Origin of the sequence: Rhodococcus sp. 1168 (assembly GCF_002091955.1) — a bacterium.
Lineage (GTDB): Bacteria > Actinomycetota > Actinomycetes > Mycobacteriales > Mycobacteriaceae > Rhodococcoides.
Genome location: NZ_MKKY01000091.1, coordinates 62,672 through 293,357 on the forward strand (window position 1 = coordinate 62,672; position 230,686 = coordinate 293,357).

Here is a 230,686-nt window from a genome sequence, read left to right on the forward strand (position 1 = left end):
CCTATGGTGGGGTCATGTACATACCTAGCAATCTTCGCTGCCATGACAGAGGCGCAGGCACACTATGTGCGGAGCGTGTCACTCACCGGTTCGGCGATCCCGCCGGTACCTCAGACGCCAAGTGGGTCTACTACCAGTGCAGTGCGGACACGCAACACACCACCGGATATGTCGACCGCCCGATGACCGACTGACAACGGTGGCTCAGACGTCCATCTAGTCCTGCTGGCTGGAATCCTGGTGTCGTGCCTTTATCTCCGCTTCGAACCTCTCGATCAGCCGACCCGTCTCGGCCAACGTATCGTCTCCGGCTCCTTCGTCCATCGAGGCGTCACGTCCCCGCCGGAGTGCAGCCAATTCTGCGTCGAGCTCATGGTTGTCTAAAACTCGTGGGTCCAACATGATGACCATTGTCCGTCAGCCATCGCCGAACATGCAGCACTTTCGCAACGTGAAACGCTTTCGATCATGACCACGATCCATAGTTTTCCGCCGATTATCTCCGAGAACGCACACACGCTGATACTCGGATCGATGCCGGGAATCGCGTCACTGACTGCCCAGGCCTACTACGCACATCCACGAAATGCATTCTGGCCGATCATGGGAGAACTGTTCGAGGCCGGACCGAACCTGAACTACGAAGATCGAGTTGGCGCGCTACGACGCCACGGTATCGCCGTCTGGGACGTGATGAAGCTGTGCACGCGAACAGGAAGTCTCGACTCCGCGATCGTCGAATCCTCCATCGAGATCAACGATTTCGCCACGCTCCTCGAACATCACCCTTCGATCAACCGCATCTTCTTCAATGGTGCCAAAGCTGCAAACAGCTATCGGCGGTACGCACCGACGACTGTGCGTACCGCCGAAGTTACGACGGCCCTGCTCCCGTCGACGAGCCCGGCGCACGCGTCCATGAGTTTCGAGGCCAAGCTCGCTGCGTGGGCTGTCGTCGGACGCTGAACTCGGTTGCGCTGGGCCGCCGTTGGTATTTCAGGTCGTCTGTGCGGTTGTATCTTCGGTGAGAGAACCACGATCCCACCCACCCACGGAGCACGCATGAATGAGAACCGCCAGGAGATCGAAGAGCAGCTCACCGAAATCGCCTGGATCCTCGACCACAAAGAGTGGGACCGCCTCGGCGAGATCTTCACCGAGGACGCCGAAGGCTACGGCCAGAAGGGTCTGCCGGCGATCACCGCCAACACCATCCGCTACCTCGGCCGCTGCGGGCCCACCCAGCACTTGACCGGCAACTACCGCGTCCGGGTCGATGGAGACCGGGCCACCTCGACGAGCTACATTCGGGCCATACACTTTTCCGCGCCTGGGCGCCCGGTACAGCACTGGGACTTCGTAGGGATATACGACGACAGGTGGTTGCGCACGGATGCGGGCTGGCGGATCACCCACCGTTCGTGTCAGCCGTTGGGCACCCTCGGCGACCTTGTCCTCCCGGTAGAGGACGGTGCCTGACGCGCTCCACCGTCAGCGACGTTCGGTTGTCTCGAGGCACTGCCCGACAACTTACGTAGCTAGTCGTTCTTTCTTGGGAAAGTGTCGAATCAGGCCCTCTTGGACGACGGTAGCCAACAACAGCCCGTCCATCGAGAAGAAGCGACCGGTGGCCAAGCCCCGCGAACCAGCAGCTACCGGTGATTCGGTGGCATAGAGCGCCCATTCGTCGAATCGGAACGGCCGGTGGAACCAAATCGAGTGATTGACGGTCGCCGCAACGATCCGATCGAAACCCCATGAAAGCCCGTGAGTGGTGATGATGGAGTCGAGCACTGTCGTGTCCGACGCGTACGCCATCGTGGCCGCATGGTAAATCGACGCATCGGGAAGTTCACCGTCGGCTTTCATCCACACACGATTGTGCGTGAGCCTCTCACCGGTTCCCTGCATGATCCAGGTGGGGTCGTTGGCGTAACGCATGTCGATCGGTTTGAGCGCGTTTACGAACATCTGCAGGCGATCTTCGTATCCGATGAAGTGATCGCCGAGCGGAGGCAACGCATCCGGGTACGGCACGTCGGGTAGTTCGACGCTGTGCTCGAGCCCCTTACCGAAGTCCTGGAACGCGGCCAACATCACGAACAACTCGTTGCCATCCTGAACCGCGGTGACCTGCCGGTTGGCGAAGGCGCGTCCGTCGCGCTGGATGGACACGTGATAATCGATGGGCTTCTTGACGTCTCCGCCACGGATGAAGTGTGCGTTGACAGCGTGCACATCGCGGCTGGTGCCCTCGACCGTCTTACCGGCCGCGATCAGAGCTTGCGAGACGAGTTGGCCGCCGAAAGTGCGGCTGCCCACCTGGCGTGGATGCACCCCCCGGTACACACCATCACCGATCTGCTCGAGGTCGAGCAACTCGAGAAGCGTCTGCAGATCCGTCTTCACATCGGTCCCGGGCAACGGTGCGGCACCAGGTCCCCCCACATCTGCCACTTACCGGTCCTCTTCCCCAATTCGGTGCACATGGATCAAGTTGGTCGAGCCTACTGTGCCGGGGGGCGCACCGGCGACGATAACGACCTGATCGCCCTTGTTGTAACGGCCGAGTTCGAGCAAGGCTTTGTCGACTTCGAGCACCATCGCATCGGTTGTTTCGACCTCTGGAACCAGGAACGTCTCGGTCCCCCAGCTCAAGGAAAGCTGACTACGGACCTCCGGAATCGAGGTGAACGCGAGCAGCGGGAGCGAGGTGTGCAGACGGGCCAGGCGTCGTACGGTGTCGCCGGACTGAGTGAACGCCACAAGCGCCTTGGCATCGAGGCGCTCACCGATATCTCGGGCGGCGTAGGAGATGACGCCACGCTTGGTACGCGGCGTGTGTGTCAACGGTGGAACGCCTTCGCCCTCGGTCTCGACCGTTTCCACGATCCGAGCCATCGTGCGCACGGTCTCCATGACGTATTTGCCGACAGAGGTCTCACCGGAGAGCATGACTGCATCGGTTCCGTCGAGAACCGCGTTCGCCACGTCGGACGCTTCGGCTCTCGTAGGCCGCGAATTCTCGATCATCGACTCGAGCATCTGAGTGGCGACGATGACGGGCTTGGCGTTGGCGCGAGCAATTTGAATGGCACGCTTCTGCACCAGAGGTACCTGTTCGAGCGGCAACTCGACGCCGAGGTCACCGCGGGCGACCATCACAGCGTCGAATGCAAGAACGATGGCTTCGAGATTGTCGACCGCTTCGGGCTTTTCGATCTTGGCGATGACCGGCACTCGGCGGCCGACTCGGTCCATGATGGCGTGGACGAGTTCTACGTCGGCAGGCGAACGGACGAACGACAATGCGATGAAGTCGACGCCGAGGTCCAGGGCGAATTCGAGGTCCGCGATGTCCTTTTCCGACAGTGCCGGAACCGATACGTCCATACCCGGCAGGGATACGCCCTTGTTGTTGCTGACCGGTCCGCCCTCGGTGACCCGACAGAGAACGTCGTTGCCTTCGACACCGGTGACGACGAGTCCGACCTTGCCGTCGTCGACCAGCAGGCGGTCGCCTTCCTTGGCGTCCTGTGCCAACTCCTTGTAAGTCGTCGACACCCGATCATGAGTGCCTTCGACCTCGTCGACGGTGATGCGCACCAATTCGCCGGCGGCCCAGGTGGTTTTGCCCTCGGCGAATCGACCGAGGCGAATCTTCGGGCCCTGGAGATCGGCGAGAATTCCCACGGCCTTGCCGGTGAGATTCGATGCCTCTCGAACCCTCTCGTAGTTCGCCTGATGATCAGGGTGATCACCGTGGCTGAAATTCAGTCTGGCGACATCCATTCCACTCTCTACGAGTTCACGGATTCGCTCACTGGTAGCGGTTGCAGGTCCAAGGGTGCAAACGATCTTCGTACGTCGGCTCACGAAGACGAGCCTAGTCGGTGCGTTGGTTCCACTCGTCGGCAGAGGCGACCAACGAAAACATACTCGAAAGTAATAAGACTCAGGCCGTGCTCAGAGCACCTGCATCGGTTCAGAACACGGGGAGCGGCAGCGCCGCGACGCGCCCCTCCCTCAACGCAACCGACGGTCGTCGGTGGTGTGCGAACCCTGCGCCGCGCGGTGCCTGGGTCGATCCCGCGATGACCTGATCGCCTGCAGACGTGAAGCTACCCAGTCAGCGCCCCTTCGATCGGACCAGGGACGTAGGTGACCGTCTTCGTTTACACGCACGGCTACGCGCATCACCTCCGAGTCGCTCGATTGCTGGACCTGAGCACGAACTACATGCAGGTACAATCCCTCGCGATAGTTGCTTTTCACAGCGTCGGTGCGCTTTGTTCCGTGAGCGTCTTCGGAACTGCGTATTGCCCAAGCGGAGCTGAGGAATCATGACCGGTCAACCAACTCTCCCCCGCACACTCGGCCTCACCGACGCCGTTGCGATCGGTCTCGGGTCGATGATCGGCGCAGGAATCTTTGCCTCGTTCGCACCAGCCGCAGCTGCGGCTGGTGCCGGTCTGCTCATCGGGTTGGCGATCGCGGCAGTCGTCGCCGTCTGCAATGCCACATCATCTGCGCAACTCGCCGCCCAATACCCAACCTCGGGTGGCAGCTACATCTACGGCCGCCAACAGCTCAGCCATTGGGCGGGTTTCCTGGCCGGGTGGAGCTTCGTGATCGGCAAGACCGCTAGTTGTGCTGCGATGGCGCTGACATTCGCCACGTATGCCGCGCCACCCGTCTACGCCAAACCTGTTGCGGTTGCTGCGATCCTGACACTGGCGGCGGTCAACTACTTCGGGGTCACCCGCACTGCCGGATTGACGAAGATCATCGTGATAGTCGTACTGGTCGTGCTTGCGGTGACCGTCTTCATCGGACTCACTGGGCCAAAGTTTGCGCCAACATCGTTCGGCAGCAATCTGTTTGGGCAGGGTCTGTACGGGATTCTGCAGTCGGCCGGGCTGCTGTTCTTCGCGTTTGCCGGTTACGCTCGCATCGCGACCATGGGCGAGGAAGTGACCGAACCGAAACGCACCATTCCTCGAGCCATCGTGACCGCGCTATCGATCATACTGGCCATCTACGCGATAGTAGCGGTCACTGTCCTTCTGGTCATCGGACCGGAGAAGCTGGCTACATCGACAGCACCTCTGGTCGAGTTGGTTACCGCCAGCGGCCAATCGTGGGCAATTCCGCTGGTGCGAGTCGGTGCCGCCACAGCCGCGCTGGGCGCACTCTTGGCTCTGATCGCCGGTGTGGGGCGCACGTCGCTGGCAATGGCCCGCCACCGAGACTTGCCCAGGTTCTTTGCCGCGGTGCACCCTAGGTACGGGGTTCCCCATCACGCCGAGATCGCCCTCGCGGTAGTGGTCAGCATCCTGGTCGTAACAGTCGACCTGCGCAGTGCCATCGGTTTTTCATCGTTCGGTGTGCTGCTGTACTACTTGATTGCAAACCTCAGCGCCTTGACACAAAAACCAGAGAATCGACGCTATCCAAGGATCGTGCAGCTTCTCGGGATCGCCGGATGTAGTGTCCTGGTCGTCACTCTTCCTCTCGCCGCGATAGCTACCGGAGTGTTGGTCCTGATCGTCGGGATCATCTACCGCACCGTGCGGACACACAGGTTCGACATCAGCGCCCCACCTTCGAGTGACTGACTGCATCGACGTCGCGGTCAGCGCACCAGTCTTCACAACGTCGAGAGGGCCGTCGTCTTCTGAGGCCGACAACGGACCGGGTCGTTGAGGAGTCAGTCCCGCAGAGGCCGGCCGTGCTGATCTCGCACGCTTCCGGTGAGCATCATGATCCCGTCGATCAGCGGCCAGATCCCGCCGATTCCGCAGGTCAACCACGTGACTGCGATCTGCGCGACCGCCATGCCCGGCTGATTGAGGTAGAAGCGTCCGGCGCCGAAAGCACCAAGAAGGATTCCGAGCAAACCCGCCGTCAGTTTGGACCTGTCCGAGAACGGCTCCCCGGTGACAGGATGCCTACCGTACGGCGCCATGGGATCGACTCCGTACGGTGCTCCCGGATAGCCCCCGTATGCAGGTTGCGACTGGTATCCGGGCGGTGGATATCCCGGTTGCGGTTGGTATCCGGCAGGTGGTGGAAATCCCCCAGGTGGCGGGCCCGAAGGTGGTGGACCGTAACCGCCACCCTGGTACTGGCCGTAAGACTGATCGTTGGGGTTCGGCTGCGGGTAGCCAGGATCGGGCGCCCCGTACACCGGGCCGGCTTGGCCGTAAGAAGATGCACTGAAGTTTTGATCGGGCGAGGTGTCGCCGTACGACGGTGCCGTAGTCGGCTTGTCGAAGCTGACGCCGGAATCCGGCCCATTGTCGGAGGGGGAGGCGGAGTCGGGGGCGGTGGGAGGTGGGTAGCTCGGAGACTCGCCCCACCCGGGACCATTGCCGATACCCGAGTGCACGGCCCATCCAGGGCCCGATCCCGATCCCGATCCGACTGCGCCGGTGACCGGTCCGGTCTCCGACGTTCCCGGCTGCTCGGACAACGACGCTTCGGCCGTCGCGTCGTAGTCGAACGGCGTGCCGAAATCGGGGGGCGTCTCGATTCGTTCCGTGTCGATTCGTTCCGACTCGATTCGTTCCGTCTCATTGTTGGATCCTTTGTCGGAGGATCCACCCTCGGGCTTGTTGTCGGGCTCGCTCACCGGCTACTCCTTGCTCGAAAAAGATGGCAGCCCGCACAGCCTGCCACGTCCATACCGTAAGGTCCTTCGGCTGTCGGCGCCCGCCGAACAGCTTTGGTTCGCCGGCCTCACTTGCCGGGGGAATCCTTCTCATGACCGGACCTCGGGGCAGGGTCCTTTTCGGACTCTTCAAGCTCCATCGCCTCGGACTCGTTCGACTCTGTCTTTTCCGACTCGGTCTTTTCCGTTTGAGCAGAGGCGCTCGTGTGGTCCTTGGACTCGAGGCTTGCCGGATCTTCGCGGCCCTTCTTCGCCAGTACGAAGTAGAGGACCGCCAGAACGAACACGATGGCCGAGGTGAAGGTATTGACTCGAATTCCCGCGATGTGGGTGGCGTAGTCGTCGCGAAGTAGTTCGACCCAGAACCTGCCAGCGCAGTATCCGGCGACGTACAGAGCAAACAAGCGCCCGTGGCCGATAGCGTATCGACGGTCGACGATCACCAACAGCACAACGATGGCGAGGCTCCACAGGAGTTCGTACAGGAACGTCGGGTGAACGACTTTTTCGATCACACCGTTCGATACCCCTGTCAGAGGATCGAGGCGGCCGGCTGAGTCGACGCGTTCGAAGATCTCGAGGCCCCAGGCTCGCGTGGTCTCTCGTCCGTACAGTTCCTGGTTGAAGTAGTTACCGATACGGCCGATCGCCTGGGCGAGCAGGATCGGTGGTCCGACTGCATCGCCGAACGCAGGCAACGGGATTCCGCGACGACGACAGGCGATCCAGGCGCCGACCCCTCCGAGAAGAACTGCACCCCAGATTCCGAGTCCGCCTTCCCACACCTTGAGCGCGCGAACCGGATCACCGCCCGGCCCGAAGTAGGTACTCCAATCAGTGATGACGTGGTAAATCCGGCCACCGAGCAGGCCGAACGGCACCGCCCAGACTGCAACGTCGAGCACGGTGCCCTTGGTGCCGCCCCTGGCCACCCACCGGCGATCACCCCAGACGACGGCGACCACGATCCCGACGATGATGAAGAGCGCGTATGCACGCAGCGCTATCGGCCCGATGTACCAAACACCTTGCGGCGGACTGGGAATGTACGCCAGAACTGCAACCGAGGATCCTACGACAGAAGTCACAGGGCTACGTTAGCCGAACGGACGCCCTCGGCGAGTTCACTGGTCAGAGCCGCGACGGCATCCAGGCCCTTGTCCACTGCGGACACCAGCGCCGAACCGACGATGACTGCATCGGCGTACCGTGCGATCTCGGCGGCCTGCGCACCCGATCGCACACCGAGACCGACTCCCACCGGGATGTCGGAATGCTTGCGGATCCGGGCGGTCAGTTCAGGTGCGGACGAGCTGACAACATCACGAGCCCCGGTGACACCCATGGTCGACGCGGCGTAGACGAATCCACGGCTGGCCTTCACCGTGCTGGCCAATCGCTCTTCGGTCGAGGACGGTGCAACGAGAAAGATGCGATCGAGATCGTGTGCATCCGAAGCGGCGATCCACTCGTCGGCTTCGTCAGGGATCAGATCGGGAGTGATGATGCCGAGTCCACCTGCACTTGCGAGATCCCGGGCGAACGCGTCGATGCCGTAGCGCATCACAAGATTCCAGTAGGTCATCACGATGGCTTTACCGCCACTCGCGGAGACTCTTTCGACGACCGTGAACACATCACGCACCCGGGCACCAGCACGGAGTGCGGTATCTGCCGCCGCCTGGATAGTGGGCCCGTCCATGACGGGGTCGGAGTACGGAATGCCGACCTCGACGATGTCACAGCCTGAAGACACCATGGTCTCGAAGACTTCGATCGACTTCTCCACCGTCGGGAATCCCGCCGGGAGGTAGCCGATCAGTGCGGCCCGATTCTCGTCTTTGCACGCTCTGAACGTGGCGCCGAGCTTGGAAGGTCGTTCGGTCATGCGGGGTCACCCTTTTCGCCGTCTACGTGCGCTTCACCGTCTGCGTCCACCAGACCGAACCATTCGGCCGCGGTATCTACGTCTTTGTCGCCGCGCCCGGAGAGATTGACCAGCACGATCTTGTCCTTGCCGAGTTCTCGTCCCAGCTTCAGCGCGCCCGCGATCGCATGCGCGGACTCGATCGCTGGAATGATGCCCTCGGTCCTGCACAGCAGCCGGAAAGCATCCATCGCCTCGGTATCGGTGATACCCCGATACTCGGCACGTCCGATGTCGTGCAGGTAGGAGTGTTCCGGACCGACGCCCGGGTAGTCCAATCCCGCTGAAATCGAATGCGATTCGGTCGTCTGGCCGTCTTCGTCCTGCAGAAGGTAGGAATACGTCCCGTGCAGGGTGCCTGGGGAGCCGCCACTGATGGTGGCCGCGTGCCTACCGGTGTCGACGCCGTCTCCGGCAGCTTCGAATCCGACGAGCCGAACAGACGGGTCGTCGATGAACGCATGAAAGATGCCGATAGCGTTCGAACCGCCGCCGACACAGGCTGCAATGGCGTCGGGAAGGCGTCCGGTCGACGCTTGAACCTGCTGGCGCGCTTCGAGTCCGATGATCCGCTGGAAATCGCGGACCATGGTTGGAAACGGGTGCGGGCCGGCCACGGTTCCGAAGCAGTAATACGTATCGTCCGCATGCGCGACCCAGTCGCGCAGGGCCTCGTTGATCGCATCCTTCAATGTCCGCGACCCTGAGGTGACAGCCACCACGGAAGATCCGAGCAACCGCATTCGTGCAACGTTGAGAGCTTGACGTTCGGTGTCGACCTCACCCATGTACACGACGCAGTCCAGGCCCAGCAGTGCACATGCCGTGGCCGTCGCGACACCGTGTTGCCCTGCTCCGGTTTCCGCGATGACCCTCGTTTTGCCCATTCGCTTGGCGAGCAGCACCTGGCCGAGGACATTGTTGATCTTGTGAGAACCAGTGTGGTTCAGGTCTTCTCGCTTGAGCAGAATCCTTGCGCCGCCGGCATGCTCGGACAACCGAGTAGCCTCGAACACCGGGGAGGGTCGCCCAGTGTAATCGCGCTGGAGTCGATCCAGCTCTGCTAGGAATTCCTCGTCACTGCGCACCTTGTCGTATTCGACAGTGACTTCTTCGATTACGCCCATGAGGGCCTCTGGAACGTACCGCCCACCGTATACACCGAAGTGCCCGCCGATATCGGGGTCGTGTTTGCTGCGGTCGGTCAACCCGAGGCTGCTCTCGGGTAGATCGCCGCCCTTGAAACGGGGGCTCTGAAGGTGGCTGGTCACCCGTCCAGTCTGCCCCAGCGACCGCTACGACCGAAATTCGGGGTTTTATTACCTGCCATACACGACGAACCGGCGCAAACAAGCGCCGGTAGGTCGTGAATCAGCGCGCAGGCTTAGGGCAGGACGGATGCGTTCCTGCGGTCACCAGATCGGATACGGCAGTACGCGGATCACCACTGGTGACGAGTCCCTCGCCCACGAGCACAGCGTCGGCACCCGCCCCTGCGTAGGCGAGAAGATCTGCCGTTCCACGAACGCCGGACTCGGCGACTCGAATGATTTCGCTGGGCAGACCGGGAGCGATTCGGCCGAAGCTGTCTCGGTCGATCTCGAGGGTCTTGAGGTTGCGGGCGTTGATTCCGATGATTGTGGCGCCCGCCTCGAGAGCCCGATCGGCTTCGGCTTCGGTGTGTACCTCGACCAGTGCTGTCATACCGAGCGACTCGGTCCGATCGAGCAGCGATGCGAGAGCCTGCTGCTCCAGCGCTGCGACGATCAACAAAATGACGTCTGCTCCATGTGCACGCGCCTCGTGAATTTGATACGGCCCCACGATGAAGTCCTTGCGCAGCACCGGAATGCTCACTGCTCTGCGCACGGCGTCGAGGTCGGCAAGCGAACCGTTGAACCTGCGTTCCTCGGTGAGGACGCTGATGATTCTTGCCCCGCCCAGCTCGTATGCCTGGGCCAACACGGCCGGGTCCCCTATGTCGGCCAATGCACCCTTCGACGGGCTCGCACGCTTGACCTCGGCGATAACGCCGATTCCGTCCTCGTGCAGTGCCGCGGTCGCATCGAGCGGTGCAGGCGCTTTCAGAGCGGCAGCCTTCACAGCAGCGAAATCGACGACCGATTCACGTGCTGCGACATCGGCGCGAACACCGTCCAGAATCGAATCGAGAACAGTCATGGTGACCCGAGTCCTTTCCATCGGTGACCTGATGTGAGGAAACTCATCGAGGTCGTCACCAGCGTAGTGGGCGGTTTCTGTGTCACTGATTCCGGGTGCCGGACTCGTCGGTAGGGTCCTCGCCCGCGTCGAGTGCGTCCCACAGCATTCGTTCGGTCAAGTCTTCTCCCTCCCCTTTTGCCCCGGTGCCGTCCGCCGCCGACTTGGCCCGACGAGCGACTTCCTCGCGGCGACTGGCTGGGGCGTCGTACTTCGAGGACAATACCTTCCGCGTGGTCGGTTTCCGAAACAGCGCAACGGCCGCGAACAAGGCGCTCACTGCGCCGATCAACGCAAGGACAGCGGGCAAGGCGAACGCAACCGTCGAGGTCACCTCCGCACGTGCCGGGAGTTCGGCAATGCTGGCCGCCTTGGTATTCGAAACTTCGCCGAACAGAGATTCCAGTGCAGGCAGGCCCGCGCCGACGGCAACGAGCAGAACGAAAATTGCGAGGACTCTCGATGCAATCCCCTTGACCGCGAAGGAAGCTGCGACGGCCGCCAGAAGCGCGAGTGCAAGCGGTGTGGATGCCGCAGCCCACGCGCTACCGAGAAGATCCGTCGATCGTTCCTCCCCCAGTCCATCGAACGAAGTGACGTGCACCCAAGTCATCCTCGAGCTTCCCCAGAGGCAGGCTGCACCGATTAGTAGGAGAACAACGGCCACCGCGCCCGAGCGGGACCGACCTCCCTTCGCCGACGGCGCGTCCGAATCAATGGGATTCACACTCGACGGGTCCGATTTCGCCTTGCCTGGTGTCGACTCCGCGCTCACCGGTCTGTACCTCCGACCGGGCGGAGCGACTGCGCGGCCGCAACGGCACCGAGTACCGCCATCGCCTTGTTCTTGGCCTCGGTGTCCTCGTACTCGGCGACCGAATCTGCCACGACACCAGCACCCGCCTGCACGTACGCCGTCCCATCCTTGATGAGCGCGGTGCGAATTGCGATAGCAGTGTCGGCATCACCAGAGAAGTCGAGATACCCCACGATGCCCCCGTAGACGCCCCGTCTGGTCGGCTCCAATTCGTCGATCAATTCCATGGCCCGAACTTTGGGAGCACCCGACAGCGTGCCCGCCGGGAAGCATGCCTTGACCGCGTCCAGTGCTTGCTTACCATCCGCGAGGCGACCTGCAACGGTCGATACGAGGTGCATGACGTGGCTGTAGCGCTCGATATGTCGATACTCGCTGACCCGCACAGTGCCCGGCGTGCAGACTCGGCCGAGGTCGTTTCGTCCCAGATCGACGAGCATCAGGTGCTCGGCGTTCTCCTTCTCGTCCGCCAGCAGATCCTTCTCGAGCAGAACGTCCTCCTCCTCGGAGTCGCCGCGCCACCTGGTACCCGCGATCGGATGTGTCGTCGCCAAACCGTCTACGACGGTCACCAGTGCCTCCGGGCTCGAACCCACGATCGAGAACGCAGTTTCACCGTCGGCACCGGGTACGTGCATCAAATACATGTAAGGACTCGGGTTCGAGGCGCGCAACATGCGATAGACGTCGATGGGAGCCGCGTCGGTATCCATTTCGAAACGTTGTGACAACACCACCTGAAAGGCTTCGCCGGCCTCGATCTCCTCGACGAGCCTATGCACATCTTTGCCGAAGCCCTCGGACGTGCGCTGCCGCCGATACTCGGGTTTCGGGCGTGCCATGGTCGACACCGTGGACGAGGCGGGCGCTGCCAGATCCGCACACATCCGGTCCAGCCGGGCGATCGCGTCGTCGTACGCTTCGTCGACGCGGTCGACGGTGCCGTCCCAGTTGACCGCGTTGGCGATGAGCGTGATCGCACCTTCGTGGTGATCGACCGCGGCGATATCGGTCGCCAGCAACATGACCATCTCGGGTACGTGCAGATCGTCCTGGGCATACTCGGGGAGTCGTTCGATCCGGCGGACCGCGTCGTACCCGAGGTACCCCACCATGCCACCGGTAAGCGGCGGCAGGTCCGGCAAGCGTTCGGAACGGAGCAGTTCGAGCGTCCTGCCCAGGACCTCCAAAGGGTCACCACCCGACGGGATGCCGGCGGGGACGTTGCCACGCCACACTGCTTCCCCGTCTTCGACGGTCAACGCCGCAGGCGTGCCTGCACCGATGAACGACCAGCGCGACCACGAACGACCGTTCTCCGCCGACTCCAACAGAAACGTGCCCGGACGATCACCGCCGAGCTTGCGGTAGGCCGACAGAGGTGTTTCGGAATCGGCGAGAACCTTACGCACTACCGGAACGACGCGATGTTCGGCGGCAAGTGCTCGGAATTCCGCTCGACTGGTCGTCGCCCCCCTGTCGACGCCGTCGTGAGCACCGGGCAGTGTCGTGGTCTCGCCATGCATGCCCCCATCTTCTCAGGTGCTGCACACGACTCTCGCCGCACGGTAGCCTCCGCGCATGAAACCAGGTGACAAAGTCCTCGGCTTCACCCTTCCGGACCAGAGCGGCACGCCCCGTTCGCTCGATACCCTGCTGCAGGACGGTCCACTGGTGCTGTTCTTCTACCCAGGCGCAATGACTCCCGGATGCACGGCGGAGGCATGCCATTTCCGCGATCTCGCAGCCGAATTTGCCGAGGTCGGTGCTTCACGAGCCGGAATCAGCGACGACACCGTCGCCAAGCAGGCAGAATTCGCCGATGTGAAATCTTTCGACTACCCACTTCTTTCCGACGAAGACGGTTCCATCACAACACAATTCGGTGTCAAGCGCGGACTTCTCGGCAAGCTGTCCCCAGTCAAGCGGTCCACTTTCATCATCGACACCGACCGCAACCTGCTCGAGGTCTTTTCGAGCGAATTTCGGTTCGGAGCGCATGCCGACCATGCCCTCGAGTTCCTACGGGCCAGATCGAAGAAGTAGGCCTGAGGCATCGAAGAAGTAGGCCTGAGGCATCGAAGAACCGTGGCGGAGACGTTCTATTCCTACGAAGAGTGACAGACTGACTCGACGAGTGCTCGTGTTCGAAGGAAGGGCTCCCCGCGATGGACAGGTCGATGAACGTGACGGCAGAAGGCGCCGAACCTCGTTGGCTCACCGACGATCAGCAAACTGCATGGCGATCGCTGGTAGCGCTCCTGACTCGGCTCCCTGCCGCCCTCGATACTCAGCTGCAGCGAGATTCGGGGCTCACTCACTTCGACTACTTCGTATTGTCCGTACTCTCCGAACATCCGGATCGGCGCATTCAGCTACGCGATCTGGCCAAGTTCGCCAACGCTTCCCTGTCCCGCCTCTCGCACGTGGTCACCAAACTCGAGAAGGTGGGCTGGGTGCGTCGCGAGACCATCGCCGGCAGCAGAGGTTCGTACGCAGTGCTCACCGACAGCGGCATGGACAAGGTCGTCGAATCCGCGCCCGCTCACGTGGCCACAGTTCAAGCATTGCTGTTCGAAGGACTCGGCGACTCCGAAGTCGCCCGACTAGCCGCACTCAGCGACCTCATGCTCCGGCAACTCGACAAAGGCATTTCCGAAGGAACAGGCAAAGCCTGAGTAGCCGGCCCAGTAACACGTCAGCCCGGCAGCAGTCAGCTCAGTAACACGTCCGAGTCGAAGCACGTGTGATCGCCGGTATGGCAGGCGGCACCCTCCTGATCGACCACCAACAGGACGGTATCGCCGTCGCAATCGAGACGCACCTCGTGCACGTACTGCGTATGTCCCGACGTCTCCCCCTTGACCCAGTACTGCTCACGTGAGCGGGAGTAGTACGTACCTTTGCGGGTCTCGAGGGTGCGTGCGAGCGCCTCGTCGTCCATCCACGCCACCATGAGCACACTGCCCGTGCTGCGTTCCTGGGCGACCGCGCTGAACAGGCCCGCCTCGTTTCGCTTGAGACGGGCTGCGATTGCCGGGTCGAGAGTCATCTTTCGTTATACCTTTCAGCGAACAACGATGCCGTCGCCGCGCATTGCGGCTTTGACCTGACCGATCGTCAGATCACCGAAGTGAAAAACGCTGGCTGCGAGAACCGCGTCTGCACCTGCCGTGACCGCCGGTGAAAAGTGCTCCACCGCGCCTGCTCCCCCACTCGCAATGACCGGGACGTGTACGGCTGCGCGAACAGCAGCAATCATCGGCAGGTCGAAGCCGGCCTTCGTGCCGTCGGCATCCATCGAATTGAGCAGAATCTCACCGACTCCGAGTTCCGCACCGCGCGTTGCCCATTCGATCGCATCGATCCCGGTCCCACGCTTTCCACCATGCGTGGTGACCTCCCAGCCCGACGCTGTCGCCGGTTGTCCGTCGGGAACGGTTCGGGCATCCACCGAGAGCACGATGCACTGCGATCCGAATCGCTCGCTCAACTCGCGTAGCAATTCCGGACGCGCAATAGCTGCGGTGTTGACACTGACCTTGTCTGCTCCCGCGCGCAGCAAACGATCCACGTCGTCCACGGTCCGCACACCGCCACCGACGGTGAGCGGGATGAACACCTGCTCGGCTGTTCGACTGACGACGTCGAGCATCGTTCCTCGATCCGACGTGGATGCCGTCACGTCCAAGAATGTGAGTTCGTCGGCTCCCTGGGCGTCGTATGCGGCGGCGAGCGCCACCGGATCACCGGCATCACGGAGATTCTCGAAGTTCACACCTTTGACGACGCGTCCGGCGTCGACGTCCAGACACGGAATCACACGCACGGCCACGGTCATCGAACACGCCCTTCGAGAAAGTCAGCTGGATCTCCCAATGCACTGATCACGTTCAACAGTTCTTCGTGCGCACCCGGCGACGCCGCTACGACCGACTTCGACTCGATGGTCCACGGTTCGCCGGCCAGGTCGGTAACCACGCCCCCGGCTGCCTCGACGAGCAGCGCGCCTGCAGCGTTGTCCCAAGCCTGATGGCCGAACACGACGCACCCGCCGAGCACCCCACTGGCGGTGTACGCCAAGTCGATTCCGGTGGCTCCGTGCATTCGGATGCGAGAGGACACCCGGGAGAGCTCTTCGAGAATCCGGACCCGGTACAGCCCGGGCGTCCGTCCCCGGCTCGCGATGTTGAACGCGCCGAAGCCGATCATCGAGTCCCTGAGCGATCGCTCCTCGAGACGCGGTACAGCAACGCCGTTGAGATGGATCGGCCCACCTACGGTAGCGGTGAAACGCTGCTGAATCAGCGGCAACCACGTCAGGCCGAGCACCGGCACACCGTCGTCGAGAAGTGCCAACAACGTTCCGGCAGAGGGCAGTCCGGCCGAGTAGTTGAACGTGCCGTCGATCGGATCGAGGACCCAGACCGGGCCTTCGTTCAGGTCTGGACCACCGAACTCTTCGCCGTGAACCGGAATCCCGGTCTGCTCGAACAGCTCTGCACTCAGCCGTCGTTCCAACTCGAGATCGACGGCCGTGGCAAAATCATCGGGCCCCTTCTGGATGGCGCTGGGGGCACCGACACCGGCGACGAACCGATCGTGTGTGCCGTCGAGCAATCCGCTTGCGATGCTCAGCAGTCGCTGCGGGTCCAGAGGGAGGCTCATCCTGCTATCCGGATACTGCCGCGAGGGCGTCCGGCAGTGTGAAACGTCCTGCGTACAAAGCTTTTCCGACAATCGAGCCCTCGACACCGACGCCGAACAAGCCCGCGATAGCGCGAAGATCATCGATGGTCGACACGCCACCAGAGGCAATGACGGGTGCGTCGGTCTTCGCGCACACCTGGCTCAAGAGTTCGAGGTTCGGGCCGGTCAACGTTCCGTCTTTGGTCACATCGGTAACGACGTACCGCGAACATCCGTCGCGCTCGAGCCGCTCGAGAACCTCCCACAGGTCACCGCCGTCACTGACCCAACCACGGCCGCGCAACCGGTTCGCGCCGTCGACGATGAGCACATCGAGACCGACCGCAACACGATCGCCGAACTCGCCGATGGCACGCGAGCACCACTCAGGATCCTCGAGTGCCGCAGTGCCGAGGTTCACCCGTGCGCAACCAGTGGCGAGGGCAGCTCGCAATGACTCGTCGTCGCGGATACCTCCGGACAATTCCACCTTGACGTCCAGCTCACCGACGACGTCCGCGAGCAATTCGCGGTTGGAACCACGACCGAAGGCTGCATCGAGATCGACGAGATGCACCCATTCGGCACCGTCCCTCTGCCACGCAAGGGCGGCATCCCGCGGGGATCCATACTTCGTTTCACTCCCCGCCTCTCCCTGAACGAGACGGACAGCTTCGCCGCCTGCGACATCTACAGCAGGCAATAGGACCAGGCTCACGTGCGGTTATACTACCGGTCCGTCTGCCTCACCCGAACGTCGGGGCGGACCAGCCCCCGTCGTGCTGGGGACCCTCATTCGTCGGGGCCGAGCCCGCGCCGCGTCATCCGTGTCGAGACGACGCCCATCGCCGTGATGGCTGCCGTGATGCCGATCGCCACGATGAGCAGACCCCATCCCGGGCCCGGGCGAAGCAGCGCAATGACCACTGTAGTGATCACCAACATCAGTGTGGCACTGCCGAGAGACGCGATCGCGAGACGCCCGAACGAGAATTCGCGATCGCGCTTTCTCATAGCGAATCGACCCAGTTCTTCAACAGGGCAGCCCCTGCGTCCCCGGACTTCTCAGGATGGAACTGAGTGGCCGACAACGGCCCGTTCTCGACCGCGGCGAGAAAGTCGCCACCATGGTCGGCCCAGGTCAGCATCGGTGCTGCCAAGACCTCCGACGGCTCGAGCTCCCACCGCTGCGCCGCGTACGAGTGAACGAAGTAGAAGCGAGTCTCGGCATCGATACCGTCGAACAAAACACTCTTCTCGGGAGCGCGGACGGTATTCCAGCCCATGTGAGGTAAAACCGGCGCCGCAAGCCGGTCGACGGTGCCAGGCCACTCACCACAGCCTGCCGCCTCGATCCCGAATTCGACACCCCGTTCGAACATGATCTGCATTCCGACGCAGATACCGAGTACCGGGCGCCCACCGGCCAACCGTTGACCGATGATTCGATCACCCTTGACCGCCAGCAGACCTTCCATGCACGCAGCGAACGCACCCACCCCGGGAACGACGAGGCCATCGCACGCAAGCGCAGCCTTCGGGTCTGCAGTAACGGTGACGTCCGCACCGACTCGATCCAGCGCGCGTTTCGCGGAGTGCAGATTGCCCGAGCCGTAGTCGAGCAACACCACAGATTTCATGCCGCGAGTCTATCGGTCGCTCGTCGAGCCGATATCGCCACCGCTACCGCCATGATCGCAGCCACGGTTGCGGCCATCCCGAACCCGGCGGTGTACCCGGCCGTTCCGACGATGAGCCCCAGAGCCATTGCACCGGCGCCGGTGCCGGCATCGAAACCGATGTTCCAGGCGGCGCTGGCTTGGCTGTACCGCTCCGGCCCGGCCGCGCTGAACACCATCACCAAACTGTCGTTCTGGGTGGCTCCGTATCCGACACCGAATACGACGGCGGCGATGAGAAACACCGCACCGGGAGTACTGCCCGACACCGCGAAGGCGAAGACCGCCACGCCCACCGCAACTCCCACCAAAGCGGGTGCAAGCGACCGGCCGATTCCGATCCGATCGGCGATCCAACCTGCCCCGTAACGACCGACGAGCATCGCCCCGCTGACAACCGAAAGCGCGATACCGATCAACGAAGCGCGCTCGGATTCTGCGATCGGCAACAGAGTCGTCAGTCCCCCGAACGACGCCGACGCCGCTGCGATGGCGAGGCACGGGATAACGAACTGCACTCTGCTGGTTCGAATTTCGGCATGAGGCTTTCTCGACCGAGGCACCGGACGAATTCGAGGTAGAAATGCGATCCCGATCAACCCCAGCATCGGGACCAGCGCCCCGAGGACGTACACGAGCGTCGGGGCAACGGAGAAGACAGCAAGACCTACGGGGAGGGTCACCATCTGCGAGAACGCGATAGCGATTCCTTGGGCTCCTGTTGCTCGACCCAACTGCGCCGCCGGAGCAAGCTCGGCGACCAAGGCCGCACCCGCCACCGTGAGCATGCCGAAGCCGACACCGCGCACGGCAGAAATAGCCAACGCGGGTCCCGCAGCGACGGACACGGCGAACACGATCGCAGGCAAACCCAACAATGCGCAACCGGCAGCGAGGACGAGTCGATGGCCGAAGCGTCGCAGAAGGCGAGGAACCAACAGTTGCGTAGCGACGGTGGTGGCCATGAAAATTGCAGTGCTTGCGCCTGCCAACGCGTCCGACCCGCCGTTTTCGGAAATCGCCAGTGGAACCACGGGCAGAAGAAGACCGAATCCGCCGAACGCCGCAGCGCCCATGACCATCGCTGCGGGAAGCCCGCGGATGGCGAACAACGAACTCAAACCGACATCACAAAGTGCCCTTGGTGGATGGAATTCCAGTCATCCTCGGGTCATACTCGACTGCTTCACGCAACGCGCGGGCCACCGCCTTGAACTCGGCCTCGGTGATGTGATGCTGATCGCGCCCGTACAACACACGCACGTGCAGCGCGATGCGGGCGTTCATCGCCAACGACTCGAAGACGTGACGATTGATCACCGTCGCGTAGGGAACTCCGGGATAGCCGCCGATGATCGAATGGACCATGTAGTCGGGCTCTCCGGTGTGCACGCAATACGGCCGGCCGGAAACATCCACGGACGCATGTGCGAGGGTCTCATCCATCGGAATGAACGCATCACCGAATCTGGTGATCCCCGCTTTGTCACCCAACGCCTGACCGAGTGCCTGGCCGAGCACGATCGCGGTGTCCTCGACGGTGTGATGGGCTTCGATCTCGATGTCACCTTTGGCGTGCACCGTGAGGTCGAACCGGGCGTGTGTGCCGAGGGCAGTGAGCATGTGGTCGAAGAACGGCACCCCAGTGGAGATGTCGACGACACCGGTGCCGTCGAGATTCAGCTCGACCGAAATATCGGACTCTTTCGTCGCGCGTTCGATACGCGCGATCCTGGGCGCCGTGGTCATCTGATGGACTCCACTTCTTGTTCGGTCTGCAGTTCGGTGCGTGCGAGTCTCGCACTCACCTCGAGGAATCGATCGTTTTCGGCGTCGAGGCCGATCGTGGTGCGCAGATACCCGGCGATGCCGACGTCCCTGATCAGCACCCCGTCGTCGAGATAGCGCTGCCACGTCGCCGCTGAGTCGGCAAACCGGCCGAAGAGAACGAAATTGGCGTCACTGGGAATGACGTCGTATCCCATGTCGGTCAGCGAGGCCATGACCCGATCGCGTTCGGCCGACAGGCGCGCAACACTTCCGAGAGTTTCCGCTGCATGCCGAAGAGCAGCCAACGCCGCGGCCTGGGTGATGACAGAAAGGTGATAAGGCAAGCGCACCAACAACATTGCCTCCACCACGGCCGGCGCTGCAGCAAGATAGCCGAGTCTGCCACCAGCAAAAGCGAAGGCCTTGCTCATGGTCCGACTGACCACGAGCTTGCTCGGATAGTCCCCGATCAGACCCAGCGCACTTGGCAATGCCGAGAACTCCGCATACGCCTCGTCGACGATGACGATGCCGTTCGCAGCGTCCAGTATCCGTCGTAGATCCGCTTCGCCGATGCTGTGCCCGGTCGGATTGTTGGGGCTCGTCACGAAGACGACATCGGGCTTACGGTCGCCGATCACACTGACCGCGTAGTCGATATCGAGCGAGAAGTCCTCTCGCCGATTCGCCTCGACCCAATCGGTCTGAGTTCCGGACGCGAGGATCGGGTGCATCGAATACGACGGCACGAAGCCGAGCGATGTTCGCCCCGGCCCGCCGAATGCCTGCAGAAGCTGTTGAAGGATCTCGTTGGACCCGTTCGCAGCCCAGACATTGGTAGTGTCCACCGCAATCCCGGTTTGCGAGGTCAGGTACTCGGCCAGTGCCGTACGCAGGGCGACGGCGTCGCGATCCGGGTACCGGTGCAGCTGAGCAGCCGCAGCACGGACCGACTCGGCTACATCGTCCACCAGGGCCTGGGTAGGCGGATACGGATTCTCGTTGGTATTGAGCTGCACCGGTACGTTCAGCTGCGGCGCGCCGTACGCCGACTGTCCGCGCAAGCTGGCCCGCAACGGCAGATCGTCGACGGTGATCGACTGCCCAGCGACAGCGCTCACGAGGACAACCCTTCGAAACGAAGCCGGACTGCCTCACCGTGCGCTGGGAGGTCCTCGGCATTGGCAAGCGCGATCACATGACCCGCCACATCCTTCAACGCCGCTTCCGAGTAGTCGACGACGTGGACTCCACGCAGGAACGTCTGAACACTGAGTCCGGACGAGTGACGGGCACAACCCGCCGTCGGGAGCACGTGATTCGAGCCCGCGCAGTAGTCACCCAGACTGACCGGAGACCAGGCACCGACGAATACAGCGCCCGCACTGCGCACCTTCGCAGCGACAGCAGCGGCATCGTTCGTCTGAATCTCCAGGTGCTCGGCCGCATACGCATTCACGACGGCAAGGCCTTGTTCGATGTCGTCGACGAGGATCGTTCCGGACTGCTGGCCGGACAGTGCTGTCGCCACGCGCTCGGCGTGCTTGGTGAACGCGAGCTGTGCCTCCAGAGCTGCATCGACGGCGTCGGCGAGCTCCGGACTCGTGGTGACGAGCACACTCGCCGCCATGACGTCGTGCTCGGCTTGGCTGATCATGTCGGCGGCGACGTGTTTCGGGTCAGCGGAATCGTCGGCCAGAATTGCGATTTCGGTGGGGCCGGCCTCGGCATCGATTCCGACGAGTCCCCGACACAGCCGCTTGGCTGCAGTGACGTAGATGTTGCCGGGTCCGGTGATCAAGTCCACCGGTGCCAGTTCCGTACCGTCGGTGTCTGTGCCGCCATAGGTGAGCAACGCGATACCTTGCCCGCCGCCGACTGCCCATACTTCCTCGACGCCGAGCAGTTGCGCGGCGGCCAGAATGGTCGGGTGCGGCAATCCGCCGAACGCGGCCTGCGGTGGGGATGCCACGACCAAGGAACCGACGCCCGCGGTCTGAGCGGGAACGACGTTCATGACGACCGAGGAGGGATATACGGCGTTGCCGCCGGGAACATAGAGTCCGACGCGGTCGACCGGGATCCACCTCTCGGTGACCGTTCCACCGGGGACCACCGTGGTGGTGGTGTCAATGCGCCGTTGTTCGGCATGCACCAATCGTGTCCGTGCGATGGCGACTTCGAGTGCATCGCGCACTGCGGGGTCCAACTCGGCAAGAGCGTCGACGAGTGCCTGAGCAGGGACGCGAACCAGGTCCGGGCGGACTCCGTCGAACTGCTCGGAGTAGTCGAGTGCGGCGTCGGCGCCACGATCGCGAACTGCCTCCACGACAGGGCGCACCTGATGCAGAACAGCATCGACATCCACTCCACCTCGTGGGAGTGCGCCGCGTAGTTCGGCAGTGGATGGAGTTCGACCGCGCAGATCCACGCGAGCGAGCTCGATGCGGGCAGACATAATGTTTCCCTTCGAGGGTCGAAAGATTTCGGTTGCGAACCTCCAGGATAGTTCCCCCGGATTCGGCTACTACTTCACGTCCGGCGCTCGACTACTGCTTCGTGTCGAGCACGCTCGGGTAAGTCCGACCCTAGAGCGTGGAGAACCTGTGCCGCGAGTTGATTTCTGTCGAGCACCTCGATGACGGACGGCAGCATCGAGTAATAGAAGTCGTTCCTGCAGGTGCCGAGCTCAGATGCCGAGCGAATGCGCCAGCATCGGCCACGACGCGTGGAGGTCGTCCTGCCAGTAACCCCACGAGTGAGTTCCGACGGGACGGAAATTCACCTCGGCAGGGATTCCGAGTCGATACAGCTCCTTGGCCATGTTCGAGGTGCAGAAATTCACGACGGCCTCGATGCCGCCGCCGACCAGTAGCTGGTCCGGGAAAAGTTTGGCCTTGCCTTCCGCGAATCGAGGATTCAGCGGTGTGTCGTTGGGGATGCCGGGTAGCCCGGTGCCGGTGCTCATGTAGATCTCGGTGCCACGAAGCTTTTCAGCGTTGAGAAGTGGGTCGTTTTCAAGCCATACCGGCCCGTCGAGCGGTCCCCACATGTTCTCGACGTTTCCGCCGCCGTACAACTCGACAACCAACTTCACGAACTGTTGCCCGAGCGGATCCGAGGTCTGCGCGCATCCACTGTAGGCGGCCACGCCCTTGTAGAGACCCGGATAGGCAATGGCCAAGTTCAGAACCGAGGTGCCGGACATGGAGAGGGCCGCTATCGACTGGATTCTGTTGGTATCGAACTGTGCATCGATCAACGGTGGGAGTTCCTCACCGATGAAGGTCTGCCATTTGTTTCGACCGAGGACTGGATCATCGCTTACCCAGTCGGTGTAGTAAGACCATTTTCCGGACTGCGGCGTGACCACGAAAGCGTTCTTGTCGGCAAAGAATTCGGTCGAGTCCGTCTGGGACTGCCACGTTGCGGCGTCCTCGCCGCCTCCCGCGCCGTTCAACAGGTAGAGAACTGGCCGTGGAACAGAGCCATCTGCGGGGGTCATCACCTGGACTGGAATGTTTCTGTCCATGGCCGCCGAGTAGACCTGCAGCGTCGACCGGCGGTCATCGATGCGGGTGGACGATACGATGCGCGAACCATCGCCTGATGTCGCCGACGTCACGGGTAGATCCTCGGCGGACACGACGCTCACACCTACCGCGGACGGCGTCAGCACACACAACATCACCGCTGTGCATGTCACGATTGCGTTTTTGATCTTCACGCGTCCGCCCTCCGGCGATGCTTCGACGTTAGTTCGGCGAACAGTATCACTGCCCCCTACGAACGGGGCAGACAATCCCGACCTGCAACCAAACCCGCTGATGTGTCGAGTCCTGTCGCACATACTCCAGACAGGTGCTCATACCCGTATTCGGTTCACCCACGCGAGCCGCGAGGGATCGAGGAGGTTCAATGGACCGATGAACGCAGCGAAAAGCATCGATCAAAGCGAGAACGGCGAAGTGACGACCCACATCGAGGCTTTCGGAAAATGAGTCGCAGTTGCCCATGTCTGCGCGGTGAGCCCTTCGACCGCTGTTGCGAACCGTTTCTGACCGGAACGGCGACCGCACCGACGGCCGAGCACTTGATGCGATCACGCTACAGCGCATTCAGCGTCGGCGCCGCCGAGTACCTACTGGAAAGCTGGCACAGTTCGACGGCTCCGACCGAGTTGACGCTCGACCCCCAGCAACGCTGGTATCGATTGGACGTCCACCGCACCTCCGAAGGAGGGCTGATGGACCAGACAGGCGAGGTCGAATTCAGTGCGTTCTATCGCCATTCCGAGGGTAACGGGGTGCTCAGAGAATCTTCTCGATTCGTTCGCGAGGACGACCGATGGGTCTACCTCGACGGCGTCCTGGCGCAATAAACGCCTGTACTACCGCTGTTTCTGTGGCCGGTTGGTAGCGGCCCGTCGAGCCTCGTCCTTTGCCTTGACCCGCACGGCCTCCGCGCGGACACCATCCTGCGTACGACGCTCTCGAACCAGCCACTCGGGCTGCTCTTGAAGAAGCTGGCCGATCTCGGCTTCGGTCAGGGCGTCGGTGATCTCGGCTCGTGCAAGACCTGCAATCGACACCCCGAGCTTGCGCGCCATGACGTCCTTCGGGAAGGGGCCGTTCTCTTGGAGGTCGACAAGCCACTGCGGCGGTTCTTTGCGCAATGCGTCCAGTTCGGCGCGGGAAATGGACGCGGCCTGAAACTCTTCCGGCGCTGCGGGAAGATAGATGCCGAGCTTGTTTGCCGCGGTAAGGGGCTTCATCTGCTGTTGTTTATTCTCCGGGCTCACCCCGACAGCCTATCTGCCCGCAGCTGGACCGGACGCCACTGTCCAGGACAACGGTTTGAGTCGCCTACTGTTGAGATGTGAATTTCGACGTGCAGTCCCTCCGCTGGTACATCGCCGTCGCGGAAGAATTGCATTTCGCTCGCGCTGCCAAAACCTTGAACATCGCCCGGACACGATTGAGTGCCGCGGTCATCGAACTCGAAACCGTACTCGGCTACTCGTTGTTCGTCCCCGGCGCGTCGCCGACAGAGCTCACCGATCGTGGCGCCGACTTCCTCCAGACCGCACGCGTGATGGTCGCCGAGGAAGATGAATTGCTACGTGTCGATGCGTCGAACGAGCAGACCGCCACGCTTACCGTCGGTTTCACCGAGGGCGTGACGCCGGCAAAGTGGACCCGAATCTGGTCCGAGCGATTCCCCGACATCGCATTGGAACTGGTCCCCACCACAGCCGACACGCAGGAGTCTTCGCTTCGATCGGGCGCGGTCGATGTCGGCTTCGTTCGACTCCCGGTCGACCGGAACGATCTCAGCGTCATCGGCCTCTACGAGGAAGTGGCAGTGGTGGTCGTTCCCAAGGATCACCCAGTCGCCGCATTCGATCGCATCGCGGTGACAGACCTCGCCGACGAGCACCTGCTGCAGGAACCGTCTGCGGTTCCCGAATGGGCGTCGATCGCCACCGAAATCGCCGATGGCACGCGACTGGCACCGCCGCAGGTGAATTCACATGCCGAACTGGTCGAGTACGTTGCCGCGGGGCTGGGTATCGCCGTTCTCCCACAGTCGATCGCCCGCTTGCACAGCCGCAAGGACCTCGTGTATCGCCCGATCGACGGCGTAGCGGGCTCCCCCATCGCCATTGCATGGCTCGTCGACAAGACGACCGAAGAGGTCGAGGACTTCGTCGGAATCGTCCGCGGACGCTCCGTCCGGAGCTCGCGGGGAACTCCGACGCCACCCACCAGTGCAGCGAACCGCAACAACAGTGCGGCGAAGAAGAAGCAGCAACTGGCAGCGAAGGCGAGCCAGCCGGCCAAGGGCGCACGAGGAAGCAGGAAGAATTCTTCTTCTGGCAAGCGCCCGCGGCGACCCTGAAAATGGGCATTTCCATAACTTGCTGACCAGGGCACACCACGCGTTGACACGCTGCAGAGTGCTCGATCAGCACTCCCTCCCCCGGCCGGGTAGATATTTGCACCACCGCGGATGGCCAGCACCACTCGACGCTGCCCATCCGCGACTGGCTAAGAGCTACTGCGACTTCCACGCCGTCCCGAAGAGCACCATCGAGTTGGACGAGCCCACCACTCCATGCACGGTGGGATTCCAGACGACGAACTCAGCGAAGGAGCTGTAGACCAAGTAGGGCACGTCCTTGTTGACCTGCTGCTGGATCTGGTCGACCAGTTCAGCCTTCTCGTCCTTGTCGGAGGCCAACTGCAGTTCATCGATCAGCGAGTCCATTTCTGGGCTGGTGTACATGCCGTAGGCCTGCTTGCCCTCGCTGTGCATCGTCGCCTGCATCTTTGGAAAGGGGTCGGATTCGCGGTAGGACAGACCCCATGCCGCGAGGTCGTAGTTTCGCTCCTTGGCGATGGTGCGGACCTGGTCACCGATAGTCGGCATCAAGTCGACAGTGACGTCGAAGCCAACCGCTTCCAACTGCGCTTCGACGGCGAGCGCCGTCTGCTGTGAGGCTGGATCCGATGCGTCGATCACGTCGAGCTTGCCGTCGTAGCCGTCTGCCATCGCGGCCGCAAGCAACTGCTTGGCTTCTTCCGGGTCGACGGGCGTGGCCTGGGTCTGCGTGTGCCAGCGCGAATACTCCGGGAAAATCGCACCGTCGCCCAGGTCAGCGTTGCCGAATGCGCGCTGAGTGATGAGCTGCGGATCTATGGCCAGCTGCATTGCCTTACGCACGCGTAGGTCAGCGCCGGGACGGCCCTCCGTGGCATTGATGAGCGCGGCGTTCGCGGCGGCGGTCATGTTCACATATCCGCTCATCTCGCGGTCCACTACCTCATCGACCTCGTCGGGCTCGCGGACGAATGTCGAGTCGATGCCGCCGTTGTACATGGTTTCCAGTCCGACCTGTGTCCCAGGCAGGTACACGATGCGCAGCGCGTCCAAGTTCGGCTCGCCCGCCCAGTAGTCCTCTCGTGCCGACAGGGTCATGCTGTCAGCCTGAGCCCAGGCAGCAAGGGTGAAGGGCCCTGCCCCGATCGGCGTGAACTTTCCGTCGGGACCGTCGGACTCGGTAGAGACGATCATGCCCGGACCGGTTGTGAGCAGCCCGGGAAAGTCGGACCAAGACTTGTTGAGTGTGTAGGTGACGGTCCGATCGCCCGACGTTTCGATGCTCTCCACGCTGTCGTTCCATAGCGCCGCCTCCGGAGCCTGCTTGCCCGCATAACGTTCTTGGCTTGCTTTCACCGCTGCCGCATCCAACGGCATGTTGTTGGAGAAACTCACGCCGTCCCGCAACGTCAGGGTCCAGGTCCGGAAGTCGTCATCATGGTCGATGCTCTGCGCCATCTGCGGAACGAATTCGTTGGACTCGGTGTCGAATCGCAGCAGCGAATCGTAGATGTTCAGCATCTCTATGCCACCGGTGGTCACTGCGGCAATCGCCACTGCTGGGTCCAGCGCCGCCGGCTCAGAATAGGCCCCGAACGAAAGGGTGCCGCCAGAGACAGGATCACCACTGTCGGTGGCCCCCCTCATGCCCTCGCTCAGCACGTCGGTGGCGGCCCCGCTACCGGTGTCGGCCCCGCCTGCACAGCCGACTAGCAGCAGCGTGGCCGCGACGGGCACCGCGATCGACTTCCACAGCAATTCCTTGTTGCGATACATAGAGGACTTTCTTACTTTCTCGATGGTGATTTCCTCTCTGTGGGATCGCTCTGCTCGGCCCGGGTGGTGACCATTTCACCGGCACCGAAAGCCAAGTCCGATTCTCCCGATCAGCCCGTAAGACTCGGAACCGCACGGCTGTTGAGCAAGCGCTTGATCCGACGCTAACAGCAGTCGACGGAAAAGGACACGAACCAGGTGAAACCCGTCATAAAAGATCTACGCGTCGATGCACGCCACAGAGATTGTGCAACGTCGATTCGCCGGGAGGATTTGGACCACACCCCCATACGCGCAGCGCTGCAAGTTACGCCGCGCGGTCAGCGAATCGTCATCTGGCCGCCGTCGATGTTCCACGACTGCCCGGTAATCCACCGTCCCTTGTCGCTGGCGAGAAATGCCACGGCAAACGCAATTTCTTGCGGGGTGCCGGCTCGGCCCAGCGGCACTCGCTCTGCGATCAGCACGCCCCACTGGTCCGCCGTCAGATCGTCCAGACGTGAAGTGGACACGATTCCCGGGCACAGCGCGTTGACCCGGATCTGCTCGCTACCCAATTCCTTGGCCATCGACGAGGTCAGTGACTGCACCGCAGCCTTCGAGGCGGAGTACGCCGCCGCGTTGGCACCGCTGATCTTTCCTGCAATGGAGGAGATGTTGACGATGGTGCCGCCGCGACCCTGCGCAACGAACTGGCGAGCGAATGCCCTGCTCATCAAGAAGGTCCCGCGTACGTTCACGCGCATCACGAAGTCCCAGACGTCCGCCGCCAGGTCCGTGACCGGGACGCGGTCCCCAGCGCGAGCGGCCGCGGCGTTGTTCACGAGTATGTCGGCTCCACCGAACTCCGCGACCACCTTGTCCAACAACTGGTCCACTGCGGCCTCGTCGGAGACGTCCAGTACCGCGGTGAGCGCGCGGACCCCGAGGCCCCGCGCCTCCTCGGCCACCGACTCGATGTCCCGCCATCCACTGGCCCGTTCCTCGTCGGTGTACCGGTCGGGAGTGCGCCCCGTGCCCGTGAGCACCAGATCGCAGCCCTCGCGCGCGAGCTCCATCGCGATGGAGCGGCCGATGGATCGTCTGCGGCCTGCGCCCGAAATCACCGCCACCTTGCCAACGAGCCCGCTCGCCTGCGCGCCGCCCGTCACAGCCGCTCGATAATCGCGGCGCTGGCCATGGCTCCACCCGCGCAGACGGCGATCAACCCGAATTGCTGATCGCGAAGCTCGAGCTCGTCGATGATCGCCGCCATCAGCCTGATGCCGGTCGAGCCCACCGGATGGCCCAGCGCGATCGCGCCGCCGTTGACATTCAGTTTGTCCGGATCCACCGCGTGCATCTGCGCCATCGACATGGGCACCGAGGCGAAGGCCTCGTTGACCTCGACCAGATCCATGTCGGACATACTCATCCGGGCCCGATCGAGCACCCGCTGGGCAGCTTGCACAGGCCCGTCCAGTAGGAACTCGGGCTCGGCACCGATCAGGCATTGGCTCACCATGCGGGCGCGCGGACGCAGTCCGAGGTCCCGGGCGCGGGACTCGTCCATCAGTATCGCCGCGGTTGCACCATCCGAGATCTGCGAGGCCGTGCCTGCAGTGTGCAGCCCACCGTCGATCACCGGACGCAACGCGGACAGTGCGTCCATGGAGGTTTCCCGCAGGCCCTGGTCGCGATCGATGACAGCGGAACCGTCGGGCCCGGGCACTGTGATCGGAACGATCTGACGATGAAAGCGCTTCTCGCTCCACGCCGCAGCAGCACGCTGCTGCGAACGCAGCCCGAACGAGTCCAGATCCTCACGGGTGAAGGACCGACGGCGCGCGATCCTGTCGGCACCGACGAACTGATTCGGTAGGTCCAGCGTCCAATCGGCCGGCTTCGGCCCGCCGAGACCCTCGGGAATGTTCGACAGCAGCGGCACCCGCGACATCATCTCGACCCCGCACGCCATCCCCACGTCTATCGCTCCCAGCGCGATTTGACCGGCGATCAGGTGCGCGGCCTGTTGGCCTGAGCCGCACTGGGAATCGATGGTGGTAGCGCCCGTCTGCTCGGAAAGCCCGGCATTGAGCCAGGCCGTGCGGGTCACATTGGAGGCCTGCTCGCCAGCTTGGGTGACGCAGCCACCGATAGCCTGCTCTACCATCTCGGATTCGACACCGACGCGCTCGAGCGCCGCGCGTTGAACCTGGCCGAGCAATTGTGCCGCGTGCAATCCGGCCAGCCAGCCGCCGCGTTTTCCGCTGGGCGATCGGGCGGCATCGACAATAACGGGGGTGCCCATCAGGCCTCCTAACAGTGATGAAAGCAGGGGCGCTTGCATCACTGGCGACTGTAAGCACAGCGCTGGGCGCGTCACCGTCTCGATCTCGATGGGCGGGACACCGAACTCCCGCGGCGCTAGGTGCTTCGTCCGAGTTACTCGTCTTGCACGAGGCAGAAGCCGCTGAAAAACAGCGTCGTCATCAGCTCAGAGAACTCTGCCAGCGTGTATTGCTTTCGGTCCGGCCAATGCGTCGTCGACCACAGGGTGTCTCGCACGGTCCGGTAAACGATTTCCGGCGCGATATCGACCCGAAACACGCCCTCCTCCGTGCCCCGCTTGATCGCCTCGAGCCAGTGCTCGCGGATCCCGCGTGACGCGCGGTCGACCGGTTCGAGTAGCTCGTGTTCACGAAGATAATTGCGATCGTTCTGGTAGATCGCGGTCGCATACGGATGCCGCTCGATCACCGTGAGCGTCTCACGGATCAGCCCCCGAATGATCTCGACGGGACTCGATGCCGTTGCCTCGATCAGCTTGAACCTTGCCGCAATATCGCCCATCAAATCGGCAAGTATCTCGGCCACGATCGCGTTCTTGGACTTGAAGTAGTGGTACAGGCTCCCAGAGAAGACTCCGGCCGCCTCGCCGATGTCGCGCACCGTGGTCCCCGCGACGCCCTTCCTGGCAAACAACTCCGCCGAGCTATCAAGGATCTGCGCCCTGCGGTCCGGGGTCGTCGTCGTCAAGTCATCACTTCTTGTCTGTTGTCGGAAACGATCACGCCGATGCCTAGGCGTCATAGATTCTTGGTGCCTAGAGCCAGCGAGATGCGCCCTGGAAGTAAGCGCGCTGAAGAATCTTCACGACTACGGCCGCAAGAACTCCATGGCTAGGTTATGCCCCCTCGTTAGCCGGCGACGTGGGCTCAGCGTAACCGACTGGGCGCGCTGGTCTGCCCCCACGGGCCCCTCGCTCGGACAATTGTTTTGGTTTTCGCGAGGCGCTGATACTCTCAAAATCAAGCGCTTGCTCAAGTATGGAATTGCGGAGGGCAATCAGTGGAACACTTGGAAAAACAATTCGCCGAGTTCATCGGTGTGGACGCCGAGCCGCCCCGTGTGGCTCGCTACGACGTCAATGCCGCCATGATTCGCAACTGGGCCGAGGCCCACGCCGACTTCAACCCGATCTACGTCGACCCTGAGTCCGCGCGCGCAACCGGCCGCAAGGATGTCATCTGCCCGCCCGCGATGATCTCTACCTGGGTCATGTCCGGCTACCGCCGCTACCGCGAGGTGCAGCGTCTCCGCGCCGAAGGCGCGATCGAGGATTTCGCCTACTCGCGATTGCTCGCCTTGCTCGACGACGCGGGGTTCACCTCGGTGGTGGCCACCAACGTCGAGCAGGAGTACTTCGCAGAGCTGTACCCAGGCGATCACGTGACGGCCCACTTCACTATCGAATCGATCTCGCCGTTCAAAAAGACGGGCCTCGGTCATGGATGCTTCATCACTCTGCTCAAGAACTACGTCAATGACGTCGGCGACACGCTGGTAGAGGAGCGGTTCCGACTGCTCCGGTTCAACCCCAACAATCAGGAGACCCACTCATGAGCGAGAGCACCGAACAGGGTCGGCACACCTCGGTCCCCCGGTTGACCGTGACGCAGGACAACGACTTCTTCTTCACCGCGGCCAAGGAAGGTCGACTGGAGATCCAGCGTTGCGTCGACTGCCGGACGCTGCGCCACCCACCGGCGCCGGCATGCCCCACGTGTCGCTCCTTCCAGTGGGACACCGTGGAGTCGACGCGTAAATGCACGCTGCACAGCTTCACTGTGCTGCACCACCCGAAGGACCCCGCGTTCGAGTACCCACTGGCCGTCGGGTTGGTGGATCTCGAGGAGGGCACACGGCTGGTAGCCGATATCGCCGGCATCGGCCACGACGAACTCGAGTTCGGCATGGAACTCGAGGTCGCGTTCTCCGAGCACGCGCACGGGGAGATCCTTCCGCAACTGCGCCGTCGCAGCGTTGCTGGTCTCGACGATGGGGAGGCCCAATCATGAGCATGCCAAAGTGCCAGGTCGGCTACCAGCTGCCCGAGCTCGATCTTCCCCTGGACCGGACGCTGATCGTCGCGGGCGCGATGGCCTCGCAGGACTACGAGGATGTCCACCACGACCCGGCCGCGGCCCAGGGGCGCGGTACCCCCGACATCTTCATGAGCATTAACTCCACGAACGGGTTCATCGACCGGTACATCACCGACTGGTCCGGGCCCGCCTCCCGCATCAAGAAGACTTCCCTGCGCCTGGGCGTGCCGAACTTCCCCGGCGACACCATGACGTTCACCGGCGAGGTCACCGCGGTCGACGGCGGCGCAGTGACCGTCAAGGTGATCGGTAGCAACGCGCGGGGCCCACATGTGACTGCCACGGTGACCGTGGAGCCGACCCCACAAGAAGGAGAGAGCACATGACCCGCGGATTCTCAGGCGCCGCCGCGATCGCAGGTATCGGCGCGACCGAGTTCTCCAAGAACTCCGGACGCAGTGAGTGGCAGCTGGCCTGCGAGTCCGTCGTCGCCGCACTCGCGGACGCACAGATCGGAATCGAGGAGGTCGACGGATTCTCCCTTTTCACCATGGAGAACAACCCCGAGATCGCCGTCGCCCGCGCGCTCGGCATTCCTCAACTCAAGTTTTTCAGCCGCATCCCGCACGGCGGCGGTGGCGCGTGTGCGCCCGTGCAGCAGGCCGCGCTCGCGGTAGCGACCGGGGTGGCCGACGTTGTCGTCGTTTACCGTGCGATGAACGAACGGTCGGGACACCGATTCGGCCAAGGCCCGCCCGCCTTCGCGTACAACCAGAACACGGACCAGGAGTACCGCAACTGGATCAACCCCTACGGATTGCTCACCCCCGCCCAGCAGGAGGCGTTCCTGGCCAAGCTGTACATGCACAAGTACGGTGCCACCAGCGCGGACTTCGGGGCGATCTCGGTGCTCTCGCGCAAGCACGCGGCCAACAATCCAAAGGCCTGGTTCCACGAGCGGCCCATCACGATCGAGGACCATCAGAACTCGCGCCTGATCGCCGATCCGATCCGGCTGCTCGATTGCTGCCAGGAGTCCGACGGTGGCGTCGCGCTGGTCATCGTCAGCGCTGAGCGTGCGCGCAACCTGCCGCACAAGCCCGCCATCATCACCGGCGCAGCGCAGGGCGTAGGCCCGCAGCAGATCTCGATGAGCAGCTACTACCGTGACGACATCGACTCCATGCCGGAAGTCGAACTCGTCGCCCAGCAGCTCTGGAGCCAGTCCGGCATCGGCCCCGCCGAAATCGACGCCGCGATCCTCTACGACGCCTTCACTCCGATGGTGCTGCTCCAGCTCGAAGAGTATGGCTTCTGCGGCAAGGGCGAGGCGAAGGACTTCATTGCCGACGGCAACCTCGAACTTGGTGGCCGCCTGCCGATCAATACCAACGGCGGCCAGCTCGGCGAGGGCTATATCCACGGCGTCAACGGCATCGCGGAGGGCGTGCGCCTGATCCGCGGCACATCTGTGAACCAGCCCACCAAGACCTTGGACAACGTCCTGGTCACCGGCGGCTCCCCCGTGCCCCACAGCGCTCTCGTGCTCTCGGCCGACCGCTAGCACTCCCCACCTTCTTGTTTCACGATCAGCCATTGAGGAGTTTCCCATGACCGACCGCATCACTTACGCCCGCGCGACCCACGGCGAGGAAGAGATCCAGGCAGTCGTCGACGTGCTGCGCAGTGGCCACCAGGGCCTGCGTATCGGCAAGAACGTCGCCGAGATGGAGCGCCGCATCGCGGAACTCAGCGGCAAGAAGTTCGGCGTTATGGTGAACTCGGGCTCCTCAGGCCTGTATGTCGCCGTCGAACTGCTGGACCTGCCCAAGGGCAGCGAGATCATCACCTCGCCCCTGACGTTCTCCACTGATATCGCGCCCATCGTTCGCGCCGGTATGGTCCCGGTCTTCGTGGACGTGGAGCCCAACACGGTCAACATCGACGTCAGCAAGATCGAGGCGATGATCACCGAGAAGACCGGTGCCATCCTGTTGCCGAACCTCGCCGGCAACTGCCCCGACTGGGACGCGATCCGCGAGATCGCCGATCGCCACGGCCTCAAAATCGTCGAGGATTGCTGCGACGCCATCGGCCCGACGCTCCGCGGCACCCCCACCGGTGCCCGCGCCGACATCAGTGTCACCAGCTTCTCGATGGCGCACATCATCACGTGCGCAGGCACCGGCGGCATGGTTCTGGTCGACGACGAGGCAAGCCGCGACAAGGCGCTGCTCCTGCGTCGTTGGGGCCGGCGCAGCGAGCCGAACCTGTTCGGCAGCAGCAAGGATGTCGGCCGCGTCTTCCGTGAGCAACTCGACGGTGTCGACTACGACAACGACTTCATCTTCGACGCCGTCATGCCTTGGAATTTCGAGCCTTCCGAGCTAGGGGCCGCGTACGGTGTCGTGCAGCTGGACAAGCTTGCCGACAACTACAAGACCCGCAAGGCAACCTGGGCCGCCTACACCGAGGCCTACAGCGCGTTCCCGAAGTTCTTCACCACGCCCGTCGAGCTCGAAGGCCTGGACACCGCGTGGCTCTGCTATCCGGTGATGATCAACGCCGACGCACCCTTCACCCGCAGCCAGATGCAGGAAGCCATCGAGGCTGACGGCATCGACACCCGCACCGTCTGGAGCGGCAACATCACTCGACACCCGATGATGAACGACGTCGAGTTCCGTCAGCCCCCCGAGGGGTTGCCGGTGGCCGACGAGGTCTTCGCCCGCGGAATGACTTTCGGCATGAGCCACGGTCTCACCGATGAAGAGGTAGTCCGCATCGGTCAGAGCATCCACCGTTTCGCCTCGAAGTTCGAGTAAATGATGGGCACCCGATTCGAGGGACGACGCGCGGTGGTCACCGGTTCCAGCCGCGGGATCGGTGCAGGCGTTGCGGAGCGGCTTGCTGCCGAGGGTGCCGACGTGGTTCTCGTCGCGCGCACTCTCTCGCCCGGCGGGCAGCTTCCCGGCAGCCTGGAGGAAACCACCGAGCGGTTGCGCCGATACGGCGGCAGAGTCGAGATGGTCGTCGCCGACCTGACCGACCCCGAGGACCGCTCACAGGTGATCGAGAAGGCTACCGAGTTGCTCGGCGGCCCGATCGATATCCTGGTCAACAATGCGGCAGCTGCGATCTACCAGCCGCTCGTGGACTACCCGCTGCGGCGCCGCCAACTCACGTTCGAAGCGAACGTACACGCTCCGCTCGACCTGATGCAGGCTGCGATCCCCTCGATGGTCGAGGCCGGCGCGGGCTGGATCGTCAACGTCTCGAGCGCAACGGCCCGCCACCACGAGGGTCCGCCGTTCGACCTGGTTCCCCCTGGCACTTCGATGGCGGTCTACGGCGCATCCAAAGCCGCCCTGAACCGGATCACGCACGGCATGGGCGCGGAGCTCTACGGCACGGGCGTGCGGGTCAATACCGTCGAGCCGCGTGCCGCCGTTCTCAGCGAGGGCGCCACCGCGTTGGTCGGTGCCACTGTCCGTCCGGACCAGATCGAGGCCATCGAGGAGATGGTCGAGGGCATTCTCGCGCTCTGTGACTGCGCCGCCGACGTGACGGGGCAAGTGTGCGTGAGCCTGGACCTGATCGACCAGTGGAACCTGACCACCCGCGGCCTGGACGGTAAGTCGTGGAACAACCCCGGTCGGAACGTCTTGGATAACCCTCGATGGAACGTCTCCGACAAAATTGAGGAGCTGTCATGACACCGGTGATCGTCGACCTTGCCAGGACCCCGTTCGGCAAGCGCAACGGTTGGATGTCCACGATCCACTCTGCCGAGCTACTCGGATTGGCACAGCGCGGGGTGCTCGAGCGCACCGGGATCGATCCGGAGATCGTCGAGGAGGTCATCGGCGGCTGCGTTACACCCCTGGGTGAGCAGTACGGCAACATCGCCCGCACCTCATGGCTGCACGCCGGTCTACCCCCGCACACCGGCGCGACCACAATCGACGCTCAGTGCAGCACCGCGCAGCGTGCTGTGCAGCTACTGGCCGGCCAAATCGCTGCCGGGGCAACGGATGTGGGAGTCGCCTGCGGCGTAGAGCTGATGACCCGTGCGCCGCTGACCGCCAAGGTCGGCACGGGCCTGGGCACGCCGCGGCCCGAATCCTGGTCGGTCGAGTATCCCGACCAGTACACGGGCGCGGACCGCATAGCCCGCAATCGCGGGTTCACACGAGAGGATCTCGACGCGTTCGGTCTGCGCTCGCAGCAGCTCGCGAAGGCGGCATGGGACGCGGGCCGGATCGATGCGCAGATCATCCCCGTCACGGTCCCGAGTCTCGAGCCGGGGCAGAAGCCGGTCCGCGTCACCCGCGACCAGGGTCTGCGCGATTCCACCCTGGAGGGGCTGGCACGCCTGCAACCCGTCCTCGATGGTGGCTTGCATACGGCGGGCAGTTCCTCCCAGATCTCCGACGGTGCCAGCGCTGCCCTGCTGATGTCCGCCGCCCGAGCTCGCGACCTCGGTGTGAAACCCAGAGCACGGATAGTTGCCCAGTGCATCATCGGAGGGGATCTGGAGTACTTACTCGACGGCCCGATCGACGCAGGCCGCAAAGTGCTCGAGCGCAGTGGCATGACCATCGCCGACATCGACCTGTTCGAAATCAACGAGGCCTTCGCGTCGGTTCCGATGTCCTTCGCCCAGGTGCACCGCGTGAGCGAGGACCGGCTGAACGTCAACGGGGGCGCGATCGCGGTCGGTCACCCGGCCGGTGCGACTGGCATCCGGCTGCTCGCGACGGCACTCGACGAGCTCGAGCGCCGCGACGCATCCACGGCGATGGTGGCCATCTGCGCCTCCGCGTCGACAACCGCGCTCATTCTCGAGCGGATCTGAGGGGCACATCGTGGCATTAGCACTCGAAGAGGAACATCGGCACCTCGCCGACTCGGTGGCTGCGTTCTGCGTGCGCGCCGACGCCATCGCGCACGGCCGCGCGAACGCCGCCGGGTTTGCGGCCGGCGAGCGACCGGACACCTGGGATCAGTTGGTGCAGCAGCGCCTTCATGCCATCCACTTGTCCGAACAGAGCGGCGGGGACGGGGCCGGTATCACCGAGTTGGCCGTCATCGTCGAGCAGCTGGGCAAAGCCCTGTATCCGGGGCCGTTCCTGCCGACCGTGATCACGAGCGCGATTCTTGCGCGCGCCTGCGGTCCCGCGGAGGACTCGGGAATTTCGGTTGGGTTGCTCGAAGAGTTTGCGGACGGCGCGACCGGTGCGACCGCCTTCGGCTCTGGATTGACTGCTGAGCGCACCGCTGCCGGCTGGCTCGTGCACGGTGCGTCCGAGCCCATCCTGGGCCTGCCCGGTGCGACAATCGTGCTGGTCCGCGCGCTCGACTCCGACGGTTCGCCGGTGTGGTTCCGGCTGGTGTCGGGCGAGACTGCCAAAGTCACCGCCGAGGAAGGCGTCGACCTGACCCGTGCCATCGGGGTGCTCACACTCGTCGGGCACGAGGTTGCGCAAGCCGACGTGCTGGGTGACATCACTGACGCGGATGCGGAATGGTTGCGTAACACCCTGTTCGCTGCAGAGGCGAGTGGTATCGCGTCCTGGACGCTCTCTACAGCCGTCGACTACGTGAAAACCCGTGAGCAGTTCGGCCGGGCCATCGGGACTTTCCAGGCCGTCCAGCACAAGTCCGCGATGATGCTGGTGCGGGCTGAGGTGGCGTGTGCTGCGGCTTGGGATGCCGCTCGTGCACAGGAGCATGGTGCCGACCAGCGGGCGCTCGTGTCCGCGCAGGCGGTGGTCGCCACGCTTGCGGCCGGCATCGACAACTCCCTCGAATGTGTGACGCTTTTGGGTGGGGTCGGCTTCACCTGGGAGCACGATGTGCACCTGTATTGGCGTCGCGCGATCAGCCTGGCCACGCTTGCCGGTTCCGATCAGATGTGGGCCAAGCGACTCGGCGAACTCGCGATCACCACGGCCCGGGACTTCTCCTTCATCGGTGCGCACACCTTGCCCGCCCTCCGGGCAGAGGTAGCGGCGGTGCTCGACCAGCTCGACGCGCTGCCCGACGACGCTGTGCGTAGCGAGGGCTGGGCTCCGGAGCGTGGTGGCAGTCGTCGCGCTCTACTCGCGGACGCGGGTCTGGTGGCGCCTCACTACCCGAAGCCGTTCGGTCTCGGCGCGGGCCCGGAACAGCAGGCCGTCATCGCGCAGGAATTCGCGGTGCGTGGGCTGAAGCAGCCGACAACCGTGATCGGTGAGTGGGTCCTGCCCACGATCCTCGAGTACGGCAGCGCTGAGCAGCAGCAGAGGTTCGTTCACTCGACGCTGCGTGGCGAGATCGTTTGGTGCCAGTTGTTTTCCGAGCCCGGCGCGGGCTCGGACCTTGCGGGGCTGTCCACCGCGGCCCGCAAAGTCGACGGCGGCTGGATTCTCTCGGGCCAGAAGGTATGGAATTCGATGGCTCACGAGGCCGACTGGGGCGTGTGCCTGGCGCGGACGGATCCGGATGCGCCCAAGCACAAGGGTATTTCGTACTTCCTGGTCGACATGCAAAGCACCGGTGTCGATGTGCGTCCGCTTCGGCAGGCTACCGGGTTCTCCGAGTTCAACGAGGTATTCCTCGACGAGGTTTTCGTGCCCGACGAGTGCCTGGTCTCCGAACCGGGCAAGGGTTGGCGCCTCGCGGTGACAACACTCTCGAACGAGCGACTGAGCATGGGCGGAGCCCTGGACCATGGCTCGAGCAACCGCTTCCGCGATGTCTTGGCGAAGGGCGCGCACAGTTGCTCCCGTGAGGACGCCGTACGTGCCCTGGGTTACAGCACGAGCCGCGAGCTCGCGCTGTCTGCGCTCAATCTGCGCGGTGTGTTGGCTCGGCTTTCCGGTCAGAGTCCGGGGGCAGAGATCAGCGTCGCCAAGGTCTACAACGCGCTCGCCCAGCGCGAGGGTTCGCGGGACCTGCTGCGACTGCTGGGACCACAGGCTGCGGTCTTGGATCCGGACGCCGACCACGTGATCGACCACATCGGGCTTCCGGCAGTCCTATTCGGTGGCGGCACCGTGGAGATCCAGCTCAACGTGATCTCGCAGCGTGTTCTGGGGCTACCCCGCTGACTACTTCCTACTCCACAAAATTCTGAACGAACTCCGTAGAAGTTCCTGAACAGGAGATACCTACACATGTATCTGGACTTGTCCGACAACTCGAAGGCGCTGCGCGCAGAGTTGCGCGCGTACTTCGCGAACATCATCAACGAAGAGGACCGCCGCGCCCTGGTCACCCAGACCGAAGGCGGACCCACCTTCGACCGCATCCTGCGCAGAATGGGTGCCGATGGCTGGCTCGGCCTCGGCTGGCCGGAAGAGTTCGGTGGACGCGGTGAGGACCCCGAGGCCCTCTACGTCTTCTACGACGAGGTCATTCGGGCAAATGCCCCGCTCTCGCTGGTCACCCTCAACACCGTCGGCCCCGCACTGATCAAGCACGGCACCCAGGCGCAGAAGGATTTCTTTCTGCGTCCGATCCTCGCCGGCGAGCTGATCTTCGCGATCGGCTACACCGAGCCGAACGCGGGCACCGATCTCGCTGCGCTCGAGACTCGCGCTCGGGTCGAGGGCGACGAGCTGGTCATCAACGGCAACAAAATCTTCACCAGCGCCGGCGTGTTCGCCGACTGGGTGTGGTTGGCCGTGCGCACCGACCCCGACGCACCCCGACACCAAGGCATCTCCGTGGTCCTCGTGCCCACCAACTCGCCCGGATTCTCGGTCACCGAGATTCACACTGTCGGCGGCATCAGTACGTCAGCGACGTACTACGAGGACGTGCGGGTCCCGCTGGCCAATGTCGTCGGCGAGCTCAACCAGGGCTGGAAGCTGATCACCAACCAGCTCAACCACGAAAGGGTGGCCCTGGCTGCTCGCGGCGGCATCGCCAACGAGCTCTTCGCCGAGGTCCTCGATTGGGCCAAAGCCGAGCTGTGCGACGACGGCACCGTCTATGACCTGCCATGGGTCCGCGAGAAAATGGCCGAGATCTATGCCCTGCTCAGCGCTGCCGACCTGATGAACCTGCGCCTCGTCGCCGACGTCGCAGCCAACACCCTCGGCGGCGGTGACTCCGCGGCCGCGAAGGTCTTCGGTACCGAGGCCGTCGTCGCGGCCTACGGGATGCTGCAGGAGGTGCTCGGCGCCAAAGGACTGTTGCGCCCCGGCACTCCCGGCGCGGCCATCGATGGCCGCGTGGAGGCTCTGGGTCGTCGTGCGCAGAACAACACCTTCGGCGGTGGCACCAACGAGGTCATGCGCGAGATCGTCGCGGGCAAGACCCTCGGTATGACCATGTCTGCGCGTCGCCGCCCCGAAGCGGCCAAAACCACAATGGGAGCGAAGTAAAGATGGAGTTCGAGTTCAACGAAGACCTTTCCGCCGTCCGCGGCCTGGCCGAGCAGATCTTCGCTGCCCGCTCGGATGTCGAACAGCTGCGCAAGATCGAGCAGTCCGGCGGCTTCGACGCCGACCTGTGGAAAACCCTCGCCGACGCGGACCTGATCGGCATCGCGGTCCCGGAATCGGCCGGCGGCGCGGGCTTGGGCATGCTGGGGCTCGTCGCTGTTCTCGAGCAACAGGGCCGCCGCGTCGCGCAGGTGCCGCTGTGGTCGGTGGTGGCTACCGGTGCCCTGCCGATCGCCGAGTTCGGCAGCACGCAACAGGCCCAGGCCTGGCTGCCCGGGTTGCTGGACGGTTCACGCATCGTGACCGCCACCCTCGAGAACGGAAACGGCCGCCGCCTCCCCGTGCGCGCCGAGACCGACGGAGACGGTTGGCGCTTGCACGGCGAGGTTTCCTCGGTGCCTGCCGCCGAGGTGGCGGACGCGTTGCTGGTCCCTGCACGTCTGCCCGACGACAGTGTCATCGTCGTACTCGTGCGGACCGACGCTGACGGGCTGACTCGCACTGCGCTGTCGGTGACCAATTACGAGTGCACCTCGGCCGTGAGGTTCGACGGGGTGTCGGTCACGGCCGCCGATGTGCTGCCTGGCGACGGCGCCCAGATCCTGGCCTGGACGCTGCGTCGCGCGCGGGTCGCGCTGGCCGCGCTCGCCACCGGGGTGTGCTCGGAGGCGCTGGCGATGACCGCTGCGTACACCTCCGAGCGCGTGCAGTTCGGCCGCCCGCTGTCGACCAACCAGGCTGTCGCGGTGCGGGCCGCTGATACTCACCTGGACACCGAGTCCATCCGCCTCACTTCGCAGCGCGCCGCGTGGCTGATGGATATCGGCAAGGAAGACCAGGCGGAGGCTGCCGCACTCGTCGCGAAGTTCTGGGCGTCCCGCGGCGGGTTGCGTGCGGTCCACGCCACCCAGCACTTGCACGGCGGCATGGGCGCGGATGTCGACTATCCGATCCACCGCTACTTCCTGTGGGGTCGGCAGATCGCGTTCACGCTGGGCAGCGCCGGTTCGATCGGTGCCGAGCTGGGCGATGTGCTCGAGAGGGGCGCATCGATCGGATCGCCCGAGTGAGCAGGGATGAGAACCTCGCGGCCTGCGTGCTGCGCGCACCACGATGTCTCCCCCGGCCGGGGACTTCCTGTTGGTCGCGCCGGCGGGACGACAAGGTGTTGTTCCGGCCCGCACCGTGGCCGACTGCGGTCTTCGATTCGTCGCGCACGACCACTATGACGAGTATCCGGCCTATCGCGATGTGGCGCAGCGCCCCCGTCACAGCTTCCAGAAGGATAGATTCCCCCGAGAGACAGGTGTGCACTCGTGCCAACTCAGGATCACAAACCCGGCCTTGCACTGATCAGCGGTGCCAGCCGGGGTATCGGGCGAGCGATCGCGCGGCGCTTCGCCGCCGAGGGCGTCGCCGTGGCCGCCGTCTCCCGCACCATGCGCGCCGATGACGGTGCGCTGCAGGGCTCACTCGAAGAGACGGTGGAGCTGATCACCGCCGACGGCGGCAACGCGGCGGCATTCGCCGTCGACCTCGGAAACCCCGAGCTGGACCGCGCCGCCCTGATCGCGGAGATCGAGGAAAGATTCGGCCGTCGGGTGGACGCCCTGGTCAACAATGTCGCCGCTGCCCGCCGCTACGACACGCTGTTCGCCGACATGTCCCGCGAGTGGTTCCAGGACTCCGTCGAGACCAACCTGTGGAACACCTGGGACCTCATGAAGGCCGTGATCCCCGGCATGCGCGAGAGCGGCGCCGGCTGGATTGTCAACATCTCCTCGCGCCAGGCCGGCCCCCGCGTCGGGCCGCCGTTCGCCTTCCATCCGCTGGCCGGCTCCGTGCTCTACGGCGGCACCAAGGCCATGCTGGATCGCATCAGTACCGGCTCTGCCATGGAGCTCTACGACGACAGCATTGCGGTGAGCTCGCTCGCACCCAACCGCGGCGTCGCTACCGAACATGCGGCCGGTGCGGTGCCCGGCTGGCCGTCGGAGCCCGAGGACACAATGGCCGAGGCTGCGCTGTTGCTCGCCAGCTCGAACCTGGACCAGGTCACCGGCCGCGTCGCCTACAGCCTCCCGCTGCTAAAGGAATTCGGCCGACCGGTCCGGGCGCTCGACGGGACCGGCCTGCTCGAGGGATGGCAGCCGTCGGACCTCGATGAGGAGACATTTTTGCTGCCGTACCTGAACTTCGATCCCCCGGGCTCGGTTCCGGAGACTCTGCAGAATCAAGCCTAGGCCAGGACCACGGTTACACCACCTACCCGCTCCGGCCCCCGATAACCGTGACGGGCACCACAACCGTAAAGGAGAGTGCACGTTGGACACATTCGCTGAGATCGTCAGATCTCGCGCAGAGGATGACAAGATCGGACTCCGATTCGAGGACCGGTCCTGGACCTGGCGCGAGGTCGTCCAGGAAGGCGCCGACCGCGCAGCAGCCCTCGTGGGTCTCGTCTCGCCCGCCCCGGCTGACCGCCAAATCCACATCGGCGTGCTCCTGGAGAACGTGCCGGACTTCGTCTTCTGGCTCACCGCGGGGCCGCTCGCCGGCGCGGCCGTCGTCGGCATCAACGCCAGCCGCAGCGGGCCCGAACTTGCCCATGACATCAAGCATGCGGATGTCGACGTCATCATCACCGAGGACAAGCTCGCGCACCTGGTCCAGGGCTCGGACCACGGCATCGCGCCGGAGCGCATCCTCAACGTGGACCAGCCGTCCTACCTGCAGACACTGGCCCCGTACCGAGGCGCAGGCCTGCCCGAATCCATCACGACGGCGGATCAGCTGGCACTGCTCCTGTTCAGTTCAGGCTCGACCGGCGCACCCAAAGCTGTCATCGTCGGACAGGGCAGACTGGGCCGGCTGGCCGAAGTACTCGTCGACCGGGTGTCGATGCGCAGGGATTCGGTCACCTACTTGTGCATGCCGCTTTTCCACGGCAACGCCGTGATGATGAACCTCGCCGTCGCCATGCGAGTCGGCGCGACGGTGGGCATGACCAGAAAGTTCTCCGCCAGCAGGTTCGCCGACGATATCCACCGCTTCGGGGCGACCTACGTCAACTACGTCGGTCGGGCACTGTCCTATGTCCTCAGCCAACCGGAGAATCCCCGCGACCGGACGGGCACCCTCGAGCTTGCCTTCGGCACCGAGGCCTCGGAAGCTGATGTCGCACGCTTCACCGAGCGGTTCGGTTGCGAGGTCATGGAGGGCTACGGTCTCAGCGAAGGAGTGTTCCGCCTTGGTCGCACCCCCGATTCCCCGGCCTACTCTTTGGGTACCCCTCAAGGCGACCTCGACATCCGGGTGCTCGATGAGCAGACCGGGGAGGAGTGCCCGCGAGCGGAGTTCGACACGAGCGGCCGGCTCACCAATCCCGGGGCGGTAGGCCAGATGGTCGCCGTTGGCCTTGCTCATACGTTCGAGGGCTATTACAAAAACCCCGAGGCAATGAGCGACCGCGTCCGAGGCGAGGATTTCTGGTCCGGCGACCTGGGCTACCGAGACGCGGCGGGGTACTTCTACTTCGCCGGACGGTCCTCGGATTGGCTACGGGTCGATAGCGAGAACTTCTCCGCAGCACCAGTGGAGCGAGTTCTCCAGCGCGTCCCCGGCGTTGCTGCGGCACCCGTATTCGCGGTGCCCGACCCCAGCACGGGCGATCAAGTGATGTGCGCAGTGGAGATGGCCGCGGGCGAGCATTTCGATGCCGCGGACTTCGGAGCGTTTCTCGCTGAGCAGCCGGAGATGGGTGCCAAGTGGTGGCCCACCTATGTGCGGGTGATCGACCAGATCCCGTTGACCGGCAGCGGCAAGGTCAACAAGGCACCGCTTCGTAGTGCCGCGTGGAACACCCCCGACCCCGTCTATATCCGGGTCGGCAAGACCAGCTCCTACGGCAAACTCGATGACGTTCAGCGGGCAGCGATCGAGGCCGATTTCCTCAGCCACGGCCGCGCCGGACTCTTGCCTGCCCACCTACCCGAAGCCGCACCAGCAACGAACTGACACAGTCCTGGTTCAGAGGGTTCATTGTCGGACCACTCCGGCCTCGACAAGCGAACCCGACAAACAGCACTGGGCGCCCAGTGGCCTCGAATCGTTGAAAATCCAAGGAGACTGATGAAGGTTCTAATTATCGGTGGTACCGGCATGATCGGCACCGCCACCGCCACACACCTGCGCGAGCAGGGCGACGACGTGACAGTGGCCGCCCGCACTGAGCCGGCGCCGGGCACGGTCGCCAACGAGTTCCCCGTCCTGCTCGGCGACTACAGCGAGGGAGGCTTCAACACCTCGGACCTGGCCCCGTTCGAGGGAATCGTCTTCGCCGCGGGCAACGACATCCGGCACATCCCCGCCGACGCCGACCGGGCCGAGTTCTGGGAGAAGATGCAGATCGGTGGCGTGCCGCGGTTCGCCGCGCTGGCCAAGGAGGCGGGCGTCCCGAACTTCGTCCAAATCGGAAGCTACTACCACCAGGTCCTGCCGAAGCTAGTCGAGACCGACGACTACGTCCGCGCCCGCGCGCTGGCCGATGAGCGCGCTCGAGCCCTCGGCGACGACCAGTTCACCGTCTCCACCCTCAACGCGCCCAACATCCTCGGCGTCACCCCAGGCCCCTCGATGGCCCGCATCGGCCGATTCCTCGACTGGGCTGACGGCAACAAGCCCGAGATCCCGAACTTCACCCCCTCGGGCGGCACCAACTACATGTCGGTGCGCTCGCTCGCCGAGGCGGTCGGGGGTGCGCTGCGCAACGCCGAGACCGGCACCGCGTACTTGTTGGGCGACGCGAACCTCGCCTTCCGCGAGTACTTTCAGATGATTTTCGACGCAGCGGGCAGCACCATCACGCTCGTCGCGCGCGACGAGAAGCACCCAATGCTGCCCGACGCGTTCATCGTGCAGGGCCGCGGCAACGTCATCTCCTACCAGACCGACCCCGCGCAGACGGCCGCGCTCGGCTACACCCAGGGCGACGCGCCCCGCGCGATCGCAGAAATGGTCGCCCAGACCCGCGCCGGCCTGGCATGACCGATACCGACGCGCTGCTCGGGCCGCTACTCATCGGCAAGTCGGCCATCGTCACCGGCGGGGCACAAGGAATCGGGGCTGCAATCAGCCGGCTGTTCGCCGCGCACGGGGCTGCGGTGGTGGTCGTCGACAACGATGTGGCGGCCGCCGCATTGGCCCGCGAGGTGCCGGCCATCACGGCCGTCATCGCAGACGCCACCGACCCGGCCGTGGCGCTCGATCTCGCTGCGCATCAGCCGGACATCCTGGTCAACAACGTCGGCCACTTCCTGCGGCCCCCGACCACCTTCGTCGAGGCCGACCCCAGCGAGTGGGTCCAGCTCGGCGAGATCAATCTCGGCCACGCCATGCGCGCTACGCACGCGGTGCTGCCGGGCATGATCGAGCGTGAACGAGGTGGGTCCATCATCAACCTGACCACAGTCGAAGCCCACCGCGGCATCCCCGGCCACACCGTGTACGCCACCTACAAGGCAGCGCTGCGGCACTTCACCCGCAGCCTCGCGTTGGAGGTAGGCCCTCATGGCATCCGGGTCAACAACATTGCACCCGACCTGATCGAAACCCCGCAGGTGCCCTACACGAGTTTGGTCGCCGAAGAGGATCGGCACCGCTGGCCCCGGTGGGCCCCTCTGGGCGGCCCGGGTACCCCGCACGATGTAGCGGGGCCGGCGCTGTTTCTGGCCTCGGAGATGTCCCGGTACGTCACCGGCACCACCCTGCACGTCGACGGAGGCAGCGATGCCGCTGGTGGCTGGTTCGCGCGGCCGAACGGGACATGGACCAATCGACCCCTAAATCCCTGAATCCCTGAACCGCTGAACCGCTGAACCCCGGAGGCCAATTCAGCCACCGAGAAACTCGCGTTGGCGGCGATGAACTTCTGCTGCACGACAGGTGGTGCCATGAGCGCGACCATGTCGCCGTAGACGATGAAGACTTGGCCGTTGACCTTGTCCGCGGCCGGGGCGGCGAGGAACGAGACACACGTCGCGACTCGCTCGGGGGCCATGATGTCCAGACCACCTCGCTCGGCGCCCTCGCCGAAGACTGCTGCCGTCATCTCGGTGCGAGCGCGCGGGCATATCGCGTTCGCCGTCACCCCGTAGCGCGATAACCCACGGGCGGTCGACAGCGTCAGCGCAACGATGCAGGCCTTGGCCGCAGCGTAGTTGGCTTGGCCGGCCCCGCCCAAGAGGAACGCCTCCGACGCCGTGTTGATCACACGGCCGTACACCGGTCCGCCGATCGCCTTCGAGGCTGATCGCCAGTGCACAGCCGCGGCACGGGAAACCGACGCATGTCCCTTCAAATGAACGGCGATCACGTCGTCCCACTGCTCCTCGGTCATGTTGAACAGCATCGAGTCGCGTGTGATGCCAGCATTGTTGACAACAATGTCCAGGCTGCCGAAGTTTGTTACCGCGGCCTCGACGAGTCGCTCTCCGAGTGACCAATCACTGACGTCGCCGAGCACAGCGACGGCCCGACCGCCCGATGCCTCGATCTCGCGCGCTACTGCTTCACCCGCTGGGCCGACGTCATTGACCACCACGCCTGCGCCCAGTGCTGCCAGGCCCAACGCCTCGGCCCGGCCCAGACCCGCCCCCGCCCCGGTAACGATGGCAGAGCGGCCCGAAAGATCGATGTTCTGCATGCTTTGTCCTATTGCTGGTTGTGGACCATTGGTCGCGTAGCCACTGACTGCGGTGGCCGTCGGAAGTGTCGAAGATGAGCTGTGTTCGATCGTCGCCACTCTTACTGGAGTGGCCGGTCATCGATCCGTGTGAGTGCCTGAATGCAGATGCTCTTCGTAGATTGCGTTTAGCCCTCGGCAACGCATTCTCCTTGGTAATGTAAATCGGTAAGCGGGTCAATCAAGCGCTTGCTCAACTTAACTCAGTGATGTACTGCCCCAAACAAGCTGGAGGAGCACGATGCTATTTCCTGGCAAACGACGATTTGGCACCATTGCCATCGCCACGATGGCCAGCGGCCTGTTACTCGTAGGCTGCACGAGTAACGGCGACAACGATGGCTCTGGTTCGACCGACACCCAGTCCAAGCCCGGGTCCATCGGCGTCGTTGGCGACCAAGGCAAGGGCGGCGATCCGGTTGAGGGCGGCACGCTGAGCTTCGCCGGCTACTCACCGGTCTCCACGCTCGATCCCGCCAAGACCCAGCCTGCGGGTTCCACGGGCGGCACCGAGATGGCAGCGGTCTACGACCTACTCGTCCGCTACGACGCAACCACCGAAGGCTTCGAGCCGCAGTTGGCGAAATCACTCGACGCGAACGACGATGCGACGGTCTGGACCCTGAAGCTCCGTGACGACGTCAAGTTCAGCGACGGCACCCCGCTCGACGCAGAAGCCGTAGTCGCGAGCACCAATCGCTTCAACACCAATCGCGGCGGCAACAGCCAGGCGTTCACCGCCGGCGTGAAGTCCGTCGAGGCCACCGACGCCTCCACCGTGACCTACACGATGAACCAGCCGTGGACCGAGTTCCCCTCCATGCTCGCCTTCGGCCACGGCATGGTCGTCGCCCCCAGCTCGGATCAGCCAGACGGCACGTTCAAGCCGATCGGTGCCGGCGCCTACACGATGGAGAGCCTCACCCCCGGTGCCGACCTGGTGCTTCAAGCCCGCGAGGACTACTGGAACGGCAAACCGCACTTGGACACCCTCAAGTTCGTAGCCATCAAGGATGATCAACCCAAGATCGACGCCCTCAACAGCGGGGGGATCCAGATGGCGTTCCTCATCAACGACGCCGCCGTGAACACTGCCAAGGCCACCCTGCCCGGGTACCTCGAGACCGTCAGCCTCGGCAACTCCGTTGTGCAGATCAACCAGCGCGAGGGCCGTCCCGGTGCCGACGTACGGGTGCGCAAAGCGATGCAAATGACCATCGACCCCACCGTCGTCGACACGCGCGCCAAGAACGGTGAGGGCATGCCCGGCACCGAGATGTTCCAGTCCTGGTCCAAGTGGCACTACGACATTGCCCCTGTGCCGCTCGATACCGACAAGGCGAAAGCACTCGTCGACGAGGCCAAGGCAGACGGCTTCGACGGGAAGATCACGTACTTCACGACCCAGACGCAGTCCGGACAGGCCACCGCTCTTGCCATCCAGGCGATGTTGCAGCCTGTCGGTATCGAGGTGAGCATCGAATACGGAGCATCGGTCACCGATGTCGTCAAGCGCCTTTACGTCGACAAAGACTTCGATATTGCCACCGGCTCGTACAGCATCGCTGACCCAGCCCCATTCACGCGTCTGTACAGCGCTTTGAACAGCACGTCGAGCAACAACATCATCGGAGTCAACGACCCGACGATGGACAAAATCCTCAGTGATGTCCAGACAGCGAAGGACGACGATGCGAAGCGCGCAGCGTTGGCCGAACTGCAGACGGAGGTCAATTCCACGGCCCCGTTCCTGCCACTTGCGGCGGGTGTCAGTTTCGTGCCATGGACCGACAACGTCTACGGTGTGGTCCCGTCACTCGACGCCATCATGTTGCTCGATCAGGCCTGGATCGAGTAGGGGCACCAGGGACTGCCCTTCGGTCGATTGAGTCGGGTGGACCCGGGGCAGTCCCGTTGGCACCTGTGGACTAGTCGGCTAGGTGTATAGGCCGCTGCCGCGCTGTCCGCGCACCATATTTGCCAAGTGAACCCCCTTGCTCTCGAAAGAGCTTGGGGGTTCACTCGATAAATAAGGTGTTCGCTTACCCCGGCGATAAACTCCGACCGCAGATTGGTCAGCGCCATCCGAACTGCCCCGGCGGTCATATCCAGGGCGCGGCCCGTGTACGGGCCGTCATTCCCACACGTCGTGCAAGTCCGACGTGGGATCGACATGCCACGCAGATTGGCTTCGAACGTTGGGGACGTCCTGTGCCCGGGCCTCCACGTTCTGGTGCCGTTTCGTCGACAACCACATGGTGTCGAAATGTCCCAGAACTCACATACCTCGGAGCTTGTCGAGGTCGCGTCTCTCGCGTTTGGTGGGCCGGCCTGCACCGCGGTCTCGCCGCGGCTGCGAGGCGAGAACTTCCTTTGGCGGTGGCGGTGGGCTGCGATCGATCATGCATTCGGCCACGACACCGGCACCGACACGTTTGGCGATTGCTCGCGTGACCACGACAATCTTCTCCGCACCGTCGACGCGCAGGCGGATCTCGTCGTCAGGACCGATACGTTGCCCGGCCTTGGCCGGGGTGCCGTTGACGCGGACATGACCGGATCGGCAGGCTGCCGCAGCAGCCGACCGCGTCTTGAACAGCCGGACAGCCCAGACCCAGCTGTCGACCCGCACACTCTGTGTTTCGACCATCGACAACACAACCTACATGTCGAGCCCGAGGTCGAGAACCGTCACCGAATGCGTGAGACCCCCGACCGCAAGGAAATCGACACCGGTCTTCGCGTAGTCGTGCGCCACATCCAAGGTGAGTCCACCCGAGGACTCGAGCTTGGTGTGTGGTGAGAGTTTCACACGTCGCTGGACCGCCATCTGGGTCTGCCACAGCGCGAAGTTGTCGAGCAGAACCAATTCGACGCCCTCGGCGAGTACTGCGTCCAACTGCTCGAGGCTGTCGACCTCGACTTCGCAGTCGATATCGGGCGCGGCAGCGCGAACCGCCCGCAAAGCGGCGACGATCGAGCCCGCAGCGGCCACATGGTTGTCCTTGATCAGCGCAGCGTCACCGAGGCCCATCCGGTGGTTCACTCCTCCCCCGGCGCGGACGGCGTATTTCTGCAGGGCACGAAGACCGGGCAAGGTCTTGCGGCTGTCGCGGATCTTCGCGTCACTGTCGGCGACCTCGGCAACCCATGCCGCGGTGGTGGTTGCGATGCCGGACAGATGGCACATCAAATTGAGCATCGTCCGTTCCGCTGTCAACAGGGAACGCGTCGGCGCTGTCAGGCTCAGAACCGACTGTCCGGCTTCGACTTCGGTTCCGTCTGCAACTCGATCGACGAGCTGGTATGCCCCTTCACCGATGACCTCGTCCAGGACGAGCAGCCCTACGTCGATCCCGGCCACAGTCCCGGCCTGTCGGGCAACTACGGATGCCGACGCGATGGCGTTGGCGGGGACCGTTGCGATGGTGGTCACGTCCGGCCCGTAGCGCAGGTCCTCGTCGAGGGCGGTTCGGATGAGTGCACGCACCTCGTGTGGGTCGAGTCCCTGTTCGGTCAGTGCACTCACTGTCAACTCACTCCTGTCATGGCCGGTGGCCGTATCTTGTTGGAAGACAACACGAATTCGAGTGAACCGTCCTCGGCCTGTCGAATTCGCGTGCTGTGCCGCAGTGCGTCCGAAGGTGCTGGATGGTCTCTACGGGTATGGCACCCACGACTTTCGGGTCGCGCAGCTGCCGCCTTCACCACTGCCGATGCGGTCATCGTCAGTGCTGCATCCTCGATCGAGGCGACTGCATCGGGCGAGCGTGTGGTGTCCGGCCACGCCAGGTCCACAGCCGAGCCCAGCATCGACGCCGTGTGGTCCAGGCCGCTTTCGTCGCGGACCACTCCCACGTGCTCGGTCATCAGAACTTGTAGTTCTCGCCGCGGCACTGTGCGCATCGACGGCAGGGTGGGTTCGGCATCGACGCGGGGGCTGCCTTGTCGTTCCAGGGCTGCAATTCCAGCACGTCTCCCGACGACCAGTCCTTCGAGAAGACTGTTCGACGCCAATCGGTTTGCGCCGTGCAGGCCTGTTCGTGCCACCTCGCCGGCAGCGAGAAGACCTGGGACAGTGGTGCGACCCCATACATCGGTGACGATGCCACCGCAGGAGTAGTGCGCCGCGGGGGCGACAGGAATCAGGTGCTCGGCGGGATCGATTCCGGCTGCAAGGCACGAGGCGGTGACGGTAGGAAACCGTCTGGAAAACCCGGGGATCGCGCGTGCGTCGAGCAAGACATGGTCGGTCCCGGTGATACGCAGTCGTTCGGCGATAGCTCGCGACACCACATCGCGTGGAGCCAGGTCCCCGAGCGGATGGACACCGTCCATGAACCGGATCCCGTCGAGATCGACAAGGTGCCCGCCCTCGCCGCGTACAGCTTCACTGACCAATGGTCGTCGCCCCTCCGAACCTGGAGCGAACAGCACCGTCGGGTGGAACTGTACGAATTCCAGATCCGACACTTCCGCACCAGCATTGAGCGCGAGCGCAATACCGTCGGCAGTCGAGCCCGGCGGGTTGGTACTGCACGAGTACAACTGGCCCACACCACCAGTGGCCACCAGTACGGCAGGGCAATGGATCACGCCCATTCCCTCGGCAGAGGATGCGAGCAGTCCGCTGACCTCGCCTCGCGCAGTGAGCACGGACACGGCAGCGGTGCCGAACAAAACAGCTTGCCCCGAGACATCAAGTGCCCGTTGCACTTCAGCGCCGGTCGCATCGCCTCCCGCATGAATGATCCGACTTCTCGAGTGTCCGCCTTCGAGTGTCCGCGCCACCGCGCCGTCGGCGCCTCGGTCGAAGACCGCACCCAATGCTTCCAACGCCGCGACTGCTTCGGGACCCCCGGAGACGATGGAACGAACCGAAGGCTCGTCGCACAAGCCTGCTCCGGCCACGCAAGTGTCGGCAACGTGATCGTCGATGGAATCACCGGAGGCGCCCGAGCCAGGGACTGCGATCCCGCCCTGGGCGTACTGCGTTGCCGTGTCCGCCGAACCGCCCTTGCTCACGGTGATGACCCGCAGTCCCCGCTGGCCGGCCGCTATTGCTGCACTGAGGCCCGCGACGCCACCGCCGATCACCACGAGATCTGCCGAAGCCTCCCACGTGATCGATACCGGTGTCGTCCTCCCCCCGAAGGACAGTGTCACTCGCCGCCGCCGGGGTTACCGATCTCGATCATCCGTTGCACCGACTTACTCGCGATGCGTGCGGTCTCGGGATCCACATGCACTTCGTCTTTGCCTTCGACGAGGCAGCGCAGCAATGCAGCCGGGGTGATCATCTTCATGTAACCGCACGATGCTCGATCGTTGACTGCCTGAAAGTCGACGTCCGGCGCTGCGCGCCGCAGTTGATGCAGCATACCGATCTCGGTTGCAACGAGTACCTGCTTGGCGCTGGTGGTGCGTGCGGCGTCGAGCATCCCACCGGTGGAAAGAATCTTGACCTTGTCCGGCGTGACGAAACCTTCGCCTGCCAAGTAGAGAGCCGATGTGGCACAACCGCATTCGGGGTGGACGTACAATTCGGCATCGGGATGCATTCGAGACTTCTCGGCGAGTTCGTCACCGTTGATGCCGGCATGGACATGGCATTCACCTGCCCAGATGTGGAGATTCTCTCGACCGGTGATCCGCTTGACATGCGCACCGAGGAACTGGTCCGGCAAGAACAGAACTTCGCGGCTCGGGTCGATCGACTCGACGACCTCGACGGCATTGGAGGAGGTGCAGCAGATATCGGTCAGTGCTTTGATCTCTGCGGTCGTGTTGACGTAGGACACGACTACGGCGTTCGGGTAGTCGGACTTCCACTCGCGCAGTTGCTCGGCGGTGATGGAATCCGCAAGCGAGCAGCCGGCACGCTGATCCGGAATGAGGACGGTCTTGTTCGGGCTCAGAATTTTGGCAGTCTCTGCCATGAAGTGCACACCGCAGAAGACGATCTCATCTTCCGGAACTTCCGCGGCCAGACGCGAAAGTGCCAGCGAATCTCCGACGTGATCGGCGATGTCCTGGATGGCAGGAACCTGGTAGTTGTGAGCCAGAATGGTGGCTCCCCGCAGGCGCGCAAGCCGTTTGATCTCAGCCGCCCACTCCTGCGTCGGCTCCACGCCGCCGTATCCTCCCGGTCCGTCGACGATGTCGGACACTCCAGCCCAGCTCGACTCCAGCTGCATGGAGCCGCTCATTGTCGACGCACTGACCGTCGCAGCAGTGGCCGTGGAACCACTGGTCTCGTAGCCGGTTGCACTGCTCGCCATGGCGGAACTCCTTCGCCGATCATCCGGCCCGAAAGGTCCGGATTTCCTATGATGGGGTTTTCGACTTATGATCGAAAACATGATTCATCGTAGCACCGTCCATGAAGTACTCATCGCGGTGTTCCAGGTTCGGACCTTCACCGCAGGCCAGAGCCCCGAACTCGGAGTCCTGCTCTGGCAGCGTGCACTCGAGCCGGAGTTGGGCTCGTGGTCGCTGCCCGGCGGTGTCCTCGAATCCGACGAGGACCTCCCCTCCTCCGCACGTCGCCAGCTCGCCGAGAAGGTCGACGTCCGAAAAGTCGCCCACCTCGAACAACTGTCCATCTTCAGCGACCCCGATCGGGTGCCCGGAGACCGACGGATCGCCTCGACGTTCCTGGGCCTGGTCCCGATCTCCACGGACCCGAAACTGCCGGAAGACACCGAGTGGCATCCGGTCGCGCGGCTTCCCGAGATGTCCTTCGACCACCGGACCGTCGTTCGCCACGCACGAACCCGATTGGTAGCGAAACTCTCCTATACCAACATCGCATTCGCGCTTGCGCCAGTCGAATTCGCCATGTCCACGTTGCGTGAGATATACGCCGCTGCTCTCGACTACCAGGTGGATGCGACGAATCTGCAGCGCGTGCTCGGGCGTCGAAAAGTCCTGGAGGCGACGGGCAAGACCTCGCCGTCGGGCAAGGCAGGTGGTCGTCCACCCGCCCTCTACCGGTTCGCCGACGCTTCCTTGCGCGTCACCGACGAGTTCGCCGCTTTACGCCCGCCCAGTTAGGTCAGAAGGTTCGTCGTTCCATAGTGGACCCGGGACCCTGTCCTCGGCGACAGAATTCGCTCTGGGCTCCGGCTCCTCGTCGTCCAGCGTGAATCGAAGATTGTCGTGCGGGTTCATGGCGGCAAGGAGTAGTACGACGAACGAGGTCGCCAGAGCCTGCACGATCAGCACGAGCGGGGATTCCACGCCCACAGCCCGCGCTACGACGGATCCGACGGCGGGATCGTCCGGTCGGGTATGCAGGATTCCGGAGATCCACACCCCGAGGCCGAGCGTCGTTGCCGACCCCAGGAAGGAACCGAGCACCAACCCCAGGGCCATTACCGGGCCGCGGCGCTCGGTCCACGTCCAGAATCCGACCGGGAGAAGTACACCTGCGACGAGGGTGATGCACAAGAAGATGGCGACCGAATCGAATCGGTGCAGGCTCTCGCCGGTCAACGGCGCACCCCGTCCGGGTGCGAGAACGACGAGATGTTCCGCCGGGGCCAGAAGTGCCCAGCACGCGCCTGCGAGAACGCCGACCCCGACAGCAACGGCGACGGTTATTGCCAAGATCCGGAACCGAGGTATCGGTGCCGCGTCCCCGTCGAAGGTGGCGCGGTCCGATTCCATCGTCGATTCCACTGGCCCCTATCGCCTTCCCGAGGCCGCGGAGTCGTTCGATCCGTGACGCGAGCACTTCGAGGTCCATCCGTCTGGACGTATCTGCACGACCATGCGCCGACCACACTCGGCGCAGAACCGTGGGGGTTCCAGACCGAGCCGAGCCGCCTCGGTGACGGTCTCGTCCACACCGGGGACCAGAGGCTTTCCCGTGTGCAGGCTGTAGCGCTGATCGGTAGTCACACCTCCACCTTAGATGGTCGAGTTCAAGGCTTTGATCGGCATCCGAAGCTCACCGAGGAGGTCCAGATCTTCCTCCGCGGGCCGTCCCAGAGTGGTCAGGTAGTTGCCGACGATCACGGCATTGATGCCGCCGAGAATGCCCTTTTGTGCGCCGAGGTCACCCAAGGTGATCTCGCGCCCACCGGCGAATCGCAGAATCGTCCGCGGCAGTGCCAGTCTGAATGCCGCAACAGCCAGGAGCGCCTCGGACGGTGGGAGTACGTCGAGATTTCCGAACGGAGTTCCCGGTCGCGGATTGAGGAAGTTCAGTGGCACCTCGTCCGGTTGCAGGGCAGCCAGATCCGCGGTGAACTCCGCTCGCTGCTCCAGCGACTCCCCCATCCCGAGAATCCCTCCGCAGCACACCTCCATTCCTGCCGCTCGCACCATTTCCAATGTGCCCCAACGCTCTTCCCACGTGTGGGTGGTGACGACCTTTGGAAAGTACGAGCGGGCAGTTTCGAGATTGTGGTTGTAGCGATGAACTCCCATGGAGGCAAGCTGATCGACCTGCTCTTGGGTCAACATCCCGAGCGAGCACGCGATGTCGATGTCGACTTCGTTGCGAATCGCCTCGATGCCTGCCGCCACCTGGGCGAGCAGTCGCTCATCCGGACCACGAACGGCAGCGACGATGCAGAATTCGGTGGCTCCGGACTTGGCCGTCTGTTTGGCAGCCTCCACCAGGGAGGGAATGTCGAGGCGTGCAGCGCGAACCGGCGACTCGAACAGGCCTGATTGCGAGCAGAAATGGCAATCCTCGGGGCAGCCACCGGTCTTGAGACTGATGATTCCTTCGACCTCCACCTCGGGACCACACCAGGCCATTCTCACCTCGTGCGCCAGCGCCAGCGCTTCCTCCAACCGTTCCTCCGGCAGCCGAAGGATCTCGAGCACCTGGCTCTGCGTCAGCCCTTCACCGTTTTCGAGCACTTGCGTACGCGCTCTGTCGACAATGTCGGACTGCACAGATATCTGGGTCACGAACTGCTCCTTCGGTCGCACGGGCATAATTGAACACCGTTCAAGTTGAACGGTGTTCAGGTTAAGCTGGCGGTCGGATACTGTCAAAGCCGAACCGAAGAACAGGAGTGCCGAGTGCAACTGCGGAGAGCGGACGTCCTCGACGGCGCGATATCGATCCTCGACGAATACGGCCTCGGCGATCTGACGATGCGGCGGTTGGCAACGTCTCTGCACGTTCAACCTGGTGCGCTGTATTGGCACTTCCCCAACAAGCAGACTCTTCTCGGCGCGATCGCCGACCACCTTCTCACTGATGTCGACGCACCCCCGACTCGATCCGGATGGGATGAGCAGGTCCGCGAACTGGCCCATCGCTTACGCGATGCACTGCTCTCACGCCGCGACGGCGCCGAACTGGTTGCCGCAACCTACGCATCGCGACTGACCACCAACCGGGTACGCGAGCGCATCGCCGCGGTCTGTATCCGAGCAGGTTCGAGCCGCAGCGACGCCGAGCTCACTGCGGACACGCTGCTGTATTACGTGCTGGGCCAGACTGTCGACGAGCAGTCACGCATGCAAATGGACTCCGTCGGCGCCCTCACCGAAGAAGCGTCTCCGCTGTTCGAAAGTCCTGATTCGACAAGCAGATTCGATTTCGGCCTGGGGCTGTTCATCGACGGAGTCCGGCACAATCTGGGTGCCTCGGTGCGGCTCTAGACGCCAAAGACGGCACCCAGCCCGGAACTGTTGCCCGCACTCGAGGCGAACGGGTTGTCGTGCACCATGTACGTCCAGGTCGACGTCGGACGCTGCAGACCCGCATTGTCGAGATCGATTCCCTCGGATGTGATCTCGGCCGTCTCGAACGTCACCTGAGCTTGTTCCATCGCCTTGTCCGAGACGGTCTTGAACGCCTCGACAGCGATGCGGTGATATTCGTCCAATGGATTCTCGCGACCGAGTGCGCGCAGGTGGATGCTCTCGCGCACATCGGCGAGGTGTGCCAGATAGTCCGACCACGCCCGATCGAGATGAAACAGCACAATTCGACGGGCCGCGACGACCAGTGTGTCCTCCGATACCTCGGCGCGGAGCTCCGAAGCACGTTTCGGTGCAGCGGAAGTGAGAAGCTCCAACGCTTCCGCGCCGGCGAGCAGTGTCATACGTCTGCGGTCGAGGATGTCACGGTGCGCAGCGGTGAGCTGGTTGTACCGCCATGTGCGCGAATGCACTTCGAGCATCGTGCCCTCGGCTATCCGCTGCGCATGGTCGATCTTTCCGGCAACACCTGCCGAAGTGATCAACCCGGTGTCGTCGTGTTTCCTGGGCTGTTCCTTGGGTCCGATATTGGCCGTCACGACGTCGTCCTCCCAGCTGGAGAAGAACACCGACCTCCCTGGATCACCCTGGCGGCCGGCGCGGCCACGCAGTTGATTGTCGAGTCTTTCGGTCGTGTGCCGACCGGTTCCGACCACGAGCAGCCCGCCGAGCTCGGCTACTCGGCCCTTGGCGGCTTTCGTGTCGGAACCGGGCCCACCGAGCTTGATATCGGTTCCTCGTCCGGCAATCTGAGTCGACACTGTGACGGCTCCGATCACGCCGGCAGCCGCGATGACGCCGGCTTCCTCGGCGTCGTTCTTCGCGTTCAACACGACGACCGGAACTCCCTGCTGCTGCAGTTGCTCGGCCAGGTCCTCGGATTCGGCAACGTCGTGAGTGCCGATCAGAATCGGTTGTTCTCGCTCGTGGGCCTCCTTCACGAAGGCCACCACCGCCGCGTTCTTGTTCGAGGCAGTGTCGTAGACACGGTCGGGCTCGTCGACTCGAATGTTCGGCTGGTTGGGCGAGATCACCGAGACACCGAGCCCGTAGAACTTCTTGAGTTGTTCACCGGCGGCGAGCGCAGTACCGGTCATTCCGCACACCGTCGGATATCTACCGATCAGAGCCTGCACAGTGATCGTGTCGAGAATCTCGCCCGTCTCCGTCGGCTTCAGTCCTTCCTTGGTCTCCACCGCTGCTTGTAGACCGTCCGGCCACCGTTGCAGCTCCGCGACGCGCCCACGAGATGCATTGATCAATTGGACCCTCTCGTCCCGGACGATGTAATGCACATCGCGCTGGAGAAGGACCTGAGCGTGCAGCGCGACATTGACCGCAACCAAGGTGGTCCCGACATGCTCCTCGGAGTACAGATCGATATCGCCGAGTTCCTTCTCCAACCGGGCAGCGCCCTCGTCGGTGAGAAAGACGTTTCGGCCGTCGGCGTCGGTGTCGAAGTCGGTGCTCTTCGCCAAGCCGCGAATTGCCTCGAACACCTTCGACGCCGGCACATCCTTCGGTACCGACCCCGCAAGGACCAAGGGAACGAGTGCTTCGTCGACGAGTACCGAGTCGGCCTCGTCTATCAGCGCGACATCAGGAGTGGGCGCTACCAGATCGGCGAGGTCGTCGACCAAATGGTCACGAAGAACGTCAAATCCGATTTCGTTGACCGAGGCGTACGTGACGTCACAGGCATACGCCTTCCGTCGTTCCTCGGGCGTCGAGGATTCGGTGACCGACCCGACCGTCAAACCCAACATCGCGTACAGCGGCCCCATCCATGCGGCGTCGCGTCGGGCGAGAAAGTCGTTGATGGAAATGACATGCACTTGACGGCCGGAGAGCACATATCCGCCTGCCGCGACCGCGCCCGCGAGCGTCTTTCCCTCACCTGTTGCCATCTCGACCACGTCGCCCGCCATCATCCGGACGGCCGCGAGCAACTGCACGTCGAAAGGCCGCAGCTCGACGGCCCGAGCACTCGCTTCACGAACGAGCGCCAGGTAGCGCGGAACATCGAGGTCTTCGCTTCTGTCGACGCGAAGCGATGTCGCAGCCGCGGTGAGCTCGGAGTCGGTGAGACCACGCGCCCAGTCCTCGTGTTCGGATGCCAGGTCCACCCGACTTCTGGAGCGAGCTTGACCCTTCTGCGCCGAACGGCCGAGCACTCGCCAGAGTCGATCAGAACCCAATGCCATCTACCAATCCCTACCTACGAAGAAGAATCAACGGTGCCTCGGCACTTCTTTCTCCCAGCCTACTGAAGCGGCAGGCCCGACCGGGTGAACCGAAGGACACGGGAATTATGCAAAGACCCAGTTGTTGACTCATTTGGGTTCTTCAGCGAAGAGAACCGCGGGAAGGACGACATATGTCGCATTCGTACAGCAAGGACGAGCAGTCGATCGATCGGTTGACTCCCGAGCAGTTCCGAGTCACTCAGAAGAACGGTACCGAGCGAGCTTTCGACAACGAATACTGGGATAACCACGAGGACGGTCTGTACGTGGATGTCGTAACGGGCGAGCCGTTGTTCTCATCGGCGGACAAATTCGAATCTCACTCCGGTTGGCCCAGCTTCACCAAGCCCGTCGAGCCGCAGAATGTGGTTGCGAAGCGGGATTTCAGCCACCTGATGGTTCGCACCGAAATACGGTCCGCGATGGGCGACTCTCACCTGGGACACCTTTTCAAGGATGGTCCGAAGGTCGACGGCGGCTTGCGGTACTGCATGAACTCGGCAGCGCTACTGTTCATCCCCCTCGATCGCCTCGAAGCCGAGGGTTACGGTGACTATCGCGCACAGTTCGACAGCATCGAAGACAGTTCAGACGAAGGAGCGCAGAAGTGACTACATCTACCGAGACCGCCATCCTCGCCGGAGGCTGCTTCTGGGGAGCACAAGAACTGATCAGGCATCGGCCGGGCGTTTCCTCGACTCGCGTCGGATACTCCGGAGGTGACGTCGCCAACGCGACCTACCGCAATCACGGAACCCACGCCGAATCCGTGGAAATCGTCTTCGATCCGGAGCAGATCTCCTACCGCGACATCCTGGAGTTCTTCTTTCAGATCCACGACCCTTCCACGAAGAACCGTCAGGGCAACGACGTCGGTGTCAGCTACCGCTCGGCTATTTACTACACGAGCGAGGAGCAGAAACGCGTCGCCCTCGACACGATCGCCGATGTAGATGCGTCGGGTCTGTGGCCGGGCAAGGTCGTCACCGAAGTGGAGCCGGCCGGACCGTTCTGGGAGGCAGAGCCCGAGCACCAGGACTACCTGCAGAACTATCCGAGTGGCTACACGTGTCACTTCGTTCGGCCCGGCTGGAAGCTTCCTCACCGCGAAGCCGCCACCAGCTGACGAGCAGATCTTCACGTGTTGTGCCCCGAGCTCGAGCTCGGGGCACAACACGTTTGGACGCACCGTCGACTTCCGGTGATGGTCCGCCGATTGCTCCTCTGAAGGGGTCGACCAGTATCGTGGGCGCCAACAGACGGACACTACGTCTCGATGAGCGCCTCACAGACGAACGAGGACAACGAACAATGACCTGGTAGAGCCGAAAAGTCGGAGCATTCAACTTCCTATGCATGTCCAGCCCCAATTTCTCGCCGGCGACGAGAACGAGGCGACGGCCCCACCGCGCCCGACCTCGACCGTACGAGTCGATCTCAACGGGCTCCGTGGGATCGCCATCGCCCTCGTCGTCGTCTTCCACATCTGGATGGGACGGGTTTCCGGCGGCGTCGACGTCTTCCTCACGTTGAGCGGCTTCTTCTTCACTGCCTCACTCATTCGCACCGCGCAGTCCGGCGGAAGTATCGATCCGATCACGCGGGTTCGGCGAATTTTGCGCAGGCTCGGACCCCCACTGATGGTCGTTCTTGCTGCAGTCGCATTTGCCACCCTGACGCTTCTGCCACGCACGCGATGGGCCGACGTAGGCGATCAGCTGGTGTCTGCAGTGTTCTTCTACACGAACTGGGAACTTGCGTGGACGGCACAGGACTATCTGGCAGCCGACCAGAGTGTCAGCCCGGTTCAACATCTTTGGTCGGTAGCCGTGCAGTTCCAGTTCTATTTGCTCGCGATCGCCGTCGTCTTCGGACTCGCTTGGATCGTCCGGCGATCCACGGGCGGGCAGCCGATGAGCCCGCCTGCCGGTCTCTATCTCGTGTTGTTCGCAGGTGCCGCGCTCCTGTCCTTCGTCTACGCCGCCGATGGCACCAGCGAAATGCAGTCGTGGAACTACTACGACACCGGAGCACGCTTGTGGGAGATCCTGGTCGGAGCGGCAATTGCAGCATTGTTCGCGGCCTGCCAAGCCCGCGACCGCCCTGCACACCGATGGCGGGACGGGCAGTCGTGGGTCGGTCGGTCGGCGCGCACGCTGCTCGCCGTCGCCGGACTGACGGCCATCGCCTTGTGCGGGTTCGTTCTCGACGGCGTCCGGGAGTTCCCCGGCCCGTGGGCGCTGCTGCCCGTCTCGGCGACCGTCGCGCTGATTCTCGCCGGCCCGGATACCGTCGTCGCGCAGCTGATGAGCACACGGTTCGGAGTGTGGTTGGGCTCGATTGCCTTCCCTCTGTACCTGTGGCACTGGCCGATCCTGATCTTCGCACTGTTCTTGACCGGCGAGCCGTCCGCCGGTCCGACTCTGGGATTTGTCGTCGTCGGCTTGTCGGTACTTCTCGCAATGGCAACAGTTCGGTTGGTCGAGAAGCCGTTGCAAGCGCCGAACACGTCGATTCCCAAGGTTTTGATCACCGTCGTGGCAACAGCGACGGCAGCGGTTGTGGTCTGTGGTTCGGTCGGTTGGAACTACTACATCGATCGCTCCGTCGCTGACCTGCAAGCCGGCGAGGTGGTCGACGCATCGACGCATCCGGGCGCACTCGTTCTCACCGACGGCGCACTCGCAGAGGACGCCGAAGTAGTACCCGCTTTGTTCTCCGCTCCCGCGGACCTTCCCATCACGACGGTCGAGGGATGCATCGCGGACTTCGATACCCGTGATGTCATCAGTTGCGAGTACGGGAACAAAGATTCCGAACGGACGATAGCCCTTGCCGGGGGTTCGCACGCCGAACACTGGATTACCGCCCTCGACCAACTGGGACGCGAGAAGGGGTTTCGCGTAGTCACCTATCTGAAGATGGGCTGTCCACTCACCGTCGGAAGTATGCCGATGCTCGGCGACAGCGAATACCCCGGTTGTCTCGACTGGACCGACGCCGTTCTCGGCGAGATCGAGCGAAACAAACCCGACTACGTCTTCACCAACTCGACGCGTCCACGCCCCGACGGCCCCGGCGACATCACCCCGGATTCGTACGCCCAGGTGTGGGCCCAGTTGGCCGAGCACGGAGTCCCGGTTCTCGGCGTCCGCGACAATCCATGGCTCGATCGCGACGGCGTTGCGTACCGAGCGGCCGACTGTTTGGCCGAAGGTGGCACTGCTACCTCCTGCGGAGTGCACCGCCAGACCGCTTTGTCGCCACTCGACCCGGCGCTGGCCGCGTCGTTCGGGTACCCAGCCGTACATCTACTCGACCTTTCCGACGCATTGTGCGACGGTCCGGTCTGCCGAGTGATCCAGGGGAACGTCCTCGTCTATCGCGACGAGCATCACCTCACCGCAACATACGTTCGCACTCTGACCCCCGAGTTGAGTCGGCAGATTGCGTCGGCGACCGGTTGGTGGTGAGCCGGTTGCACCGGGCCACAGTAAGGTTGGCCCATGCCTGAGGACGCTCCCACCGAAACACTCGAGATCGCAGTCTGGCCGGGCTCCGCCTATCCACTGGGAGCAACCTACGACGGTGCGGGTACCAACTTCGCACTCTTCTCCGAGGTCGCCGACGCTGTCGATCTATGCCTGATCGCCGACGACGGCACCGAAACTCGAGTCCGTTTCGAGGAGTCCGACGGCTACGTCTGGCACGGGTATCTGCCCTCGGTGGTACCCGGGCAGAAGTATGGATTCCGCGTTCATGGACCGTGGGAGCCGAGCAACGGGCACCGGTGCGATCCGAGCAAACTACTTCTCGACCCGTATGGGAAAGCCTTCGAAGGCGACTTCGACGGTGACCGCTCCTTGTTCTCCTACAGCCTCGACGTCCCCGAACCCGCTGCGGAAATTCCCGCGGAACCGGTGGCACAGAGCGCCGGCACAGCCTTCGAAGACGAGACCGATCTCGACGATCCGGACGGCGAAGTAATCGAGGAGGAGCCGATCGCGCACGACGATTCTCCGCGCGAGGACTTCCCTCAATACGACTCCCTCGGTCACACCATGACGAGCGTGGTGATCAACCCGTTCTTCGACTGGCAGTCCGACAGGGCGCCCAAGCGGCCGTACCACGAGACGGTCATCTACGAAGCCCACGTCAAAGGTATGACGGTGGCACACCCCGACATCCCGGAGTCACTTCGCGGCACGTATGCGGGGCTGGCGCACCCGGCGATCATCGACCACCTGCTGAACCTCGGTATCACCGCGATCGAATTGATGCCGGTCCACCAATTCATGCAGGACCAAACCTTGCTCGATCAGGGCCTACGAAACTACTGGGGCTACAACACCTTCGGATTCCTTGCACCACATGCCGACTACTCGTCCAATCCCACCGCCGGCGGCGCGGTGACGGAGTTCAAGGCGATGGTTCGGGCGTTCCATGCTGCCGGCATCGAAGTTATTCTCGACGTGGTCTACAACCACACCGCCGAGGGCAACCACATGGGCCCGACCATCAGCTTTCGCGGCATCGACAACGCCGCGTACTACCGTTTGGTCGACGGCGACGAAGAGCACTACATGGACTACACCGGCACCGGCAACAGCCTCAACGCCCGGCATCCACACACCCTGCAGCTCATCATGGATTCGCTGCGCTACTGGGTCACCGAGATGCACGTCGACGGTTTCCGATTCGACCTCGCGTCGACGCTGGCTCGTGAACTCCACGACGTGGACCGTCTGAGCGCGTTCTTCGATCTGGTGCAACAGGATCCGGTTGTCAGTCAGGTCAAACTGATCGCCGAGCCATGGGATATCGGCGAAGGCGGCTATCAGGTCGGAAACTTCCCGGGCTTGTGGACCGAGTGGAACGGCAAGTACCGCGACACCGTGCGCGACTACTGGCGCGGCGAACCCGCCACCCTCGGTGAGTTCGCATCGCGACTGACCGGATCCTCGGACCTCTACGAGGCGACAGGACGCCGCCCAGGCGCAAGCATCAACTTCGTCATCGCGCACGACGGCTTCACGCTCAACGACCTCGTGTCCTACAACGACAAACACAACGAGGCCAACGGCGAGGGCAACAACGACGGTGAGAGCCACAACCGTTCGTGGAATTGCGGCGTCGAAGGCCCGACCGACGACCCCGAGGTTCTCGAACTTCGCAGTCGCCAGGTCCGCAACATCATGGCTACGCTGTTGCTCAGTCAGGGCACGCCGATGATTGCGCACGGCGACGAACTCGGCCGAACGCAGCAGGGCAACAACAATGTCTACTGCCAGGACTCGGAGCTGGCATGGATGGACTGGTCGCTCGCCGAGACCAATGCCGATCTCATCGAGTTCACCCGCAACGCCATCGCGCTGCGCAACGACCATCCGGTGTTTCGCCGCCGCCGATTCTTCGAGGGTCGCCCGATTCGTAGCGGCGAACAGGCCCGCGACATCGCGTGGCTGACGCCTTCGGGCGAGGAGATGACGCCGGAGGACTGGGACAGCGGCTTCGGCAAGAGCCTGACGGTGTTCCTCAACGGCGACGGCATCCCCGAACCGAATCAGCGCGGCGAACGAGTCGTCGACGACTCGTTCCTGATGTGCTTCAACGCCCATCACGAGAGCATCGAGTTCGTCACACCCGATGGGAACTACGCGAAGGAATGGACCGTCGCACTCGACACTGCCACGCCGACCGGGGTGAGTGAGAATGTCATAGAAGCGGGTACACCGGTCAAGGTGGCCGCCCGGTCGCTCCTCGTTCTACGAAAGACGGACTGACCTATGCCGATCCCGTCCAGCACGTATCGACTTCAACTGCGCGGGGATGGATTCACTCTCGACGACGCCCGAGATCTCGTCGACTACCTCGACGATCTCGGCGTCACCCACGCGTACCTGTCTCCGATCCTCACAGCTACCGAAGGCTCGACGCACGGATACGACGTCGTGGATCCGCAGACAATCTCGTCCGCCCTCGGTGGTCGGGCAGCATTCGAGGCCCTCGTGGCCGAGCTTCACTCACGGGGAATGGGCGTGATCGTCGACATCGTGCCCAACCACGTCGGCGTCGAGGACCCACAACAGAACGCCTGGTGGTGGGATGTTCTCGCTCGCGGCAGAAATTCCGATCACGCCGACTGGTTCGACATCGACTGGCGAACCGACAACGGCACCGATGGGAAAATCGCCCTCCCGGTCCTCGGGTCCGAATCGGACACGAAAGAACTGGCGATCGACCTCTCCGGTGAGAAGCCTCTGCTCGCGTACTACGACCACAGGTTTCCCATCGCCGAGGGAACCGAGAACGGTGACGCGGAGGAAGTACACGCCCGTCAGGCCTACCGTTTGGTCAGCTGGAAGGCGGGTCTGGTCGGCTACCGACGATTCTTCTCGGTCAATGGCCTTGCCGGACTTCGCCAGGAGGACTACGACGTCTTCACCGCCTCTCACCAGCAGGTGAGCAGCTGGATGTCGGACGGGATCGTCGACGGCCTGCGAGTAGATCACCCGGATGGCCTCGCCGATCCAGCCGGTTACCTTACCGAACTCCGCGAGGTGATCGGGCCGGACCGTTGGCTGGTAGTGGAAAAGATCCTCGCGCGCGGTGAACCCCTGGACGAATCTCTGCCGGTCGACGGCACCACCGGATACGACGCTCTGGCCGATCTCGGCGGGGTGTTCATCGACCCGGACGGCGCGGAGGCCCTCGGCGAGCTGTCGCGGGTCTTCACGGGTGCAGTCAATGATGCGAGATGGCTGCACGAGACCGAACGGGCCTTGAAAGTCGCTGTCGCACAAGGCGATCTCGCACCCGAGGTTTCTCGCCTGAGCCGTGCGATCGCGCGAGAGTCTTCAGCTGCCATCTCTCATGAAGACATCAGCGCCGCGGTGGTCGCGCTGGTGGCTCGGATGCCCTACTACAGATCCGATTACGCTCCTCTCGCCGGCACCGTCGCACGAGTCGTCGGCGAGGTCCGTACTGACAACCCGGCTCTCGAAGCCGGCCTCGATGCGGTGACAACCGCGCTGATTCGTGGCACCGAGTCAGCAGCGCGGTTCGAGCAGGTATGCGGTGCAGTGACGGCCAAGGGTGTCGAGGATTGCCTGTTCTATCGCGCGACCCGCCTCATCTCGCTGCAGGAGGTCGGCGGTGATCCCGCCGAATTCGGCATCAGCCCAGCGCAGTTTCATCTCGCATCCGCGGATCGAGCAGTACGGTGGCCCGCAGCGATGACGACACTGTCCACCCACGACACCAAGCGTGGAGAAGATGTTCGCGCCCGCATCGGCGTGCTTTCGCAGACGCCCGAACTCTGGGCGCGATGCCTGACCGACTGGGAACTGCTTGCGCCGAGCCCGGACGGGGCAACCGGATTGTTCATGTGGCAGAACGTATTCGGCGTGTGGCCTGCTGACGGTACGATCACCGAAGAATTTCGAGCGAGGCTTCACGCCTATGCCGAAAAAGCAGTCCGGGAAGCCGGTCTCCGCACCGGATGGAACGACGTCGAGACGTCGTTCGAATCCTCGGTCCACGATTGGCTCGACTCCATCACTGCGGGGTCGATCGCTGAATCGGTCAGTATGTTGGTCTCGCGGCTCGATCCCCACGGCCGCAACGACGCACTCGGACAGAAGCTTCTGCACCTGGTCGGGCCCGGTGTGCCCGACGTCTACCAAGGCACCGAACTGTGGGACGATTCGCTCGTCGACCCGGACAACAGGCGCCCCGTCGACTACTCGGTGCGACGTGAGCATCTCGCGGACACCGGCACACCCGTCGTCGACGGCAGCGGTAGAGCGAAATTCCATGTCGTCCGCACCGCCCTCCGGCTCCGGCGTGAGCGGCCCGACAGTTTCGTCGGTGGCACTTACGCGCCTGTCTACGCCGTCGGATCTGCTGCAGCGCACGTTCTCGGATTCGCCCGAGGATCGGTACTCGCCGAACCCGATGTGATCGCGCTTGCCACCCGCCATTCGCTGACACTCGCATCACAGGGTTGGGGATCGACAGCGGTGGTACTCCCCGACGGACAGTGGCGCGATCGACTGACCGATTCCGTGTTCACGGGCGAGATTTCAGCGGAGGTGCTCTTCGCTTCGCTGCCCGTGGCATTGCTGGTACGCGAGAACTGAGGAGCTGCACCCATGATCCACCGTTTCCAAGTGTGGGCACCGACCCCTGAGAAGGTTCGACTGCATCTGGACGGCGACGTCCACGACATGGAGCGCCGGTCCGACGGTTGGTGGTTCACCGAGAAGGAAGCTCAGCCGGACAGCCGATACGGGTTCCTTCTCGACGAAGACGACACCGTGATTCCCGATCCCCGTTCGCCGCGTCAACCGGACGGGGTGCACGCTCCTTCGCAGCTGCACAAAGTGGACGAGTCGAAGTGGACCGATTCGACATGGACCGGCCGTCAACTGCCCGGTAGCGCACTCTACGAGTTGCACATCGGAACCTTCACTCCCGAAGGCACATTCGATGCGGCCATCGCCAAACTCGACCACCTCGTCGACCTCGGTGTCACGTTCGTCGAGGTGATGCCTGTCAACGGATTCAACGGCACCCACAACTGGGGTTACGACGGTGTGCTCTGGTACACCGTTCACGAGCCGTACGGTGGGCCGGAAGGATTGCAGCGCTTCGTCGATGCCTGCCACCGACGGGGACTCGGAGTCGTCCTCGACGTGGTCTACAACCATTTCGGCCCATCCGGCAACTACCTCGACCGATTCGGACCGTATCTCGCTCAGGGTTCCAATTCCTGGGGCCAGGCGATCAACTACGCCGAGGCCGATTCGGGGCCGGTGCGGCGCTACGCAATCGAGAACGCACTTCGATGGTTCTCCGAATTCCACATCGACGGGCTCCGCCTCGATGCAGTCCATGCCATCGTCGACCACACTGCCGTCCACCTGCTCGAAGAACTGGCAGTGGACACGCGTCGACTGTCTGCACATCTCGGACGCCCGCTGACTCTGATCGCCGAGAGCGACCTCAACGACCCCAGCCTCATCACTGCGCGGTCCGGTGGCGGTTGCGGGCTGGATGCGCAGTGGGACGACGACGTTCACCATGCGATCCATGCAGCGGTCTCCGGTGAAAGACAGGGTTACTACGGAGATTTCGGCTCACTGCAGGCTTTGGCGAATACCCTGCGTCACGGGTTCTTTCATGCGGGTACGTACTCGACCTTCCGAGGACGGACGCATGGCAGTCCCATCGACACCCGCCGTATTCCGGCGAGTTCGTTCGTGACCTACACCACGACCCACGATCAGATCGGCAACCGTGCGACCGGTGATCGACCGGGCTTCTATCTCGAGCCCGGTCAGTTGGCAGTCAAGGCCGCTTTGGTGTTGGCCTCCCCCTACACGCCGATGCTGTTCATGGGTGAAGAGTGGGGCGCGTCGACACCGTTTCAATTTTTCACTTCACACCCCGAACCCGAGTTGGGTAAGGCGACTGTCGAGGGCCGCAAAGCGGAGTTCGCCGAGCACGGTTGGGACAGCGCGGACATTCCCGACCCTCAGGACCCGGAGACGTTCCGGCGATCGATATTGGATTGGTCCGAACTCGGCACCGGCGAACACGCGCAGCTACTCCAGATCTACCGCGATCTGCTGTCGTTGCGGCGTGAACACCCAGAGCTGACCGATCCCTGGCTCGAGAACGTTTCCGTCGACTACGACGAGGACGAGCGCTGGATCGTACTGCACCGCGGATCGCTTCGGCTGGCCTGCAACCTCGCACCGCACGAGGTGACGGTCCCGGTCGGCGGCAGCCCTCTCCTGTCCTGGAGTCCGCCGACCTCGGACGAAACAGGTTCGGCCACAACCATTCCCGGTCATTCGTTCACTATCCTCGCCACCAACGTGCATGCAGCGACGATGTAGTGAGCTACAGCTGAGCCGACCCGTCACGCATGCGTTGTGGCGCCTCGCAGCCGCACGAATACCGCAATCGAAGTCGCAGCCATCACAACAGCGGTAGCCACCGACGCAGCGTGCATGCCGCTGATGAATGCTGCGTCAGCGGATTCGGACAGAAGTTCAGCGGCTCGGGCAGGAAGCGTGCGGGCGACGGCGACCGATCCGCCGAGCGTTTCCTGGGCGGATAACGCCTGAACCGGATCGAGCCCGGACACGTCGAGGCCTCCACGGAAGTACGACATGACGACCGTGCCGAGAATCGCGACGCCGAGTGCGATTCCGAGTTCGTACGCTGTTTCCGATACTGCGGACGCGGCACCTGCACGCTCGGGTTCGACCGCGCTCACGACCAGGTCCGAGGTCAGCGTCAGTGCTGTACCTGCGCCGGCACCGACCAGTAGGAATCCGGCGATGAACAATGCAGGGCCACCATCGGCACGAAGTCCTACCAGCAGAACTGCGCCTAGTGCAGCGACGGCCAATCCGGTTCCGAGCACAGTCCCCGGTGACCAGATCCGAACCAGGTAGGCCGCTGCCAATGAGGCCACGATGCTCGAGACGGTACCCGGGAGTAACAGCAGACCGGCCTCGAGCGGGCTGTTGCCCAAGACGAGCTGTAGATATTGAGCACCGAAGAAGAGAACTCCGGCAAGTGCGAACACCGACAGGAAGTTGGTGAACACCGCTGTCGAGAAGGCCGGCTTCGCGAAGAGACGAAGGTCGATCATCGGAGATTCCAGGGTACGTTGACGCCTCACGAACGCGACACCTGCAGCGATACCGATGGCTGCAGCAGCGGCATTGACCGTACCGAAACCATGGGTCGCGGTCTCCTTGATTGCGAAAACCAGGGGAACGAGAGCAGCCAAGGACAACGCCGAGCTCACGAGGTCGAATTTGCCCGGGTTCGGATCCTTCGACTCCGGGATCACCAGCGGGCCCAGCGCAATCAGCAACAGCATGACCGGAATGTTGACGAGGAACACCGATCCCCACCAGAAGTGCTCCAGAAGCCACCCACCTACGAGCGGACCAGCGGCAGCACCACCGCCCGCCATTGCGCCCCACACCGCGATCGCCATGATCCGTTGACGCGAATCGGTGAAGATCGTCCGGATGAGGCCGAGAGTCGCGGGCATCAATGTCGCACCGGATACGCCTTGAAGAACTCGGGCGGCGATGAGCATCTCGGGACTGACGGAAAAGGCAGCGATGATCGATGCGATGCCGAATCCGGCAGCGCCGATGAGCAACAGCCGACGACGTCCGATCCGGTCACCGAGGGTGCCCATCGTAATGAGCAGTCCGGCCAACACGAACGAGTAGACGTCGATGATCCAGAGCAATTGATTGCTGGTCGGCGCGAGGTCGGAGCTGATGAACGGCAGCGCAAGGTCGAGCACTGTGCCGTCGACCGATATCAGAAGCACCGCGAATGCGAGCACCACCAGCCCCAGCCAATCCTTGGTGGTCGCCCGCCGGCCGGCGGCGGACTGCATGCTGAGCATGCTCGACTCGTTCACGAGATTCTCCTCGGTTCGGCATTTATTCGACTAGACCGTCCAGACGGTATAGCGCCCAGGTTAGCAGTTCACCGTCCAGTCGGTACAGTGCTGGATATGTCGTCTGACACACGTGATCGAATACTCGACGCCCTCGAGATGCTGCTACTCGACGAAGGGTCCACGAAAGTGACACTCGAGAGTGTCGCCGCATCGGCCGGGGTCTCGAAGGGCGGATTGCTCTATCACTTCAATACCAAAGACGCGATGATCGCCGCCATGGTCCGCAGACTCGGCGAGCGTTCGGACACACAAAGGGCCGAAGCCGAACGCGGAGGATCCACCGTCGCCCACTGGTATCTGCAACCACCGGGAACGATTTCCGACAAAGAGACGGCTCTCTACCGTTCGACACTCGCCGTACTGCGCAGCGTCGACGGTAAGCCTGGAGAGATACAACAAGCCGTCATCGACATGATGCGACTCTGGGACGAGAGCCTGCAGGCCGAGATCGACGACCCGGTGCACGCCGAGATCGTGAGACTCGTCGGCGACGGCATCTACCTGGGCGCGCTGTTGAATCTGCCGCCGGTGGATCCGACACTGCACCAACAGGTCGTAGAACGGCTACTCGAATCCGATCACGTCAAATAGCGATATGCGGGTGTTCCGGGCTCCAACTGCTCGACCTGCAGATGAGACGAACGCATACGTTCGAGAAGCGAACTGAGTCCGGATGCGACCCCGAGTTGAATACCGACCAACGCCGCGCCGGTCTCACGATTGTTTCGCTTCACGTACTCGAACAGGGTGATGTCGTCGTCCGGGCCGAGAACGTCGTCGAGAAAACGACGAAGTGCGCCTGGCTCCTGCGGAAAATCGACGAGGAAGTAGTGCTTGAGTCCGAGGTGCACGAGGGAACGTTCGAGTATTTCGCCGTATCGCGACACATCATTGTTGCCACCCGAGATCAAGCACACCACGGTACTGCCGGGCGCAACCGAAATCTGATGCAGCGCAGCGACACTCAATGCGCCGGCAGGCTCGGCAATCACACCCTCGTTCTGGTAGAGATCGAGCATGGCCGTGCAGATGGCCCCCTCATCGATCTGCGTTACGAGAAACGGGCCGGCTTCGAGGGTTCCCGGCCGAAAAGCAGGCACAGCCATGAGCGGCAACGACGCATGTGAGACAACCTCGGCTCCCAGGTTCCGCAGAGCCGCGTAGGGCACGTCACCGATCCGACGGACTGCGGCACCGTCGACGAAGGGATCGATTTCCGCCAGCGTCACCGGCCCACCTGCGACGAGTGCAGCCGTCATCGATGCGGCTCCGGAGGGCTCCACCCCGACCAATGCGGACGCCGGGGAGCGCTCGCGCAGGTACGTCGAGATGCCTGCGATACAGCCACCACCGCCCACGGGCATGACCACGGTGTCCGGAGCAGCACCGAGCTGCTCGATGATTTCGGCTGCGATCGTTCCCTGCCCTGCTACCGTCCGCGCGTCGTTGAACGGTGGAACCATCGTCGCGCCTGTTCGCGCGACATCGGCCGAAGCAGAGGCACTGGCGGCATCGAACGTATCCCCCGTGACGATCAGTTCGACGAACTCACCACCATGGACGCGGATGCGGTCACGCTTCTGTTTGGGAGTGTTGGCAGGAACATAGATCCGGCCGTGCACCTGCATCGAACGGCAAGCGAATGCCACACCCTGCGCGTGGTTCCCGGCGCTGGCAGTCACTACCCCGACCGCCAACTCCTCAGGGCTCAGCTGCGCCATCAGATTGTAGGCACCACGAATCTTGTACGAGCGAACGATCTGCAGGTCCTCGCGCTTGAGATAGACCTGCGCACCGGTAACAGCAGAGAGTCGTTCACAGTATTGCAACGGCGTCGCGGACACCACGTCCGAAATTCGTCGCGCAGCCGTGTCGATATCGTCCGCAGTGACTGCGAACGTGTGGCTGTTGGATACGACTACATCAGGCGAGTTGGACACTCGTCCATGCTGCCACCAGCACGGTTCCCGATTCGAACCGGGCATACATTGCGCTACAGACGACCTGCTGCGGCCGACCCCGATCGCCTCGGGGTAGGCCGCAGCCTGTGGCTTACAGAGCCGTGGCGACCTTCCAGGCCGTATGGATCGCACCCTCGATGTAATCGACCGAGACAGCGTCACCCACAACCTGCACATCGGCAACCACACCCGCCAGTGCTTCGGCGAGCGGTGCCTGCGCCGAGACGCCCGAAGCGACGACGACCATGGCGGCCGGCGCGGTCAACGTCTCGTCGCCGACTCGGAACTCGACGTGCTCCTTGGTGATTCGCTGAACCGTCGCGTTGCGGTGGATCACCACACCGTGCTCCTTGGCATGGCGAACTGCAGTCCAGCGACGCGGCATCGCCATCGGCACACCGAGCTGCTGGCCTTCTTCGAGCAAAGTCACATTCCGTCCACGCTCGGCCAAGAACTCCGCGAGCTCGAGCCCCACGAGCGAGCCACCGACCACTACGACGTTCTTGCCCATCGGCAGGAACTTGCGTGTCACGGCGCGGATGAGAGCAGGTCGCTTGGTGATGCCGGACAACTTACCCAGCTTGGCCATCGTCCGCAGGAACGGCGGCACCTGGGAAGTGTCACCGGCACCGGTCATCAAGGCACGCAACGTATCACCGGTATGCACGTGTGGGAGATCGCCACCGGGAACGGAGGGCCGCTCACGCACAGCACCGGTGGCAACGACGACCACGTCGGCGTCGAGCGCCTTGATGGAAGAGACCGTCGCCTCGGTGTTCAACCGGATATCGACGCCCAGCCGCGAGGTCTCCAATTCGAGCCACTTCAACAGGCGCCCGTTGTCCGGGGTCGTGAGGCTGGAGAACCACAGCGTGCCGCCGAGCCGATCGGCCTTGTCCACGACCGTAACTCGATGTCCACGCTCGGTGGCGACACGGGCAACCTCGAGCCCACCGGGGCCTGCCCCGACCACGACCACATGCTTCGGGGTGGCGGTACGCACCAACGGAAGCAGTGTTTCGTCACCGAGAGCCGGGTTGACCGCACACAGCGGCGTGTCATCCCAGAAGTTTTCCTGAACGCACACATAGCAATTGATGCACGGGCGAATCTGCTCGGGCGTTCCGGCAGCGAGTTTGTTCACCAAATCCGGATCAGCGAGCAACTGGCGACCCATCGCCGCGAAATCGGCCTTACCTTCGGCGATTGCCTTCTCCCCCACCTCGGGCAGCACCCGGCCGACCGTGATCACCGGGATGGATACAGCGTTCTTGACCTCGCCTGCCAGTTCGACATAGGCACCGACCTTGTCGGGCAGCGGGCCGTCAGTGAAGTTCGAGAAGGCGTTGCGGCCCCAACCGGTGACATGTATGGCGTCGGCGCCGGCCGCCTCGAACAGCTTCGACGCAGCTACAGCTTCCTCGGTGGTCAAACCGTCGTCTTCACCGAACTCCCGTCCTGCGACGCGAATCAGGATCGCCAACGAATCGCCGACCTCCGCCCTCACCGCGCGGATGACCTCGACCGCCAACCGTGCCCGATTCTCGAGCGAACCGCCGTATCCATCGGTGCGCTTGTTGTCTGCCCGGCTCAGGAATCCACCGAGGACATAGCCGTGCGCGCAGTGAATCTCGACGGCGTCGCCGCCCGCCGCCTTCACACGACCCGCGGCCTCTGCGAAGCAGCGCACCAGCCAGTCGATGTCGTCCTGGGTGGCCTCGTGATAAGTGGGCGCCTTGCCACCGGAGACCGCCGCCATCCTCTGCAGCTCTGCGGGGGTGTTGTCTGCCAGAGCGGACATGTCGCGCGGCGCCTCAGGCGTCGACGGGACCAACATCGGGCGGTCCATGATGGTGTCGATCCGAGCGATCCGGCCGTGGTGTGTCATCTGGACACAGAGCTTGCTACCGGTGTCGTGCACGGCGTCAGCGAGGGCTTTGAGGCCTGGAATGAACCGATCTTCGGATAGACCCGGTTCCTTGGTGCTGGCGCATCCCACCGGGTAGGCGACAGCGCAGCACCCGGTGATGATCAGCCCTGTGCCACCGGCCGAGCGAGCGACGAAGTGGTCGATGTCGCCCTTTTCGATTTCACCGTCTTCGCAGAGGTTCATGTCCATTGCAGGCAGAACGACGCGGTTCGGAACGGTCATAGGACCGATGGTCCCGGAGGCGAGAAGGTGCGGGAAGGTTTGGTTGCGGTTCACAAATAGACGATACGTCGTCTCGCACCGTGAGAACGACGCGTTCTCGATGACCGGGACCTGCTAGGGTGTGACCCTCGAGACACCGGCTGTCGCGTTCAGAGCGAGTTCACCCCAGACGCCTCTCAGGCCTTACTCAGACAGCTTTCAGGCCTTACTCAAAACGAAGACCGGTATCTCTCGATCTGTCTTCTTCTGGTAATCCGCGTAGTCGGGGTACGCCGCAACGGCGCGCTCCCACCACACCGCTTTGTCCTCGCCGATGACCTCCCGCGCTACGTAGTCGGCCTTGTCCGTACCGTCCTGCAATTCGACATCAGGATCGGCCACCACGTTGTAGTACCAGACCGGGTGCTTCGGGGCTCCACCCAATGACGCGACGACGGCATACTCACCGTCGTGCTCGACCCTCATCAAAGGTGTCTTACGGAGCTTGCCCGTCTTGTTCCCCTTGGTGGTCAGCAGAACCACCGGCATCCCGTTCATGGATGCCCCTCGAGTGCCCCCGACGCCTCGATGAGTTCGGCCTGCTTACGGGCCCAGTCGGAGGTGCTCGGTTCGTATTCCCCTGTCAACGGCATGGCGTCAAGTCAACACCTACTCGGGCCGCCATGCCACCCGTGCCGACTTACTTCCCGGTTGCACGATGACAGGGAATACCCGACACCGAAGTTCGGTAGTCCGAAACCTTGGGTACGTATAACCTGAACGAGAATAGGATTTCCTCCGATTGGAGCAACGAGATGACCCACGCCGAGACGACAGCCGGTACGCGTACGCGCTTGCGCACTGTGGATATCGCCGGCACACCGTGGCCGGTGTACAAGCTCGAAGCTCTAGCCGTAGGCGTTCTGGTGTTCCTCGGCGCACTGGCACTGACTGCTCCCCTGCAGGTAGCCGTGCTCGGTAGCGCAGGCGCGACGGTCCTCGCGTGGTGGTCCTTAAGACTTGCGGAAGCGGTCAGCCTGTCAAGCAGCCAGGACCGAACAGCGCCTTCAAATCACCCATCAACGCCGACGTCGGGGTAACCCGCAGACTGTCGTCGAGCTTCATTGCGGTCACCTTGTCTCCGCTCACCAGACGCAGATGCACATCCGAAGTACCCGGGTGAGACATCAATATCTTCTTCAGTGCACCGACTTTGTCCGCCGTGCACTGACGGGTCGGAAGGCTGACGGCCAATGGCTTCGCAACTCCGACAGCCGAGAGATCCGGTACCGCGAGATCGTTGGCGATCAGTGAAATCCGATCGTCACGCACCGATACTCGCCCCTTGACCAGTACCACGGAGTCTTCGGTCACATCTGCGCCGAAGACCGAATACGCCTGCGGGAAGAACAGCACCTCGATGCCGCCGACAAGGTCTTCCAGTTGCGCCGATGCCCAGGTAAGGCCGTTCTTGTTGACGCGCCGGTTGACCGAGGCGAGAATTCCGCCGATGGTGACCTGGGTGCCGTCCTTGACATCGCCTTCGAGAATCGCCGGAATGTTGGTGTCCGACTGCGCATTCAACATGTGCTCGACACCCAACAGCGGGTGACCGGACACATAGAGACCGAGCATTTCTCGTTCGAGTGCCAGACGATGCTTCGAATCCCACTCCTCGTCCGGAACACGCACGTTGAACACCGCCGAGATCGACTCGTCGGCGTCCTCGCCGCCGAAGAGATCGAACTGCCCGATAGCCTCGGCCTTCTTGGTGCCCATCACCGCATCGATAGCGTCGGCGTGAATGAGCATCAACCCTTTTCGAGGGTGGTCCAGTGAATCGAAGGCGCCCGCCTTGATGAGCGACTCGGTGACCTTCTTGCTGCATGCAACCGCATCGATCTTCTGGAGATAGTCGGAGAAATCGGTGTACTTCGACTTCTCCGACCTCGCACGAAGAATGGAAGCCACCACATTGGTGCCGACGTTACGCACTGCGCCGAGACCGAAACGAATGTCCGTGCCGACGGAGGCGAAGTTGAGTTCGGATTCGTTGACGTCCGGCGGCAACACGGTGATACCGAGCTTGCGGCAGTCGGCCAGATACAGCGCTGCCTTGTCCTTGTCGTCGCCGACGCTGGTAAGAAGCCCTGCCATGTATTCGGCGGGGTAGTTCGCCTTCAGATACGCCGTCCAGTAGGACACCAGACCGTAACCGGCGGAGTGCGACTTGTTGAACGCGTAACCGGCGAACGGCAGGACCGTATCCCACAGCGCCTTGATAGCTGCCTCGGAAAAACTGTTGTCCAGCATGCCCTGTCGGAAACCGGCATATGCCTTCTCCAGCTCCGAAAGCTTTTTCTTACCCATCGCCCGACGCAGCAGGTCGGCCTGGCCGAGCGAGTACCCGGCCACCTTCTGCGCCAACTGCATGATCTGCTCCTGGTACACGACCAGGCCGTAGGTTTCGCCGAGAATCACCTTGAGTGGTTCTTCGAGTTCGGCGTGGATGGGCTTGACCTCTTGTCGAGCATTCTTACGATCTGCGTAATCGTTGTGCGAGTTCATCCCCATCGGGCCCGGGCGGTACAACGCGAGAACTGCGACGATGTCCTCGAATCCGGTGGGCTGCATGCGTCGGAGCAGGTCTCGCATTGCACTGCCGTCGAGCTGAAACACGCCGAGAGTGTCACCGCGCGAGAGCAATTCGAACGTCGCCGGATCATCGAGCGGCAACGCATCGAGATCGATGTCGATACCTCGGTTGGCCTTGATGTTCTCGATTGCATCACCGATGACAGTCAGGTTTCGCAGACCGAGGAAGTCCATCTTGAGTAGGCCGATCGCCTCACACGACGGGTAGTCCCAGCCGGTGATGATCGCGCCGTCCTGCGCACGCTTCCAGACCGGGATCGCGTCGGTGAGCGGCTCGGAGGACATGATCACCGCGCAGGCGTGCACGCCCGCGTTGCGGATCAGCCCTTCGAGACCCTTGGCCGTTTTGTAGATCGTCGCGACGTCGGGATTGGAATCGATGAGCGCACGAACTTCGGTAGCTTCCTTGTACCGCTCGTGCGCCGGATCGGTGATCCCGGCAACCGAGATGTCCTTGGCCATGATGGGAGGTGGAAGCGCCTTGGTGATCTGATCGGCGATACCGAACCCTGGCTGCCCGAACTGAACACGTGCGGCATCCTTGATAGCGGCCTTCGTCTTGATGGTTCCGAAGGTGATGACCTGAGCGACGCGGTCGCTGCCCCACTTTTCGGTCGCATAACGCACCATCTCACCGCGTCGGCGATCATCGAAGTCGATATCGATATCGGGCATCGACACGCGCTCGGGGTTCAGGAACCGCTCGAACAACAGTCCGTGCGGAAGCGGATCGATGTTGGTGATCCCCATCGAGTACGCCACGAGGGAGCCTGCAGCCGAGCCACGGCCGGGCCCTACTCGGATGCCGACGGCCTTTGCGTGATTGATGAGGTCTCCGACGACGAGGAAGTACGCCGGGAACCCCATTTCGAGGATGACGCCGATCTCGTATTCGGCCCGGGCGAGGTATTCCTCGGTCGGGCCGTCAGGGAAACGGCGGTCCAGCCCGGTCATGACCTCGTGCCGAAGCCAGGTTCCCTGGGTGTGTCCTTCGGGGACAGGGAAGATCGGCATCCGGTCACGGTGCGCCCACACGTCGTCGTAAGGCTGGACGCGCTCGGCGATGGCAAGCGTGCTGTCGCAGGCCCCAGGGACCTGGTCGTCCCATAGTTCGCGCATTTCTGCTGCCGACTTGAGGTAGTAGCCGTCGCCGTCGAACTTGAAGCGGGTGGGATCGCTGAGAGTCTTGCCCGTCTGAATGCACAGCAGCGCCTCGTGATTGACCGCTGCGTCTTTGGTGACGTAATGGCAGTCGTTCGTGGCGAGGGGCGGGATCGAGAGCTTCTTGCTGATCTCGAGCAGGCCTTCGCGGACTCGGCGCTCGATCGACAACCCGTGGTCCATCAACTCGACGAAGAAGTTCTCCGGGCCCCAGATTTCCTGCCACTTGGCGGCAGCCTCCATCGCCTCGCGATCCTGACCGAGCCGAAGTCGCGTCTGCACCTCACCCGACGGACACCCGGTGGTGGCGATGATGCCTTCCGCATGGGTGGCGATGAGCTCTTCGTCCATCCGTGCCCACTTGCCCAATTGGCCCTCGATGGATGCCAGCGAGGACAACTTGAACAGGTTGCGCAGACCGGTGGCATTCTCGGCGACCATCGTCATGTGGGTGTACGCACCGCTGCCGGACACGTCGTCGGACTTCTGACTCCGGTCGCCCCAGAGCACACGCTTCTTGTTGAATCTCGACTCGGGCGCAACATACGCCTCGATGCCGATGATCGGCTTGATGCCCGCCTTCTTGGCCTCGTTGTAGAACTCGCTCGCGCCGTACATATTGCCGTGGTCGGTCATCCCAACCGCGGTCATCCCCAAGCGTCCGGCCTCGGCGAACATCGGCGCGATCTTCGCGGCCCCGTCGAGCATCGAGTACTCGGTGTGGTTATGCAGATGAACGAACGAGTCAGCCACGAACATGTCTCCTGAAGGTCGAACTGAGTGTGAATCTCGGTGGAAAGTCTCGGGCAGTGCCAATCGCGTCAGCGGGAAGGATCTATACCGAAGCACACCCACTCTAAGCGTTCGAACCAAGAAGATTTTCTACGCTGTCGGTGTGTCCTGAGGAACGATGACCGTGTCCTGCCGCTCTCGAGACAGGTGTGACGAAAGCGACGGGAATCGCCATCATCTTGGCGGGGGTACGGGCCCGTCGTCAGGAAGGGGCCCCACGGCGGAAATGAATTCGGGAAGCAGCACACGCACCGCGAAGCGCCCGGCAATCGCGTCGGCAGGCAGCGCTTCGACCGCGCGTACTCCCTCGGTGTTCTCGATGGAAAGCAACGCCGGCGGAGTGGCACGGAGTACCGCGCCGACGACACAATCGCAGCCGGAGCCGAGCCGCGCGGCCGATGCGGCGTCGATCTGAGATTGACGGTCCCACTGCCCGGCGCTCATCCCGAGCCGCGACGCCGCGACGCTTTCGGCCCCCAGCACCGATTGCTCGCTCCCCGCAACACCGATGTCGATCACCTGGCTTTGCACGCGGTCCATCGGTACTCGCAGAAGCACCCGCGCAATCCGCTCACCGTCGGCAACTGCGACCAGCCGCTGCGGGGAAAGCGGCGTATCGAAAGAAACGAGAGCCCAACGCGGATTGTCGTCATCGACACCTCGCAGGGTCCCCCGCGCCATGTCGAGGTAATCCGACACCATCTCGCCGTTGTCCGGCCCGAGTCGATCGGTGTTCACCCCGGGGCGAGGAAGCGGATTCATCGCCCCGACCAACCAGAGCAGTCCCACCGCGACTGCCAGCAATACTCCAGACTCGAGTGCCCCGCCGAACCGTCTCATGCCTTGCGCAATACCTCCAGCGCGTGCTGAAGATCAGCGGGATACTCGCTTTCGATCTCGACCCACCGGCCGTCGGATGGGTGTGTGAACCCCAATGACTTGGCGTGCAGCCACTGACGCTCGAGCCCGAGCCGTGCTGCGAGTTTCGGGTCCGCACCGTACGTCAGGTCGCCACAGCAAGGATGCCGGAGCGCCGAGAAATGCACCCGAATCTGATGAGTGCGACCGGTCTCGAGGTGCACGTCCAACAAGCTCGCAGCCTGAAAAGCCTCGATCGTGTCGTAGTGCGTCACACTGGCTTTGCCGTCGGCACGTACCGCGAACTTCCAATCGTTGCTACCGTGACGCCCGATCGGAGCATCGATCGTCCCGCTGCTCGGGTCCGGATGTCCTTGCACCAGAGCGTGATACCGCTTGGAGATGGTGCGCTCCTTGAACGCGCGCTTGAGAACTGTGTACGCGCGCTCGGACGTGGCAACCATCATCACACCCGAGGTACCGACGTCGAGACGATGCACGATGCCCTGTCGCTCGTGCGACCCGGACGTCGAGATTCGGTACCCTGCGGCGGCCAGCCCACCGATCACGGTAGGTCCGGTCCAGCCGACGCTTGCATGCGCAGCCACTCCGACCGGCTTGTCCACCGCGACGATATCGTCGTCGGCGTAGAGAATGGCCATTCCCGGGACCGGCTGCGCCACGACCGTCAACTCGCGGGCCGGCTCAGGCAGTTCGACCTCGAGCCACGTGCCTGCCGACAAGCGGTCGGATTTACCGACCTTGGCGCCGTCGACAACCACCGAGCCCTCTTCCGCGAGCGTGGCCACCACGGTCCTGGAGAAGCCGAGCAACCGAGAGACGCCGGCATCGACACGCATGCCGTCGAGTCCGTCGGGAACCGGCATCGAACGCGATTCTCTCATTTCTCCACTGCCGTCGTCGCTGTGACGTTTTTCTTCGACTCGGTACGCCGACCGTTCGGTTCGAGCCCGAACAGGCTCAACACGACCAGAAGAATTGCGCCGCACACGATCGAGGAGTCGGCGACGTTGAACACCGGCCACCACCCCACCGACACGAAATCGACCACATGCCCTTGCAACGGCCCTGGGGAACGAAAGAAGCGATCGATGAGGTTTCCGAGCGCACCACCGAGAACGAGGCCGAGGCCGAGGGCCCACCACGGCGAACGCAACGTCCGTCCGATCCGAATCACGCCGATCACGACGCACACCGCCACGATGGTGAGCAACCAGGTCATGCCGGTTGCCATGGAGAACGCGGCGCCAGGGTTACGCACCAGGCGCAAGGTGACGACGTCACCGAAAATCTCGACCGGTCTGCCCGGCGAAACCCAATGGACAACGGCGATCTTGGTTGCGAGGTCGAAAGCGAGCACGACGAACGCGATCACAACCAGCATCCGGGTCCGCAGCGGCTTGTCGGGCACGCCTTCCGACTTCGTCGATTCCGCAGGGATATGCGCGCCTGTCTGCGCAGAGTCGGGCTTGTCGGCAGTACTGTCGGGGCTGGTCGGATCGGTAGGGCGGTCTTCACTCACACCCCCATCATGTCGCATCGAGACCTCGCACCACGCATCCGGACCGGCGGCGACCACTCTCGCGGGCGCCATGTCCGTAATCTGGGTGCCGTGATCTCGACTTCCGAAACCTCCGTACGACGTCTACGCGGACTTGCCGCCGTCGCCGCAATCGCCACTCTCATGACGGCGTGCACCTCCTCCGGGGAGGACATGTCGTCGGCAACGAGCCCGTCCCCTACCTCCGGCGTTTCGCTGCCCGTCACTCCGGTGACGACAACTCTGTTGGACCCGGGTGCGGAACCACGATCGACCGTCAGGTCCGTGCGCAGCGGTGATCAGACGGTTCAACTCTCCACCCGTTCGGCGGTGACTCAGCAGATCGACGATCAGGCAGTGCAGGACTTCTCTACTCCAGAGCTCACCCTGCCGTTGACCGCGACAGACATGAACTCCTCCGACACGGTGAACCTTCGCGTCGGCACGGCGACGTCGGCAGATCAACGACTCACCGACGCGTTGGCGCCTGCGGAAGGTTCGGCTGCCGGCTTGACCATGACCGATACCGGGGCGATCACCGCGCTGAGGATCACTCCGTCGGACGAGACACAGGATTCAGCGCGTGCGGCTATCGAACAGGCGCTGAACCAGGCCGTGTACAGGTCGGTCTCGTATCCGGAGGCCGAGATCGGCGTCGGCGCAGTGTGGACCGTAGAACAGCAGGTCATCAGCGGAGTGACGCTGAACCAGGTGACGACCGCAACGCTGAGATCACGGGACGGCGACCGCCTGACCATCGACCTGCGGATCGAACAGACACCCGAGTCGACCACGCTGGAGCTGCCCGAAGACGCTGGCTCGCTGGCCATCGATTCCTACACCATGACGGGAACGGGAACCCTCGAGGTCGACGCAGGCAAACCACTTCCGTTGTCGGGTGAGGTCACGGTCGGTGGCAAACAGCAGTACAGCGACCCCGAAGGATCGACCGTGCTGCGTCAGGACATCAGCGACACCGTTCGATGGACCACGCCATGATCTCGCGTCCACTGCTGCTCACTGCTCTGGCCGCCGCGACGGCGTTGTCGGCCGCTGCCTGCGGTGGGTCCGATACCGCGCCCGATGACGCACCGAAGGTCACACTCGGCCCGGTTGTCGCCGCACCCGATCCCTTGTTGGGATCACCGATCACCGATTCGGCGGCGCTACAGTCGGCGATGCTCACCATGGATCTACTTCCCGACGGGTTTGCCCCGATTCCCGACCCGGTCCGAGATCTCGGTATGGATCCGGCGCCCGAGTACGACGCACCGGACCGCTCGGGCACCGATCCGCAAGCCTGCGGCAACGTAGTCGCACCGATCGAGCAACAGCTGCCCGGCGCATCCGCTGGGGCCGACGTGCGCTACTCGGGTCCGAACTTCTCCTCATTGGACGAGGACGCGGCGAGCTTCCCCGGCCGCGGGGCAGCAGAGGCCTTCACTGCACTTCAAAACACTTTCGCGGAGTGCACCGAGTACTCCGGAACCGATGCGGATGGGGTGCGCGTCGACTATCGACTCGAAGGTCGCGAGCAGAACACCATCGGCGACGCGTCGATCTCGGTGCGCCTGACCATCGACAGTGGCGGTTACACACTGGTATCGGACGTCGTGGTTGCCGTGGTCGATTCAACGGTCGTGCAACTTGTCGGGACCGGACAGGAAGCCTTCGATCCAGCGCTGATGACAGAGCTGGCCACGACGGCGGTGGATCGGATCAGAGGCGCCGACCGAGGCGTATGAGACGACGCGTGCGCGATACCTCTTCGGGCACCTCATCCCGGACACGCAAATGCCGGTGCCGTCCCGCGTGGGACGACACCGGCATTTATCCGATCGGGTGCTACGAGATCAAGCGCACGCGGGAGATGACAGCTGCGCGAGCTGCACCAGGCCACACGCGTTGTCCTTGGACAGCTTCCACTTTCCGTCTTCGGCGACGAAGGTGAAGTTGCCGGGGTTGGCCTGACCGTTGATGGTCAGCGTTGCGCCTGCGTTGAGCGTGCCGTCACCCAAGTCGTCGACACTGGTGAGCTGAATGTCAGCACCGTTCGCCACAGCGGCGGCCGCGACCTGGTTGATGAGGTCGGGATCGGCCTCTGCACCCTGGATGAGTTCGGCCTTCTCCTCCACCGGGACGGCAGGGTCGAGCCCGCGACGCAGTTCCGCGTTGAGTTCCTCCGGCGTCGGAACCGGCGGGTAGTCGCTGCTCGCGTCGGGTGCTGCTGAAGCGGAAGATGTCTTGGCAGTGGTGGTGGTTGCGTTGTCGCTGCCATCGTCCGATCCGCACGCTGTCATCGTGAACGCTGCGGCGATCGCGATGCCTGCGACCATGGCCTTGCGGGTGTTACGAAGCTTCAAGTGCTTGTTCCTTTTCACTCTGATCGCCAGCGATCACTGTCGATCACTGCGGGTTCAACTTGTCATAGTTCGTCTCGGGTGCCCCACTATGCCATCCGAAATCTCGCACGGCCAGATTCGGGTACCGACCGGTAGGAAATCGCGTCATCGGAGACTGTCGAGCGCATCCGCTAGGCGGAGCATCTCATCCCCCTCGGTAAAGGTGCGGGCCCTGCCCGGTCCGGAAGATCGGGTCTCGAAACGAACAGTCACCACGGAATGGCCTGCCCCCTGTACCCATCCGTGTCCGTAGTCAGGATGCCTTACATCCATCCCGGGATACCACCTCGGGCTCGGTTCCGTCGCGACAGACACCGGGTCCGGTGTGGTCCTCGCATCGTCGAGCACATCGTCCGCGTGGTAGTCGAGTTCAGGAAACAGCGAGCCCTGCTGCACGGTCGACAACCCGGCCAAACCCACTCCTACCAAGCGAATAGGGCCCAGTTCCACCGGGTCGAGCACCAGTCGCTGGGCCGCGGCAACGATCGTCTGCTTGTCGACGGTTGCGTATGGAAGGGTCACCGAGCGCGTAAGGATACTCATGTCTGCTTTACGTAATTTCAGGACGACAGTTCGAGCGCCTCGGCCGTCCTTGCACAACCTGCGGTGGGCGGCGTCGCCACTCGATTCCACCGCGGCGCGCAGCTGGGCCAACGTCACCAGATCATGTGCGAACGTAGTTTCGGCGCTGACCTGCTTCGCTTCGGCTCGCTCGGCCACAGCGCGATCGTCGACTCCACGCGCAAGTCGGTGCAAGCTCGGTCCGACCGTCGCCCCGAGAATCGAGGCAACCTCCGATTCCGAAGTGGAGACGAAGGTGCCGATCGTGTCGATCCCGAGCCTGCGAAGCTTCTCCTCCGCCACCGGACCTATCCCCCACAGCTTGCGTACGGGTAAGGCCGCCATCAACTCCGTCTGCTCGTGCGGAGTGACGACCTTGACACCATCCGGCTTGGCGAGACCGGATGCAATTTTCGCAATCTGTTTTCCGGTACCCGCGCCGATCGACGCCACCAAGCCGGTTTCCGCCCGCACCAGAGTCCTCAGTGACTCGCAGAAGTCGAGTACCTCTGCCGACGTCGCGCCCGCAAGCTCGGACGGCTCCCCGAACGCCTCGTCCATCGACAACTGTTCCAAGATCGGCATCGGAGTACGTAGAGCGTCGAACACTCGGCGACTGAGCGCCTGATACAAGGAACCTCGGGGCGGCAACACGACGGCACCTCCCCCGACGAGCCGTCGTGCCTGATGCATGGGCATGGCCGAGCGAGCACCGAAAACTCGCGCTTCATAACTGCATCCGGCAACGACCCCGCGCCCACCGGCACCACCGACCAGGACCGGCCTACCCCGCAACGTGGGACGGGTCAGCTGCTCGACAGATGCAAAGAACGCATCCATGTCGAGATGCAGGACCCATCGCGCGCTGCGAGAATCCGTCATGAGCGATGAACCCCGCGCGGATCACGACACTCCAACGCTCTCTCCCCCGGCCGGTCTCTCACTCTTGGCTGAGCTCGAAGCCCAACGACGCTGCCGCCCGCTCTGGTGACGGATCGCGCCACAGTTCGCCGTAGGCCTCGTTCGCGGCCAGTGACCTGGTGACGGCTTTGTCGATATATACCGTGCCGTCGAGGTGATCGGTCTCATGCGCCACGATCCGTGCCGGCCACCCGCGAAATACCTCGTCGATCTCCCTGCCGTTCGAATCGAGACATTCGAGCCGAACGGCAGCAGGACGCGAAACGACTGCTTGATACCCGGGGACCGACAGACACCCCTCGAAGAACGAGCGTCGAGCATCCCCGATAGCGGTGTACGTGGGATTGACGACAACACGAAACGGCAGCGGGGTGCGCTCGCGCGCCTCCGCCATCTCCGGGTCCACCTCGTACATGTCCTCGATCACCGCTATCCGCAGCGGAATACCGATCTGCGGAGCAGCCAATCCCACCCCCGGCGCATCGTGCATCGTCGCCCGCATGACCTCGACGAGCCGCTCGAGTGTTCGGACCTCGAGTTGATCGATCAACGGCGCGGCCGAAGCCCGAAGCACCGGTTCACCGACGACCATGATCGGGACGACGCCACCGCGAGCCGAGGAGAGAATCTCGCGGACAGCGTCTTCCATCGATGCGGCTGCCGTCATCGCGCCCGGCTCACCAACGCGCGCACGCCCTCGCCCAACTCGATCGCGTCCGGGCCCGGATCCCCATTTACCAAGGTAAGCGCAAGGACCTCACCCTTGATGAGTTCCCGGTGGGTGTCGAGCCAGTCGCGTCGATCAGCCGGCACCTCGACGACGATATCGATTCGATCCGACACCTCCAGCCCGAGGTTACGGCGCGCATCCTGGAATTCACGGATGCGATCCTTCGCCCAACCCTCGGCTTCGAGTTCGGCTGTGACATTCGAGTCGAGCACGACCAGTCCTGCGTTTCCGGGCAACGCAGCCGTCGAATCAGGTTCGGCAGCAACCAATTTGCGGGTGTACTCGGAGGACAACAACTCGATGCCCGCGGCGCTGACGACACCGTTCGCGTCCTCGGACCATTCACCGGCCTTGACGGCCTTGATGACCTTCTGAACGTCCTTACCGATGCGAGGGCCTGCCGCACGAGCGTTGACGACGAGTTCGAACTTGCCGTGCACAGCGACGTCGTCGGTCAGATCCACCTTCTTGACATTGACCTCGTCCGCGATGATGTCGGCGTATGGACGCAACCGCTCCGCGTTCTCGGCAGCGACGGTGACCTCGGGCAGCGGCAAGCGCACGCGAAGATTCTGCGCCTTGCGTAGACCGAGCACGGTGGAGCAGATGGTTCGAACCTCGTCCATGGAATCGACGAGTTCAGGATCCGACGGCAGCTCACCCGCGTCGGGCCAATCCATCAGATGCACCGAACGCCCGCCGGTAAGGCCACGCCAGACGACTTCACTGATCAACGGCAGAAGCGGAGCCGCGATCCGCGTCAGAACTTCCAGCACTGTGTGGAGCGTGTCGATTGCATCGACGTTCTCACTCCAGAACCTCGAACGCGAACGTCGCACATACCAATTGGTCAAAGCATCGCAGAATACGCGGAGTTCGTCGCACGCACCTGCGATGTCGTTGCCCTCCAACGCATCGGTGATCGCATCGCGAGTCGCAGCCAGCTTCGCAAGCACGTACCGATCGAGAACGTGCGGCGAATCAGTACGCCACGTGCCCGGCTTGTCCGCGTACAACTGCAAGAAGCTCCACGCGTTCCAGATCGGCAGCAAGGCCTGACGAACGCCCTCGCGGATACCCTGCTCGGTCACAACGAGATTTCCGCCTCGAAGGATCGGAGAAGACATCAGGAACCACCGCATGGCATCGGAGCCGTCCCTGTCGAACACTTCCTTCACATCCGGATAGTTCCCCTTGGACTTGCTCATCTTCAAGCCGTCGTCACCGAGGACGATCCCGTGTGCTGCAACAGTTTTGAAGGCAGGCCTATCGAACAGCGCCGTCGCCAACACATGCAGCGTGTAAAACCATCCACGCGTCTGACCGTTGTACTCGACGATGAAATCGCCGGGGTTGTGAGTGGCGAACCACTCCTCGTTCTCGAACGGAAAGTGCACCTGCGCGTACGGCATCGAACCGGACTCGAACCAGCAGTCCAATACCTCCGGAACGCGCCGCATGGTCGAGTTGCCGGTCGGGTCATCGGGATTCGGCCGCGTCAGATCGTCGATGTAAGGACGATGAAGATCGGTCGGGCGCACCCCGAAATCGCGCTCGAGATCATCGAGGCTGCCATAGACGTCGAGCCTCGGATACGCCGGATCGTCCGAGGTCCACACCGGAATAGGACTGCCCCAGTAACGGTTTCGGCTGATGTTCCAGTCACGTGCACCCGCGAGCCACTTACCGAACTGCCCGTCCTTGATATGTTCGGGGACCCACGTGATCTCCTGGTTCAACTCGACCATGCGATCGCGGAACTTGGTCACCGCCACGAACCACGACGGAACCGCCATGTAGATGAGCGGCTGACCACTCCGCCAACTATGCGGGTAGGAGTGCTCGATCGTCTCGTGACGCAGCAACCGTCCCGATGCCTTCAGATCCTTGATGATGACGGGGTTCGCATCGAACACCATCAGGCCCTCGTACGGCGGCACCATCGAGGTGAACTTTCCACCCGGATCGAGCGGTTGCACCACCTCGATACCATTGGCCGTCGCAACGTCCATGTCCTCTTCACCGAACGCGGGCGCCAAGTGCACGATTCCGGTACCGGAATCGGTAGTCACGTAGTCGGCGGACAGTACGCGATGCGAGTTGGGATGTCCGATGAAAAAGTCGAACGGAGGCGTGTACTTCAGCCCGACGAGATCGGCACCGGTGTGCTCGGACAACACCGTCGGGTTCTCCCCCAGCTCCCGGGCGTAATGAGCCACACGATCACGAGCGAGTACGACGCGTCCGCATTCTCCGTCCTCGACCTGTACGTACTCGATGTCCGGACGCACCGCCATCGCGAGATTCGACGGGATCGTCCACGGTGTCGTCGTCCAGATCAATGCGTCGGCCCCGTCGAGTGGCGAACCCGGCGCGGAGAGTGCCATTCGGACGGTGACGGCCGGATCCTGACGCATCTTGTATGCGTCGTCGAGGCGCGTCTCCTGGTTCGACAAGGGCGTCTGCTCGTACCAGGAGTACGGAAGAACTCGGAAGCCCTGGTAGATGAGCCCTTTGTCGTGAAGCGTCTTGAACGCCCACATCACCGACTCCATGAAGTCGAGGTCGAGGGTCTTGTAGTCGTTGTCGAAGTCGACCCAGCGCGCCTGACGGGTCACGTAGTCGCGCCATTCGTCGGTGTACTGCAGGACCGACTGCTTGCAATACGCGTTGAACTTCGCCAAACCCATCTCGTCGATCTCGGACTTGTCCTTGATCCCGAGCTGCTTCTCGGCTTCGAGTTCAGCCGGCAACCCATGACAGTCCCAGCCGAATCGCCGCTCGACCTTCATACCTCGCATCGTCTGGAAGCGAGGTACGAGATCCTTGACATATCCGGTCAGAAGGTGGCCGTAGTGCGGCAATCCGTTGGCGAACGGAGGTCCGTCGTAGAAGACGAACTCTTCGGCGCCCTCTCGGTTGTCCACGCTGGCGCGGAAGGTTCCATCGGCAGCCCAGGCGTCGAGAACCTTCTTCTCGAGATCGGGGAACGATACGCTGCCGGCTTTCGTGCCGTAGATGTCGACAAGCGGGTAGGAATCGCGTGTCGATGTGTGATCGTCGGTCATGGTGACTCCTCGTGCCCTCCGCTCGTGTGAGCGGAACGTAGTCGGCACGGGGACGATGTCCGACGTGTCTTTACGTCGGTACCGCGGTACCACCCCGTTTGCACCGGATTCGCCCGCACAGGAACGATCCGATGCCACTCACACGGGCTGTAACGGGCCCACCCGTTCGGTTCTACTGAGCAAGCCCGTGAGGGCTTGTCGTTCTTCCGAAGACTCCCCGGTGATTGCCGGATCAACGCCTGACTTCTTTCGATCGAACTTCCAGACCAGCTGCAGCTCACGAACTAACGCTTGGGCGGGGCCGAATGATCGGGAGGAACCTTCCTACCGGTCAATGCGCCCACCAGCAACAGAACCGCACCCAGTACGCACACTGCGATACAACCCCAAGCCCAGATCACCGAGCCGGTCATCAAAGCAGTCACCAGCAAGGCAAACCCCGCTGCCGCCGCACACAGCGTCAGTACAAGCACAACACACCTCGTTCCGGATGCGCCGGCAAGCGATCGTCAGGTCCGGAGCGAGCCGTCGCGCGCCATGCGTGAAGTCAACAATTTTTAGTTGTTGCCCTTGGCGTATGACTGGCTGTATCCGGAGGACTTGCCCTCTTGGTTGAAGCTGTCCTTGCCATTGTCCACAGGCAGGGCCGAGGAGCGATTCTCCAGCTCTTCGAGCTGCGATTCCAGGTACGACTTGAGACGGACCCGGTACTCGCGCTCGAACGTCTTGAGCTGCTCGATACGTCCTTCCAGGACAGATCGCTGCTCATTGATCGTCGCCATGATCTCGGTGTGCTTGCGTTCGGCATCGGCCTGCAGTGCGTCGGCCTTCTCCTTTGCCTGCCTGAGCTGTGTCTCCGACCGTGTCTGCGCATCCGACAACAGCGACTCGGACTTCTGACGAGCGTCCGTGACCATTGCCTCCGAACGCGTACGCGCATCGGTGACGAGGCGCTCGGCGTTGGTCCGCGCGTTGCCGAGCAACTGCTCCGACTCGGTTTTCGCATCACTCGTCAGGCGATCTGCCATTTCCTGAGCGAGGCCCAGGATCTTGGCCGCCTGCATGTTGGAATCGGCGCTTTGCGACACGACAGGAGCCGGAGCTGGGGCCACCACAGGTGCAGGCTTGGGTGGCTCGACCGGGCGTTGCGGCTCCGGAGGTCGCTGCGGCTCTGGCACCTTCTGCTGAACGGGTGCAGATTGGCCGGAGCCGGACTGGCGCGCGGAACTCTTGGAGTCGGAGAGCTCCTGATCGAGCTCGCCCACTCGCTGGCGCAGATCAGCATTCTCTTCGATCAATCGCGACAGCTCTTGCTCGACGAGATCGAGGAATGCATCTACCTCGTCTTCGTTGTAGCCGCGCTTTCCGATCGGCGGCTTACTGAACGCGACATTGTGCACATCAGCTGGAGTCAGCGGCATGGAAGGATCCCTTCACGCGTCTTGAGGCGGTAGAGCAAGCATTCAGTTATATCCCATTCCATACGGTCCGGAACAATCAAACTGTAACTGGCGTCCATTCTGTCACATCGGTCGCGCTGGTCGCCCGCGTCCCCGAAGTCTTGTACCAATGTATCGAACCCTACGATCCCAGCCCTCTCACGACAGTCATCAGGATGAATACCCCGAAGAGCAGCACCATGATCGACAAGTCGAGTCGAACTCCGCCGAGATTCACCGGCGGTATCAGTCTGCGAAGCAGCTTGACCGGCGGGTCGGTCACCGTAAAAATCGCTTCCAGCAATATCACCACAATTCCAGTGGGACGCCAGTCGCGGGCGAACGTTCTGATGAATTCGACGATGATGCGGCCGATGAGAAGCAGCCAGAACATGAAAAGAACGAAATAGAGAACCGCAAACAAGGCCACGTCTCATACTGTGCCCGAAAAAAGCGGCTCGATCAAAGCGACCAGGTCAGAGACCCCCGACGCTCGATCGAGCCGCGGACTTATCGCACAACTCGTCCGACTCATTGCTGACTGTAGAAGCCGGTTTCGGCGATCCGGCGACGCTCCTGAGGAGATACGTCGACATCAGCAGGCGAGAGAAGAAACACCTTTGTCGCGACCTTGTCGAAGGAACCGCGCAGTGCGAACGCCAGTCCCGCTGCGAAGTCCACCAACCGCTTCGCATCGGCATTGCTCATCTCGACGAGATCCATGATGACGGGAGTGCCGTCGCGAAAGCGCTCACCGATGGTGCGCGCCTCGCTGTAGTCGCGTGGCTGCAACGTGGTGATCTTGGACAAGGGGCCTCCGTCGTCGACGATCGGGCTCCGACGAGTCTCGGCACGAACATCCATCCTGGTATCGACGGCGAGGTTTCCCCGAGTCGCCGACGTCCGCGCACCACCACCTGATGCGCCCCGTGAACTTCTGCCCCCGATCGGTGCCAAAGTCGGAGCCTGGCGCGGCGCCTCGAAGTCGTCGTAGTCTTCGGCGTCGTCCAGAGTGGAATGCGTCGACCGACGAGACGTGAAGCTGGGGCCGCCGAATTCACGGTCACCACGCTCATCGGCTTCGGCGTATGGGTCGCGCCCTCGCGAAGCCCGATGCATATCAGGTTCGTCGAGGTAGTCGTCTTCGTAGTCCGCGAGTGGAACCATGCCGAAGTACGCCTTGAACTTGTGCAGGGTGCTCATCGATCCTTGCCTTCCTTCAAAACTGGCCATTCGGGCTTCACTCCCGGGCGGGTGTTCAGCGTGTCGTCTCCAGGTTCACATTGGGTCAGTTGTGACTGATGTGATTCGTGGACTCTACTGGCGAGGTTATCGGCCGCGAACCGAGTATTGCGGTACCGACACGCACGCACGTCGATCCGTGTCGCACAGCCGCTTCCAGGTCGCCGGTCATGCCCGCAGACAGTTCGACAGCGTCTGGATGATCGACGAGGACACGCCGGTGCAGATCGGCGAGATCGGCGAAGGATCTATCGGGGTCGGCTTCGATCGGCGGGACCGCCATCAAACCCGCAAGCGAGAGATCCTCGGACGATGCAACGAGGTCGACGAGGTCGTCCAGTTGATCACGTTCGATACCAGCCCGATGAACGTCTCCGTCGAGACTCACCTGAATGAGCACCCTGAGTCGGGTGGACCGCTCGCCCTCCCCCAGCGCTCGATGCACAGCGTTCTGAAGCGCCTGAATTAACCGCGCACTGTCCACCGAATGGATCGAATAGGCCCACTTCGCGACCGACTTCGCCTTGTTTCTCTGCAGATGCCCGATCATGTGCCATTTCGCGGGAGAGTCGGCGAAGTGCTCCGCCGTTTCCTGCGCCTTGACCGTTGCTTCCTGCTCCCGCGACTCACCGAACTCACGGCAGCCCAGTCGATAGAGAATTGCGACGTCGCTCGAGGGGAAGAACTTGGTCACCGGAAGCAGGGTCACGTCCTTTTCGGCGCGGCCGGCGGAGACACACGCCGCCCGCAGCCGATCACGCACCGACGACAGTGCGTTCTCTATCTCTACGGCTCTGTCACTTGCGATATTCATAGCACCAGTCAAGCAGGCTCGGTATCCATCCAGATCACGCTGGCAAACCTGCCGGTCGGCGCTTCTCGCCGATGACTGAACAGGGTTCTGTCCTCGATGGTGCACCGAGGGTCGACCATCACCGCCGTTACACCGGAATCCTCGAGTTGCCTACGAATTCCGGCCCGGATATCGAGGCCTGGCGTATTACGAACCGTTGTGGTTGCACTGCCAGGTAGATGTCGCTCGACATCGGCCCGCATATGCGCAGGTACTTCGTACTGGCGGCCACCTGCTGCCGGACCCAGAAAAGCACCCACACGTGCCAGGTCCGCCCCTAGCGACACCATCGCCTCGAGCACCTTGGGCACGATGCCGATGCGGGCACCTACGCGCCCTGCATGGACCGCGGCGATCACCCCCGCCTCGTCGTCGGACAACAGAAGCGGAACGCAATCTGCAGTCAGGACCACCAGGCCGAGTCTGCGAACGGTCGTCACGAGCGCGTCGGTGACCGGCACGGGCTCGGAGACCGGACCGTCCACCACCGTGACGGTCCTACCATGAACCTGCTCCATCCACACCAAGCGGTCGACACCCAGGCCCAGTTCCCGGCCGAGTCGTTCACGGTTTGCCGAAACGGCAGCCGTAGCATCGCCCACATGGTCGCCGAGGTTGAAAGTGTCGAACGGCGGGGCCGACACCCCACCTGCTCTGGTGGTGGTAACCCTGCGGACTCTGCCGTTCAGCGCGACATTCCTCTCGGTCGGTGCGATCCCTCTCGGGATGCTCGGATCAACGACGCATGAACGACGGTACGTCTACCTCGTCTTCGCCCTCTTCTTCGGACACGGGGACACGTCGCCCAGTCCCCGGCACGCTGTTCGGCGAGGCATTGCGTGATTCCGTATTCGGCAGCGGCGGAAGGCTACTTCCACTCGGAGCGCCCGCGGAATCACGAAAGACTCCGGCCGAACTGGTCGAATCCGAAGGCCTCGAGGAGGACACTTCGCCGGATCGAGCCGAGCCGACGGTTCCGCGCGTATTTGCGGGCGCAGCTTCCACGGGTCGACGAGTCGGCGTGCCACCGTCGAAACCAGCGGCGATCACGGTGACTCGCACCTCGTCACCAAGCGAGTCGTCGATGACTGTGCCGAAGATGATGTTGGCGTCGATGTGAGCGGCTTCCTGTACCAGCGACGCAGCCTCGTTGATCTCGAACAGGCCCAGGTCGGACCCGCCGGCGATCGAAAGCAGTACGCCTCGGGCGCCTTCCATCGACGCTTCGAGCAACGGCGAGTTGATGGCAGATTCCGCCGCCTTGATAGCCCGGCCCTCACCACGCGAGGATCCGATTCCCATCAGCGCACTACCGGCGCCGGACATCACACCCTTCACATCTGCAAAGTCGACGTTGATCAACCCTGGAGTCGTGATGAGGTCGGTGATTCCCTGGACGCCGTTGAGCAGTACTTCGTCCGCACTTCGGAATGCGTCCATCAAACTGACGGCCGCATCCCCCAACTGCAGTAGACGATCATTGGGGATCACTATCAGCGTGTCGCAGGATTCACGAAGCTGCTGAATTCCGGTATCGGCCTGGCCGCCGCGACGCTTGCCCTCGAACGAGAACGGTCGCGTGACGACTCCGACAGTCAGAGCGCCGAGTTTGCGAGCGATATTGGCGACGACGGGCGCGCCACCGGTACCGGTGCCACCGCCTTCACCTGCGGTGACGAAAACCATGTCGGCCCCCTTGAGGACCTCTTCGATCTCGTCTTTGTGATCGTCTGCCGCGCGGCGACCCACTTCGGGGTCCGCTCCGGCACCGAGTCCGCGAGTCAGCTCGCGACCTACATCGAGTTTGACGTCGGCGTCGCTCATGAGAAGTGCTTGAGCATCGGTGTTGACCGCGATGAACTCGACTCCCTTGAGTCCTTGTTCGATCATTCGGTTGACCGCGTTAACGCCGCCGCCGCCGATGCCGACGACCTTGATTACGGCGAGGTAGTTGTGCGGGGGCGTCATGGGCTCTCGCCTTCCGTGGTTGTTGTCTGGACTGCCGGGTACAGGAAAGTCTCAACCTGAACCATAGGCTTAGAGTTATGTCAAGTACTCGACTTGATGAACGCTATTGATCGGTGCAACCTTCTGCCATTAGGCGCGCCGGGCACCGCGAAAAGAATTTGCATCAGACCGTACCTGTCGGTCACTCGAACAGCTACTTGATGGTGGGCAGATCAGGGCTCGATACATCCAAAACCTGTCCAGGCTGAGACAACAATGTAAGCGCCACAGCAGATTTGCGCTCCGAATTGTCACTACTGCCCCACACGAGCGTCCTCCCGTCCAACAACGAGAGGGACACCTCCGATATCGAGGACGCGCGAACCTCACCGACTTGACTACGCAGAGCGTCGGGCATCGAATCCAGCACGGCCAGTCCGCTTGTCGTAGCCGCGTCCCCTGGACCGGGTTCATCGGTCACCAACCGCACGACTCCCGGCGGGGGCGGACCGACCGCAAAGTCGACGCCATCCTTGTCCAACAGGTGAGTTCCATCGGATTCATCCACGAACACCATAGGAACGCGTTCGGTCACCGTCACCCGCACGGTCGACGGATACTTCCGTTGAACGCGCACCGACGCCACTGCCGGGATCGCCGCGACACGCTGCGCAGCTGATCCAACATCGACTTGAACGAGCTTCTCCCCCAGCAGGATGTCGAGGTCGTCGACGATCTCTGGCTCGGACACCGTCACATTTCCGGTGATCTCGATCTTGCGGACCGACAACACCGGGGTGAGGTAAACCATGGCAAATCCCGCCACGATCACAGCCACCACCACCGCCGAGATCAGTCCGAACTTGCGACGCGACCGCGAGAGTCGGAGACGTTCCGCTTCTCGAGCCTCACGCCTGCGCTCGCGATCCTTCGCCTCGTGCGATGCCGCCGCCGAAGTCACACCAGCTGTAGACCTTCCGGTGGATTCGGCATTTTTCGGTGTCACCACGGACTTCGGTCTTGCCTTGGACGTGCGATCAGGCTTGGTACTCCGGCGCCGACTCCCCCGCTCGGGCCGCCCGGTCACTCCGATGCCCGACCTTGCCCGATCCTGAAGTCGGTTTTCGACCGCAACGCATCGAGAATGGGTCCGGCCAACATTGTGACATCGCCTGCGCCCATGGTGATGACCACGTCTCCGGGGGCGGTCAGCGCGGCAACCTGCTTGGCCACCAAAGATAGATCCGGCTGATAGTTGACCGGAACGGTCACCGCCGCTGCCACCAGAGCACCCGTAACCCCGGGGAGCGGTTCTTCGCGTGCGCCGTACACATCGAGTACGACCACCTCGTCGGCATGGCTCAACGCCGTACCGAACTCGGAAGCGAAAGTTTCGGTCCGCGAATACAGGTGCGGTTGGAAGACCACGATCACCCGTCCACGCTCGTCTGGGCCTGCGACTCCAGCGACGAGTTGCTGTGCCGCAGTCAGCACCGCACGAACCTCCGTCGGGTGGTGCGCATAGTCGTCGAAGACGCGAACACCGTGTTCGCGCCCACGGAGCTGGAACCGGCGATGAACGCCACCGAAACCGGCGAGACCGGCCAGTAGTTCGTCGACCCCGGCCCCTACCTGACACCCTGCGCTGAACGCGGCAAGAGCATTGAGCGCTGTGTGACGTCCGGGAACCCCCAGTCGCAACGTCCGCGGTTTCAGCTCACCCTCGACCAACAATTGGGCCACACCCCCGACGTCCTCGGGTTCCCAACTCAGAAGCCGGACCGCCATCTCGACCTCGCCCGTATCGACGTTCGCCGATCCATAACCGAGCACCCGAACCCCTGGCAGTGCGCGTGCATGGATTCGCTGAGCGAGTGCGGCGGACCCCGGGTCGTCCATGCAGGCGACCAACACACCGCCTGGCTCGAGCAAGGCCGCGAAATCGTCGAAGACCTGCACGTAGGCCTCGGTCGTGCCGAAGTAGTCGAGATGATCGGCCTCGATATTGGTGACGATCACGACGTTCGGGCTGTACTGCAGCAGGGACCCGTCGCTCTCATCGGCTTCCGCTACGAATACGTCGCCACTGCCGTGGTGCGCATTGGTGCCGGACTCGTTGAGCTCACCACCGACGGCGAAGGAGGGGTCGAATCCGCAGTGCTGCAACGCAACCACGAGCATCGACGTCGTAGAGGTCTTTCCATGGGTCCCGGACACCAGCAGGGCGCGATACCCGTCCATCAACGAGGACAACACGGCAGGCCGCAGCACGATCGGGATACCACGTTCCTCGGCAGCGACGAGTTCGGGATTGTCTTTCGGAATCGCGGCGAGCGTCGTGACGACGACGGTGGGTCCACCCGGCAGCATGTCCAAAGCGGAACTGTCGTGCCCGACTCGGACTTGGGCACCACGTGCCCGAAGCGCAAGAACACCGCGGCTCTCCTTGGCATCCGACCCGGAGACCTGGCCACCGCGAGCCAGCAGAATACGTGCAATGCCCGACATACCGGCACCGCCGATGCCGACCATGTGCACTCTCGCGAGCTCGGCTGGAAGCTCGGACATGTCCATCCTTTCACCCGTCACGACAGTGACGCTTCGTTTGGTCGAGCCGAGGCGACGTCTACCACGATCTCCGCAACCGTAGCTGCAGCGTCACGGTGACCCGCACTCCCCGCTGCGATGGACATAGCAGCGATTCGCTCGGTATCGGTGATCAAATCGACGATCGTGCTACCGACGTAGGCCGCGTCGATCTGCGCGTCCTGCACCAGTATCCCGCCGCCCGCATTCACGACGGGTCGAGCGTTCAACTCTTGCTCGCCGTTGCCGTGCGGCAACGGAACATACACAGCGGGCAGCCCCGTCGCCGACACCTCGGCAACGGTCATGGCGCCGGAGCGGCACATCGCCAGATCCGCGGCTGCGTAGGCCAGATCCATGCGGGTGAGGTACGGAACAGCGATGTACGCAGTCTTTGCGCCTTCGATCGGTTCGACGTCGACTGTGTTTTTCGGGCCGTGTGCGTGCAGGACCGAGACCCCCGCGGCGGCGAGTTCGGCTGCGGCTCCCGACACCGCTTCGTTCAGCGAGCGTGCGCCTTGCGATCCGCCGAACACCAGCAGCACGGGGCCGTCCCCGGGCAACCCGAAATGGGCTCGCGCTTCTGCACGACGAGAAGCTCGGTCCAGCCCGGTGATCGTAGGTCGAACAGGTATTCCCACTATCTCGGCATCCTGCGCACCGCGAGCGGATACACCCGATCCCGGCACTGCCGCCAGCACGCGAGTAGCCAGACGGGCGCCGACCTTGTTGGCGATCCCTGCGCTGGCGTTGGCCTCGTGCAGAACAATCGGTATGCGTCGACTGCCGCGCGCGCACCTCGCCGCGATGTATGCGGGGAGAGCGACGTATCCGCCGAATCCCACAAGCACGTCAGCTTCGGTCTCGGAGAACACTTTTTTGGTCCTACGGACCGAGCGAACGAGTTTTCCTGGCAATCGCAGCAAGTCGAGGGTTGGTTTGCGCGGCAACGGAACAGGAGGAATCAGCGCGAGCGGATATCCGCGCGCCGGCACGAGGGTGGTCTCGAGGCCTCGTTCGGTTCCGAGCGCGGTGATCGAAATCTCGGGATCGAGCGCGCGTAGTGCGTCGGCGACGGCAAGGGCAGGCTCGATGTGCCCTGCAGTTCCTCCGCCCGCTACGACGACGGACAGTGCTTTGGTGACCGGCGGTCGAGTTCGTGCTTTCACCGTCGATATCCTTGCCCATCGGGGTGGTTGCGTCGCGCGCCGGGTTGCCTCGGCACCCGACGGCGTGGATCGGACCGCTGCTCACCTGGGGCTTGACGACGTGCTCGATTCGGTGCGCCGCCTACCTGTGCGTGTTCACGCGCGGCCGAACGACCGCTCTCTGCACGTGCCGCAAGCCGGCGACGGGCCTCCTGGTCGAGGGCAGGCCTGGTCGATTTGGATCGAGCGGCGGCGGCGCGCAGAGGCGAGAACGATGCGGGCATCGGGAGCCGAAGTACTCGATCGAGACGACTGTCTCTGCCTGCGTGCAGTGCCGCGATCGCCTCCGGCTCATGTCTCGCAGCGTTGGCGATAATTCCGAACATGAGCAGCGTGATCGCGGTCGATGATCCACCGTACGAGACCAGCGGCAGCTGCAGACCCGTCACCGGAAGCAACCCGACGACATAGCAGATATTGATCATCGCCTGGGCGAAGATCCAGGTCGTCGAACCGGCGGCGAGTAGACGAAGAAACGGGTCGACCGATCGCATGGCGATGCGGAGGCCGGTGTACACGAAGAGGGCGAAAAGACCCAACACTGCCAGGCACCCGATGAAGCCGAGTTCCTCGCCGATGATCGCGAAGATGAAGTCGTTGTGCGCGTTGGGAAGGTAGCTCCACTTGGCGCGGCTCTGACCGAGTCCGACGCCGAAGGGTCCGCCGTCGGCCAGGGAGTATCTCGCTTGCTTGGACTGATATCCCAGACCCTGCGGATCGTCCCCCGGGTTGAGCCAACCTTTGATTCGGTTCGAGCGATAGCCCGCAGTGAATGCCAGTACGGTTGCGGCGCCGATTCCGCCGACGACCAGAATTCCGAACAAGCGAGCATTGAGCCCGGCGAACCATAGAAGCGAGACGAGGATGATGCCGATGGCGATGGCCGTACTCAAGTTAGGCTGCAGCACTACCAGCGCGCACATCAGCAACGATGCAGGTACCAACGGGATAAGGAGTGACTTCAAGCTGGCGTGCTCGCTTCGCCGCGAGGCCAACAGATGAGCACCCCACAAGACGAGTGTGACCTTGGCGAGTTCGGACGGCTGGAACGAGATACCGGCGACGTTGAACCATCGACGCGCACCGTCCGCGCCCTCGGACCCCACACCCGGAATCAAGACGAGCATCAGCATGACCACCGAGATGCAGAACAGTGGAAACGACAGCTTTCGAAGCATCCGAACCGACATACGCAGCGCAATGTAGAACGCTACGACGCCGAGGGCGACGCCGATCAGCTGCTGAGTGAAGAGGGAGTAGGCGGAGCCGTCCGTCGCATAGGCCTCGGCAGCCGAAGAGGACAGGACCATGACCAGCCCGAGGATGGTGAGTAGCGCAGCGATGGTGACAATCAAATGGAACGACGCGAGCGGTCGGCGCATCCACAAGCCGATCCTGGTCCGCGGTCCGATCGTGGACTGACCAGAGTCGGGCCGGGATCGGCCGGAAGCGGTACTCACGACATCGGCCCAATGGCGTGACCGATATTTGCGGAGTCGAGATCGACTACGGCCTCGGCAAAGCTGCGACCGCGATGCCCATAGTCGACGAACATGTCGAGAGACGCCGCTGCCGGGGCAAGCAATACGGCGTCGCCGGGCCGCGCTCGACGTGCTGCCTCCTGGACGACCGCCCGCATCACTACGTCAGCATCTTCAGCAACATGAGTCACATCAGCATCGTCTCCCGCCGGATACCGCACAACGGGAACATCCGGCGCGTGTCGCGCCACCGCCTCTGCGATCTGCATCCCATCGCGGCCGATGACAAGTGCGGCGACGAGACGCGGGGCAATTTCGACGACGAGCTCGTCGATGGCAGCGCCCTTCAGCAGCCCCCCTGCGATCCATACGACGCGGGGATACGCGAGGAGCGACGACCGCGCAGCATGCGGGTTCGTGGCCTTCGAGTCATCGACGAACGTCACTTCGTTCGTGATGCGAACCACGGCGCCTCGATGGGGCCCGACCTGATAAGTACGGATACCTTCGGCCACATGGTCCGCATCGACGCCGATCGAGCGAGCCAGAGCAGACGCCGCAAGTGCGTTCATCCACCCGGCGGGACCGGCGGGTACTACCGCCGTCACCGGCACGATCTGCTCGCGATCTGCGAACGCGTTGTCCACCAGATGGTCACCGATGATGCCGAATTCGCCGGCCGCAGGCTCGGACAGTCGGAATCCGATCACTCGGCCGGCCGTCGACGTCGCCGAGAGCACGGCGGCGCGGGCATCGTCGAGACCGACCACAGCGATCTCACCGTTCAGCGCGCGGGCCTTGGACTCGACATAACCATTCATGCCGCCGTGCCAATCGAGATGGTCTTCGGCAATATTGAGCACAGCACCCGCGGCGGGACGCACCGATGGCGCCCAGAACAACTGGAAAGACGACAGTTCGACGGCCAACACCTGAGGATGCGGCGAGAGTCGAAGGGCATCGAGGATCGGCAGGCCGATGTTCCCGCACGCGACGCTGTCGATCCCTGCGGACTTCAATATCGAGGCCAGCATCGACGTCGTCGTAGTTTTTCCGTTGGTACCGGTGACGACCAACCACCTCGTCGGCGGGCCGTAGAGTCCGGCACGATCGATCCGCCACGACAACTCGACATCACCCCAGATGGGAACACCGCGGCTCGCGGCCGCCGCCAAAACCAGCGAATCAGCTCGCAAACCAGGGCTCGTCACGACCAGCGCGATTGCACCGATTCGATCGGAGTCGGCAAGTAGCTCGTCCTGCAACACCACGCCCGCCCCGAGTGCGCGGGCGTTGTCCAGCGCTCCCGGATCCGAGTCGGTGACCAGAACCTCCGCGCCCAACTCGAGAAGCGGCGCCACCGTCGCCAAGCCGGACACACGAGAGCCGGCGACAAGGACGGTCCGTCCGCGTAGCCACGTCAGATCTTCGTCGTATCCGGTCGCGTCGGCAGTCTCGGACACGTGTATCTACCCTCCGATTGCAGCGAGATATTCGCTGTAGAACAGCGCAAGCCCGACGGCCGACGCGATGGCGGCCAGAAGCCAGAATCTGATGATTACCGTGGTTTCCGCCCACCCGGCAAGCTCGAAGTGATGATGGAACGGGGCCATTCGGAATACTCGTCGTCGACTGGAGCGGAAGACCGCAACCTGAATCACGACTGACGCTGCTTCGGCAACGAACAGTGCAGCGATGACCACCATGATCAGCTCGGTTCGCGTCACGATGGACAATCCGGCAAGCAGACCGCCCAGCGCCAAGGATCCGGTGTCCCCCATGAATATCTTTGCGGGCGCGGCATTCCACCATAGGAATCCGATACATGCACCCGCCGCGGCCGCACAGATGAGGGCGAGGTCGAGCGGATCGCGAACGTCGTAGCATCCTGGCCCGGGGTTCGTGGAACACGCCATGCGGTATTGCCAGAACGTGATGACCGTGTAAGCGCCGAGTACCAATGTCATCGAGCCCGCCGCCAGCCCGTCGAGACCATCGGTGAGATTGACGGCATTGGACCAGGCCGTCACCAAGAAGTAACACCACACGATGAAAACGATCGAACCCATGCTGACGGTGGCGATGTCGCGCACATAGGACAGTTGGGTACTTCCGGGGGTAAGCCCGTTCGGCCCTCGGAACTGCAGGGCAAGCACGCCGAAGATTACAGCGGCGAAAAGTTGCCCCACCAGCTTGGCGGTCTTGTTCAGGCCAAGATTTCTCTGCTTACGAATCTTGATGAAATCGTCGAGGAAACCCACCAGGCCCAGCACCGTGGTCAAGCCCAGAACCAGAAGGGCCGAAGCCGACGGTCCATCCGCTTCGTAACCGATACCGATGAGATGCGAACCCCAGTACCCGGCCCACAGCCCGGCGAGGATCGCAACACCGCCCATGGTGGGAGTCCCGCGTTTGGACTGATGACTTGCGGGCCCCTCGACCCGAATCTCCTGCCCGAATCCTTGCTTCGAAAACGCCTTGATCAGCACAGGCGTGAGCAGGATCGCCACAGCGAGTGCAATGCCTCCGGCGAAGAGGATCTGTCTCACTGCGATTCCTCCGGTGTCATCGTCTCGTTCTCTCCATCTACCTCGTTCGGGGCTTCCATCAACGCATCGGCCACCGACCACAACGCCACCGACTGCGAAGCCTTCACCAGGACGATGTCACCGGGCAGCACCTCGCGTCGCAAAACCGCTATCGCCTCTGCATCGTCGGACACGAGCATCGACTCCTCGCCCCACGACCCCTCCATCACCGCACCCTGGTGGAGCGCTCGTGTCGGACGACCGGAGTCGACGATCACCAAACGACTCACATCGAGTCGCACGGCCAGCCTTCCGATCGCGTCGTGCTCGATGACTGATTCTGGACCCAGTTCGCCCATTTCACCCAATACGGCCCACGTCCGCCGACGCGGCCCGCTGCCCGAGCGTGACATCGAAACCAATGCTTTGAGCGCAGCGCGCATCGAATCGGGATTGGCGTTGTACGAATCGTTGACGACGGTCACCCCGTCAGGACGGGTACGAACATCCATCCGACGAACCGAGGTGGCATTGGAACCGGCAAGCGCGGTCGCGATCATCTCGAGGCTCGCGCCGCATTCGATGGCCACCGCGGCCGCTGCCAGTGCGTTGCCTACCTGATGTTCACCGTGGACGGCGAGAGCGATGCCGATGCTCCCGGCAGAGGTGACGAGTGTGAAGCTCGCACGCGCGTCGGCGTCGAGCTCGACGTCCGTTGCTCGAACATCGGCTTCCACGGAATGCCCCACAGTGACCACTCGAGCCGACGTCCGTGACCGCATCGACAACACCAGCGGATCGTCCGCGTTGAGAATCGCCACTCCGCCGTCCGCGGCATTCGGAAGCGCTTCGATCAATTCACCCTTGGCCAGCGCGATCTTTTCTCTCGAGCCGAACTCGCCGAGGTGAGCCGTTCCGACGTTCAGGACGACGCCGATTCGCGGAGGCGCGATAGCGGCCAGAGCGGCAACGTGACCCACACCTCGCGCCGACAACTCGAGAACCAAGAACTTCGTGGTTTCGTCGGCCCGAAGGGCCGTCCATGGATGGCCGAGTTCGTTGTTGAACGACCCGGGCGGCGCAACAACCGAACCCAGCGGTGCCAGTACCGAGGCGAGCAGATCCTTCGTCGATGTCTTTCCCGAGGATCCGGTCACGCCGACAACCGTCAGAGACGTCGTATTCGCCAGGTCGACGACAGAGGCACGAGCCAATGCAGCCAACGCGCCGAGAACCGCGGCTCCTGATCCGTCGCGATCATGCTCGAGAGCCATAGCTCGACCGTCATGCGGGACGGGCTCGACGACGATGGCGGGCACCCCGACGGGACGGGCAGCCAAGACTGCCACGGCACCGGCGGCCACTGCTGCGGCTGCGTGGTCGTGCCCATCGACCTTTGCTCCCGGCAACGCCAAGAACAGACCTCCCGCGGCTACCTTGCGGGAATCGAACTCGACCGACCCGTCGACTGTCCGCGACGGGTCCGGTACGTCGTGCAGAGTCCCGCCGACGATATTCGCGATCTGGTCGAGCGTCAATGCTTTCACGATGGATCTCCTGCTTGTGCGTCGATCCTGCTGTCGATGGCGGCCGCGAGAACCACCCGATCATCGAATGGATACTTCACACCCGCGATGTCCTGTCCGGTTTCGTGACCCTTTCCTGCGACCAGAACGACGTCGCCCGCACGGGCCCACTCGACAGCCTCGGTGATGGCGAATTCTCGGCCGGCCACATTTCGGACCTCACCGCGCGCCTGCGGGTCGACGGCCAACGCGCCGTCGTACATCGCGTCACGGATCGCCGACGGGTCCTCCGAGCGCGGATTGTCATCGGTGATCACCAGCAGGTCGGCCCCGCGCGCTCCGGCGGCACCCATCAACGGTCGCTTCGCTTTGTCTCGATCACCGCCTGCACCGAGGACCACTGCAATCCGCCCCGAGGTCTGTTCTCGCAAAGTCTCGATGACTGCTTCCACTGCGGCAGGCTTGTGTGCGTAGTCGACCACTGCCAAAAAGTCTTGGCCGCGAACAATGCGTTGCACCCGGCCCGGGACGTCGACCTCGGACATACCGCGAATCGCGCGGCGGACGTCCACCCCTGCCGCCGAACATGCTGCAGCGGCGAGTACCGCATTGGCAACGTTGTATCGGCCGGGTAGCCGAATCTCGGCGGGGTACCTCGCACCGCCCGGTTCGACGATCGAAAAAGTCTGCGTACCGTTGGCTTGCTTCGACCAGTCCGCGATCGTCCAATCGGAGTGCGCAGCGACCGAGGCGGTCGCGACACTCGTTCCTGCCGCACGAGCTATGTCGGCCATCCGCTTTCCCCAATCGTCGTCGATACACACGACGGCCGAGCGGCTTCGGACACGCGACTCAGCGGTGAACAGTCGACTCTTCGCCTGAAAGTAGTCCTCCAGGGAACCGTGAAAGTCCAGGTGATCTTGTGACAAGTTGGTGAAAGCGCCGACAGAGAACACCGTGCCGTCGACGCGGCCCAGCGCCAACGCATGACTGGACACCTCCATGACCACCGTATCGATGCCGCGCTCGAGCATCACCGCAAACAACGCGTGCAATTGAGGTGCTTCCGGAGTCGTGAGGGCACTTGGCACCCGGGAACCAGCGATCTTCGTCTCGATTGTCCCGATCAACCCCGTCACTCTGCCTGCAGCGACCAAGGCCGCCTCGAGGAGATACGCCGTCGTCGTCTTTCCGGACGTGCCGGTAATGCCGATGACGGTCATATTCTCGGAAGGATTGCCGAATACCAGTGCCGAGACGGTACCGAGAATCATCCTCGGGCTCTCGTGAAGCAAGACCGGCACCGGCAACTGTGGATACTTGCCACGCACGATGCCCATGCCCTCGGAATCGGTCAGGATAGCGACGGCACCCCGGTCCAGCGCATCCTCCACGAACCCCGCACCATGGGTGGACGATCCAGGGAGCGCCGCGAAAAGGTCGCCGCGCTCGATGCCCTGGGCACGCAGATCGATGCCGGTGACGGGAATCCGCTGCGTCCCCTCATCGTCCACGACCACTGCGTTCGACGCGTCGGCAAGCACCTCGACCGATGTGTGGGGGGGCTTCGACGGGCGAAACGCCGCCGGAGCGGGCTGAGGCACTTTTGGCACAGTCACTGTGCTCCTTTCTGCCCGGCTGCGAGGATGTCTCGGGTCCGCCGGGGGCGCGGTCGTCGACACCGATATCCAAAACCCCCGAATGTGCGGAAGAGGCTGACGAGTCAGGTTACCGGCGAGTGCACCCGGACCCGAATCGGGAGTTGGTCCGATCCGTCGATCGCGGCCACAGAGCAGAAGGTAATCATGTCAGTCGGCCTGCAGAACCAGTTTGCGCCCGGGGTCGGCCGACAGTGGCACGCTGTCACGCTGAAGCATCCAGCTAGCGATGTTGTGAAAAAGCGGCGCGGCAGACTGACCACCGGATCCATCGGCGCTCCGGGACGGAGCGTCGAGCATGATTCCGATCACGTACCGCGGATCGTCTGCGGGCGCGATCCCCGCGAACGTGATCCAGTAGTTCGAGTTCGAGTAACACTTGCACTCCGGATCGACCTGCTGCGCCGTGCCGGTCTTTCCGCTGATCTGGTAGCCAGGCACACCGGCGGCGACCCCGGTTCCCCGTTGGTTACCGGTGTCGTCCTGTGTGACGGAGCGGAACATGTCACGGACGATCGACGCCGTCTGCGGACTGACGACGTACACGCCCTCCGGCTGCTCGGTTTCGGTCGTATCGCCGCTCGGACCCGTCGTCGAACGAATGATTCTCGGTGGGATCCGCACCCCGTCATTGGCGATGGCCTGATACATGGCCGTCATCTGGAGCAGTGTCATCGACAAACCCTGGCCGATAGGAAGGTTGGCAAATGTGCCGCCCGACCATTGGTCGCGGCTCGGGACGCTGCCTGCACTTTCGTACGGCAGACCGACGTTGCTACGTTGCCCCAAGCCGAAGCGGGACAGCATGTCCGCGAATCGATCTTCGCCGACACGCTGCGCGAGAATCAAAGTCCCGACATTGGAAGACTTCCCGAACACGCCTGTCGTCGTGTACGGAGCTACACCGTGCTCCCACGCATCCTTGACCGAGACGCCGGACATGAAGATGTTTCCAGGTACCTGCAGAACCTCGTCCGGGGTTGTCAGACCATATTCGATCGCAGCTGCCGCAGTGATGATCTTGTTCACCGAACCGGGCTCGAAGGGGGTCGTGACCGGGAGGTTGCCCATCTGCTTGTTCTTGTCGTTGTTGCCGACCCCGATACCCGGGTTGAAAGTGTTGTCGTTCGACATGGCGAGAACCTCACCGGTGCGCACATCCTGCACAAAAGCGGAAGCATCCTTCGCACCGGACAGATCCTTCGCCAACTGCACCTGTTGCTGCACGTAGTACTGAAGATCGGCGTCGATCGTCAATTCGACGCTCGAGCCGTTGACGGCGGGTTGCTTGTCACGCCAGCTACCCGGAATGACCGCGCCGTCGGATCCGCGGTCGTACGTCTGAGATCCGTCGGTTCCTGCGAGAGTGGAATCGAGCGAATCTTCCAGGCCCAGCAGACCGTGTCCGTCGTAACCCGTTGCACCCACCATGTTCGCGGCGAGCGATCCACCCGGGTATTCGCGGATGTCCTGTCTTTCCAGTCCTACTTCTTCGAATTCCTTGCTGATCTTGGTTGCGACCGTCGAATCGACTCCACGAACGAGGTAGGTGAATTCGTCGTTGCTCTTCAGCTTTGCGAGGAGGTCCTTCTCGCTCGCAATGTCACCGAGTTCCTCGTGTAGTCCGGCAGCGATGGCCTTCAAACGATCGTCGGTTTCGGGCTTGGTCGGATCCTTGGCTCGCGCCTCGTCCAATTCCTTCCGAACACGAACCGGCTGGAACGTCAGCGCTTTGGCCTCCATCGTGAACGCGATCGGCTTGCCGTTGCGATCGGTGATCGCGCCTCGGGTCGCAGGATCGACCAGCGTCGTCGTCCGTTGCGATGCCGCTTCTGCCGACAACCGACTCCCATCGACCCCCATGATCCACAAGAGCTGCAGCGCAACGAGTGCGAGCACACCGAACATCAGAACTCGACCGAACCCGCTCCGAAAACCGAATGACGACGCGTCGAACCGTCCTCGACGAGGGTTTCGAGGCCGTAGAGACGATCCTGATGATCGAGTCGCGGGCCTCCTGGCGCCGTCTCGTGCGCCGACCCCCGGTGCTCGACGTGTCGACCGTGGACGTCCAGCTGTTCCGGTGGTCGGCCGTGTCACTGCCGGCTACCCGACGCGCTATCCGGCGACGGACTTTCCGACTGGGTACTCATGGGAACCAATTGTTCACCGACAGACCCGGCTCGAGCGTCAATGGAGGTGTTCGGCGTGGCGGGTGTCGGACGTGTGGGAGAAGAAGCCGAACGCGGAGTGAGTGTTGGTGGTGACTGTGTAGGCGAAACACTCTGCGAATCCGGTGGATCCAAGGGCGCTACCGGCTCGCCTTCCGCTGGAGCCGGCGTCCCGATCACCTGCACGGAACCATCGGGCGCAACGACGAGACGTGCAACATTCCCCGCGGGCACCATCCCCATCTCAGCGGCACGCCTCGCGAGTTCTGGTGCCGAGTCTGCCAGTTCGACGTCGCGTTGAAGCGAGGCACGTTCCTGAACGAGACCCTCGTTGTACGCCTTGGCGTCGGACAGGTCATAGGAATCCCCTGCCGAGCGAGTCGTCAGAAGCAGCGTCAGACCGAGCCCGAGGGACAACAGTCCGATGATCAGAGCGACGAACGGAATGCGGGCCGTCATCGACGCCCCGGACAGAGAGGAGCGAGCAGCGCCGTGACTGGTAGTCGCTGCGTCCCCGGCGTGTACCGTGGCTCGCTGCTGACGACGCTCGTAGGCGCGCAGTGCAGCACCGGAGCGTGCAGCACCAGTCTCCGCCGAGGTCCCTCGTGTTCGACGCGCACGCCGAGTTACTGCCGAACCCGCGGTGATTGTCATGCCGCTCTCCTTGCGATGCGCTCGGCTGCACGTAGGCGCACAGGCGCCGAACGCGGGTTGTCTTCGATTTCTTGATCCGAGGCGCGTTCGGCTCCTCGGGTAAGCAGGGCGAACTCAGGACCCATCCCGGGGAGCTCCACCGGAAGGCCCTCCGGGCTGCGAGATTTGACCCGAGGAGCGAGCTCCTTCTTGACTACTCGATCCTCGAGCGACTGATAGGACATGAAAACCACCCGTCCGCCGATCGAGAGTGCATCCAGACCGGCAGGCACTGCCTTTTCCAGCGAATCGAGCTCACCGTTCACCTCGATGCGCAGAGCTTGAAAGGTGCGCTTGGCCGGATGCCCGCCCGTGCGGCGCGTCGCTGCCGGAATCGACTCGTACAGAAGTTCCACCAGGGCACCGCTCGTGGTGAAGGGCGTGATCGCTCGACGACGAAGGATCGCCGATGCGATACGACCCGCGAACCGCTCTTCGCCATAGGTGCTGAGCACCCGCGCGATGTCGCCATGACTGTAGGTATTGAGGATGTCCGCGGCGGTAATCCCCACCGTCGAGTCCATCCGCATGTCCAGAGGCGCGTCTATCGAGTAGGCGAACCCACGGTCGGCCTCGTCCAACTGCATCGACGAAACACCTAGGTCGAACAAAATCGCATGGACCGACTCGTACTCGGGCAGACCTGCCTCTTCGAGCGCCGCTCCGATTCCGTCGTACGTCGTATGTACGAACGTTGTCCTGTCGGAGAATTCGGATAGGCGCCGACTCGCGAGATCGAGAGCAGCCGGATCTCGGTCGAGACCGATCAGACGAACACCGGGATAGGTGCGCAGAAAGTGTTCGGAGTGGCCACCGAGCCCGAGGGTGGCGTCGATCATGACGCTGCCTTCTCCACCGGGGCCTACTGCAGTCAGTGCTGGACCCAGCAGTTCGTCGGCTCGGCCCAACCGAACCGGAATATGCTTGGCGCGAGGGTTATTCGATGCATTGGAGCCCTGCGACGGTCCTACGGTATTTCCAGGGCCGTCAGGAGGGTTGTCCGGTTCAGGCGGCTGAGACTCGCCTTCCACCATGATTCCTCCCGGTCTTGCTTAACGCACCTTGTGCTTTGCGAGCGGATCGAAGAGATGAACTGTGTCGAATGCTTCGAGGTCCCTGTCCGATAGGGATCCTGGCGTTGGGGAAGAACGTCAGGATCCTGATCTGTGAAACCTGGCGTCGGGGAAGAACGTCAGGGTTCTGATCGGGCAGAGGCCTCGCGGCACTCGGCGGTTATTCGGAGGGCTACATAACCCCTCCGAGGGATTCGTCGAAGGCATCGGAGAAGCTCTGCTCGCTTTCCGCCGAGTAACGAGTCCAGGAATCTTTGTTCCAGATCTCGATGAACTCGATGGAACCGTTGACGACGACTTCGCGCCCGAGATTTGCGTAGCGCCGATGGTCGGCGCTGATCATGATCCGCCCCTGCCCGTCGAGCTGTTGCTCGTCGGTGCCGGCACCCAACTGCCTGATATACGCACGTGCAACGGGATTCGACCGCGAGGCTTCGGTGAGCTTGCGAACCCGCTCGGCAAACTCTTCCGGGGTGTATACAGCGAGGCTGTGATCCTGCCCTTTGCTCACCATCACACCTCCAGAAAGCGCTTCGCGGAACTTCGCAGGCAACGTCAATCGACCCTTGTCGTCGAGCTTTGGCGTGTAGGTACCGAGGAACATTCGACACCTCCTACCTGAACCCTTCGCTCTCCACCACTTTACCCCACTTCCCCCCACTATCAATCCCTGACAAGGATTCATTTGTAAAACTCCGCACGAAAGTGCAGCTCAAAGCGGCGGAAGGCAGTGGAGAGGATTTGAGCCACCGGCGCGCCTGGCGCGGATCTGGAATTCCTCTACGTGAGCTCAAACAACGAAACTGCAGTTCAGATCCGCGACCCGAGCACTACAGATCCGCGAACGAGCGGCGGTGGGTGCAAGTGGGGTTTCACCGGTTCGACTCGCCCGCGAGTCGAAAGCGACGTGGACAGCAAAAAAGCGGCGCCCCACCTTTCGGTGGAACACCGCTTCCGCGTTCTTCAGCATCGCGCGCTCGACTGCCGCGCGTTCTGTGTCGTCAACCGCTGCGGGCGACGATCGCGTCCATCAGACCGCAATCGCGCGCACAGTTTTTACTCCTGCTCGAACCGCCGACGGAACCGATCTTCCATGCGCGACGCGAAACCTCCGCCTTTACGGGCAGGCTTGGACTTCTGCCCCGAGCTTCTCGGGCCGGATACGGAATTGGATCCGCTCACGCTCGATGCGTCACCGTCGGACGGCGCTGCACCTTTGCGTGATCCGCCGCGAAGAAACAACACGCCTGCCCCGAACATCAGAACGAAGCCGACGAGGCTTATAACAGGAAAACCGCCGGGCTGGAATGGCAGAAGCAACCCGGCGACCAGAAGAACAAGCCCCAACGCGAACAATGCGGCCGCCTGAAAACGGCGTTTGCTCGATGCCGTACGCATGCGTCCGCTTCGTACGTGCGAGGCGAATTTGGGATCCTCGGCGTAGAGAGCGCTCTCGATTTGATCGAGCATGCGCTGCTCGTGCTCGGAGAGTGGCACGGTACCTCCCCCTGAACAGAAATTGAAAGTCATTTCGGGTGCGAAACGACGGGAAGCTGACCTTGGCGGCTACCTACTGTCGATAATACGAGCAGAATCGCCTGCTTACCACCTACTCGCGATATGCATTCCTGAGAATGTCCGAAGTTCCCCTGCACAACGCCACAATCGGCAGTCGGAAGTCGCTGATCTGCAGTAGCCGACGCGGGCGCCCGGACGCCGACCGGCGACCGAACGCGACGCTCAAGCAGACATCGAGTGCGGACGGACCCCAGGCCTGTCGAGTCGTGAATCGGCTCCGATGTACTCCTCCACCACGTGTAGGAATCGACCTACTTCGCGGTAGAACTCGTCGGTGTCGCGCTCGTCGATCGATCGGGACAAGCCTGCCTGGACGGCCGCCCTGGTCGCTGAAAAGCCGGAAAAGTACTCGGCCCAGGAATCGAGGGAGGGCGCCGCCTTTGCCATCAGCACCCAGGCGCTTCGCGAGCGCGCTCGCGAAGCGGCGATCGGGGTCGCTTCCAGAACCGATGCCGCACCGCGCAGAGCCGCCATATAGCAGTCGAGGAACATCTCGGTGGCATCCGCGGCGCCCACCGACCCGGACAGCAGTGCATCCGCTCGACCGAGCAACGCTCTGGCGCGAGGCGATACCGGCGGACGTGCGTCAGCACGAAGAACTTTGGTAGCCATTTCTCGAACACCTCCCGTTCGATTCGCCTCACGTTGTCGTCCGATCGGATATTTCGGCTTCGGTGGCACGGATTAGGTACTACCGACACGCCCGGACAACGATGAAGCTCTAAGGCCGGAACCCGGCGCGTCTCGCTTCCCTCGAGCTCCTCGCCGGATCGCCGACATCGAACATTCGTTCGACATATTCAATATAACTGCGCCCACCGACAAGTAGTCAAGGAAAGGTTGAGAACAGTCGCTACCGATGCGGAAACGACCCCCTATCTCGTCGACCTTTCCCCTCAGGAAATTCGTCGCCGCCTCCCCGAAGCTCTGGCCATCTACGTCGAGGCCATGGGCTACCCCCGGGGCACCGAGTACCACCGCGCACCCATGTGGATCGAGCATGTGTCGCGGCCAGGCTGGCGGGGCGTCGGAGCCGTGCTCTCCACCCCCGATGCACCCTTGGTCGCCGTGGCGTACGGCTATCACGGTGCCCGAAATCAATGGTGGCATCAGCAGGTGCGCGACGGGCTGCGCAAATCCGGGTACACCGACGAGCACATCGACGGAATACTCGACGACTACTTCGAGTTGACCGAACTGCACGTCACACCGAGTGCCCAGGGTCATGGTCTCGGTCGCGCACTCACTCGCAGACTTCTACAGGATCGACCCGAAAAGAGCGTGCTTCTGTCCACCCCCGAGGTCGTGCAAGAGGAAAACCGCGCCTGGCGGTTGTACCGCCGGCTCGGATTCGAGGACGTGCTGCGCAACTTCACGTTTTCTGGCGATCGACGGCCGTTCGCCGTGCTGGGTCACGCACTGCCGTTCGAATGAAGGGCGACCTATAGCCTGGACCGGTGATCGACGCTGTGGTAGTAGGCTCCGGCCATAATGCTCTGACCTCGGCTTGCTATCTCGCTGCAGCTGGGCTGTCCGTCGAGGTGCTCGAACGAGACACGATTGCCGGCGGCGCGGTGTCGTCGGTGGATAGATTCCCCGGACACCGCGTCGACCGAGGGTCGTCTGCGCACATCATGGTGCGTCACACCGGAGTGATCGAAGAACTCGAGCTCGCCGGTTACGGCCTGAGCTATGCGGAGTGTGATCCCTGGGCTTTTGCGCCCGGCGCTCCGAACTCCTCCGAAGAAGCATTGGTTTTTCATCGCGACCTCGATCGAACATGCGAGTCGATCGCGCGGTCCTGCGGGAGCGCCGATGCCCTCGCCTATCGGCAGTTCGTTGCGGTATGGGGACCACGAAGCGCGAGGACTATGCGGGCGTTCTCCTCCCCACCCACCGGCCCGGGCCTGCTTCGCTCCTTCTGGGGTCTCGACGCCCCCGACGGCGGAAGCGCACTGTCTCGTGAATTCCTCACTACCGGCGACGCGCTGCTCGATGCGTTGTTCACGAGTGAGCGCCTGAAAGCTGCACTGGCGTGGTTCGGCGCGCAATCCGGACCACCCATGTCCGAGCCCGGCACTGCCCCCATGGTCGGCTTTGCCGCGTTGATGCACACACTTCCGCCCGGGCGTGCAATCGGCGGAAGTGGCGCACTCACCGAGGCCCTCATTGCTCGGCTGGCGGCGACGGGCGGGTCGGTTTCTCTCGGCGATGCGGTCGAGGCAGTTTCGCCGAGAGATGGACAGTGGACGACCACAACATCTTCGGGACGATCGGTCCGTAGCCGAATGGTCATTGCCGGCTGTCACATTCTGACCACTCTCGACCTTCTCGCGGCAGGCGGCCACGATCCTCGGGCGATCGAAGCCTGGCGCCGACACATTCGGGTCGGCCCCGGTATCGGCATGGCAGTCCGCCTGGCCACCGACTCACTGCCGCAGTATTCGAGCGCAGCGGCCGATTCCGACGCGACATCGGGTCTCCAGATGTTGGTTCGCGACCGCGCACATCTGCGTCTGGCCCACGGGTCCGCGTCTGCCGGTGAACTCCCACCGAGGCCTGCAGTACTCGGCATGTCGTTCACCGCAATCGATCCAACCGTCGCACCCGCAGGTCAGCATCAGATTTCTTTGTGGTCTCAGTGGCAGCCCCACACCTTGTCCGGAGGACGGCAGTGGCGTGAGTCGGACCAGGTCCGTGCCGACGATCTCGCCGAGCTCGAGGCGGACCGAATCGTCGCTGAGCTCGAGGCATATGCACCCGGCTTCGGTGCGTCCGTTCTCGACCGACATGTCCAGTCGCCCGTCGATATCGAACGCGAGCTCGGTTTGATCGGGGGAAACATCATGCACGTCGAGATGTCGCTCGATCAGATGATGATGTGGCGACCGGTCCCCCAGCTCGCCGGATACCGCGTGCCTGGAGCTCCGGGAATGTATTTGACGGGTGCCTCGACCCACCCGGGTGGCGGAGTGTCCGCGGCGAGCGGGCGTAGTGCGGCTCGAATCGCCCTGGCCGACGCGCGAGCCGGCAGACTCCGCCGCTGGATCGGAAACCGAAGACGATGAACAGGTTCGTCATGGCACTCGCGGGTGCCGCAATACTGGCCCAGATTTCGTACCCCCTCACCACCGGGTCGCAACGCGATGTCGTCACCGTCGCCGTCGTCGTCCTCCTCGCGTCGTCCGCGCTCGTACACGCCGCCTTGTCCCGCGGTGTCGGTTGGGCTCTGATGCTGTTCGCGACTACTGCCGGACTCGGCCTGATCGCCGAAATAGTCGGAACCGCAACGGGGTTTCCTTTTGGAAGCTACGGATACGCAGCCGATCGACTCGGCCCCGACATCGTGGGCGTGCCCGCGGTGGTCCCACTGGCGTGGACGGCAGGGTTCTATCCGATCTGGTGCGCGGTGTCCTATGTGTTGCAACGATCCTCGACCTCCCCGAAGCGTCGACGAATCCACCGCGTCGTGATCACCGCGGTCGGGATGGTCGGATGGGATCTCTACCTCGACACGCAGATGGTCACCGAAGGGCAGTGGACCTGGACGTCTCCAATCGCCGGACTACCCGGAATCCCCTCGATTCCGGTGAGCAACTATCTGGGGTGGTTTGTCACCGCAGCCATCATGGCGCTGATCGTCGATACTCTGGGGCGCAGGTTTCGAGCTGACCGCGCGACGCTGTCGCCGATTTCCGACACCGCTCCTCTGGTGCTCTTCACCTGGACGTGGCTGGGCTCGGCGCTCGCTCACGCCGCGCTTCTGACCGGACCCGAACTCCGATACTCGGCCGTCTACGGATTTTTCGCGATGGGGGTAGTCGGCGTTCCGCTCTTGTGGACTTGGGCGGCGCCAAGATGGGCAACTTCGAGAAAATCGACCACTGAACCTCGAGGACGCACGCGGACTCGGTGACGTTCTTTCGGCTCCCTGGCGCAGACCGCGTCGTACGTCTGGCACGATGTCGAACGTGCAGTCGACATTCCGTGCAGGTACCCGTAACCGTCGAATTATGTCCGCCCTCGCATTAGCGCTGTTCGTAGCGCCGATGTTGGCCGGTTGCCTTCGGGTGCAGGTGTCGATGGGTGTCTCTGCAGACGACCGCGTGTCGGGACAGATCGTGGCCGCGACGATACCGACATCCGATACCGACACCGGCCCGGTGCTCACGCCTCCGTCTTCGCTCGCGAGCAAGATCCGCGTAGCGGAATACAAGCAGGACGGATATGTCGGCAGCCAAGCACGTTTCAGCGATCTCTCCTTCGGCGACCTTCAAACCCTCGGTTCCATGTCCGATCAAGCAACGGGGAGCTACCAGCTCGTGATGCAGCGAGCGGGCGACACCGTAACGCTCGAAGGTAAGGCCGATTTGCAGACGGTCCCCAAGCAGGGCACCGATGTTCAGTTCACCATCGCGTTCCCCGCTCGAATCGGGACGACCAACGGCACTCGTGAAGGGGACAACATCATCACCTGGAAGTTGCCCGCGGGCGAGGTGACGAGCATGCGAGCCGAGGTCAACTATCCCGATCCCAACACCCGCAGTTTCGCGGGATGGGCCGGCATCGTCGGTGGCGTCACTGTAGGTATCGCGGCGATCGTCGGAGCCATGGCCTGGGTGACCAGGAACCCTCCGGTGCGCCTCGTCGAGTCGAAGAAGTAGCGAATCGCTCATGACTACCGCCGGCCGAGTGATCGCCGGCATGACCGCTGCCGGCGCGGTGCTATCGGTATCGACGGCGGCCATCTCGATCTTCAACGCCTTCACAGTGCCTCGCCTGTCCCGCGCAACCGATTCCGACGTCCACGACTCGATCGTGGTCTGCGTTCCCGCCCGCAACGAACAAGAACAACTTCCCTTGCTCATTGCGGACCTCCGGGCTCAGCGTCGGTGCCGTGATCTTCGGATTCTGATACTCGACGACGGTTCGTCGGATGACACCCTCGCGGCGGCCCGAGCAGCTGCCGGCGACGACGCCCGAGTCAGCGTCGTCGAATCGTGTGCCGAGCCACCTCCTGGGTGGACGGGCAAGGCGGCCGCGTGCCGCACCCTTGCCGGTCTCGCGTTCGAGATGAACGAAGATTTCGACGCAATCGTGTTCGTCGACGCCGACGTTCGTCTCGCGGCGGATGCAATTGCAGCAGCAGCGTCGACACTGCGCCGCCACGACGCTGCACTGGTATGTCCATGGCCGAAGCAGATCAGCGGAAGCGTCGTCGAACATCTGGTACAACCGCTACTGGGATTCTCGTGGATGTCGACGCTGCCGATTCGGCTCGCCAACCGTTCACTACGTCCGTCGACAACCGTCTCGTGCGGTCAATTCATGATGTTCGACGTGGCTGCGTACCGCGACATCGCCGGGCACGCTGCCGTGGCAGCAAGTGTCACCGAGGATCTCGATATTGCTCGCACATTGCGTCGCAGCGGAAGACACACGATTCTCGTCTCGGGCGCCGGTCTGGTCGAATGCCGTATGTACGACGGCGGGAACGATCTACGAGCCGGATATTCCCGGTGGTTGTGGAACGCATTCGGCGGCGCCGGGGGTTCGATCGCAGTGTTGTCCGCGGTCTCGGTGATGTACTTGATTCCGCCCGTCGCCGCTCTCGCGGGATCGGGTGCGGTTCGACGGTGGGGCCGGATCGGCTACGGCGCAGCAGCGGTGTCGAGATTCGCTGCTGCGCAAGCCGAATCTGCAGACATGCCCGGCCGATCGATTACCACTTTTCGCTGTGCTGTCGAGTCGAGCGCCCATCCGCTGTCAGTGGCGATCTATCTCTGGCTCACGATCGATTCGCACCGGTCGCACGCACGCGGAAACCTGGAGTGGAAGCAGCGACCACTGATCGCCGAGGAAGAATCCCCGGCGATCGAAAGACGTTCCTGAAAGCTGACCGATTGCAGGTCGAGATCACACGCGCGCTGCGCACAGTCCCAGATTGGTCAGCACTTCCCGCGTCGCACGCGCGAAGTTCAGAGTGATGAAGTGCAATGCCGGCGCGCCCTCGGCGATGAGACGCTCGCACATCGACGTCGCCAATTCGATTCCGACTTCGCGAACCGCAGCTCGGTCTTCTTCGGCACCGGTCCCGGCCGCTCTGGTGAATCGATCATCGATCTCGCTGGGAAGCGCCGAACCCGACAGTGACAGAGCACGACGGACCGTACGGAGCGAGGTGATCGGCATGATCTCGGGAATGATGGGCTTGCACGCTTGCTCGGGGTCGAACGCCGCAACGCGATCGCGCAACCGCAGATAATCTTCGACGTCGAAGAACATCTGCGTAATCGAGTATTCGGCACCGGCACGAAGTTTGTTCACCAGAACACGGGTGTCCTGTTCGAGATCGACTGCCCGGTAGTGCCCCTCGGGGAACGACGCGACCCCGACGTGGAAATCTCCGAGCTCTCTAACAAGGCTGACGAGCTCCTCGGCATATTCGACGCCCTGGGGGTGCTTGGTCCAATCGCCGAGCGGATCCCCCGGGGGATCGCCGCGCAGCACCAGAATGTTGGAGATCCCACGATCTGCGTATGCGCCGACCATCGAGCGAAGTTCGTCGATGCTGTGGGACACCGCGGTCAGGTGCGCCACCGGCAGCAACGTCGTGTTTTCGGAGATCTCTCCGGTTACTCGGACTGTCCGATCTCGGGTCGAACCGCCTGCGCCGTACGTCATGGACACGAATGCCGGCTGCATCTGCTCGAACTCGCGGACAGCACGCCATAGTCTCGCCTCTGCGGCCTCGTCCCGCGGTGGAGAAAACTCGACCGAAAATGGAATCTTCGACTCCGTCGATGTCCGTAGACGATCGACTATCGAAGGGGTTCGGGTGACCCACCCCTCACTCGACCGCCCCCTGACGGCATCTGATGTCACGGGGACATCATAGTTTCGTCGATAACTGCGGCGACAGGAGGCTCACGATAGAGGGATCGATCAGCGGTGGCGGCTAGTGTGAAAGTGACACACCCCCACCCCGCACTCGACTGGAGGATCCCCTGTCCAGAGACTCGACTCTTCCCGCGCCCCGTCGAACGAGTGACCCCGACCCAGTCTTACGAGAAGCTGGTACTGCGCCAATTGCACTCGTCGAGTCCGCGTTGGCCGAATTCTTCCATTCGCGACGCGAACAGGTGGCCCGGGTAGGCGGCGGATACGTCTCGGCCGTCGCAGACCTCGAAGCCTTCGTGTTGCGTGGTGGAAAGCGAATCCGGCCCTCGTTCGGCTGGATGGCCTGGCTCGGAGCAGGTGGCGATCACCGCAGCCCGCAGGCCGCGTCTGTGCTCCGCGCCTGCGCATCTCTGGAACTGATCCAAGCGTGCGCGCTCATCCACGACGACATCATCGACGCTTCACTCACGCGCCGGGGCTTTCCCACCGTGCATGTCGGTTTCACCGCAAGGCATCGTGCGGCGCGCTGGTCCGGCTCCCCCGAGCGCTTCGGTGAATCTGCCGCGATCCTGCTGGGCGATCTGGCATTGTGTTGGGCCGACGACATGCTTCGCGAATCCGGAATCGGACACGACGCAATGGGACGAGTCTCTCCGGTGTGGTCGGCTATGCGCACCGAGGTACTCGGCGGCCAGTTGCTCGACATCGAAGCCGAAGCAGGTCTCGACGAATCCGTAGAGGCAGCCATGCGAGTCAATCGCTACAAGACCGCGGCGTACACCGTCGAACGGCCGCTGCAGCTGGGTGCCGTATTGGCCGGTGCATCCGAGAGCCTCGTCGACGCATATCGGTCCTTCGGCACCGACATCGGCCTCGCCTTCCAGCTCCGAGACGACCTGCTCGGTGTCTTCGGTGATCCCGCGGTGACCGGCAAGCCATCCGGAGACGACATCCGAGAAGGTAAAAGAACGGTTCTGATGGCTGTGGGCTTACAGCTCGCCGATCGAGACAGGCCGGAGGCGGGATCGCTGCTCCGGTCGAGCCTCGGCGTCGTCGATCTGACCGAGGACACTATCGAGAGCATCCGTACGGTGCTGATCGAACTGGGAGCAGTCGCGGACGTCGAACGCCGAATATCCGAACTCACCGACCGCGCACTCGACACGCTGAAGGCGAGTGCTGTCGAACCGCACGCCGCCGCACAATTACGCGCAATGTCCATAGCCGCCACGCAGCGCACCTATTAGATCGGTAGAGAACATTGTCTCAGCAGCCACGCGTCCGCAATCGCCTCCGGACCGTACCGGGTCCAGTCGAGACCGTCGTGGTGGTCGGCGCAGGACTTGCGGGGTTGTCTGCTGCTCTGCATCTCGCCGGCGCAGGCAAAAAGGTGATCGTATTGGAACGCGAAGATTCGGTCGGAGGCCGAGTGGGGACCTATACGGTCCGCGACACCGATGGGAGTCGTCTCTACGACATCGACAATGGTGCGAGTGTCCTGACGATGCCCGACCTCATCGAAAACGCGTTGGCGGCAGTCGGTGAGTCCTTCGAATCGACAACGCCGGCGATACAGCTGAGCGCGCTGTCCCCGAGCTACCACTCCCGCTACGCCGATGGCACCGCTATCGACGTGTTTGCCGATCCGAGCGCGATGGCAGCAGAGGTCGAGCGCACGTGCGGATCGACGGAAGCCGCGGGCTACCTCCGACTCCGGCAGTGGCTCGCCTCCATCTTCGAGGCCGAGTTCGACCGGTTCATCGACTCCAACTTCGATTCGCCGCTCGATCTGGTGTCCTCGCGAGCGGCACTACGTGACACGGCCACCCTCACCAAGCTCGGTGGCTTCGGTCGACTCGGACCCCGCGTCGAATCGTTCCTGAAAGATGAGCGCCTTCGACGGGTGTTCACTTTCCAGGCACTCTATGCAGGCATGGCGCCGGCGAAGGCTCTCGCCGTCTACGGCGCAATCGCACATATGGATACCTCGCTCGGCGTCTACTTCCCGGTCGGTGGGATGTCCACGATTGCTGCGTCGATGGCCGATGCACTTTGCCGGAACGGCGGTTCGGTTCGCACCGGCGTGGAGGTATCGACTCTGATCGTCGCCGGCGATCGAGTCACCGGCGTCGAGACTGTGCACGGCGAAATATACGAGTGCGACGCCGTGGTTCTCACACCGGATCTACCCGTGGTGGACGCGCTGCTGGATCGAGCGGGTGTTACGTCCAAGGGCAGATCGCGCGGCTACGGCGTTGTGTCGCCCTCTGCGGTCGTCTTCCATGGCACCGTCCCGGTCTCGTCCACCGCGTCGTGGCCGAGTAGGTCACATCACACGATCGATTTCGGTGCCCAGTGGGCGAGCACGTTCCAACGAATCACCGCGCGCGGTGGACGCGGAAAGCTGATGGAGGATCCGTCACTGCTCATCACCCGTCCAGGGGTCAGCGACCCATCACTACAGCTGGTCCGTGACGGTGTGCAGTGCGAGCCGGTGTCGATACTGGCACCGTGCCCGAACCTCGACGGCGCGCCGTTGGACTGGGCCGCGTTGGCGATGCCGTATGTGCGCGAGTTGCAGGGCGAATTGGAACGACGTGGCTACCAGGGTCTCACCGCCGATATGACGATCGACCATGTCGACACTCCGCAGACGTGGGCCGATAAAGGAATGCTGCACGGCAGTCCGTTCTCCTCGGCACACGTGTTCAGGCAGACGGGACCGTTCCGACGGAAAAATCTCGTGGCAGGGCTCGACAACGTGGTGCTGGCCGGGTCGGGAACCACCCCGGGTGTCGGAGTGCCCACGGTTCTCGTTTCAGGCAAACTTGCGGCCGAACGCATCCTGGGAACCCCCGCCGACGCGTCGACTCGATCGGCCGTAGTTCGGAGCACAGCCGCCGACGCTCTAAACTGACTCCGGTCCAGCGCGGATTCCGCGTTCGCACCCGCCAAACCACCAGTTTCGTCCCCGAGAGGAGAGTGACCCGACTTATGTCCTCGGTCTCGTCGAGTTCCACCGCCTCGGGTACCGCGGGAGAAGATCCCGCAGCTACTGAGCAATTGTCAGCCGAGACGGGCCGTGTCGGCACTGGACCGCATGCCTCTCGACTTCGCACGGTGATGCTGTTCCTGCGGAGTCCGGAAGGACACTCGGCACTTCTCGGGTTGGTCGGTTCCGTGCTCATCACCTTCGGTGGATTCGGGGCAGGCAGCGTACGAAGACGCGATCCTCTACTCGAGTCGATGCATTTGTCCTGGCTTCGATTCGGCCACGGTCTCGTCCTGTCGAGCATCATCGTCTGGATCGGCGTCCTGCTGATGATCATCGCGTGGGTCCGTCTGGGACGTGCCACACTCGGCGGTCGCACCACTCTGAGCGAGCTCCGCTGGATCGTCCCTGCCTGGACGGCCCCTCTTCTGTTCGCTGTGCCCATGTTCAGCCGAGACGCATTCTCTTACCTCGCGCAGGGCGCATTGCTGCGTGACGGATTCGACCCCTATGCCGTTGGGCCCGTCGCCAACCCCGGCATTCTTCTCGACAACGTCAGCAATGTCTGGACCACGACAACCGCTCCCTATGGGCCACTGTTTCTCCTCCTCGGTCAGGCGATCACCAGCATCACCGGTGACAACGTCATTGCCGGCACGCTGCTGCTACGCATTACGATGCTCCCGGGTCTGGCTCTGATGGTGTGGGCTGTCCCCCGACTCGCCCGCCACCTCGGTGGCTCGGCACCGCTGGCTCTGTGGTTGGCGGTACTCAATCCGCTCGTTCTGGTCCACTTGATCGGCGGTGTCCACAACGAGCTTCTGATGGTCGGCTTGATGACTGCCGGCGTCGTGCTCGTTCTCGAGCGTCATCACGTCGGTGGTGTTGCACTTGTCGCCTTGGCCGTTGCGATCAAAGCCACCGCAGGTCTTGCGTTGCCGTTCATGGTGTGGATCTGGATGATCCACGAGCGCGAACGGGCCATTGCGGAGAATCGCACCCCGTTGTCGCCGATAGCTGCATTCGCGAAGACTGCAGGCATCGGCGCCGGCGTATTTGCAGCAGTCTTCGTCGTCACCTCCGCCATCGCTGGTGTCGGAATAGGCTGGCTCACAGCACTTTCCGGTTCCGCGAAGATCATCAACTGGCTGTCGCTTCCGACCATTCTGGCTCATCTCACCACGGTCAGCACGTCGTGGTTCCTCGATGTTCGCCTCGGACCGGTCCTTGAAGTGACTCGGCTACTGTGCGCCATCGCCCTTGCTGTCATCATCGTCGGGACCTGGTGGCTGTACCGCAAGACCGAGCGTGACGCCGTCAAGGGAATCGTCATCGCACTGGTGGCAATCGTCGTGCTTTCCCCTGCGGCACTGCCCTGGTATTACTCGTGGCCGCTAGCGCTTGCAGCGGGTTTTGCATTGTCGACACGAACCCTGATGATCCTTGTCGGTCTATCGACGTGGCTGATGCTCGTATTCAGGCCCGACGGGTCGATCGGCCTCTACACTTTCGCTCACGTCGTGCTTGCAACGTTCGCCGCCGTCGTGGCAGGGCTCTCGCTCACTCGAGTCGACCCACTGCGACTACGTGCCGGACACACCGTCCACCCATCCACGATCGAATCGGCCTCTCCAGCCGAGAACACCGAGGCGAGTAAAACGGACCATGGGTGAACTAGACGCTATCGACCCGGCACTGCACGACGCATATCGCCTGTGCCGTGACCTGAATGCAGAGCACGGGAAGACGTACTTCCTCGCCACGCGCCTGCTTCCCAGCAACAAGCGGGCAGGAGTGCACGCGCTGTACGGCTTTGCTCGAATGGTCGACGATATCGTCGATGTGGACGTGGACTCGGCCGACGTCGAGCTCGAGACGCCCGCCGCCGCCCCGATCGGAACCTCAGTGTCGCAATCCGATCGCGATGCCGCCGCCAAACTCGATGTCCTCGAGCAGCGGGTCCGCAATGCTCTCGGCGGCGGTGTTTTGGGATCGAGCCGATCGGACAGAGTTCTACAAGCGTTGGCGGACACCACAGCTCGATACTCCATCCCGCACGAGTACTACTTTGCTTTTCTGCATTCCATGCGCATGGACATCCCAGGTACACCGATGTTCAAGTCCCGCTATCGGACGATGGCCGAACTCGACGAGTACATGTACGGCTCCGCCGCAGTAATCGGTCTGGAGATGCTCCCGATCCTCGGCACCTCGACGAACATCGCCGACGCAGCACGCCCCGCTGCAGCGCTCGGTGAAGCTTTCCAGTTGACGAACTTCATTCGAGACATGGGCGAGGACCTCGACCGTGACCGGATCTATCTTCCGACCGACGAACTGGAAGCGTTCGGTGTCGACGAGGAGCTACTGCGAGCGTGCCGGAGATCAGGTCGAACCGACGCCCGAATAGATCGGGCGTTGGCCCACCTCATTGCGCACACCCGGGCGGTCTATCGGGACGCCGAACCAGGAATCGACATGTTGGCACCCTCCGTCCAGCCGGGAATGCGTACAGCGTTGCTGCTGTACGGAGGGATCCTTCGTGAAGTCGAAGACGGCGGCTACCGAGTGCTCATCGAACGTGCCCGGGTTCCGCAATGGCGTCGAGTATCGGTTGCGGCGCCGAGATTGGCCGCTACCGGATGGACCATGGTCCGCGAAAGGGCACGGCTCAGAAGGCCATCGCTTGAGCGCGCCTGATGACCTCTCGCATCAAATCCCCGTGCAGGGCTTCGGCTGGAGTTCCGGGAAGACTCGGGTCCTCCTCGAACAGCCACTTCAAAATTTCCTCGTCCTGATACCCGCCATCGTGCAAGACCGCCAGGAGCCCCGGCAGACCTTTGACGATTTGACCGTTTCGGGCGTCGAGAAACACTTCGGGGACACCGGGAACCCTGTTCCGCTTGAGTGCGAGGAGCTGGCGGTCGCGGAGCATCTGCTCGACTCTGGCCTTGGGCACTTCGAGAACCTTGCTGACATCCGCCAGCTGCAGCAGGGAGACAGACGGGTCGAGGACATCGTCGGAATAAGGGATTGTGCTCACTCCGGTAACGTTAACGGGTTCGAGCTCGTATACGAAAAGCACTGCTGCAGGACAGGCGCCCGCAGAGAACCCAGCTAGGCAACGCGTCGTACGGCGAGACAGCGCCGATATCTACGCTGTTTATCATCGATTCCGTCTCGAAGAAAAGTGAAATGAGGTGCTCCACGGTGATGACCGGAGGGTCCGTGTCGGTAGGTTCGTTGCTGGACCGGCGCTACCGAATCGACGCACCGATCGCCCGCGGTGGAATGTCGACGGTGTACCGAGCGCTCGATACACGCCTGGACCGGCCGGTGGCGGTAAAGATAATGGATCCCGCATTCGCCGCGGATCCCCAGTTCGTCGCACGCTTCGAGTTCGAGGCACGAGCGGTGGCCAGGCTGACCAATCCGGGCCTCGTCGCCGTCTACGACCACGGACGCGACGGCGAGTTCGCTTTTCTCGTCATGGAGTTGGTCGAAGGCGGAACGCTGCGCGAACTGCTCCGTGAGCGCGGACCGATGCCCCCGCATGCCGCAGCTGCCGTCGTGCGGCCGGTGCTCGATGCGCTCGGAACAGCGCATCGCGCCGGACTCGTCCACCGCGACGTCAAGCCCGAGAACATCCTCATCTCGGACTCCGGTGACGTCAAGATCGCCGACTTCGGGCTCGTTCGAGCCGTCGCAGCGTCGAATACGACGTCCAGCAGTGTCATTCTCGGCACTGCGGCCTACTTGTCCCCCGAGCAGGTGACGACCGGTTCGGCCAATGCAGGCAGCGATGTCTTCGGTGTCGGGGTCGTACTTTTCGAGCTACTGACCGGCCGGACGCCTTTCACTGGAGACACCTCGCTGTCCATCGCCTACCAACGCATCGACAACGATGTCCCCCGCCCCAGCTCCATCATCGCCGGAGTACCAGAGGAATTCGACGATCTGGTCCGCCACGCGACGGTTCGCGATCCGGCAGGCCGATTCCAGAACGCCGACGAGATGGGCCGCGCGTTGGCGAGCGTCTGCGGACGGCTCGAACTACCTTCGTATCGGGTCCCCGCACCCAGACGCTCTGCCGAACACAGCAGCGCAGCCGCGATGGGCGCTCCGACCACCTTCGCCGGGCCGCGTCACGACCCACAGGCCCCTGCCACAGAGGTAGTGGCCCTCCCGCAGGCCGACGCTGTACACCACACCCGTGTCCAGACTGCTCCGACGTCGAGGCCTGAGCACGATTACGAAGACACCCCGCAGCCCGCGCCGGTAAGCCGTCGCCAATACCAGTTTCCGGATTTCGACGCAGACAGGCAACGATCTCGAAGAACGATCGTCATCTGGCTCACCATCGTGGCGTTGCTGGCGGTGCTCGTCGGGTTCGGCGGTTGGTGGATGGGTTCAGGGCGGTACACCTCGGTGCCCGTCGTGGAGGGATTGGATATCGCGGCCGCCGCGAACACGCTCGAGTCTGCGGGGTTGACGAGCACCACTCGCGGCACGTATTCCGACAGTGCACCGATCGATACCCTGATCGGAACCGATCCAGGCTCCGGCTCACGTGTCACCAAGGGGGAGGAAGTTTCTCTACTCGTCTCCCTCGGCGCGCCGACCGTTCCCGATGTCGGTCCGAACACCGCCGTCGGCGATATACAGCGCCAACTCCGTGATCGCACCTTCGTGCCCGTCGACGGAGGCGAAACGTTCAGCACCACCGCGCCGGTCGGTGCCGTCGCGGCGTTGGATCCCGCACCCGGCGCAGTCCTGTCCGTCGGCGACACCGTCAAGGTATTGAGATCCAAAGGCGCTCCCCCAGTGACGATTCCGGACGTCGCCGGCAAGTCTGCGGAGCAGGCAACTGCCGAGCTGGCCACCGTCGGTATATCCGTCTCGGCGACCCAGTTGGCCTTCGACAAGTCGATCGACGGCGGGAAGGTCATTGCCACCGACCCAGCGATCGGGGGGACCGTCAACGCCGGCAGCGCGGTGACCCTGAAAGTATCCAATGCGATCACCGTGCCGTCGCTACTCGGACGCTCGGTGGGATCTGCTCGGGGCACGCTCGAACGGCTCGAACTCAGTGTCCAGGTTCGGCAAGTAGTCGACACCGACGGGTCACTGGTCATCACACAGAACCCGAGCCCAGGGTCCAGAGTGGCCCCGGGCTCCTCGGTGTCGGTCGTCTCCCTCCCCTGATCGCAAGGTGAGAGTGGAGACGACCACGCGAGGCCTCAGCCGCGCAGCATCTCCGCCACCAGGAACGCGAGTTCGAGCGACTGCTGAGTGTTCAGCCGTGGGTCACATGCTGTCTCGTACCGGCCCGAGAGGTCGAGGTCGGAGATATCCTGTGCGCCACCGAGGCATTCGGTCACGTCGTCACCGGTCAGTTCGACGTGAATACCGCCGGGATGTGTTCCGAGCCCGTTGTGGATCTCGAAGAACCCTTGAACCTCGTCGACGATCCTGTCGAAGTGACGTGTCTTGTATCCGGTCGACGCCTCGTGCGTGTTGCCATGCATCGGATCACACTGCCAGATGACCTGGTGCCCTGTCGCCTGCACCTTCTCGATGATCGGGGGCAGCAAATCCCGCACCTTTCCGTTACCCATACGCGAGATGAGCGTCAACCGTCCTGGTTTGTTCGTGGGGTCGAGCCGTTCGACGTACTCCACGGCCATCTCAGGGGTAGTGCTCGGCCCGATCTTCAGGCCGATGGGGTTGGAGATCAGTTCGGCAAGTGCGATGTGCGCACCGTCGAGCTGGCGCGTGCGATCGCCGATCCACAGGAAATGCGCCGACAGGTCGTAGAGCTTGGGGTGATCGTCGGTGTTGTCGAGCCTCAGCATCGCGCGCTCGTAGTCGAGCACCAGCGCTTCGTGACTCGCATAGATCTGCGCGGTGTGGAGGTTTGGATCTTTCACTCCGCACGCGTCCATGAAGCGCAGACCACGATCGATCTCGCCGGCGAGGGCTTCGTATCGCGCACCCGCAGGCGAATTTGCGACGAATTCACGGTTCCAGTCGTGGACCTTGTGCAGATCCGCCATTCCGGCACCGGTCAGGGCTCGCACGAGGTTCATCGCAGCACTTGCGTTTGCGTACGCACGGACCAGTCGAGATGGGTCGTGGCCCCGCACTGCCTCGTCGGCTACCAACGAGTTCACCATGTCTCCGCGGTAGGACAGCAGTCCGAGTGCATCGGTATTGGCCGACCGCGGCTTCGCGTACTGCCCGGCGATACGCGCCACCTTGACCACAGGCATGCTCGCGCCGTAGGTAAGGACTACTGCCATCTGCAGGAGCGTGCGGATATTGCCCTTGATATGCGGTTCGGTGTTGTCTGCGAAAGTCTCCGCGCAGTCGCCACCTTGCAACAAGAATGCTTCACCGCGCGCGACGGCGGCGAGCTTGTCCGACAACGCCTCGACCTCACCCGCAACTGTGATCGGTGGGACGCTCTCGAGCACCTTTCGCATGTCCGCTGCCTGCTCCGGGTCCCACTGCGGCTGCTGCGCCGCGGGCTTGGCCAGCGCGTCGTCCAACTGAGAGCGCAACGTCGGAGACAGCGGAGGAAGTTCGGGCAAGCGGTCGATGGGTACGTCGACAGTCCAGTTCACGTACCTAGGATATTCGCTGGCCGCAGCGTGGTCTCCGACGGGTTGTCCGTCCGTACCGTCGAGAACACATATCCGGCCGGAATCAGGCTGACGCAGCCTCGATAGCGATGAACTTCGCCAGGTTGTGCCGCGCGTCGGCGAGGGCGTCGTGGGCCTCGTCGGGGACTGCAGGCAACGCCGGGCTCCCACGGTCTTCCCAGTGCTGCCGGAGCTCGCGGCTGAATCTCGGCAGCGATCTCGGCAGTTCGGTCATCGATCCCCAAAGTTGGCACAATGCGACGTGATCGTAGGCAGCCACCCAGGCCCACAACTCCACCTCGGCACCCGGGTACGGCACCAGGAACTCGAGCAGTTCGTCGCGAATTCGGGACCTGCCCATCCATAGCGGCGACGAGTACGGTGGCAGCTTGGGTAGGACGTTTCGCCGGACCCATTTGCCGGCGCGGGAGGGATCGAACTCGGAGGAGACTGCATAGAACTCGCGGCCGTCCTCGGAGACCACAGCGATCGAGACGAGCTCGATTGTGCGACCATCCTCGATGAACTCGGTGTCGTAGAAGTAGCGCACGCAGGACACACTAGCCCCGGCAGTTGCGCCGACAAAGATCGCCCGCCATCAGAAGGAACTCCCGTTGACACCTCCCGAGACCTCCGACCCGATCGATATCGGCGTCGACGACACCGCCACGCCGGCGAACGGAGTCCGATCCACCGCCTCGGTTGCCCGAACGACAGCCGTGGTGATCTCGTGCATCGCAGTCGTTTTGGGTATCGCTGCGGGCATCGCCTACAACTTATTTGCGCTCCCCGGCCTTCGTGGGCTGGACGTTCTGGGTGACTACTACAGAATCGATCTGGACGTCTATCGGATCGGCGGCGGCATCTTCGCCTCGGGATCACCGCTGTACGGTCAGATGCCCGCCACCGCGCTGGGGAACACTCTCCCGTTCACCTATCCCCCGATTGCTGCGGTCCTTTTCAGCCCATTGTCGATGATTTCGCTCTACTGGGCCGGCATCGTGGTAACTGCACTGTCTTTGGCGCTGCTGGTGACCACAATCGTGCTGACGCTGGTGTCTCTCGGGTACTCACCCAAGACCTTGTTGGTGTGGACAGCCGGCGCAGTCTTCGCGGTGTCGATGATTCTCGAGCCCGTCTTCTCCACACTCGACTACGGACAAATCAACATCATTCTGATGGTGTTCGTTGCCGCGGATTGTCTGCCGAAGAAGACTCCATGGCCTCGTGGTGTCCTCATCGGATTTGTCGCAGCAGTGAAGCTGACGCCCGCTGTATTCGTCCTCTTCTTCCTGATCCGCAAAGACTTTCGGGCTGCCGTCGTAGCGGGCGTGAGCTTTGCCGCATTCACGGCCATCGGCTTTCTGGCAACAATGTCCGATTCGGTCGAATACTGGACCCACACCCTGATCGACTCCGACCGAATCGGCAAACCTGCCTACCCAGCGAACCAGAGCATCACCGGAGTTCTTGCACGGCTCGGACTCGACGACTCGTTGAGGTCGGCGCTGTGGATCGCGCTGTCGTTCGGTGCGCTCGTACTTACCGCGCTCGCTATGCGGAAGGCGTTCCAGGCCGATCTCACGGCCATCGCACTCGGAGTGAACGCCGTTCTCGGGCTGCTTGTTTCGCCGATCTCGTGGTCGCACCATTGGGTGTGGGTCGTGCCGTTCCTCGTTGCACTTGCGACCTCCGCCTACCGTCAGCGAAGCACCTGGCTGGCGTTCCTGGTCGGCATCGGCCTCGTGCTGTTCCATTTCGCGCCGCATTGGCGCCTCGCGCCAGATCGCACCTCCGGCCTCGGGTGGCCGTTATGGGACCAGCTGGCAGCGTCCTCGTACGTCTGGTGGGGAATCGCAGCGGTAGCCACTGTGGCCTTCTCTACCTGGAATACCTCACAGCGGAAGGCCACGAGCAGCTCACACGAACTCCCGCCGACCGAGCCGACACCGGCCGATTGACGTCGGCGAGCTCAGCTCGCTTTGGAGTCCGGGACGCGCTCGGGGTCGATGCCGGCCACGGGCGCTACCGGGGCATTCTTCAGGGATGCGGCGTAGACGTCGACGTACTCTTGACCGGACAGCAACATCAGGTCGTACATCACTTCGTCGGTCACCGCTCGTTCGACGAACCTATTACCCGCCATACCTTCGAAGCGAGAAAAATCGATCGGCTTACCGATCCTGATGGTGACTTTCGACGGCTTCCAGATCTTCGAACCGATGGGATTCATCTTGTCGGTTCCGATCATTGCGACCGGCACCACCTTTACTCCGGTCTCCAGCGCCAGTCGGGCCATACCGGTCTTGCCCTTGTACAGCCTTCCATCCGGTGAGCGTGTGCCCTCCGGATAGATGCCGAGCAGTTTGCCCTTGGCGATCACCCGAGCGCCGGCATTGAGCGCATCCTGTGCAGCATCGGCACCCGTCCGGTCGATCGGAACCTGACCGACCGCAGTGAAGAACCACCTCTGGAATGCGCCCTTGAGTCCCGAACCTGTGAAGTATTCACTCTTGGCCAGGAACGTGATTCTTCGCTGCACCTTCAACGGCAGATAGAACGAATCGAGAACTGCCTGATGATTACTCGCCAGGATTACCGGTCCCCGCGCCGGGATGTTTTCGGCACCTTCGACTGTCGGTCGGCCCATCGCAATCAGGATAGGACCGATGAATACGTACTTGAACAGCCAGTACCACATGGCGTCCTTCCTGATTCGAGTCTTCGCTACGGATTCGACGTTGACTCTACCTACCCGTTATGGTGCCAGCCACAACAACTCGGACGCCGCGACAGAGGTCACATGCGATCAACACGCATCGATCAGAAATTCGGAACGCGCAAGGTCCGCTGCGCCGATCATGCCTGCGGCTTCACCGAGTTGTGTGCTCGCGATCCGCGCAAGCGGCCGATGGCCGGCACCGGTGGTGAGTCGTGCATAGTGGCCCCGCGCCTCATCCAAGAACTGACTCGACGAAGTCGCGACTCCGCCCGCGATGACGATCAAATCCGGATCGTAGACGTCGCTGACCAACGCAAGCCCGACCCCGAGCCACCGAGCAAAGTCGGCCATCGTTCGTCGCGCGATCTCATCGCCGTTCTGCGCGGCGGAGGCGATGCGGCGGCCAGTGAGTGATCCCGGATCGAGAAAAACCTCGCGCGCCAAGATCGTGGACGACGCTTGGTCGGCAGCGAGGAACTCGACGGCAGTATCGACGAGTGCAGTTCCGCTGCAATACCGTTCCCAGCATCCGCGCTTTCCGCACGGGCAGGCGCGACCGCCTGGGACGACCTGGATGTGCCCCAGCTCCGGTGCAACACCATAGCTACCTCGATAAATGCGACCATCGATCAGGAGTGCGGCTCCGATTCCCGTCCCTATCGACACCATCACCACGTTTCGACCGCCTGCCGCCGCACCGAAACGATATTCGGCCCATGCGGCCGCATTGGCATCGTGTTCGAGAAGAACCGATAACCCGATGCGCTCGCTCATCTGACTGGCCACCGGAGTGTCGATCCAGGGCAGGTGCGGCGCAAATCGTACCGAGGTTCGGTCGGAGTCGATGAACCCTGCGACCGCAAGCCCTACCGCAGAAACAGAATGTCGGGCGGCCAGTTCCTGGACAGCTCGATCGAGACCGTGCTCGAGGGCGGCAGCCGAATGAGGCGTCGGCGACTGAGCGGAATCGATGACCTGACCGGACGAGTCGACGACGGAGGCACGCAGGCTGGTACCACCGACATCGATGCCGATGGTGAGCAATTCTCGATGCCGCTTCATTGCTGACCTTTCCAGTGCCGCCCAGCCCCCGAAAAAAGACATCGCCACTCTTTACCGATTCTCACCGGGACTTCCAGTTCTCGAATCCCGCAGCTGTGCCGATCGGACTACGTCGGATCCTTGACAGTGACGGTAATCGGTACGAATCCCCCTCGTCGAACTACGGGTTCTTCCGTGCCCTGTGCACGAGCCTGATCCTCCGTCTGATCCGGACTGTGGCCGTCCGTGTCGGCCCCTGGGTCCTCGGCTGTCTCGGTCGATGCGTGCGTTGACTGCGAAGCCGGACCATCCAGGTGCTCGGCAATTAGTTGCCGGATCATGGCGACGACAGTGGCCCCCTCGGTCGCAAGCACCGTGAGTAGCTCGTGCTGCTCGCCTCTGATCAACGCAGACAATGCACACACCGGACACCAACTGCATCCCTGGCGTGGGCGCTCCTGTTGATCGGTGACGGCTTGTCGAAGCATCGGCTCGACGCGTGTGAGCACAGTTTCAGCCAACGCCCACAGCTCGGCTGCGACGTCGGAATGCTCGGTGGTCATCTACAGCGTCACCTTTCAGGCCGGCCACAGGGCCGGGTCGGGCCGGAAACGGACCACGAGGTTACCGGATTCGAACTCGGCGCCGAGAACGATACAACGACGCAGCACCGAAGCCAGGCGAACCCGCTTGCGGGTTCCGTCGGCACCGATGATCACGTCGTCCTCTACTCGTCCGAGGATGACCGTCGACGGGTCCACGACAGGTAGACACAGCGTCATCGTGTACACCGATTCCAACCCCGATCCCGACTCGTGCGCCACCACTGGTTTCTCGAACTGGCGTGCGACACCTGCCCCACCCGCTCGGTTGGACCCAGCTCGGTTGGACCCAGCTCGGTTGGACCCAGCTCGGTCAGACACTGTGACGACACCCACCCGAGTTTCCAGCGCGCCGAGAGATGCCAACCCTACCGGTTCGACTGCACTTTGTTCCACGACCAGCAACGAACAACCCTGCGCAACCTGCTCGACGTCGGCAAGGCGGGCCTGCTGGGCTGCGCGCCAACTCTCGAACCAGAATACCGCCGGGTGCACACCTACAAGCCCCATCGACGACGAATTCAGCTCGGGCAGAACCTTGTTGACGATCACCTCGGCGACCGGCAATCCCATCAATGCAGCCGCCGACATGGTCCGACGAGCCTCCGCGACCCCGACCGAATCCGGAGTCAGAACGACTGTCGCCGTCGTTCGCCGGTGATCGAACAACAGCTTACGAACTGCGTCGGCGTCTGCGATGACGCGTTCCATCACTGCGACCAGAACGGTCAGACGTGGGTCCGTTCCGGTCCCCGCGACGACTCGATCGTGTTGTGGCCAGAGGCGTTCCAGATAACCACACAGCAGGTCTGGAAGCGCCAGGGTGCGCAACGCATCCGCGGTTGCAGGTAGGTCCACGATTACTGTGTCCCAGATTTTCTCGTCGACGAGTTCGACCAGGCGATGCAAGCCGAGCAGCTCTTGGGCTCCGGGCGCGCCGACAATCTCTTCGGGGTCGATACCACCGAAGCGGACGCCGTGCTCGTGCCCCGTTCCGGCCAACGACACGATGGCAGAGATCGATCGGTAGCTCGCCTCCAGTATCGCCAACGTATCCAACTCGAGAACATCGAGTCCCTCGGCCACCTGCCTGGGCCTATTACCGGCCGGCGACGTCGGACCACCCAGGGCTGGGCGTCCGAGAACATCGAGCAGCGAATGTGCCTGATCGAATGACACCACCAGCACTCGACGCCCCGACCTGGCGTCTTCGATCGCCGTCTTGGCAGCAAGCGTCGTCTTGCCTGCTCCGCCCTTTCCGACGAACAGTCGGACCATGGTGCGGGCGTCGGCGCGAGCCTCGCTCAGCCTTCGACTCGTTTCTTCAGCTCTTTGAGCGCGGTATCGGTGATGACCTTCTCCGCTTTACGCTTGAACAATCCGATCATCGGAATGTTCAGATCTACCGTCAACTCGTAGACGACATCGGTCCGTCCCTCGCCGGCGTCCTTCAACGTGTACGACCCCGACTGCGACTTCTGCATTTCACCCGATACGAGCTCCCACGCCACTGCCATTCCATCCGGCGCCCAGTCGTAACGAAGTTCGTAAGTGTCCTTGACCATTCCCGCGTCGAGAACGAACTTGACGCGGTCCGCTCGACCGTTCGAGCCGGTAGCGAGCACCTCCACGGACTTCGCTGCCGAGACCCAGGACGGATACGCGTCGAAGTCTGCGATCACGTCCATTACCTGTGCGGACGGAGCGTCGACGGTGATTGACCTCTGAGTTTTCTCGGCCATGGCTGTTGGTCCGCTTCCTTTCTCGTTCGATGTCGATGGGCTTGTATCGCCCAGGCATCGGCGCTCGCCGTCGACGCCCCTCATCACACACGATCTCCTACGGTCCGCACAACGGGGACCGTAGGAGAGCACGTCTTCGCCTCTAGGTTCGTGCGTGATCCGGACGCTCGCCCGCAGCGCGGCCTGCCTCCAATTCACGTTTGAGCGCGAATGCCATCGCCTTTCCCGCAATTCTTCGCCTGCGGTTCTCGCTGACAAGGTCGAGTCCTTCCCGCCCTGCGGGTGGCTCGGCATGCAAAAAATAATGGACGATAACGCCGTCGAGGACCGGGATTTCCTCGAGCCACACTTCCATCGTCCCCGTCAGCGCTCCGTCGATCGTCCAACGGATGCCTTTGTCGGCACGATCTTCGGACACCTCGATCCGCAGGTCAGGCCACCACGAACGCCAACGATCTCTCGGCACCATCGCCTCGGAGACGCGCGCGCCCGGAACAGCAATGAAGGTTTGATCCGCTACTTGGATACTGCTCATCGAAAGAGCTTCACATACATCTTTCGCGGCGCCGCACCTGAGGCGGTCGAACGGCTCCAGGATGCCGGACTACAGTACAAACAATCCGAGCTACTCGTGAGTAGAGCTATCCGATCCGTTGTTGGAGGTATCCCCCGTGCGTGAGTTCACTGTGCCCGCCCGATTCAAAGTCGAGGACGGGGAATCGGCAGTCGATTCCGTTTTCACCCGCCGGGCTACGGCACCCGAGTCGGTGGCGTTTCTCCGCCAAGAGAACGGCAGTTGGACCGACGTCACTGCCGAGCAGTTCGCGACTCAGGTCGTATCGGTTGCCAAAGGTCTGATTGCCTCCGGAGTCGAGCAGGGTGATCGCGTCGCACTGATGTCCTCGACGCGCTACGAATGGTCGGTGCTCGACTACGCGATCTGGGCGGCAGGTGGGGTAACGGTTCCGGTTTACGAGACATCATCTGCCAATCAGGTCGAATGGATCCTCTCCGACGCCGAGCCGGTTCTGCTCGTGCTGGAAAACAAGCAGCACCGTGACGAAACCGCCGACGTCGTCGCAGCGTCGAAGACGGTACGTAGGACGTTCCAGGTGGACGGCACAACTGCCGATACCGGCGCGATCCACGAATTGATCGAACTCGGTGCGGCCACTGCCGACGGCGTGGTCGAAGCACGTGTCGCTGCCCTACGTTCGTCGGATCCGGCGACCCTCATCTACACCTCGGGTACTACCGGCCGTCCCAAGGGCGTGCAGCTCACCCATGCCAATCTCCTTGCGGAGTCCAAGGGAATCCGCGAGACGACGCTGAAGTCACTGCTGAGAGGTGGCACGCGGACCCTGATGTTCCTGCCGCTCGCGCACGTGTTGGCCCGGGCCGTCACGATTGCAGCCTTCGATGCGGGGACGACAGTCGGCCACACGAACGACATCCCCAACCTCGTCGCCACGTTCGGGTCGTTCAAGCCGGATTTCATCTTGTCGGTGCCCCGCGTTTTCGAGAAAGTATTCAACACTGCCCGACAGAAGGCACATTCCGACGGCAAGGGAAAGATTTTCGACGCGGCCGCCGACACAGCTGTCGCGTGGAGCCAGTCGAAGGACGAAGGCTCCACCGGAGTCGTACTTCGAGTCAAGCATGCAGTGTTCGACAAGCTCGTGTACTCGAAACTCCGTGCGGCTCTGGGTGGCAATTGCAAGCTGGCGATCTCCGGCGGCGCTCCGCTCGGCGCACGACTCGGCCACTTCTATCGCGGAAGCGGGGTACCGATCTACGAGGGATACGGACTGACCGAGACCAGCGCAGCCTTTGCGGTGAATACCATCGGCAATCAACACGTCGGCAGTGTCGGTCGACCTCTCCCCGGCAATACCGTCCGGATCGCCCCCGACGGCGAAATTCAGCTGCGCGGCCCTGTTGTGTTCGCCGGCTATTGGCGTAACGAGGAAGCGACTGCCGAGTCCCTGGATGACGGATGGTTCTGTACCGGCGATCTCGGTTCGCTCGACGCCGACGGGTACATCACGATCACCGGCCGCAAGAAAGAATTGATCGTCACCGCAGGCGGAAAGAACGTCTCGCCCGCAGGTCTGGAAGATCAACTGCGCGCGCATGCCCTGATCAGTCAAGCAATCGTCGTCGGCGATCAGAAGCCGTTCATCGGCGCATTGGTGACGCTCGATGCAGACGCTCTGACCGGTTGGAAGGAGCGCAACTCCAAACCCGCAGATTCGTCTGCAGCAGACCTGGCCACCGACCCGGACCTGATCGCAGAGATCGATGAGGCGATCGATGAGGCAAACAAGTCGGTCTCACACGCCGAGGGGATCAAGAAGTACCGGATCCTGCCGAACGACTTCACCGAGGAGGCCGGCGAGGTGACACCGACGATGAAGCTCAAACGCAATGTGATCACCAAGACCTACGCGGACGACGTCGAAGCGATCTACTCCAGGTAGTCACCGGCCTGTTCCCTTGTGCCGACCACACGCACAAGGGAACAGGGCGCGGATCAGAGCAGGCTGCGCAGCTTGTGCGCGAGAGTGTCCCAGCGCCAGTTCTTTTCGACCCACTCACGTCCGGCCGCGCCCATCGATGCGGCGAGCGTCGCATCGGACAGAATTCGGACGATCGCCTCGGTGATCTGCTCGACCGAACGACCATCGACTACATGTCCGGTTTCGTTCTGCCGCACCGTTTCCGGTGCGCCACCGGACATGCCGGCGACGACCGGCACGCCGCACGCCGAGGCTTCCAGATAGACGATCCCCAGACCCTCGACGTCGAGCCCCCAGCCGCGAGTTCTGCTCGGCATCGCGAAGACGTCCGCGATCGTGTGATGCGCAGCCAGCTCCGCCGAACGGACTGTGCCAGTGAAGATCACGTGATCTTCCACGCCGCAGCTGCGAACCAGTGCACGTAAGGTGCCCTCGTACGGCCCGCCACCGACGACAACCAGAACCGCACCGTCGATCGCTTCTCGGATCCCTTGCATCGACCGGATGAGGAAATCCTGCCCCTTGCGCGGTACCAAGCGCGACAGACACAGAATCGTCGGTCGATCCCCCAACCCGTAGCGGGCCCGAAGTTCAGCTCGTGCAGCGGAATCCGGCTTGAACTTATCGGTGTCTACACCCGGCGGTACGTGCTCGAGCGCGGCCTGCGGACCGAAGGCCGACGCGAACCGTCCTCGCGTGTACTTACTTACGTACGTCACTGTGTCGACGGAGTTGCCGATCGCTCGCAGCGTTCCGCGACCACCTGGAATCATCGACCATCCCACTTCGTGTCCATGGGTGCTCGCGATGATCGTCTCTACCCCTGCGCGTCTGACCACTGGCGCCATCACGGCGAGCGGCGCGGCCGCCCCGAACCACACACTGTCGCAATCGTGCGACTTCACAAGCCGTGCAGCTCGTCGCGCCACCAGCGGTGTCGGTAGCATCAGCGTCGTGGGGTGCCGAACCACTTCGTACGGCTGGCGTGCATCGAACTCGACATGACTATCGCCCCGCCATCGGGGGGCGTATACCACCAGTTCTTCGGGTGGGAACCTATCCGCGATGCTCTGGAGATAGGACTGAATACCTCCGGGACGCGGGGGAAAATCATTCGTTACCAAGAGCGTCCGACCCATTGCACTACCGTAGGTCAGCTCGCATTCTGCGCAACCCAAGCCCCCCAGTCCGTGATGAATATGCCGGTTCCAGACCCGACAGTCGCTTCGAGACCCGTACTGATCTCGGCATCTGTTTGCAGACCGGTTGCCAACTGCGCGTAAAGATCTCGGAGCACCGGCTCGCCGTAGCGCTCGGCGACGAACGCTGCCAGAGACCATGCGGATTCGTAGGCGAGCGTGGAGCGGAGGCCGCCTGCCGAGAAATCGGAGTCTGCCGGGAGAACCGTGGGCGGTCCACCTGCCCGGACTACACGATTCAGGGTCGGAGCCAGCGTCGCGAAATCGACACCCGATCCGCGATAGCCCGAGTAGTCCGCGAACCCCTCGAGTATCCACGTCGGCGATCCGTCGACGGTGTCCGCGCGAGCGGCGATGTGCGTGAGTTCGTGACGCAGGACCGAACGAGTAGTGAAGTCGGACAATCGCTCTGCAGCGGAAGGCGAGAAGACGACACGCTGCCCGGTCACCGGATCGCCGGGCACAACGAAGTCCGAAACGGACACAGCCGCCACGTCCGGGCCCGCAGCTCCCCCTGCCGACGCAAGGAACTCGTCTGTGGAACTCGTTGTCACTATCAGCGTCTTGCGCGGCCAGTCGTCACCCACGAAGTCCGCAACTGCCTCGACCGCGGCCGGTAATTCGGTGGTAAGCCGAGAGGTGAGAGGATCGTGCTCTCGTTTGCCCAGCACCATCGATGTTCCCCCGGCCGTCGTGACCGGCGTGACCGTTACCGGCCCGAAGTCCCATGGTCCTCGCCAGGTATGTCGGTCGATACCTGGTACGTCTGTGTCGGACACCAGTCGCCATTCATCGTCGCGCTCGGCCACCAGCAGCGAGATCGGTCTGCGGGTCGGTAGGTCATCCGGCCCGACGACGCCGTACCGCAAAATCACCGACGGCGCCCACACGTCGGCGGCCCCCACATGCTCGGCTACCTCGGAAGGGACGGGTATTTCCGGCTCGTCCACGAGCTCGTAACCCCACTCGGACAGCGGCACCTCCGCAAGATTCGATGCGGCGCCGGTCAGCGATTGCAGGAATTCAGGTGATGCTGCTGGGTCGACCAGAGCTTCGAGTGCAGCACCGTCGTTGGAGGAGACCGCATCCGCCCAATCCGCCAGAAGCCGTTCTACGCCCGCCCTACGCTGATCCTCGTACGGATTCGAGGGCATCGACGTCGTCGTCGACTCGGCCAGCGGGCCGGAGGCTGTACACCCCGACACCCACACGAGGGCGCCGACGAGAACTGCCGCCGACAAAGAGCGGCGGATAGTCATCGAGTGACCCGAACTGGCGCTGTCAGTACCGGCGAGCACCGTAGAACGGGAACGACGCCATCGACTGAACCTTCACCGGCACACCGAACGTCGACGCATGCAGCACGTTGCCGTTACCGGCATACAGGCCGACATGCGAGGCATCCGGATAAAAGAGTACGACGTCGCCCGGCTGAAGGCTTTTCTGATCGACTGGCGTTCCGCCGGCCGCCTGCGCCTGGCTGGACCGCGGAAGCGTCTTGCCGACCTGCGTGTAGGCCCACACGACCAGCCCTGAGCAGTCGAAGCCATCGGGCCCGGTAGCGCCCCATACGTACGGTTTACCTATCTGCGTCAAACCTGCTTGCAGAGCACCGGACCCCGATCCCGGAACCAGACCCTCGATGATCTTCGACAAGTCGAATCCTGGAGGCAGCGGGCTGCCTGCATAGTCACTCTTCTCGGCGCCGGACAGCGCACTGAACGCCGCCATCACCTCTGCCGTTTGCCCTTGAAGTTCGCTCTGCTTGGCCTGCAGATCGTCGCTGACCATTTTGGCCTGATCTGCAGCCACGCGCGCCTCGTCTGCAGCTGAACGTGAGGCCTCTTCGGCCGCAGCAGCATCGGAAGTAGCCTGCTTGAACTGACCCACCTGCCGCGACGTTTCCGCGGAAATGATGTCGAGGGCCGACATCTGGTCCAACAGTTGCTGCGGTGAATCGCTGACCATCACAGCGAACAACCTGTTTGTCCGACCACCCTGATAGTTGACGTTGGCTACTTTGTCCACGGCGGGCTTCAGCGCGGCCAACGCCGCTTCGGCGTCCGCGAGCGCGCTCTGATGAGAACCGAGGGCTGCCTCTGCTTCGCGCTGCACTGCGGTCTTGGCATCGAGATCTATCTGCGCGTTGTGCAGAGCCTCGGTCGTTTGCTCGGACTCACGAGCAAGGTCCGACAACCGCGTCTGTGCATCGGATGCACTGTCTATGCCCGGCTGCGCCTGGGCTGTGGCGGCCGGTGCCACCAGTAGGCACAGCGCACATGCTGCAGCGGCGAGGACACTGCGTTTGGATCGAGCAACGTTCTTGACTGTCGGTGTCGCCACAGAAGGTGACTCTCCGTTCTTGCAGGTGTGTCGATGAAGCTATGGCGCAGTGAACCTTCGCTGCGATGTGCGCTGCACCGGTGTAGGACTGAAAACAAACTCTACCCATGAGTATCAGTAATTTGTCGGAAATCACGTCGGATAACTCGGGCTTTTCCGAACGGCTCGACTATCCGTCCGATCAGGACTCGGCAAGATTACGGAATCGTCACGCCGGTGTCCAACCACAGCCGGATCGAGATGCTCGACACGTACACCTCGAGCCTCCGAAACGACGAAACAGCATCAGGTCCGCGGCCGATACGACCGGGTCCCGATGCTGTTTGCGTACCGATCACACGGGTCAGTATCGACGAGCTCCGTCGAACGGCATCGACGACACCGGTGCAACCTTGACGGGGACACCTGAGGTCGATGCATGGATTACGTTGCCGCCGCCTGCGTAGATACCCGAATGCGATCCACCGTAGAAGGAGACGACATCTCCCGGCTGAAGATCGGACTGGGATACCGCAACACCGGCGGACGCCTGGTCGTAGCTCGTACGGGGCAAGCTGACACCGGCCTGCTTGTATGCCCACTGCACCAGGCCCGAGCAATCGAACGAGTCGGGACCGGATGCACCGTAGACGTACGGGGCACCGACCTTGGACTCGGCGGCCTGGACAGCCTTTGCGGCAGGCGTGACCTGCGGGGCGATGGGTGCCGGTGCGGCCGGAAGTCCGGGGACAGCCGGTAGCGGAGGCATGCCCGGGATTTCTGGTATTTCGAAAGTACCGACACCCGGGATGGTGATGGGGGCCGCCATTGCGGGGGCAGCGGGCAGGATGACCGCGCCGGCAGTGATCGCACCGGCTACGAGGATTCGACGCAATTGGCGGGTTGAAGTATTTGACGCCACGAGAGGTTGTGCTCCATTTCTTCCACTCATCCGCCGACCGAGTTAGCTGACGGGTTCGGGCTGGGAAGATCAGCCCTACCCACCGTTCGCATAGTTGCGATCCGGCGGGATTCACCCCAGTAGAAATCGGGTTCCCGGTACGGCCACTCTGACGAGTGCCCGATTAGGCGGTGACTTGCGACGCCACTCCTGTCTGGACTGGCGAGACTCCGCAAGGTCTCAGGAAGGTTACGAAATGGCATACCTCCGTGTCGACCCCAACGCGCCGAAGAGTCGCGAATATCTGAAAAATGGACTACATCGCACGTAGATCAGCGCTTGAATCACAGGACGGTAACGAAGAGCTCCGGGAAGGGCCGTCGGAGTCCAGGACCAGACGCAAACGTGGGACGAGACCGACCTCGGCAAGAACCCCGATGGCACCCAGTTCCTCCTGGTCGATGTCTATTTTCGAGCCTTGGACAGCGACTCCGACATCGACCGGACCTTCCGCTCCCGGAGCCCCTAAAAGAACGGTTACGACGCAGTCTCCGCACGCGATGTCTCGAACCTTGCAATCATCGCAATCCACAATCATGTGATCCTCGTCTCTTTCGTGTTTCAGCCCGAAAATCCGACTCGTTTCGGGCGAACATATCGGCGAGGTACGACACGGCTTTTACAAAGCGACAACCCAGAATTTTGTCGGTACCGCCATCTACCGTCCTGTCTTGTGACCCTTCCGATCCAGCTGACGTTCGATGAACTGGACACCCCGTTGCACCAGACGACTTTCGTGGTCGTCGATTTGGAGACGACGGGCGGCAGTGCCGATACCGAAGCCATCACCGAGATCGGGGCGGTCAAAGTCCGTGGAGGTGAGGTGATCGGCGAATTCGCCACACTCGTCGATCCAGGCCGTTCGATCCCGCCTTTCATAGTCGAGCTGACCGGAATCACCTCCGCGATGCTGATCGACGCACCGCGCATCGAGCGTGTACTTCCCGGCTTCCTGGAATTTGCACGGGGCGCAGTCCTCGTCGCCCACAACGCGGGGTTCGACACCGGTTTTCTCCGAGCCGCCGCCAGCCGACTGGACATCGCCTGGCCCAAGTTCCAAGTTTTGTGCACCGTCAAACTGGCGCGTCGTGTACTCACCCGTGACGAGGCCCCATCTGTGAAATTGTCGGCACTCGCATCGTTGTTCGATGTCGGCACGACGCCGACTCACCGTGCCTTGGACGACGCTCGTGCGACGGTGGACGTGCTGCACGCGCTTATCGAGCGCGTCGGAAATCAGGGTGTGCACAGCTACGCCGAACTCGTCGACTATCTCCCGAACGTCTCCGCCGGACAGCGTGCGAAGCGTTCCCTCGCGGCCCACCTCCCCCGAACCCCGGGGGTGTACTTGTTCAAGGGCCCCGGCAAGGAGGTTCTGTACGTCGGTACCTCGACCAATCTGCAGCGTCGAGTCCGGAACTACTTCACCGGTTCGGAAACCCGCGGCCGGATGAAGGAGATGGTCAGCCTTGCTATCGATGTCGACTACGTCGAGTGCGCTCACGGTCTCGAAGCAGGCGTCCGCGAACTCCGGTTGCTGAGTGCGCACATCCCGCCGTACAACCGCCGATCGAAATTCCCCATGAAGGGGTGGTGGATCACCACGACGGTCGAAGCGTTTCCACGGCTTTCCATCGTCAGAGCGCCGACGGTCAGCTCACTCGGGCCCTTCATAGCGCGTACTGATGCCGCGGACGCTGCGGCGCTCATCTCCGAATTCGGTTCGATTCGCACCTGCTCCAATCGCATCCCACGCACCGGCACACACGGACAGAACTGCCCACCGACCGCGGTGGGTGGTTGCGCCGCAGCGATGGCAGGTGTGCTGTCGCCCGATGAGTACTCGGTATATCCCGCGCGATTCCACGCTTTGATCGACGGCGTCGACAACTCCATGTTGGACGCTGCGCGAGTACGGGTCACGCAACTCGCCGATACCGAACTTTTCGAATCAGCAGCCCGTCTGCGTGATCGACTCACCGTTCTCGCCGACATGATCCGAAGAATGCACCGTCTGGCCGCGATCGCAGCCATCACCGAACTCGTCGCCGCCAGAAGAACTACGGAAGGCGGATGGGAACTCGCAGTGTTTCGGAACGGTCGGCTGGCGGGCGCGGCCACCACCTCGCGTCACGTGCACCCGATGCCGGCCGTGGAGGCCATCACCGCGGCCGCCGAAACCGTCATCCCGGACACCACTCCGTTATGCGGCGCATCACCCGAAGAAGTGGGCCTCATTGCCCGGTGGCTGGAGTCCGACGGCGTCCGCATAGTGCGCACCACCGACGGGTATGCCGAGCCGGTATACGGCGCTGGTGCGTGGAAAGAATGGTGCAGCATTTCTCGCGCCGCATCCCGCCACGAGTACAGCGCGTCGCCGTACCCCAACCGATACGCCCTCTAAGCTCGCGGGGAGTCGCAACGTACGCGTGTTCGCGCATCGAATGAGGGAGACCCATGATCCACGCCATTGTCATGATCGACGCCGAGGCAAGTGCCATCCCGGAAACCGCGCAAGCAGTGGCGGACGTCGACGGGGTCTCGGAGGTCTATTCGTGTGCGGGAGATGTCGACCTGATCGCCATCGTCAAGGTCCGCAATCATCAGCAGATCGCCGAGGTAGTGACGCAACGGATCAACAAGGTCGCCGGTGTACTGAATACTGCGACGCATATTGCGTTCCAGTCGTATTCGAGTGCCGACATAGACGCCGGCTTCTCGATCGGCGAGTGATGCACTTTCGCGCCGAAGCCGGTCGGATCAATCCAGCTCGTTCGACCGGCTCACCCATCGAGCCAGCAGAGTGGCTGCTGCACCGGAGTCGACTGCCTTCGTCGCGCGGACCAACCCAGCAGAGAGGGCACCGATGATGTCACCGGCATCGATTCCTCCGGATATGCCGGCGTAAGCAGTCAGCGCGGCAGCCGCGTTCAGCAGCACTGCGTCGCGCACCGGGCCGGACTCCCCGGCTAGAACCGCGTGCACCACCCGCGCGTTGAACGCGGCGTCACCGCCTTTGAGCGCCGACAGCGGAACGTAGTCGAACCCGAAGTCCTTCGGATCGATCGTGGCCGCAGTAACCGTGCCTCCGGAGACGACGTGCACGCTGGTCGTGGTGGACATCGTTATCTCATCCAGGCCGTCGTCGCCGCGGACCACGAGAGCGCTCGTGCCACGGCCGGCGAAAACCCCTGCGACAACAGGCACCAATGCCTCGAATGCGCACCCGATCAACCCTGATCGGGGCCGACCGGGATTTGTGAGTGGCCCGAGGATATTGAAGACCGTTGGAATGCCGATCTCTTTGCGCGGCGGGCCCGCGAACCGCAGCGCGGGATGAAATACCGGGGCGAAACAGAACCCGATACCTACATCGCGAACGCTTTCGGCAACTCCGCTCGGCCCCAGACCGAATTTGACTCCCAATGCTTCCAGAACGTCGGTCGTACCGCTCTGTGACGATGCCGCTCGATTCCCGTGCTTGACCACCGGAGCACCTGCTGCGGCCGCGACGATCGCGGCCATAGTGGAGATGTTCACCGTGTCTGCCCCGTCACCACCGGTACCGACGACGTCCACCGAGTTCGGTTCGCTGTCCACGAGCGAGGCATGCGCGAGCATCGAGTCTGCGAGTCCTCCCACCTCTGCAGGAGTGGGCCCCTTCATCTTGAGGGCCACCCCGAAGGCGGCAATCTGCGCGGCTGTGGCGTGGTCGGACATGATCTCGTCCATCGCCCAGGCCGTATCGGCACTCGATAGATCGACCCACGACGTCAATGCCCCCAGAATGCTCTTCCAGGTCCTGCTCGACTCGTCGTTGATCGGTGCGGTCATCTTTTCCCGTGCCTTCCTGAACTGACGGCCAAATCTTCGGCACCGGTGTGGTCCGACCGAACCTATGACGCGGTTGCAACACGTCATAGGTACGCAATGAGGCGAAAGCTTAGTCAGCGACACTGCCTGTGCCGGAAGCAGGCTGCAGGGCGTCCCAGCCCAGAACGATTCCGCCGCGGCGTTGCGCGAGCCCAGCCATACGAGAACGCTCCTGTGAGCAGTGCAGCGTGTCCAGCACCTGCACGCGCTGCAGGATCAGCGGAACGCCCCCCTCGACGGCGGGCTGGTAACCGGTGATCTCGGGCGACTCCACCGTCATCGAACCGGGGGCCTGCTCGTATCCGTCCTGGGCAGCGATTGCGGCCGCGTCGTCGATCATGTCCGGCGGCAGGATCAAGTGGTGCCGAAGGACGATCTCTTCGTCCTCCAACCATCCCTTCCGTTGTGCGCCGCGTTCCAACGCCGTGGAACATGGCTCGGCATCGTCGAAGGAAGATGCCACGACGTGCAAATCGGTTCGGGCTGGGTCGAGCGGGATCGACCGATCACGAGAAAGCCACCGTCGGAACCAACCCGTCTTACCGTTCGTTGCCATGAGGCAACCGTTCCACGAAGCCCTCACCCGAGCGTGAGTGGCGCCGCCGACCAGCGCCTCTATCGGGGAAACAGCCTGCTCTGACGGTCGCGACGCGCCAACACAGGACCCGGGTAGGCAATCGGTACTACGGGCAGTCATACTTCTACTTGTGACGAGCGCTGTAGGGACACAAGGATCGGCAATCACCCAACGCGTGCACTCGCTGAACCGTCCTAATATGGTCAGCGTCGGCACCATAGTGTGGTTGTCGAGCGAACTAATGTTTTTCGCTGGACTTTTTGCGATGTACTTCGTCGCGAGGGCGCAGGCAAACGGCATCTGGCCACCGGAACCGACCGAGTTGAACCTCGGTCTCGCGGTACCGGTGACAACCGTTCTGATCGCGTCCTCCTTCACCTGCCAGCTAGGCGTATTTGCCGCTGAGCGCGGTGACGTCTTCGGACTGCGGCGCTGGTACATCATCACGTTGGTCATGGGGACGTTGTTCGTCCTCGGCCAGGGGTACGAGTACTACCACCTGGTCGAAGAGGGCACCACGATCTCTTCGAGCGTCTATGGCTCGGTCTTCTACATCACGACCGGATTCCACGGCCTCCATGTGATCGGTGGACTCATCGCCTTCGTCTTCCTGATCACGCGAACGCTGGTCAGTAAGTTCACACCCGCTCAGGCAACAGCTGCGATCGTCGTGTCGTACTACTGGCACTTCGTCGACATCGTCTGGATTGCGTTGTTCGCCACCATCTACTTCATCCGCTGATGAATATCGGTAAAGCAAGTGTTTCGACTTCGTCGACAACCATGAACGCCAGGAATCAGCCCCAGGCGTTCAGTCCGTCCCGACACGACAAGGGATAGAAGATGAGCTCATCTCCCCCAGCATCACCCGGCGACAACACAGACATCACGTCAGCCGGTTCTCCTTCAGCAGTGAAGAGTCGTCGGCAGCGTAAGGTTCGCCGCCGTGTGACAGGCGCAGTAGTACTCATGATGGGTCTCATCAGCGCGGGATTTCTTGCGTCGGCCTTGACTCCCACCCCACAGGTGGCGACAGCCGACCAGGATTCGGCCGCATTGATCCGCGAAGGTAAGCAGTTGTACGACACGTCCTGTGTCACTTGCCACGGCGTGAACCTGCAGGGTGTTCAGGACCGCGGACCCAGCCTGATCGGTGTCGGCGAAGCCGCTGTCTACTTCCAGGTCTCGACAGGTCGGATGCCCGCGGTCCGCAACGAAGCGCAGGCTGAACGCAAGCCGGCGAAGTTCGACGACAAGCAGATCGACGCACTGGGTGCATACATTCAGGCCAACGGTGGCGGCCCCACCCTGCTTCTCGACAGCAACGGCGAAGTAGCGCAGTCTTCGCTTTCCGGCGGCGATATCGCCCGCGGCAGCGAGCTCTTCCGTCTCAACTGCGCTTCGTGCCACAACTTCACCGGTCAGGGCGGCGCATTGTCCTCGGGCAAGTACGCACCCGCCCTCGGACCAGCTTCCGAGCAGGAGATCTACACGGCCATGGTCACTGGCCCGCAGAACATGCCCAAGTTCTCGGACCGTCAGCTGACGCAAGAAGAAAAGATCGACATCATCTCTTACGTAAAGTCGGCGCAGGATACGACTGCGCCAGGTGGCTGGGGACTCGGCGGCTTCGGCCCGGGTACCGAGGCACTTGCAATCTGGATCATCGGAATCGGTGCCGTCGTCGGCGCAACGTTGTGGATCGGAGCGAGGTCATGAGTGACGGTGATTCCGGACGCGCGGACGCCGGCCAGACCGGTGGGAACGATGTGGACGTGAACAGGAAGTATTCCGACGAGGAACTCGCCGGAATGACCCGTGACCAGCTGGTGAAGCTGGGCACCAATCTCGACCACGTAGATGTCGCATTCCGTAAGGATCGATGGGCAGTACAGGGCACCCGCGCCGAGAAGCGCGCTGAACGCAATGTTGCGTTCTGGTTCGCGCTTTCAGGCGTTTCTGCTGTCGCTTTCATCGCGATCTATCTGTTCTGGCCTTGGGAGTATGCCGGACTCGGTGAAGAGAGCTACTGGAAGTACACCCTCTACACCCCACTGATCGGCCTGACCATGGGTCTCGCGATCCTCGGTGTGGGTGTCGGCGCGGTCCAGTTCACCAAGAAGTTCATCCCGGAAGAGGTGTCCATCCAGGATCGCCACGACGGATCTTCCTCCGAGGTGGATCGGCAGACTGTCGTTGCCCAGCTGAGTGATTCGCTCGACACGTCGACCATCGGACGACGCAAGGTGATCAAGCGCTCGTTGTTCTTCGGCGGTGGCGCACTCGGAATCATGGCCATCCTGCCCCTCGGTGGCCTGGTCAAGAACCCATGGGCCGAGGGTGACAAATCTCCTCTATGGGTCTCCGGCTGGACTCCGCGCTACCCTGGAGAAACGATTTACCTTCGGCGCGATACCGGTCGTCCCCATGACGTCGTTCTGGTCCGCCCAGAGGATATGGATGCCGGAGCCATGGAGACAGTATTTCCGTTCCGTGAGGCCGACCGCGACGACGATCACGCCTTGCTCAAATCGCTTCGTGGCATCCGCAACGCGACCATGCTTATCCGTCTCCGCTCTGAGGACACGGCCAAGGTAATCAAGCGCAAGAACCAGGAAAGCTTCAATTACGGCGATTACTTCGCCTATTCGAAGATCTGTACCCACCTGGGTTGCCCGACGTCGCTGTACGAGCAGCAGACCAATCGGATTCTGTGCCCGTGCCACCAGTCGCAGTTCGACGCACTCGAGTATGCCAAGCCGATCTTCGGACCGGCTGCTCGCGCTCTGCCGCAGCTGCCAATCACCGTTAACGAAGAAGGTTTCTTAGTAGCGGACGGGGATTACATCGAAGCCCTCGGACCCGCCTTCTGGGAGCGTAGACCGGAGACTGATTCATGAGTCCTTCACTTCAAGCCCTCGCTGCCAAGCAGGCCGACGACGTCGACAGTCGTTACCACCTGGCACCGGGCATACGTCGACAGATCAACAAAGTCTTCCCGACTCACTGGTCATTCCTTCTCGGCGAGATCGCGCTGTACAGCTTTGTGATCCTGCTGATCTCAGGCACGTTCTTGACGTTGTTCTTCGACCCGTCGATGAGTGAGGTCGAGTACAACGGCATCTACGAGCCTCTTCGTGGCGTCACGATGTCTCGGGCATACGAAACATCGTTGAACATCTCGTTCGAGGTACGCGGCGGCCTGTTCATGCGACAGATCCACCACTGGGCAGCACTTATGTTCGCTGCTTCGATCATCGTTCACATGATGCGCATCTTCTTCACCGGTGCGTTCCGTAGGCCACGCGAGGCCAACTGGGTCATCGGTTGCCTGCTTCTCATCTTGGCGATGTTCGAGGGCTTCTTCGGTTACACACTTCCTGACGATCTGCTATCCGGCACCGGCCTTCGTGCTGCGTTCTCCGGCATTTCGATGAGTGTTCCTGTCATCGGAACTTGGTTGCACTGGTTGGTATTCGACGGAGACTTCCCCGGCACGATCATCATTCCGCGCCTGTACGTCGCGCACGTTCTGTTGCTACCCGCCATCATCTTGGCGCTGATCGCAGCTCACCTCGCTCTCGTCTGGTACCAGAAGCACACGCAGTTCCCCGGACCCGGCCGTACCGAGACCAACGTCGTCGGTGTCCGGATCTTGCCGGTCTTCGCCGTCAAGTCCGGTGCGTTCTTCGCCGTTACGTTCGGTGTGCTTGCACTCATGGGCGGCCTCGTCCAGGTCAACCCGGTCTGGAATATCGGACCGTACAACCCATCTCAGGTCTCGGCCGGTTCCCAGCCCGACTTCTACATGATGTGGACCGACGGCTTGGCACGACTGTGGCCGGCGTGGGACATCTACATTGCAGGCCGCTACACGATCCCCGCAGTCTTCGCTGTCGCGCTGATCATGGGTCTGGTTTTCACTGTGATGATCATGTACCCGTGGATCGAGAAGCGTCTCACCGGCGATCGGGCACACCACAACCTGCTTCAGCGTCCGCGCGACGTCCCGGTCCGTACTGCGATCGGTGCGATGGCCTTGACGTTCTACCTTGTTCTGACCATCTCGTGTGTCAACGACATCATCGCTTACAAGTTCGACATCTCCCTCAACGCGATGACGTGGATCGGGCGAATCGGAATGCTGGTCCTGCCTCCGATCGCTTACTTCGTTGCATACCGGTTCTGCATCGGCCTGCAGCGCAGTGACCGCACTGTTCTCGATCACGGTATCGAGACCGGCATAATCAAGCGGTTGCCGCACGGCCAGTACGTCGAGGTCCACCAGCCACTCGGGCCGGTCGACAGCCACGGACACCCGATCCCGCTCGAATATCAGGGTGCAGCAATTCCGAAGAAGATGAACAAGCTCGGCTCTGCCGGTAAGCCAGGATCAGGTTCACTGTTCCGTCCGGATCCGGTTGCCGAGAGCAAGGCTTTGGAAGAAGCTCTCCACCACGGCGAAGTCGAACAGCTGAACATGCTGAAGAACTATCAGCTCCAGATCAATGGTCACTCCAACGGCAACGGAACCAACGCCAACGGAACCAACGGTCATTCGAACGGTCATGTCAACGGCAACGGCTCAGCGAAACACGCCGTCGATCGTGAAGACAGCGAGAGCGAGACCTAGAAGTTCTCGACGAACATGAAAGGGCGGCACCCATCGGGTGCCGCCCTTTTTCGCGTCCCATGCCGGCGTCCAGGTCCCCAGTCTGCGCAGACTCGACAAGACGCACCCCTCCCCTCCCCCACATAGCGATGATCCATCAGCGGACTGCGAAGCATCGACAGCCACAGTGTTATCGAATTCTGAACACCACAACGCCGCACTCATCTGCCCCACCCTGCGCCGCTGAGATGCGCGCAAAGCAACGCTGCAAGCCAGGAAGCTTAACCGTGCACCCGCCGTCGTCGCTCCAGCTGCTCGTGTCGAGGACTACACCCCTGTTCGAGTCACTTCGACGCTCAACCTATTCAGTGACTCGGCAACCGTTCGGTCGAGCCAGTGACCATGGCAGCCGCGACGTGGTCGATACCATCCCTCGCGGTCTGGCCGTAGCCGTCGTCGGACAGCACGCCCAGCCGACTCGTCGCTTCGTCCAAGTGCCGCGCGGCAGCGGCAAACGAACTGAGCCGGCGATAGTTATCGGCCAAATTGAGGTGCAGCGAGGAATAGAACCCGGCGACGCTCAACGAGGCATGTTGTGCCTTGACGCGCTCGTCGGTCAACGTGTCCGCAGCGTCCAACGCACGGATATCCCAGGTCAGCGCCTCCGCCGCATCGTCGCACACGTCGGCCAAATAGTGGCTGATCGTGCATCGATGCAATGGATCTCCGCCGGCACCGACGCGCTCCCACAGCGCAAGCAGCCGCTCGCGCCGCTCGGCCACTCCCGCAGTCTGCATTGCCGCGCCGATAGCCGTCATCGTCTCATCCGGGCCAGTGTCGTTGTCTATGGTCTCAGCCATGGCAGACAACCTAGCCAGCACCTCCGACAGAATCCCGGCCGCGGGACCGGCACACCTCCGTCAATGTCGATGTGGGTACATCCATCCTTCGGAACCGTGGAGATCGCTCGCCCTGCTTCATGGCAGGACGGTAGGAACACCCCGGCCCGATTCCGCAATGAGTGATCTGCGCAGACTTGACGGAGCGCTGCGCGGTTCATCAGGTTGGCGAGCTTCGTACAACAGGGCTCCGTACAACAGGGCTCCGCCGACCGGCGGACGCATCTTCTGCACCTGGTACGCAACAAGGCGCCGACCGCCCGGGTAGGGACGATCAGCGCCTTGGCTGGAGTCGAGTGAGTGACTAAATACTGGTCAGTGCTTCTCTGGTCCGATGTGGTACTCGAATACCAGTCCGGCCGCTGCGGCGATAACCATTGCGACACCCAACGCCATAAGCCACGCAATAAAAAACGCAAAGCCCACTGCCGTGACCGCTGCCGCGCCTGCAAGGACGATCGGCCAGAAGCTACCCGGGCTGAAGAAGCCCAAGTCGCCGGCGCCGTCGCTGATTTCCGCGTCGTCGAAGTCCTCTGGACGCGTGTCCAAGCGTCGAGCGACGAATCGGAAGTACGTCCCGATGATGAGGGTCAAGCCGAACGACAGGGCAATTGCGGTGACACCTGCCCACTCGACGCCGGTGCGGGAGAACCCGGTGAAGACCGCGTACACAATCCCGACGAGAAGGAAGAAGACAGTCAGGATCTCAAAGATCTTGGCTTCGATTTTCATATCAGCATTCTTCCTTGGTCACTTGCCGTCGGCAACGGATTCAGACTTCTGCGTACGGTCGGTAGTGAACGGGATGGTGCTGGTGGAGACCGGTGACTGCCCGATTGCCTCCAGCGCCTGCGCGTTCGTCAAAGCCTTACCGCCTTCGCTCTTCGGCTTACGCGACTCGATGTACTGCTGGAAGTCGTCCGGGGATACCGCACGAACTTCGAAGTTCATCATGGCGTGGTAGGTGCCGCACATTTCGGTGCATCGACCGACGAAGGATCCTTCTCGTTCGATCTCCGAGATCTGGAAGACGTTATCGGAGTGGTTTTCCTTCGGGTTCGGCATCACGTCGCGCTTGAACAGGAACTCGGGGACCCAGAAGCCGTGGATTACATCGGACGAGGCCAATACGAATTCGATACGCTTGCCGGTCGGAAGCACGAGAACAGGGATCTCGTCGCTGGTGCCGACTGTCTCGATCTTGTTGTAGTGCAGGTACGACAGATCCTGCGGGCTCACACCGTGGATGGCTCCCAGAACGATCTCGCCGTCTTCGCTGCCTTGGGCTTCGCCCTCGGGCGGGGAGGCTGCAGCTTCCGCGGCCGCCTGCGCCTCGAGGTCGGTGCCCTCGTACTTGACGACGCCGTCCTTGAGGTCGATGGTCTGGTATCCGAACTTCCAGTTCCACTGGAATGCGGTCACGTCGACGGTGACGTCGGGATCCGACTGCTTGTCACCGACGTAGTTCTGCACGACCACGGTGAAGTAGAAGAGCACGGCGATGATGACGAACGGCACGGCTGTGTAGAACAGCTCCAATGGCACGTTGTACGCCGTCTGCCGAGGGAACTCCGGAGAGTCCTTCTTCTTACGGTGGAAGATGACCACCCAAAAGATCAATGCCCAGACAATGATGCCCATGACAAGCGCCGCGACCACGGACCAAGTCCACAATTCACGAATACGTGTGCTCTGCGGAGTGATGCCCGACGGAAAACCGAAGCGCAAGACTTCACTGTCGATGGAACACCCCGACAAGAGCACAGCGGCCAAGCCAAGAACTGTTGTCAGCCCGGCTCGCCGAAGGATCCGACTCTGCGCCACGTTCACGCCTTCCTGATCGCCCACCACTGAAGAATAAGGGCCTCCACATGGAGATGCCCTAGTACTACGCAGCGTAGACCAAAGCTGCCGCAAGACCACTGTTGGGTCACTTCCTTCGAGCGCGTCGCGTCTGCGGCATACTCGGACCCGGCGCTCGCCTTGCGACTACCGACCCGCGTCGGACGAGTGTCGGTTGAACCGATCCCTAATTGGAAAAGAGGTAGTGGACTCTGTGTGTGGACTACTAGGCCTGCTCACGTCGGCCGGCACGGACGACGCAGGAGTCGACCTCGTCGGTTCCGCCATGCATTGCATGCGTCACCGCGGGCCCGACGAACCTGGCACTTGGCACGACGATGACGTAGTTTTCGGATTCAACCGACTGTCGATCATCGATATCGAGCATTCGCATCAGCCACTTCGCTGGGGGCCTGCCGACAATCCGACGCGCTACGCGATGACGTTCAACGGGGAGATCTACAACTACCTGGAACTACGCGAAGAGTTGACGCGTGAGCACGACGCCGTCTTCTTCACCGAGGGCGACGGCGAGTCGATCGTCGCGGCATTCCACTACTGGGGTCACGACGCGCTGCGCCGATTGCGAGGGATGTTCGCCTTCGCGATCTGGGATACCGAGACTCGCGAGCTGTTCCTGGCCAGAGATCCGTTCGGTGTCAAGCCACTGTTCATCGCAACCGGGCCCGGCGGTACTGCGTTCGGGAGCGAGAAGAAGAGCCTTCTCGAACTGACCGATCTCATCGGTATCGGTACCGAACTCGACCCTCGAGCGATCCAGCACTACACCGTTCTCCAGTACGTTCCGGAGCCGGAGACGTTGCATCGCGAGATCCGGCGACTCGAATCGGGCTGCTCGGCGACCCTCTCCCCTGGCACCCAGCCGAAGATCACTCGTTACTTCACTCCGAAGTTCCCGGTGAAGCCGTTCGTAGCCGGCTCGGAGGCGGCGAGGTATCAGGAGATCACCGACGCGCTCGAGGACTCTGTCGCCAAGCACATGCGCGCAGATGTCACCGTCGGCGCTTTCCTGTCCGGCGGGATCGACTCGACAGCGATCGCAGCTCTGGCGATACGCCACAATCCGAATCTGATCACCTTCACCACCGGATTCGAGCGCGACGGTTATTCCGAGGTAGACGTCGCCGCCGAGTCTGCTGCGGCGATCGGTGCCAAACACGTCGTGAAGGTCGTCGGACCGGAGGAGTTCGCCTCGTCGATCCCCGAGATCGTCTGGTATCTCGACGATCCGGTGGCCGATCCTGCACTGGTGCCGCTCTACTTCGTAGCCAAGGAAGCCCGCAAGCATGTGAAGGTCGTTCTCTCCGGTGAGGGTGCGGACGAGTTGTTCGGCGGCTACACCATTTATCGAGAGCCACTGTCCCTCAAGCCTTTCGAGTATCTTCCCCGCGGATTGCGCCGCGCGGCAGGGGCTCTCAGCGACAAGATTCCCGACGGTACGCGCGGCAAGAGTTTGCTTCATCGCGGATCCATGACGCTGGAGGATCGTTATTACGGGAATGCCCGAAGCTTCGGCGATGCTCAGCTCCGTGCAGTTCTACGGGATTTCCGTCCGGAGTGGACCCACACCGATGTGACGGCGCCGATCTACGCGCAGACTCGAGGATGGGATCCGGTTGCGCGTATGCAGCATTTGGATCTGTTCACTTGGCTACGCGGTGACATCCTGGTCAAGGCCGACAAGATCACGATGGCCAATTCGCTGGAACTGCGTGTCCCATTCCTGGACCCCGAGGTTTTTGCCGTCGCCGAGAGGTTGCCCCTCGACCAGAAAATCACCAAGGACACGACGAAGTACGCACTACGCAAGTCGTTGGAGGGCATTGTCCCGGGGCATGTCCTCAACCGCGCCAAGTTGGGATTCCCTGTTCCGCTCCGGCATTGGCTTCGGGGTCCCGAATTGTTCGACTGGGCGCACCAACAGATCGCCGAGTCCGAAACGGATCACATCCTGAACAAGGCTGCGATCACCGCGATGCTGAACGAGCATCGCGACGGCAAGTCCGATCACAGCCGTCGACTGTGGACCGTTCTCATCTTCATGACCTGGCACGGGATTTTCGTGGAAAAGCGCATCGTTCCGAAGATCAGCGAACCGACCTACCCGGTCGAAATCTGATCCTTCCGGACACAGGTTCCGCTGGACTACAAATAGGGACCGTCACAACCGTGTGCACGGTTGTGACGGTCCCTTTCTGCGATGAATGTCGGCTAGGCCGGGAGCAGCGCGCCGATCTGCTCGGCCGCGGTAGCTCCGTAGGCCGAGCTCAGACGTTTGAGTGCGTCGTCTCGTACGAAAGTCCACTCTTGCGTGCCGGTGGTTTCGAGGACGAGGACCGCCACATAGGAGCCGAGCTGTGCTGCACGCTCGACGGAGGCGCCGGCGAGATGTGCCATGAGGAAGCCGGCCCGGAAGCCGTCGCCCACTCCGGTCGGATCCACTTTGCTGGTCTCGGGAACCACATCCACGTGCGTGCGCACGCCATCGGGAGTAACGATCTCGACGCCGGACTTGCCTAGCGTCGTGACCCGAATACCAACCTTGGCCGCGATCTCCGTCTCGGACAGGCCCGACTTCTGACGCAGCAGTCCCCACTCGTATTCGTTGGTGAAGAGGTATGCCGCACCCTCGATGAGATCGACCGCTTGTTCACCTGTCAGACGCGCGAGTTGCTGTGACGGATCTGCGGCGAAAGGAATGCTCAGCGATCGGCACTGCTGAGTGTGGGCGATCATCGCGTCAGGATCGTTGGCGCCGACCAATACCAGTTCCAGCGTTCGTCCCGCGGATAGCTCTTCGATCGAGATTTCCCGCGCTTCACTCATAGCACCCGGGTAGAACGACGCAATCTGAGCCATGTCTACGTCGGTGGTGCAAACGAAGCGCGCGGTGTGAGCCGTCGCCGACACGCGTACCGCGGTGCAATCGACTCCATTGGACTCGAGCCAAGACCGATATTCAGCGAAGTCCGGCCCGACAGCACCCACCAGGAGCGGGGATCGGCCCAACACACCCAGGGCGTAGGCAATGTTGCCGCCGACTCCACCTTTTCTGATGACCAGGTCGTCGACGAGGAAGCTCAGCGAGATATTGGAGAGCTGGTCTGCTACCAACTGCTCGGCGAACTTGCCCGGGAACCGCATCAGATGATCGGTGGCTATCGATCCCGATACCGCGAGAGTCACGTGCTTGAGCCTTTCGATGGTGGTCGGAGCGAGATCCATGCTGCTGCGCGGCGCCCCGGAACTTGGTGCGAACACAACTATGACCGGTACTGGCTAATGCAGTACCGGTCAGAGTTGGTGGTTCAGATCAGTTGAACGAATCGCCGCAGGCACATGAGCCCGTTGCGTTCGGATTGTCGATCGTGAAGCCCTGCTTCTCGATGGTGTCCACGAAGTCGATGGATGCACCCTCGACATACGGAGCGCTCATCCGGTCGACAGCCAGCGTGACTCCGTTGAAGTCCACTGCGAGGTCGCCGTCGAGGCTGCGATCGTCGAAGAAGAGCTGATAGCGCAGGCCCGCGCAGCCACCAGGCTGCACAGCAACGCGCAGCGCGAGGTCGTCGCGTCCTTCTTGGTCCAGCAGCGCCTTGGCCTTCGATGATGCAGCTTCGGTCATCGTGACCTTGTGCGTGATGGTTTCGTTCGAGACGGTCATGGGCTCTCCCTATCAGTCGTACTCAACCCGTGAACGACTCAACCGTACTCCGCGCACAGGTATTCCTCACAGCCCGCCGCGTAATGGCCGAGTACCTTGATCGAACTGTTGTGCTGCGTACTCGGCCAAAAGCTCGAGTTGTGGTCCGGCATCGGTCATCGCCTTGTCCACCGAACCGGCGAATTCGGCTACGGAATACGCTCGAGAAAGACCTGCCGCTTCCCACTGTGCGACGTCTAGGGCTATCTGACCTGCAAGGACTATCACCGACACCCCTGATCGCGTGCCTGCGGATGCAAGTTCGGTGACGAGCTTGCCCCGAAGGGACTGACTGTCGAACTTGCCTTCACCGGTGATGACGAGATCGACCGACTCCAGTAAAGCGGCCTGGTCGGTGAGGTCGGCCACCACGGCCGCGCCGGACTCCCGCCGCCCTCCCAGCGCGAACAGTGCCGCACCGATGCCTCCGGCAGCGCCTGCGCCCGGCAGCTCGGCGACGTCTGCTCCGGCCTCGCGTTCCAACATCGCGGCCCACTCGTGGTTGAGATCTTCGAGAACATCGACCATCGAACGATCTGCGCCTTTCTGTGGTCCGAAGACATGCGCTGCGCCGTGTTCGCCCAGTAGCGGATTCTCGACGTCGGTGGCAGCGACCAGTTCGACCGACCGCAGCCGTGCGGCGGCATCGGCCAGTCCACCGAGTGCACGAACCATCCCCCGTCCGCCGTCGGTACAACTACTGCCGCCGAGACCTACGAACACCCTCTCGATGCCGGCGACACCCAGGGCGGCAACGATCAGCTGGCCGACGCCGTAGCTACTTGCCCGCAATGCGCTGCTATTGGTCGGTGGACCATCGATGAGGCTCGAGCCACACGCTTGTGCGGCTTCGATGAACGCCGTCCGGCCGTCGAGCAGCCACCGCGCCCTGACCCGCTTCCCGAGTGGTCCGTCCACGTCGAGTTCGCGCACTTCGCCACGGTTGACGGCCAACACGTCGACGAATCCCGGACCGCCGTCCGATTGTGGCGCCAACACGAGCTCGTCCCCCGGACGTCCGAGTCGCCAACCCCTGGCGATTGCGTCGGCCGCCTCGTTCGCGCTCAGTGTGTTTCCGAACGAATCAGGCGCAATCATCACTCGCATCGTCGAAAGTCTAGGTCGACAGTGGAGATGAGGCATGTCGAGGCCGCCGTGCTCGAGGAGCCTTCGCGGACGTGGGTTGGTGTGGCCGATGTTCACCTATTCGTTTCCATCCCATAGCCTGGGTGAGTGAAGTTGCTACGCCGCGGGAACTCTGACAATTCGGACAAGAACGATTCGGCCTCGGTCGAGTCGGCAGCGACGGATGTGTCGCCGCCGAACGAGATCGTCGGCAAAGGTCGCCCCACGCCGAAACGGCGTGAGGCCGAAGCCCGACGCCGCGGTCCGGTCGCGCCGCCGCCGATGACGAGCAAAGAGGCCCGCGAGCGTCGTAAGGCGAACAAGGGAACCAAAGTCGACCGCAAGAAGGCATCCGAGGAGCGCCGAGCATCCTCAGCCGACCGCCGCGCGCGAATGCTCGCCGGCGAGGACAAGTTCCTACTTCCGCGGGACAAGGGCCCCGTTCGGGCATACGCCCGTGATCTCGTGGATGCCCGCCGGAATCTGGTCGGTTTGTTCATGCCGCTCGCGCTTCTGTTGATCTTCGCGCTCTTCCTCGATCCGGCCGTTCAGGCGTATGTCACGCTGGCGATGTTCGTGATGATGCTGTTCATGGTCGGCGAGGGAATCTTCATCGGCCGCCAGATCAACAATCGCGTTCGCGCTCGCTTCCCCGAAACCACCGACGGTGGTTTCAAGCTCGGGTGGTACGCGTTCGTTCGCGCTTCGCAGATCCGCAAGATGCGCGCCCCTCAGCCCCGCGTCAACCGCGGCGCAGCTGTCTGACACTATGACGCTGCCCAAGCGCACACTGCTGCTCGGTGGCGCGCGATCGGGCAAGTCCAGCCACGCCGAACACCTCGCGGCTGCGACAGGACCGGTCAGATACGTGGCAACCGGCCGAAGACGCCCCGGTGACGCCGACTGGGACGCGCGGATAGAACAACATCGAGTTCGACGGCCCGCCACCTGGACGACAGTGGAAGCGACAACGAATCTTCCCCAGTTGATCATCGACGGAACCCCGGGTGTCACGATCGTCGACGATCTCGGCACCTGGCTGACCCACACCATCGACGACCGGTCAGCCTGGGACAGCCCGCGCGGCACGATCGCGGCGGAGATCGACGCGCTCGTCGACGCCGTCGCGCAGTGCACGGGCATCCTTTTGCTGGTCACTCCCGAAGTTGGGTTGTCCGTGATCCCACCCACTCGGGCGGGCAGACTGTTCCAAGACGAGATCGGCGTACTCAATTCCCGGCTCGCCGAGGTCTGTGACGACGTCGTACTCGTCGTGGCCGGCCTTCCCCTCGCACTCAAGTGTGCCGGGGTTCCACCTTTCCGAAAGGCTGAGCAGCAATCGTGACGTCCGAAACAACCGAGAACTCGACGCCGTTGCGTCCGGTCGCTCCGCCGTCGCCGCAGACCCGCTCTGCGGCGTCGGAACGACAGAAGTCGTTGACCAAGCCTGCCGGCAGTCTCGGTCGGCTCGAAGAGATCGGTGAGTGGATTTCGGCGTGTCAAGATCAGTGTCCACCTCACGCGCTGGTGCGACCCCGGGTAGTGGTGTTCGCCGGAGACCATGGTGTTGCGGCGCACGGGGTTTCGGCCTATCCCGCCGAGGTGACCATTCAGATGGTCGCCAATATCGCGGCCGGTGGCGCTGCGGTCAATGCACTGGCTGCAGGGGCAGGCGCAACAGTCCGTGTCGTCGATATCGCTGTCGATTCCGATACGGACATCACGATCAGCCGATACAAGGTCCGTCGGTCGAGCGGTTCGATCGATCGTGAGGATGCGTTGTCGGAGTCCGAGGTTCGAGCTGCGATCGATGCCGGTCGCGCAATCGCGGACGAGGAAATCGACAGCGGCGCCGACTTGTTGATCGCCGGGGACATGGGAATCGGAAATACTACTCCGGCAACGACATTGATCGCAGTACTCACCGACACCGAACCGGTGGCTGCGGTAGGTCGCGGCACCGGCGTCGACGATGCCGGTTGGATCCGCAAGACGGCGGCGATTCGTGATGCGATGCGGCGTGCCCGTCCGGTGGTGAAGGATTCCGTTGCGCTGCTTCGCGTTGCAGGTGGCGCCGATCTTGCCGCTATGGCCGGATTTCTCGCGCAAGCTGCGCACCGTCGTACGCCTGTCATTCTCGATGGGCTCGTCGTCACGGCGGCCGCGTTGGTTGCGGAGGAATCGGCACGAGGGGCACGTGAATGGTGGATTGCCGGGCATCGCTCTTCCGAACCTGCTCACTCGATTGCGTTGCGCCACTTGCGAATCGAACCCCTTCTCGAGCTCGACATGCGACTCGGCGAGGGCTCGGGTGCTCTCGCCGCCCTACCGTTGGTACACGCGGCCATCGCCGCACTGAAGGACATGTCGACCTTTGCAGATGCAGGCGTGAGTGACCGAGCTGCCAAGCCCGAAGCACCGTCCGAGGACTGAGAAGTGCATTCGATCTGGGTGGGCCCTCGCCTGGCCTTGTCCTGGTTGACAGTCCTTCCAGTGCGGGGGCCGCATCACGTCGATCGAGATGCGGCCCGCAAAGCCATCTCGTCCGCCCCTGTCGTCGGACTGGTGCTCGGGGTGTTCGCGGCAGGAGCTTCGTGGTGTGCGGACGCACTCTCGCTCGGCGGACTACTCGGCGGACTACTCGTCGTCGGCGCGCTTGCCCTGCTGACGCGCGGCATGCATATCGACGGGCTTGCCGATACCGCTGACGGTCTCGGTTGCTACGGCCCGCCCGAACGCGCTCGTGCAGTCATGCAGAGTGGAAGCGCCGGACCGTTCGGAGTCGCCGCGCTCGTCCTCACCCTCGCAATTCAGGCCACGGGCTTCGGCCTACTGGCGGAGCAGCGTGCTTTCTCCTCGATAGTGCTGGCCGTCGCGGTAGGTCGTGTCGCCGTCGTGCTCGCGTGCAGACGTGGGACGCTTCCAGCCGTCGACCATGGGTTCGGAGCACTCGTCGCCGGCACCCAAAGCCGCACAGTGGTCGGTCTTTGGTGTGCCGCAGCGCTTGTCGCAGCAGCCGGCTGCGTGGACGGCCGCTGGTGGCAAGGCCCCGCAGTCGTCGCAGCAGTGTTGGCGATCGGCGTAGTTCTCGTGCGCCACTGCGTCCGACGGTTCGGTGGTCTCAGCGGCGACGTACTGGGCGCAGCTCTGGAAATCACCACAACCCTCACCGTGGTGGGTGTGCTGATCGGATCCTGAACTCAGCCGAGCTTGGTCATCCACCCATGAGTATCGGCGAAGGTGCCGCGCTGAATGCCCGTCAAGGTATCGCGCAGGGCGAGAGTGATGTCGCCCGGTTCTCCGTCGGCGATCGTGAACTCACCGTCCGCTGACTTGACGCTGCCGACGGGAGTGATGACTGCCGCGGTTCCACAGGCGAATACCTCGGTGATGTCACCGGACTCCGCTTTCTTCTGCCACTCATCGGTCGAGATGCGTCGCTCCTCCACTGGAATTCCGGAGTCGGTTGCCAACGCCAGGAGTGAATCGCGGGTAATTCCCGGGAGCAAGGACCCGGAGAGCGAGGGCGTGACCAAGCGAGCGTCAGAACCGGAGCCGAAGACGAAGAACAGGTTCATGCCACCCATTTCCTCGACGAAGCGACGCTCGATCGCGTCCAGCCAGACAACCTGGTCACACCCCTGGTCGCTGGCCTGCGCCTGCGCAAGCAGCGATGCCGCGTAGTTGCCGGCAAATTTGGCCGCTCCGGTACCACCGGGAGCCGCGCGTACGTATTCGGTCGACAGCCACACGCTGACCGGTTTGACACCACGAGGGAAGTACGCCCCGGCAGGGGAGGCAATGAGCATGTACCGGTACGCGTCCGCGGGCCGGACACCGAGCCCCGCCTCGGTAGAGAACATGAACGGACGAAGGTAGAGGGCGTCCTCGCCACCGGCCGCCGGGATCCACTCGCGATCCACGGCAAGCAACTTCTCGATCGAGGAGGTGAACAGCTCAGTGGGAAGCTCCGGCATCGCCAACCGCCTCGCCGAGGACTTGAACCGCTCGGCGTTGGCATTGACGCGGAACGAGGAGAGATCCCCGTTGGGCTGACGGTAGACCTTCAACCCTTCGAAAATAGCCTGTCCGTAGTGCAGGACCATCGCAGCGGGATCCAACTCGATCGGCCCATATGGCGCGATGGTCGCGCCGTGCCAGCCCTTCTCCGAGGTGTAATCGATCACTGCCATGTGATCGGTGAAGAACTTCCCGAACCCGGGCGCAGCCAATACGGCTTCTCTGACCTCCGACGGAGCCGGAGAAGGATGCTGCACACGGGTGAATTCGGGAACGCCTGTCATGCACTGAGCTTATCGAACGCGTCGAAGCCCGCTCACTTGGTGTTCGATGCAACGAATGGCGGAGCGACGATCTCACATCGCAGTGCCCGGCCACGAACATCGACCTCGACGATGTCGCCCGGCGCCACTCCCGCTGTGGCATCCATCAGTGCAAGCGCAATTCCGGCTCCGAGCGTGGGCGAGAAAGTCCCTGACGTCGTGACACCGACCACGCCGCCGTTCACCACGACGTTCTGCCCCTGCCGCAGCACCCCGCGGTCGAGAGCCTTGACGCCCCGGAGCACTCGCGCCGGTCCCGCCGCCTTTTCTGCAAGCAGTGCGTCCCTGCCCCAGAATCGGTCCTTCTTCCATCCGATCGCCCAACCACATCGAGCTTGGAGCGGCGAGATGTCCAGCGAAAGCTCGTGACCGTGGAGTGGATAGCCCATCTCGGTACGCAGGGTATCTCGCGCACCGAGGCCTGCTACCTGGCCGTCGGAAAGCTTCACGACGTCGACGAGGGCACGGAACAATGCCTCGGCGTCGTTCCATGAGCAGACCAGTTCGTATCCATGCTCACCGGTGTAACCCGTGCGGCACACCCGGACCGGGACCTCGTTGCCTTCGGCGTCGGACCACTGCGCGTCGACGAAGGCCATGTACTCCAAGTCCACCGGGAGACCCAACTGCTCGACCACACTTCGAGAATCAGGCCCTTGGACCGCGAACACGCCGAAATCACGATGCTGGTCGCGAACGACGACGCCTTCGGGCGCCTCGGCGGTCAACGCGGCGACGACCGACGCGGAGTTGGCGGCGTTCGGAATCAGGAACACCTCTTCCGGTGAGACGAAGTAGGCGATCAAATCGTCCACCACTCCCCCGGACGTGTTGCAACACAACGTGTATTGCGCCTTCCCCGGGCCCACACGGGTGAGGTCGTTGGTCAGCGTGGAGTTGACGAAGTCCGCCGCACCCGGTCCTGCGACCAACGCCTTCCCCAGATGACTGACGTCGAAGACGCCGACTGTGGCACGGACTGCCTTGTGCTCGGCCACGACTCCAACGTAGGAGACTGGCATCTCCCATCCGCCGAAAGGCGCGAATGTCGCTCCCAGTTCGACGTGAACGGCGTGTACGGGTCCGCGAGCAAGTTCTTCTGCACTCATAGCGGACAACGCTAGCGGACGGCTGCTCGTCGGGCCCGGGTCACTACGATCGTGTATGACCGAGAACAATCAATCCTTCAGGAGCTGCCACGTGCCAACGACTTCACCCCGCGCTCTCGGACCCGAGCTGGTGCTGGCCGGCCGCCTCGGAAAAGATGTCGACGTTCTCGTCGTCGCACTCAGTACAAGTGAAGACGGACTGGAACTCGTCATCACCGACGACATCTCCGGAGATGCGCTCGCCGCCGAGTTGCTCGATGCCTTCGAGGCTGTCGGTGCAACAGGCAAGGCCGACGAGATCATCCGCATTCCCGCCCCTGCAGCGCTGGACGTGACAAGTGTCCTCGCCGTCGGGCTGGGCAAGTCGGCCGACATCGACATCGAACGCATCCGCCGGTCCGCTGGTACTGCAGCTCGCGCGCTGTCGGGAACCTCGATCGCGGCCACGACGCTCTCCGCCCTCGACCTGGGGGCGGCGGCAGAAGGCTTCTTCCTCGGTGCCTACACCTTCACCGAGTTCAAATCTGCACTGTCGGCACCTACATCGGAAGCCGGACCCCTCGGGCGCGTCGAATTGCTCGTAGCCGACCCACGCGCTCGCGAAGTCAAGGACGAGCTGACTCGTTCGGTCGCTATTGCCGAGTCCGTCGCGATCGCGCGCGACTTCGTGAACACCCCACCCAGCCACCTGTACCCGGAGAAATTCGCCGCACGCGCGAAGACACTGGGCACGGCTGCCGGCCTGAGTGTCGAAGTTCTCGACGACAAGGCCTTGGAGAAAGGCGGCTACGGCGGAATCCACGGCGTCGGCAAGGGCTCATCACGTCTGCCCAGGTTGGTGCGTCTGACACACTCCGGTGGTAAACGTAAGTCCAAGAAGGTGGCGTTGGTCGGAAAGGGAATCACCTTCGACACCGGCGGCATCTCGATCAAGCCCGCGGCGGGCATGGAAAACATGACCTCCGACATGGCCGGGGCTGCAGCCGTGATCGCGACCGTGATTCTCGCTGCCAAGGTGGGCCTCGAACTCGACATCGTTGCCACGGTTCCCATGGCGGAGAACATGCCGTCCGGCACTGCACAACGGCCGGGTGACGTGCTGACGCAGTACGGCGGGATCACGGTCGAGGTCATCAACACCGACGCCGAAGGACGACTGGTGCTCGCCGACGCCATCGTCCGCGCGTGCGAAGACGATCCCGACTACCTGATCGATACCGCAACGCTGACGGGCGCGCAGGTCGTCGCACTCGGCAACCGGACGCCGGGAGTCATGGGCACCGACGAGTTTCGCGACCGCGTCGCCGAGATTTCGCAGGCTGTGGGCGAAGACGCTTGGGCCATGCCGCTCCCCGGTGAGATTCGACGCGAGTTGGACTCGCGGGTCGCCGATCTTGCCAACGTCACCAACGGACGCGCGGGCGGAATGCTGGCTGCTGCATTGTTCCTGAAGGAGTTCGTCGCAGACGGCGTTCAGTGGGCACACATCGACGTCGCCGGTCCGGCATTCAACACCGGCGGCCCGTTCGGCTACATCGGCAAGGGTGGAACCGGAGTGCCGGTCCGCACGATGTTCGCCGTTCTCGAAGACATAGTCGAGAACGGTTAGACGCGTCACATCACGTGCATGATCCGAGTGCCTCGGCGGGCGCTCGGATCATGCAACGCTATTCGGCGGCCCTGCGCTTAAGGATTTTCGCTCGAGCATCGTGATCTCGCATCCGCTGCGGGTAGCCCGTCTTTCGGACGTCGTAGACGGGAATTTTCAGGTCTGGTCCAAGCTTTCTGATGTGTTTCTCGTCCACGACGCGCCGTGTCCACTCACCATCGTTTGCCACCAGAACGACAGTGACAGGAGTCACTGTCGTCTTTGGTTCCACGAATGCTTCGACGCCGATTCTCGCCGCCGTCCAGTCCGCGAGATACTGCGCTACCGACCCCTCTCGGGGGCCTCTACCTTTGCCACTGCGTCGAGTGAGGCGATCGAACAAGCTCATGGAGCCACTCCTGTCTTGGGTGCGGGAAGATAGACCTCCGCGTTCTCACAAGCCTCGTTACTCATGAGTTTGCCAGTGCGAGGGCAGCCCCTCGGGGAACGTAAGAACTCCAAGGATGGAAGGATGACGACGGAGGGTTCAACTCTCTCGTTGTACAGAACGATTTACGGTCTCATCGAAAGGGCGTCTACGTGTCTGCAGTAAAAGTCCGTGGATCGTGGAAAGACGTTTTCTTCGATTCGGCGCGGACACAGACAGCGCCGAAGATCGCAATTAACGCAAGTATCGTCCGCGAACCTTGCAACGCCAGCACAATGGTCTACGACCACAAGTCGTAAGAACTAAATTACCCGCACACAACTGTCGAGGAGTCAACAGACATGGCCTTCTCCGTCCAGATGCCAGCTCTTGGTGAGAGCGTCACCGAGGGAACTGTCACCAGGTGGCTCAAACAGGAGGGCGACACCGTCGAGGTCGACGAGCCGTTGCTCGAAGTGTCGACCGACAAGGTTGACACTGAAATCCCGTCCCCCGCTGCTGGTGTTCTGACGAAGATCGTGGCACAGGAAGACGACACCGTCGAAATCGGCGCCGAGCTAGCTCAGATCGGCGAAGCCGGTGAGGCTTCCGGGTCTTCCTCCGAGCCCGAGCCCGCTGCTGAAGAGCCCGCCGCCGAGCCTGTGGCTGCTGCAGAACCGGAGCCCCAAGCCGAGGAAGAAGCACCGGCACAGAGTGCACCGGCCGCGAGCTCCGACTCCAGCTCTTCGGGTACCCCGATCAAGATGCCGGAACTGGGCGAGTCGGTCACCGAAGGCACTGTCACGCGCTGGTTGAAGGCCGTGGGCGACGAGGTCGCCGTGGACGAGCCACTGCTGGAGGTGTCCACCGACAAGGTCGACACCGAGATTCCCTCCCCGGTGGCGGGAACGCTTCTCGAGATCAGCGCAGAAGAAGACGACACCGTCGAAATCGGCGGCCAGTTGGCTGTGATCGGCACAGGCGCCCCTGCTGCCAAGGCTCCGGAACCGGCAAAGCCTGCTCCCAAGCAAGAGGCTCCCAAGCAGGAAGCACCCAAGCAGGAAGCTCCCAAGCAGGAAGCTCCCAAGCAAGAGGCTCCCAAGCAAGAGGCTCCCAAGCAGGAAGCTGCGAAGGCTCCCTCCGCAGACGCATCCCCGTACGTCACTCCTCTGGTTCGTAAGCTCGCAACGGACAACGACGTGGACTTGTCCACGGTCAAGGGCACCGGCGTCGGTGGACGGGTTCGCAAGCAGGACGTCCTCGCGGCCGCCGAGGCGAAGAAGACTCCCGCAGCTCCCGCTGCTGCTGCTTCGGCGGCCGAGTCGAAGCCCGCCGCACCGGCTACAGCCGGTGTGCGACCGGAACTGGCTCATCTACGCGGAACCACGCAGAAGATGAACCGCATTCGCCAGATCACGGCGAAGAAGACGCGCGAGTCTCTTCAGTCCTCTGCCCAGCTGACTCAGACCTTCGAGGTCGATGTAACCCGGGTGGCAGGTCTGCGCGCCAAGGCCAAGGCCAAGTTCCAGGAGAACGAGGGCGTCAATCTGACGTACCTTCCGTTCTTCGCGAAGGCGGTCGTCGAGGCTCTCAAGGCTCACCCGAATGTCAATGCCAGCATCAACGAAGAAGCCAAGGAGATCACCTATCACGCCGAGGTCCACCTCGGTATCGCTGTGGACACCGAGCAGGGCTTGCTGTCCCCTGTAATCCACAACGCGGGCGATCTGTCGTTGGCTGGTCTCGCCCGGGCGATCAACGACATCGCCACTCGCGCTCGATCCGGTGGCCTGAAGCCTGACGAGTTGTCCGGTGGCACGTTCACGATCACCAATATCGGCAGTCAGGGCGCGTTGTTCGATACCCCGATCCTGGTACCGCCACAGGCAGCCATGCTCGGCACGGGCGCGATCGTCAAGCGTCCCGTCGTGGTCAAGGACGACGCGGGCAACGAGTCCATCGGCGTCCGGTCTATGTGCTACCTGCCGCTGACCTACGACCATCGTCTGGTCGACGGCGCGGATGCAGGTCGTTTCCTCAGCACCATCAAGCAGCGGCTCGAGATCGCATCGTTCGAAGCAGATCTAGGTCTGTAGAGCAGGTCGAAGGCCGAGCAGTCTGTACTGTGGACTGTAGGTGAGCAGTGTTCAGCGCTCGGCCGATCCTCGAATAAACGGGGAACCGCACTAACAGGGTCGGGGCATCATCCGCTTGGCGGATGATGCCCCGGTTCTGTCGAGGAGGCTTTCGAATTCATGCGTGTAGTCATTGCTGGTTCTTCCGGTTTGATCGGTACTGCGCTCGTCGCCTCGCTGCGAGGTAAGGGGCACGAGGTTGCCAGATTGGTTCGAAGAGCGCCTGCCGGTCCTGACGAGTTCGAGTGGAACCCGCCGCAGGGCTCGTTGAACGATCGCGCGTTGCGTGGTGCAGACGCCGTGGTCAACCTTTGTGGGGTAGGCATCGGAGACAAGCGATGGTCGGGTGCCTACAAGCAGAAGGTGCGCGACAGTCGGATAACCCCCACCGAGGTGCTGGCGGAAAACTGCGCGAAGTTTCAGGTTCCGACACTGGTCAATGCCAGCGGAATCAACTTCTACGGCGACACAGGCGACCGGGTGGTCGACGAAACGGCCCCTGTCGGCGAGGGGTTTCTGGCCGAGGTGTGTCGAGACTGGGAGAATGCGACTTCGACCGCTACGGCCGGCGGAGTCCGCACCATCATGTTGCGCAGTGGCGTGGTCTTGTCGCAACGCGGCGGAATGCTGGACAAGCTGAGGCCCCTCTATCTGATGGCGCTCGGTGGACGCCTCGGCAACGGCCGACAGTACTTCCCCTGGATCTCACTCGAGGACGAGATCGCGGCGACCATCCATGGCATCGAAAACGAGTCGGTATCGGGCCCGGTCAACATGGTAGGTCCAGCTCCCGTCACCAACGCTCAGTTCAACAGCGCCATGGCCCGTGCACTGCATAGGCCCGCGCCCTGGGTCGTACCGGGATTCGCGTTGAAAGCGGTCATCGGCGAATTCGCCCAGGAAGCAATTCTGACCGGACCTCGAGCTGTTCCGAAGGTGTTGGAAGACACGGGATTCGTTTTTGCTCACAATACGATCGGCGAGGCACTGCGAGTAGCTGTCGGTCGCTGACTCGGCGTAGCGTGCCAGACATGACAAACGGGGGAATCTCCGCACGGGAGAGTTCGGATCCCGTCGATGTCCGAAGACTCGGTCGCATCGACTACCTCGAGGCGTGGGCCCGTCAGCGCGAACTCGCCGACATGCGTGCCGAGGGGCGGGGGCTAGACACGCTACTTTTGCTCGAGCATCCGCCGGTGTTCACTGCCGGCAGGCGTACCGCGCCCGAGGACCGTCCGCGCGACGGCGCGCCTGTCATCGAGGTCGATCGCGGCGGCAAGATCACCTGGCACGGTCCGGGACAGCTCGTCGGGTATCCGATCATTCGCCTCGCACAGCCCATCGACGTCGTCAAGTATGTGCGCCGGATCGAAGAAGCACTGATTTCCGTGTGCACCGAGCTCGGCATCACCTGTGGCCGCGTCGACGGTCGCTCCGGTGTGTGGTTGGCCGCAGGACGCAGTGGCGCGGGCGATAACGACGACGGGCCATGGTTGCCGGAGCGGAAAATCGCAGCGATCGGCGTGCGGGTTCAGCGAGGCGTGACGCTGCATGGTTTCTCACTCAACTGCAATGCGTCCATGGCAGGCTTCGACGCGATCGTGCCGTGTGGAATCGCCGATGCTGGTGTGACCTCACTGTCCGCGGAACTCGGTCGAGACGTCACTGTCGACGAGGTCGAACCCGCCGTCACCGAGGCCGTTCTGGCTGCTCTGGACGGCGGATTGCCGGTGACCGAACACGACGTGGCGCGGCCCTTGCTGGAGTCGGTCTCCAGTAACCCGCACTTCACCACGACGAAGTTCGGCGCGTAGCATCGACCGTGTGACTGTGGCTCCAGAAACACCCTCGAACGCTGCGCCGTCCCTCGGGTCATCCCCCGACACTTCGCTCACCTCCAGCACTCCCCTCGCCCCACCCGGACGCAAATTGCTTCGCCTCGAAATCCGAAACGCGGAGACACCGATCGAACGCAAGCCCAACTGGATCAAGACCAAGGCCAAGATGGGGCCGGAGTACACCGAACTCAAAGGTTTGGTCAAGCGCGAGGGTCTGCACACTGTCTGCGAAGAGGCCGGTTGCCCCAACATCTACGAGTGCTGGGAAGACCGTGAGGCGACGTTCCTCATCGGCGGTGAACAATGCACCCGCCGTTGCGATTTCTGCCAGATCGATACCGGCAAGCCCGAAGACCTCGACCGCGACGAGCCTCGTCGAGTCGCCGAAAGCGTTCAGGCCATGGGCCTGCGCTACTCGACGATCACCGGGGTGGCGCGAGACGACCTCGAAGACGGCGGCGCTTGGCTGTACGCCGAAACGGTCCGCTACATCAAGAAGTTGAACCCCAACACCGGCGTCGAATTGTTGATACCCGACTTCAACGCCAAGCCCGACCAGTTGGCAGAGGTCTTCTCTTCGCGACCGGAAGTTCTTGCGCACAATGTCGAAACGGTTCCACGCATCTTCAAGCGAATCCGTCCGGCTTTCCGCTATCAGCGATCCATGGACGTCATCACTGCAGCTCGAGACGACGGCCTGGTCACCAAATCCAACTTGATTCTCGGCATGGGCGAGACGCCGGAAGAGGTACAGGAGGCAATTCGCGACCTGCATGAGGCAGGCTGCGACATTCTCACCATTACCCAGTACCTGCGCCCGTCGCCGCGCCACCACCCAGTGGAGCGGTGGGTCAAGCCCGAAGAGTTCGTCGAGCATTCCGACTACGCGACCGAGGTCGGTTTCGCCGGGGTTCTGGCGGGTCCGCTGGTCCGCTCTTCGTACCGGGCAGGGCGGCTGTATGCGCAGGCGATGCAGCATCACGGTCGTGTGCTACCCGAGAGCATGGGTCACTTGGTGGACGGTGGCGAAGCTTCGCAGGAGGCAAGTTCGTTGATTGCTCGTCTCGCTGCGCGCTAGGCATCGAACCGGCGATGCACGCGACTTCAGCGCCGACACGTATCCTGTGAAGCATGGCGAACGGCAGTAAAGCGGGCAAAGCAGGTAAGCCCAGCAAAGAAGCAAAGGCGGCAGCGAAAGCTGCCCGTAAGCAGGCATCGAAAGAGCGTCGAGGCCAGTTGTGGCAGGCGTTCAACATGCAGCGCAAGGAAGACAAGCTTCTTCTGCCGCTGATGATCGGTGCCATCGTCGGTATCGGTCTGGTGCTGTTTCTCATCGGCTTGATCTTCGATCTGCAGTGGTTCCTACTGCCCATCGGACTTCTCGTCGGAGTGCTCGTGGCCTTCATCATCTTCGGGCGTCGGGTCCAGAAGTCGGTGTACACCAAGGCGGACGGGCAGGCGGGCGCAGCTGCGTGGGCTCTGGACAACCTGCAGGGATCCTGGCGCGTGACCAACGCGATTGCCGGAACGACTCAGCTCGACGCAGTGCATCGCGTCATCGGCAAACCCGGGATCATTCTCGTCGCGGAAGGCGCGCCGCAGCGTGTGAAATCACTTCTCGCCCAAGAGAAGAAGAAGACTGCGCGGATCGTCGGCGATACCCCGATCTACGACATCGTCGTCGGCAACGGGGAGAACCAGGTTCCGCTGTCCGGTCTCCAGAAGTATCTGACGAAGCTGCCCAAGAACATCGACAGCAAGCGCATGGACACCATCGAATCCAGACTCTCGGCACTCGGCACCAAGAGTGGTCCCGCTATGCCGAAGGGCCCGCTCCCCGGCGGTGCCAAGATGAAGGGCGTTCAGCGGACGATCAAACGTCGCTGATCGCTAGCGAACCCGCACCATCGCGGTGCCCGTCGCCCGGTCGTGCATACCGCGACCGTCGTGGTCCGAGATCACGGCCGGGACGACAAAAATGATGAAAAACGTTCGCACCAGTGCTCGCACAAATCCGACGCGGGCCTGCGCATCCACACGCGCCACCTGAATTCCGGCTACCAGTTGGCCTGGAGTGAACGAAAAGATACTCACCGAGCCGACCCCGAGAACGAACCAGACCAGCAAGGTCAAGCTGGAGACCTGAACCGCAGCCCCGGTCGCGCCGACAATCAGTGCCGACACTCCTATCGACATCAACCAGTCGAGCAACAATGCGCCGGAACGACGGCCGAGCCCTGCTATCGCGCCCGGGCCGTCCGCTGGGAGTCCGAGTCGCTCTCCTGGAAATTTCTGCTCGGTTCCGTCCTCGGATCGAGCAGCCGAGGGTCCGGACAACCAAGAACCTGTCATTCGCGCCATGGACACCAGGATAGGCGTCGACATGAATACGCGGATCAGCCGTCACCGTAGTGTGTGCGGTGAGTACGATTCTTTTTCTTCTGCCCACCTGGAGAGTGTCGTGGCTCACTCGAGTGCACGCAATGATCAAACCAACGTGTAACACGGGTGAAACACAAGCTTGACCGGCGGGCAACACCAGGTCCATAACGTTTGGTCGACGGACTCAACAAAGGAGCAACAGCGTGGCGTTCAGCACGGCCGAAGAGGTCATCAAATTCATCGCCGACGAAAGTATTGAATACGTCGACATCCGTTTCACGGATCTGCCAGGTATTCAGCAGCACTTCTCGATCCCGGCTTCTGCATTTACGCAGGATGTCTTCGAAGACGGCCTCGCGTTCGACGGTTCGTCCGTACGTGGCTTCCAGTCGATTCACGAATCCGACATGATGCTTCTGCCCGACGTGTCGACGGCGCAGGTCGACCCCTTCCGGGCCGCGAAGACGTTGAATGTGAACTTCTTCGTTCACGATCCGTTCACCCGTGAGTCCTACAGCCGCGACCCGCGCAACGTCGCACGTAAGGCCGAGGAGTACTTGCTCTCCACTGGCATTGCGGATACCGCGTTCTTCGGTGCCGAAGCCGAGTTCTACATCTTCGACTCGGTCAATTACGACTCGAGCATCAATGGCGCCTACTACGAACTCGACTCCATTGCGGGTTCGTGGAACACCGGTAAGAAGACGAACGCCGACGGCAGCCCCAACCTTGGTTACAAGGTCCGCGCCAAGGGCGGGTACTTCCCCGTGGCTCCGTACGACCACTTCGTGGATCTGCGCGACGAAATCTCCACGAACCTCACCAATGCGGGCTTCGAGCTCGAGCGCGGGCATTCCGAGGTCGGCACCGGCGGTCAGCAGGAGATCAACTACAAGTTCAACACGCTGCTCGCTGCCGCGGACGACCTGCAGCTGTTCAAGTACATCGTGAAGAACACCGCTTGGAAGAACGGCAAATCGGCGACCTTCATGCCGAAGCCCCTGTTCGGCGACAATGGCTCGGGCATGCACGTGCATCAGTCGCTGTGGAAGGACGGTAAGCCCCTCTTCCACGACGAGGCCGGATATGCCGGACTGTCGGATCTGGCTCGCCACTATATCGGCGGAATTCTCCATCACGCACCGTCGCTGTTGGCGTTCACCAACCCGACCGTCAACTCGTACCACCGTCTGGTGCCGGGCTACGAAGCCCCCATCAACCTCGTGTACAGTCAGCGGAACCGTTCTGCCGCAGTCCGAATCCCGATCACCGGAAACAACCCGAAGGCCAAGCGCGCGGAATTCCGCGCACCGGACTCCTCGGGCAACCCGTACCTCAACTTCGCCGCCCAGATGATGGCCGGCCTGGACGGAATCAAGAACAAGATCGAGCCGCTGGCTCCGGTCGACAAGGATCTCTACGAGTTGCCGCCCGAGGAAGCCAAGAACATTCCTCAGGCACCGACGTCGCTGGAGACTGTCATCGACCGCCTCGAGGCCGATCACGAGTACCTGACCGAGGGTGGCGTCTTCACCACGGACCTGATCGAGACCTGGATCTCGCTCAAGCGCGAGCAGGAGATTGCTCCGATCAACCTGCGGCCGCACCCGTACGAGTTCAACCTGTACTACGACGTGTGATCCACCTGTAGCGTTCGCTTCACCAGAGCCACCCGCCCTTGCCATCGAGCAGGGCGGGTGGCTCTGTTCGTAGGCATGGTTGTGTGTACGCACGGTAACGACTTGCGTAAAACGGGTTTGAATCTGGGTGACATCAGCCATTCTCGAACTGAAAGACTGGCACGGATTCTCCAAAGAAACCGTGTATACGGGAAGTTGGTGGGTTTACCTTCAATGGACGCACTCTGGAATTTCGTCTCCGGACGACGACAACAGTTGCTGACAGATTCGTATCTCCACGTCTCTGCCGTCATCCAGTCGATCATCATCGCCACGATCATCGCGGTCATCGTGGGAATTGCTGTCTACCGCTCTCCCGCGGGGTCCGCCATCGCAACGGCCTTGGCCAGCACGATTCTGACCATTCCCTCCTTCGCCCTCCTCGGATTGCTGATTCCGATCCTCGGGTTGGGGGTGGCTCCGACCATCACGGCGCTGGTCCTGTACGCACTCTTGCCGATTGTCAGAAATACGATCATCGGCCTCGCAGCGGTCGATCCCGCAGTCACAGATGCTGCTCGCGGAGTCGGATTGAACCGTGCGCGGATTCTAGCTCGGATCGAGATGCCGTTGGCGTGGCCGTCGATCTTGGCCGGCATGCGGGTCAGTACGCAGATGATCTTCGGCATCCTCGCCATTGCGGCGTACGCGAAGGGCCCCGGACTCGGCAACCTCATCTTTTCGGGCCTCTCCCGCGTCGGTAGCCCCACCGCTGTTCCTCAAGCACTGGTCGGCACCGTTCTGATCGTCATTCTCGCCTTGATTGTCGACGGCATCCTCGTTCTCGTCGGCCGTCTCACAACCTCGAAGGGCATCGCGTGACCCCAACAGCGAACAATCAGAACGTCTCGGGCGTCGATATCGTGCTCGAGTCCGTCAGCAAACGCTATCCCGGCCAGAAGGCTGCAGCGGTGGAGAACGTCTCGTTGACCGTTCCTGCAGGTGAGATCGTTGTCTTCGTGGGGCCTTCCGGCTGCGGCAAGACCACCACGATGCGCATGATCAACCGACTCATCGAGCCTTCGTCGGGAAAAATCACCATCGACGGCAAAGACGCTTTGTCGATCGACCCGGACGAGTTGCGACGGGGAATCGGATACTCGATTCAGCAGGCAGGGCTGTTTCCGCACCTGACGATCGCAAAGAACGTCGGGACGGTGCCTGGGCTGATCGGGTGGGACAAGAAGCGGATCGCGGCTCGGACGGACGAGATGCTCGACCTCGTGGGGCTGGATCCGGATACCTATCGAGACCGCTATCCGCGTCAGCTGTCCGGCGGTCAGCAACAACGCGTCGGTGTTGCCCGAGCGCTCGCCGCGGATCCGCCAGTGCTGTTGATGGACGAGCCCTTCGGCGCGGTGGACCCGATCACCCGAGGCCTGTTACAGGACGAGTTGATGCGGCTGCAATCCGAACTCGGCAAGACGATCGTCTTCGTCACGCACGACTTCAACGAGGCAGTCAAGCTCGGTGACCGCATTGCCGTCCTGGGTGACCGATCGACGATCGAGCAGTACGACACGCCGGAGGCGATCCTGGCGAATCCTGCGAGCGAGATGGTGGCTGGGTTCGTGGGCGCCGATGCATCACTGAAACAGCTGACGCTCACTCGCATTCGTGACGTTCGCCTGGTTCAGTGTCCGACCGCCAAGGAAAGCGATCCCGTTGACGGGATCCGCGCGAAGGTCGCGACCCGCAAGTGGCCGTGGGGACTGATTCTGGACGAACGCAACAGGCCGCTCCGCTGGGTTGGTCCCGCTCATCTGGCACACGCGTCTTCACTACGGGGAATCGGTGTGCCGATCGGCGAACTGGTGTCCGTTCAGTCCACGCTTCAAGATGGGTTGGAAGCGCTTCTCGCCGAGAGCACCGCGTCGACCGTCGTCACCGGTCTTCGCGGTGAGTACGTCGGGTTGATCTCGATCGATGTTCTCGTCGGCCATCTGCAGCAGATGCGCGAAGCGCACGAGCACGATCACGACGACGATGACGCCGATGCCGATGCCGACGGAGTCAGCGGGGAGTTGCCCGCATGACCGCATCCGTGGACAGTCTCCTCGCGGCCGAGATGGACGCGGCACCGGACGAAGGTGCGTCGGAGCGCGATGCTGTCAAACGCGCCGATCGCCTACGCCTGCTGGTGCAACCCGCCATCGTTCTCATTCTGGTTGTCGGCGTACTCGTCTGGGCCTTCAGTCGCGATCTGACCGCGACTCAACAAGGCAGCATCACTGCGAGCAACCTCGCCACGCTCACCTGGCAGCACATTTTGCTCACCGCAGCAGTCGTAGTCATCGTCGTCATCATCGCCGTCCCGCTCGGAACTCTGCTCACCCGACCCGGATACACCCGTCTCGCACCATTTTTCGTGGGTATCGCCAACATCGGAGCCGCTGCACCTGCAGTCGGTTTGCTGGTCCTGTTCTATCTGGCGACGCGGCAGACAGGTTTCTGGATCGGCGTCCTGCCCATCGCCTTCTACTCGCTGCTTCCGGTGTTGCGCAATACGATTCTGGGATACCAGGAGGTCGACAAAACGCTCATCGATGCCGGCCGCGGTCAAGGGATGTCCTCGCTGACCGTGCTCCGAAGGCTCGAGTTCCCAATGGCAGTGCCGTACATTCTCGCCGGCCTACGCACTTCCTTGGTCCTCGCGGTCGGAACAGCGACGCTGTGTTTCCTCGTCAGCGCAGGTGGACTCGGCATTCTCATCGACACCGGATACAAGTTGCGCGACAACGTCACCCTGGTGACCGGTGCCGTACTTGCAGTGTCCCTGGCACTGTTCGTCGATTGGCTCGGCGCATTGGCCGAGCAGTTCCTGGGCCCCAAAGGATTACGATGAAGAAGACGACGACCGCAATCGCACTCGCCATGGCGGGGGCTCTCCTGGCCGGCTGCGGGCTCGAATCCGGGGGCGCGGTTCCACTCTCGGTCGGGCCTGCCAGCATCCAGCCGGTCCCCGAACTCGAGGGCGTCAAGATGACCGTCGGTTCCAAGGACTTCACCGAACAGATCACGCTCGGCTACATAATCGAGTTCGCGATGGTCGCTGCCGGTGCCGAGGTTCGAGATCTGACCAACATCCAGGGCTCCAACAGCACACGTGACGCCCAGTTGAACGGTCAGATCGATCTCACATACGAGTACACCGGCACCGGGTGGATCAACTATCTGGGCAACGAGACACCACTACCCGACTCGACCGAGCAGTACGAAGCGGTGCGCGATGCCGACCTCGCGGCAAACGACATGGTGTGGGAGCCTCCGGCCCCGATGAACAACACCTACGCGCTCGCGATGAACCAGCAGACTGCGGAGGAAACGGGAGTCAAGACGCTGTCGGACTACGCCAACCTCGTTCGAACCGACCCGTCCGCGGCGACGACCTGCGTCGAAACCGAGTTCAACGTTCGTCAGGACGGCTACCCCGGACTGGCCGCCAAGTACGAGTTCGATCCGAACCTCGCGCCTCGGCAGATACTGCAGACCGGCATCATCTATCAGGCCACCGCCGACGGAACCCAGTGCAAGTTCGGTGAGGTGTTCGCTACCGACGGACGCATCATCGCGCTCGATCTCATTCTGCTCGAAGATGATCGAGCCTTCTTTCCCAAGTACAACCCGTCACTGATCATGAGGAAAGACTTCGCAGCCGCCCATCCCGAGGTGCAGGAAGTCATGGCACCGATCACCGCGAAGCTGGACGACTCGGTCATGACCGAATTGAACCGCCAGGTGGACGTCGAGGGCCGAGAGCCCGCCGACGTCGCACGTGACTGGCTCGTCTCGGAAGGTTTTGTCACCACCGGCTGATCGACGGTGGAGTGGTCAGGCCCCGAAGGTCCGCTCCACCACCGCCTTTGCGCGACGCGTCACACGTAGGTAGTTGTCGAGGAACTCCCCCGCATCGGCGTTCTCCCACCCGGCCACCTTTGCGACGGCGGAGAGAACATGTCCCGGTGCAGGGAGTTGGTCCGTCGGCTTTCCACGCACGAGCACGAGTGCGTTGCGGGCCTTCGTCGCGAGAATCCATGCCTCGCGCAACAGTTCGACGTCGGTCTCGCTCATCAATTCGGCCGCACCGATCGCGTCGAGAGTCTGCAAGGTCGAGGTGTTGTGCAGCGACGGCACGTCATGGGCATGTCTGAGTTGGATGAGCTGCACTGTCCACTCGATGTCGGCGAGCCCGCCCCGACCCAGCTTGGTGTGAGTGGCGGGGTCGGCGCCCTTCGGGAGACGCTCGGAGTCGATTCGCGCTTTGATGCGGCGGATCTCTCGAACGGCCTCCTGCGAGACGCCGCCTTCTGGGTATCGCACCTTGTCGACCATGAGCAGGAACTTGATGCCGAGATCCTGATCGCCGGCAACTTGGTGGGCACGCAGCAGCGCCTGGACCTCCCAGGCCTGAGCCCACTGCGCGTAGTACGCCTTGTACGACGCGAGAGTCCTGACCACCGGCCCGTTTCGGCCTTCCGGCCGCAATCCGGTGTCGACCTCCAACGGTGGATCGGTACTCGGCGCACCGAGTAGCTTGCGAATCCGATCGGCAATACCGTTGGCCCACTTGACGGCGACGCTGTCGTCGGAGCCCTCGACGGGTTCGCATACGAACAACACATCTGCATCGCTGCCGTAGCCGAGTTCTCCGCCGCCGAGTCGGCCCATGCCGATCACAGCCAGGCTGGCAGGAGCCGGCTCGCCACGTTCGGCTTCGCTCGCCCGAATGGCCGCTGCCAGTGCAGCGTTGATCACCGCGGCCCACACCGAAGACAATGCAGTACAGACCTGTGGAACGTCGAGCATGCCGAGGATGTCGGCCGACGCCACTCGCGCAAGCTCGTGTCTACGCAGAGCCCGCGCGGCGTCGATGGCACGAACCGGATCGTCGTACCGACCCGAAGAAGACAGGATCGCTCGATATGTCTCCTCGGGTTCGACGTCGAGAAGCCTTGGGCCGGTTGGGCCGTCGGCGAAGAGTCTGATAACCTCGGGCGCTTTGATGAGCAGATCCGGCACGTACGCCGAGGATCCGAGCACGATCATCAGGCGCTGAGCGACAGCACCTTCGTCGCGCAGTATTCGCAGAAACCAGGTTTGGTCCGTAGTGGCCTCGCAGAGTCTGCGGTAATTGAGTAGGCCTGCATCCGAGTCCGGGGTATCGGCCAGCCATTCGAGAAGTGTCGGCAGCAGCACCGCTTGAATCTGGCCACGCCGTGAGCCCGAACCGACGAGCGCGCGCAGGTGCCCGATCGCGTTCCGAGGCGCGGCGAATCCCAGCGCGGAGAGTTGGCGCACGGCGGCTTCCGGAGTCAATCTGACTGTGTCGGAATCGAACCGCACGACCGAATCGAGCAGTGGTCGATAGAACAGTTTCGCGTGCAGCCTACGGATCCGGAGCGCGTTGCGTTTGATCTCGGCGGTCAGCACTCCGAGCGCGTCACGATTGCCGTCTGGACGCATGTGCGCTGCTCGGGCGAGCCAGCGCAGCGCTTCCTCGTCGTCCGGCGGTGGCAGAGTGTGGGTTCGCTTCATCCGCTGTAGCTGCAGGCGGTGTTCGAGCAACCGCAGGAACTCGTAGGACGCGGTCAGATTCGCTGCGTCGTCACGCCCGACGTATCCGCCGTCGCTGAGCGCAACCAGGGCGTCCACAGTGCCGAGAACTCGGAGAGTTTCGTCGGTGCGACCGTGGACGAGTTGCAGCAGCTGGACGGCGAATTCGACATCCCGCAGGCTTCCGCGACCGAGTTTGATCTCACGTTCACGGAGCTCGGGTGGGACCATCTCCTCGACGCGACGGCGCATGGCGCGGACCTCGGGAACGAAGTCCTCCCGCTGCGAGGCCAACCACACCATCGGATTGAGCGCGGCGACGTAGCTGTGCCCGAGCTCGAGGTTCCCAGTCATCGGACGTGCTTTGAGCAACGCCTGGAACTCCCATGTCTTGGCCCACCGCTTGTAGTAAGCGACATGCGAATCGAGGGTGCGGACCAGTTCGCCACGCTTCCCCTCCGGCCGAAGCGCCGCATCGACCTCGAAGAACGCCGAGGAGCCGATTCGCATCATTTCGCCCGCGATCCGGCTGGCTACCGCATCCGCGGGTTCGGCAACGAATACGACGTCGACGTCGGAGACGTAATTGAGCTCTCGCGCACCGCATTTGCCCATTGCGATCACGGCGAGTCGGTTGGGCATCGGATCGTCCGGGCAGACAGTGGCGACGGCGACAGCCAGGGCGGCGGTCAGGGCGGCGTCGGCCATGTCGGAGAGCTGATTTCCGACGAGCTGATACGGCACGACAGGCTCGTTCTCCACGGTGGCTGCGAGATCCGCCGCGGCGAGAACCATAACTTGGTCACGGTAGGTTTTACGCAGTGCGACAACGGCATCGGGTCCGGTCAGACCCGCCCGGTACAGTTCCGGCGAAGCATTCGGGCCGGTCTCGGGCACCGCCTCGACAGCGGCCAGTAGTTGTTCGGTCAGCTGCTGCTTGCTGGGTAGTTCCACCCGGGCGGACGGACCCGTGGCGCGGCCCTCGGGTGTACTGAGCAGACGCCAGGTATCCGGATCGGCAACGAGGTGATCGGCAAGCGCGCTCGAGGCACCGCACAGACCGAACAATCGACCACGGAGACCCTTGTCCGAACGCAAGGCCTGGTCGACTTCGGAGAAGCCGTCGCCGAGCAGATCCTGCAGCCTTGTCAGTGTCCGCAGTGCGAGGTCCGCGTTGGCTGCACGCGACAGCGACCACAGTAGTTCGAGACTGTTCTCGTCGACCCACCCGAGCTTCTGAAGATCAGCGGGCGCACTGGCCTCGACCAGACCCAGACGTCCTGGCCCTGGGACGATCGAACGTGATGTGGGTGGACGCACCATCAGCGAACACCTCGACTCTGGCGTGACACAGGTTCACCTCACCGCGGGCGGGAACTAGCTCTTACTCGAACGAAGTAAAATCTAGCCCATCACACCGGCATTCGATGACAGTGCGCAGATCACAATCCCAAGTAGGCCTTCAGCTCGTACGGCGTGACATGCGAGCGGTATTCCTCCCACTCCCGACGCTTGTTGCGCAGGAAGAAGTCGAAGACGTGCTCACCGAGGGCTTCGGCGACGAGCTCGGAGCCCTCCATAGCGTTCAGAGCCTGATCGAGGTTGCCTGGAAGCTCCTTGTACCCCATCGCGCGACGCTCGGCTGATGTCAACGCCCACACGTCCTCTTCTGCCTCCGGTGGCAACGTGTAACCCTTCTCGATGCCACGCAGACCGGCAGCAAGTAGCACGGCGAAGGCAAGGTAGGGGTTGCAGGCGGAGTCGGGGCTGCGGATCTCGACGCGACGAGAGGACGCCTTGTTCGGGGTGTACATCGGAACCCGAATGAGTGCCGAGCGGTTGGAGGGTCCCCAAGACGCTGCCGTCGGTGCTTCGCCACCGCGGATCAACCGCTTGTAGGAGTTGACCCACTGGTTCGTGACGGCGCTGATCTCGTTGGCATGTTCGAGGATTCCGGCGATGAACGACTTGCCGGTCTCCGAGAGCTGCATCGGGTCGTCCGGATTGTGGAACGCGTTGGTGTCGCCCTCGAACAGGCTCATGTGCGTGTGCATCGCCGAGCCGGCCTGATCACTGAACGGCTTGGGCATGAACGTTGCGCGGACGCCCTCGGCGATCGCAACTTCCTTGACCAGGTATCGGAAGGTCATGATGTTGTCGGCCATCGACAGTGCGTCGGCGTAGCGGAGGTCGATTTCCTGCTGACCGGGCGCGGCTTCGTGATGGCTGAACTCGACGGAGATGCCCATCGACTCGAGCGCATCGATGGCGTGACGGCGAAAGTTCGGCGCCGAATCGTGCACGGCCTGATCGAAATATCCACCGTTGTCGGCGGGCGTGGGCGGCGATCCATCCTCTGGAGAGTCCTTGAGCAGGAAGAACTCGATCTCCGGATGCACGTAGCAGCTGAACCCGAGGTCTGCGGCCTTGCTCAATTGACGACGCAGCACGTGCCGCGAATCAGCCCAGGACGGCGAGCCGTCGGGCATCGCGATATCGCAGAACATCCGTGCCGAATGCTGATGCCCCTTACTGCTCGACCAGGGCAAGATCTGAAAAGTAGACGGATCGGGCTTGGCAACGGTATCTGCTTCGGAGACGCGGGCGAAGCCCTCGATAGCGCTTCCGTCGAAGCCGATGCCTTCGTCGAAGGCACCTTCGAGTTCCGCCGGGGCAATGGCGACCGATTTCAGATAGCCAAGAACATCGGTGAACCATAGGCGGACGAAGCGGATGTCGCGCTCCTCCAGGGTCCGAAGCACGAATTCCTTTTGGCGATCCATGTCCGCGAGACTAAGCAAACCGCGTTAAATCTGTGTTACATCGTGATCTCGGTCTCACGTCGGACGTTTCTCAGCGGGCACACCCGGGACGTGATGCTCGCGTCAGCACACCAGATCGCTGCCTGGCGGTACCAGGTCGACGAGATAACCGACCAACGGATCGTCGATGCATTCCTCGCCGGAGAAGGCGACCGTATGTCGGGTCCCTTCATACGTGACCAGGTCCGCGTCGAGCTGGCGAGCAAGATCGACCCCTGCCTGGTACGGCGTGGCCGGGTCGAAAGTCGTGGACACGACCACGAGCTTCGGTAGCCCCGCCGCCGAGATCGTGTGCGGACTTCCGGTATTCGGTACCGGCCAGAAAGCGCACAGGTCGAGAGGCGCGTTTCCGGTTCCGCGGCCGTCGTCGAGGAACGGGGCGGCCTCTCGGTACCGCGTGTCGGCCTCGTCGGCCTCGGCTCGGTCGATGACCGGTGGGTCATCGACGCACCGGATCGCATTGAATGCGTCATCGAGATTCGCGTAGGACCCGTCCTCGAGTCGTCCGCTGTAGCTGTCGGCCAAACGGAGGAGCGTGTCACCGCGGCCATCCCGCAGTTCGCTCAGTCCTGCCCGAAGTAGCCGCCACAGGCTTTCGGAGTAGAGCGCTTGCTGAGTCCCCGTCAGCGCGTCGTCATAGCTCAGTCCACGCGGGTCCGTCGTTTCGGCAGGACGCTCGACAAGTGGGTCGACGAGCGCACGAAACTGCCGGTTCGCGTCGGCGACTTCGGTGCCGAGCGGACAAGACGGCGATTGTGCGCAGTCGGCAGCAAAACCGTCGAACGCACCTTGGAAGGCCGCCCCCTGCTCGACGGCTTCGTCGACGGGACTCTGCTCCGGATCGAGTGCGCCGTCGAGCACCATCGCTCGCACGTTGCCGGGAAACGCCTCGGCGTACGCGGTGCCGATTCGGGTGCCGTACGAGTAGCCGACATAGGTGAGCTTCGCGTCCCCCAGCACCGACCTGATCACGTCCATGTCCTGGACCACCTCGCGCGTTCCCACGTGCTCGAGCAGATCCGTACCGCTCCGCGCTGCACACTTGGCGGCGTAGTTCTGATGCTCCGCTTCCGATTTCGCAATACCCTCCGGCGAAACGTCGACATCCGGCTCGCGTCGCTCCTCTTCGATTTCTTGCGTGGTCAGGCACCGCACGGCAGGAGTCGATGCACCGATCCCGCGCGGATCGAATCCGATCCGATCGAAGCGTTCGGATAACTCCGACCCGTCTGCCTGCGTGGACATGTACAGCCCTGATGCCCCCGGGCCACCTGGGTTGAACAAGATCGAACCGATCTTGTCCCCGCTCGCCTGCGTCCGCGAAAGGGCGATCTCGGCCTTGTCTCCGCTCGGCTCCTCGTAGTTCAACGGCACCGTGACCTTCGCGCACTCCATATCGCTGCGAAAACCCGATCCGTCGGTGTCATAGGAATCGCAGGATCCCCACTCTGGCGACTGGGTGTAGAACTCGGGGAGGCCGTCGGGGACGATGCCGGCACCGGGCTCGAAAGATTCGACGGACGATGAAAGCCCCTCTGCTTCCGGGTTGCCCTCGATTGTCGAGCTCTGCGCACATCCCGCCGCGGCCATCAGCCCTGCCGCGCCCAGGGCTACCAACCGGACCAGCGGAGTGCGACTCGTTCTCATTCCCTCGATGGTGCCAGAACTTCACGTGTGCGCTGCTCACGCAGGACAGCGGCGAACCAAGCGCCTCCCTGCACGACTCTGGCCGAGCCTCGCGGTGTGACGGATTGCACTGCCGAGTGCTCTTCGGTCGAGTAGACGCAGGTGGCAGACTGGAGACGTCATCAACCCCATCCCGGGGACCCGAAGCCGGGCCTCGAGGAACCGAAAGGGACAAAGATGTCCGACAACACGATTTACGGTGGATCCGACGCATCCGTGTCCGGTCTCACTCGCAAGACCCGCACCCACCATCTTCTACAGATGAAGGCCGAGGGTGAGCGCTGGGCAATGCTCACCGCGTACGACTACTCCAGCGCTCGCATCTTCGAGGAGGCCGGCATTCCGGTTCTGCTGGTCGGTGACTCGGCAGCCAATGTCGTCTACGGCTACGACACCACCGTTCCCATCACCATGGACGAGCTCCTCCCCCTCGTCCGCGGGGTAGTGCGTGGAGCCCCCAACGCACTCGTCGTCGCAGACCTCCCCTTCGGCAGCTACGAGTCCTCCGCACAACAGGCGCTGGCCACAGCCACCAGATTCATGAAGGAAGGACTGGCCAACGCCGTCAAGCTCGAAGGCGGAGAACGCGTCGCAGATCAGATCGCTGCTATCACCGCCGCGGGGATACCGGTCATGGCACACATCGGTTTCACCCCGCAAAGCGTGAACGGTCTCGGCGGATTCCGGGTTCAAGGCCGCGGCGATGCCGCAGACACACTGGTCGCCGACGCCATAGCAGTCCAAGAGGCGGGTGCGTTCTCTGTTGTCATGGAGATGGTTCCGTCCGACATCGCCGGTCAGGTTTCCCGCAAGTTGACCATCCCCACCATCGGAATCGGCGCAGGCAACGAGTGTGACGCACAAGTTCTCGTGTGGCAGGACATGGCCGGTTACACCAATGGAAAAACGGCGAAGTTCGTCAAGAAGTTCGGCCATGTCGGAGACGAACTCCGATCTGCCGCCGCGTCGTATCTATCCGAGGTTCGCTCCGGTGCCTTTCCTGGACCCGAACACAGCTACTGAATCACCCCCGGTGGCGTGAGCTGATTACTGGAGCCGATCGAGATGGCACACTCGTTGCCATGAACTCAGCTGCAAAGGCCCAGTCCAGGTTTCGTCGAGTTGCCCGAGTAGTCGTTTCTGTTGCGGGAGCGGTAGCAGTGTTCGCTGCTACCGGCGCTTGCGGTACGGATGCGACGAACACCGGTTCGTCGTCGACCCTGGCCCCAACGGACGCACCCACCACGGCCACCTCCCCCTCTGGTGCAGCCGGAATCACCGAACAGCAGAGCCAGCAGCTGTGCAGCGATCTCGATGCGCAGCTGCAGGAATGGAGAATTCAAGGCCCGACGATCGGTCGTGGCGGTCTCAATATCGTCGTCCAGACCTGGGCGGCGCAGAGCGGCACCATCAATCTTCAGGTTGTGCAGAACCGCTCGATCGTCGACGAGGTGACCATCGCTACATGCCCGGATACCCGTGCAGAAGCCATGCGGTCGCTCGACATTCCTGATCTCGCATCCGGTCTCGTCGGGTTCTGACGCGTGACATCGACACCATTGCGGGGGCTGTATCCGCCGATCGAACCGTTCGACGGTGGTCTCCTCTATGTAGGCGACGACCAGCACATCTACTGGGAGGTCAGCGGTAACCCAGAGGGAAAGCCGGTCGTGTTCGTTCATGGCGGGCCGGGCGGCGGAACAGGTCCGACGCAGCGCCGTTACTTCGACCCCGAGGTGTATCGCATCATTCTGTTCGATCAACGGGGCTGCGGGCGTTCCAAGCCGCACATCGCCGACGGTGGAGATCTGGCGGTGAACACGACCGATCGGCTCGTCGCCGACATCGAAAAGCTGCGAACGCATCTCGCCATCGATCGGTGGCTCGTGTTCGGTGGCTCCTGGGGTTCGACTCTCTCGCTCGTATACGCACAAACTCATACCGAACGAGTCAGTGGTTTGATCCTCCGAGGAATCTTTCTGCTGCGACGCAGGGAGATCGACTGGTACTACAACGGCGGTGCGGGCCATATCTTTCCGGAGCAGTGGGACAAGTTCCTCGCTCCGATCCCGAAGAACGAACGCGACGGGGACCTGGTCGAGGCGTACCACCGCCTGCTCACTTCCGAGGATCGTGACATCGCGACCTCGGCCGCGGTCGCTTGGTCGGCGTGGGAAGCCTCCACCAGCTATCTCATTCCTCGGCCGGATCAGATTGCGCAGAACGAGGATCCACGATTCGCACTCGCGTTCGCGGGTATCGAAAATCACTACTTCCGCAATGCTGGGTTCCTTCGGGACAACCAATTGCTCGACGACGCGCACAAGTTGAAGGGCATCGACGGAATCATCGTCCAGGGACGGTATGACGTCGTGTGCCCCGCGACAAGCGCATGGGAACTCCACAAGGCCTGGCCCGGTGCCGAACTCGTGATGGTCGACGACGCAGGCCACTCGGCCGCCGAGCCCCGCATAGTCCACCATCTGATCGAGGCCACCGATCAGTTCGCGTCACTGCCCGATTCGTAGGCGAAGCCGATTCGACGGGAGTCGGTGTCGGCGACAGTGAGCCGTACCGTCACCTTCTCTCCTTCGGGTGGATTGCCTGCGCATCTGCTGATGACGATCGGGTCGTGAACGAAGACTTCGGCCTCGCGCTCGTCCTCGGCCCCGCGAAGCACCAACGCACCGAACCGTTCGCCGACGCGGCCTGCGAGAATGGCCGCTTCCGCGAGGTCGATGCACGCCCGATCTACCTTGGATGCAACGGAATCGGACTTTCGCATGATCGCCGGAAGTTCAGGGAGCGCGCTCGTGGCCCACTCCGGTACCTCCGTTCCCGCCACGACCGCCAGACACACCTCGGTGGCGAACCGGTCCGACAGTCGACGAAGCGGTGCGGTCACATGGGCGTACGGTGCTGCGATGCCGGAGTGCTCGCTGAGTTTCGGCGCCGCGCCGTCGAACGCCGCGTAGTCGGCGCCGCGAAGTAACCCTGTCGCCTGGGTCATCATTGCCAACGTTTCGGGCGCATCTGCTGGGAGAGTAGAGAGCACTGCGCCGGCCGTTGCACCGTCCGGCCAATCGATTCCGAGCATCGTGGCGGTGCTACGCAATGTCGTCAACGCTGTGTCGGTTGCAGGCGGAAGTGTGCGTAGCAATCCGGTTCCCGCGTCGAGCATGATTCGCGCGGCACACATTCCGGTCAACAGCGACACTTCGGCGTTCCAGCTGTCTACCGCAGTTCTGGCCTGAAGCTCGATACGCCACGAATCGCCATCGGGAACCACTTCCTGTTCGGGCAACGTGATGTCCACAGCACCGCGCCGAATCGACGACTCCGCTCGCAGCCGACCGAACTCGTCCAGACATGCAATCGACGGATGCGGATTCCCGGCATCGAAGTCGGACTGCACTCCGGCGTAGTCCAGTCGCGCAATCGACCGGACCGACGCTCGGGTCACCGTCCACGATGTGGGCTCGCCGAGTTCGTCGAGCTCGATCTTCCACAGCGCTGCCGGCCGAGTCTCGTTCGGCAACAAGCTGGCCGAGCCCTCCGACAGGACCCTTGGATGAAGTGGAACCGAACCGTCCGGGAGATAGAACGTCTGTCCACGTTCACGCGTTTCGACATCCAACGCACCGCCGGGGACGACAAGCGCACCGACATCGGCGATCGCATAGTGGAGCACGAAACCGGTCGGCGACTTCTCGATACGTACAGCCTGATCGAGGTCCATCGATCCCGGCGGATCGATCGTCACCAGCGGGATGTCGGTGCGATCGACGCGGTCTGCGGCATCACGATCCGTAGCCGACCTGGCCTCCCCGACAGCATCTACGGAGAACTCGTCGTGAAGGCGGAACTCGGATCTGATCGCATTGAAATCGAAGGCTGGCGCAGTCAGTCGGGTCAGAAACACCGGTCAGTTTTTCCAGTCGTCGTCAGCCTTGTCCGCAGCCTTGTTTCGCTCGGCCGCGATCGTCAAAGCGCGCTCGGCGGTCTGACGGTCCGGGTAGGGCCCCATCCGGTCCAGTGCACCGGATTCCTTGCCCTGAGCCACGGTCTTGGTGCGGATGTCGTAGAACCAGGCGTCATCGTCATTGCTCATGTTCACAGTCTGCCCGAAGGTCCACTCCCGAATCCAGGGGGTCATTCCGCAGGCTCCACTCCCGAACCCCGGGTCATTCCGCAGGCTCCACTCCCGAACCCCGGGTCATTCCGCAGGCTCCACTCCCGAATCCAGGGGGTCATTCCGCAGGCTCCACTCCCGACGAGTGCGAACGAGTCGGTATATAAGCCGGATCCTGTGATCCTTACCTCGCCGAGGCGAGGACAGGACCGACGACCATCCATCTGGGCACACCGTCGCCGGGTACCTCGAGCAGTCCACCCGCAGGCTCGGGCGAGCAGCCCTCGAGCACCTGCGCAGCCGAACCTTCGCAAGAAGGTACGGCCTTCGACCTTGCTCCGGGCGGGGTTTACCTAGCCACCCCAGTCACCTGGGGTGCTGGTGCGCTCTTACCGCACCGTTTCACCCTGACCCGTGTCGAGATCTCCCGAAGGAGATTTCTTCGACGCGGGCGGTCTATTTTCTGTGGCACTTTCCCGCGAGTCACCTCGGGTTGCCGTTAGCAACCGCCCTGCTCTGTGGAGTCCGGACTTTCCTCGGCCTGGAGCTTGGCAGAATCGCTCTGCCAGTTCTCCGAGCCGCAGCCGTCCAACCGACTCGTTCGCGAGATGAACTCTACTGTGTCCTCGCTCCGAACTACAGTTTCACTCATGAAGCACGTCGTTCTTCTACGTGGGATCAACGTAGGTGGCATCAATATCAAGATGGTCGAACTTCGCGCAGCCTTGACCTCCGCGGGATTCGACGAAGTTCGAACGATCCTCGCGACAGGCAATGTCGTGTTCGAAAGCACGCTCACTGCGCCCGAAGTGAAAAAGTCCGTGGAGAAGGTTCTGTCGTCGACCTTCGGATACGAGGCCTGGGTGATCGTCCTGGATGAGGCGTCATTGAAGTCGATTATCGAGAACTACCCGTTCGACGCCGAACGTGACGGCTGGCATCCGTACGTCATCTTCGGCAACGATGCCGACCATCTGAACGAAGTCGTAAGTATAAGAGGCACTCTCGATTCCGAGCTGGAATCTCTCGACGCTGGCGACCGCGTCGTGTACTGGGAAGTGGTGCGGGGCCACACCACGGACAGCCGCGTCGGGAAATTTTTGGCCAAGGCGAAGTACAAGCCGACCACCACTACTCGTAATCTGCGGACACTCGTCAAGATGCTGGCGTGAGCGTGAGCGTGAGCGTGGTCGTCGCGGCAAGGCCGGAGTTTTCGATATCGACCCGTGCTACTTGTCCAAGTAGGACGTCTCGTTCACCAGGCGTACCGAGGCCCCACCGTCCGGGTAGAACTCCGCAATGCTCAGGGACGCCAGATCGAGGTGCAGCCGGTAGAGGAGCGACGGACCGACATCGAGCGCCAGCTGCAGCAACAACTTGATCGGTGTCACGTGTGTGACCACAACTACGGTGGATCCCGCATGCGCGGAAATCAGTTTCTCCCGTGCCGACTGGACCCTGTCGCGAACGACGTCGAAGCTCTCTCCACCCGGCGGTGCTACCGATGTATCTCCAAGCCATTTCCGATGCACATCCGGATGATTCTCGCCTGCTTCCTTGAAGGTCAGGCCCTCCCAAGCGCCGAAATCCGTCTCGGTCAGCTCATCCAGAGTCGAGACGCGAAGCCCCATCTTGGCGGCGAGGGCGCCCGCCGTCTGCTGCGCTCTGGCCAGCGGCGAGGCGACGATCGCGGCAATGTCGTCACGCTGCGCAAGATATGCCGCGGCGGCCGATGCCTGCCGCGCACCCAGTTCGGTGAGAACGGGATTTCCTCGCCCTGAGTACCGGCGTTCGACGGACAACGGTGTCTGACCATGACGAAGCAGCAGCAAACGAGTCGGCGCACCGACGGCACCGGTCCATCCCGGTCCAGCCGACTTCTCGGCCACCGGCGCAGCCGACTTTTCGACCACCGGCGCTGTCGGCCTGTCGGCCACGTGCACGGCAGGCTCGCGATTCTTACCCGCGGCCGCGTCCATCGCCTCGTTCGCCAGTCGATCCGCATGGGAGTTCTCTGCCCGTGGAATCCACTGGTACGACACTCGATCGAAGCCGCGGACCAGAGCGGCCGCCTCGCGGTTGAGCGGAATCATGTCCGGGTGCTTGACCTTCCAGCGACCCGCCATTTGTTCGACGACGAGCTTGGAGTCCATCCGTACGTCGACCTCACGGGCGCCGACGTCAGCGGCCGCAGTCAGACCGGCGATGAGGCCGCGATACTCAGCCACATTGTTGGTCGCGATGCCGAGCGCAAGGCGACGCTCGGCAAGAACCTCGGAGCGATCCGGGGACAACACGACCGCACCATATCCAGCTGGTCCTGGATTTCCACGCGAGCCACCGTCAGCTTCGACGATCACCCGAGTGTGGGCTGCGGAACTGTGTGCTGCGGAACTCAAATTCCGGACTCCTTCGTCCGCACGAGAATCGCGTTGCACTCCGAGCATCGGACGAGTTTGTCGGCCGGCGCGGCGGCGATTCGAGAGATCTCCCCGCGGTCGAGTTCGATTCGGCATGCGCCACAACGGCGAGCCTGAAGTAGAGCGGCCCCGCGGCCGGACAGCGCGCGTTGCTTCTCGTAGATCGCCATCAGATCCTCGGGGAGGCCTGACGCGAGTTCGGTTCGGCGGGCAGCCGCGCGCCGCTCGGCGGCGTCGATGTCCGCTACGGCATCATCGCGGCGCCGACCCGAATCGATGAGCTCGTCCTCGATCTGCGTCACCTGAGCACCGGCATGGTTGTAGTCGGTCTGGGACGCCTCGCGACGTTCCATGACCTCGAGAAGCTCCTCCTCCAACAAGCCCTGACGGCGTTCGAGGCTGGCGAGCTCGTGCTGCAATTCCGACATTTGCTTTGGTGCGATCGTTCCGCTGTCGAGCATTTTGCGGTCGCGGTCTTCGCGCTGACGGACAGCGTCGACTTCGTTTTCGAGTTTCTTGATATCGCGGTCGAGATCGTCCATCGACATCTGGACTGCGACGGCAGCGTCTCGACGTGAGACTCGCTCGGCCTCGAGCTTCTCGAACTCGGTCTGCTCCGGAAGCGTTCTACGCCGATGAGCGATCTGCGTCAGTTCGGTATCCACTGAGGCCAGTTCGAGAAGTGAGGCCTGCACTCGGGGGTCGACATTCACGCGTGATGACTCCTGCGACTATGGAAGTTGATTCGGTCGAACCTTACCGGCTCGCGCGCCGACGGCGGACAAGAGTTGGTCCGGGGACCATTCCGACGCGGTCGTCGCCGCGCCGAGGGTCCAGGGGTCGGTTCTCGTTCTACTGACGCGGCTCCCCCATCCTGCGGTGTCGGCAAATGCTGCGTCGACGATGCTGCGGGCCTGCTCACACCATGGGTACTCCGACGCCCAATGCGCCACGTCGATCACCGCGGGACCACCGCTGCGGAGATGTTCGTCGACGGGGTGGTGCCGTAGATCCGATGTGAGGTAAACGTCGACTCCCAATGCCCGAACGGCGTCGAGAAACGAATCCCCCGCGCCACCGCACAGCGCAACAGTCCGCACGACGGTGTCGGGATCACCGGCTGTGCGCACACCCCACGCTGTGTCCGGCAGTGCACGACGCACCCGTTCGCTGAACTCGCGGAGCGTGGTCGGCGAGGCTAGCCTGCCGATCCGTCCGAGGCCGGTCGAGGTCGGCAGGCGGGCCTCCTCGAAGATGTCGAATGCGGGCTCTTCGTAAGGGTGCACGGCGGTGAGTGCACCGAGAACGTTCTGCCGCGCCGACGCCGGGGCAACCACTTCGATCCGGTCCTCGCTCACCTGCGCGAGGCTGCCGACCGCACCGATCGCCGGTTCGGCCCCGGCCTCCGGACGAAACTGGCCAATACCTTCGACGGTCCAACTGCATTCGCGGTAGTTGCCGATCGCACCGGCACCCGCGCCGAACAACGCCGAGCGAACGGCAGAACTGTGAGTCTTGGGAACGAGAACGACCCACTTGTCGATCGCGGGCGCTTCGATCGGCTCGATCGGACGCGAGACGTCGACCCCGAGGATCGCGGCCAACGCGTCGGACACGCCGGGGTCTGCGGAGTCCGCGTTGGTGTGGGCGGTGAACAACGCACATCCCGCCTTGACGAGGCGGTGGATCAAGGCGCCTTTCGGGGTATCGGCTGCGACGGTGTCGACTCCACGCAGGAGCAGCGGGTGGTGTGCGACCAATAGATCGGCGCCCCACTCGAGTGCCTCCTCGACGACGTCCGCGGTCGCATCGACTGTGTACATCACCTTGCGCACCTTCTCGGATGGGTCTCCGCACACCAGGCCGACCGAGTCCCAACTCTCGGCGAGCCGAGGGGGGTATGCGGCGTCGAGCACCGCCACCACGTCGGCCAACTTCACTGTCTGATCGCTCATGCTGATTCTCCCTCTGCACGTGCTCTGGCCAGAGCTTCGACGAGTATGTCGACCTGTTCGCGCCCGCGGACCGCCACCCGCAGATGATCGGTGGTCAATCCTGGAAAGGTGTCGCCTCGCCGCACTGCCACACCTTGTGCACGTAGTCGAACCCTCAGGTCTGCGGCACCGGGTATACGCAGTAGAAGGAACGGGGCGCGGGCGTCGGGGGCGACGTCGATACCGAGGCCTCGCAGTCGCTCGGTCATCGATGCCCGGTCTGCGGCGATCGTCTCGGCCTTCGCCGTCGCCGCGTCCACTGCAGCGGGTTCGCTGCATGCGGTGATCGCCTCTATTTGGAGAGTGCCCAGCGGCCAGTGCGCTCGGCCGCGGGTCAACCCGGCCAGGAGGTCGGGGTGGCCCAGTGCGTAGCCGCATCGCAGACCCGCCAGCGCCCACGTCTTGGTCAAACTTCTCAAGACGAGGACATCGGGAAGGCTTGCCGACGCCAGCGAGTGCTCCTCCCCCGTGATCGCGTCGGCGAATGCCTCGTCCACGACCAACACACGCCCGGGCCTTCGCAGGGCCAACAGTGCTTCGCGTTCGTGGAGAACCGAGGTCGGATTGGTCGGATTGCCGACCACCACCATGTCTGCTTCGTCGGGAACGCGGGCAGGATCGAGCAGATACGGCTCCGGCAGGAGAACCTGTACGACGTCGACGTCGGCTTCTCGCAACGCCCACTCGGGCTCGGTGAACGATGGGTGCACGACGGCAGCGAGACGCGGCTCGAGTCTCGGCAACATGGCGAATCCTTCGGCGCCGCCGGCGAGTAGAAGAACCTCCTCCGGTGACCGGCGGTGCCGTCGCGCCACCATCTCACGGGCTGCCCGATCAGCTTTTTCGGTCGGATAGGTACCCAGGCCGCCGAGGCTCGCAGCGAGGCGCGTTCGCAACCACTCCGGCGGAGCGGTGCCTTGAACGTTGACTGCAAAGTCGACCATTCCGTCGTCGACCTCTGCGTCGCCGTGATGACGCAGAGGTGACCGTGCCGCCTGTTCGGAAGGTTCGTTCATTGCCGGTGAGCGTAGTCGGCGGCCTCACCGATATGGTTTTCGTCATGACAAAGCTCGACCCACCGACTACACGTGCCCAGGTCGTGCTCTTCGATCTCGACGGAACCCTCACCGATTCTGCACCCGGGATTCTGGCCGGATTCCGCCACTCGCTGGCCACCGTCGGAGCGCCCGAACCGACGGAGAAGCAGCTGGCTCTGGTCATCGGTCCGCCGCTGCTCGATTCGTTCCGGACGATGGGGCTTGCCGAGGACGTGGCACAGCGGGCGCTCGCCGCCTACTTCGAGCGTTACGACGCACAGGGCTGGGCCGAGAACTCGGTCTTCGACGGTATCGAGCCGGTTTTGGCAGAATTGAAGGCTCGCGGCGTCCGGTTGGGCGTAGCCACATCGAAGTCGGAACGGTTCGCGCACCGCATTCTGGACCACTTCGGCCTGTCGGAGTACTTTGAGTTCATCGGTGGAGCGAGTAACGACGGTGCACGCAGATCGAAGCCCGATGTGATCGCACATTCGCTGCGCAATCTCGGTCTCATTCCCAAGGAAGTAGCCGACGGCGGAACCTCCGGCGTTCTGATGGTCGGCGATCGGGACCACGATGTTCACGGTGCGGCTCGGTTCGGCATTCCGACGGTCTACGTCGAGTGGGGTTACGGCATCGAAGGCGAGGACGATGACAGCTCGTTCATCGTGACAACGATGGACGAGCTCGCAAAGGTGCTCGATGACAACACCGAATAGCGCGGTCGATCGACGCACGCTCCACGTGACATTCGTCTGCACCGGCAACATCTGTCGATCTCCGATGGCCGAGAAGGTGTTCGCCGGGCATCTCCGGGAGGCGGGACTCGAAGAATCCGTCCGGGTGTCCAGTGCTGGGATCGACGGCTGGCACGAGGGCGAAGGGGCTGATCGGCGAACCGTCGCCGAACTACAAGCGCATGGCTACGAGAGCGATCATGAGGCCGCTCAGGTCGGAGACGACCATCTGACGGCCGATCTCATCGTCGCCTTGGACACCGGCCACGCCGAGGCGCTGCTGCAACTCGGCGCTCCCGCAGACCGAATCTCCCTGTTGCGATCGTTCGACGAGGATGCGAAGTCGAAGTCCGTCGCAGACCCCTATTACTCCTCCGACGATGCTTTCGTCGAGATTCGCGAGCAGATCGAGGCGGCTATGCCCGGACTCGTGCGTTGGGTGACCGGACGCCTCTGAGCCGGCGTGAGTGGCATGGTTGGTCGCTGAGGCTAACCTAGAGGCGTGCGAAGGTTCAGATTTCTGCTCCGTCCAGGTTGGTTGGCGCTGGCAGCTGTAGTTGCCATGTTCGCCTACTTCTGCTTTTCGGTCCTCGCCCCATGGCAGCTGGGCAAGAACACCGCGACGACACAACGAAACGAGCTGATCGACCAGTCGGTGAATGCCGAGCCCGTCGACATTTCCGAAGTTCTGGGCTCGACCGGATTCTCCTCGGACGACGAGTGGCGGCGAGTGGTCGCCACGGGTTCGTATCTTCAGGACAAGGAAGCGCTGGTTCGTCTACGCAGCATCCGTGAGCAGCCTGCATACGAAGTCATCACACCGTTTCAACTCCAGGATGGGCCGGTCGTCCTCGTCAATCGCGGATACGTCCTACCTGTGCAGGGAACGCAGCCTCCACCCATCGATCCCCCGCCTACCGGGGAGCTGACTCTCGACGCTCGACTTCGTCAGGCCGAGGGCACCTCACGTGAGCCGATCGAGGAAGCCGGGCGTCTGCAGGTCTACAATATCAATCCAGAACAGATCGGAACGGCCGTCGGCGTCGATGCCGTCGACGGATATTTGCAACTCGACGACGCTCAACCCGGTGGTCTAGGGCTCATCGAGCTCCCGCAGACCGAGTCGGGGCCGTACTTGTCCTACGGACTGCAATGGCTCGCGTTCGGCATCATGGCACCACTCGGGCTCGCTTACTTCGCCCGTGCCGAGTGGCGTGAACGACGCAAGTCCAAGCAGCAGGACATCCTCGACACAGCATCGTCTTCAGTCGACTCGACCGATCCCCCCGCGGACACACCATCGGCGCGCAGGCAGGACGAGGAACCCGAATTCACGTTGCCCACACGTAAAGAACGACGTTCGAAGTCGAAGGCGAAGACGGAGTCAACGAATCGATCGCCTAACGATGTTCGCTTGGCCGATCGCTACGGCAAGAACAGCTGACACCACGGTCGTCCCGATCTGCACGATGAGGGACAGCGTTGCCGCTCTATCCAGATCGCTCGGCGTCGGAGCACGTCCGTGACCGAGGGTTGGCCGTATCTCCACGCCGTGCGCGTACTCGGTGCGGCCCCCGAGGCTGACTCCGAGTGCACCCGCAGCAGTTGCTTCGGCCACACCGGCATTGGGGCTCGGGTGCCGTGAGGCGTCACGGCGCCAGGCACGCAACGACTCCGTCGATCGACCGCCAACCAAGGGTGCTGCAATCACAGTCGAAATACCGGCCAGTCGAGCCGGGATGAGATTCACTGCATCATCGAGGCGTGCGGCGAACCAACCGAAGCGCAGGTACCTCGTATTGCGGTACCCGATCATCGCGTCCAACGTATTGATCGCCCGGTACCCGAGAATGCCGGGCACACCGGCCACAGCGCCCCAGAACATGACACCGACCGTAGCGTCGGAAGTGTTCTCGGCAATAGATTCCAACGATGCCCGTGCCAGCCCGTCGGTGTCGAGCACACTCGGATCTCGGCCACAGAGCGATGGAAGCAACGCACGTGCAGAGTCGAGGTCGCTTGCCTCGAGGTGACGGGCCATCTGTGATCCTGTGCGGGACAGGGACGTCCCGCCGAGCGCTACCCAGGCGGCGGCGGCGGTCATCGCGGTGTCGGCAACGACGCCGCGTCGACGCGCGAACGACGCTGCCAGCACGCCCAATCCGATGGTGCCTCCCGCCAGCGTCGCCGTGTGAACGACACCTGCCGACTTCGAATCCCGATAGGTATTCGATTCGAGCCGTCCCGCGATCCGGCCGAAGCCTGCAACAGGGTGCAACCTTCGTGGATCCCCCAGCACCCGGTCGAGGGCGAGCCCGAGTATCAGCCCCGCGGCACGTGATCGGGGGTCCCTCGCGCCACCCTTCACGACTCGACAGTTCATGCCTCGACGGTAGCGAGCCAGCAGCCGGGCCGGCGCAGTGGGCGGGTCGGAGTGAGCAGCACTTCGCGTACCTCTGCCGGAGTCCACTTCGAGAAAAACAGTCGTGGGAAGCATCCAGCCGGTCGCCCAGCATGTGCTCCCTTAGAATCGACGGTATGACTGCCGAAGGCACGACCCCCACCACCACGACGACAAAGCCCGGGATGCCGAGTTGGGCCAAGAAGAGCATCCTCATAGCGGTAGGCGTGCTGGCGTTGGTGATTGCGTACTTCATCCTCGCCGCGTTCCTGCCGAGATGGTGGAGCATCCGCGTCGGGAATCTTTCGGATCAGGCGTTCAGCAAAAGTATTTTCTGGGGCTTGACGTTCGGCACTCTCTGCACCTTGGTGCCATTACTGTTGTTCACCGTCGCATGGGCCGTCCGCAAGCGCCGGGGCGGCAAAGTCATCGCCATCATCGCCCTCGTCCTGGCCGTCGCGACTGCCATTCCGAACCTGCTGACGCTCTCGATCGTTCTCGGCGGCAACAATGCTTCCCACGCAGGTGAGAGAACTCTCGACACCGAAGCTCCCGGATTCCGAGGCGCGAGCCTGGTCGGTGCAGTCGTCGCGATCGTGCTGTTCGCACTCTTGACGTTCGTGGTCGTCCGGGGGCAGCGTCGTCGAGCGCAGAAGCGCCTGAATGCAGCAACGGCAAACCCGCCGGAATCCGGCCCAACTCAGGGAACGACAGGGGCCTTGCCGCCGTCGTAAGGCTCGATCGTCACCATCGCCTCCGGTTCGAACGTCGAGGTCACCGGTTCACCACCGTCGGAGACGGTCACGACGACCGACAAACCCTCCTGGCCGACCGACTCGATGCGCCCTCGCGACTCCCCCGCTTCGTCCACGAGCGAATAATCGCCGACCTGGACGAGCAGCTCTTCCGCTGCGACAGTACGACGTCCACCGAAATCTTCCACAGTCATTCCCTCACCGTAGGCGAGGAAGTGCCGTGCGTCATTCGTGCCCGTCGGGCGGATCTGTCACCAGCACATCATCTGCTGGAATGACGATCGGGAGTTCGACGCGACGCTCTTCCCAGCTTGGATATCCCGGCCGAATCCACACGCGAGTGTCATCCAGCTGGACCAGCACCATCCGGCGCCACTGCCAGGACGGTTCGGGGCTACGCAGGTCGGTCTCACGTGAAATCGGTATCGGCGCGAACGCCCAACAGGGCACCGACAGCGACGCGAGCCCCTCCGTGACGAGGACTTCGGCGGCATCGAGCACATGCAGTCCGGTCGCAACGACATGTCCGACCGGATTGACAGCATCGACGGAGTATTCGTCGTAGTTCTCCGACAACGTCCATCCCACGAGCTCGCCGTCGGACGGACGTGTCACCGGGAGCCTGCTGCGCCACCGACCGATATCCACCCGCCCCACTGTACGGTTCCGGATCCTGCACCTCACTGCACACAACAGGGCCGAAACGGCGGGATCCAGTCGAAACCGGACAGTAGTGTGCAGTCAGTTGCGCTCTTGTGCCGATGAGAGGAGTCGAACCATGGTTGCCCACATCTCGTTTCCGAGGTTTCTGAAGCTCGGCCCCGGCGCCGTCGAGGAACTCGGGTCGGTTCTAGTGGACCTGAACGTCGAACGTCCGCTACTCGTCACCGACGCATTCATGGTCGGCAACGGTTCAGCCGAGCGACTGATGCGCATCATCGAGGCGGCGGGCAAGAAGGTGGCACTCTTCTCCGAGACGGTCCCCGATCCCACGACCGACTCGTTGCAGGCCGGCGTCGACGCGGTGAAGGAACACAACGCCGACGTCGTCATCGGGTTCGGTGGCGGCAGTCCGATGGACACAGCCAAAGCGCTGGCGGTGCTGGCCGGGCAGGGCGGTGCGATGCGCGAGTACAAGGCCCCGCGCACCTACGCAGGTCCGGCACTTCCCATCATCGCCATCCCCACGACCGCGGGAAGCGGTTCGGAAGCAACCCAATTCACCATCATCACCGATCTCGCGACCGACGAGAAGATGCTGTGCCCGGGATTGTCGTTTCTGCCGATCGCGTCGATCGTGGACTCGGAACTCACGATGTCGATGCCTCCACGCCTGACGGCGGATACGGGTATCGATGCATTGACACATGCCATCGAGGCCTACGTCAGCAAGAAGGCAAACCCGATCTCCGACGGACTCGCACTGTCCGCGATGAAGTCGATCGGCCTCTTCCTGTTGAGGGCTTATCGTGACGGGTCCGACCGCGAGGCCAGAGAGGCGATGATGCACGCCTCGACACAGGCAGGTATGGCGTTCTCGAATGCAAGCGTCTGCCTGGTGCACGGCATGAGCAGGCCTATCGGTGCACATTTCCATGTGGCACACGGTCTTTCCAACGCCATGCTTCTGCCTGCAGTCACCAAGTTCTCCATCCCTGGCGCGCGTGATCGATATGCCGATTGCGCACGCCAGCTCGGTACCGCAGAACGTTCCGACTCCGACGAGATCGCATCGGCGAAGCTCATCGACTTCATCGATACCCTCTGCGCAACCGTCGAGGTTCCCACCCCAAGCACCTATGGAATCGACATCTCACGCTGGGAGGAACTCATCCCGCTCATGGCGGAGCAGGCACTGGCTTCGGGCTCCCCGTCGAACAACCCGGTGGTGCCCACCACCGACGACATCGCCGAGCTGTACCGCCGCGCGTACTGAGGTCCAGACCTGAAAGAGTTTGGGGTAGAAGCAATCTCACACCCCGCCCCATGATGGAACATCGCGCACTCGACAAGGTGCCGTCTTCGACGCCTACGCTGATGGCGTGAGCCCTTCATCGGACGTTGTCACCATTGTCGGAGCCGGTATGGCAGGCGCTGCGTGTGCCGCAGTTCTTCGAGCCGCCGAGGTGCCGTTTCGTCTCGTCGAGCGCGGTCGCGCTGTCGGTGGACGAATGGCTTCCCCGCTACTGCACGGCCGTCGGATCGACGTCGGGGCCGGCTACTTCACGGTTCGTGACCCGGAGTTCGCCGCCGTCGTAGACCGCTGGGACATTGCCGGTTCGGCCCGACCGTGGACCGACGCGTTCGGAGTGCTCGTCCCCGGTGAAGACCCCGGCACCAGTGCCGGGCCCACACGGTGGGCGACACCGAACGGGCTCAGGTCCCTGGTCCGTGCACTTCTCGACGGCATCGATGTGGACCACGAAGACATCACCGAACTTCCCGAGGGCGACGTCGTGCTCGCGATGCCCGATCCGCAGGCCGGACGGCTCGCTCCTGTTCCCGACGCCGTCGACTACGACCCCGTTATCGCGGTCGTCCTCGGTTTCGAATCGTTGACATTGCCGTTTCGGGACGCGGCGTTCGTCAACGAGCACCCTGACATTCAATTCGTCGCCGACGACGGTGCTCGACGCGGCGACGGCGCACCGGTGCTCGTCGCCCACACGACGCCCGAGTGTGCGCGAGCGCATCTGCAGAACCCCGAAAGTGCTGTCGAACCGGTGTTGAAGGCCCTACGGGAACTGCTCGACGCTCCTGCACCGATATGGACTCACGCACATAGGTGGTCCTTCGGCAAACCTGCCGACCACCATGCGAGCACCTACTCCATCATCGAATCCGGAGGCCGCACAATCGGTTTCGCTGGTGATCAGTGGAGTTCAACCGGTCCGCCTCGCGTCGAGAGTGCGTGGAGGTCTGGGACCGATCTGGGTAGAGCACTGGCCGCCTTACGCGTCTGAAGCACAAGCAGTCAGAACCAAGTACTTAGTGTGCGAACTATTCGCGTACACTCGATTCGTGCCAACCGCCGACGACGATCCCCTCGCGCTCGACCGCCAAGTGTGTTTCGCATTGGCTGTGGCGAACCGCGCGGTGCTGTCGGTGTATCGCCCACTTCTCGAACCGATGGGTCTAACCCATCCGCAGTACCTGGTGATGCTTGCCCTTTGGGGTGAGTCACCGATGTCCGTGAAATCCATCGGCGCCGCACTCTCACTCGATTCACCCACGCTCTCACCACTGCTCAAAAGACTCGAAGCCAACGGCCTCATCTCGAGGACCCGCAGCAGCAGCGATGAGCGCCAACTAGAAATCCGCCTTACCGAATCCGGTCTCGCCCTGCGAGATGAAGCGGTCGCGATTCCACCCGCCGTCGTGGCGAAGCTGGGGGTCGACATCGCCGAACTGGAAGAACTTCACCGAGTGCTCGGACGAATCAACCGGGCTGCCATCACAGCGGGAGCATTGTCGTGACATCACCGGCTTTTCGAAGCAACGAGAATCGACCGGCCGCCACCAAGCCGAATTTCGTGCAGTGGCTCGGTTACGTCGCGGGCAAGCGTCTACATCTGTCGATGCAGGACTGGGTGAAGAACGACTTGGTCGGCAAAGGCGCTGTGTCGCGCCACCTCCTTCGTTCGATGATTCCATTCGTGCCCATCTTCGTCGGATTCCTCGTGCTGTTTCCTGGCGCACTGTGGCTCCGCGGGTCCATGGTCTTGCTGTCCGTTCTGCTCGCACTGTTCTACACAGTCGCGTTCATGGATCTCAACCGCGGCAGAAGACTTCAGCTGCACGGCCTACCTGCGGATCTGAAGAGCGACCGTAAGCGGGCTGCCCTCGACGACGAGCGGGCGCGTTACGAGAAGTTGCATCTTCGAGATCGCTGAGGGCAATCGACCGAACCCTCAGCCGGCGAACACGATCCGCGTCGACACTGCAACCAGTGCGCGCAAAAGACTCTTCGATGGATGCTTACTCAGCGGACCGCCGTCCATGCGCAATGTGTGAACCGTCATCAGTAGTTCGATGAGCGATCTCGTCGACAACGAGTGCGATGCATGCTCGATCGCTGCAGCGCGTTTGCTGGCGGGTACCGGACTCGGCGACAGGTACTTGAAGGCCTGCTGAATGTGCTGGTCCTCGAACTCTCGACGGACAGCTGCCGCCCCCGACGTCGCGCCCGGCATCTGACAATGCACCAACCGCGACTCGTTCGGATGAGCCTCCACCCAGTGCCAGACTGCGACGATCATCGCTTCGAGTGACGGGTCGGAGTCGGGATCCTCCTCTGCCCGAACACCTGCCACAACTTCGTCGACCATGTCCAGCACCCGACGCATCGCCAGTTCGAACAATTCGTCCTTGCCCGCGAAGTGGTAGTACACGGCCGATGGCACTACATCCGCCTCGTCGGCAACATCCTGAACACTGGCGTCCGCAAAACTCTTCGCAGCGAAGACGCGAATGGCAGCGTCGACGATATCTTCTCTGCGAGATGGCCGGTGCGGTGACTTCTTCTCCATGTGTTGCTTCGCCCCCTGCTCGATCAACGCTTCCCTCACCCCCGTAAGTCGAAGCACTAGTCTTGCATGACCCGAGTCCCAGGAGAGTGAATGTCGGCAACAGTGAGGCGTCCTGCGCATCGTCCTTCCCGTCGTGGAGTCATCGTCGAGGCGGCGTTCGAACTCTTCGCATCAGGTCCGGTCGACGACGTGACCGTTGTCGACATCGCGGCTGCCGCCGATATGACCTCGGCTGCGATCTACTACCACTACCCCTCCCGCGAGGAGATCCTGCTCGAAGGGCTTCGCGAGTTCTCCACCGGCTACGTCGCCGAAATCGAACGCATCGCAACCGAGGACGTCCTACCGGCGGCCAGTATGGGTGCCCTCGTCGAACCGTTCATGACGTGGCTGGATCAGAATCGAACGCGCGCACTCGTCTACTTCGTACAGTCCAGGGGCGCGAGCCAGCAGGTGGAGGCGATCCGACGCGACAACAGCGGCTCGCTGATTCCGATCCTCGCGCGGGCGGCCAAGAGAACACGCGAGAAGCTACCCGCAGCGGAAGCCAGCATCATTGCAGTTGCGCTGATCGCCCAGATCGAAACGTTCGCTTCGGCATTGTTGTCCCGAGATTCTTCGTACTCGACGCTCGGCCATCGCGGTTTCATTCGATCCGGGGCAAAACTGGCCGATCAGATCGCAGATACGCCTGCGATCTGATCGGTACCGAGTCGACGCACCCGCCGACGCAGAACGTGAAGTGGATGCGAGGCTCGGCACAATCCGAGTAGATGGTGGGCGCAGAGGGGTTCGAACCCCCGACCGCTGGTGTGTAAAACCAGAGCTCTACCGCTGAGCTATACGCCCGAGTCACATTTGGGCCGAGGCCGTTTGTGACGCTTGGAGAAATTTATCGTGTCTGAGCGAATTCTCCAATTCCGCATGTCAACGCCTTGCTTGTGAGTGAAAATGCGTCCCGTGGGGCGCACTCCCACTCACAAGAGGCGAAGTTCGTCTACGTGTCCAGAACGGACAATGCTTCGTTCCACGCAGACGGATCCCGAGCTTCGCCGGGTTGATTCATCTCGGCGAACCGGACAGTGCCCGATTTGTCGACGACGAACGTTCCCCGGTTGGCGAAGCCGGCTTTCTCGTTGAAGACGCCGTACGCCTGCGCCACGGCACCATGTGGCCAGAAATCGGACAGAAGCGGGAAGGTGTAGCCCTGTTCTGCTGCCCAAATTTTGTGCGTCGGAGGCGGCCCAACCGATATTGCAAGGATTGCGGTGTCATCGTTTTCGAACTTGGGCAGTTCGTCGCGCACCTTGCACAGCTCACCCTGGCAGGTGCCGGTGAAAGCTAGCGGATAGAAGACCAGAAGGACGTTCTTGACGCCGCGATACGACGACAAGCTCACTTCCTGATTGTTCTGGTCTTTGAGTGTGAAGTCCGGCGCCTGTGCGCCTACCTCGAGTGGCATCGAATCGGATTCCTGTTCTCGGGCACTACCGCTTGGTTGCCCGCGTCTTAGGCTGAACCAGTCGGCTACCGATCCAGTCTCCGAGGTTGGCCGCCGAAGTCTGCGTCAACCCTGCGGTCGGTGCCGATTCGGCGATTTCACTCGGTTCGACGTGTCCCGGGAGTCCGGTTTTAGGACTGAGTACCCAGACGAAACCATCGTCCGAGAGAGGTCCGATCGCGTCCATGAGGGCGTCGACAAGGTCACCGTCGCCGTCGCGCCACCACAGCAGCACTACGTCGATCACCTCGTCGGAGTCCTCGTCGAGGGTCTCACCACCAATGGTGTCCTCGACATCCGCACGCAGATCGTCGTAAGTGTCCTCGTCCCAGCCCAGTTCCTGAACGACCAAGTCGCGAGTGATACCAAGTTTCTGAGCGTAGTTCTGAGCGTCCGCCGCGGCGACCACGGTGGTGACCTCCTTGCATAGTGGGTGAAGTAGTGCAAGCGAACAGGGTTTGCGCCGCATCCGCAAGCTGACCGCGCCGAAATTGCGTAGATAAATTTCTACTGGTGGGTATTGGGACTCTCCTTTACCTGCCTCGAAGATGTGTAGGAGGATTGATGAGAATCACCGGAATGAGGAATGTCGATCGCCGTCACAGAAGGCGAAAGGCCTGGAACGGTTGCCACACCGAGCGACCGCCACATTGAGGAGTACACACGTTGTCCGAGTTGAACCAGGACGACCGGCAGAACACACAAGCTGCCGGCAAGACACCCGCGCCTACAGGCTCGGACGGTCGGGTACGCGTCATCCGTGAGGGTGTCGCGTCTTATCTACCCGACATCGACAGTGACGAGACCAACGAATGGATCGAGTCCTTCGACGGCCTGCTGGAGCGGTCGGGCCCGTCCCGCGCCCGGTACTTGATGCTGCGACTGCTGGAGCGGGCTGGTGAACGGCGGGTCGCGCTGCCGTCACTGACTTCCACGGACTACGTCAACACCATTCCTACCGAGAACGAGCCCTGGTTCCCCGGCGACGAAGAGGTCGAACGCCGCTACCGCGCCTGGATCCGCTGGAACGCCGCGATCATGGTGCACCGCGCGCAGCGCCCCGGCGTCGGCGTGGGCGGACACATCTCCACGTATGCGTCGTCGGCAGCGTTGTACGAGGTCGGGTTCAACCACTTCTTCCGTGGCAAGGATCACCCGGGCGGTGGCGACCACATATTCATTCAGGGCCACGCCTCCCCCGGCATCTATGCCCGCGCATTCCTCGAAGGACGCATTCCGGCCGAGCGCATGGACGGCTTCCGTCAGGAATACAGCCACAGCGATTCCGGCGGCGGTCTGCCGTCGTACCCGCATCCGCGCTTGATGCAGGACTTCTGGGAATTCCCGACGGTGTCGATGGGCCTCGGGCCCATGAACGCCATCTACCAGGCACGCTTCAATCACTACTTGGAAGATCGCAAGATCAAGGACACCTCCGACCAGCATGTGTGGGCATTCCTGGGCGACGGCGAGATGGATGAGCCCGAGTCGCGCGGTCTGGCGCACGTAGCCGCGACGGAGGGCCTTGACAATCTGACGTTCGTGGTGAACTGCAATCTGCAGCGCCTCGACGGCCCCGTCCGCGGAAACGGGAAGATCATCCAGGAACTGGAGTCCTTCTTCCGCGGCGCGGGCTGGAATGTCATCAAGGTCGTTTGGGGCCGCGAGTGGGATGCGTTGCTGCATGCAGATCGCGACGGCGCGTTGGTCAACCTGATGAACACCACACCCGACGGCGATTTTCAGACGTACAAGGCCAACGACGGTGGCTATGTTCGCGACCATTTCTTCGGACGCGACCCTCGCACCAAGGAACTGGTCAAGGATCTGACCGACGCCGAGATCTGGAATCTCAAGCGCGGTGGCCACGACTACCGCAAGGTCCACGCAGCGTATGCCGCTGCTATGGCGCACAAAGGCCAGCCGACGGTCATCCTGGCGCACACTATCAAGGGCTACACGCTCGGCAAGCTCTTCGAGGGCCGCAACGCGACGCACCAGATGAAGAAGCTCACCCTCGACGATCTCAAGACATTCCGCGACCTGCAACGTATCCCGATCTCCGACGAGGAGCTCGAGAAGGATCCGTACATGCCGCCGTACTACCACCCCGGCAATGATTCACCAGAGATTGCGTACATGCTCGATCGGCGCAAGACACTCGGTGGATTCGTTCCGGAACGTCGGGTTAGTCCAGCTCCGCTACCGCAGCCCGCGGACAAGACCTACGCAACGCTGCTCAAGGGCTCCGGCAAGCAAGAAATTGCGACCACTATGGCGCTCGTGCGTGTGATGAAGGAACTTCTACGCGACAAGGAAATCGGCCACCGAATCGTGCCGATCATCCCCGACGAGGCCCGCACCTTCGGCATGGATTCGTGGTTCCCGTCGCTGAAGATCTACAACCGGAACGGTCAGCTCTACACATCGGTGGACTCCGAACTCATGCTCGCCTACAAGGAGAGCTCGATCGGACAGATCCTGCACGAAGGAATCAACGAGGCCGGTTCTACGGCGTCGTTCACCGCCGTCGGAACGTCGTACGCGACGCACGGCGAGGTGATGATCCCGCTGTACATCTTCTACTCCATGTTCGGCTTCCAGCGCACCGGAGACGGCCTGTGGGCAGCAGCGGATCAGATGGCCCGCGGTTTCGTTCTGGGTGCTACCGCAGGACGCACTACGTTGACCGGTGAGGGGCTGCAGCACGCGGATGGCCACTCCCTGCTGCTGGCGTCGACCAACCCGGCAGCGGTCTCCTACGATCCAGCGTTCGCCTACGAGATCGCGCACATCGTCAAAGACGGCTTGCGCCGGATGTACGGCGGGACAAAGGGGCCGGACGGTGAGTTGCGGCCGGGCTTCGGCGGCGAGAACATCTTCTACTACATCACCCTGTACAACGAGCCGTACCAGCAGCCGGCCCAGCCCGAGGACCTCGATGTCGACGGGTTGCTCAAGGGCATCTACCTGTTCGAGAAGCCGCAGGAGGGTGAAGGGCCGGAGGCGCAGATCCTCGCGTCGGGTGTCGGAATCGTCGCGGCCCGCAAGGCCCGCGAACTACTCGAATCCGAATGGCACGTCCGCTCGGGTGTCTGGTCGGTCACCTCGTGGGGTGAACTGCGCCGCGACGGTGTCGAGTCGGAAAAGGATGCGCTGCGCGATCCAGGGGCCGAGAAGCGGGTTCCGTACATCACGCAGGCACTCTCGAACGCTGCTGGTCCCGTTGTGGCCGCGTCGGATTGGATGCGTGCGGTCCCAGACCAGATCCGTCAGTGGGTTCCAGGCGATTACGTCACGCTCGGGACCGATGGGTTCGGGTTCTCCGATACCCGTCCTGCAGCACGACGAGTGTTCAACGTCGACGCCGAGTCCATCGTCGTCGCGGTGTTGTCTGCACTCGCAACGTCGGGCGAGATCGACAAGTCCAAGGCGGCCGAGGCGGCTGAGAAGTACCGCATCGACGATGCCCTCGCGGCTCCCACGTCGTACGCCGATACCGGCTCCGCATAACTCGCAAAGTTCTGTACGCCCGCCTGCTCGTGTCCATGGCCTCGGACGAGAGTAGGCGGGCGTAGGTTTTGCGTATGGTCCACGACAAGAGCGCAGACTCCGGTGTGACCGAAGGATACGAGAGCGCGCCGAAGACCGGTACACATCACAAGGACGACCAGGACGGCCACATCACCGACAACGAGGTACATCTGCCGGTCAAGGCACTCACGCCCTCCAGAGCGAAGCGCGACCCCCTTCCCGACGCTCTTCTTCGGCGCGTGAAGCAGTTCTCGGGTCGCCTGTCCACCGAGGCTGTGACGACGATGCAGGATCAGTTGCCGTTCTTCGGCGGCCTGGATGCGGCGCAGCGAGCGAGCGTGCAGTTGCTGATTCAGACGGCGGTGGACAACTTTCTGGAGTGGTTGAAGAATCCGCAGAGCGATATTCGTTTCAGCCTCGATGCATTCCAGGTCATTCCTCAGGATTTGGCACGGCGGTTGACCCTGCGCCAAACGGTCGACATGGTCCGGGTCGCCATGGAGTTCTTCGAACAGTGGCTTCCGGCTCTTGCGCGCAATGATCAACAATTGGTTGCACTGACCGAGGCGGTGCTGCGGTACGGCCGCGAGCTGGGTTTCGCGGCGGCGTCGGTGTATGCCAGCGCCGCGGAGTCCAGGGGTGCCTGGGATACCCGACTGGAGGCTCTCGTCGTCGATGCGGTCGTTCGGGGGGACACTGGCTCCGACATGCTTTCGCGAGCTGCCACGTTGAACTGGGATGCCACTGCGCCGGCGACAGTTCTGGTCGGCACTCCGCCGGAGGATCAGGGTGTGTCCGTGGTCAGCACGGTGCACATGGTTGCGCAGAAGCACAATCGCGCAGCTCTCGCGGTCGTCCAGGGGACGCGGCTCGTCATGGTTGTCAGCGGTCAGCTGATCGACAGCGCGGCGAACACGGCCTTCTTGACCGATATGTTGCAGAATTTCTCCGAGGGCCCGGTCGTCATCGGTCCGACAACTCGCACGTTGGGCGCTGCCCACTCGAGCGCGGTGGAAGCGTTCGCGGGCATGCAGGCGGTTGCGGGATGGCGCGGTGCCCCTCGGCCCGTTCACGCGGGAGAGTTGCTGCCCGAGCGTGCGTTGCTCGGCGACTCGGCGGCCATCGCGACGCTCAACGAGCATTTGGTTGCGCCTTTGGCGGCGGCCGGTTCCGGGTTGGCGGACACCCTCGACGCGTACCTCGATTGCGGTGGTGCGGTCGAGACCTGCGCGCGACAGCTGTTTGTTCATCCAAATACGGTCCGGTATCGGCTGAAGCGAATAGCCGAAGTCACGGGTCGGGACCCGACGCAATCGCGGGATGCGTACGTGCTTCGTGTCGCGGCAACGGTAGGTCGACTGGCTCGAACTCATCACGAACCGCAACATCCTGTCCCACAAACCACACACGTAACATTCGGTGAAGTAGTTACGTAACGTAGTACTAGGTTCCGGCGATGCGAGCACTCCACGAGCCAATTTGTTGGATCCCTACAAATTGAGTGCCGAGAGTTCATCGAGAGCGACATCTCCCAAACAAGCCTTCACAGTGTTCTCTTAACGAGTGATTGCGTTGCTTGCGCCCGGACAGGGCTCCCAGACACCCGGCATGCTCGTGCCGTGGCTCGAACTACCCGGTGCCGCGGACCGCGTTGCTTTATGGTCCAAGGCGTCCGGACTCGATCTTGCTCGGCTGGGCACCACTGCCACAGCAGAAGAAATCACCGACACGTCGGTGACACAGCCTCTGGTCGTTGCTGCCGCACTCCTCGCCTTCGAGGAGATAGCCGGCCGGGGATTGTTGCCGGACGACGCGATCATCGCCGGTCATTCGGTCGGCGAACTCGCGGGCGCAGCGATAGCAGGGGTGATTTCGGCCGACGAAGCCGTCACACTGGCGGCCGTGCGCGGCGCTGAGATGGCCAAAGCCTGTGCACTCGAACCGACTGGGATGTCTGCCGTGCTCGGCGGCGCCGAGTCCGAGGTTCTGGCTCGTCTCGAAGAACTCGGTCTCGAACCGGCCAATGTCAACGCCGCCGGACAGATCGTGGCCGCCGGGTTGTTGACAGCATTGGCCGAACTCGCCGCCAGCCCACCGGAGAAGGCCCGCATTCGCGCATTGCCTGTCGCCGGCGCTTTCCACACCCGCTTCATGGCACCCGCACAGGACGCGGTCGCAACAGCGGCAGCGGCGATCACGCCGTCGCAACCAACGCGGACTCTGCTTTCGAACTCCGACGGGAAAGCGGTCACCTCGGGCGCGGACGCGCTGACCAAGCTCGCCGCCCAGGTCACCAAACCTGTTCGATGGGATCTGTGCACGGCGACGTTGAAAGATCTCGCGGTGTCTTCCGTCGTCGAATTACCACCGTCAGGCGCCCTCGTCGGAATTGCCAAGCGCGAAATGCGCGGCACTCCGAACCTCGGATTGAAAAAGCCCGAGGATATTGCGGCACTGGCCTAGCTCCACCAAAGACCTCCCGTAGCTGATTCGTTACGGGTTCAGGGTGCGCTCTCGTAAGAGATGCGCGCGTGGCGTGTGTATGTACAGCGCGCCGCAGACTACGCAGGATCAGCATCGAACTTCGGCGCATCGATTCACGGTGCACCGACACAATGAAGGGAGCCACGCAGTGGCCAGCCAGGAAGACCTCATCGCCGGACTTGCAGAGATCATCGAGGAGGTCACGGGTATCGAACCCTCCGAGGTGACCATCGACAAGTCCTTCGTGGACGACCTCGATATCGACTCGCTGTCGATGGTCGAGATCGCCGTTCAGACCGAAGACAAGTACGGCGTGAAGATCCCCGACGAAGACCTCGCAAGCCTGCGCACCGTCGGTGACGCAGTTGCATACATCCAGAAGCTCGAAGCAGAGAACCCCGACGCTGCCGAAGCAATCAAGGCCAAGCTCGACGACTCCGCGAGCGAGTGAGAGAAACCATGACCAACCCATCCACAGCCAACGGACGCTTCCCGAATGTCGTCGTCACCAGCCTTGCTGCGACCACGTCCATCGCGGGCGATGTCGACGCGACGTGGAAGGGTCTGCTGAACGGTGAGAGCGGCATTGGCGTACTCGAAGATGACTTCATCGCCGAGTACGACCTCCCCGTTCGAATCGGCGGACACCTCGCGGTCAGTCCGTCGAGCCTGCTCACGCGAGTGGAGATGCGGCGACTGAGCTATGTGGAACAGCTTTCCACTGTGCTCGGCCGCGAGGTATGGAAGAACGCCGGCAGCCCCGAGGTGGATCCGCTCCGCCTCGCCGTCTCCATCGGCACCGGTCTCGGCGGTGGTGACTCGCTCATCGATGCCGTCGACAAGCTCAAGACCGGTGGGTACCGCAAGGTCTCTCCACTCGCAGTTCAGATGGTCATGCCGAACGGCCCCGCAGCGGTGGTCGGTTTGGAACTCAAGGCACAGGCCGGAGTCATCACTCCGGTATCTGCGTGCTCTTCGGGATCGGAAGCCATCGCTCACGCGTGGCGAATGATCGTGATGGGCGACGCCGACATGGTTGTCACCGGTGGCGTCGAAGGATTCATCGACGCGGTGCCGATCGCGAGTTTCTCCATGATGCGCGCGATGAGCACCAACAACGACAATCCGAAGGGTGCGTCGCGGCCGTTCGACAAGGACCGGGACGGGTTCGTGTTCGGCGAGGCCGGTGCGCTCATGGTCATCGAGACCGAAGAGCACGCCAAAGCACGTGGAGCAACAATCCATGCACGTCTTCTCGGCGCCGGTATCACCTCGGACGGATTCCACCTCGTGGCACCCGATCCCGAAGGAACCGGAGCTGCTCGGGCGATGTCCCGGGCAATGGAAACCGCAGGACTGCAGAAGTCCGACATCACCCATGTGAACGCACACGCAACGGCAACTCCCGTCGGAGACGCTGCCGAGGCGACCGCGATCAACAAGGCTGTCGGAAACCATGCAGCAATCTACGCACCGAAGTCGGCTCTTGGACATTCGATCGGCGCTGTCGGTGCCCTCGAGTCGGTGCTGACGGTGCTGGCAGTGCGCGAGGGAATCATTCCTCCCACACTGAATTTGGATAATCAGGATCCGAAGATCGATCTCGATGTCGTCAAGGGCGAGCCCCGCGTCGGACAGATCGACTATGCGATCAACAACTCGTTCGGATTCGGTGGGCACAACGTCGCGCTCGCCTTCGGTCGAGCTTGATCCTGTCCGAGTAGTTCACTCGTGACGATCGAGCTCACACTCGAACCCCGGGAGGGGTCCTATCAGACCTCTCCCGGGGATCGCCCGCCCTGGGCATCAAGAAGGAGAACGCGATGACCATCTTGTCCCCCGCCACTCGGTCCCACCAGGCGACCGATCCCCGCGATCCGGTCGCTCGACTCGAGAAGCTCTTCGACGCGGGGACGATGGTTCCGCTCCACGACCGTGACAAATCCGGTCTACTCGCAGCTTCCGGTGACATCGACGGCGTTCACAGCGTCGCGTACTGCTCCGATGCCACCGTCATGGGTGGCGCAATGGGTGTCGATGGGTGCAAGCACATTGTCTCGGCCATCGACATCGCACTCGAACGAAATGCTCCCATCGTGGGAATCTGGCATTCCGGCGGAGCCCGACTCGCCGAGGGCGTCGAAGCCCTGCATGCAGTCGGCCTCGTGTTCGAGGCCATGGTTCGCGCCTCCGGAGTTGTCCCTCAAATCTCGGTCGTCCTCGGCTTCGCTGCCGGCGGCGCCGCGTACGGCCCAGCCCTCACCGACGTCGTCATCATGGCTCCCGAAGGACGTGTATTCGTCACCGGTCCCGATGTCGTGCGCAGCGTGACGGGCGAACAGGTGGACATGGTGTCCCTCGGCGGACCGGATACGCACCACAAGAAGTCCGGTGTCTGCCATATTGTCGCGGACGACGAGCTCGACGCCCTCACGCGCGCCCGTCGGCTGGTATCCATGTTCAGCGAGCAGGGCACATTCGACATCGCCGCCGCTGAACACGGTGACACCGACCTCAAAGCACTACTGCCCGACTCGAATCGGCGCGCCTACGACGTTCATCCTGTCATCGACGAGCTTCTCGACAACGTCGAAGGCGAGTCGACGTTCGAGGAATTCCAGGGCGGCTGGGCTCGTAGCATCGTCATCGGTCTCGGTCGCCTCAGTGGCCGGACCGTCGGCGTGATCGCCAACAACCCGATTCGCCTCGGCGGGTGCCTGAACTCCGAAAGCGCCGAGAAGGCAGCACGATTCGTCCGCCTCTGCGACGCGTTCGGCATCCCGCTCGTTGTTGTCGTCGACGTTCCCGGCTACTTGCCGGGCGTCAGCATGGAGTGGGAGGGCGTCGTCCGTCGTGGCGCGAAGCTCCTGCACGCATTCGCCGAAGCCAAGGTTCCGCGAGTCACCCTGGTAACTCGCAAGATCTACGGCGGAGCCTACATCGCGATGAACGCGCGAGCCCTCGGCGCTACCGCGGTATACGCATGGCCGGGATCCGAGGTCGCTGTCATGGGTGCCAAGGCTGCGGTTGGGATTCTGCACAAGAAGGCATTGGCGGCTGCACCAGAGGAAGAGCGCGAGGCGTTGCACGATCGACTGACCGTGGAGCACGAAACCATTGCCGGCGGCGTCGATCGTGCCGTGGCCATCGGCGTCGTCGATGCGGTCATCGAGCCCGCCGTCACTCGTTCGACCATCGCAAAAGCGTTGGCCGGTGCGCCTGCAGCGCGTGGCAACCACAAGAACATCCCGCTGTAACCGCTTAGGAGCGGAAAAGCAGTGCCCCGGCGTCTCGGACACCGGGGCACTGCTTTGACCTGCAGAGTACTTCGGGCTACGAGGTCAGCCTTCGAGCCACTTGTGTGACGCAGCAATCCGAATGACGGCCTCACGCACGTCGAGCACTTGCTCGGCGGTGAGACCGCGGTTCGCCTGCAGGAGAGCTTCGGTCAATTCGGTCGAGAAGTCGCCGCGCGCAAGGACATCGCACACGACGTCGTCGTATTCGTGCCCGGTCGACGCTGTCGCGACGTGTGCAACTGGGTGCGCGGGTCGATGTTGCACCGGCGCAGCGGAGTCGACTATCTGGACCTGGCCTGCTTTGAGACCTCGATCACCGTGCTCGGCGACATACTCGACCCGAACCCCAGGGGCGAGAAGTCGCTTGTCGAAGTCGAGGTCGTTGACATGGATGAAGACATCCTCGCCGCCTTCGTCGGGAGCTACGAACCCATAACCCTTGAACTCATCGAAACGAATTACTTTACCTGTCGACAACATAGAACCACCCCTCGAGAAACCGTCGAACCCACATGCCTAGCCTGGCACAGTTCCGACCATACCCAAGGCTTGATTCACTGCGAGATCCGGTCATCCCGCAGTGCGGCTGAGCCAGGTGACCTCGGCCCCGGCTCCCCCGGTCCGGTACGGTTCGAGCGCGTGATCCCAGGCACTACCCAGGGCATGTTCGATCTCGCCCGCGAGATTTTCCGAATTCCCCTCGATCATCGACTTGAGTCGCATCTCGCCGAGGATCACATCGCCGTTCGCGCTCGTCGAGCCACGCCAGAGTCCGAGACCTGGCACGTGGGCGAAGCGTTCGCCGTCGACGCCCTCGCTGGCATCCTCGGTGACCTCGAACCTCAGCATCTGCCACGTCCGAAGAATGCCTGCCAGCGCAGCCCCCGTACCGACGGGACCGACCCAGTCACTGGCAGCACGAAGCTGCCCGACGCTGGCCGGCTGCGCGGACCACTTGAGGTTCGCACGGCAGTTCAACGCGTCGGATAGCGCCCATTCGACGTGCGGGCACAACGCGGCAGGCGAGGCGTGTATGTACACCACACCCGACGTGGCATCTGCGAACTGATTCAATGCACGCATTCGATTACTCCTCCAGCTTCGACGAGGGACGTCTTCCCCAACGGCCTCGACACGAACTGGTATGTGAAGCTCTCTCACACGTACATGCACTAGTGTGCCCTGAGTTACCCCTGTTGCGCCAGTGCACTAGTGATTCCAAAGGATGATCTGGGCGTCGCCGAGCGCTCTACCTGGGATTATTGACGAGAACTTCATCGGATAGCTCGGTCCACAACGGTTTGGCCCACTCGCCGAATGCCAGATCCGTGAGAACGACAGTGGCCAGTCCGACGTCGGGGTCCGCCCAGAGGAACGTTCCGGACTGTCCGAAATGGCCGAACGTCCGAGTCGAATTCCGTTGTCCGGTCCAATGAGGTTCTTTACCGTCGCGGACTTCGAATCCCAGACCCCAATCGTTCGGGCGCTGAGATCCGTAGCCGGGGAGAATGCCGTTGAGGCCTTCGAATTGCACGCTGACCGCGGCTGCTAAAGTCGACTCCGACAGCAGGGTCGGCGACAAGAGTTCGGATGCGAATGCCGATAGATCGCGCACTGTCGAGCGCGCACCGTGACCGGCCGGTCCATGGAGCGTCGAGGCGGTCATGCCGAGCGGCGCGAACACGGCCTCGGCGAGGTAGTCACGGAACGCGATTCCGGATTCGGACTCGATCAGTGCGGCGAGCAACTCGAAACCGGCGCTCGAGTAGATGCGTTTGGTCCCGGGGGCCGCTTGCACCTTGTTCTCACCGAAGGCGAGACCCGAACTGTGCGCGAGAAGATGACGGACGGTCGAGCCTTCAGGGCCCGCTTGCTGATCGAGATCGATTGCTTCTTCTTCGATTGCGACGAGTGCCGCGTAGGCCACCAGCAGTTTGGTGACGGACGCCAGCTCGTACACGCGATCGATATCGCCGTACTGCTCGCTCACGCCTTCCGTCGACACCACCGCGGCGGATGCATTGTCGACGGGCCAACCAGCGATCAAATCCAAGGAGTGCACGCGGATGAGCCTAGTTGTAGACAGACGAGTCGGTGCGGGCGTCTGCCCGCACCGACTCGTCTGCCCGCACCGGCTCGTCTACCGAGGCCAAGCGCTTGAATGGTCCCGTCAATCCATCTGATCGTATAAATGTGTCATTCAAGCGATCCGGTGACTACCGGTCGGCGTCGGTGAACTTGATGACACCGCGAATGTTCTTCCCGTCGAGCATGTCCTGGTAGCCGGTGTTGATGTCGTCCAGCGCGTAGGTTTTGGTGACCATATCGTCGAGGTTGAGCTGGCCACTCCTGTACATCTTCAGCAACAACGGGATGTCGTGACGAGGATTGCCACCGCCGAAGATCGCGCCCTGCAGGTCCTTCTGGAGCATCGTGAACAAGAACAAGTTCAGCTTGACATCCATGTCCTCCATGCGTCCCATTGCGGTGACGACACAGCGGCCCGCCTTGGCCGTCAGCAACAGTGCAGCCTCGACATCTTCGCCCGTGATCTCACCGACGGTGATGATGGTCTTGTCAGCCATCAGCCCCCATGTCAGCTCCATCATCGGCATCAAAGCTTCAGCTGCCGTGGCGAATACGTGGGTGGCGCCGAATTTGAGTGCCTGATCTCGTTTGTACTGGACAGGGTCGATCGCAATGATCTTGGATGCACCGGATTGCACGGCACCCTGGAGGGCGCTCATACCCACGCCACCGACACCGATGATCGCGACGGTGTCTCCTGGAGTCACCTTGGCGACGTTCACCGCCGATCCCCAACCCGTCGGTACCCCGCAACCGACCAAAGATGCGACCTCGAACGGGATGTGTTCGTCGATTTTGATGGCCTGGGTCTCGTGCACGGTCATGTACGGAGAGAATGTTCCGAGCAAGCACATCGGGATGACGTTCTGCCCGCGAGCCTGGATGCGGTAGGTGCCGTCACTGATGGCCATCCCGCTGAGCAGGCCCATTCCAAGGTCACAGAGGTTCTGGTGCCCGTTGGCGCATGCCGGGCAATGTCCACATGAGGGGATGAAGGAGAGCACTACGTGGTCTCCCTCCTTCAACGTCTTCACCTCGGGGCCGGTCTTGATGACGACACCGGACCCCTCGTGTCCGCCCATCACCGGGAACGAGGGCATCGGCGTCGCACCGGTCACGATGTGGTGATCGGAGTGGCACATACCCGCGGCTTCCATGCGGATCTGAACCTCGCCAGCCCTTGGGTCCCCGATCTCGATCTCTTCTATCGACCATGGCTCGTTGAGGCCCCACAGCACAGCGCCTTTGGTTTTCATCGCGATTCGCCTTTCACACGCCGATAGACCCGTTGGTCGGGCCACTTGATGTTGAGTTCGACGATAGTCATACGAACGCTAAATTGGAACACGTTCTAGATTTTTGGTCAGTAATCGACGCAGGAGGCAAACACCGTACGAGCGAGACCAGAACCGGGTCCTCCGAAAAATGCGTTGACCCTGTCGACGATTACCGGCTGCGAGGCAAGAATCGCTTGGCGCTGCCACGCTGGTGCGGCCAGGAATGCCGCGAAACTTCCCGCCATCGGTGATGCGGCAAGTGCTGCTCCCTCTTCTTCGTCCTGTGCGTACGTGGCGGCGACGATCTGCGAGAACGAGCACGGAGTGTTGACCACGGTCTCGGCGGGTGTGGCCGAGGCGACGCCGCCGAGGAGCAGAGCTCCGACAGCAGTAGCGCCGAACACGGTTGCAACCTTGGTTGTGGACAAGCGGGTGATCATGAATTTCCCCAATCGAGGTGAGCGTTGTGGTGGGATCGACAAGTGTTCGCCAGCAACGATATCGGCAGGCCAGGCTTCCTGTCGCGCTGGACGACATACTGGTAGAACGCCCGAAAACACATCCTTCGGCGGGTTAACGGTTGGTTCGGACGCGAGAGGTCGCCTCTCGTCGATAGGCTGGAGCTACCAGGGACAGGAGAACCGATGACGGTCGCTTACGGCTCGTGCAATCTGTGTGAAGCGATGTGCGGACTCGAATTCACTGTCGAGGACAACACAGTCACGTCGATTCGAGGCGACAAGAAAGACCCGCTCTCTCGCGGGCATATCTGCCCGAAGGCACTGTCCTTGATCGATCTCCACGCCGATCCCGACCGGTTGATCAAGCCCATTCGACGCGAGGGCACCGACTGGGTGGAGATCGAATGGAAGGAAGCGTACGACTTGGTGGTCGAAGGCCTGGTTGCCACACGTGAGCGGTATGGGTCCAACGCTGTCGGTGTCTATCTTGGAAATCCCAACGTCCACAGCCTCGGTTCGATGACTCATGGAATTCCGTTCACGTCGATGCTGCGCACCCGGAACCGATACTCGGCCACCTCACTCGATCAACTCCCCCATCAACTCGTCAATCACCTGCTGTACGGCCACCAGTTGGCTCTACCGATTCCGGACATCGACAACACCGAGTTCTTTCTCGTCCTCGGCGGCAATCCGATGGCCTCGAACGGCAGCATGATGACCGTGCCGGACTTTGCCCGTCGCGCCCACGATCTGCAGGCGCGCGGCGGCAGTCTGGTGGTGGTCGATCCCCGCAAGACCGAGACTGCAGACATCGCAGACGTTCACCACTTCATCCGGCCCGGTACCGATGCCCTGCTGCTCCTCGCGTTGATCAACGTCATTTCGGCGAACGGAACCACCCGGGTCGCCAATTACGTCGACGGTGCCGACGAAGTCGCGACATTGGTCCGGGATTTCACTCCCGACGCGGTCGCGCCCGTCGTGGGCATCGCGGCCGCCGACATCGTCTCGTTGGCAACACAGTTCGCCGAAGCGCGATCCGCAGTTGCCTACGGCCGAATGGGTGTCTCGACACAGCAGTTCGGCAGCCTCTGTCAGTGGGCGATTCAAGTACTCAACATCCTGACAGGCAATCTCGACCGGGTCGGCGGCGCGATGCTTACCGACCCCGCGGTGGATCTCATCGCGAAAAACATCGTGGGCCGGGGGCATTTCGACAAGTGGCGCAGTCGCGTTCGGGACCTACCAGAGTTCGCGGGCGAATATCCCTGCTCGACATTGGTCGACGAAATGACAACCCCCGGCGACGGTCAGATCAGGGCCATGGCAGTGATTTCCGGAAATCCGGTGCTGTCCATGCCGGGCGGCACCAGGTTGAACCAGGCATTCGCTGACTTGGATTTTCTGGTGTCCTTCGACTTCTACATCAACGAGACATCACGGCACGCGAACGTGATTCTTCCGCCCACGATGTCACTGGAGCGTGACCATTACGACCTGATCTTTCAGTCCTTCGCTGTCCGCAACACGGCGAAGTTCATGCCGACAATCCTGACGAAGAAGGCTGGTGCGAAATCGGATTGGGAGATCTTCCGTGATCTCGGTATCCGATATCGGGCACGCCTCGCCGGGCCTTCCCGGATCGACCGCCTTCGTACGCGAATGAAACCGAAATCGCTTGTCACGGAAGCACGTTTACGTTTGTCACCACGACGAACGATCGATCTACTGCTGCGCAGTCATCGCGCCGGCCTGTCCGTGGCGAAGCTGAAGAAGTCACCACACGGCGCCGATCTCGGACCACTCCGCCCAGGGTTTCCCGGGAAGCTGCAGACTCGGAACAAGCGAATCAACCCGGTACAGGACATCATCGTCGCGGAACTACCGGCCTTGCGCGATCTTATGAGGTCCTCGGCGGTGCCCAGCGGAGATCAACTTCTCATGATCGGTCGACGGCATCTGCGCAGCAACAATTCCTGGATGCACAACTCTGCGAGGTTGACCAAGGGCAAGCCGCGACACCAACTTTTCGCGCACCCAGATGACCTGCTCGAGCGCAACATCGAAGACGGATCGGTCGTGTCGGTGACCTCGGCCGCCGGATCGGTGCAGATAGAGGTACTCGCGACCGACCGCATGATGCCAGGCGTTGTGAGCATGCCGCACGGGTTCGGCCACCAGCGTCCCGGCGTCGAACTGTCTGTGGCTAAGACTGTCGTGGGAGCGAGCGCCAACGACGTCACCGACCCACACCGAGTCGACGCGGTCTCGGCCAACGCGATCCTCAATGGTGTGCCTGTCACGATCTCGCCGACTTGACCGACCCCGCGGGCACACGTCGGCGATGCTTTGAAGTAGCATTCGTCACGGCTCGCTCGGTGCGAGATGGGGCGGTAGCTCAGTCGGTTAGAGCCGTGGACTCATAATCCATTGGTCGCGGGTTCGAGCCCCGCCCGCCCCACTTACATTTCCCCAGGCCACGGCCAACTATCCGGAATTTCCGGATAGTTGAGACCTGCCCTTTGCCCACATTTTGCCCACAGTTACAGATACCCATGTGGGCAAGGACTGCGCGCACTCGCTCCATCGCTTCGATGAGTTCACGGTCGTCCGGGTCGAATCCCTCGTCGACGATCGCTGCTCGTTCCTCTGTATCCATGCCTACTTGGACGGTGACGGCACCCGTCTGGTTCCAGGAGCTCTCATGTCTCGCACCGCTGCTTTGGCGACGGCCCGTTGGGGCACCGTCGCCCTCTCTGTAATCTCCTTCGCCATCTCCTACATCGCACTCGCGGACTTGGCGCACATCGCCGGGCTCGGACTCCAGGCGTTCCTGTGGCCGCTCATGATCGACGGGACGATCGTTGTCGGTACGGTCGCGGTCTTCGCAGCACCGGATGCGCACTCGTGGTCACTACTCATCGCCTCCGCGGTCGTGTCCGTCGCGGGCAACGGGATCCATGCTGCGATCACGCAGGGTTCATGGATCGCGGTCGGGGTCGCGCTCACTCCCCCGGTATTCCTGCTGTGGGTTACGCATATGACGGTCAGGCTCACCCGCGTGGATCTTGCCTCGACCCCTGTGATCGAGAAGGAGCGGCGGGAGGAGGAAGCGCCACTCGAGCCCCGCGAGGAGGTGTCGCGGCTGATCGCGGCGGGCGAGCTCTCATTGCGGAAGATCGCCGCGAGGGTTGCCGTCTCGGACCGCACGGTGCGGCGCTGGCGCGACGAAGATCAGATGACGGCGGTCTGACGCGCCGCGTGCTACTGCGCGGCACCGCCGCTCCGTGAGTGCGGCTTATTTTCGGAGTAGGTCTCGAACCATCGGTCTATATCCTTCGCGTCCCAGCCGTATGTGGCGGTGCGACCTCCCCGCTCTCCGACCACGCATGCGGGCAGTGGAAAGTCGCCGGCGTCTTTCGAGAGCTTGCGGCCCGCGAGGGATCGGATCGTTTCGTAGGGCTGCTCCGTTCGGGCAGCGATCTGCTTGACCGATAGGTATTGCTTCATTTGGTCTCCAGGGTCGAGGTTTCGGCGTGTTGAGTCTCGCACTCCTTCGGGTGCTACCCAAGAGTGGACATAGCACCCCGACAGATGCTAGGGTTCAGGTACGCCAACCGAGGAGAACGAAATGAACACCACCACCGCAGCCCCCGCCACAGCCCGCCAGCTCGCCGACATCCTCCACGCACACGACATGATCGCCCACTCCGACGCCAACGCCCGCGGCGCAAAGTTCGACGGATGGGTCCGCTACTCCCACATCGCCGAATACGTCGACATCGCCCAGGCGGACATCACCGCCATCATCACCGACTGCGCCGACCGCATGACCTCACCCACCCACAAGATCACCCAGCTCCGGCCCACCGCCTTCATGGCCCACCTGGTGAGCTGAGCGACAGGGCCGACCCGACACCGGGCCGGCCCTCCGCCATCCGCCGAGCCGAAAGTCTGGTAGGAGTAACCACATGAAACTGATACTGGTCACGCTCGCCGCCGGAGCCTTACTGCTCACCGGATGCAGCTCGGACAAGGAGCCGGAAGCGTTCGAAGCGGACATCATCTACGCGGGCAACTCGGACCGTAATTACCCCGATTCGTGCACGTTCGCCGAAGGTGAGGTTGGTGCGGGTGATTCGGTGATCGTGCGAGGGGCTGATGATCGCATCCTCGGAAAGGGCGCTTTAGCGGTCCGGACCATCAGCATGTCGCACGCTGGTGCGACGAGTGGGCCGTGCTCGTTCGAAACGACGATTGAGATCCCCGCCGGTGACGCTGGATATCAGATCATCCTCGATGGTCTCGACGGCATGGAGCCGCACATCTTCGACGAGAAGGAAATGCGCGCCGGACCGGTGATCGACCTGCAGAGCTCGATCGAGAAGGGACTCGCAGGGCTCTCGGGTCGATAGTTGGCTTGAAACGAAAAATAGCCCCCACCTCCGAGGAGGTGGGGGCTATTTGTGCACTGGATCGACTTACGGGCGGCGGCGGCCTTCACGCTTGACTCGGCGAGTCTCCAGCTGCTCCCGCCACAGTGACCGCATCATCCACAGGTACGCGATGACGCCAGCCGGGTACAGCAACGCGCGCACTGCATCCCGGCTCCAGTAGTCGGACTGATAAATGACGCTGAGTGAAATTTGAACCAGAACAAACGACAGGACCATCGACTTCACGAGATAGACACGTCCTACACGGTTGTACTTCCAGCCACCCTGCGACCTCGTCAAATACAGCAGAGTGAACGCCACAACAACAATTGCCAGGGCAAACAAGGACCAGTCACCGAACTCATGTAACGTCACCGACCCCCTCCCCACGCTTGCTGCAGCATTTCAGTCCACCCATTGCGCTGCAGCTCTTGCCACAACACATTCGATACTTCGACAGCTTCACTGCTCTGTGCCTCCGACTCAATTCGACGTTTCACGGAATGGGCATGATCCTCAGCTGCCGTCTTGGCCTCTGCCTGGGCATCTTCGATATCCTTCGACCATGGCCACCTCATGACGAGCCCGCCCGGCTGCTCACGACATCCCGAATCGCGGAGAGGATGTGTGCCGACACTTCCCCCGAGACCCGCTGCTCGGTAAGTACATTTGTCAACGAAGCGATCGTTTTCGCGTCCTCGAGTTCGCGACCGTTGGCGTGCGCAATCGCATCGTCCTTCGCTTTGAGGATGTCGCGGTGTGCGGGCCCGAAAACGATCCAGCCACGGATCAGCGCATATACGCCGAACAGGAAGAACAGGAGGACGACGGTGACGACGCCGACCCCATTCCAGGCGGCCGGGGTGAGCGCACTCATCAGTCGATGAACTCACCGCGTACGACGGGTGCGGTCGTCGGCAAGCCTTTCGCGGCACCGACGTTCACAGTCGCGAGGGAAGTCAGGACCGATACCAGTGCGGCAGTGCCTGCGATCGTTGCGGAGTTGAGCCAGTCGACGTCACCGAAACCGCCCGTTGCGGGGATAGCGGCGACGAGCGTGCCCGCGAAGGTCCGTGCGGCCCGGTCGGCAAGGTCGATGAGGAAGTTCCCGGACGTCAGCGCCGTCGACGTCGACAGCGCCAGCAGGAATGAGACTGCCGCGGCGAGACCCGCCGACGACAGGACAGTTGCCCAGGAGACGGACATGATGGTCGCGCCGGCGCCGAGGAAGATCAGGACGTTCTGAAGGAAGGTCTTGGCGGTACGGTCGGCGATATCGAGCCAGAATGCACGAGTGTCGATCGAACCGAGCTCTACGGTGAAGTGGTCAGTCATGGTCAGCCTTTCGTGGGCATGAGTTGTGTGACACCGGATGAGTGCCAGTAGAGGGTGCCGTTTTCGAACAGTTGATAGCGGTTGCCATTGGCGTCGACGCCTTCGTTCGAGGTCGGCCAGCCGAGCGGGCCCGACTCGTATCCTTCGTCGGCCCAACGTTTCCCGATGGCGCCGTAGACGACGTAACCGTTGTCGGCGCCGTCCTTGCGGTAGAGGACGCCGCCCTGGAATGCCTGCACAGCACCGGCATCGAGTGGCGCGAACTCGCGCACTGGGTAGCCGAGGGTGCCGCGCTCGTAGTCGAGGGATGCGTACGCCTCGAACAGCCCGCCACCAGGGATCGGGAATGCGCCGACGCCTGGGTAGAAGTAGACGTGCGCGTTCTCGTACACGCCGAGCCTGCCCTTGCCGTCCTTGCCGACCGACAGCTCCTCGGGGCGGAGACGCTTACCGACCCACGGTGCACGCTTGGCTGCCGCGTCTATCTCATTGACGATCACCACCGGGGCCGGGGCGGGTGGGGGTACGGGCTTCACTCGGTCGATGACTGCCTGAACATCACGCCGGAATGCGTTCATGTCGATTCCGCCCGGATCCCATTTGCCTTGGATCGCGGCCCATTCTTTATGGCCGATGGCGCGGCTGGAGTCCCGCTTGAGTTTGCGGAGGATAGCTCCGACACCGCGGACGTATGCGCCGTATTGCGCCGTGGACCAGCCTTCGGTGCCGTTGTTTTCGGCCTCGATGCCGATGGTGACGGCGTTCGCGTCGTTCGCTCGAATGCCGGTCCATGAGCCCTGCCCGGCGTGCCATGCGATGCCGACCCCGCATAGGGTGAACTTGCCGTTGCGGTCCAGATGGAGCTGTGATGCCAACCCTAGGGATGGGTGCCGAGCGATCACGCCGGGGCCGGGACTTCCGGAGGCTCCGGTGTGGTGGCATACGACACCCCAGATTTCTCCGAAGTCGCCATGCCCTCGATTGAATGCGCCGTCGTAGATGTCGCAGACCAGTCCCTCGGCGCGGAGAATGTCAGCGAGCCAAATAGGATCACCCATCAGGGGTACCTCCTCGATTGAGTTGTAGTGGTGCGCGGGCGGTCAGCTCGTGGTTTTCGATCCTCGGATCGCGCGGTAGCCCGATGTGATTGCGGATCGAGTGAGGGAAGCCATCGCCTTGACTGGGCTGCCAGACTCTTCGATTCCGGTAAGTCGGATGGCTAGATTGAGGAAGTCGAGTCCTGCTTGCAGTCCGCTCTCTGGTGAGTTTTTCAAGCGCTCGCTTCGGTCCTGGATGATGTTGTTGACGGCAGCGGACCTGCATATGTATTTCGGCCAGGTGTGCGGGTTCTGGAACTCGGCGATGTCTTGATCCGGCACAATTTCGGTGTCGCCGTTGTCGTGGAGTAGCCAGATGTCGTCGTTGCGGGAGTTGTCGGCATTGTGGGCGAGGAACTCGATAAGTTGGTCAGCTGTAAGTGCCATCGGTCACCTCGTAACCGATCGCGAGAAGGGTCTCCGCATGCGTAAGGTCCGGGTAGCGACGTAGCGGAACCAGCCCATTTCCGTCATGATCTGCAACTGAGGCACCGTACGCGGTTGACGGGTGCACTGTCGCGTCCGAATCGTATGCGTTCTGGGGTACTGATATTGCGATCCATTCGTGTCCGTCGAGAGGCTTGGATAGGCGGTAGAGGTTCGTTCCGGGCTGCCACCACGACATGGATTCTTCGATGAGAGTTGCTGTCGGCATAACGATCTCCTAGTTGAAGTAGACCCGGACCACGACGAGGCCGGGTGCGCCATTGCCGCCGTTGCCTACGGTGCCGAGGGTTGTGTAGTTGCCGCCTGCGCCCGCGCCGCCGCCTGGGTATCCGCCATGACCGCCGCGGCCTCCATTGCCAGTGCCGCCCTTCGCGGAACCCCCAGCACCTCCCGAGCCCGGCCCGATAAGCCCAGCATCGGGAGAAATCCCATCCCCACCCTGCGCACCGTTGCCAGCACCAACTACGCCGCCGCTGGAGAACGGACCGTTTCCGCCATTCGTAGCGGGTCCATCATTGTTGCCGCCGCGCCCCCCAGAACCGTTGTAATACAGTTCAGTTCCGTATCCGCACACTGGGCCTGCGGTGGTGCATTTGCCGCCGCCAACAGTCAACAAAGACCCAAATGACGACCCAGTACCATTGCCGCCGAGAGTGTCATCGGAAGTAGCACCGCCGCCACCCGAACCGACACCGATTGCAACACTGCCAGGAACCTCATCGGCCAAGAATTCGTACCATCGAGTCCAGCCGCCACTACCGCCACCGACAGGATTGTTTCGCCAGCGGGCACCGCCAGCAGCCCCGCCGACGAGAGACACCGCAATGCGGGTAGCGCCTGCTGGTTTAGTGAAAGTGCCGGGCGTCCCGTAGGTAAACTGAGTGACCCCGCCTGCCAGCTCGTCGATGCGATTGTCGATCCGAGGGAGTTCCACATCTGCAACCTGGTTGACCTTGTTTTTCACGCCGAGGAATCCGCCGATTAGGTCGACCAATCCGCCGCCACCGCCGAAGATGCCTGCGAACAGCATCGAAATCAGTTGTGCGATACCGCCGATCAGCCCACCGAAAAGGTTGGTGATCATATTCCCTCGCGCCGACCCCATCGCCGCGTCCGCCTCGGCGCGCCCAGCCGCCTTGATTTGAGCTTCGGACTCGTTCTGCACACCCGAAACCTTTTGCGACCCCGACGTACCGATATACGCAACAGTCGGCCTCGGCCGATCCGGTGCCGTCATGGGAATCCCTCCGCGCGACCTACCACCGGGCCGTCGACGACAGGCGCAGCCTCGGGGGCGCGGACAACACCCATCGATTCCAACTGCGCCGCAGCATCGATCAACTGGGCAGGCGTAGCGCCAGAGAAATCGATCCGTTGTGCAGCCTGCTCGGCAGCCGCCTCCGCGATCTCATCGCGGTAATCCATACCCACCCAGGAGATCTGGCCGACGCCCATCCAGTGCACACCCTCAACATCAGGCGCACCCAGGATTACGGCCTTCCGAACCTGAAGATCCGGATGGTGCCGGAACCCGGCATCCGCCAGCTGCTTCGACAGCGAACGAAGCGATAGCTCCGTCGTAATCATCGGGACGCCAGGGGTTTCCTCGATCCCCACGAGCGCCCACAGCGCAAACTCTTCCGGATCGTCCGGATCACACTGACCCTGCATCGGAATCACGTCAGATCACTCCCAGCTTGTGCCCAGCGGCAAATGTCGCGCGGATAAGTCGGAGGTTCTTCTCCATCGGAGACTCGTTGGCCCGAGGATCCCCAACCACTGCGGACCACCCCGCCTCATCGCGGGTGTAGTCATAGTCGATCTGCGATGCCTGCTCCACGAAGACCGTCCCCTTGCGCGGGAAATCACGCATAGTCAGACCGATCCGCGAGCCGAGGAACCAATGGCCCTGACCGCGATCGCCGATGTAGTACGGCCGGCCATCGCCGAGTGTCGCCTTGTGCGTCGTACGCGGTCGAGTTTTGTTGAACGTGTCCCGCAATGACATCAGCGAAGACAGCGTGTATGCCCGGCCCGCACTGTCCGCCATCGCTTCCTGATAGTGCGACCACCCATACCGCAAAGCGCGGACCGGACTTTTGATGCTCCACCAGGCCCCGATTGTGTCGGTGTAGAACGGCTTCAGGAATGTGTCCGCTATAACCCCAGCGGTCGGCAGGTAGATGAATTGCCCAAGATAATTGCCTATCAGGGTGATTCCAGCCGAGATCCCCTCATTGATACCGGGCGCCGAGTGGCCCCCGGTGACGACTTGGACAACGGTGCCTGGAGTGAAACTCCACTCCGAGGCTTCGACGCCCGAAACCTTCCCGTCCCGATACACGACGTACGGCTGCTTAGGGAAAGTGCCAAGCCACTTGCCGACGATTCCTTGATACGGGTCAATCGAACCCGTAGCCGTGGTGACGATCTCGTCGATGAAGTTGTCCGCGAGCTGCACTACGGTCCGCGTGAGCCCGTCCCAGATCGTGCCACCCGTCGAGGTGCCGTCCCAGTATCCGGAAACGTCGACGATGTCGAACACGATCGTGCCGTGACGGACATTCGCGCCAGGCCACGGAGGTGGGTCACCGGTGAGCCAGCGGCGAGTGGTAACCATCAGCTGCGCATCCGCGAGCGTCGGTTCGGCCATATCGTGCCAGTACTCGAACCTCGATGACAACACCGTCCACGGTGACGAATCGTTCAGTAACGCAGTAGGAACGACGACCATGTTCCAGTTCGACATGTTGAACAGCGATCCCCAGCCGGCAGGATCCAGCGGGTCATCCGGAAGAGCCCACCAGTTGCCCTCCATCCGCATGATGTTCATAAAGAGCGCAAGCTTGAGCATGTAGATGCTCGGCCCGGCGAGCACGAATGCCCTCTTCTGGACGATCGCGGGGAGGTAGGGTGAGCACCAGACGATCAGGTTTTTCAGCTCTTCGTAGTCGTCGAGGAAGCTCAGCTCGACGTACCGCTTCCCGTCCTCGTCTTTGACGATTTTCGTAGACGCTTCACCCGCGCACCGGCCGCCCCAGCGTGCACCGTCCTTGTCCATGGTGACGTGCACATTCTGCTTCGTGCGACCCCATGGGTCGACGGCCCAGTTTGTCAGCCAGTGCCCCACTGGAAGAACGAGTCTCGCGACACCGGTGTTGTTCATTCGCCACTGAAAGTGGCCCTCCCGCTCGACCGTGACACGGCCCGCGTAATTCATGTCGCCGTCCCATAGGCGCACCATCGGGCGCTTGCGGCGGCGACGCTTGAAATGCTCTTGCTCGATCTGCGCGTCGTTCCAGATCTTGTCGAGCCGAGCCATCAGGATTGGGTCTTCGAGAAGCGGATTCGGTGGCGGTGCAACTGGAGCCGTCATCTACTCACCTCCTAGGATCGTCGTCCAATGTCGGGATTGACGTAGCGCGACAGTCGCCCCGGGGACGCTCGCCGACACCGGTATCTGCGTCAGTGGGGTGTGATGCGGAACCGCGAATTCGAACTCGATCCCTGCCGTGCGGCCGATGAATACCGGGTTGATGTTCGACCGCCACGTCAACTCATCCGGATAGGAATCGATGGTCAGCTGCTCGCCAGCCGCTAGAGATGGTGTGGTGATGGTGCGGTCCCGATGCTCGTAATCCTCGTGCTTCGGGTCAGAGACCCACGAGAAGTCCGGCAGAGTCACCGTCCCCGCTTGCGCCATGTCGACCACATACTTCGGATGCATCGGGCGGTTGGTCGGGTTCGAAACCCAGAACGAACCCGACAGGGCGCCGGACGCGGACTGCCACACATCGATCACGTCGTCCTCGACCCAAAACGGCCACTCTGGACGGCAGGTGATGATCATCAGCCCGTAGTTGTCGTAGCCCGGGTCCACGTCCGGCTCGAATTCCGGCGTCTCGACCAATCTCACGCCGAGACGCCGGACGCCCGAGGATGATCCGGCTACAAGCGTGGTGACCTCGTCGAAGTCCCATGCTCGCCGAAACTCGGAATACACCTGCTCCCACGGCGACCCCGGGCGCATCGAGATATGCACCGACAGGACGATGGTCATCATGTCGACCTTGTCGCCGCCGTACTCCGCCTTCTCAGTGAAAGCGCCCTGGGTCCACCGTGTCGATCGGGGTGTCTCCCAGATCTTCTCTGGCTTCATGCCGAGGACGACGCCAGTCGACGCCGCCTCGGCGCTATGGAATGGCCAGTAGGAACCGTTCGCGCCCTCGACCGCGAGGTGTAGGACACTACTCATGGGAGCGTCCCAGCCATTGCGGCATGATCCTGACGTTCCTTCACTTTCACCCTCCTGATTGCGTCCTCGGCGTCAGTGATGCCGTAGAGGTGATAGGTCGCCCCAGCACGCGCTTCGGCGCCACCGCGTGACGCCTGCCCGAACTGAGCACCGCCATTGATCGCCTGCAGGATCTGCCCGTTCGCACCCGCATTGGCCGACCGCGAGTTCACGACGAACTCGCTAGCCTCCAGCCATGCCGGCACCTTGTCGCGCCCCGAAGGACCGACCACAGGACCACCGTCGTGGTATCCACGAATCGGCTTGTTCCGCAGACCGGCAACGAGATTCGCCAACGGATTCTGCGGATCGTTCGGCAACGACGGATCCCGATGCGCCGCGAACTCGTCTCGCGCGAGACCCAGCAGGTTCGCTGGATCGCCGTTCGACTTCGTAGCGATACGCTCGAGCACTCCAGCGGCACTGGATAGTGACTGGCCCGTCTCCTGCAGCGCCTTCTCGGCCACTGGAGACCACTGCTCCGGACCCTTACTTGGGTCGTAGAGCACCGGCGAGTCCGCCATGATCTGCGACTGGGATGCGCTACCTGGATCGACGACGTCGGTGCCGTCACGCTCGGCGAGAGCATCGCCAAGCATCATCCCCGCCTGCACGAAGCTCGGCATCTCATTCGGGATCCCGAACACGCCGAGCGCGTCCTCGACCTGGCCCGACACGAAATCCTTCGCGAAGTTGCCGAGCAGATCCGACCACGACGACACCGAATCCGACGACGCATCCTTCTTCTTCGTCCCCGCCGACTTCAAAGCCTCCTCGGCCTTGAACAGCTCCGAGTCTGCCTTCGCCAACTCCAACGGAGTCGAATCCGGGTCGTCGTAGACCTCGTTGCGGCGTTCGTTCGCCGACTCGACCGCAAGCTGCGCATCGAGATGCTCAACCTCCGAGTCCGAGAACATCCTCGACAAGGCTGGGGCCTGCGGGGCCGGGCCTTCCTCGACATACGCAGCGACGTCATCCTTCTTGGCCTGCAGATCAGTAACCTTCTGCTGAGCCTGCTCAACCTTGACGTTCGCCATGTCGAGATCTGCCTGCGACTTCTCCCCTTCGACGAATGCAGCCTCGACTTCGGCGCGAGCTTCCTCGGCCCGGACGATGGCGATCTGAGCCGCATCGAGGTCGAGTTGCTGCTTGTCGGTCCACTCCGGGCGCGGCTTGAGCGTCCGGCCGCCACGCATCCCTACCGAGTACGAAGCGCCATATCCTGCGCCCGCACCGATCGGCAGGTGAGCATGATCGGTGAACTGCGGCGCCGAAGCACCATCAGTGCCACCGACCATGCCGCCGCCGTAACTGCCGCCCATCTCGACGTTCACGCCACCCGGCAAAGTTCCCGCCGTGTGGCCGCCGCCCGGGCCGCCATTGAGCCACCCGAAATTGAGGTCGCCGAGACCGCCGAGCCCCGACTGAAATCCCATCGACGCCAAGGCTGAGCCCATCGTCGCCGTCGCGAAGCGTGACGCAAACGCCGGCAAGCCGACAGCGAACCGAGCGATCGCAGCCATCGCGGCAGAGCAGTCGCCCCACTTCACGCCACCCCAGTCGTACGCCGAACCCGTAAGCGGCTGCGACTCCGAGCCGTTGACGAACCCGAGCAACTCCTCGGGCGACCTGAGTCCGACGCGGCCGCCCTCCTCGTAGCCCGCGAGCTTCGGGAAGGTGCCCGCGTTGATCGCGGCAAGCTCGCGGTCATACCGGTCCGACGAGCGGCCATTAATGACCCACTCCCCCGCATCTACACGAGCAATCGGGGCACCATTACTAGCGACAGCAAGGAAGCCGTCCGTCGTCTCAGTGCCCGGGCCGGACGTCGGCAACCTTCCACCAGTCGCCCTACCCGGCATCGGAAGCGCCGGGTTGATCGGCACATTCGCCGCCGGATTCGGCGCATTGACAGTCGGACCATTCGCGAAACTGTCAAGAGTCTTCCGAAGCTGACCGAGTCCGGTGAGCGCCTCGTCGACACCATGCAGCGTGATCGTCGTCGGCAACTCCAACGGGAACAGCCGATACTGGTCAGCGAGGGCGGTCGCCTTCTCCAGGGTCATGCCAGCCTCGACACGCTGCCTGATGAACTCGTCACGTACACGCTGTCCGGCAGCCTGCACGAAATTGGCCGCATCCTCCGATGACAGTTTCTGCTCGGTCGCGGACCGGGCCGCCTCGGCACCAGCCTGATCGAAAGCGCCTTGAACGCCGCGCATTGCATCGAAGAGCCGCGAACCCGCGGCAGTAGTGGTGTCGATCTGACCCGCCGCGGACACCGCGTCCGAGCCACCATTCGCAGCCGCCTCGGAGAACCCGCGGAGTGCATCGTTGAGACGCTTCTGCGTCTCCTCCGCCGTCATCTGATCGCCACGGAGGCGACCCAGGGCGGACGTCAACCCGTCGACGCCGCCTGCAGCGCCGATCGAATTCGTCGTGATCCCAGCGAGCGCATCACGAACACCACTTGCGGCCGACTGCGATTCGATGAACTCTCGGCGTATGCCGGAGTACTTGTCTACGAGAATCTGCCCCGACGACCCGGTCGACTCCAGACGCGACTTCATGTCCAGCCACGACGCCGCGCTACCAGTCACACCAGAAGTGAGGTCACGCTGGGTGAGATCGAGCTTCTCGAGAGCTCCCTGGGCACGCTCAGCGGCGCGGCCTGCATCATCCACCTCTCGGGAGTCCGCTACGGCCGTGTCGCTACTGAAAACGCCGCCGCCCCCTGCAATCAGGGGCTGCCGAGCAAAGGCGACGAACTTATCCCACTTGCCAGGGATGCGCCCCGCTGCATCGTCGAGATCTTTGTCGATCTTCTCGATCTGAGCGGACACGACAGACTTCACGCCCGAATCGGTGTCGCCACCCGAGCTCGCGAATGCCTCGTCGAGGTTCTCGCGGAACACAACCATCGACTTCGAGTAGTCGCCGGCAGCGTCGCGGGTCGCCTTGAGTCCGGCGGTCATCTTGTCCGATGAGGACTTGAATGCCATTACTGTGCCGATTGCGGCTGCGATGCCGATCATGAATGCGCCGCCGGGTCCGATGAAGCTCGCGACACGACTGGCACCAGTCTTGAGGGCACCCATCGCCGCCCCGCCGACATTCCGCGCCTGAGCGCCGAGGGTAGCGATATTGGCTGCGCCGTTACGTGCCGCGGCGACCAGCGGTGTCGACGTCGTAGCCGCGAGACGCTGTGCGGTCGCGTACGCACCGAGTGCGGATGTCGACTGCACCGTCGCCGCAGTTCGCACACGATCCGCGGCGGCCGCCGCCAACTGGGCGACACGAGCACGCAAAGTGAGCGCGATG

215 protein-coding genes, 2 tRNA genes, 1 other RNA gene, 2 pseudogenes and 1 riboswitch (1 of these 221 only partly in view) are annotated in these 230,686 nt (G+C 62.7%); of the genes and pseudogenes, 92 read left to right on the forward strand and 128 right to left on the reverse strand.

Features of this window, described 5'->3' with window-relative positions; all coding sequences use genetic code 11:
- Positions 1-216: 216 nt before the first annotated feature.
- The gene (locus BJI47_RS21045; protein ID WP_125458777.1) at positions 217-402 is read right to left on the reverse strand and encodes a hypothetical protein; all 186 of its coding nucleotides are present in this window, start codon (positions 400-402) and stop codon (positions 217-219) included.
- 66 nt (positions 403-468) lie between these two features.
- Here BJI47_RS21045 and BJI47_RS21050 point away from each other — a divergent pair, with 66 nt between their 5' ends.
- A complete protein-coding gene (locus tag BJI47_RS21050; protein ID WP_088945556.1) occupies positions 469-966 on the forward strand; it encodes a DNA-deoxyinosine glycosylase in 498 nt (165 codons plus the stop codon).
- A gap of 96 nt (positions 967-1,062) precedes the next feature.
- Positions 1,063-1,479: a nuclear transport factor 2 family protein gene (locus BJI47_RS21055; protein ID WP_088945557.1), complete on the forward strand. Its 417-nt coding sequence runs from the start codon at positions 1,063-1,065 to the stop codon at positions 1,477-1,479.
- A 51-nt stretch (positions 1,480-1,530) separates the two neighbouring features.
- On the opposite strand, the gene BJI47_RS21060 is transcribed toward BJI47_RS21055, so the two are convergent.
- Positions 1,531-2,424 (reverse strand): acyl-CoA thioesterase II, encoded by an 894-nt coding sequence (locus tag BJI47_RS21060; RefSeq protein ID WP_176225027.1) that lies wholly within the window; start codon positions 2,422-2,424, stop codon positions 1,531-1,533.
- Positions 2,425-2,457: 33 nt separating this feature from the next.
- Positions 2,458-3,876, reverse strand: coding sequence for a pyruvate kinase (pyk, locus tag BJI47_RS21065; RefSeq protein ID WP_088945559.1), 1,419 nt, complete (start codon positions 3,874-3,876; stop codon positions 2,458-2,460).
- Positions 3,877-4,343: 467 nt separating this feature from the next.
- Here pyk and BJI47_RS21080 point away from each other — a divergent pair, with 467 nt between their 5' ends.
- Entirely contained in the window at positions 4,344-5,618 is a 1,275-nt protein-coding gene (locus tag BJI47_RS21080) for an APC family permease (RefSeq protein ID WP_088945562.1), read from the forward strand.
- A gap of 92 nt (positions 5,619-5,710) precedes the next feature.
- On the opposite strand, the gene BJI47_RS21085 is transcribed toward BJI47_RS21080, so the two are convergent.
- From BJI47_RS21085 to BJI47_RS21115, 7 genes are all read right to left on the reverse strand, one after another.
- Entirely contained in the window at positions 5,711-6,565 is an 855-nt protein-coding gene (locus BJI47_RS21085) for a TM2 domain-containing protein (RefSeq protein ID WP_088945870.1), read from the reverse strand.
- Positions 6,566-6,741: 176 nt separating this feature from the next.
- Positions 6,742-7,761, reverse strand: coding sequence for a prolipoprotein diacylglyceryl transferase (gene lgt / locus BJI47_RS21090; protein ID WP_254900727.1), 1,020 nt, complete (start codon positions 7,759-7,761; stop codon positions 6,742-6,744).
- Entirely contained in the window at positions 7,758-8,561 is an 804-nt protein-coding gene (gene trpA / locus BJI47_RS21095; protein WP_088945563.1) for a tryptophan synthase subunit alpha, read from the reverse strand. The genes lgt and trpA overlap by 4 nt, the downstream gene beginning before the upstream one ends.
- Positions 8,558-9,871 (reverse strand): tryptophan synthase subunit beta, encoded by a 1,314-nt coding sequence (gene trpB / locus BJI47_RS21100; RefSeq protein WP_088945564.1) that lies wholly within the window; start codon positions 9,869-9,871, stop codon positions 8,558-8,560. Before trpB ends, trpA begins: the two co-directional genes overlap by 4 nt.
- A gap of 100 nt (positions 9,872-9,971) precedes the next feature.
- Entirely contained in the window at positions 9,972-10,781 is an 810-nt protein-coding gene (gene trpC / locus BJI47_RS21105) for an indole-3-glycerol phosphate synthase TrpC (protein WP_088945871.1), read from the reverse strand.
- An 82-nt stretch (positions 10,782-10,863) separates the two neighbouring features.
- Positions 10,864-11,487 carry a TIGR02234 family membrane protein gene (locus BJI47_RS21110; protein ID WP_254900762.1) on the reverse strand — a complete coding sequence of 208 codons (624 nt, stop codon included), beginning with the start codon at positions 11,485-11,487 and terminating at the stop codon, positions 10,864-10,866.
- 104 nt (positions 11,488-11,591) lie between these two features.
- The gene (locus BJI47_RS21115; protein WP_088945565.1) at positions 11,592-13,163 is read right to left on the reverse strand and encodes an anthranilate synthase component I; all 1,572 of its coding nucleotides are present in this window, start codon (positions 13,161-13,163) and stop codon (positions 11,592-11,594) included.
- Positions 13,164-13,218: 55 nt separating this feature from the next.
- Here BJI47_RS21115 and BJI47_RS21120 point away from each other — a divergent pair, with 55 nt between their 5' ends.
- Together BJI47_RS21120 and BJI47_RS21125 are read left to right on the forward strand one after the other, a co-directional pair.
- Complete coding sequence (locus BJI47_RS21120) at positions 13,219-13,683, forward strand: peroxiredoxin (RefSeq protein ID WP_088945566.1); 465 nt, start codon at positions 13,219-13,221, stop codon at positions 13,681-13,683.
- Between the two features lie 134 nt (positions 13,684-13,817).
- Positions 13,818-14,315, forward strand: coding sequence for a MarR family winged helix-turn-helix transcriptional regulator (locus BJI47_RS21125; protein WP_088945873.1), 498 nt, complete (start codon positions 13,818-13,820; stop codon positions 14,313-14,315).
- Between the two features lie 35 nt (positions 14,316-14,350).
- Here BJI47_RS21125 and hisI read toward each other — a convergent pair whose 3' ends face one another.
- From hisI to BJI47_RS21180, 11 genes are all read right to left on the reverse strand, one after another.
- Complete coding sequence (gene hisI, locus BJI47_RS21130) at positions 14,351-14,689, reverse strand: phosphoribosyl-AMP cyclohydrolase (RefSeq protein WP_084346556.1); 339 nt, start codon at positions 14,687-14,689, stop codon at positions 14,351-14,353.
- A 15-nt stretch (positions 14,690-14,704) separates the two neighbouring features.
- Positions 14,705-15,478 (reverse strand): imidazole glycerol phosphate synthase subunit HisF, encoded by a 774-nt coding sequence (gene hisF, locus BJI47_RS21135; RefSeq protein WP_088945567.1) that lies wholly within the window; start codon positions 15,476-15,478, stop codon positions 14,705-14,707.
- Positions 15,475-16,305, reverse strand: a complete 831-nt coding sequence (locus tag BJI47_RS21140) for an inositol monophosphatase family protein (protein ID WP_088945568.1) — start codon at positions 16,303-16,305, stop codon at positions 15,475-15,477. The genes hisF and BJI47_RS21140 overlap by 4 nt, the downstream gene beginning before the upstream one ends.
- 4 nt (positions 16,306-16,309) lie before the next feature.
- Positions 16,310-17,044 (reverse strand): bifunctional 1-(5-phosphoribosyl)-5-((5-phosphoribosylamino)methylideneamino)imidazole-4-carboxamide isomerase/phosphoribosylanthranilate isomerase PriA, encoded by a 735-nt coding sequence (gene priA, locus BJI47_RS21145; protein ID WP_088945569.1) that lies wholly within the window; start codon positions 17,042-17,044, stop codon positions 16,310-16,312.
- Between the two features lie 74 nt (positions 17,045-17,118).
- Complete coding sequence (locus tag BJI47_RS21150) at positions 17,119-17,340, reverse strand: hypothetical protein (protein WP_084346560.1); 222 nt, start codon at positions 17,338-17,340, stop codon at positions 17,119-17,121.
- Complete coding sequence (gene hisH, locus BJI47_RS21155) at positions 17,337-17,966, reverse strand: imidazole glycerol phosphate synthase subunit HisH (RefSeq protein ID WP_084346561.1); 630 nt, start codon at positions 17,964-17,966, stop codon at positions 17,337-17,339. The genes BJI47_RS21150 and hisH overlap by 4 nt, the downstream gene beginning before the upstream one ends.
- Positions 17,963-19,087 (reverse strand): MFS transporter, encoded by a 1,125-nt coding sequence (locus BJI47_RS21160; protein WP_088945570.1) that lies wholly within the window; start codon positions 19,085-19,087, stop codon positions 17,963-17,965. Before BJI47_RS21160 ends, hisH begins: the two co-directional genes overlap by 4 nt.
- A gap of 46 nt (positions 19,088-19,133) precedes the next feature.
- Entirely contained in the window at positions 19,134-19,754 is a 621-nt protein-coding gene (gene hisB / locus BJI47_RS21165; protein ID WP_084346562.1) for an imidazoleglycerol-phosphate dehydratase HisB, read from the reverse strand.
- Entirely contained in the window at positions 19,751-20,896 is a 1,146-nt protein-coding gene (locus BJI47_RS21170) for a histidinol-phosphate transaminase (RefSeq protein ID WP_088945571.1), read from the reverse strand. The genes hisB and BJI47_RS21170 overlap by 4 nt, the downstream gene beginning before the upstream one ends.
- Positions 20,893-22,233, reverse strand: a complete 1,341-nt coding sequence (gene hisD, locus BJI47_RS21175) for a histidinol dehydrogenase (protein ID WP_088945572.1) — start codon at positions 22,231-22,233, stop codon at positions 20,893-20,895. The genes BJI47_RS21170 and hisD overlap by 4 nt, the downstream gene beginning before the upstream one ends.
- A 231-nt stretch (positions 22,234-22,464) precedes the next feature.
- Positions 22,465-23,463: an alpha/beta hydrolase family protein gene (locus tag BJI47_RS21180; RefSeq protein WP_088945874.1), complete on the reverse strand. Its 999-nt coding sequence runs from the start codon at positions 23,461-23,463 to the stop codon at positions 22,465-22,467.
- Between the two features lie 309 nt (positions 23,464-23,772).
- Here BJI47_RS21180 and BJI47_RS21185 point away from each other — a divergent pair, with 309 nt between their 5' ends.
- Positions 23,773-24,156 carry a YchJ family protein gene (locus BJI47_RS21185; protein ID WP_088945573.1) on the forward strand — a complete coding sequence of 128 codons (384 nt, stop codon included), beginning with the start codon at positions 23,773-23,775 and terminating at the stop codon, positions 24,154-24,156.
- Between the two features lie 9 nt (positions 24,157-24,165).
- Here the strand turns inward: BJI47_RS21185 and BJI47_RS21190 are convergent, their stop codons facing one another.
- On the reverse strand, positions 24,166-24,576 hold the full coding sequence (locus BJI47_RS21190; protein ID WP_088945574.1) for a DUF5997 family protein: 411 nt from the start codon (positions 24,574-24,576) through the stop codon (positions 24,166-24,168).
- Between the two features lie 77 nt (positions 24,577-24,653).
- Here BJI47_RS21190 and BJI47_RS21195 point away from each other — a divergent pair, with 77 nt between their 5' ends.
- Positions 24,654-25,676, forward strand: a complete 1,023-nt coding sequence (locus tag BJI47_RS21195; protein ID WP_088945575.1) for a LysR family transcriptional regulator — start codon at positions 24,654-24,656, stop codon at positions 25,674-25,676.
- A 156-nt stretch (positions 25,677-25,832) separates the two neighbouring features.
- On the opposite strand, the gene BJI47_RS21200 is transcribed toward BJI47_RS21195, so the two are convergent.
- The 4 genes from BJI47_RS21200 to BJI47_RS21215 all read right to left on the reverse strand — a co-directional run bounded on the left by BJI47_RS21200 (position 25,833) and on the right by BJI47_RS21215 (position 30,452).
- Positions 25,833-27,434 carry an ABC transporter substrate-binding protein gene (locus BJI47_RS21200; RefSeq protein ID WP_088945576.1) on the reverse strand — a complete coding sequence of 534 codons (1,602 nt, stop codon included), beginning with the start codon at positions 27,432-27,434 and terminating at the stop codon, positions 25,833-25,835.
- 320 nt (positions 27,435-27,754) lie between these two features.
- A complete protein-coding gene (locus tag BJI47_RS21205; protein WP_088945577.1) occupies positions 27,755-28,585 on the reverse strand; it encodes an SDR family NAD(P)-dependent oxidoreductase in 831 nt (276 codons plus the stop codon).
- Positions 28,582-29,724 carry a steroid 3-ketoacyl-CoA thiolase gene (locus BJI47_RS21210; protein ID WP_088945578.1) on the reverse strand — a complete coding sequence of 381 codons (1,143 nt, stop codon included), beginning with the start codon at positions 29,722-29,724 and terminating at the stop codon, positions 28,582-28,584. Before BJI47_RS21210 ends, BJI47_RS21205 begins: the two co-directional genes overlap by 4 nt.
- A gap of 134 nt (positions 29,725-29,858) precedes the next feature.
- Positions 29,859-30,452 (reverse strand): TetR/AcrR family transcriptional regulator, encoded by a 594-nt coding sequence (locus tag BJI47_RS21215; protein ID WP_254900728.1) that lies wholly within the window; start codon positions 30,450-30,452, stop codon positions 29,859-29,861.
- A gap of 312 nt (positions 30,453-30,764) precedes the next feature.
- Here BJI47_RS21215 and BJI47_RS21220 point away from each other — a divergent pair, with 312 nt between their 5' ends.
- The 14 genes and pseudogenes from BJI47_RS21220 to BJI47_RS21285 all read left to right on the forward strand — a co-directional run.
- Positions 30,765-31,319: a MaoC family dehydratase N-terminal domain-containing protein gene (locus tag BJI47_RS21220; protein WP_088945580.1), complete on the forward strand. Its 555-nt coding sequence runs from the start codon at positions 30,765-30,767 to the stop codon at positions 31,317-31,319.
- The gene (locus BJI47_RS21225) at positions 31,316-31,774 is read left to right on the forward strand and encodes a Zn-ribbon domain-containing OB-fold protein (protein ID WP_088945581.1); all 459 of its coding nucleotides are present in this window, start codon (positions 31,316-31,318) and stop codon (positions 31,772-31,774) included. Before BJI47_RS21220 ends, BJI47_RS21225 begins: the two co-directional genes overlap by 4 nt.
- On the forward strand, positions 31,771-32,187 hold the full coding sequence (locus tag BJI47_RS21230; RefSeq protein ID WP_088945582.1) for a MaoC/PaaZ C-terminal domain-containing protein: 417 nt from the start codon (positions 31,771-31,773) through the stop codon (positions 32,185-32,187). Before BJI47_RS21225 ends, BJI47_RS21230 begins: the two co-directional genes overlap by 4 nt.
- Positions 32,184-33,365 carry a lipid-transfer protein gene (locus BJI47_RS21235; protein WP_088945583.1) on the forward strand — a complete coding sequence of 394 codons (1,182 nt, stop codon included), beginning with the start codon at positions 32,184-32,186 and terminating at the stop codon, positions 33,363-33,365. The genes BJI47_RS21230 and BJI47_RS21235 overlap by 4 nt, the downstream gene beginning before the upstream one ends.
- 46 nt (positions 33,366-33,411) lie before the next feature.
- Positions 33,412-34,626, forward strand: coding sequence for a DegT/DnrJ/EryC1/StrS aminotransferase family protein (locus BJI47_RS21240; protein ID WP_088945584.1), 1,215 nt, complete (start codon positions 33,412-33,414; stop codon positions 34,624-34,626).
- Positions 34,627-35,517, forward strand: a complete 891-nt coding sequence (locus BJI47_RS21245) for an SDR family NAD(P)-dependent oxidoreductase (RefSeq protein ID WP_368655913.1) — start codon at positions 34,627-34,629, stop codon at positions 35,515-35,517.
- Positions 35,514-36,659, forward strand: coding sequence for a steroid 3-ketoacyl-CoA thiolase (locus BJI47_RS21250; RefSeq protein WP_088945585.1), 1,146 nt, complete (start codon positions 35,514-35,516; stop codon positions 36,657-36,659). Before BJI47_RS21245 ends, BJI47_RS21250 begins: the two co-directional genes overlap by 4 nt.
- A 10-nt stretch (positions 36,660-36,669) precedes the next feature.
- Positions 36,670-38,895, forward strand: a complete 2,226-nt coding sequence (locus BJI47_RS21255) for an acyl-CoA dehydrogenase (protein ID WP_088945586.1) — start codon at positions 36,670-36,672, stop codon at positions 38,893-38,895.
- 66 nt (positions 38,896-38,961) lie between these two features.
- The gene (locus tag BJI47_RS21260; RefSeq protein WP_088945587.1) at positions 38,962-40,176 is read left to right on the forward strand and encodes an acyl-CoA dehydrogenase family protein; all 1,215 of its coding nucleotides are present in this window, start codon (positions 38,962-38,964) and stop codon (positions 40,174-40,176) included.
- Between the two features lie 2 nt (positions 40,177-40,178).
- Positions 40,179-41,306: an acyl-CoA dehydrogenase family protein gene (locus BJI47_RS21265; RefSeq protein ID WP_088945588.1), complete on the forward strand. Its 1,128-nt coding sequence runs from the start codon at positions 40,179-40,181 to the stop codon at positions 41,304-41,306.
- 246 nt (positions 41,307-41,552) lie between these two features.
- On the forward strand, positions 41,553-42,479 hold the full coding sequence (locus BJI47_RS21270; RefSeq protein WP_088945589.1) for an SDR family NAD(P)-dependent oxidoreductase: 927 nt from the start codon (positions 41,553-41,555) through the stop codon (positions 42,477-42,479).
- An 82-nt stretch (positions 42,480-42,561) separates the two neighbouring features.
- On the forward strand, positions 42,562-44,253 hold the full coding sequence (locus tag BJI47_RS21275) for an AMP-binding protein (protein ID WP_088945590.1): 1,692 nt from the start codon (positions 42,562-42,564) through the stop codon (positions 44,251-44,253).
- A 114-nt stretch (positions 44,254-44,367) separates the two neighbouring features.
- On the forward strand, positions 44,368-45,282 hold the full coding sequence (locus BJI47_RS21280) for an NAD(P)-dependent oxidoreductase (RefSeq protein ID WP_088945591.1): 915 nt from the start codon (positions 44,368-44,370) through the stop codon (positions 45,280-45,282).
- Positions 45,279-45,959 (forward strand): annotated as a pseudogene (locus BJI47_RS21285) (SDR family NAD(P)-dependent oxidoreductase); the annotation flags it as partial. The gene BJI47_RS21280 and the pseudogene BJI47_RS21285, both read left to right, overlap by 4 nt.
- Here BJI47_RS21285 and BJI47_RS21290 read toward each other — a convergent pair.
- Positions 45,860-46,939, reverse strand: coding sequence for an SDR family NAD(P)-dependent oxidoreductase (locus BJI47_RS21290; RefSeq protein WP_368655914.1), 1,080 nt, complete (start codon positions 46,937-46,939; stop codon positions 45,860-45,862). The pseudogene BJI47_RS21285 and the gene BJI47_RS21290 overlap by 100 nt on opposite strands.
- Positions 46,940-47,267: 328 nt before the next feature.
- On the opposite strand from BJI47_RS21290, the gene BJI47_RS21295 reads away from it, so the two are divergent.
- Positions 47,268-48,836, forward strand: coding sequence for an ABC transporter substrate-binding protein (locus tag BJI47_RS21295; RefSeq protein ID WP_254900729.1), 1,569 nt, complete (start codon positions 47,268-47,270; stop codon positions 48,834-48,836).
- A 420-nt stretch (positions 48,837-49,256) separates the two neighbouring features.
- On the opposite strand, the gene BJI47_RS21300 is transcribed toward BJI47_RS21295, so the two are convergent.
- The 4 genes from BJI47_RS21300 to nadA are packed head-to-tail and all read right to left on the reverse strand — an operon-like array spanning position 49,257 to position 53,175.
- The gene (locus tag BJI47_RS21300) at positions 49,257-49,628 is read right to left on the reverse strand and encodes an RNA-binding S4 domain-containing protein (protein ID WP_084346750.1); all 372 of its coding nucleotides are present in this window, start codon (positions 49,626-49,628) and stop codon (positions 49,257-49,259) included.
- 12 nt (positions 49,629-49,640) lie between these two features.
- Positions 49,641-50,507, reverse strand: coding sequence for a carboxylating nicotinate-nucleotide diphosphorylase (gene nadC / locus BJI47_RS21305; RefSeq protein WP_088945594.1), 867 nt, complete (start codon positions 50,505-50,507; stop codon positions 49,641-49,643).
- A 2-nt stretch (positions 50,508-50,509) separates the two neighbouring features.
- The gene (locus tag BJI47_RS21310) at positions 50,510-52,144 is read right to left on the reverse strand and encodes an L-aspartate oxidase (RefSeq protein ID WP_254900730.1); all 1,635 of its coding nucleotides are present in this window, start codon (positions 52,142-52,144) and stop codon (positions 50,510-50,512) included.
- On the reverse strand, positions 52,141-53,175 hold the full coding sequence (gene nadA / locus BJI47_RS21315) for a quinolinate synthase NadA (RefSeq protein ID WP_088945877.1): 1,035 nt from the start codon (positions 53,173-53,175) through the stop codon (positions 52,141-52,143). Before nadA ends, BJI47_RS21310 begins: the two co-directional genes overlap by 4 nt.
- A gap of 163 nt (positions 53,176-53,338) precedes the next feature.
- On the opposite strand from nadA, the gene BJI47_RS21320 reads away from it, so the two are divergent.
- Positions 53,339-54,034, forward strand: coding sequence for an NUDIX domain-containing protein (locus BJI47_RS21320; protein WP_088945878.1), 696 nt, complete (start codon positions 53,339-53,341; stop codon positions 54,032-54,034).
- On the opposite strand, the gene BJI47_RS21325 is transcribed toward BJI47_RS21320, so the two are convergent.
- From BJI47_RS21325 to bioB, 3 genes are read right to left on the reverse strand one after another with little or no spacing between them, the layout of a single operon-like run.
- The gene (locus tag BJI47_RS21325; protein ID WP_088945879.1) at positions 54,017-54,649 is read right to left on the reverse strand and encodes a DUF2567 domain-containing protein; all 633 of its coding nucleotides are present in this window, start codon (positions 54,647-54,649) and stop codon (positions 54,017-54,019) included. The genes BJI47_RS21320 and BJI47_RS21325 overlap by 18 nt on opposite strands.
- An 18-nt stretch (positions 54,650-54,667) precedes the next feature.
- Positions 54,668-54,883, reverse strand: a complete 216-nt coding sequence (locus BJI47_RS21330) for a hypothetical protein (protein WP_088945595.1) — start codon at positions 54,881-54,883, stop codon at positions 54,668-54,670.
- Positions 54,884-54,892: 9 nt separating this feature from the next.
- On the reverse strand, positions 54,893-55,906 hold the full coding sequence (gene bioB / locus BJI47_RS21335) for a biotin synthase BioB (RefSeq protein ID WP_088945880.1): 1,014 nt from the start codon (positions 55,904-55,906) through the stop codon (positions 54,893-54,895).
- 114 nt (positions 55,907-56,020) lie between these two features.
- On the opposite strand from bioB, the gene BJI47_RS21340 reads away from it, so the two are divergent.
- On the forward strand, positions 56,021-56,608 hold the full coding sequence (locus tag BJI47_RS21340) for a TetR/AcrR family transcriptional regulator C-terminal domain-containing protein (RefSeq protein ID WP_088945596.1): 588 nt from the start codon (positions 56,021-56,023) through the stop codon (positions 56,606-56,608).
- Here the strand turns inward: BJI47_RS21340 and secA2 are convergent.
- Positions 56,605-58,914, reverse strand: coding sequence for an accessory Sec system translocase SecA2 (gene secA2, locus BJI47_RS21345; RefSeq protein ID WP_088945597.1), 2,310 nt, complete (start codon positions 58,912-58,914; stop codon positions 56,605-56,607). The two genes, BJI47_RS21340 and secA2, sit on opposite strands and share 4 nt — an antisense overlap.
- A gap of 173 nt (positions 58,915-59,087) precedes the next feature.
- Here secA2 and msrB point away from each other — a divergent pair, with 173 nt between their 5' ends.
- The 6 genes from msrB (at position 59,088) to treZ (ending at position 68,861) form a co-directional block, all read left to right on the forward strand.
- Positions 59,088-59,567, forward strand: coding sequence for a peptide-methionine (R)-S-oxide reductase MsrB (gene msrB / locus BJI47_RS21350; RefSeq protein ID WP_088945598.1), 480 nt, complete (start codon positions 59,088-59,090; stop codon positions 59,565-59,567).
- On the forward strand, positions 59,564-60,082 hold the full coding sequence (gene msrA / locus BJI47_RS21355; RefSeq protein WP_088945599.1) for a peptide-methionine (S)-S-oxide reductase MsrA: 519 nt from the start codon (positions 59,564-59,566) through the stop codon (positions 60,080-60,082). The genes msrB and msrA overlap by 4 nt, the downstream gene beginning before the upstream one ends.
- Before the next feature lie 226 nt (positions 60,083-60,308).
- Positions 60,309-62,429: an acyltransferase family protein gene (locus tag BJI47_RS21360; protein WP_088945600.1), complete on the forward strand. Its 2,121-nt coding sequence runs from the start codon at positions 60,309-60,311 to the stop codon at positions 62,427-62,429.
- Between the two features lie 33 nt (positions 62,430-62,462).
- Positions 62,463-64,739 carry a glycogen debranching protein GlgX gene (gene glgX, locus BJI47_RS21365; protein WP_088945601.1) on the forward strand — a complete coding sequence of 759 codons (2,277 nt, stop codon included), beginning with the start codon at positions 62,463-62,465 and terminating at the stop codon, positions 64,737-64,739.
- A 3-nt stretch (positions 64,740-64,742) separates the two neighbouring features.
- Positions 64,743-67,097 (forward strand): malto-oligosyltrehalose synthase, encoded by a 2,355-nt coding sequence (gene treY, locus BJI47_RS21370; RefSeq protein WP_088945602.1) that lies wholly within the window; start codon positions 64,743-64,745, stop codon positions 67,095-67,097.
- 15 nt (positions 67,098-67,112) lie between these two features.
- Positions 67,113-68,861, forward strand: coding sequence for a malto-oligosyltrehalose trehalohydrolase (gene treZ / locus BJI47_RS21375; RefSeq protein WP_176225030.1), 1,749 nt, complete (start codon positions 67,113-67,115; stop codon positions 68,859-68,861).
- Positions 68,862-68,884: 23 nt separating this feature from the next.
- Here the strand turns inward: treZ and BJI47_RS21380 are convergent, their stop codons facing one another.
- A complete protein-coding gene (locus tag BJI47_RS21380; protein ID WP_088945881.1) occupies positions 68,885-70,405 on the reverse strand; it encodes an MFS transporter in 1,521 nt (506 codons plus the stop codon).
- Between the two features lie 111 nt (positions 70,406-70,516).
- On the opposite strand from BJI47_RS21380, the gene BJI47_RS21385 reads away from it, so the two are divergent.
- Complete coding sequence (locus BJI47_RS21385; protein ID WP_088945604.1) at positions 70,517-71,053, forward strand: TetR/AcrR family transcriptional regulator; 537 nt, start codon at positions 70,517-70,519, stop codon at positions 71,051-71,053.
- Here BJI47_RS21385 and ilvA read toward each other — a convergent pair.
- The 3 genes and pseudogenes from ilvA to BJI47_RS21400 all read right to left on the reverse strand — a co-directional run bounded on the left by ilvA (position 71,041) and on the right by BJI47_RS21400 (position 75,207).
- Positions 71,041-72,402, reverse strand: coding sequence for a threonine ammonia-lyase IlvA (ilvA, locus tag BJI47_RS21390; protein ID WP_088945605.1), 1,362 nt, complete (start codon positions 72,400-72,402; stop codon positions 71,041-71,043). The genes BJI47_RS21385 and ilvA overlap by 13 nt on opposite strands.
- A gap of 112 nt (positions 72,403-72,514) precedes the next feature.
- Positions 72,515-74,575, reverse strand: a complete 2,061-nt coding sequence (locus BJI47_RS21395; protein WP_088945882.1) for an FAD-dependent oxidoreductase — start codon at positions 74,573-74,575, stop codon at positions 72,515-72,517.
- A gap of 198 nt (positions 74,576-74,773) precedes the next feature.
- Positions 74,774-75,207 (reverse strand): annotated as a pseudogene (locus tag BJI47_RS21400) (nitroreductase family deazaflavin-dependent oxidoreductase).
- Between the two features lie 162 nt (positions 75,208-75,369).
- On the opposite strand from BJI47_RS21400, the gene BJI47_RS24825 reads away from it, so the two are divergent.
- Positions 75,370-75,654 carry a hypothetical protein gene (locus BJI47_RS24825; protein WP_254900731.1) on the forward strand — a complete coding sequence of 95 codons (285 nt, stop codon included), beginning with the start codon at positions 75,370-75,372 and terminating at the stop codon, positions 75,652-75,654.
- Here BJI47_RS24825 and dnaE read toward each other — a convergent pair.
- The 4 genes from dnaE to lspA all read right to left on the reverse strand — a co-directional run bounded on the left by dnaE (position 75,587) and on the right by lspA (position 81,425).
- The gene (gene dnaE / locus BJI47_RS21410) at positions 75,587-79,123 is read right to left on the reverse strand and encodes a DNA polymerase III subunit alpha (protein ID WP_088945883.1); all 3,537 of its coding nucleotides are present in this window, start codon (positions 79,121-79,123) and stop codon (positions 75,587-75,589) included. The genes BJI47_RS24825 and dnaE overlap by 68 nt on opposite strands.
- A gap of 213 nt (positions 79,124-79,336) precedes the next feature.
- The gene (locus BJI47_RS21415; protein WP_088945606.1) at positions 79,337-80,002 is read right to left on the reverse strand and encodes a hypothetical protein; all 666 of its coding nucleotides are present in this window, start codon (positions 80,000-80,002) and stop codon (positions 79,337-79,339) included.
- Positions 79,999-80,925, reverse strand: a complete 927-nt coding sequence (locus tag BJI47_RS21420; protein WP_088945607.1) for an RluA family pseudouridine synthase — start codon at positions 80,923-80,925, stop codon at positions 79,999-80,001. Before BJI47_RS21420 ends, BJI47_RS21415 begins: the two co-directional genes overlap by 4 nt.
- Entirely contained in the window at positions 80,922-81,425 is a 504-nt protein-coding gene (lspA, locus tag BJI47_RS21425) for a signal peptidase II (RefSeq protein WP_254900763.1), read from the reverse strand. The genes BJI47_RS21420 and lspA overlap by 4 nt, the downstream gene beginning before the upstream one ends.
- A gap of 228 nt (positions 81,426-81,653) precedes the next feature.
- Between lspA and BJI47_RS21430 the strand changes: the two genes are divergently transcribed.
- Positions 81,654-82,580, forward strand: coding sequence for a hypothetical protein (locus tag BJI47_RS21430; RefSeq protein WP_368655915.1), 927 nt, complete (start codon positions 81,654-81,656; stop codon positions 82,578-82,580).
- Positions 82,577-83,326: a hypothetical protein gene (locus tag BJI47_RS21435; protein WP_254900732.1), complete on the forward strand. Its 750-nt coding sequence runs from the start codon at positions 82,577-82,579 to the stop codon at positions 83,324-83,326. Before BJI47_RS21430 ends, BJI47_RS21435 begins: the two co-directional genes overlap by 4 nt.
- 108 nt (positions 83,327-83,434) lie before the next feature.
- Here the strand turns inward: BJI47_RS21435 and BJI47_RS21440 are convergent, their stop codons facing one another.
- From BJI47_RS21440 to BJI47_RS21560, 25 genes are all read right to left on the reverse strand, one after another.
- Complete coding sequence (locus BJI47_RS21440; protein ID WP_088945886.1) at positions 83,435-83,944, reverse strand: hypothetical protein; 510 nt, start codon at positions 83,942-83,944, stop codon at positions 83,435-83,437.
- A 144-nt stretch (positions 83,945-84,088) separates the two neighbouring features.
- Entirely contained in the window at positions 84,089-85,426 is a 1,338-nt protein-coding gene (locus BJI47_RS21445) for a DNA polymerase IV (RefSeq protein ID WP_088945609.1), read from the reverse strand.
- Positions 85,427-85,484: 58 nt separating this feature from the next.
- The gene (locus BJI47_RS21450; protein ID WP_088945610.1) at positions 85,485-86,132 is read right to left on the reverse strand and encodes a peptide deformylase; all 648 of its coding nucleotides are present in this window, start codon (positions 86,130-86,132) and stop codon (positions 85,485-85,487) included.
- The gene (ileS, locus tag BJI47_RS21455; protein WP_088945887.1) at positions 86,129-89,263 is read right to left on the reverse strand and encodes an isoleucine--tRNA ligase; all 3,135 of its coding nucleotides are present in this window, start codon (positions 89,261-89,263) and stop codon (positions 86,129-86,131) included. The genes BJI47_RS21450 and ileS overlap by 4 nt, the downstream gene beginning before the upstream one ends.
- A 284-nt stretch (positions 89,264-89,547) precedes the next feature.
- Complete coding sequence (locus BJI47_RS21460) at positions 89,548-89,736, reverse strand: hypothetical protein (RefSeq protein ID WP_088945611.1); 189 nt, start codon at positions 89,734-89,736, stop codon at positions 89,548-89,550.
- Between the two features lie 84 nt (positions 89,737-89,820).
- A complete protein-coding gene (locus BJI47_RS21465) occupies positions 89,821-90,684 on the reverse strand; it encodes a DivIVA domain-containing protein (RefSeq protein ID WP_088945612.1) in 864 nt (287 codons plus the stop codon).
- Positions 90,685-90,844: 160 nt separating this feature from the next.
- Entirely contained in the window at positions 90,845-91,132 is a 288-nt protein-coding gene (locus BJI47_RS21470) for a YggT family protein (RefSeq protein ID WP_084346610.1), read from the reverse strand.
- 101 nt (positions 91,133-91,233) lie between these two features.
- On the reverse strand, positions 91,234-91,905 hold the full coding sequence (locus BJI47_RS21475; protein WP_088945613.1) for a cell division protein SepF: 672 nt from the start codon (positions 91,903-91,905) through the stop codon (positions 91,234-91,236).
- Positions 91,906-91,990: 85 nt separating this feature from the next.
- On the reverse strand, positions 91,991-92,758 hold the full coding sequence (locus tag BJI47_RS21480) for a YggS family pyridoxal phosphate-dependent enzyme (RefSeq protein WP_088945614.1): 768 nt from the start codon (positions 92,756-92,758) through the stop codon (positions 91,991-91,993).
- A gap of 8 nt (positions 92,759-92,766) precedes the next feature.
- The gene (gene pgeF / locus BJI47_RS21485) at positions 92,767-93,486 is read right to left on the reverse strand and encodes a peptidoglycan editing factor PgeF (protein WP_217808579.1); all 720 of its coding nucleotides are present in this window, start codon (positions 93,484-93,486) and stop codon (positions 92,767-92,769) included.
- Positions 93,487-93,532: 46 nt separating this feature from the next.
- Positions 93,533-94,765 carry a cell division protein FtsZ gene (ftsZ, locus tag BJI47_RS21490; RefSeq protein ID WP_088945616.1) on the reverse strand — a complete coding sequence of 411 codons (1,233 nt, stop codon included), beginning with the start codon at positions 94,763-94,765 and terminating at the stop codon, positions 93,533-93,535.
- A 193-nt stretch (positions 94,766-94,958) separates the two neighbouring features.
- Positions 94,959-95,705, reverse strand: coding sequence for a cell division protein FtsQ/DivIB (locus tag BJI47_RS21495; RefSeq protein ID WP_254900733.1), 747 nt, complete (start codon positions 95,703-95,705; stop codon positions 94,959-94,961).
- A gap of 122 nt (positions 95,706-95,827) precedes the next feature.
- Complete coding sequence (murC, locus tag BJI47_RS21500) at positions 95,828-97,312, reverse strand: UDP-N-acetylmuramate--L-alanine ligase (protein WP_088945888.1); 1,485 nt, start codon at positions 97,310-97,312, stop codon at positions 95,828-95,830.
- Between the two features lie 17 nt (positions 97,313-97,329).
- Entirely contained in the window at positions 97,330-98,499 is a 1,170-nt protein-coding gene (gene murG / locus BJI47_RS21505; protein ID WP_254900734.1) for an undecaprenyldiphospho-muramoylpentapeptide beta-N-acetylglucosaminyltransferase, read from the reverse strand.
- On the reverse strand, positions 98,496-99,920 hold the full coding sequence (gene ftsW / locus BJI47_RS21510; protein ID WP_088945891.1) for a putative lipid II flippase FtsW: 1,425 nt from the start codon (positions 99,918-99,920) through the stop codon (positions 98,496-98,498). The genes murG and ftsW overlap by 4 nt, the downstream gene beginning before the upstream one ends.
- A gap of 74 nt (positions 99,921-99,994) precedes the next feature.
- A complete protein-coding gene (murD, locus tag BJI47_RS21515; RefSeq protein WP_088945617.1) occupies positions 99,995-101,482 on the reverse strand; it encodes a UDP-N-acetylmuramoyl-L-alanine--D-glutamate ligase in 1,488 nt (495 codons plus the stop codon).
- A 6-nt stretch (positions 101,483-101,488) separates the two neighbouring features.
- The gene (mraY, locus tag BJI47_RS21520) at positions 101,489-102,568 is read right to left on the reverse strand and encodes a phospho-N-acetylmuramoyl-pentapeptide-transferase (protein WP_088945618.1); all 1,080 of its coding nucleotides are present in this window, start codon (positions 102,566-102,568) and stop codon (positions 101,489-101,491) included.
- Positions 102,565-104,094, reverse strand: a complete 1,530-nt coding sequence (gene murF, locus BJI47_RS21525; RefSeq protein WP_088945619.1) for a UDP-N-acetylmuramoyl-tripeptide--D-alanyl-D-alanine ligase — start codon at positions 104,092-104,094, stop codon at positions 102,565-102,567. Before murF ends, mraY begins: the two co-directional genes overlap by 4 nt.
- Positions 104,091-105,692 (reverse strand): UDP-N-acetylmuramoyl-L-alanyl-D-glutamate--2,6-diaminopimelate ligase, encoded by a 1,602-nt coding sequence (locus BJI47_RS21530; protein WP_088945620.1) that lies wholly within the window; start codon positions 105,690-105,692, stop codon positions 104,091-104,093. Before BJI47_RS21530 ends, murF begins: the two co-directional genes overlap by 4 nt.
- Positions 105,693-105,881: 189 nt before the next feature.
- Entirely contained in the window at positions 105,882-107,831 is a 1,950-nt protein-coding gene (locus BJI47_RS21535) for a penicillin-binding protein 2 (protein WP_254900735.1), read from the reverse strand.
- Complete coding sequence (locus BJI47_RS21540) at positions 107,828-108,556, reverse strand: hypothetical protein (protein ID WP_254900736.1); 729 nt, start codon at positions 108,554-108,556, stop codon at positions 107,828-107,830. The genes BJI47_RS21535 and BJI47_RS21540 overlap by 4 nt, the downstream gene beginning before the upstream one ends.
- Positions 108,553-109,629 carry a 16S rRNA (cytosine(1402)-N(4))-methyltransferase RsmH gene (rsmH, locus tag BJI47_RS21545; RefSeq protein WP_088945622.1) on the reverse strand — a complete coding sequence of 359 codons (1,077 nt, stop codon included), beginning with the start codon at positions 109,627-109,629 and terminating at the stop codon, positions 108,553-108,555. The genes BJI47_RS21540 and rsmH overlap by 4 nt, the downstream gene beginning before the upstream one ends.
- Positions 109,630-109,840: 211 nt before the next feature.
- Positions 109,841-110,272: a division/cell wall cluster transcriptional repressor MraZ gene (gene mraZ / locus BJI47_RS21550; RefSeq protein WP_088945623.1), complete on the reverse strand. Its 432-nt coding sequence runs from the start codon at positions 110,270-110,272 to the stop codon at positions 109,841-109,843.
- 452 nt (positions 110,273-110,724) lie between these two features.
- Positions 110,725-111,165 carry a DUF3040 domain-containing protein gene (locus BJI47_RS21555; protein WP_088945624.1) on the reverse strand — a complete coding sequence of 147 codons (441 nt, stop codon included), beginning with the start codon at positions 111,163-111,165 and terminating at the stop codon, positions 110,725-110,727.
- A gap of 243 nt (positions 111,166-111,408) precedes the next feature.
- Positions 111,409-111,858: an SAV_6107 family HEPN domain-containing protein gene (locus tag BJI47_RS21560; protein ID WP_088945625.1), complete on the reverse strand. Its 450-nt coding sequence runs from the start codon at positions 111,856-111,858 to the stop codon at positions 111,409-111,411.
- 228 nt (positions 111,859-112,086) lie between these two features.
- Here BJI47_RS21560 and BJI47_RS21565 point away from each other — a divergent pair, with 228 nt between their 5' ends.
- The 5 genes from BJI47_RS21565 (at position 112,087) to BJI47_RS21585 (ending at position 117,138) form a co-directional block, all read left to right on the forward strand.
- Entirely contained in the window at positions 112,087-112,680 is a 594-nt protein-coding gene (locus BJI47_RS21565) for an N-acetyltransferase (protein WP_088945626.1), read from the forward strand.
- A 23-nt stretch (positions 112,681-112,703) separates the two neighbouring features.
- Positions 112,704-114,314, forward strand: coding sequence for an NAD(P)/FAD-dependent oxidoreductase (locus tag BJI47_RS21570; protein ID WP_088945627.1), 1,611 nt, complete (start codon positions 112,704-112,706; stop codon positions 114,312-114,314).
- Entirely contained in the window at positions 114,311-115,162 is an 852-nt protein-coding gene (locus BJI47_RS21575) for a carotenoid biosynthesis protein (protein ID WP_088945628.1), read from the forward strand. Before BJI47_RS21570 ends, BJI47_RS21575 begins: the two co-directional genes overlap by 4 nt.
- A 97-nt stretch (positions 115,163-115,259) precedes the next feature.
- Positions 115,260-115,910 carry a DUF3153 domain-containing protein gene (locus BJI47_RS21580; RefSeq protein WP_176224994.1) on the forward strand — a complete coding sequence of 217 codons (651 nt, stop codon included), beginning with the start codon at positions 115,260-115,262 and terminating at the stop codon, positions 115,908-115,910.
- Between the two features lie 10 nt (positions 115,911-115,920).
- Positions 115,921-117,138, forward strand: coding sequence for a glycosyltransferase family 2 protein (locus BJI47_RS21585; RefSeq protein WP_088945629.1), 1,218 nt, complete (start codon positions 115,921-115,923; stop codon positions 117,136-117,138).
- A gap of 24 nt (positions 117,139-117,162) precedes the next feature.
- Here BJI47_RS21585 and metF read toward each other — a convergent pair whose 3' ends face one another.
- Positions 117,163-118,131, reverse strand: a complete 969-nt coding sequence (gene metF, locus BJI47_RS21590; protein WP_088945630.1) for a methylenetetrahydrofolate reductase [NAD(P)H] — start codon at positions 118,129-118,131, stop codon at positions 117,163-117,165.
- A 203-nt stretch (positions 118,132-118,334) separates the two neighbouring features.
- Here metF and BJI47_RS21595 point away from each other — a divergent pair, with 203 nt between their 5' ends.
- From BJI47_RS21595 to BJI47_RS21610, 4 genes are all read left to right on the forward strand, one after another.
- Positions 118,335-119,393, forward strand: coding sequence for a polyprenyl synthetase family protein (locus BJI47_RS21595; RefSeq protein ID WP_254900764.1), 1,059 nt, complete (start codon positions 118,335-118,337; stop codon positions 119,391-119,393).
- Between the two features lie 14 nt (positions 119,394-119,407).
- Positions 119,408-121,063, forward strand: a complete 1,656-nt coding sequence (crtI, locus tag BJI47_RS21600) for a phytoene desaturase family protein (RefSeq protein WP_254900737.1) — start codon at positions 119,408-119,410, stop codon at positions 121,061-121,063.
- Positions 121,064-121,269: 206 nt separating this feature from the next.
- Entirely contained in the window at positions 121,270-122,811 is a 1,542-nt protein-coding gene (locus BJI47_RS21605; protein ID WP_254900765.1) for an alpha-(1->6)-mannopyranosyltransferase A, read from the forward strand.
- Positions 122,804-123,838: a phytoene/squalene synthase family protein gene (locus tag BJI47_RS21610; RefSeq protein ID WP_088945633.1), complete on the forward strand. Its 1,035-nt coding sequence runs from the start codon at positions 122,804-122,806 to the stop codon at positions 123,836-123,838. The genes BJI47_RS21605 and BJI47_RS21610 overlap by 8 nt, the downstream gene beginning before the upstream one ends.
- On the opposite strand, the gene BJI47_RS21615 is transcribed toward BJI47_RS21610, so the two are convergent.
- A complete protein-coding gene (locus BJI47_RS21615) occupies positions 123,810-124,181 on the reverse strand; it encodes an Rv2175c family DNA-binding protein (RefSeq protein ID WP_088945634.1) in 372 nt (123 codons plus the stop codon). The two genes, BJI47_RS21610 and BJI47_RS21615, sit on opposite strands and share 29 nt — an antisense overlap.
- Positions 124,182-124,351: 170 nt before the next feature.
- Here BJI47_RS21615 and pknB point away from each other — a divergent pair, with 170 nt between their 5' ends.
- Positions 124,352-126,343: a Stk1 family PASTA domain-containing Ser/Thr kinase gene (pknB, locus tag BJI47_RS21620; RefSeq protein ID WP_088945635.1), complete on the forward strand. Its 1,992-nt coding sequence runs from the start codon at positions 124,352-124,354 to the stop codon at positions 126,341-126,343.
- Positions 126,344-126,378: 35 nt separating this feature from the next.
- Here the strand turns inward: pknB and BJI47_RS21625 are convergent, their stop codons facing one another.
- Positions 126,379-127,764, reverse strand: coding sequence for a class II 3-deoxy-7-phosphoheptulonate synthase (locus BJI47_RS21625; RefSeq protein WP_084346628.1), 1,386 nt, complete (start codon positions 127,762-127,764; stop codon positions 126,379-126,381).
- 82 nt (positions 127,765-127,846) lie between these two features.
- A complete protein-coding gene (locus tag BJI47_RS21630; protein ID WP_088945636.1) occupies positions 127,847-128,332 on the reverse strand; it encodes a polyadenylate-specific 3'-exoribonuclease AS in 486 nt (161 codons plus the stop codon).
- 169 nt (positions 128,333-128,501) lie between these two features.
- On the opposite strand from BJI47_RS21630, the gene BJI47_RS21635 reads away from it, so the two are divergent.
- Positions 128,502-129,743 (forward strand): glycosyltransferase 87 family protein, encoded by a 1,242-nt coding sequence (locus BJI47_RS21635; RefSeq protein WP_088945895.1) that lies wholly within the window; start codon positions 128,502-128,504, stop codon positions 129,741-129,743.
- Between the two features lie 11 nt (positions 129,744-129,754).
- Here the strand turns inward: BJI47_RS21635 and BJI47_RS21640 are convergent, their stop codons facing one another.
- The 6 genes from BJI47_RS21640 to BJI47_RS21665 all read right to left on the reverse strand — a co-directional run bounded on the left by BJI47_RS21640 (position 129,755) and on the right by BJI47_RS21665 (position 134,424).
- Positions 129,755-130,483 carry a 1-acyl-sn-glycerol-3-phosphate acyltransferase gene (locus BJI47_RS21640; protein WP_088945637.1) on the reverse strand — a complete coding sequence of 243 codons (729 nt, stop codon included), beginning with the start codon at positions 130,481-130,483 and terminating at the stop codon, positions 129,755-129,757.
- 108 nt (positions 130,484-130,591) lie between these two features.
- Positions 130,592-131,566, reverse strand: a complete 975-nt coding sequence (locus BJI47_RS21645; RefSeq protein WP_088945638.1) for an ROK family protein — start codon at positions 131,564-131,566, stop codon at positions 130,592-130,594.
- Between the two features lie 107 nt (positions 131,567-131,673).
- Positions 131,674-132,108: a hypothetical protein gene (locus BJI47_RS21650; protein ID WP_088945639.1), complete on the reverse strand. Its 435-nt coding sequence runs from the start codon at positions 132,106-132,108 to the stop codon at positions 131,674-131,676.
- 15 nt (positions 132,109-132,123) lie between these two features.
- Positions 132,124-133,425, reverse strand: a complete 1,302-nt coding sequence (locus BJI47_RS21655) for an ArsA family ATPase (protein WP_088945640.1) — start codon at positions 133,423-133,425, stop codon at positions 132,124-132,126.
- Between the two features lie 26 nt (positions 133,426-133,451).
- Positions 133,452-133,889 (reverse strand): SRPBCC family protein, encoded by a 438-nt coding sequence (locus BJI47_RS21660; RefSeq protein ID WP_088945641.1) that lies wholly within the window; start codon positions 133,887-133,889, stop codon positions 133,452-133,454.
- 142 nt (positions 133,890-134,031) lie between these two features.
- Complete coding sequence (locus tag BJI47_RS21665) at positions 134,032-134,424, reverse strand: polyketide cyclase / dehydrase and lipid transport (RefSeq protein WP_088945642.1); 393 nt, start codon at positions 134,422-134,424, stop codon at positions 134,032-134,034.
- A 136-nt stretch (positions 134,425-134,560) separates the two neighbouring features.
- Between BJI47_RS21665 and BJI47_RS21670 the strand changes: the two genes are divergently transcribed.
- A complete protein-coding gene (locus tag BJI47_RS21670) occupies positions 134,561-136,369 on the forward strand; it encodes a long-chain fatty acid--CoA ligase (RefSeq protein ID WP_176224995.1) in 1,809 nt (602 codons plus the stop codon).
- Positions 136,370-136,422: 53 nt separating this feature from the next.
- Here the strand turns inward: BJI47_RS21670 and BJI47_RS21675 are convergent, their stop codons facing one another.
- From BJI47_RS21675 to BJI47_RS21690, 4 genes are all read right to left on the reverse strand, one after another.
- On the reverse strand, positions 136,423-137,547 hold the full coding sequence (locus BJI47_RS21675; protein ID WP_088945643.1) for a glycosyltransferase family 4 protein: 1,125 nt from the start codon (positions 137,545-137,547) through the stop codon (positions 136,423-136,425).
- 14 nt (positions 137,548-137,561) lie between these two features.
- A complete protein-coding gene (locus tag BJI47_RS21680) occupies positions 137,562-138,866 on the reverse strand; it encodes a hypothetical protein (protein ID WP_088945897.1) in 1,305 nt (434 codons plus the stop codon).
- 22 nt (positions 138,867-138,888) lie between these two features.
- Positions 138,889-139,950: a C40 family peptidase gene (locus tag BJI47_RS21685; RefSeq protein ID WP_088945644.1), complete on the reverse strand. Its 1,062-nt coding sequence runs from the start codon at positions 139,948-139,950 to the stop codon at positions 138,889-138,891.
- Between the two features lie 343 nt (positions 139,951-140,293).
- Entirely contained in the window at positions 140,294-140,851 is a 558-nt protein-coding gene (locus BJI47_RS21690) for a C40 family peptidase (RefSeq protein WP_176224996.1), read from the reverse strand.
- An 18-nt stretch (positions 140,852-140,869) separates the two neighbouring features.
- Positions 140,870-141,031: riboswitch (cyclic di-AMP (ydaO/yuaA leader) on the reverse strand.
- Positions 141,032-141,563: 532 nt separating this feature from the next.
- Between BJI47_RS21690 and BJI47_RS21700 the strand changes: the two genes are divergently transcribed.
- The gene (locus BJI47_RS21700) at positions 141,564-143,294 is read left to right on the forward strand and encodes a DEDD exonuclease domain-containing protein (RefSeq protein ID WP_088945647.1); all 1,731 of its coding nucleotides are present in this window, start codon (positions 141,564-141,566) and stop codon (positions 143,292-143,294) included.
- Between the two features lie 53 nt (positions 143,295-143,347).
- Complete coding sequence (locus tag BJI47_RS21705; protein WP_088945648.1) at positions 143,348-143,623, forward strand: Lrp/AsnC family transcriptional regulator; 276 nt, start codon at positions 143,348-143,350, stop codon at positions 143,621-143,623.
- Positions 143,624-143,650: 27 nt separating this feature from the next.
- On the opposite strand, the gene trpD is transcribed toward BJI47_RS21705, so the two are convergent.
- Together trpD and BJI47_RS21715 are read right to left on the reverse strand one after the other, a co-directional pair.
- Positions 143,651-144,724 carry an anthranilate phosphoribosyltransferase gene (gene trpD, locus BJI47_RS21710; protein WP_088945649.1) on the reverse strand — a complete coding sequence of 358 codons (1,074 nt, stop codon included), beginning with the start codon at positions 144,722-144,724 and terminating at the stop codon, positions 143,651-143,653.
- 109 nt (positions 144,725-144,833) lie between these two features.
- Positions 144,834-145,319, reverse strand: a complete 486-nt coding sequence (locus BJI47_RS21715; protein WP_088945650.1) for a hypothetical protein — start codon at positions 145,317-145,319, stop codon at positions 144,834-144,836.
- Positions 145,320-145,470: 151 nt separating this feature from the next.
- Here BJI47_RS21715 and BJI47_RS21720 point away from each other — a divergent pair, with 151 nt between their 5' ends.
- The 4 genes from BJI47_RS21720 (at position 145,471) to BJI47_RS21735 (ending at position 149,973) form a co-directional block, all read left to right on the forward strand.
- Positions 145,471-146,082, forward strand: coding sequence for a heme-copper oxidase subunit III (locus tag BJI47_RS21720; protein ID WP_084346779.1), 612 nt, complete (start codon positions 145,471-145,473; stop codon positions 146,080-146,082).
- 101 nt (positions 146,083-146,183) lie between these two features.
- Positions 146,184-147,059 (forward strand): cytochrome c, encoded by an 876-nt coding sequence (locus tag BJI47_RS21725; RefSeq protein ID WP_088945651.1) that lies wholly within the window; start codon positions 146,184-146,186, stop codon positions 147,057-147,059.
- Positions 147,056-148,240 carry a ubiquinol-cytochrome c reductase iron-sulfur subunit gene (locus tag BJI47_RS21730; protein WP_088945898.1) on the forward strand — a complete coding sequence of 395 codons (1,185 nt, stop codon included), beginning with the start codon at positions 147,056-147,058 and terminating at the stop codon, positions 148,238-148,240. Before BJI47_RS21725 ends, BJI47_RS21730 begins: the two co-directional genes overlap by 4 nt.
- Complete coding sequence (locus BJI47_RS21735; RefSeq protein WP_088945652.1) at positions 148,237-149,973, forward strand: cytochrome bc complex cytochrome b subunit; 1,737 nt, start codon at positions 148,237-148,239, stop codon at positions 149,971-149,973. Before BJI47_RS21730 ends, BJI47_RS21735 begins: the two co-directional genes overlap by 4 nt.
- A 344-nt stretch (positions 149,974-150,317) precedes the next feature.
- On the opposite strand, the gene BJI47_RS21740 is transcribed toward BJI47_RS21735, so the two are convergent.
- The 3 genes from BJI47_RS21740 to BJI47_RS21750 form a co-directional block, all read right to left on the reverse strand.
- Positions 150,318-150,812: a hypothetical protein gene (locus BJI47_RS21740; RefSeq protein WP_088945653.1), complete on the reverse strand. Its 495-nt coding sequence runs from the start codon at positions 150,810-150,812 to the stop codon at positions 150,318-150,320.
- Between the two features lie 354 nt (positions 150,813-151,166).
- Positions 151,167-151,583, reverse strand: coding sequence for a cytochrome c oxidase subunit 4 (locus tag BJI47_RS21745; RefSeq protein ID WP_088945654.1), 417 nt, complete (start codon positions 151,581-151,583; stop codon positions 151,167-151,169).
- Positions 151,584-151,601: 18 nt separating this feature from the next.
- On the reverse strand, positions 151,602-152,681 hold the full coding sequence (locus tag BJI47_RS21750; RefSeq protein WP_176225033.1) for a cytochrome c oxidase subunit II: 1,080 nt from the start codon (positions 152,679-152,681) through the stop codon (positions 151,602-151,604).
- A gap of 226 nt (positions 152,682-152,907) precedes the next feature.
- Here BJI47_RS21750 and asnB point away from each other — a divergent pair, with 226 nt between their 5' ends.
- Positions 152,908-154,833, forward strand: coding sequence for an asparagine synthase (glutamine-hydrolyzing) (gene asnB, locus BJI47_RS21755; RefSeq protein WP_088945899.1), 1,926 nt, complete (start codon positions 152,908-152,910; stop codon positions 154,831-154,833).
- A gap of 92 nt (positions 154,834-154,925) precedes the next feature.
- Here asnB and BJI47_RS21760 read toward each other — a convergent pair whose 3' ends face one another.
- The 3 genes from BJI47_RS21760 to BJI47_RS21770 form a co-directional block, all read right to left on the reverse strand.
- Positions 154,926-155,900, reverse strand: a complete 975-nt coding sequence (locus BJI47_RS21760) for a carbohydrate kinase family protein (RefSeq protein ID WP_088945900.1) — start codon at positions 155,898-155,900, stop codon at positions 154,926-154,928.
- Between the two features lie 127 nt (positions 155,901-156,027).
- Positions 156,028-156,378 carry an iron-sulfur cluster assembly accessory protein gene (locus BJI47_RS21765; protein WP_084346648.1) on the reverse strand — a complete coding sequence of 117 codons (351 nt, stop codon included), beginning with the start codon at positions 156,376-156,378 and terminating at the stop codon, positions 156,028-156,030.
- A 66-nt stretch (positions 156,379-156,444) separates the two neighbouring features.
- Positions 156,445-157,524, reverse strand: coding sequence for a glycerate kinase (locus BJI47_RS21770; RefSeq protein ID WP_088945656.1), 1,080 nt, complete (start codon positions 157,522-157,524; stop codon positions 156,445-156,447).
- Between the two features lie 126 nt (positions 157,525-157,650).
- Between BJI47_RS21770 and BJI47_RS21775 the strand changes: the two genes are divergently transcribed.
- From BJI47_RS21775 to BJI47_RS21790, 4 genes are read left to right on the forward strand one after another with little or no spacing between them, the layout of a single operon-like run.
- Positions 157,651-158,307 (forward strand): DUF3043 domain-containing protein, encoded by a 657-nt coding sequence (locus tag BJI47_RS21775; RefSeq protein ID WP_088945657.1) that lies wholly within the window; start codon positions 157,651-157,653, stop codon positions 158,305-158,307.
- A gap of 4 nt (positions 158,308-158,311) precedes the next feature.
- The gene (gene cobU / locus BJI47_RS21780) at positions 158,312-158,887 is read left to right on the forward strand and encodes a bifunctional adenosylcobinamide kinase/adenosylcobinamide-phosphate guanylyltransferase (RefSeq protein ID WP_088945658.1); all 576 of its coding nucleotides are present in this window, start codon (positions 158,312-158,314) and stop codon (positions 158,885-158,887) included.
- A gap of 29 nt (positions 158,888-158,916) precedes the next feature.
- Entirely contained in the window at positions 158,917-159,975 is a 1,059-nt protein-coding gene (cobT, locus tag BJI47_RS21785) for a nicotinate-nucleotide--dimethylbenzimidazole phosphoribosyltransferase (RefSeq protein WP_254900766.1), read from the forward strand.
- A 12-nt stretch (positions 159,976-159,987) separates the two neighbouring features.
- Positions 159,988-160,740 (forward strand): adenosylcobinamide-GDP ribazoletransferase, encoded by a 753-nt coding sequence (locus BJI47_RS21790; RefSeq protein WP_088945901.1) that lies wholly within the window; start codon positions 159,988-159,990, stop codon positions 160,738-160,740.
- Positions 160,741-160,742: 2 nt separating this feature from the next.
- Here BJI47_RS21790 and BJI47_RS21795 read toward each other — a convergent pair whose 3' ends face one another.
- Positions 160,743-161,846, reverse strand: a complete 1,104-nt coding sequence (locus BJI47_RS21795; RefSeq protein ID WP_088945660.1) for a branched-chain amino acid aminotransferase — start codon at positions 161,844-161,846, stop codon at positions 160,743-160,745.
- A gap of 32 nt (positions 161,847-161,878) precedes the next feature.
- Positions 161,879-162,994 (reverse strand): glycine cleavage system aminomethyltransferase GcvT, encoded by a 1,116-nt coding sequence (gcvT, locus tag BJI47_RS21800; RefSeq protein ID WP_088945661.1) that lies wholly within the window; start codon positions 162,992-162,994, stop codon positions 161,879-161,881.
- A 91-nt stretch (positions 162,995-163,085) separates the two neighbouring features.
- On the opposite strand from gcvT, the gene BJI47_RS21805 reads away from it, so the two are divergent.
- On the forward strand, positions 163,086-164,603 hold the full coding sequence (locus BJI47_RS21805) for a leucyl aminopeptidase (RefSeq protein WP_088945662.1): 1,518 nt from the start codon (positions 163,086-163,088) through the stop codon (positions 164,601-164,603).
- Between the two features lie 58 nt (positions 164,604-164,661).
- On the opposite strand, the gene BJI47_RS21810 is transcribed toward BJI47_RS21805, so the two are convergent.
- Positions 164,662-164,991 (reverse strand): oxidoreductase, encoded by a 330-nt coding sequence (locus BJI47_RS21810; protein ID WP_088945663.1) that lies wholly within the window; start codon positions 164,989-164,991, stop codon positions 164,662-164,664.
- Between the two features lie 380 nt (positions 164,992-165,371).
- Here BJI47_RS21810 and sucB point away from each other — a divergent pair, with 380 nt between their 5' ends.
- From sucB to BJI47_RS21835, 5 genes are all read left to right on the forward strand, one after another.
- Complete coding sequence (sucB, locus tag BJI47_RS21815) at positions 165,372-167,105, forward strand: 2-oxoglutarate dehydrogenase, E2 component, dihydrolipoamide succinyltransferase (protein ID WP_088945664.1); 1,734 nt, start codon at positions 165,372-165,374, stop codon at positions 167,103-167,105.
- A gap of 159 nt (positions 167,106-167,264) precedes the next feature.
- The gene (locus BJI47_RS21820; protein WP_088945665.1) at positions 167,265-168,155 is read left to right on the forward strand and encodes a TIGR01777 family oxidoreductase; all 891 of its coding nucleotides are present in this window, start codon (positions 167,265-167,267) and stop codon (positions 168,153-168,155) included.
- 20 nt (positions 168,156-168,175) lie between these two features.
- Entirely contained in the window at positions 168,176-168,958 is a 783-nt protein-coding gene (gene lipB / locus BJI47_RS21825) for a lipoyl(octanoyl) transferase LipB (RefSeq protein ID WP_088945666.1), read from the forward strand.
- Between the two features lie 115 nt (positions 168,959-169,073).
- A complete protein-coding gene (lipA, locus tag BJI47_RS21830) occupies positions 169,074-170,060 on the forward strand; it encodes a lipoyl synthase (RefSeq protein ID WP_088945902.1) in 987 nt (328 codons plus the stop codon).
- Positions 170,061-170,113: 53 nt separating this feature from the next.
- A complete protein-coding gene (locus BJI47_RS21835) occupies positions 170,114-170,869 on the forward strand; it encodes a DUF4191 domain-containing protein (protein WP_088945667.1) in 756 nt (251 codons plus the stop codon).
- A gap of 3 nt (positions 170,870-170,872) precedes the next feature.
- Here the strand turns inward: BJI47_RS21835 and BJI47_RS21840 are convergent, their stop codons facing one another.
- Positions 170,873-171,343: an RDD family protein gene (locus BJI47_RS21840; protein ID WP_088945668.1), complete on the reverse strand. Its 471-nt coding sequence runs from the start codon at positions 171,341-171,343 to the stop codon at positions 170,873-170,875.
- A gap of 224 nt (positions 171,344-171,567) precedes the next feature.
- On the opposite strand from BJI47_RS21840, the gene glnA (BJI47_RS21845) reads away from it, so the two are divergent.
- The 5 genes from glnA (BJI47_RS21845) to BJI47_RS21865 all read left to right on the forward strand — a co-directional run bounded on the left by glnA (BJI47_RS21845) (position 171,568) and on the right by BJI47_RS21865 (position 176,859).
- Positions 171,568-173,004, forward strand: a complete 1,437-nt coding sequence (gene glnA, locus BJI47_RS21845; RefSeq protein ID WP_088945669.1) for a type I glutamate--ammonia ligase — start codon at positions 171,568-171,570, stop codon at positions 173,002-173,004.
- Positions 173,005-173,217: 213 nt separating this feature from the next.
- Entirely contained in the window at positions 173,218-173,865 is a 648-nt protein-coding gene (locus tag BJI47_RS21850; RefSeq protein WP_084346664.1) for an ABC transporter permease, read from the forward strand.
- Complete coding sequence (locus BJI47_RS21855; RefSeq protein ID WP_088945670.1) at positions 173,862-175,079, forward strand: ABC transporter ATP-binding protein; 1,218 nt, start codon at positions 173,862-173,864, stop codon at positions 175,077-175,079. Before BJI47_RS21850 ends, BJI47_RS21855 begins: the two co-directional genes overlap by 4 nt.
- Before the next feature lie 32 nt (positions 175,080-175,111).
- Entirely contained in the window at positions 175,112-175,888 is a 777-nt protein-coding gene (locus BJI47_RS21860; protein ID WP_254900767.1) for an ABC transporter permease, read from the forward strand.
- Entirely contained in the window at positions 175,885-176,859 is a 975-nt protein-coding gene (locus tag BJI47_RS21865) for a glycine betaine ABC transporter substrate-binding protein (RefSeq protein ID WP_088945672.1), read from the forward strand. The genes BJI47_RS21860 and BJI47_RS21865 overlap by 4 nt, the downstream gene beginning before the upstream one ends.
- Positions 176,860-176,874: 15 nt before the next feature.
- On the opposite strand, the gene BJI47_RS21870 is transcribed toward BJI47_RS21865, so the two are convergent.
- The 3 genes from BJI47_RS21870 to BJI47_RS21880 form a co-directional block, all read right to left on the reverse strand.
- Entirely contained in the window at positions 176,875-179,919 is a 3,045-nt protein-coding gene (locus tag BJI47_RS21870; protein WP_088945673.1) for a bifunctional [glutamine synthetase] adenylyltransferase/[glutamine synthetase]-adenylyl-L-tyrosine phosphorylase, read from the reverse strand.
- A 119-nt stretch (positions 179,920-180,038) separates the two neighbouring features.
- Positions 180,039-181,379 carry a type I glutamate--ammonia ligase gene (gene glnA / locus BJI47_RS21875; RefSeq protein WP_084346669.1) on the reverse strand — a complete coding sequence of 447 codons (1,341 nt, stop codon included), beginning with the start codon at positions 181,377-181,379 and terminating at the stop codon, positions 180,039-180,041.
- 102 nt (positions 181,380-181,481) lie between these two features.
- Positions 181,482-183,065, reverse strand: coding sequence for an alpha/beta hydrolase (locus BJI47_RS21880; protein ID WP_176224998.1), 1,584 nt, complete (start codon positions 183,063-183,065; stop codon positions 181,482-181,484).
- Between the two features lie 216 nt (positions 183,066-183,281).
- On the opposite strand from BJI47_RS21880, the gene panB reads away from it, so the two are divergent.
- Genes panB through pip form a run of 3 tightly spaced genes read left to right on the forward strand, consistent with a single transcriptional unit; the run spans position 183,282 to position 185,632 of the window.
- Positions 183,282-184,127, forward strand: coding sequence for a 3-methyl-2-oxobutanoate hydroxymethyltransferase (panB, locus tag BJI47_RS21885; protein WP_088945674.1), 846 nt, complete (start codon positions 183,282-183,284; stop codon positions 184,125-184,127).
- 59 nt (positions 184,128-184,186) lie between these two features.
- Positions 184,187-184,645 carry a hypothetical protein gene (locus BJI47_RS21890; RefSeq protein ID WP_088945675.1) on the forward strand — a complete coding sequence of 153 codons (459 nt, stop codon included), beginning with the start codon at positions 184,187-184,189 and terminating at the stop codon, positions 184,643-184,645.
- Positions 184,646-184,648: 3 nt separating this feature from the next.
- The gene (gene pip / locus BJI47_RS21895; RefSeq protein WP_254900738.1) at positions 184,649-185,632 is read left to right on the forward strand and encodes a prolyl aminopeptidase; all 984 of its coding nucleotides are present in this window, start codon (positions 184,649-184,651) and stop codon (positions 185,630-185,632) included.
- On the opposite strand, the gene BJI47_RS21900 is transcribed toward pip, so the two are convergent.
- The 3 genes from BJI47_RS21900 to rnpB form a co-directional block, all read right to left on the reverse strand.
- Entirely contained in the window at positions 185,605-187,026 is a 1,422-nt protein-coding gene (locus BJI47_RS21900) for an RNB domain-containing ribonuclease (RefSeq protein WP_088945677.1), read from the reverse strand. The two genes, pip and BJI47_RS21900, sit on opposite strands and share 28 nt — an antisense overlap.
- 3 nt (positions 187,027-187,029) lie before the next feature.
- Positions 187,030-187,215 carry a hypothetical protein gene (locus BJI47_RS21905; RefSeq protein ID WP_084346673.1) on the reverse strand — a complete coding sequence of 62 codons (186 nt, stop codon included), beginning with the start codon at positions 187,213-187,215 and terminating at the stop codon, positions 187,030-187,032.
- 169 nt (positions 187,216-187,384) lie between these two features.
- Positions 187,385-187,836: RNase P RNA component class A (rnpB, locus tag BJI47_RS21910), an RNA gene on the reverse strand.
- Between the two features lie 50 nt (positions 187,837-187,886).
- On the opposite strand from rnpB, the gene BJI47_RS21915 reads away from it, so the two are divergent.
- Positions 187,887-188,408: a DUF1697 domain-containing protein gene (locus tag BJI47_RS21915; protein WP_088945904.1), complete on the forward strand. Its 522-nt coding sequence runs from the start codon at positions 187,887-187,889 to the stop codon at positions 188,406-188,408.
- Between the two features lie 57 nt (positions 188,409-188,465).
- On the opposite strand, the gene BJI47_RS21920 is transcribed toward BJI47_RS21915, so the two are convergent.
- From BJI47_RS21920 to cobC, 4 genes are read right to left on the reverse strand one after another with little or no spacing between them, the layout of a single operon-like run.
- On the reverse strand, positions 188,466-189,635 hold the full coding sequence (locus BJI47_RS21920) for a bifunctional RNase H/acid phosphatase (RefSeq protein ID WP_254900739.1): 1,170 nt from the start codon (positions 189,633-189,635) through the stop codon (positions 188,466-188,468).
- Positions 189,632-190,369: a zinc ribbon domain-containing protein gene (locus BJI47_RS21925; RefSeq protein WP_176224999.1), complete on the reverse strand. Its 738-nt coding sequence runs from the start codon at positions 190,367-190,369 to the stop codon at positions 189,632-189,634. Before BJI47_RS21925 ends, BJI47_RS21920 begins: the two co-directional genes overlap by 4 nt.
- A gap of 18 nt (positions 190,370-190,387) precedes the next feature.
- Entirely contained in the window at positions 190,388-191,611 is a 1,224-nt protein-coding gene (locus BJI47_RS21930) for a Nif3-like dinuclear metal center hexameric protein (RefSeq protein WP_088945679.1), read from the reverse strand.
- Positions 191,608-192,666 (reverse strand): Rv2231c family pyridoxal phosphate-dependent protein CobC, encoded by a 1,059-nt coding sequence (cobC, locus tag BJI47_RS21935; RefSeq protein WP_088945680.1) that lies wholly within the window; start codon positions 192,664-192,666, stop codon positions 191,608-191,610. The genes BJI47_RS21930 and cobC overlap by 4 nt, the downstream gene beginning before the upstream one ends.
- Positions 192,667-192,710: 44 nt before the next feature.
- On the opposite strand from cobC, the gene BJI47_RS21940 reads away from it, so the two are divergent.
- Genes BJI47_RS21940 through BJI47_RS21950 form a run of 3 tightly spaced genes read left to right on the forward strand, consistent with a single transcriptional unit; the run spans position 192,711 to position 194,868 of the window.
- The gene (locus tag BJI47_RS21940; protein WP_088945906.1) at positions 192,711-193,406 is read left to right on the forward strand and encodes an HAD-IA family hydrolase; all 696 of its coding nucleotides are present in this window, start codon (positions 192,711-192,713) and stop codon (positions 193,404-193,406) included.
- On the forward strand, positions 193,390-193,881 hold the full coding sequence (locus tag BJI47_RS21945; RefSeq protein WP_176225000.1) for a low molecular weight protein-tyrosine-phosphatase: 492 nt from the start codon (positions 193,390-193,392) through the stop codon (positions 193,879-193,881). The genes BJI47_RS21940 and BJI47_RS21945 overlap by 17 nt, the downstream gene beginning before the upstream one ends.
- Before the next feature lie 45 nt (positions 193,882-193,926).
- Positions 193,927-194,868 (forward strand): SURF1 family protein, encoded by a 942-nt coding sequence (locus tag BJI47_RS21950; protein WP_088945682.1) that lies wholly within the window; start codon positions 193,927-193,929, stop codon positions 194,866-194,868.
- On the opposite strand, the gene BJI47_RS21955 is transcribed toward BJI47_RS21950, so the two are convergent.
- A complete protein-coding gene (locus tag BJI47_RS21955) occupies positions 194,809-195,807 on the reverse strand; it encodes a cobalamin biosynthesis protein (RefSeq protein ID WP_088945907.1) in 999 nt (332 codons plus the stop codon). The genes BJI47_RS21950 and BJI47_RS21955 overlap by 60 nt on opposite strands.
- A gap of 155 nt (positions 195,808-195,962) precedes the next feature.
- On the opposite strand from BJI47_RS21955, the gene BJI47_RS21960 reads away from it, so the two are divergent.
- Positions 195,963-196,559, forward strand: coding sequence for a permease (locus BJI47_RS21960; RefSeq protein ID WP_254900740.1), 597 nt, complete (start codon positions 195,963-195,965; stop codon positions 196,557-196,559).
- On the opposite strand, the gene BJI47_RS21965 is transcribed toward BJI47_RS21960, so the two are convergent.
- Positions 196,526-196,774 carry a hypothetical protein gene (locus BJI47_RS21965; RefSeq protein ID WP_088945683.1) on the reverse strand — a complete coding sequence of 83 codons (249 nt, stop codon included), beginning with the start codon at positions 196,772-196,774 and terminating at the stop codon, positions 196,526-196,528. The genes BJI47_RS21960 and BJI47_RS21965 overlap by 34 nt on opposite strands.
- A 31-nt stretch (positions 196,775-196,805) precedes the next feature.
- Positions 196,806-197,228, reverse strand: a complete 423-nt coding sequence (locus tag BJI47_RS21970; protein WP_254900741.1) for a hypothetical protein — start codon at positions 197,226-197,228, stop codon at positions 196,806-196,808.
- A 130-nt stretch (positions 197,229-197,358) separates the two neighbouring features.
- Between BJI47_RS21970 and BJI47_RS21975 the strand changes: the two genes are divergently transcribed.
- From BJI47_RS21975 to BJI47_RS21990, 4 genes are all read left to right on the forward strand, one after another.
- Positions 197,359-198,516 carry an iron-containing alcohol dehydrogenase gene (locus BJI47_RS21975; RefSeq protein ID WP_088945685.1) on the forward strand — a complete coding sequence of 386 codons (1,158 nt, stop codon included), beginning with the start codon at positions 197,359-197,361 and terminating at the stop codon, positions 198,514-198,516.
- A gap of 106 nt (positions 198,517-198,622) precedes the next feature.
- Positions 198,623-199,543 (forward strand): NAD(P)-binding protein, encoded by a 921-nt coding sequence (locus BJI47_RS21980; RefSeq protein WP_254900742.1) that lies wholly within the window; start codon positions 198,623-198,625, stop codon positions 199,541-199,543.
- A gap of 58 nt (positions 199,544-199,601) precedes the next feature.
- Positions 199,602-200,057 (forward strand): MarR family winged helix-turn-helix transcriptional regulator, encoded by a 456-nt coding sequence (locus BJI47_RS21985; RefSeq protein WP_088945909.1) that lies wholly within the window; start codon positions 199,602-199,604, stop codon positions 200,055-200,057.
- Positions 200,054-200,473 carry a DUF5313 family protein gene (locus BJI47_RS21990; RefSeq protein ID WP_088945686.1) on the forward strand — a complete coding sequence of 140 codons (420 nt, stop codon included), beginning with the start codon at positions 200,054-200,056 and terminating at the stop codon, positions 200,471-200,473. The genes BJI47_RS21985 and BJI47_RS21990 overlap by 4 nt, the downstream gene beginning before the upstream one ends.
- Positions 200,474-200,491: 18 nt before the next feature.
- Here the strand turns inward: BJI47_RS21990 and BJI47_RS21995 are convergent, their stop codons facing one another.
- A complete protein-coding gene (locus tag BJI47_RS21995) occupies positions 200,492-201,148 on the reverse strand; it encodes a TetR/AcrR family transcriptional regulator (protein WP_254900743.1) in 657 nt (218 codons plus the stop codon).
- 51 nt (positions 201,149-201,199) lie between these two features.
- Here BJI47_RS21995 and BJI47_RS22000 point away from each other — a divergent pair, with 51 nt between their 5' ends.
- Positions 201,200-201,811 carry a TetR/AcrR family transcriptional regulator gene (locus BJI47_RS22000; protein ID WP_088945687.1) on the forward strand — a complete coding sequence of 204 codons (612 nt, stop codon included), beginning with the start codon at positions 201,200-201,202 and terminating at the stop codon, positions 201,809-201,811.
- Between the two features lie 72 nt (positions 201,812-201,883).
- On the opposite strand, the gene BJI47_RS22005 is transcribed toward BJI47_RS22000, so the two are convergent.
- From BJI47_RS22005 to BJI47_RS22015, 3 genes are all read right to left on the reverse strand, one after another.
- A tRNA-Val gene (locus BJI47_RS22005) sits at positions 201,884-201,958 on the reverse strand.
- A 148-nt stretch (positions 201,959-202,106) separates the two neighbouring features.
- Positions 202,107-202,571 (reverse strand): peroxiredoxin, encoded by a 465-nt coding sequence (locus BJI47_RS22010; protein ID WP_088945688.1) that lies wholly within the window; start codon positions 202,569-202,571, stop codon positions 202,107-202,109.
- Positions 202,572-202,596: 25 nt separating this feature from the next.
- A complete protein-coding gene (locus BJI47_RS22015) occupies positions 202,597-203,019 on the reverse strand; it encodes a DUF3052 domain-containing protein (RefSeq protein ID WP_084346699.1) in 423 nt (140 codons plus the stop codon).
- Between the two features lie 347 nt (positions 203,020-203,366).
- Between BJI47_RS22015 and aceE the strand changes: the two genes are divergently transcribed.
- The 6 genes from aceE (at position 203,367) to BJI47_RS22045 (ending at position 211,885) form a co-directional block, all read left to right on the forward strand.
- On the forward strand, positions 203,367-206,123 hold the full coding sequence (gene aceE / locus BJI47_RS22020) for a pyruvate dehydrogenase (acetyl-transferring), homodimeric type (protein WP_254900768.1): 2,757 nt from the start codon (positions 203,367-203,369) through the stop codon (positions 206,121-206,123).
- A 74-nt stretch (positions 206,124-206,197) separates the two neighbouring features.
- Positions 206,198-207,580, forward strand: a complete 1,383-nt coding sequence (locus BJI47_RS22025) for a helix-turn-helix domain-containing protein (protein ID WP_254900744.1) — start codon at positions 206,198-206,200, stop codon at positions 207,578-207,580.
- A gap of 127 nt (positions 207,581-207,707) precedes the next feature.
- Positions 207,708-208,607 (forward strand): ACP S-malonyltransferase, encoded by a 900-nt coding sequence (locus BJI47_RS22030; RefSeq protein ID WP_088945690.1) that lies wholly within the window; start codon positions 207,708-207,710, stop codon positions 208,605-208,607.
- A gap of 169 nt (positions 208,608-208,776) precedes the next feature.
- Positions 208,777-209,079, forward strand: coding sequence for a meromycolate extension acyl carrier protein AcpM (gene acpM, locus BJI47_RS22035; protein WP_084346702.1), 303 nt, complete (start codon positions 208,777-208,779; stop codon positions 209,077-209,079).
- Positions 209,080-209,087: 8 nt separating this feature from the next.
- Positions 209,088-210,338, forward strand: coding sequence for a KasA/KasB family beta-ketoacyl-ACP synthase (locus tag BJI47_RS22040; RefSeq protein ID WP_088945691.1), 1,251 nt, complete (start codon positions 209,088-209,090; stop codon positions 210,336-210,338).
- A gap of 113 nt (positions 210,339-210,451) precedes the next feature.
- Positions 210,452-211,885 carry an acyl-CoA carboxylase subunit beta gene (locus tag BJI47_RS22045; protein WP_088945692.1) on the forward strand — a complete coding sequence of 478 codons (1,434 nt, stop codon included), beginning with the start codon at positions 210,452-210,454 and terminating at the stop codon, positions 211,883-211,885.
- 84 nt (positions 211,886-211,969) lie between these two features.
- Here BJI47_RS22045 and BJI47_RS22050 read toward each other — a convergent pair whose 3' ends face one another.
- The 5 genes from BJI47_RS22050 to BJI47_RS22070 all read right to left on the reverse strand — a co-directional run bounded on the left by BJI47_RS22050 (position 211,970) and on the right by BJI47_RS22070 (position 215,720).
- Entirely contained in the window at positions 211,970-212,407 is a 438-nt protein-coding gene (locus tag BJI47_RS22050) for a cold shock domain-containing protein (RefSeq protein ID WP_088945693.1), read from the reverse strand.
- Between the two features lie 90 nt (positions 212,408-212,497).
- The gene (locus BJI47_RS22055; RefSeq protein WP_088945694.1) at positions 212,498-213,010 is read right to left on the reverse strand and encodes a DUF3145 domain-containing protein; all 513 of its coding nucleotides are present in this window, start codon (positions 213,008-213,010) and stop codon (positions 212,498-212,500) included.
- Positions 213,011-213,176: 166 nt separating this feature from the next.
- A complete protein-coding gene (locus BJI47_RS22060) occupies positions 213,177-213,989 on the reverse strand; it encodes a serine hydrolase (RefSeq protein WP_088945695.1) in 813 nt (270 codons plus the stop codon).
- 154 nt (positions 213,990-214,143) lie between these two features.
- Positions 214,144-215,271 (reverse strand): NDMA-dependent alcohol dehydrogenase, encoded by a 1,128-nt coding sequence (locus BJI47_RS22065; protein WP_088945696.1) that lies wholly within the window; start codon positions 215,269-215,271, stop codon positions 214,144-214,146.
- A 107-nt stretch (positions 215,272-215,378) separates the two neighbouring features.
- Complete coding sequence (locus BJI47_RS22070; protein ID WP_254900745.1) at positions 215,379-215,720, reverse strand: hemophore-related protein; 342 nt, start codon at positions 215,718-215,720, stop codon at positions 215,379-215,381.
- Positions 215,721-215,936: 216 nt separating this feature from the next.
- On the opposite strand from BJI47_RS22070, the gene BJI47_RS22075 reads away from it, so the two are divergent.
- The 3 genes from BJI47_RS22075 to BJI47_RS22085 all read left to right on the forward strand — a co-directional run bounded on the left by BJI47_RS22075 (position 215,937) and on the right by BJI47_RS22085 (position 219,009).
- Positions 215,937-218,075 (forward strand): molybdopterin-dependent oxidoreductase, encoded by a 2,139-nt coding sequence (locus BJI47_RS22075; RefSeq protein WP_088945698.1) that lies wholly within the window; start codon positions 215,937-215,939, stop codon positions 218,073-218,075.
- 68 nt (positions 218,076-218,143) lie between these two features.
- Positions 218,144-218,217, forward strand: a tRNA-Ile gene (locus BJI47_RS22080).
- 96 nt (positions 218,218-218,313) lie between these two features.
- Positions 218,314-219,009, forward strand: coding sequence for a DUF2637 domain-containing protein (locus BJI47_RS22085; RefSeq protein ID WP_088945699.1), 696 nt, complete (start codon positions 218,314-218,316; stop codon positions 219,007-219,009).
- An 11-nt stretch (positions 219,010-219,020) separates the two neighbouring features.
- Here the strand turns inward: BJI47_RS22085 and BJI47_RS22090 are convergent, their stop codons facing one another.
- Positions 219,021-219,266, reverse strand: a complete 246-nt coding sequence (locus BJI47_RS22090) for a hypothetical protein (protein WP_088945700.1) — start codon at positions 219,264-219,266, stop codon at positions 219,021-219,023.
- A gap of 121 nt (positions 219,267-219,387) precedes the next feature.
- On the opposite strand from BJI47_RS22090, the gene BJI47_RS22095 reads away from it, so the two are divergent.
- Together BJI47_RS22095 and BJI47_RS22100 are read left to right on the forward strand one after the other, a co-directional pair.
- Complete coding sequence (locus BJI47_RS22095; RefSeq protein WP_088945701.1) at positions 219,388-219,654, forward strand: hypothetical protein; 267 nt, start codon at positions 219,388-219,390, stop codon at positions 219,652-219,654.
- A 73-nt stretch (positions 219,655-219,727) separates the two neighbouring features.
- Positions 219,728-220,171, forward strand: coding sequence for a hypothetical protein (locus BJI47_RS22100; RefSeq protein WP_088945702.1), 444 nt, complete (start codon positions 219,728-219,730; stop codon positions 220,169-220,171).
- Between the two features lie 66 nt (positions 220,172-220,237).
- On the opposite strand, the gene BJI47_RS22105 is transcribed toward BJI47_RS22100, so the two are convergent.
- The 11 genes from BJI47_RS22105 to BJI47_RS22160 form a co-directional block, all read right to left on the reverse strand.
- Positions 220,238-220,567: a hypothetical protein gene (locus BJI47_RS22105; protein WP_125458779.1), complete on the reverse strand. Its 330-nt coding sequence runs from the start codon at positions 220,565-220,567 to the stop codon at positions 220,238-220,240.
- A 199-nt stretch (positions 220,568-220,766) separates the two neighbouring features.
- Positions 220,767-221,069, reverse strand: coding sequence for a hypothetical protein (locus BJI47_RS22115; RefSeq protein ID WP_088945705.1), 303 nt, complete (start codon positions 221,067-221,069; stop codon positions 220,767-220,769).
- On the reverse strand, positions 221,069-221,527 hold the full coding sequence (locus tag BJI47_RS22120; protein WP_088945706.1) for a holin: 459 nt from the start codon (positions 221,525-221,527) through the stop codon (positions 221,069-221,071). Before BJI47_RS22120 ends, BJI47_RS22115 begins: the two co-directional genes overlap by 1 nt.
- Before the next feature lie 2 nt (positions 221,528-221,529).
- On the reverse strand, positions 221,530-222,585 hold the full coding sequence (locus tag BJI47_RS22125; protein WP_088945707.1) for an N-acetylmuramoyl-L-alanine amidase: 1,056 nt from the start codon (positions 222,583-222,585) through the stop codon (positions 221,530-221,532).
- A gap of 42 nt (positions 222,586-222,627) precedes the next feature.
- A complete protein-coding gene (locus tag BJI47_RS22130) occupies positions 222,628-223,011 on the reverse strand; it encodes a hypothetical protein (protein WP_088945708.1) in 384 nt (127 codons plus the stop codon).
- Positions 222,995-223,279: a hypothetical protein gene (locus BJI47_RS22135; protein WP_088945709.1), complete on the reverse strand. Its 285-nt coding sequence runs from the start codon at positions 223,277-223,279 to the stop codon at positions 222,995-222,997. Before BJI47_RS22135 ends, BJI47_RS22130 begins: the two co-directional genes overlap by 17 nt.
- A gap of 9 nt (positions 223,280-223,288) precedes the next feature.
- On the reverse strand, positions 223,289-224,236 hold the full coding sequence (locus BJI47_RS22140) for a hypothetical protein (protein ID WP_139804872.1): 948 nt from the start codon (positions 224,234-224,236) through the stop codon (positions 223,289-223,291).
- A gap of 68 nt (positions 224,237-224,304) precedes the next feature.
- Entirely contained in the window at positions 224,305-224,742 is a 438-nt protein-coding gene (locus tag BJI47_RS22145) for a DUF2744 domain-containing protein (protein ID WP_088945912.1), read from the reverse strand.
- A 10-nt stretch (positions 224,743-224,752) separates the two neighbouring features.
- Entirely contained in the window at positions 224,753-226,447 is a 1,695-nt protein-coding gene (locus BJI47_RS22150; protein WP_088945711.1) for a phage tail protein, read from the reverse strand.
- Positions 226,448-227,326 (reverse strand): hypothetical protein, encoded by an 879-nt coding sequence (locus tag BJI47_RS22155; protein WP_088945712.1) that lies wholly within the window; start codon positions 227,324-227,326, stop codon positions 226,448-226,450.
- On the reverse strand, positions 227,323-230,686 hold the 3' portion of the coding sequence (locus BJI47_RS22160; RefSeq protein WP_125458781.1) for a tape measure protein. The gene runs 1,565 nt beyond the window's last position; 3,364 of the gene's 4,929 nt are visible here — the last part of the coding sequence; its start codon lies off the right edge, out of view; the stop codon is at positions 227,323-227,325. The genes BJI47_RS22155 and BJI47_RS22160 overlap by 4 nt, the downstream gene beginning before the upstream one ends.

What these genes read in the sequence shown, in the direction of transcription:
- BJI47_RS21045 (WP_125458777.1), bottom strand. Translation starts at nt 402, where the DNA reads ATGTTGGACCCACGAGTTTTAGACAACCATGAGCTCGACGCAGAATTG.
- BJI47_RS21050 (WP_088945556.1), top strand. Translation starts at nt 469, where the DNA reads ATGACCACGATCCATAGTTTTCCGCCGATTATCTCCGAGAACGCACAC.
- BJI47_RS21055 (WP_088945557.1), top strand. Translation starts at nt 1,063, where the DNA reads ATGAATGAGAACCGCCAGGAGATCGAAGAGCAGCTCACCGAAATCGCC.
- BJI47_RS21080 (WP_088945562.1), top strand. Translation starts at nt 4,344, where the DNA reads ATGACCGGTCAACCAACTCTCCCCCGCACACTCGGCCTCACCGACGCC.
- trpA (WP_088945563.1), bottom strand. Translation starts at nt 8,561, where the DNA reads ATGACCGAACGACCTTCCAAGCTCGGCGCCACGTTCAGAGCGTGCAAA.
- trpC (WP_088945871.1), bottom strand. Translation starts at nt 10,781, where the DNA reads ATGACTGTTCTCGATTCGATTCTGGACGGTGTTCGCGCCGATGTCGCA.
- BJI47_RS21115 (WP_088945565.1), bottom strand. Translation starts at nt 13,163, where the DNA reads ATGCATGGCGAGACCACGACACTGCCCGGTGCTCACGACGGCGTCGAC.
- BJI47_RS21120 (WP_088945566.1), top strand. Translation starts at nt 13,219, where the DNA reads ATGAAACCAGGTGACAAAGTCCTCGGCTTCACCCTTCCGGACCAGAGC.
- BJI47_RS21125 (WP_088945873.1), top strand. Translation starts at nt 13,818, where the DNA reads ATGAACGTGACGGCAGAAGGCGCCGAACCTCGTTGGCTCACCGACGAT.
- hisI (WP_084346556.1), bottom strand. Translation starts at nt 14,689, where the DNA reads ATGACTCTCGACCCGGCAATCGCAGCCCGTCTCAAGCGAAACGAGGCG.
- hisF (WP_088945567.1), bottom strand. Translation starts at nt 15,478, where the DNA reads ATGACCGTGGCCGTGCGTGTGATTCCGTGTCTGGACGTCGACGCCGGA.
- BJI47_RS21140 (WP_088945568.1), bottom strand. Translation starts at nt 16,305, where the DNA reads ATGAGCCTCCCTCTGGACCCGCAGCGACTGCTGAGCATCGCAAGCGGA.
- BJI47_RS21150 (WP_084346560.1), bottom strand. Translation starts at nt 17,340, where the DNA reads ATGAGAAAGCGCGATCGCGAATTCTCGTTCGGGCGTCTCGCGATCGCG.
- hisH (WP_084346561.1), bottom strand. Translation starts at nt 17,966, where the DNA reads ATGAAATCTGTGGTGTTGCTCGACTACGGCTCGGGCAATCTGCACTCC.
- BJI47_RS21160 (WP_088945570.1), bottom strand. Translation starts at nt 19,087, where the DNA reads ATGGTCATGGGCGCTGCGGCGTTCGGCGGATTCGGTCTTCTTCTGCCC.
- hisB (WP_084346562.1), bottom strand. Translation starts at nt 19,754, where the DNA reads ATGACCACGGCGCCCAGGATCGCGCGTATCGAACGCGCGACGAAAGAG.
- hisD (WP_088945572.1), bottom strand. Translation starts at nt 22,233, where the DNA reads ATGTCTGCCCGCATCGAGCTCGCTCGCGTGGATCTGCGCGGTCGAACT.
- BJI47_RS21180 (WP_088945874.1), bottom strand. Translation starts at nt 23,463, where the DNA reads ATGTTGTGTGTGCTGACGCCGTCCGCGGTAGGTGTGAGCGTCGTGTCC.
- BJI47_RS21185 (WP_088945573.1), top strand. Translation starts at nt 23,773, where the DNA reads ATGAGTCGCAGTTGCCCATGTCTGCGCGGTGAGCCCTTCGACCGCTGT.
- BJI47_RS21200 (WP_088945576.1), bottom strand. Translation starts at nt 27,434, where the DNA reads ATGTATCGCAACAAGGAATTGCTGTGGAAGTCGATCGCGGTGCCCGTC.
- BJI47_RS21210 (WP_088945578.1), bottom strand. Translation starts at nt 29,724, where the DNA reads ATGGGCACCCCCGTTATTGTCGATGCCGCCCGATCGCCCAGCGGAAAA.
- BJI47_RS21225 (WP_088945581.1), top strand. Translation starts at nt 31,316, where the DNA reads ATGAGCGAGAGCACCGAACAGGGTCGGCACACCTCGGTCCCCCGGTTG.
- BJI47_RS21230 (WP_088945582.1), top strand. Translation starts at nt 31,771, where the DNA reads ATGAGCATGCCAAAGTGCCAGGTCGGCTACCAGCTGCCCGAGCTCGAT.
- BJI47_RS21235 (WP_088945583.1), top strand. Translation starts at nt 32,184, where the DNA reads ATGACCCGCGGATTCTCAGGCGCCGCCGCGATCGCAGGTATCGGCGCG.
- BJI47_RS21240 (WP_088945584.1), top strand. Translation starts at nt 33,412, where the DNA reads ATGACCGACCGCATCACTTACGCCCGCGCGACCCACGGCGAGGAAGAG.
- BJI47_RS21245 (WP_368655913.1), top strand. Translation starts at nt 34,627, where the DNA reads ATGATGGGCACCCGATTCGAGGGACGACGCGCGGTGGTCACCGGTTCC.
- BJI47_RS21250 (WP_088945585.1), top strand. Translation starts at nt 35,514, where the DNA reads ATGACACCGGTGATCGTCGACCTTGCCAGGACCCCGTTCGGCAAGCGC.
- BJI47_RS21260 (WP_088945587.1), top strand. Translation starts at nt 38,962, where the DNA reads ATGTATCTGGACTTGTCCGACAACTCGAAGGCGCTGCGCGCAGAGTTG.
- BJI47_RS21265 (WP_088945588.1), top strand. Translation starts at nt 40,179, where the DNA reads ATGGAGTTCGAGTTCAACGAAGACCTTTCCGCCGTCCGCGGCCTGGCC.
- BJI47_RS21280 (WP_088945591.1), top strand. Translation starts at nt 44,368, where the DNA reads ATGAAGGTTCTAATTATCGGTGGTACCGGCATGATCGGCACCGCCACC.
- BJI47_RS21290 (WP_368655914.1), bottom strand. Translation starts at nt 46,939, where the DNA reads ATGCAGAACATCGATCTTTCGGGCCGCTCTGCCATCGTTACCGGGGCG.
- BJI47_RS21295 (WP_254900729.1), top strand. Translation starts at nt 47,268, where the DNA reads ATGGCCAGCGGCCTGTTACTCGTAGGCTGCACGAGTAACGGCGACAAC.
- BJI47_RS21300 (WP_084346750.1), bottom strand. Translation starts at nt 49,628, where the DNA reads ATGGTCGAAACACAGAGTGTGCGGGTCGACAGCTGGGTCTGGGCTGTC.
- nadA (WP_088945877.1), bottom strand. Translation starts at nt 53,175, where the DNA reads ATGCAGCTGGAGTCGAGCTGGGCTGGAGTGTCCGACATCGTCGACGGA.
- BJI47_RS21320 (WP_088945878.1), top strand. Translation starts at nt 53,339, where the DNA reads ATGATTCATCGTAGCACCGTCCATGAAGTACTCATCGCGGTGTTCCAG.
- BJI47_RS21325 (WP_088945879.1), bottom strand. Translation starts at nt 54,649, where the DNA reads ATGGAATCGGACCGCGCCACCTTCGACGGGGACGCGGCACCGATACCT.
- secA2 (WP_088945597.1), bottom strand. Translation starts at nt 58,914, where the DNA reads ATGGCATTGGGTTCTGATCGACTCTGGCGAGTGCTCGGCCGTTCGGCG.
- msrB (WP_088945598.1), top strand. Translation starts at nt 59,088, where the DNA reads ATGTCGCATTCGTACAGCAAGGACGAGCAGTCGATCGATCGGTTGACT.
- BJI47_RS21360 (WP_088945600.1), top strand. Translation starts at nt 60,309, where the DNA reads ATGCATGTCCAGCCCCAATTTCTCGCCGGCGACGAGAACGAGGCGACG.
- glgX (WP_088945601.1), top strand. Translation starts at nt 62,463, where the DNA reads ATGCCTGAGGACGCTCCCACCGAAACACTCGAGATCGCAGTCTGGCCG.
- treY (WP_088945602.1), top strand. Translation starts at nt 64,743, where the DNA reads ATGCCGATCCCGTCCAGCACGTATCGACTTCAACTGCGCGGGGATGGA.
- BJI47_RS21380 (WP_088945881.1), bottom strand. Translation starts at nt 70,405, where the DNA reads ATGCTCAGCATGCAGTCCGCCGCCGGCCGGCGGGCGACCACCAAGGAT.
- BJI47_RS21385 (WP_088945604.1), top strand. Translation starts at nt 70,517, where the DNA reads ATGTCGTCTGACACACGTGATCGAATACTCGACGCCCTCGAGATGCTG.
- BJI47_RS21395 (WP_088945882.1), bottom strand. Translation starts at nt 74,575, where the DNA reads ATGACCGTTCCGAACCGCGTCGTTCTGCCTGCAATGGACATGAACCTC.
- BJI47_RS24825 (WP_254900731.1), top strand. Translation starts at nt 75,370, where the DNA reads ATGACCCACGCCGAGACGACAGCCGGTACGCGTACGCGCTTGCGCACT.
- BJI47_RS21415 (WP_088945606.1), bottom strand. Translation starts at nt 80,002, where the DNA reads ATGAGACGGTTCGGCGGGGCACTCGAGTCTGGAGTATTGCTGGCAGTC.
- BJI47_RS21420 (WP_088945607.1), bottom strand. Translation starts at nt 80,925, where the DNA reads ATGAGAGAATCGCGTTCGATGCCGGTTCCCGACGGACTCGACGGCATG.
- lspA (WP_254900763.1), bottom strand. Translation starts at nt 81,425, where the DNA reads ATGCTGGTTGTGATCGCGTTCGTCGTGCTCGCTTTCGACCTCGCAACC.
- BJI47_RS21435 (WP_254900732.1), top strand. Translation starts at nt 82,577, where the DNA reads ATGATCTCGCGTCCACTGCTGCTCACTGCTCTGGCCGCCGCGACGGCG.
- BJI47_RS21445 (WP_088945609.1), bottom strand. Translation starts at nt 85,426, where the DNA reads ATGACGGATTCTCGCAGCGCGCGATGGGTCCTGCATCTCGACATGGAT.
- BJI47_RS21450 (WP_088945610.1), bottom strand. Translation starts at nt 86,132, where the DNA reads ATGACGGCAGCCGCATCGATGGAAGACGCTGTCCGCGAGATTCTCTCC.
- ileS (WP_088945887.1), bottom strand. Translation starts at nt 89,263, where the DNA reads ATGACCGACGATCACACATCGACACGCGATTCCTACCCGCTTGTCGAC.
- BJI47_RS21465 (WP_088945612.1), bottom strand. Translation starts at nt 90,684, where the DNA reads ATGCCGCTGACTCCAGCTGATGTGCACAATGTCGCGTTCAGTAAGCCG.
- BJI47_RS21475 (WP_088945613.1), bottom strand. Translation starts at nt 91,905, where the DNA reads ATGAGCACCCTGCACAAGTTCAAGGCGTACTTCGGCATGGTTCCACTC.
- BJI47_RS21480 (WP_088945614.1), bottom strand. Translation starts at nt 92,758, where the DNA reads ATGAATATCGCAAGTGACAGAGCCGTAGAGATAGAGAACGCACTGTCG.
- ftsZ (WP_088945616.1), bottom strand. Translation starts at nt 94,765, where the DNA reads ATGACGCCCCCGCACAACTACCTCGCCGTAATCAAGGTCGTCGGCATC.
- murC (WP_088945888.1), bottom strand. Translation starts at nt 97,312, where the DNA reads ATGTCCGAGCTTCCAGCCGAGCTCGCGAGAGTGCACATGGTCGGCATC.
- ftsW (WP_088945891.1), bottom strand. Translation starts at nt 99,920, where the DNA reads ATGCGCCGACCGCTCGCGTCGTTCCATTTGATTGTCACCATCGCTGCG.
- BJI47_RS21540 (WP_254900736.1), bottom strand. Translation starts at nt 108,556, where the DNA reads ATGACAATCACCGCGGGTTCGGCAGTAACTCGGCGTGCGCGTCGAACA.
- rsmH (WP_088945622.1), bottom strand. Translation starts at nt 109,629, where the DNA reads ATGGTGGAAGGCGAGTCTCAGCCGCCTGAACCGGACAACCCTCCTGAC.
- mraZ (WP_088945623.1), bottom strand. Translation starts at nt 110,272, where the DNA reads ATGTTCCTCGGTACCTACACGCCAAAGCTCGACGACAAGGGTCGATTG.
- BJI47_RS21560 (WP_088945625.1), bottom strand. Translation starts at nt 111,858, where the DNA reads ATGGCTACCAAAGTTCTTCGTGCTGACGCACGTCCGCCGGTATCGCCT.
- BJI47_RS21575 (WP_088945628.1), top strand. Translation starts at nt 114,311, where the DNA reads ATGAACAGGTTCGTCATGGCACTCGCGGGTGCCGCAATACTGGCCCAG.
- BJI47_RS21580 (WP_176224994.1), top strand. Translation starts at nt 115,260, where the DNA reads ATGTCCGCCCTCGCATTAGCGCTGTTCGTAGCGCCGATGTTGGCCGGT.
- BJI47_RS21585 (WP_088945629.1), top strand. Translation starts at nt 115,921, where the DNA reads ATGACTACCGCCGGCCGAGTGATCGCCGGCATGACCGCTGCCGGCGCG.
- BJI47_RS21605 (WP_254900765.1), top strand. Translation starts at nt 121,270, where the DNA reads ATGCTGTTCCTGCGGAGTCCGGAAGGACACTCGGCACTTCTCGGGTTG.
- BJI47_RS21610 (WP_088945633.1), top strand. Translation starts at nt 122,804, where the DNA reads ATGGGTGAACTAGACGCTATCGACCCGGCACTGCACGACGCATATCGC.
- pknB (WP_088945635.1), top strand. Translation starts at nt 124,352, where the DNA reads ATGACCGGAGGGTCCGTGTCGGTAGGTTCGTTGCTGGACCGGCGCTAC.
- BJI47_RS21640 (WP_088945637.1), bottom strand. Translation starts at nt 130,483, where the DNA reads ATGTGGTACTGGCTGTTCAAGTACGTATTCATCGGTCCTATCCTGATT.
- BJI47_RS21645 (WP_088945638.1), bottom strand. Translation starts at nt 131,566, where the DNA reads ATGAAGCGGCATCGAGAATTGCTCACCATCGGCATCGATGTCGGTGGT.
- BJI47_RS21650 (WP_088945639.1), bottom strand. Translation starts at nt 132,108, where the DNA reads ATGACCACCGAGCATTCCGACGTCGCAGCCGAGCTGTGGGCGTTGGCT.
- BJI47_RS21655 (WP_088945640.1), bottom strand. Translation starts at nt 133,425, where the DNA reads ATGGTCCGACTGTTCGTCGGAAAGGGCGGAGCAGGCAAGACGACGCTT.
- BJI47_RS21660 (WP_088945641.1), bottom strand. Translation starts at nt 133,889, where the DNA reads ATGGCCGAGAAAACTCAGAGGTCAATCACCGTCGACGCTCCGTCCGCA.
- BJI47_RS21665 (WP_088945642.1), bottom strand. Translation starts at nt 134,424, where the DNA reads ATGAGCAGTATCCAAGTAGCGGATCAAACCTTCATTGCTGTTCCGGGC.
- BJI47_RS21675 (WP_088945643.1), bottom strand. Translation starts at nt 137,547, where the DNA reads ATGGGTCGGACGCTCTTGGTAACGAATGATTTTCCCCCGCGTCCCGGA.
- BJI47_RS21680 (WP_088945897.1), bottom strand. Translation starts at nt 138,866, where the DNA reads ATGACTATCCGCCGCTCTTTGTCGGCGGCAGTTCTCGTCGGCGCCCTC.
- BJI47_RS21705 (WP_088945648.1), top strand. Translation starts at nt 143,348, where the DNA reads ATGATCCACGCCATTGTCATGATCGACGCCGAGGCAAGTGCCATCCCG.
- trpD (WP_088945649.1), bottom strand. Translation starts at nt 144,724, where the DNA reads ATGACCGCACCGATCAACGACGAGTCGAGCAGGACCTGGAAGAGCATT.
- BJI47_RS21715 (WP_088945650.1), bottom strand. Translation starts at nt 145,319, where the DNA reads ATGGCAACGAACGGTAAGACGGGTTGGTTCCGACGGTGGCTTTCTCGT.
- BJI47_RS21725 (WP_088945651.1), top strand. Translation starts at nt 146,184, where the DNA reads ATGAGCTCATCTCCCCCAGCATCACCCGGCGACAACACAGACATCACG.
- BJI47_RS21730 (WP_088945898.1), top strand. Translation starts at nt 147,056, where the DNA reads ATGAGTGACGGTGATTCCGGACGCGCGGACGCCGGCCAGACCGGTGGG.
- BJI47_RS21735 (WP_088945652.1), top strand. Translation starts at nt 148,237, where the DNA reads ATGAGTCCTTCACTTCAAGCCCTCGCTGCCAAGCAGGCCGACGACGTC.
- BJI47_RS21740 (WP_088945653.1), bottom strand. Translation starts at nt 150,812, where the DNA reads ATGGCTGAGACCATAGACAACGACACTGGCCCGGATGAGACGATGACG.
- BJI47_RS21745 (WP_088945654.1), bottom strand. Translation starts at nt 151,583, where the DNA reads ATGAAAATCGAAGCCAAGATCTTTGAGATCCTGACTGTCTTCTTCCTT.
- BJI47_RS21765 (WP_084346648.1), bottom strand. Translation starts at nt 156,378, where the DNA reads ATGACCGTCTCGAACGAAACCATCACGCACAAGGTCACGATGACCGAA.
- BJI47_RS21770 (WP_088945656.1), bottom strand. Translation starts at nt 157,524, where the DNA reads ATGCGAGTGATGATTGCGCCTGATTCGTTCGGAAACACACTGAGCGCG.
- cobU (WP_088945658.1), top strand. Translation starts at nt 158,312, where the DNA reads ATGACGCTGCCCAAGCGCACACTGCTGCTCGGTGGCGCGCGATCGGGC.
- BJI47_RS21795 (WP_088945660.1), bottom strand. Translation starts at nt 161,846, where the DNA reads ATGACAGGCGTTCCCGAATTCACCCGTGTGCAGCATCCTTCTCCGGCT.
- gcvT (WP_088945661.1), bottom strand. Translation starts at nt 162,994, where the DNA reads ATGAGTGCAGAAGAACTTGCTCGCGGACCCGTACACGCCGTTCACGTC.
- BJI47_RS21810 (WP_088945663.1), bottom strand. Translation starts at nt 164,991, where the DNA reads ATGAGCTTGTTCGATCGCCTCACTCGACGCAGTGGCAAAGGTAGAGGC.
- sucB (WP_088945664.1), top strand. Translation starts at nt 165,372, where the DNA reads ATGGCCTTCTCCGTCCAGATGCCAGCTCTTGGTGAGAGCGTCACCGAG.
- BJI47_RS21820 (WP_088945665.1), top strand. Translation starts at nt 167,265, where the DNA reads ATGCGTGTAGTCATTGCTGGTTCTTCCGGTTTGATCGGTACTGCGCTC.
- lipB (WP_088945666.1), top strand. Translation starts at nt 168,176, where the DNA reads ATGACAAACGGGGGAATCTCCGCACGGGAGAGTTCGGATCCCGTCGAT.
- BJI47_RS21835 (WP_088945667.1), top strand. Translation starts at nt 170,114, where the DNA reads ATGGCGAACGGCAGTAAAGCGGGCAAAGCAGGTAAGCCCAGCAAAGAA.
- BJI47_RS21840 (WP_088945668.1), bottom strand. Translation starts at nt 171,343, where the DNA reads ATGGCGCGAATGACAGGTTCTTGGTTGTCCGGACCCTCGGCTGCTCGA.
- BJI47_RS21850 (WP_084346664.1), top strand. Translation starts at nt 173,218, where the DNA reads ATGGACGCACTCTGGAATTTCGTCTCCGGACGACGACAACAGTTGCTG.
- BJI47_RS21860 (WP_254900767.1), top strand. Translation starts at nt 175,112, where the DNA reads ATGGACGCGGCACCGGACGAAGGTGCGTCGGAGCGCGATGCTGTCAAA.
- BJI47_RS21865 (WP_088945672.1), top strand. Translation starts at nt 175,885, where the DNA reads ATGAAGAAGACGACGACCGCAATCGCACTCGCCATGGCGGGGGCTCTC.
- BJI47_RS21870 (WP_088945673.1), bottom strand. Translation starts at nt 179,919, where the DNA reads ATGGTGCGTCCACCCACATCACGTTCGATCGTCCCAGGGCCAGGACGT.
- glnA (WP_084346669.1), bottom strand. Translation starts at nt 181,379, where the DNA reads ATGGATCGCCAAAAGGAATTCGTGCTTCGGACCCTGGAGGAGCGCGAC.
- BJI47_RS21880 (WP_176224998.1), bottom strand. Translation starts at nt 183,065, where the DNA reads ATGAGAACGAGTCGCACTCCGCTGGTCCGGTTGGTAGCCCTGGGCGCG.
- panB (WP_088945674.1), top strand. Translation starts at nt 183,282, where the DNA reads ATGTCCGACAACACGATTTACGGTGGATCCGACGCATCCGTGTCCGGT.
- BJI47_RS21890 (WP_088945675.1), top strand. Translation starts at nt 184,187, where the DNA reads ATGAACTCAGCTGCAAAGGCCCAGTCCAGGTTTCGTCGAGTTGCCCGA.
- BJI47_RS21905 (WP_084346673.1), bottom strand. Translation starts at nt 187,215, where the DNA reads ATGAGCAATGACGATGACGCCTGGTTCTACGACATCCGCACCAAGACC.
- BJI47_RS21915 (WP_088945904.1), top strand. Translation starts at nt 187,887, where the DNA reads ATGAAGCACGTCGTTCTTCTACGTGGGATCAACGTAGGTGGCATCAAT.
- BJI47_RS21930 (WP_088945679.1), bottom strand. Translation starts at nt 191,611, where the DNA reads ATGAGCGATCAGACAGTGAAGTTGGCCGACGTGGTGGCGGTGCTCGAC.
- cobC (WP_088945680.1), bottom strand. Translation starts at nt 192,666, where the DNA reads ATGAACGAACCTTCCGAACAGGCGGCACGGTCACCTCTGCGTCATCAC.
- BJI47_RS21940 (WP_088945906.1), top strand. Translation starts at nt 192,711, where the DNA reads ATGACAAAGCTCGACCCACCGACTACACGTGCCCAGGTCGTGCTCTTC.
- BJI47_RS21945 (WP_176225000.1), top strand. Translation starts at nt 193,390, where the DNA reads ATGACAACACCGAATAGCGCGGTCGATCGACGCACGCTCCACGTGACA.
- BJI47_RS21955 (WP_088945907.1), bottom strand. Translation starts at nt 195,807, where the DNA reads ATGAACTGTCGAGTCGTGAAGGGTGGCGCGAGGGACCCCCGATCACGT.
- BJI47_RS21960 (WP_254900740.1), top strand. Translation starts at nt 195,963, where the DNA reads ATGACTGCCGAAGGCACGACCCCCACCACCACGACGACAAAGCCCGGG.
- BJI47_RS21965 (WP_088945683.1), bottom strand. Translation starts at nt 196,774, where the DNA reads ATGACTGTGGAAGATTTCGGTGGACGTCGTACTGTCGCAGCGGAAGAG.
- BJI47_RS21975 (WP_088945685.1), top strand. Translation starts at nt 197,359, where the DNA reads ATGGTTGCCCACATCTCGTTTCCGAGGTTTCTGAAGCTCGGCCCCGGC.
- BJI47_RS22000 (WP_088945687.1), top strand. Translation starts at nt 201,200, where the DNA reads ATGTCGGCAACAGTGAGGCGTCCTGCGCATCGTCCTTCCCGTCGTGGA.
- BJI47_RS22010 (WP_088945688.1), bottom strand. Translation starts at nt 202,571, where the DNA reads ATGCCACTCGAGGTAGGCGCACAGGCGCCGGACTTCACACTCAAAGAC.
- BJI47_RS22025 (WP_254900744.1), top strand. Translation starts at nt 206,198, where the DNA reads ATGGTCCACGACAAGAGCGCAGACTCCGGTGTGACCGAAGGATACGAG.
- BJI47_RS22040 (WP_088945691.1), top strand. Translation starts at nt 209,088, where the DNA reads ATGACCAACCCATCCACAGCCAACGGACGCTTCCCGAATGTCGTCGTC.
- BJI47_RS22045 (WP_088945692.1), top strand. Translation starts at nt 210,452, where the DNA reads ATGACCATCTTGTCCCCCGCCACTCGGTCCCACCAGGCGACCGATCCC.
- BJI47_RS22050 (WP_088945693.1), bottom strand. Translation starts at nt 212,407, where the DNA reads ATGTTGTCGACAGGTAAAGTAATTCGTTTCGATGAGTTCAAGGGTTAT.
- BJI47_RS22055 (WP_088945694.1), bottom strand. Translation starts at nt 213,010, where the DNA reads ATGCGTGCATTGAATCAGTTCGCAGATGCCACGTCGGGTGTGGTGTAC.
- BJI47_RS22065 (WP_088945696.1), bottom strand. Translation starts at nt 215,271, where the DNA reads ATGAAAACCAAAGGCGCTGTGCTGTGGGGCCTCAACGAGCCATGGTCG.
- BJI47_RS22075 (WP_088945698.1), top strand. Translation starts at nt 215,937, where the DNA reads ATGACGGTCGCTTACGGCTCGTGCAATCTGTGTGAAGCGATGTGCGGA.
- BJI47_RS22090 (WP_088945700.1), bottom strand. Translation starts at nt 219,266, where the DNA reads ATGAAGCAATACCTATCGGTCAAGCAGATCGCTGCCCGAACGGAGCAG.
- BJI47_RS22095 (WP_088945701.1), top strand. Translation starts at nt 219,388, where the DNA reads ATGAACACCACCACCGCAGCCCCCGCCACAGCCCGCCAGCTCGCCGAC.
- BJI47_RS22100 (WP_088945702.1), top strand. Translation starts at nt 219,728, where the DNA reads ATGAAACTGATACTGGTCACGCTCGCCGCCGGAGCCTTACTGCTCACC.
- BJI47_RS22115 (WP_088945705.1), bottom strand. Translation starts at nt 221,069, where the DNA reads ATGAGTGCGCTCACCCCGGCCGCCTGGAATGGGGTCGGCGTCGTCACC.
- BJI47_RS22120 (WP_088945706.1), bottom strand. Translation starts at nt 221,527, where the DNA reads ATGACTGACCACTTCACCGTAGAGCTCGGTTCGATCGACACTCGTGCA.
- BJI47_RS22125 (WP_088945707.1), bottom strand. Translation starts at nt 222,585, where the DNA reads ATGGGTGATCCTATTTGGCTCGCTGACATTCTCCGCGCCGAGGGACTG.
- BJI47_RS22130 (WP_088945708.1), bottom strand. Translation starts at nt 223,011, where the DNA reads ATGGCACTTACAGCTGACCAACTTATCGAGTTCCTCGCCCACAATGCC.
- BJI47_RS22135 (WP_088945709.1), bottom strand. Translation starts at nt 223,279, where the DNA reads ATGCCGACAGCAACTCTCATCGAAGAATCCATGTCGTGGTGGCAGCCC.
- BJI47_RS22145 (WP_088945912.1), bottom strand. Translation starts at nt 224,742, where the DNA reads ATGCAGGGTCAGTGTGATCCGGACGATCCGGAAGAGTTTGCGCTGTGG.
- BJI47_RS22150 (WP_088945711.1), bottom strand. Translation starts at nt 226,447, where the DNA reads ATGACGGCTCCAGTTGCACCGCCACCGAATCCGCTTCTCGAAGACCCA.
- BJI47_RS22155 (WP_088945712.1), bottom strand. Translation starts at nt 227,326, where the DNA reads ATGAGTAGTGTCCTACACCTCGCGGTCGAGGGCGCGAACGGTTCCTAC.